The organism is Rhodococcus sp. C1 (assembly GCF_020809065.1).
GTDB lineage: Bacteria > Actinomycetota > Actinomycetes > Mycobacteriales > Mycobacteriaceae > Rhodococcus_F > Rhodococcus_F qingshengii.
Genome location: NZ_CP078080.1, coordinates 5973424 through 6204109 on the forward strand (window position 1 = coordinate 5973424; position 230686 = coordinate 6204109).

At 62.4% G+C, this 230686-nt stretch carries 219 protein-coding genes and 1 pseudogene (2 of these 220 running past the window's edge); 116 read left to right on the forward strand and 104 right to left on the reverse strand.

Features of this window, described 5'->3' with window-relative positions; translation table 11 throughout:
• The 3 genes from KTR60_RS27610 to KTR60_RS27620 form a co-directional block, all read left to right on the forward strand.
• Positions 1-658, forward strand: partial view of a TetR/AcrR family transcriptional regulator gene (locus KTR60_RS27610; protein ID WP_007735703.1) — the 3' portion only. Its footprint begins 68 nt before the window's first position; 658 of the gene's 726 nt are visible here — the last part of the coding sequence; the start codon falls outside the window, past its left edge; it ends in the stop codon at positions 656-658.
• A complete protein-coding gene (locus KTR60_RS27615; protein ID WP_007735701.1) occupies positions 655-1092 on the forward strand; it encodes a hypothetical protein in 438 nt (145 codons plus the stop codon). Before KTR60_RS27610 ends, KTR60_RS27615 begins: the two co-directional genes overlap by 4 nt.
• 214 nt (positions 1093-1306) lie before the next feature.
• Entirely contained in the window at positions 1307-1543 is a 237-nt protein-coding gene (locus tag KTR60_RS27620; RefSeq protein ID WP_003942917.1) for a hypothetical protein, read from the forward strand.
• A 7-nt stretch (positions 1544-1550) separates the two neighbouring features.
• On the opposite strand, the gene KTR60_RS27625 is transcribed toward KTR60_RS27620, so the two are convergent.
• From KTR60_RS27625 to KTR60_RS27635, 3 genes are read right to left on the reverse strand one after another with little or no spacing between them, the layout of a single operon-like run.
• Positions 1551-3188 carry an AMP-binding protein gene (locus KTR60_RS27625; RefSeq protein WP_050654957.1) on the reverse strand — a complete coding sequence of 546 codons (1638 nt, stop codon included), beginning with the start codon at positions 3186-3188 and terminating at the stop codon, positions 1551-1553.
• A gap of 14 nt (positions 3189-3202) precedes the next feature.
• Positions 3203-3667: a MaoC family dehydratase gene (locus tag KTR60_RS27630; protein WP_003943225.1), complete on the reverse strand. Its 465-nt coding sequence runs from the start codon at positions 3665-3667 to the stop codon at positions 3203-3205.
• Between the two features lie 14 nt (positions 3668-3681).
• Entirely contained in the window at positions 3682-5052 is a 1371-nt protein-coding gene (locus KTR60_RS27635; RefSeq protein ID WP_007735697.1) for an MFS transporter, read from the reverse strand.
• Positions 5053-5280: 228 nt separating this feature from the next.
• Between KTR60_RS27635 and KTR60_RS27640 the strand changes: the two genes are divergently transcribed.
• The gene (locus tag KTR60_RS27640) at positions 5281-5970 is read left to right on the forward strand and encodes a TetR/AcrR family transcriptional regulator (protein WP_007735696.1); all 690 of its coding nucleotides are present in this window, start codon (positions 5281-5283) and stop codon (positions 5968-5970) included.
• A 60-nt stretch (positions 5971-6030) separates the two neighbouring features.
• Positions 6031-6729 (forward strand): hypothetical protein, encoded by a 699-nt coding sequence (locus KTR60_RS27645; RefSeq protein ID WP_228401479.1) that lies wholly within the window; start codon positions 6031-6033, stop codon positions 6727-6729.
• Between the two features lie 298 nt (positions 6730-7027).
• Here KTR60_RS27645 and KTR60_RS27650 read toward each other — a convergent pair whose 3' ends face one another.
• Positions 7028-7555 (reverse strand): CinA family protein, encoded by a 528-nt coding sequence (locus tag KTR60_RS27650; RefSeq protein WP_158170736.1) that lies wholly within the window; start codon positions 7553-7555, stop codon positions 7028-7030.
• Between the two features lie 77 nt (positions 7556-7632).
• Positions 7633-8781, reverse strand: coding sequence for a glutamate--cysteine ligase (locus tag KTR60_RS27655; protein WP_007735690.1), 1149 nt, complete (start codon positions 8779-8781; stop codon positions 7633-7635).
• Between the two features lie 160 nt (positions 8782-8941).
• Here KTR60_RS27655 and KTR60_RS27660 point away from each other — a divergent pair, with 160 nt between their 5' ends.
• The gene (locus KTR60_RS27660) at positions 8942-9247 is read left to right on the forward strand and encodes a hypothetical protein (protein ID WP_007735689.1); all 306 of its coding nucleotides are present in this window, start codon (positions 8942-8944) and stop codon (positions 9245-9247) included.
• Positions 9248-9304: 57 nt separating this feature from the next.
• Here KTR60_RS27660 and KTR60_RS27665 read toward each other — a convergent pair whose 3' ends face one another.
• From KTR60_RS27665 to KTR60_RS27680, 4 genes are all read right to left on the reverse strand, one after another.
• On the reverse strand, positions 9305-9574 hold the full coding sequence (locus KTR60_RS27665; RefSeq protein WP_003943161.1) for a Rho termination factor N-terminal domain-containing protein: 270 nt from the start codon (positions 9572-9574) through the stop codon (positions 9305-9307).
• Between the two features lie 87 nt (positions 9575-9661).
• On the reverse strand, positions 9662-11830 hold the full coding sequence (locus KTR60_RS27670; RefSeq protein ID WP_054188314.1) for a catalase: 2169 nt from the start codon (positions 11828-11830) through the stop codon (positions 9662-9664).
• Between the two features lie 143 nt (positions 11831-11973).
• A complete protein-coding gene (locus tag KTR60_RS27675) occupies positions 11974-12210 on the reverse strand; it encodes a CsbD family protein (protein WP_003943084.1) in 237 nt (78 codons plus the stop codon).
• A 302-nt stretch (positions 12211-12512) separates the two neighbouring features.
• A complete protein-coding gene (locus KTR60_RS27680; RefSeq protein WP_225320190.1) occupies positions 12513-12977 on the reverse strand; it encodes a hypothetical protein in 465 nt (154 codons plus the stop codon).
• Positions 12978-13258: 281 nt separating this feature from the next.
• On the opposite strand from KTR60_RS27680, the gene helR reads away from it, so the two are divergent.
• On the forward strand, positions 13259-15481 hold the full coding sequence (helR, locus tag KTR60_RS27685) for an RNA polymerase recycling motor ATPase HelR (protein ID WP_158170734.1): 2223 nt from the start codon (positions 13259-13261) through the stop codon (positions 15479-15481).
• Here the strand turns inward: helR and KTR60_RS27690 are convergent.
• Complete coding sequence (locus KTR60_RS27690) at positions 15443-16204, reverse strand: IclR family transcriptional regulator (protein WP_003942865.1); 762 nt, start codon at positions 16202-16204, stop codon at positions 15443-15445. The two genes, helR and KTR60_RS27690, sit on opposite strands and share 39 nt — an antisense overlap.
• Before the next feature lie 69 nt (positions 16205-16273).
• On the opposite strand from KTR60_RS27690, the gene KTR60_RS27695 reads away from it, so the two are divergent.
• From KTR60_RS27695 to dmpG, 3 genes are read left to right on the forward strand one after another with little or no spacing between them, the layout of a single operon-like run.
• On the forward strand, positions 16274-17101 hold the full coding sequence (locus tag KTR60_RS27695) for a 2-keto-4-pentenoate hydratase (protein WP_007735684.1): 828 nt from the start codon (positions 16274-16276) through the stop codon (positions 17099-17101).
• Positions 17098-18042 (forward strand): acetaldehyde dehydrogenase (acetylating), encoded by a 945-nt coding sequence (locus KTR60_RS27700; protein ID WP_003943168.1) that lies wholly within the window; start codon positions 17098-17100, stop codon positions 18040-18042. Before KTR60_RS27695 ends, KTR60_RS27700 begins: the two co-directional genes overlap by 4 nt.
• A gap of 44 nt (positions 18043-18086) precedes the next feature.
• Positions 18087-19067 (forward strand): 4-hydroxy-2-oxovalerate aldolase, encoded by a 981-nt coding sequence (gene dmpG, locus KTR60_RS27705; protein ID WP_416309284.1) that lies wholly within the window; start codon positions 18087-18089, stop codon positions 19065-19067.
• A 111-nt stretch (positions 19068-19178) separates the two neighbouring features.
• Here dmpG and KTR60_RS27710 read toward each other — a convergent pair whose 3' ends face one another.
• Together KTR60_RS27710 and KTR60_RS27715 are read right to left on the reverse strand one after the other, a co-directional pair.
• A complete protein-coding gene (locus KTR60_RS27710) occupies positions 19179-20000 on the reverse strand; it encodes an alpha/beta fold hydrolase (RefSeq protein ID WP_158170730.1) in 822 nt (273 codons plus the stop codon).
• Positions 20001-20120: 120 nt separating this feature from the next.
• Positions 20121-21947, reverse strand: a complete 1827-nt coding sequence (locus tag KTR60_RS27715) for an ATP-binding protein (protein WP_228401480.1) — start codon at positions 21945-21947, stop codon at positions 20121-20123.
• Positions 21948-22022: 75 nt separating this feature from the next.
• Here KTR60_RS27715 and KTR60_RS27720 point away from each other — a divergent pair, with 75 nt between their 5' ends.
• Positions 22023-22397, forward strand: coding sequence for a response regulator (locus tag KTR60_RS27720; protein WP_223304479.1), 375 nt, complete (start codon positions 22023-22025; stop codon positions 22395-22397).
• Positions 22398-22424: 27 nt separating this feature from the next.
• On the opposite strand, the gene KTR60_RS27725 is transcribed toward KTR60_RS27720, so the two are convergent.
• A complete protein-coding gene (locus KTR60_RS27725; RefSeq protein WP_030537435.1) occupies positions 22425-23081 on the reverse strand; it encodes a response regulator in 657 nt (218 codons plus the stop codon).
• Positions 23082-23437: 356 nt separating this feature from the next.
• Between KTR60_RS27725 and KTR60_RS27730 the strand changes: the two genes are divergently transcribed.
• Entirely contained in the window at positions 23438-23899 is a 462-nt protein-coding gene (locus KTR60_RS27730; RefSeq protein WP_054188324.1) for a DUF6389 family protein, read from the forward strand.
• Between the two features lie 62 nt (positions 23900-23961).
• Here KTR60_RS27730 and KTR60_RS29340 read toward each other — a convergent pair whose 3' ends face one another.
• The 3 genes and pseudogenes from KTR60_RS29340 to KTR60_RS27740 all read right to left on the reverse strand — a co-directional run bounded on the left by KTR60_RS29340 (position 23962) and on the right by KTR60_RS27740 (position 24902).
• Positions 23962-24054, reverse strand: coding sequence for a DUF664 domain-containing protein (locus KTR60_RS29340; RefSeq protein ID WP_370852753.1), 93 nt, complete (start codon positions 24052-24054; stop codon positions 23962-23964).
• 79 nt (positions 24055-24133) lie between these two features.
• A pseudogene (locus KTR60_RS29345) lies at positions 24134-24292 on the reverse strand (mini-circle protein); the annotation flags it as partial.
• Positions 24293-24425: 133 nt separating this feature from the next.
• Positions 24426-24902, reverse strand: a complete 477-nt coding sequence (locus tag KTR60_RS27740) for a hypothetical protein (RefSeq protein WP_030537437.1) — start codon at positions 24900-24902, stop codon at positions 24426-24428.
• 375 nt (positions 24903-25277) lie between these two features.
• On the opposite strand from KTR60_RS27740, the gene KTR60_RS27745 reads away from it, so the two are divergent.
• Entirely contained in the window at positions 25278-25649 is a 372-nt protein-coding gene (locus tag KTR60_RS27745; protein ID WP_054826713.1) for an SdpI family protein, read from the forward strand.
• A 44-nt stretch (positions 25650-25693) separates the two neighbouring features.
• On the opposite strand, the gene KTR60_RS27750 is transcribed toward KTR60_RS27745, so the two are convergent.
• The 4 genes from KTR60_RS27750 to KTR60_RS27765 all read right to left on the reverse strand — a co-directional run bounded on the left by KTR60_RS27750 (position 25694) and on the right by KTR60_RS27765 (position 28669).
• Positions 25694-26728, reverse strand: coding sequence for a HEAT repeat domain-containing protein (locus KTR60_RS27750; protein WP_063315452.1), 1035 nt, complete (start codon positions 26726-26728; stop codon positions 25694-25696).
• 13 nt (positions 26729-26741) lie between these two features.
• Positions 26742-27407, reverse strand: coding sequence for a HEAT repeat domain-containing protein (locus KTR60_RS27755; RefSeq protein ID WP_179090777.1), 666 nt, complete (start codon positions 27405-27407; stop codon positions 26742-26744).
• Positions 27408-27489: 82 nt separating this feature from the next.
• Entirely contained in the window at positions 27490-27960 is a 471-nt protein-coding gene (locus tag KTR60_RS27760) for a DUF2269 family protein (RefSeq protein ID WP_136471037.1), read from the reverse strand.
• 34 nt (positions 27961-27994) lie between these two features.
• Positions 27995-28669: a DJ-1/PfpI family protein gene (locus KTR60_RS27765; RefSeq protein WP_042448156.1), complete on the reverse strand. Its 675-nt coding sequence runs from the start codon at positions 28667-28669 to the stop codon at positions 27995-27997.
• 205 nt (positions 28670-28874) lie between these two features.
• Here KTR60_RS27765 and KTR60_RS27770 point away from each other — a divergent pair, with 205 nt between their 5' ends.
• Positions 28875-29819, forward strand: a complete 945-nt coding sequence (locus tag KTR60_RS27770; RefSeq protein ID WP_221742219.1) for a GlxA family transcriptional regulator — start codon at positions 28875-28877, stop codon at positions 29817-29819.
• 9 nt (positions 29820-29828) lie between these two features.
• On the opposite strand, the gene KTR60_RS27775 is transcribed toward KTR60_RS27770, so the two are convergent.
• Both KTR60_RS27775 and KTR60_RS27780 read right to left on the reverse strand, forming a co-directional pair.
• Positions 29829-30917, reverse strand: coding sequence for an ABC transporter substrate-binding protein (locus tag KTR60_RS27775; RefSeq protein WP_228401481.1), 1089 nt, complete (start codon positions 30915-30917; stop codon positions 29829-29831).
• Between the two features lie 136 nt (positions 30918-31053).
• Positions 31054-31725, reverse strand: a complete 672-nt coding sequence (locus KTR60_RS27780; RefSeq protein ID WP_228401482.1) for a DNA alkylation repair protein — start codon at positions 31723-31725, stop codon at positions 31054-31056.
• A 146-nt stretch (positions 31726-31871) separates the two neighbouring features.
• On the opposite strand from KTR60_RS27780, the gene KTR60_RS27785 reads away from it, so the two are divergent.
• Positions 31872-33218: an APC family permease gene (locus tag KTR60_RS27785; protein ID WP_007735660.1), complete on the forward strand. Its 1347-nt coding sequence runs from the start codon at positions 31872-31874 to the stop codon at positions 33216-33218.
• Between the two features lie 25 nt (positions 33219-33243).
• A complete protein-coding gene (locus KTR60_RS27790; RefSeq protein WP_042448254.1) occupies positions 33244-33612 on the forward strand; it encodes a hypothetical protein in 369 nt (122 codons plus the stop codon).
• A 50-nt stretch (positions 33613-33662) separates the two neighbouring features.
• Here KTR60_RS27790 and KTR60_RS27795 read toward each other — a convergent pair whose 3' ends face one another.
• Positions 33663-34367, reverse strand: a complete 705-nt coding sequence (locus KTR60_RS27795) for an SDR family NAD(P)-dependent oxidoreductase (RefSeq protein ID WP_042448150.1) — start codon at positions 34365-34367, stop codon at positions 33663-33665.
• Positions 34368-34475: 108 nt separating this feature from the next.
• Entirely contained in the window at positions 34476-35810 is a 1335-nt protein-coding gene (locus KTR60_RS27800; RefSeq protein ID WP_225320193.1) for an aminotransferase class I/II-fold pyridoxal phosphate-dependent enzyme, read from the reverse strand.
• A 79-nt stretch (positions 35811-35889) separates the two neighbouring features.
• On the opposite strand from KTR60_RS27800, the gene KTR60_RS27805 reads away from it, so the two are divergent.
• Positions 35890-36516, forward strand: coding sequence for an FMN-binding negative transcriptional regulator (locus tag KTR60_RS27805; protein ID WP_228401483.1), 627 nt, complete (start codon positions 35890-35892; stop codon positions 36514-36516).
• 39 nt (positions 36517-36555) lie between these two features.
• Here the strand turns inward: KTR60_RS27805 and KTR60_RS27810 are convergent, their stop codons facing one another.
• Entirely contained in the window at positions 36556-37452 is an 897-nt protein-coding gene (locus KTR60_RS27810; protein WP_050654950.1) for an SDR family oxidoreductase, read from the reverse strand.
• 283 nt (positions 37453-37735) lie between these two features.
• Here KTR60_RS27810 and KTR60_RS27815 point away from each other — a divergent pair, with 283 nt between their 5' ends.
• Positions 37736-38701 (forward strand): hypothetical protein, encoded by a 966-nt coding sequence (locus KTR60_RS27815; protein ID WP_047272359.1) that lies wholly within the window; start codon positions 37736-37738, stop codon positions 38699-38701.
• A 93-nt stretch (positions 38702-38794) separates the two neighbouring features.
• Here the strand turns inward: KTR60_RS27815 and KTR60_RS27820 are convergent, their stop codons facing one another.
• The gene (locus KTR60_RS27820; protein ID WP_211097547.1) at positions 38795-39403 is read right to left on the reverse strand and encodes a TetR/AcrR family transcriptional regulator; all 609 of its coding nucleotides are present in this window, start codon (positions 39401-39403) and stop codon (positions 38795-38797) included.
• Between the two features lie 77 nt (positions 39404-39480).
• Here KTR60_RS27820 and KTR60_RS27825 point away from each other — a divergent pair, with 77 nt between their 5' ends.
• Complete coding sequence (locus KTR60_RS27825) at positions 39481-40164, forward strand: SDR family oxidoreductase (protein WP_007735616.1); 684 nt, start codon at positions 39481-39483, stop codon at positions 40162-40164.
• Positions 40165-40189: 25 nt separating this feature from the next.
• Here the strand turns inward: KTR60_RS27825 and KTR60_RS27830 are convergent, their stop codons facing one another.
• On the reverse strand, positions 40190-40594 hold the full coding sequence (locus KTR60_RS27830) for a DUF4259 domain-containing protein (RefSeq protein WP_003942974.1): 405 nt from the start codon (positions 40592-40594) through the stop codon (positions 40190-40192).
• Between the two features lie 109 nt (positions 40595-40703).
• On the reverse strand, positions 40704-41789 hold the full coding sequence (locus KTR60_RS27835; protein WP_228401484.1) for a PQQ-dependent sugar dehydrogenase: 1086 nt from the start codon (positions 41787-41789) through the stop codon (positions 40704-40706).
• 178 nt (positions 41790-41967) lie between these two features.
• Between KTR60_RS27835 and KTR60_RS27840 the strand changes: the two genes are divergently transcribed.
• Positions 41968-43176, forward strand: a complete 1209-nt coding sequence (locus tag KTR60_RS27840; RefSeq protein ID WP_116057661.1) for an MFS transporter — start codon at positions 41968-41970, stop codon at positions 43174-43176.
• A 27-nt stretch (positions 43177-43203) separates the two neighbouring features.
• On the opposite strand, the gene KTR60_RS27845 is transcribed toward KTR60_RS27840, so the two are convergent.
• The gene (locus tag KTR60_RS27845; protein WP_075834852.1) at positions 43204-44100 is read right to left on the reverse strand and encodes a helix-turn-helix transcriptional regulator; all 897 of its coding nucleotides are present in this window, start codon (positions 44098-44100) and stop codon (positions 43204-43206) included.
• Positions 44101-44234: 134 nt separating this feature from the next.
• On the opposite strand from KTR60_RS27845, the gene KTR60_RS27850 reads away from it, so the two are divergent.
• The 3 genes from KTR60_RS27850 (at position 44235) to KTR60_RS27860 (ending at position 47996) form a co-directional block, all read left to right on the forward strand.
• Positions 44235-45257 (forward strand): zinc-dependent alcohol dehydrogenase family protein, encoded by a 1023-nt coding sequence (locus KTR60_RS27850; RefSeq protein ID WP_054188331.1) that lies wholly within the window; start codon positions 44235-44237, stop codon positions 45255-45257.
• A gap of 397 nt (positions 45258-45654) precedes the next feature.
• A complete protein-coding gene (locus tag KTR60_RS27855; protein WP_193594772.1) occupies positions 45655-47490 on the forward strand; it encodes an acyl-CoA dehydrogenase in 1836 nt (611 codons plus the stop codon).
• Between the two features lie 20 nt (positions 47491-47510).
• Complete coding sequence (locus tag KTR60_RS27860) at positions 47511-47996, forward strand: hypothetical protein (protein WP_007735610.1); 486 nt, start codon at positions 47511-47513, stop codon at positions 47994-47996.
• A gap of 18 nt (positions 47997-48014) precedes the next feature.
• Here KTR60_RS27860 and KTR60_RS27865 read toward each other — a convergent pair whose 3' ends face one another.
• The 3 genes from KTR60_RS27865 to KTR60_RS27875 are packed head-to-tail and all read right to left on the reverse strand — an operon-like array spanning position 48015 to position 50992.
• The gene (locus KTR60_RS27865) at positions 48015-48719 is read right to left on the reverse strand and encodes a hypothetical protein (protein WP_228401485.1); all 705 of its coding nucleotides are present in this window, start codon (positions 48717-48719) and stop codon (positions 48015-48017) included.
• On the reverse strand, positions 48716-49744 hold the full coding sequence (locus KTR60_RS27870) for an NAD(P)H-dependent flavin oxidoreductase (RefSeq protein ID WP_228401486.1): 1029 nt from the start codon (positions 49742-49744) through the stop codon (positions 48716-48718). The genes KTR60_RS27865 and KTR60_RS27870 overlap by 4 nt, the downstream gene beginning before the upstream one ends.
• Before the next feature lie 45 nt (positions 49745-49789).
• Positions 49790-50992 carry a YbfB/YjiJ family MFS transporter gene (locus tag KTR60_RS27875; protein ID WP_007735604.1) on the reverse strand — a complete coding sequence of 401 codons (1203 nt, stop codon included), beginning with the start codon at positions 50990-50992 and terminating at the stop codon, positions 49790-49792.
• 95 nt (positions 50993-51087) lie between these two features.
• On the opposite strand from KTR60_RS27875, the gene KTR60_RS27880 reads away from it, so the two are divergent.
• The 3 genes from KTR60_RS27880 (at position 51088) to KTR60_RS27890 (ending at position 53225) form a co-directional block, all read left to right on the forward strand.
• Complete coding sequence (locus KTR60_RS27880) at positions 51088-52008, forward strand: LysR family transcriptional regulator (RefSeq protein ID WP_228401487.1); 921 nt, start codon at positions 51088-51090, stop codon at positions 52006-52008.
• Positions 52005-52691, forward strand: a complete 687-nt coding sequence (locus tag KTR60_RS27885) for a hypothetical protein (protein ID WP_042922948.1) — start codon at positions 52005-52007, stop codon at positions 52689-52691. Before KTR60_RS27880 ends, KTR60_RS27885 begins: the two co-directional genes overlap by 4 nt.
• Positions 52692-52787: 96 nt before the next feature.
• Entirely contained in the window at positions 52788-53225 is a 438-nt protein-coding gene (locus KTR60_RS27890; protein ID WP_007735601.1) for an SRPBCC family protein, read from the forward strand.
• Positions 53226-53244: 19 nt separating this feature from the next.
• Here the strand turns inward: KTR60_RS27890 and KTR60_RS27895 are convergent, their stop codons facing one another.
• Both KTR60_RS27895 and KTR60_RS27900 read right to left on the reverse strand, forming a co-directional pair.
• Positions 53245-53712, reverse strand: a complete 468-nt coding sequence (locus tag KTR60_RS27895; RefSeq protein ID WP_065456480.1) for a hypothetical protein — start codon at positions 53710-53712, stop codon at positions 53245-53247.
• A gap of 128 nt (positions 53713-53840) precedes the next feature.
• Positions 53841-54467: a class I SAM-dependent methyltransferase gene (locus KTR60_RS27900; protein WP_228401488.1), complete on the reverse strand. Its 627-nt coding sequence runs from the start codon at positions 54465-54467 to the stop codon at positions 53841-53843.
• Between the two features lie 105 nt (positions 54468-54572).
• On the opposite strand from KTR60_RS27900, the gene KTR60_RS27905 reads away from it, so the two are divergent.
• Positions 54573-54821, forward strand: a complete 249-nt coding sequence (locus KTR60_RS27905) for a DUF3253 domain-containing protein (RefSeq protein WP_042922952.1) — start codon at positions 54573-54575, stop codon at positions 54819-54821.
• A gap of 42 nt (positions 54822-54863) precedes the next feature.
• Here KTR60_RS27905 and KTR60_RS27910 read toward each other — a convergent pair whose 3' ends face one another.
• The 5 genes from KTR60_RS27910 to KTR60_RS27930 all read right to left on the reverse strand — a co-directional run bounded on the left by KTR60_RS27910 (position 54864) and on the right by KTR60_RS27930 (position 59706).
• On the reverse strand, positions 54864-55730 hold the full coding sequence (locus KTR60_RS27910; RefSeq protein ID WP_228401489.1) for an NmrA family NAD(P)-binding protein: 867 nt from the start codon (positions 55728-55730) through the stop codon (positions 54864-54866).
• Between the two features lie 55 nt (positions 55731-55785).
• Entirely contained in the window at positions 55786-56286 is a 501-nt protein-coding gene (locus KTR60_RS27915; protein WP_192712685.1) for a hypothetical protein, read from the reverse strand.
• Between the two features lie 121 nt (positions 56287-56407).
• A complete protein-coding gene (locus KTR60_RS27920; protein WP_003943230.1) occupies positions 56408-56926 on the reverse strand; it encodes a MarR family winged helix-turn-helix transcriptional regulator in 519 nt (172 codons plus the stop codon).
• 54 nt (positions 56927-56980) lie between these two features.
• Positions 56981-58441, reverse strand: coding sequence for an amidase (locus tag KTR60_RS27925; protein ID WP_228401490.1), 1461 nt, complete (start codon positions 58439-58441; stop codon positions 56981-56983).
• A gap of 38 nt (positions 58442-58479) precedes the next feature.
• Positions 58480-59706, reverse strand: a complete 1227-nt coding sequence (locus tag KTR60_RS27930; protein WP_136471071.1) for an MFS transporter — start codon at positions 59704-59706, stop codon at positions 58480-58482.
• 119 nt (positions 59707-59825) lie between these two features.
• Between KTR60_RS27930 and KTR60_RS27935 the strand changes: the two genes are divergently transcribed.
• Positions 59826-60725, forward strand: a complete 900-nt coding sequence (locus KTR60_RS27935; protein WP_136471073.1) for a LysR family transcriptional regulator — start codon at positions 59826-59828, stop codon at positions 60723-60725.
• Positions 60726-60792: 67 nt separating this feature from the next.
• Positions 60793-61281 (forward strand): hypothetical protein, encoded by a 489-nt coding sequence (locus KTR60_RS27940; RefSeq protein ID WP_065456474.1) that lies wholly within the window; start codon positions 60793-60795, stop codon positions 61279-61281.
• Between the two features lie 60 nt (positions 61282-61341).
• On the opposite strand, the gene KTR60_RS27945 is transcribed toward KTR60_RS27940, so the two are convergent.
• From KTR60_RS27945 to KTR60_RS27955, 3 genes are all read right to left on the reverse strand, one after another.
• The gene (locus KTR60_RS27945) at positions 61342-62202 is read right to left on the reverse strand and encodes an alpha/beta hydrolase family protein (RefSeq protein WP_047272388.1); all 861 of its coding nucleotides are present in this window, start codon (positions 62200-62202) and stop codon (positions 61342-61344) included.
• A 186-nt stretch (positions 62203-62388) separates the two neighbouring features.
• Complete coding sequence (locus tag KTR60_RS27950; protein ID WP_228401491.1) at positions 62389-63315, reverse strand: LysR family transcriptional regulator; 927 nt, start codon at positions 63313-63315, stop codon at positions 62389-62391.
• Entirely contained in the window at positions 63312-64202 is an 891-nt protein-coding gene (locus KTR60_RS27955; protein WP_228401492.1) for a LysR family transcriptional regulator, read from the reverse strand. The genes KTR60_RS27950 and KTR60_RS27955 overlap by 4 nt, the downstream gene beginning before the upstream one ends.
• Before the next feature lie 234 nt (positions 64203-64436).
• Between KTR60_RS27955 and KTR60_RS27960 the strand changes: the two genes are divergently transcribed.
• From KTR60_RS27960 to KTR60_RS27990, 7 genes are all read left to right on the forward strand, one after another.
• Positions 64437-65309: an ABC transporter permease gene (locus KTR60_RS27960; RefSeq protein WP_029256682.1), complete on the forward strand. Its 873-nt coding sequence runs from the start codon at positions 64437-64439 to the stop codon at positions 65307-65309.
• 11 nt (positions 65310-65320) lie between these two features.
• Positions 65321-66094 carry an ABC transporter ATP-binding protein gene (locus tag KTR60_RS27965; protein ID WP_020971337.1) on the forward strand — a complete coding sequence of 258 codons (774 nt, stop codon included), beginning with the start codon at positions 65321-65323 and terminating at the stop codon, positions 66092-66094.
• A gap of 60 nt (positions 66095-66154) precedes the next feature.
• Complete coding sequence (locus KTR60_RS27970; RefSeq protein WP_003943065.1) at positions 66155-67111, forward strand: ABC transporter substrate-binding protein; 957 nt, start codon at positions 66155-66157, stop codon at positions 67109-67111.
• Between the two features lie 51 nt (positions 67112-67162).
• Complete coding sequence (locus tag KTR60_RS27975; RefSeq protein ID WP_228401493.1) at positions 67163-68260, forward strand: hypothetical protein; 1098 nt, start codon at positions 67163-67165, stop codon at positions 68258-68260.
• A complete protein-coding gene (locus KTR60_RS27980; protein ID WP_228401494.1) occupies positions 68257-69393 on the forward strand; it encodes a CaiB/BaiF CoA transferase family protein in 1137 nt (378 codons plus the stop codon). The genes KTR60_RS27975 and KTR60_RS27980 overlap by 4 nt, the downstream gene beginning before the upstream one ends.
• 80 nt (positions 69394-69473) lie before the next feature.
• Positions 69474-70457, forward strand: a complete 984-nt coding sequence (locus KTR60_RS27985; protein ID WP_228401495.1) for an NAD(P)H-dependent flavin oxidoreductase — start codon at positions 69474-69476, stop codon at positions 70455-70457.
• Positions 70458-71052: 595 nt separating this feature from the next.
• On the forward strand, positions 71053-72069 hold the full coding sequence (locus tag KTR60_RS27990) for a hypothetical protein (RefSeq protein ID WP_134999347.1): 1017 nt from the start codon (positions 71053-71055) through the stop codon (positions 72067-72069).
• A gap of 617 nt (positions 72070-72686) precedes the next feature.
• Here KTR60_RS27990 and KTR60_RS27995 read toward each other — a convergent pair.
• The gene (locus KTR60_RS27995; RefSeq protein WP_323374289.1) at positions 72687-73808 is read right to left on the reverse strand and encodes a 5-methylcytosine restriction system specificity protein McrC; all 1122 of its coding nucleotides are present in this window, start codon (positions 73806-73808) and stop codon (positions 72687-72689) included.
• A complete protein-coding gene (locus KTR60_RS28000) occupies positions 73780-75954 on the reverse strand; it encodes an AAA family ATPase (protein WP_228401497.1) in 2175 nt (724 codons plus the stop codon). Before KTR60_RS28000 ends, KTR60_RS27995 begins: the two co-directional genes overlap by 29 nt.
• A gap of 541 nt (positions 75955-76495) precedes the next feature.
• Between KTR60_RS28000 and KTR60_RS28005 the strand changes: the two genes are divergently transcribed.
• Positions 76496-76675, forward strand: a complete 180-nt coding sequence (locus tag KTR60_RS28005; RefSeq protein WP_228401498.1) for a hypothetical protein — start codon at positions 76496-76498, stop codon at positions 76673-76675.
• A gap of 180 nt (positions 76676-76855) precedes the next feature.
• Positions 76856-77134 carry a hypothetical protein gene (locus tag KTR60_RS28010; RefSeq protein WP_228401499.1) on the forward strand — a complete coding sequence of 93 codons (279 nt, stop codon included), beginning with the start codon at positions 76856-76858 and terminating at the stop codon, positions 77132-77134.
• A gap of 142 nt (positions 77135-77276) precedes the next feature.
• Here the strand turns inward: KTR60_RS28010 and KTR60_RS28015 are convergent, their stop codons facing one another.
• Entirely contained in the window at positions 77277-78137 is an 861-nt protein-coding gene (locus tag KTR60_RS28015; RefSeq protein WP_228401500.1) for a haloalkane dehalogenase, read from the reverse strand.
• Positions 78138-78271: 134 nt separating this feature from the next.
• On the opposite strand from KTR60_RS28015, the gene KTR60_RS28020 reads away from it, so the two are divergent.
• Positions 78272-78901: a TetR/AcrR family transcriptional regulator gene (locus tag KTR60_RS28020; protein WP_193594748.1), complete on the forward strand. Its 630-nt coding sequence runs from the start codon at positions 78272-78274 to the stop codon at positions 78899-78901.
• A gap of 1246 nt (positions 78902-80147) precedes the next feature.
• Positions 80148-81317, forward strand: coding sequence for an iron-containing alcohol dehydrogenase (locus KTR60_RS28025; protein WP_024487884.1), 1170 nt, complete (start codon positions 80148-80150; stop codon positions 81315-81317).
• Between the two features lie 79 nt (positions 81318-81396).
• Here the strand turns inward: KTR60_RS28025 and KTR60_RS28030 are convergent, their stop codons facing one another.
• Both KTR60_RS28030 and KTR60_RS28035 read right to left on the reverse strand, forming a co-directional pair.
• Positions 81397-82077, reverse strand: coding sequence for a TetR/AcrR family transcriptional regulator (locus KTR60_RS28030; protein ID WP_007735574.1), 681 nt, complete (start codon positions 82075-82077; stop codon positions 81397-81399).
• On the reverse strand, positions 82064-83710 hold the full coding sequence (locus KTR60_RS28035) for a class I adenylate-forming enzyme family protein (RefSeq protein WP_228401501.1): 1647 nt from the start codon (positions 83708-83710) through the stop codon (positions 82064-82066). Before KTR60_RS28035 ends, KTR60_RS28030 begins: the two co-directional genes overlap by 14 nt.
• A 153-nt stretch (positions 83711-83863) precedes the next feature.
• Here KTR60_RS28035 and KTR60_RS28040 point away from each other — a divergent pair, with 153 nt between their 5' ends.
• From KTR60_RS28040 to KTR60_RS28080, 9 genes are all read left to right on the forward strand, one after another.
• Positions 83864-85813, forward strand: a complete 1950-nt coding sequence (locus tag KTR60_RS28040; protein WP_064445148.1) for a flavin-containing monooxygenase — start codon at positions 83864-83866, stop codon at positions 85811-85813.
• A gap of 2 nt (positions 85814-85815) precedes the next feature.
• Positions 85816-87006 carry a CaiB/BaiF CoA transferase family protein gene (locus tag KTR60_RS28045; protein ID WP_219468428.1) on the forward strand — a complete coding sequence of 397 codons (1191 nt, stop codon included), beginning with the start codon at positions 85816-85818 and terminating at the stop codon, positions 87004-87006.
• A gap of 40 nt (positions 87007-87046) precedes the next feature.
• Positions 87047-87700 (forward strand): TetR/AcrR family transcriptional regulator, encoded by a 654-nt coding sequence (locus KTR60_RS28050; protein WP_219468423.1) that lies wholly within the window; start codon positions 87047-87049, stop codon positions 87698-87700.
• A gap of 78 nt (positions 87701-87778) precedes the next feature.
• Positions 87779-88684: a metal-dependent hydrolase gene (locus KTR60_RS28055; protein WP_228401502.1), complete on the forward strand. Its 906-nt coding sequence runs from the start codon at positions 87779-87781 to the stop codon at positions 88682-88684.
• Positions 88681-89817, forward strand: coding sequence for a PDR/VanB family oxidoreductase (locus tag KTR60_RS28060; protein WP_125052408.1), 1137 nt, complete (start codon positions 88681-88683; stop codon positions 89815-89817). The genes KTR60_RS28055 and KTR60_RS28060 overlap by 4 nt, the downstream gene beginning before the upstream one ends.
• A 44-nt stretch (positions 89818-89861) precedes the next feature.
• Positions 89862-90254, forward strand: coding sequence for a limonene-1,2-epoxide hydrolase family protein (locus tag KTR60_RS28065; protein WP_228401503.1), 393 nt, complete (start codon positions 89862-89864; stop codon positions 90252-90254).
• Positions 90255-90445: 191 nt separating this feature from the next.
• A complete protein-coding gene (locus KTR60_RS28070; RefSeq protein ID WP_007735564.1) occupies positions 90446-90640 on the forward strand; it encodes a hypothetical protein in 195 nt (64 codons plus the stop codon).
• A gap of 39 nt (positions 90641-90679) precedes the next feature.
• On the forward strand, positions 90680-90967 hold the full coding sequence (locus KTR60_RS28075; protein WP_219468414.1) for a hypothetical protein: 288 nt from the start codon (positions 90680-90682) through the stop codon (positions 90965-90967).
• 38 nt (positions 90968-91005) lie between these two features.
• Positions 91006-91533 (forward strand): AAA family ATPase, encoded by a 528-nt coding sequence (locus KTR60_RS28080; protein WP_228401504.1) that lies wholly within the window; start codon positions 91006-91008, stop codon positions 91531-91533.
• Positions 91534-93468: 1935 nt separating this feature from the next.
• On the opposite strand, the gene KTR60_RS28085 is transcribed toward KTR60_RS28080, so the two are convergent.
• Positions 93469-93765 carry a putative quinol monooxygenase gene (locus tag KTR60_RS28085; protein WP_042448086.1) on the reverse strand — a complete coding sequence of 99 codons (297 nt, stop codon included), beginning with the start codon at positions 93763-93765 and terminating at the stop codon, positions 93469-93471.
• Positions 93766-94115: 350 nt separating this feature from the next.
• Between KTR60_RS28085 and KTR60_RS28090 the strand changes: the two genes are divergently transcribed.
• The 14 genes from KTR60_RS28090 to KTR60_RS28155 all read left to right on the forward strand — a co-directional run bounded on the left by KTR60_RS28090 (position 94116) and on the right by KTR60_RS28155 (position 108317).
• Entirely contained in the window at positions 94116-95255 is a 1140-nt protein-coding gene (locus KTR60_RS28090) for a glutathione-independent formaldehyde dehydrogenase (protein ID WP_024487877.1), read from the forward strand.
• Positions 95256-95283: 28 nt separating this feature from the next.
• A complete protein-coding gene (locus KTR60_RS28095) occupies positions 95284-95472 on the forward strand; it encodes a hypothetical protein (RefSeq protein WP_372454409.1) in 189 nt (62 codons plus the stop codon).
• Positions 95469-95882 carry a GlcG/HbpS family heme-binding protein gene (locus KTR60_RS28100; protein WP_042448083.1) on the forward strand — a complete coding sequence of 138 codons (414 nt, stop codon included), beginning with the start codon at positions 95469-95471 and terminating at the stop codon, positions 95880-95882. The genes KTR60_RS28095 and KTR60_RS28100 overlap by 4 nt, the downstream gene beginning before the upstream one ends.
• A gap of 1054 nt (positions 95883-96936) precedes the next feature.
• Positions 96937-98811, forward strand: coding sequence for a molecular chaperone DnaK (dnaK, locus tag KTR60_RS28105; protein ID WP_064074378.1), 1875 nt, complete (start codon positions 96937-96939; stop codon positions 98809-98811).
• Between the two features lie 8 nt (positions 98812-98819).
• On the forward strand, positions 98820-99344 hold the full coding sequence (locus KTR60_RS28110; RefSeq protein ID WP_050654922.1) for a nucleotide exchange factor GrpE: 525 nt from the start codon (positions 98820-98822) through the stop codon (positions 99342-99344).
• Between the two features lie 6 nt (positions 99345-99350).
• On the forward strand, positions 99351-100256 hold the full coding sequence (locus KTR60_RS28115) for a DnaJ C-terminal domain-containing protein (protein ID WP_064113708.1): 906 nt from the start codon (positions 99351-99353) through the stop codon (positions 100254-100256).
• Positions 100253-100582: a chaperone modulator CbpM gene (locus KTR60_RS28120; protein WP_020971358.1), complete on the forward strand. Its 330-nt coding sequence runs from the start codon at positions 100253-100255 to the stop codon at positions 100580-100582. Before KTR60_RS28115 ends, KTR60_RS28120 begins: the two co-directional genes overlap by 4 nt.
• Positions 100564-103197 carry an ATP-dependent chaperone ClpB gene (clpB, locus tag KTR60_RS28125; protein WP_020971359.1) on the forward strand — a complete coding sequence of 878 codons (2634 nt, stop codon included), beginning with the start codon at positions 100564-100566 and terminating at the stop codon, positions 103195-103197. Before KTR60_RS28120 ends, clpB begins: the two co-directional genes overlap by 19 nt.
• Before the next feature lie 16 nt (positions 103198-103213).
• Positions 103214-103666: a thioredoxin gene (gene trxA, locus KTR60_RS28130; RefSeq protein WP_007735549.1), complete on the forward strand. Its 453-nt coding sequence runs from the start codon at positions 103214-103216 to the stop codon at positions 103664-103666.
• Positions 103663-103929: a UBP-type zinc finger domain-containing protein gene (locus tag KTR60_RS28135; RefSeq protein WP_007735548.1), complete on the forward strand. Its 267-nt coding sequence runs from the start codon at positions 103663-103665 to the stop codon at positions 103927-103929. Before trxA ends, KTR60_RS28135 begins: the two co-directional genes overlap by 4 nt.
• Entirely contained in the window at positions 103907-105634 is a 1728-nt protein-coding gene (locus tag KTR60_RS28140; protein WP_228401505.1) for an FAD-dependent oxidoreductase, read from the forward strand. Before KTR60_RS28135 ends, KTR60_RS28140 begins: the two co-directional genes overlap by 23 nt.
• Positions 105635-105647: 13 nt before the next feature.
• Positions 105648-106088: a DUF1931 family protein gene (locus KTR60_RS28145; RefSeq protein ID WP_024487875.1), complete on the forward strand. Its 441-nt coding sequence runs from the start codon at positions 105648-105650 to the stop codon at positions 106086-106088.
• Positions 106089-107341: 1253 nt separating this feature from the next.
• Entirely contained in the window at positions 107342-107803 is a 462-nt protein-coding gene (locus KTR60_RS28150) for an Hsp20/alpha crystallin family protein (RefSeq protein ID WP_042448063.1), read from the forward strand.
• 163 nt (positions 107804-107966) lie between these two features.
• On the forward strand, positions 107967-108317 hold the full coding sequence (locus KTR60_RS28155) for a hypothetical protein (protein WP_039973505.1): 351 nt from the start codon (positions 107967-107969) through the stop codon (positions 108315-108317).
• 253 nt (positions 108318-108570) lie between these two features.
• Here KTR60_RS28155 and KTR60_RS28160 read toward each other — a convergent pair whose 3' ends face one another.
• Positions 108571-109671: a membrane protein gene (locus KTR60_RS28160; RefSeq protein ID WP_039973504.1), complete on the reverse strand. Its 1101-nt coding sequence runs from the start codon at positions 109669-109671 to the stop codon at positions 108571-108573.
• Between the two features lie 279 nt (positions 109672-109950).
• Between KTR60_RS28160 and KTR60_RS28165 the strand changes: the two genes are divergently transcribed.
• Positions 109951-110466 (forward strand): nitroreductase family deazaflavin-dependent oxidoreductase, encoded by a 516-nt coding sequence (locus KTR60_RS28165; protein ID WP_047272444.1) that lies wholly within the window; start codon positions 109951-109953, stop codon positions 110464-110466.
• Positions 110467-111246: 780 nt separating this feature from the next.
• Here KTR60_RS28165 and KTR60_RS28170 read toward each other — a convergent pair.
• The 4 genes from KTR60_RS28170 to KTR60_RS28185 form a co-directional block, all read right to left on the reverse strand.
• Complete coding sequence (locus tag KTR60_RS28170; RefSeq protein WP_064113704.1) at positions 111247-112104, reverse strand: alpha/beta fold hydrolase; 858 nt, start codon at positions 112102-112104, stop codon at positions 111247-111249.
• A complete protein-coding gene (locus KTR60_RS28175; RefSeq protein ID WP_007735538.1) occupies positions 112101-113135 on the reverse strand; it encodes an NADP-dependent oxidoreductase in 1035 nt (344 codons plus the stop codon). Before KTR60_RS28175 ends, KTR60_RS28170 begins: the two co-directional genes overlap by 4 nt.
• 79 nt (positions 113136-113214) lie before the next feature.
• Entirely contained in the window at positions 113215-113934 is a 720-nt protein-coding gene (locus KTR60_RS28180) for an SDR family oxidoreductase (RefSeq protein ID WP_007735537.1), read from the reverse strand.
• 30 nt (positions 113935-113964) lie between these two features.
• Positions 113965-115041 carry an alkene reductase gene (locus KTR60_RS28185; RefSeq protein WP_228401506.1) on the reverse strand — a complete coding sequence of 359 codons (1077 nt, stop codon included), beginning with the start codon at positions 115039-115041 and terminating at the stop codon, positions 113965-113967.
• A gap of 157 nt (positions 115042-115198) precedes the next feature.
• Here KTR60_RS28185 and KTR60_RS28190 point away from each other — a divergent pair, with 157 nt between their 5' ends.
• The gene (locus KTR60_RS28190; RefSeq protein ID WP_007735533.1) at positions 115199-115801 is read left to right on the forward strand and encodes a TetR/AcrR family transcriptional regulator; all 603 of its coding nucleotides are present in this window, start codon (positions 115199-115201) and stop codon (positions 115799-115801) included.
• Between the two features lie 511 nt (positions 115802-116312).
• Positions 116313-116555 (forward strand): hypothetical protein, encoded by a 243-nt coding sequence (locus tag KTR60_RS28195; protein ID WP_134929588.1) that lies wholly within the window; start codon positions 116313-116315, stop codon positions 116553-116555.
• A gap of 747 nt (positions 116556-117302) precedes the next feature.
• Here the strand turns inward: KTR60_RS28195 and dnaB are convergent.
• The 5 genes from dnaB to rpsF form a co-directional block, all read right to left on the reverse strand.
• Positions 117303-119960, reverse strand: coding sequence for a replicative DNA helicase (dnaB, locus tag KTR60_RS28200; protein WP_416309249.1), 2658 nt, complete (start codon positions 119958-119960; stop codon positions 117303-117305).
• A 508-nt stretch (positions 119961-120468) separates the two neighbouring features.
• On the reverse strand, positions 120469-120924 hold the full coding sequence (gene rplI, locus KTR60_RS28205; RefSeq protein ID WP_007735531.1) for a 50S ribosomal protein L9: 456 nt from the start codon (positions 120922-120924) through the stop codon (positions 120469-120471).
• Positions 120925-120942: 18 nt separating this feature from the next.
• Positions 120943-121185: a 30S ribosomal protein S18 gene (gene rpsR / locus KTR60_RS28210; RefSeq protein ID WP_003941245.1), complete on the reverse strand. Its 243-nt coding sequence runs from the start codon at positions 121183-121185 to the stop codon at positions 120943-120945.
• A 39-nt stretch (positions 121186-121224) separates the two neighbouring features.
• Complete coding sequence (locus tag KTR60_RS28215; protein ID WP_003941248.1) at positions 121225-121749, reverse strand: single-stranded DNA-binding protein; 525 nt, start codon at positions 121747-121749, stop codon at positions 121225-121227.
• A gap of 64 nt (positions 121750-121813) precedes the next feature.
• The gene (gene rpsF / locus KTR60_RS28220; protein WP_003941237.1) at positions 121814-122101 is read right to left on the reverse strand and encodes a 30S ribosomal protein S6; all 288 of its coding nucleotides are present in this window, start codon (positions 122099-122101) and stop codon (positions 121814-121816) included.
• A gap of 210 nt (positions 122102-122311) precedes the next feature.
• Between rpsF and KTR60_RS28225 the strand changes: the two genes are divergently transcribed.
• The 3 genes from KTR60_RS28225 to KTR60_RS28235 are packed head-to-tail and all read left to right on the forward strand — an operon-like array spanning position 122312 to position 125076.
• The gene (locus KTR60_RS28225) at positions 122312-123667 is read left to right on the forward strand and encodes a glycosyltransferase family 87 protein (RefSeq protein WP_007735530.1); all 1356 of its coding nucleotides are present in this window, start codon (positions 122312-122314) and stop codon (positions 123665-123667) included.
• Complete coding sequence (locus KTR60_RS28230) at positions 123667-124251, forward strand: GNAT family N-acetyltransferase (protein ID WP_007735529.1); 585 nt, start codon at positions 123667-123669, stop codon at positions 124249-124251. Before KTR60_RS28225 ends, KTR60_RS28230 begins: the two co-directional genes overlap by 1 nt.
• 45 nt (positions 124252-124296) lie before the next feature.
• Positions 124297-125076, forward strand: coding sequence for a DUF4190 domain-containing protein (locus KTR60_RS28235; protein WP_003941240.1), 780 nt, complete (start codon positions 124297-124299; stop codon positions 125074-125076).
• Positions 125077-125082: 6 nt separating this feature from the next.
• On the opposite strand, the gene KTR60_RS28240 is transcribed toward KTR60_RS28235, so the two are convergent.
• On the reverse strand, positions 125083-128925 hold the full coding sequence (locus KTR60_RS28240) for a helix-turn-helix domain-containing protein (protein ID WP_228401507.1): 3843 nt from the start codon (positions 128923-128925) through the stop codon (positions 125083-125085).
• Positions 128926-129111: 186 nt separating this feature from the next.
• Between KTR60_RS28240 and KTR60_RS28245 the strand changes: the two genes are divergently transcribed.
• Positions 129112-129411: a helix-turn-helix transcriptional regulator gene (locus KTR60_RS28245; RefSeq protein WP_003941253.1), complete on the forward strand. Its 300-nt coding sequence runs from the start codon at positions 129112-129114 to the stop codon at positions 129409-129411.
• Positions 129412-129413: 2 nt separating this feature from the next.
• Here the strand turns inward: KTR60_RS28245 and KTR60_RS28250 are convergent, their stop codons facing one another.
• The 3 genes from KTR60_RS28250 to KTR60_RS28260 all read right to left on the reverse strand — a co-directional run bounded on the left by KTR60_RS28250 (position 129414) and on the right by KTR60_RS28260 (position 134139).
• The gene (locus KTR60_RS28250) at positions 129414-130991 is read right to left on the reverse strand and encodes a glycosyltransferase family 87 protein (protein ID WP_228401508.1); all 1578 of its coding nucleotides are present in this window, start codon (positions 130989-130991) and stop codon (positions 129414-129416) included.
• A gap of 39 nt (positions 130992-131030) precedes the next feature.
• On the reverse strand, positions 131031-133178 hold the full coding sequence (locus KTR60_RS28255) for a transglycosylase domain-containing protein (protein ID WP_007735524.1): 2148 nt from the start codon (positions 133176-133178) through the stop codon (positions 131031-131033).
• A 562-nt stretch (positions 133179-133740) separates the two neighbouring features.
• Positions 133741-134139, reverse strand: a complete 399-nt coding sequence (locus KTR60_RS28260; protein WP_007735522.1) for a DUF5318 family protein — start codon at positions 134137-134139, stop codon at positions 133741-133743.
• A gap of 149 nt (positions 134140-134288) precedes the next feature.
• Here KTR60_RS28260 and KTR60_RS28265 point away from each other — a divergent pair, with 149 nt between their 5' ends.
• The 6 genes from KTR60_RS28265 to KTR60_RS28290 all read left to right on the forward strand — a co-directional run bounded on the left by KTR60_RS28265 (position 134289) and on the right by KTR60_RS28290 (position 139717).
• Positions 134289-135128 (forward strand): DUF1707 SHOCT-like domain-containing protein, encoded by an 840-nt coding sequence (locus tag KTR60_RS28265; protein WP_007735521.1) that lies wholly within the window; start codon positions 134289-134291, stop codon positions 135126-135128.
• A gap of 9 nt (positions 135129-135137) precedes the next feature.
• A complete protein-coding gene (locus KTR60_RS28270; protein ID WP_042922022.1) occupies positions 135138-135959 on the forward strand; it encodes a DUF1707 SHOCT-like domain-containing protein in 822 nt (273 codons plus the stop codon).
• Positions 135960-135968: 9 nt separating this feature from the next.
• Positions 135969-136739, forward strand: coding sequence for a DUF1707 SHOCT-like domain-containing protein (locus KTR60_RS28275; protein ID WP_228401509.1), 771 nt, complete (start codon positions 135969-135971; stop codon positions 136737-136739).
• 116 nt (positions 136740-136855) lie between these two features.
• The gene (locus KTR60_RS28280; RefSeq protein ID WP_003946014.1) at positions 136856-137419 is read left to right on the forward strand and encodes a PadR family transcriptional regulator; all 564 of its coding nucleotides are present in this window, start codon (positions 136856-136858) and stop codon (positions 137417-137419) included.
• Entirely contained in the window at positions 137412-138515 is a 1104-nt protein-coding gene (locus KTR60_RS28285) for an inositol-3-phosphate synthase (protein WP_003945979.1), read from the forward strand. Before KTR60_RS28280 ends, KTR60_RS28285 begins: the two co-directional genes overlap by 8 nt.
• 143 nt (positions 138516-138658) lie before the next feature.
• Positions 138659-139717, forward strand: a complete 1059-nt coding sequence (locus KTR60_RS28290) for an isopenicillin N synthase family dioxygenase (protein WP_019746062.1) — start codon at positions 138659-138661, stop codon at positions 139715-139717.
• A gap of 7 nt (positions 139718-139724) precedes the next feature.
• Here KTR60_RS28290 and KTR60_RS28295 read toward each other — a convergent pair whose 3' ends face one another.
• Complete coding sequence (locus KTR60_RS28295) at positions 139725-141842, reverse strand: NAD(P)/FAD-dependent oxidoreductase (RefSeq protein ID WP_228401510.1); 2118 nt, start codon at positions 141840-141842, stop codon at positions 139725-139727.
• Between the two features lie 59 nt (positions 141843-141901).
• Entirely contained in the window at positions 141902-143287 is a 1386-nt protein-coding gene (locus tag KTR60_RS28300; protein ID WP_228401511.1) for a PLP-dependent aminotransferase family protein, read from the reverse strand.
• Positions 143288-143384: 97 nt separating this feature from the next.
• Between KTR60_RS28300 and KTR60_RS28305 the strand changes: the two genes are divergently transcribed.
• Positions 143385-144092, forward strand: a complete 708-nt coding sequence (locus KTR60_RS28305; protein WP_083058516.1) for a pyridoxamine 5'-phosphate oxidase family protein — start codon at positions 143385-143387, stop codon at positions 144090-144092.
• A 65-nt stretch (positions 144093-144157) separates the two neighbouring features.
• Here KTR60_RS28305 and KTR60_RS28310 read toward each other — a convergent pair whose 3' ends face one another.
• From KTR60_RS28310 to KTR60_RS28325, 4 genes are all read right to left on the reverse strand, one after another.
• Complete coding sequence (locus KTR60_RS28310; protein ID WP_228401512.1) at positions 144158-145396, reverse strand: HNH endonuclease signature motif containing protein; 1239 nt, start codon at positions 145394-145396, stop codon at positions 144158-144160.
• Between the two features lie 58 nt (positions 145397-145454).
• Positions 145455-146270, reverse strand: a complete 816-nt coding sequence (locus KTR60_RS28315) for a slipin family protein (protein ID WP_050656912.1) — start codon at positions 146268-146270, stop codon at positions 145455-145457.
• Entirely contained in the window at positions 146267-146737 is a 471-nt protein-coding gene (locus tag KTR60_RS28320) for an NfeD family protein (RefSeq protein ID WP_007735511.1), read from the reverse strand. The genes KTR60_RS28315 and KTR60_RS28320 overlap by 4 nt, the downstream gene beginning before the upstream one ends.
• 118 nt (positions 146738-146855) lie before the next feature.
• A complete protein-coding gene (locus KTR60_RS28325; protein ID WP_030537941.1) occupies positions 146856-147605 on the reverse strand; it encodes an IclR family transcriptional regulator in 750 nt (249 codons plus the stop codon).
• 247 nt (positions 147606-147852) lie between these two features.
• Between KTR60_RS28325 and KTR60_RS28330 the strand changes: the two genes are divergently transcribed.
• The 9 genes from KTR60_RS28330 to KTR60_RS28370 all read left to right on the forward strand — a co-directional run bounded on the left by KTR60_RS28330 (position 147853) and on the right by KTR60_RS28370 (position 157083).
• A complete protein-coding gene (locus KTR60_RS28330; RefSeq protein WP_228401513.1) occupies positions 147853-148905 on the forward strand; it encodes an NrtA/SsuA/CpmA family ABC transporter substrate-binding protein in 1053 nt (350 codons plus the stop codon).
• A 4-nt stretch (positions 148906-148909) separates the two neighbouring features.
• Positions 148910-149767 (forward strand): ABC transporter permease, encoded by an 858-nt coding sequence (locus KTR60_RS28335; RefSeq protein WP_003946011.1) that lies wholly within the window; start codon positions 148910-148912, stop codon positions 149765-149767.
• Positions 149764-150606: an ABC transporter ATP-binding protein gene (locus KTR60_RS28340; RefSeq protein WP_007735504.1), complete on the forward strand. Its 843-nt coding sequence runs from the start codon at positions 149764-149766 to the stop codon at positions 150604-150606. Before KTR60_RS28335 ends, KTR60_RS28340 begins: the two co-directional genes overlap by 4 nt.
• On the forward strand, positions 150590-151630 hold the full coding sequence (locus tag KTR60_RS28345) for an ABC transporter substrate-binding protein (protein ID WP_007735503.1): 1041 nt from the start codon (positions 150590-150592) through the stop codon (positions 151628-151630). Before KTR60_RS28340 ends, KTR60_RS28345 begins: the two co-directional genes overlap by 17 nt.
• Positions 151627-152736 carry an LLM class flavin-dependent oxidoreductase gene (locus KTR60_RS28350; RefSeq protein ID WP_058227753.1) on the forward strand — a complete coding sequence of 370 codons (1110 nt, stop codon included), beginning with the start codon at positions 151627-151629 and terminating at the stop codon, positions 152734-152736. Before KTR60_RS28345 ends, KTR60_RS28350 begins: the two co-directional genes overlap by 4 nt.
• A complete protein-coding gene (locus KTR60_RS28355) occupies positions 152733-153887 on the forward strand; it encodes an LLM class flavin-dependent oxidoreductase (protein WP_228401514.1) in 1155 nt (384 codons plus the stop codon). Before KTR60_RS28350 ends, KTR60_RS28355 begins: the two co-directional genes overlap by 4 nt.
• Positions 153884-154591 (forward strand): class II aldolase/adducin family protein, encoded by a 708-nt coding sequence (locus KTR60_RS28360; protein ID WP_219468398.1) that lies wholly within the window; start codon positions 153884-153886, stop codon positions 154589-154591. Before KTR60_RS28355 ends, KTR60_RS28360 begins: the two co-directional genes overlap by 4 nt.
• A gap of 41 nt (positions 154592-154632) precedes the next feature.
• Positions 154633-155574 (forward strand): ABC transporter substrate-binding protein, encoded by a 942-nt coding sequence (locus KTR60_RS28365; protein WP_124567282.1) that lies wholly within the window; start codon positions 154633-154635, stop codon positions 155572-155574.
• 240 nt (positions 155575-155814) lie between these two features.
• The gene (locus tag KTR60_RS28370) at positions 155815-157083 is read left to right on the forward strand and encodes a reverse transcriptase family protein (RefSeq protein WP_219468396.1); all 1269 of its coding nucleotides are present in this window, start codon (positions 155815-155817) and stop codon (positions 157081-157083) included.
• 10 nt (positions 157084-157093) lie between these two features.
• Here KTR60_RS28370 and KTR60_RS28375 read toward each other — a convergent pair whose 3' ends face one another.
• From KTR60_RS28375 to KTR60_RS28390, 4 genes are read right to left on the reverse strand one after another with little or no spacing between them, the layout of a single operon-like run.
• Positions 157094-158347, reverse strand: a complete 1254-nt coding sequence (locus KTR60_RS28375; RefSeq protein WP_219468393.1) for an FAD-dependent oxidoreductase — start codon at positions 158345-158347, stop codon at positions 157094-157096.
• Between the two features lie 12 nt (positions 158348-158359).
• Positions 158360-159058 carry a maleylpyruvate isomerase family mycothiol-dependent enzyme gene (locus tag KTR60_RS28380; RefSeq protein WP_219468389.1) on the reverse strand — a complete coding sequence of 233 codons (699 nt, stop codon included), beginning with the start codon at positions 159056-159058 and terminating at the stop codon, positions 158360-158362.
• Positions 159055-159891 carry a fumarylacetoacetate hydrolase family protein gene (locus KTR60_RS28385; protein WP_228401515.1) on the reverse strand — a complete coding sequence of 279 codons (837 nt, stop codon included), beginning with the start codon at positions 159889-159891 and terminating at the stop codon, positions 159055-159057. The genes KTR60_RS28380 and KTR60_RS28385 overlap by 4 nt, the downstream gene beginning before the upstream one ends.
• Positions 159888-161024, reverse strand: a complete 1137-nt coding sequence (locus KTR60_RS28390; protein WP_219110434.1) for a cupin domain-containing protein — start codon at positions 161022-161024, stop codon at positions 159888-159890. Before KTR60_RS28390 ends, KTR60_RS28385 begins: the two co-directional genes overlap by 4 nt.
• 57 nt (positions 161025-161081) lie before the next feature.
• Here KTR60_RS28390 and KTR60_RS28395 point away from each other — a divergent pair, with 57 nt between their 5' ends.
• From KTR60_RS28395 to KTR60_RS28420, 6 genes are all read left to right on the forward strand, one after another.
• The gene (locus KTR60_RS28395; protein ID WP_228401516.1) at positions 161082-161861 is read left to right on the forward strand and encodes an IclR family transcriptional regulator; all 780 of its coding nucleotides are present in this window, start codon (positions 161082-161084) and stop codon (positions 161859-161861) included.
• Between the two features lie 63 nt (positions 161862-161924).
• Positions 161925-163100 carry a cytochrome P450 gene (locus KTR60_RS28400; protein WP_219468380.1) on the forward strand — a complete coding sequence of 392 codons (1176 nt, stop codon included), beginning with the start codon at positions 161925-161927 and terminating at the stop codon, positions 163098-163100.
• Complete coding sequence (locus tag KTR60_RS28405; RefSeq protein ID WP_219468377.1) at positions 163097-163291, forward strand: ferredoxin; 195 nt, start codon at positions 163097-163099, stop codon at positions 163289-163291. The genes KTR60_RS28400 and KTR60_RS28405 overlap by 4 nt, the downstream gene beginning before the upstream one ends.
• Positions 163288-164415, forward strand: coding sequence for an NAD(P)/FAD-dependent oxidoreductase (locus KTR60_RS28410; RefSeq protein WP_228401517.1), 1128 nt, complete (start codon positions 163288-163290; stop codon positions 164413-164415). The genes KTR60_RS28405 and KTR60_RS28410 overlap by 4 nt, the downstream gene beginning before the upstream one ends.
• A 24-nt stretch (positions 164416-164439) precedes the next feature.
• Positions 164440-165363 (forward strand): LysR family transcriptional regulator, encoded by a 924-nt coding sequence (locus tag KTR60_RS28415; protein ID WP_228401518.1) that lies wholly within the window; start codon positions 164440-164442, stop codon positions 165361-165363.
• A gap of 218 nt (positions 165364-165581) precedes the next feature.
• Positions 165582-167243 (forward strand): MFS transporter, encoded by a 1662-nt coding sequence (locus KTR60_RS28420; protein ID WP_228401519.1) that lies wholly within the window; start codon positions 165582-165584, stop codon positions 167241-167243.
• 12 nt (positions 167244-167255) lie between these two features.
• Here KTR60_RS28420 and KTR60_RS28425 read toward each other — a convergent pair whose 3' ends face one another.
• A complete protein-coding gene (locus tag KTR60_RS28425; protein WP_228401520.1) occupies positions 167256-167843 on the reverse strand; it encodes a TetR/AcrR family transcriptional regulator in 588 nt (195 codons plus the stop codon).
• 148 nt (positions 167844-167991) lie between these two features.
• On the opposite strand from KTR60_RS28425, the gene KTR60_RS28430 reads away from it, so the two are divergent.
• Genes KTR60_RS28430 through KTR60_RS28465 form a run of 8 tightly spaced genes read left to right on the forward strand, consistent with a single transcriptional unit; the run spans position 167992 to position 176036 of the window.
• A complete protein-coding gene (locus tag KTR60_RS28430) occupies positions 167992-169005 on the forward strand; it encodes a phosphotriesterase (RefSeq protein WP_228401521.1) in 1014 nt (337 codons plus the stop codon).
• Between the two features lie 56 nt (positions 169006-169061).
• Positions 169062-170015, forward strand: a complete 954-nt coding sequence (locus KTR60_RS28435) for a phosphotriesterase family protein (protein WP_219468360.1) — start codon at positions 169062-169064, stop codon at positions 170013-170015.
• A gap of 15 nt (positions 170016-170030) precedes the next feature.
• Positions 170031-171158 (forward strand): FAD-dependent oxidoreductase, encoded by a 1128-nt coding sequence (locus KTR60_RS28440; protein WP_219468357.1) that lies wholly within the window; start codon positions 170031-170033, stop codon positions 171156-171158.
• A gap of 12 nt (positions 171159-171170) precedes the next feature.
• Positions 171171-172088: an alpha/beta hydrolase gene (locus KTR60_RS28445; protein WP_219468353.1), complete on the forward strand. Its 918-nt coding sequence runs from the start codon at positions 171171-171173 to the stop codon at positions 172086-172088.
• 1 nt (position 172089) lies between these two features.
• Positions 172090-173031 carry an MBL fold metallo-hydrolase gene (locus KTR60_RS28450; RefSeq protein ID WP_219468350.1) on the forward strand — a complete coding sequence of 314 codons (942 nt, stop codon included), beginning with the start codon at positions 172090-172092 and terminating at the stop codon, positions 173029-173031.
• 13 nt (positions 173032-173044) lie between these two features.
• Positions 173045-174781: a CocE/NonD family hydrolase gene (locus KTR60_RS28455; protein ID WP_228401522.1), complete on the forward strand. Its 1737-nt coding sequence runs from the start codon at positions 173045-173047 to the stop codon at positions 174779-174781.
• 12 nt (positions 174782-174793) lie between these two features.
• Positions 174794-175000: a hypothetical protein gene (locus tag KTR60_RS28460; protein ID WP_228401523.1), complete on the forward strand. Its 207-nt coding sequence runs from the start codon at positions 174794-174796 to the stop codon at positions 174998-175000.
• A 25-nt stretch (positions 175001-175025) separates the two neighbouring features.
• A complete protein-coding gene (locus tag KTR60_RS28465) occupies positions 175026-176036 on the forward strand; it encodes a YdcF family protein (protein WP_228401524.1) in 1011 nt (336 codons plus the stop codon).
• A gap of 6 nt (positions 176037-176042) precedes the next feature.
• Here the strand turns inward: KTR60_RS28465 and KTR60_RS28470 are convergent, their stop codons facing one another.
• The 10 genes from KTR60_RS28470 to KTR60_RS28515 all read right to left on the reverse strand — a co-directional run bounded on the left by KTR60_RS28470 (position 176043) and on the right by KTR60_RS28515 (position 190515).
• Complete coding sequence (locus tag KTR60_RS28470) at positions 176043-176876, reverse strand: NmrA family NAD(P)-binding protein (RefSeq protein WP_030537953.1); 834 nt, start codon at positions 176874-176876, stop codon at positions 176043-176045.
• 14 nt (positions 176877-176890) lie between these two features.
• Positions 176891-178834, reverse strand: a complete 1944-nt coding sequence (locus KTR60_RS28475) for a hydantoinase B/oxoprolinase family protein (protein WP_007735492.1) — start codon at positions 178832-178834, stop codon at positions 176891-176893.
• A complete protein-coding gene (locus KTR60_RS28480) occupies positions 178834-180933 on the reverse strand; it encodes a hydantoinase/oxoprolinase family protein (protein WP_064073494.1) in 2100 nt (699 codons plus the stop codon). Before KTR60_RS28480 ends, KTR60_RS28475 begins: the two co-directional genes overlap by 1 nt.
• 281 nt (positions 180934-181214) lie before the next feature.
• Positions 181215-181886 carry an SRPBCC family protein gene (locus KTR60_RS28485; protein ID WP_054187233.1) on the reverse strand — a complete coding sequence of 224 codons (672 nt, stop codon included), beginning with the start codon at positions 181884-181886 and terminating at the stop codon, positions 181215-181217.
• Positions 181883-184405 carry an aerobic carbon-monoxide dehydrogenase large subunit gene (gene cutA / locus KTR60_RS28490; RefSeq protein WP_228401525.1) on the reverse strand — a complete coding sequence of 841 codons (2523 nt, stop codon included), beginning with the start codon at positions 184403-184405 and terminating at the stop codon, positions 181883-181885. The genes KTR60_RS28485 and cutA overlap by 4 nt, the downstream gene beginning before the upstream one ends.
• Positions 184402-185046 (reverse strand): (2Fe-2S)-binding protein, encoded by a 645-nt coding sequence (locus KTR60_RS28495; protein ID WP_003946048.1) that lies wholly within the window; start codon positions 185044-185046, stop codon positions 184402-184404. The genes cutA and KTR60_RS28495 overlap by 4 nt, the downstream gene beginning before the upstream one ends.
• Before the next feature lie 2 nt (positions 185047-185048).
• Positions 185049-185951, reverse strand: coding sequence for an FAD binding domain-containing protein (locus tag KTR60_RS28500; RefSeq protein ID WP_047271858.1), 903 nt, complete (start codon positions 185949-185951; stop codon positions 185049-185051).
• Positions 185952-186040: 89 nt separating this feature from the next.
• On the reverse strand, positions 186041-187480 hold the full coding sequence (locus KTR60_RS28505; protein WP_228401526.1) for a uracil-xanthine permease family protein: 1440 nt from the start codon (positions 187478-187480) through the stop codon (positions 186041-186043).
• Between the two features lie 292 nt (positions 187481-187772).
• Positions 187773-188996, reverse strand: coding sequence for an aspartate aminotransferase family protein (locus KTR60_RS28510; RefSeq protein ID WP_058039339.1), 1224 nt, complete (start codon positions 188994-188996; stop codon positions 187773-187775).
• A gap of 40 nt (positions 188997-189036) precedes the next feature.
• The gene (locus KTR60_RS28515; RefSeq protein WP_228401527.1) at positions 189037-190515 is read right to left on the reverse strand and encodes an amidase; all 1479 of its coding nucleotides are present in this window, start codon (positions 190513-190515) and stop codon (positions 189037-189039) included.
• Here KTR60_RS28515 and KTR60_RS28520 point away from each other — a divergent pair.
• On the forward strand, positions 190507-190647 hold the full coding sequence (locus KTR60_RS28520) for a hypothetical protein (RefSeq protein WP_155277953.1): 141 nt from the start codon (positions 190507-190509) through the stop codon (positions 190645-190647). The genes KTR60_RS28515 and KTR60_RS28520 overlap by 9 nt on opposite strands.
• Here KTR60_RS28520 and KTR60_RS28525 read toward each other — a convergent pair.
• Entirely contained in the window at positions 190641-191750 is a 1110-nt protein-coding gene (locus tag KTR60_RS28525) for a ring-opening amidohydrolase (RefSeq protein ID WP_054187237.1), read from the reverse strand. The two genes, KTR60_RS28520 and KTR60_RS28525, sit on opposite strands and share 7 nt — an antisense overlap.
• Before the next feature lie 223 nt (positions 191751-191973).
• Between KTR60_RS28525 and upp the strand changes: the two genes are divergently transcribed.
• From upp to KTR60_RS28545, 4 genes are all read left to right on the forward strand, one after another.
• Positions 191974-192597, forward strand: a complete 624-nt coding sequence (gene upp / locus KTR60_RS28530) for a uracil phosphoribosyltransferase (protein WP_007735207.1) — start codon at positions 191974-191976, stop codon at positions 192595-192597.
• 92 nt (positions 192598-192689) lie between these two features.
• On the forward strand, positions 192690-194387 hold the full coding sequence (locus KTR60_RS28535; protein WP_228401528.1) for a PucR family transcriptional regulator: 1698 nt from the start codon (positions 192690-192692) through the stop codon (positions 194385-194387).
• A 289-nt stretch (positions 194388-194676) separates the two neighbouring features.
• Positions 194677-195903, forward strand: coding sequence for a CaiB/BaiF CoA transferase family protein (locus KTR60_RS28540; RefSeq protein ID WP_007735210.1), 1227 nt, complete (start codon positions 194677-194679; stop codon positions 195901-195903).
• Positions 195900-197411 (forward strand): carboxyl transferase domain-containing protein, encoded by a 1512-nt coding sequence (locus KTR60_RS28545; protein WP_030537717.1) that lies wholly within the window; start codon positions 195900-195902, stop codon positions 197409-197411. The genes KTR60_RS28540 and KTR60_RS28545 overlap by 4 nt, the downstream gene beginning before the upstream one ends.
• Before the next feature lie 87 nt (positions 197412-197498).
• On the opposite strand, the gene KTR60_RS28550 is transcribed toward KTR60_RS28545, so the two are convergent.
• The 3 genes from KTR60_RS28550 to KTR60_RS28560 all read right to left on the reverse strand — a co-directional run bounded on the left by KTR60_RS28550 (position 197499) and on the right by KTR60_RS28560 (position 201942).
• Complete coding sequence (locus KTR60_RS28550; RefSeq protein WP_064075502.1) at positions 197499-198932, reverse strand: uracil-xanthine permease family protein; 1434 nt, start codon at positions 198930-198932, stop codon at positions 197499-197501.
• 148 nt (positions 198933-199080) lie between these two features.
• Positions 199081-200724 (reverse strand): PucR family transcriptional regulator, encoded by a 1644-nt coding sequence (locus KTR60_RS28555; protein ID WP_228401529.1) that lies wholly within the window; start codon positions 200722-200724, stop codon positions 199081-199083.
• A 102-nt stretch (positions 200725-200826) separates the two neighbouring features.
• Positions 200827-201942 carry an XdhC family protein gene (locus tag KTR60_RS28560; RefSeq protein ID WP_042926172.1) on the reverse strand — a complete coding sequence of 372 codons (1116 nt, stop codon included), beginning with the start codon at positions 201940-201942 and terminating at the stop codon, positions 200827-200829.
• 282 nt (positions 201943-202224) lie between these two features.
• Here KTR60_RS28560 and KTR60_RS28565 point away from each other — a divergent pair, with 282 nt between their 5' ends.
• The 3 genes from KTR60_RS28565 to KTR60_RS28575 are packed head-to-tail and all read left to right on the forward strand — an operon-like array spanning position 202225 to position 204771.
• A complete protein-coding gene (locus KTR60_RS28565) occupies positions 202225-203412 on the forward strand; it encodes a CaiB/BaiF CoA transferase family protein (RefSeq protein ID WP_118605740.1) in 1188 nt (395 codons plus the stop codon).
• Between the two features lie 43 nt (positions 203413-203455).
• On the forward strand, positions 203456-204115 hold the full coding sequence (locus KTR60_RS28570; RefSeq protein ID WP_228401530.1) for a helix-turn-helix domain-containing protein: 660 nt from the start codon (positions 203456-203458) through the stop codon (positions 204113-204115).
• On the forward strand, positions 204112-204771 hold the full coding sequence (locus KTR60_RS28575) for an enoyl-CoA hydratase-related protein (protein ID WP_228401531.1): 660 nt from the start codon (positions 204112-204114) through the stop codon (positions 204769-204771). The genes KTR60_RS28570 and KTR60_RS28575 overlap by 4 nt, the downstream gene beginning before the upstream one ends.
• On the opposite strand, the gene KTR60_RS28580 is transcribed toward KTR60_RS28575, so the two are convergent.
• Complete coding sequence (locus KTR60_RS28580) at positions 204739-205284, reverse strand: hypothetical protein (protein WP_228401532.1); 546 nt, start codon at positions 205282-205284, stop codon at positions 204739-204741. The genes KTR60_RS28575 and KTR60_RS28580 overlap by 33 nt on opposite strands.
• 115 nt (positions 205285-205399) lie before the next feature.
• On the opposite strand from KTR60_RS28580, the gene KTR60_RS28585 reads away from it, so the two are divergent.
• Positions 205400-206131 (forward strand): MBL fold metallo-hydrolase, encoded by a 732-nt coding sequence (locus KTR60_RS28585; RefSeq protein WP_228401533.1) that lies wholly within the window; start codon positions 205400-205402, stop codon positions 206129-206131.
• On the opposite strand, the gene KTR60_RS28590 is transcribed toward KTR60_RS28585, so the two are convergent.
• Positions 206123-207514 (reverse strand): amidase, encoded by a 1392-nt coding sequence (locus KTR60_RS28590; RefSeq protein ID WP_228401534.1) that lies wholly within the window; start codon positions 207512-207514, stop codon positions 206123-206125. The two genes, KTR60_RS28585 and KTR60_RS28590, sit on opposite strands and share 9 nt — an antisense overlap.
• Before the next feature lie 150 nt (positions 207515-207664).
• On the reverse strand, positions 207665-207976 hold the full coding sequence (locus KTR60_RS28595; protein ID WP_007735219.1) for an ArsR/SmtB family transcription factor: 312 nt from the start codon (positions 207974-207976) through the stop codon (positions 207665-207667).
• A gap of 90 nt (positions 207977-208066) precedes the next feature.
• Between KTR60_RS28595 and KTR60_RS28600 the strand changes: the two genes are divergently transcribed.
• Positions 208067-209125, forward strand: coding sequence for an SDR family oxidoreductase (locus KTR60_RS28600; RefSeq protein WP_007735220.1), 1059 nt, complete (start codon positions 208067-208069; stop codon positions 209123-209125).
• 139 nt (positions 209126-209264) lie between these two features.
• On the forward strand, positions 209265-210563 hold the full coding sequence (locus tag KTR60_RS28605; protein WP_003946055.1) for a T3SS (YopN, CesT) and YbjN peptide-binding chaperone 1: 1299 nt from the start codon (positions 209265-209267) through the stop codon (positions 210561-210563).
• Between the two features lie 24 nt (positions 210564-210587).
• Here the strand turns inward: KTR60_RS28605 and KTR60_RS28610 are convergent, their stop codons facing one another.
• The 6 genes from KTR60_RS28610 to KTR60_RS28635 all read right to left on the reverse strand — a co-directional run bounded on the left by KTR60_RS28610 (position 210588) and on the right by KTR60_RS28635 (position 217681).
• Positions 210588-212777 carry a transglycosylase domain-containing protein gene (locus tag KTR60_RS28610; RefSeq protein WP_058228172.1) on the reverse strand — a complete coding sequence of 730 codons (2190 nt, stop codon included), beginning with the start codon at positions 212775-212777 and terminating at the stop codon, positions 210588-210590.
• A gap of 112 nt (positions 212778-212889) precedes the next feature.
• A complete protein-coding gene (locus tag KTR60_RS28615; RefSeq protein WP_019746112.1) occupies positions 212890-213099 on the reverse strand; it encodes a hypothetical protein in 210 nt (69 codons plus the stop codon).
• Between the two features lie 19 nt (positions 213100-213118).
• On the reverse strand, positions 213119-213955 hold the full coding sequence (locus KTR60_RS28620) for a carbohydrate ABC transporter permease (RefSeq protein ID WP_003946046.1): 837 nt from the start codon (positions 213953-213955) through the stop codon (positions 213119-213121).
• Positions 213952-215127: a carbohydrate ABC transporter permease gene (locus KTR60_RS28625; protein ID WP_007735224.1), complete on the reverse strand. Its 1176-nt coding sequence runs from the start codon at positions 215125-215127 to the stop codon at positions 213952-213954. The genes KTR60_RS28620 and KTR60_RS28625 overlap by 4 nt, the downstream gene beginning before the upstream one ends.
• Positions 215128-215147: 20 nt before the next feature.
• Positions 215148-216437 carry an ABC transporter substrate-binding protein gene (locus KTR60_RS28630; protein WP_007735225.1) on the reverse strand — a complete coding sequence of 430 codons (1290 nt, stop codon included), beginning with the start codon at positions 216435-216437 and terminating at the stop codon, positions 215148-215150.
• A gap of 170 nt (positions 216438-216607) precedes the next feature.
• The gene (locus tag KTR60_RS28635; protein ID WP_228401535.1) at positions 216608-217681 is read right to left on the reverse strand and encodes an ABC transporter ATP-binding protein; all 1074 of its coding nucleotides are present in this window, start codon (positions 217679-217681) and stop codon (positions 216608-216610) included.
• 114 nt (positions 217682-217795) lie between these two features.
• On the opposite strand from KTR60_RS28635, the gene KTR60_RS28640 reads away from it, so the two are divergent.
• From KTR60_RS28640 to KTR60_RS28650, 3 genes are read left to right on the forward strand one after another with little or no spacing between them, the layout of a single operon-like run.
• Entirely contained in the window at positions 217796-218620 is an 825-nt protein-coding gene (locus tag KTR60_RS28640) for a DUF2786 domain-containing protein (RefSeq protein ID WP_030537724.1), read from the forward strand.
• Positions 218621-218670: 50 nt separating this feature from the next.
• Positions 218671-219114, forward strand: coding sequence for a TIGR04338 family metallohydrolase (locus KTR60_RS28645; RefSeq protein WP_007735228.1), 444 nt, complete (start codon positions 218671-218673; stop codon positions 219112-219114).
• Positions 219115-219172: 58 nt separating this feature from the next.
• A complete protein-coding gene (locus KTR60_RS28650; RefSeq protein ID WP_042450622.1) occupies positions 219173-219541 on the forward strand; it encodes a helix-turn-helix domain-containing protein in 369 nt (122 codons plus the stop codon).
• On the opposite strand, the gene KTR60_RS28655 is transcribed toward KTR60_RS28650, so the two are convergent.
• Both KTR60_RS28655 and KTR60_RS28660 read right to left on the reverse strand, forming a co-directional pair.
• The gene (locus tag KTR60_RS28655) at positions 219542-220129 is read right to left on the reverse strand and encodes an ATP-dependent Clp protease proteolytic subunit (protein ID WP_003945993.1); all 588 of its coding nucleotides are present in this window, start codon (positions 220127-220129) and stop codon (positions 219542-219544) included.
• A gap of 4 nt (positions 220130-220133) precedes the next feature.
• The gene (locus KTR60_RS28660; RefSeq protein WP_007735229.1) at positions 220134-220742 is read right to left on the reverse strand and encodes a ClpP family protease; all 609 of its coding nucleotides are present in this window, start codon (positions 220740-220742) and stop codon (positions 220134-220136) included.
• A gap of 282 nt (positions 220743-221024) precedes the next feature.
• Here KTR60_RS28660 and KTR60_RS28665 point away from each other — a divergent pair, with 282 nt between their 5' ends.
• Complete coding sequence (locus KTR60_RS28665) at positions 221025-221819, forward strand: LLM class F420-dependent oxidoreductase (RefSeq protein WP_030537640.1); 795 nt, start codon at positions 221025-221027, stop codon at positions 221817-221819.
• Here the strand turns inward: KTR60_RS28665 and KTR60_RS28670 are convergent.
• The 3 genes from KTR60_RS28670 to KTR60_RS28680 are packed head-to-tail and all read right to left on the reverse strand — an operon-like array spanning position 221741 to position 226052.
• Positions 221741-222970 carry a CaiB/BaiF CoA transferase family protein gene (locus KTR60_RS28670; RefSeq protein ID WP_116057616.1) on the reverse strand — a complete coding sequence of 410 codons (1230 nt, stop codon included), beginning with the start codon at positions 222968-222970 and terminating at the stop codon, positions 221741-221743. The genes KTR60_RS28665 and KTR60_RS28670 overlap by 79 nt on opposite strands.
• Positions 222967-224682 (reverse strand): acyl-CoA dehydrogenase family protein, encoded by a 1716-nt coding sequence (locus KTR60_RS28675; RefSeq protein WP_228401536.1) that lies wholly within the window; start codon positions 224680-224682, stop codon positions 222967-222969. The genes KTR60_RS28670 and KTR60_RS28675 overlap by 4 nt, the downstream gene beginning before the upstream one ends.
• Complete coding sequence (locus KTR60_RS28680; protein ID WP_047889988.1) at positions 224682-226052, reverse strand: MFS transporter; 1371 nt, start codon at positions 226050-226052, stop codon at positions 224682-224684. The genes KTR60_RS28675 and KTR60_RS28680 overlap by 1 nt, the downstream gene beginning before the upstream one ends.
• Before the next feature lie 146 nt (positions 226053-226198).
• Here KTR60_RS28680 and KTR60_RS28685 point away from each other — a divergent pair, with 146 nt between their 5' ends.
• Positions 226199-227077 carry a LysR family transcriptional regulator gene (locus tag KTR60_RS28685; RefSeq protein WP_221742191.1) on the forward strand — a complete coding sequence of 293 codons (879 nt, stop codon included), beginning with the start codon at positions 226199-226201 and terminating at the stop codon, positions 227075-227077.
• Here the strand turns inward: KTR60_RS28685 and KTR60_RS28690 are convergent.
• The 3 genes in view from KTR60_RS28690 to KTR60_RS28700 are tightly spaced (at most 36 nt apart) and all read right to left on the reverse strand, a layout consistent with a single transcriptional unit that may run on beyond the window.
• Positions 227074-228765 carry an acyl-CoA dehydrogenase family protein gene (locus tag KTR60_RS28690; RefSeq protein WP_211921817.1) on the reverse strand — a complete coding sequence of 564 codons (1692 nt, stop codon included), beginning with the start codon at positions 228763-228765 and terminating at the stop codon, positions 227074-227076. The genes KTR60_RS28685 and KTR60_RS28690 overlap by 4 nt on opposite strands.
• Before the next feature lie 10 nt (positions 228766-228775).
• On the reverse strand, positions 228776-230281 hold the full coding sequence (locus KTR60_RS28695) for a class I adenylate-forming enzyme family protein (protein WP_228401537.1): 1506 nt from the start codon (positions 230279-230281) through the stop codon (positions 228776-228778).
• Between the two features lie 36 nt (positions 230282-230317).
• Positions 230318-230686, reverse strand: the 3' portion of a protein-coding gene (locus KTR60_RS28700; RefSeq protein WP_030537647.1) for a TetR/AcrR family transcriptional regulator C-terminal domain-containing protein. The gene runs 267 nt beyond the window's last position; 369 of the gene's 636 nt are visible here — the last part of the coding sequence; the start codon falls outside the window, past its right edge; its stop codon occupies positions 230318-230320.

A 230686-nucleotide genomic window follows, 5' to 3' on the forward strand; every position in this document is an offset into this window, starting at 1 on the left:
CCCGCGAGCGAAGGTCACCACCTCACAGGCGGTCGACGTCGCGATCTCCGTCGCGAATACCGACGGCCTCGACGCCGTGACGGTCCGCCGATTGGCCGCCGAACTCGGAATCTCGGGCATGGCGGTGTACACCCACGTCGGATCCCGCGACGATCTGCTGGTGCTCATGGTCGACGCCGTACACGGACACAGCCCACTCCTGCCGTACGGGAACATGACCTGGCGCCAACGTGTGCGTCGGGTCGCCGAGGAAGAACTTGCCCTCTATACGGAGCATTGGTGGCTCCTGGACATCTCCGATCAGCGCTCCGCGTTGGGTCCGGGAACTATCGCGAAGTACGACCACGAACTTCACGCCTTCGACGGCACGGGACTGAGCGACATCGACCGGGACTCCGCCCTGACATTTGTCGCCGACTTCGCCCGATCCTCGGCGCAAGCGCGGCGCCCTGACCCCCGAGCAGCCGACATGGCCGAGGTGTGGTCGTCCTGGAACCAGCGTCTGGCTGCTTATCTCGGCGACGACTTCCCGCTGGCGCAGCGAGTCGGAGGGGCGGCCGGCGAGGCCAAGAACTCCCCGTACAGCCCCGAGGCGGCCTGGGAGTTCGGGCTGGACCGGGTACTGGACGCCCTGGACGGCCTCATTCACATCGAATGACATTCCTGCAATTCGTGGGAGACAATGTGTCCGTGCAGCGTTTCGGTTGGTCTCGACGGTCCGACGGCGACCCTTCGGTGTTCGAACCGCGAGAGCTGTTGCACGCCTACGAGAATCGATCGACTCGAGAGGTACGAGATTCCGGCGAGCTTCTCATCGAGATTCCGCTGAGCGACGCGAGCATCGTCGAGATCACCGTTCTTGATGCCTCTGCGGGCTGGATCGACTCCCGCGTGCGAGGACTCTGCAGTTCCCTGGACAAGATCGACCGCCGGGCTCAACGCGTACTTCGAGGGGGATTCAGCATCGGCTGGATCGAACTCGAATCGGAGCGCCACGGCGTCATCGACTACTGGGAAAACGGGGTCAACAACGAATACCCCATCTCCATCGTGTGGAATGGAAACTCCTGGGAAGAAGCGGCAACCACCTAGCCTCGAAATCAGCGGAATACATCCGCGAAGACGGGGTAGACGAGTACATACCAGCGGCACATCGACTCAACTCCAGGCGTGGTGGACAATGTTTCTCAGCGACCAGTCAATTCGTCACCACACCCGCCGTTTCGGAGCAGCTCTGTCGCCTTCACACAAGTGGCCTCCGCCCACCGAAACACAGCGCATCGCACGCTGGAGTGAGCGGTCTGAGATGCTCGGCGCGCTGTCGGTACTCCTGTTCTGGGCTTTCGGCTTCGGCATCCTGCTGGGCGTCGGCGCGATCACAACAGGAATCTTCGCGCTCCGACGTCACCCGAAGAAGTCTGGCGGGCATCTGCTCTCGAATGCCCGCCAGCTGCCATGGGATGCAATAGTCGGCCTCTTCACCGGATTCATCGGTCTGGCACTGAGCGGCTGGTTCTTCGTCGTGGTCCTACCCAACATGTAGCCCTCGGCTAGCCGAGTCCGTTCGCGGAGGTGGCCAGCGCTCGGAGTTCACGTCGGAGGATCTTGCCGGTAGTGGTGAGCGGCAAGCTGTCGATGAACGTGATCTCCCTCGGGTACTGGTAGAAAGCAAGGCGACTTTTCACGTGGGTCTGCAACTCCTGACGGAGCTCCTCCGAGGAGTTCGACCCCTCGGACAGTACGACAAAAGCGTGAACCGCTTCGCCGCGCAACGGATCCGGAACACCGATGACACCTGCCATGGCTACCTCGTCGTGCGAGAGCAGGCACTCTTCGATCTCTCCGGGGCCGATTCGGTACCCCGCGGACGAAATGACGTCATCGGCACGTCCCTGGTACCAGAAGTTCCCGGCGTCATCAGTCCGACCCAGATCACCGGTGTGAATCCAACCGTCGTACACCTTTTCATCGGTCTTCGACGGCTGGTTCCAATATCCGAGGAACTGTCCGGGGTTGCCTGCCTTCACACAGATCTCGCCTACCTCACCAATCTCGACCGGCTCGCCGAGTGGATCGAGGAGGGTGACTTCGAAGCCGGGGAAGGCGCGGCCCATCGAACCGCTGGCGGGACTCCACTTCGACCGCGACGTGCCGATGGTCAGATTCATTTCCGTCTGCCCGTAGAACTCGTTGACAGCTACGCCGAGAGTGCTCGCAACCCAGGCTTGCAGCGCGTCACCGAGTGCCTCACCACCGGTTCCCAATGCCCGCAGCTGAATACCACGCGCAGCAGTCTTGTCGACGCCGATGCTTCGCATCTGCTTGAGGGCAGTGGGAGGAATGAAGGCGCCCGTCACCTTGTGACGGCTCAGAATCTCGACCGCACGCGAAGGCGTGAATTTGTCGGGCGTCGCAACTACGGGGCACCCCAACGCAAGTGCGGGGAACAGTACGTCGAACAAACCACCGATCCAGGCCCAGTCTGCCGGCGTCCAGAAGACGTCTCCCAGCTGCGGAGCATTGTCGAACGCCGTCCGCATACCGGGCATGTGCGCCAGGAGAATTCGGTGCCCGTGGAGCGCGCCTTTCGGATTCCCGGTCGTCCCTGAGGTGTAGATGATGATGGCATGTGAATCGGGGCCCGTGGCTACCAGTTCACTACTTTCTGCGGCATCGTCGACGAGGCTGTGGAAATCGAGGATTTGCACGGGCGTCGAATCGGAGAGCCGATCGAGCCTTCCGACCACGATTACGGCTTCGAGACCCGGTATCTCACCGATTCCGTCGGCAACTCTCTCATAGCAGTCCTTCTCGACCACAAGAACTTTCGCGCCGGAGTCACGCATCCGATGTACTAACGCATCCGATCCGAACTTGACCGAAAGTGGAACGGTCACCATTCCGGATCGGAAGGCGCCCAGATGTGTCGCCAGAACCTCGATTCCCTGTGGGACCATCACACCGACGCGATCGCCTGAGACCAGGCCGAGATCCGCGAGCACGGTCGCGAACTTTCGGCTCATCGTGGCGACTTCACCGAATGTGTACCGCGCCCAGTGCCCACCGGTGTCTACGACGAGGGCCAGATCATCGGGATTCTGTACATCGACACATGCGTGCGCAATGTTGAAGTGCTCTGGCACAGCCCATTCGAAGTGTTCTGCTTCGAGGTCCTGCCACCATGACATATGCCGCCGAGAACTCACCGAGCACCCACTTCGAGGTCGAGGGAATGGGTCTCGCCTACCAGGAATGAGAATTCGCCGGAGAAGACAAGGTCTCCGTCTTGGTTGACGAGTGAGCCTTTCGACGTCACGATCGCGGTCTCACCGTCCGAGCGAGGGCGCACCGACAGCACTTCCGACACCGCATGCACCGAGTCGCCGAGGTAAGTCGGCCGGTGGAATCTGACCTGATCGAGCCCGTAGAAGCACTGCAGGTAACGGGGGTCCAACTCCACCAGACCGAGCAAGGTGGACAACATGAGGGCACCGTGGGCGATCTGGCGACCGAAGCGCGTCTGCTGCGCGTAGTCGGGGTCGAGGTGAAGGGGATGGCGGTCCCAGGTGAGGTCGGCGAAACTTCGCACATAGTCTTCGGTGACGACCCGCGGGTCCGTCACCGCAATGTCTCCGACAGAGATCTCTTCGAAACTCTTTGTGATCATTGAAGTTTCCTCTATTAGTTGACAACCGTGGAGCGTTGATCGACCGGCGGCAGATACGCCCCGTTGTCATCGATGTACATGTCGCGACTTCCTTCGTCGAGGTCGGTGTCACGGACGAAGTAGACGCTGATCAGCGAAATAACAGACAGGGCAGCGATATACACAGCGACCGCAAGCGATCCACCGGTTGCGCGAACCAACATGGCGGCAACCATCGGCGCGATTGCACCACCCAAGAGCACCCCGATCTGAAAAGCGATGGACGCTGCGCTGTACCGCACCCGTGCGTCGAACAGTTCCGCGATGAACGTCGCCTGCGGCCCGTACGAGATGCTGAGCATGAATGCGCCGACTGCCAATGCGCCGGTGGTGATCCAGAAGTTGCCGGTATCTATCGCGGCGAATGCAACGAAGACCCACACTCCCATGCCGGTGATGCCGACCATCAGGATCCGGCGTCGGCCGAATTTTTCGGACAGTTGACCGAAGATCGGAATGAAGATGACTGCAACGAGCGCGGACACCATGACCGCTCCGAGCATGAGGTTTCCGGACAGCAGATCGAACTGATCGGCGTAGGTCAGGCTGTAGGTGTTGAGGATGTAGAAGTAAGCGCCCGTGCTGATCATCGAACCTGCGGCAAGAATGATTTGACGAGGGTAGTTCTTGAACGCGTCGACCATCGGAATCTTGACCGCAGTGTTCTGCTGCTTCACGCGAGCGAATGCGGGAGTCTCTTCCAACGCGGTGCGAATGTAAAGCCCGACGGCGACCAACGCGATACTCAGCAGGAAGGGAATTCTCCACCCCCACACCAGGAATTGGTCCCCGGTGAGCGCCTTGGTGCCGAACATGACGGCCGTCGCCAGCAGAAGGCCAGCAGGCACACCGACCTGCGGCATACTGCCGTAGAAACCGCGGCGGTTCTTGGGTGCGTATTCCACAGCAGTCAGAACTGCACCGCCCCACTCACCCCCGACGCCGAAGCCCTGAATCAGTCTCAGCAATACGAGAAGAATCGGGGCCCACACACCGATCTGGGCGGAGGTCGGAAGGACGCCGACCAGGAACGTCGCTGCTCCCATCAAGAGAAGTGCGAGCACCAAGACCTTCTTGCGTCCGATGCGGTCGCCGAAGTGGCCCATCACAACACCGCCGAGTGGCCGCGCCAGGAAGCCGACAGCGAAGGTGGCGAAGGAAAGAATTGTCGCCAGCGCGGGGTCTGCGCCCGAAAAGAACAGCGGCGCAAAGACCAACGCGGCGGAGGCGCCGTAGATCTGAAAGTCGTACCACTCGATCGTGGTGCCGACCAGAACCGATCCGGCCACACGCCGCAGGGCAGGCCTGTCGACAGTTGCGGGAGATGGGGGATTCGCGTCGTTCATGTCATTGCTCCTTGTATGGAGTGCCCTGTTAGCTCTCGCACCGAGAGGGAGGCTCGACAAGGAGACTATGCAGTGACCCAGGGCACAGTCAAGCGTATTTCAATCGATCGATTGATTAGTTAAGATGCAATTTGCCAGTACACAAACAGCTATCAATCGACTGATTGACAGCCGGTCGATTTCGGCGGCGATGCTAGCATGATTGGGCAACCAACCGAAATGAGGATCATGGACCTGGGGCGCGTTCAACGGGCGGCAGTCACGCTGTTCGCGACGAAAGGATTCGCCGCCACCGGCATTCGTGAGCTCGGAGCCGAAGCCGGCATCAACTCGGCAACGCTCTACCACTACGTCGGCAGCAAAGAGTCACTGTTGGCCTCGATCATTCGGTCCTGCCTCGACGAGCTGACGCAGTCGGGAGAGCGGGCAATGCGCCGAAGCGCCGATCCCGTAGTCCAGCTCGCCGGCCTGGTGTCGTCACACGTCGGCATTACCGCCGTCAACCAACTGACTGCCCGCGTCGCCGAGTACGAGATGCGCGGGTTGACCGGAGACAACCGCATCGAGTTGCAGACCCTGCGCGACGAGTACGAGCAACTTTTCGGACAGATCCTCGAACGCGGACAACGCGTGGGCGCCTTCGACATCGAAGATCTGGCATTGAGCCGACTCGCGATACTCGAGATGTGTACCGGGGTCGCGCATTGGTACCGGCCCGGTGGGCGTCTCGAGTTGGAAGATGTCCAGCGATTCTTCGTCAGCACCACGTGCAAGCTTCTGTCGGTTCCGTCCGACGAACTGCACGGTGTGGAGTTCATTCACGACGTCCGAAAGCTGGACAGCGAGCCCGAGACTCAGTCCTCCGAGATCTGGGGAACCACTGCACAGAGCGAATTCGCGCGACAGTCCGAGCTTTAACCGCCCCCCGAAACTCCCGGCTCTGGTACGAACTGAACGTGCAACTACCCGCGGACAGTCATGTTCACAGCGAGTGGTCGTGGGACACCGGTGGACCGCTGTCGCACGCATCCGGACGAATGCAACAGACTTGCGCGCGCACCGATCCTCGACGTCGACGGCTATCTCGACAGCATCGAACGATGCCGACACCGTTTTCCTGAATTGCGGATACTCACCGGCGTCGAGTTCGGACAACCGCACCTGCACGAAGCGCAGGCGTCGCACCTCCTTGATCTCGGTGTCATCGACCGGGTATTGGGTTCCTTGCACACGCTCGAAGTCGGCGACGATCGGAGTGAACCGAACACTCTGTTTCGAAAGTGGAGTGCCGACGAAGTCATGTGGGCATACCTCGATGAGATCCCGCGTATGGTGGCTGACTCTCGGACCTTCGAGGTGTTCGCCCATATCGACTACGCGGTGCGTGCATGGCCGATCGAAAGTGCCGGACCTTTCGATCCCCGTCGATTCGAAGAGGGATTCCGAAATGCGATGCGCGCCATCGCCGACAGCGACCGGATCCTCGAGATGAACACCCGTCGGCTGTTGCCCTGGATACCCCAATGGTGGGGCGAAGAGGGAGGTAAAGCGGTGACATTCGGCAGCGATGCACATGTGCCCGAAGCTCTGGCAGCCAATTTTCCGGAAGCGACCGCGATGCTCGCGCACTACGGATTCCGTCCGGGTCAACGTCCCGAAGAGTATTGGACCCGCTGATCCGCCTGACTCCCAGACCGATATTTCCGTGAACTCGGGTTGTCGGAGACGGATCAACCCGCAATAGTCGATGTATGGATCGGTACAAAATCACGATGCCCGACGGCTCTTCGACCGAGGAACCTTTCAATTCCGACAAGGAAGCAATCACTTGCGCAGTGGATGCGAACCGAGGAGTCAGCAAGAACCTCGTAGTCGAAAAATACACGGCCGACGGTCATCTGGTTCCAACCGCGCAGGCGCCTGCGAAACACACAGGTCGTCACAAGAAGAACCGTTCGAAGAGTTGAAAACTCGACTAGTTCACAACTCTCGAACTCGGTGTGTGGCGACCGGATGCGTGACGCAGAAGTAGTTGGATCGCGTGCTCGACAGTTGCACCGAGGACAGCTTCGGGGTCGCCCGAGAAAACCTGCTTCTCCGTTTCGGCGGTCCCATGGTCGACGACTCCGAACCACACAGTTCCGGGTCGAACGTTCTCCTGGGTATCAGGACCGGCTTCACCGGTGACGGCCAGCGTTAGCGACGCACCCATCAGTGTGGCGGTGCTGTGCGCCATGACCCTGGCTGCCTCTTCGCAGACCACTGGCCCGTCCGGAACATGAAGTACGGAATGTTTCACCTCGCGGGTGTACGCGACGATCCCACCACAAAACCACGATCCGGCGTCCGGCGCCTTTCCCAGATGTGCGGCGATGTTCCCGGCAGTCAACGATTCCGCCGTCGCCACCGACAGACCGTTTTCCTCTACTGCCGCAGCCAATTGCCTGCACATATCGTCGAGATCCTTGTCCGACGGAAGCTCGGGTCGTGGATCGCCATTCATATGTTCCTCCTCCTGCAGTCCGATCGGTGACTTCGACAAGACATTGAAAGTTCTCGAATGCCCATTCCAACCGTGCCTTACAGCTCACTGCCCCCTTGCGAACTGCACCCTTCGAAAGTGCGTCGAGCGCACTCGTCGATCACATCAGCTACACGTGACCGACGCGTGAGTTGACGGCGCTGCACGATCGCCCCGTTTCCGTTGCTGAACACCTTGTCCAAGGAGGCCGTGACCTGCTCGAATTCTCCGAATGCAGTCAACGCAGGTTCGACGTGATCCACCAATTGCCGAACCGCCTGGTGTGCAGTCAGCAAGCGCACGGATTCCACGTCCAGCGACCTCCCGTCGAGTCCGTCACGCGCCGCCCGCCAGCAAGCCGCGCGGAGTAGCTCGTGATCGACAGCAGGCGCTGCTTCACCTTTCGTGATCGCGGCGGATGCGGTACCGACGAGTGCCTGCACCAGTGTGGCCAGAGTCATCGTCTCCTCCACGGTGGCGGGCACGTCGCTGATCCGAATCTCCACGGTGGGAAGGTGATCCGACATGCGCACATCCCAATAGACCATGTGTGGATCGAGAATGACCCCTGTCTCCAGCATTGCTGCAACAGCATCTTCGTAGTGCGCCACGGACTCGAAGTAGGGCGGCGGACCCGAACTGGGCCATCGGCCGAACAGAACGTAACGCCAACTCGCATAACCGGTATCGCGACCGGCGCTGATCGGAGAGTTCGCCGTCAGTGCCAACAAGGTCGGTAACCATGGGCGCAGATGGTTGATGATCTGGACCGATCGTTCTCGATCTTCCACACCGACATGAATGTGGCAACCACACATCACACCTTCGGTGATCGCTCTGAATTGACCGGCCATTCGCTGGTATCGCGACGTTTGAGTGATCTCGTCTACCGGCGGATCGTAGAACGGCGTCCCGACTGCGATGAGTTGACAACCCACACGGGCAGCGGCGTCGGCGGTGACGGCACGCGACTCACAGAGTTGATCACGAAGATCACGAATATGGTTTCCGATCGACGTAGACGTCTCCACCTGACAGCGCGTGAGTTCGAGTTGCAGCGAGATACCGAGTTCCCGCCCGGCGGCAGCAACCTCGGAGTTGCGCAGAGTGGGATGTCCAGTCTGCGGATCGCAGAGCAAGAACTCCTCTTCGACACCGAGAGTCGGTGTACCTACCGAGAATATGTCGGGAGTCGGCTTCGCGTTCATAGGGCTTCCTCGCACCGGTTTTCATCCACATCCGATACTTCGAGCGTACGACCTTCTACCCCTTTCGGCACTACTCCGACCGTTTCATCCAGTCACCGATCGGGTAGTTGCCCTGTGAACCGACGACGAGCGAAGAATCGCAAGTCGTCATGAGCTCAGGATGGAGTGTGCCGTGACAAACGCGAGCGAAAGTTCACCGGTAGATGACGAACACACAAATCGATCGCACGTAGGGGAGGCAATCAGCGACGGTCGCAACTATCCCGGATACCTGCTGATCGGACTGGGCCTGGCAACACTCGGATTGACCTTGGTGGCAGCAGGTTACGGATTTCGTGGTTGGGCAGTCATTGCCGGCGTCGTGTGCGTGGTGTCCTTCATCGTCGGAACACTGGCCATCTTGATGGAACACCGACGGGTCAAACGACTGGAAGGTCAGGAACTCTTCGATCAAGAAGGGCACTGAACCGACCGCTCGAGTCGTATTCTGCACAAGCAGAATACGACTCGAGCAGAACACAGCTCAGTGAGTGCGGAGTTGCTCGATCAGCTCACCCTTGTTCAGCTTCGAATAGCCGTGCAGATCGAGTTCCTTGGCACGTTTCTTCAGCTCGTCGACTGTCCACTCCTCGTACGGCGAGGATTGTCCGCCGGACTTGGCGACATTCGACCGCCCTCGATTGGCGGCCGCATTGGAGATTCGGGCCGCCTTCTCCTTGGAATCGCCCTTCTCGCGTAGCTCTTCGTAGAGTTCTTGATCCTTGAGTTGAGGTTGTGAGTCCTTGCGAGCCACTGTTTCGTCCCTTCACTCGTCTTCACTCCGACGGTGTGGCCGAACTGGCAATTCGGCCACACCGCAGGTTCGAACGTACGTCGGCACTCAGGATGTAGGCGGCACCTCGAAACGCCCCCACACGCGGTGCGTCTTCAGAAGCTGAGCCAGCGAGGCGAGCGCTCCTTCCGCGTCTGCATCGACGACGACTCCCAATGCAGACTCGTCGATACCGGCCGCAGCCAGCGCACTCATGCTCTCTCCCCAACCACCAATTGCCTTGCTGTGACGATACATTTCGTTCAGCAGAGTCTCCACCCGTGGATCCAACTTGCCCTCGCCGATCCGAGAAACGTCGCCGCTCAGCAGGATTGCATCGAATTCGATCGAACGAGCTGTGAGGTACGTTCGCTGCACCGTCACCGCGTCGTCACCGTCCCCGATGGTTCCGCCGTGCGGGCCGAGGATCAGCGGCACCATGCCGGCGTCGAAGATCTTGTCTCGAACGGCGACAACCGTTTCGAGATCGGAGTTCTCATCGACCAGTAGTGCGATGATCCTTCCGTCTACCGGCCATTCCGCACCAACCTGGGACAGTGCAGGGCTGAGCTCCGGATCACTCAACGGCTCGGTCGGTTCGGGAACCGGAAGGCCAAGCCCCCCTGCGACGATCGACACGAGACCCGCGTCGATATTTGCCAAGATGCCCAGATTCCGGGTCTTGATGTTCTCCTCGTAGCACTTACCCAATTCGAAGGTATACGCCTGCGCGACGTGCTCCTGCTCGACAGGGGAGAGACTGCGATAGAAGAGTCGAGCTTGCGAGAAGTGATCGTCGAACGATGCCGGCGCCTGCCTCACCTTTCGCCCTGAAACTTCTTCGGGCACCTCGATATAGGCCGCGCTCTCCGCCGAGGCCAAGAACGGGCACCCACCGTCCAACGAATTGGGATGGTACGGCGCAACTCCGGTATGTACACCGTCCTGATGAAAGCCGTCGCGAAGCATGTCGTTGACAGGCGCGTGAGGACGGTTGATCGGGATCTGATCGAAATTGGGGCCACCGAGTCGCGTGATCTGGGTGTCGAGGTACGAGAACAAACGTGCCTGCAGGAGACGATCGTTGGTGATGTCGACACCCGGAACCAAGTGACCCGGATGGAATGCAACCTGCTCGGTCTCGGCGAAGAAGTTCGTCGGATTGGCGTCGAGTGTCATCGTTCCGATGACCTGAACCGGCGCGAGTTCTTCGGGCACGATCTTGGTGGGATCCAATAGATCTATGCCTTCGAACATTTCGTCTTCGGTATCAGGGAACACCTGCACGCCCAGATCCCAGGACGGATATGCGCCCGCCTCGATGGCGTCGGCAAGATCGCGTCGATGGAAATCCGGATCCACACCGCCGGCGATCTGCGCTTCCTCCCACACGAGTGAATGCACTCCGGCGGCCGGCTTCCAGTGGAATTTCACCAGATTCGTCTCGCCATCGGCATTCACGAGCCTGAACGTGTGAATACCGAAGCCCTCCATCATGCGATAGGAGCGCGGGATGCCGCGATCGGACATGTTCCACAATGTGTGCGCCGTGGCCTCGGTGTGCAGCGACACGAAATCCCAGAATGTGTCGTGCGCGCTCTGCGCCTGCGGGATCTCGCGGTCCGGGTGGGGCTTCGCGGCATGGATGATGTCCGGGAATTTGATGCCGTCCTGGATGAAGAACACCGGGATGTTGTTGCCCACCAGGTCGAAGACACCTTCGTCGGTGTAGAACTTGGTGGCGAAACCGCGTGTGTCGCGTACGGTGTCCGCCGAACCTCGTGAACCCAGCACCGTCGAGAACCGCACGAACACCGGGGTTCGAGCACCGGAAGCGAACACCGATGCTTTACAGATGTTTTCGGCCGCGCCATTCGCCAGGAACATTCCGTGTGCGGCCGCCCCGCGGGCGTGGACGACGCGCTCCGGAATTCGCTCGTGATCGAAGTGTGTAATCTTCTCACGCAGGTGGTGGTCTTGAAGAAGAGTCGGGCCGCGCTCGCCGGCAGTGAGTGAGTGGTCGGTCTCGTAGAGACGTGTACCGGTTGCGGTGGTGAGGTACTCCCCCCGCTGGCCGCGACCGTTTCCCTTCACCTTCTCCTCGGCACCCGCGACGGTACGCACCTCCGGCTGCCGCTGGTCATCCTTGGGCGGCAACGGCTGTCGAGGCTTGACCGGCTCTTTCAGGTCCGGCGCTTTCGGGGCCGGTGCACCTGGGACGGACTGAGATGAAGGCATCGAACAGCTCCTCTTGATCGTCATGCTGGGCGCAAGAATCTTGTTACGCCTTATGTAAGTAGAGATTTCAAACTGAACGCGGAGCCACGACTCACCCCCGTCTGGGATCAATCCCAGGCCGAGGGTGACGAGTGCGTCAGGGGCTATTGCTCGGACTTCTGTCGCGCTTCGTCCGCGGCCGCTTCTGCGCGAGCCTTCTCGGCTTCTGCCTCTTTCTTCGCGACTTCTCGCTGGCTTTCGGCCTTGTCCTGCTGGGCGCGGCCCTCTCGGGTCAAACTGTCGTTTCCGGAAACCGCACCCACGGCTTCCTTGGCCTTACCCTTGACGTCCTCTACGACGCCTTTGATTCCCTCGCTGGGACCGCTCTTGTCATCTGGCACGTTGACCCTCCAATACGTTTCGGATTCTCGCTCGGGGATCCCACACAGGTAGGACTCCCACACAGAAGGCCCTACCCCGTCGAAATTCGCATAAACATCCGTGCACCGACACGCCGCAACGCGTACAAGAAGCGGCCACCGAGGGGAGTGCCGTTCACTCTCGTGTGTTATTCAGTGCTCATGAGCCAGTTACAGACCGATCCCCCCGTGGGCGGAACGCTGTCCACGATTCGCGCGCTTGCGCCCAACCTGGCTCCGAGCGAGCGATGCGTCTCGAACATCTCAAATAGCAAACAGCATTCTCAGAAACTGTTTACCGGGCACAGGAATTGGCGGGACTCGTTCCAGAAGGGGAAGAGGTCGGTGGTGGTGGCCGTGGGGTGGTCGATCTCGGCGAGAGTGTAGAAATCGAGAATCGTCCGCCCGGCGGTTGCGCTGACCTCGCATGCCTGCAAGCTCAGTTTCGCCTCCGCCACGAAGCCGATACTGCGGGCGAAAGGTCCGAGGGTCCCGGCATTGACAAAACCCTCGAGGTTTTGTCCCCACTGGTTGTAGTCCGACTGCAAAGCAAAGCTGCATGTTTCACCGAACAACTCGGTGCAGGTTGTCGGCTTCCCACCGATCGTGTGAACCGTATCGGCGAGCTCGTGCGAAGTACCTTCGCGCGGTGATCCGGAAAGGAGAAGCAAGACGGCGACGGCCAGGGCAACCACCAGAAGGATGCTCGCGGCCGTTGCCAGTATCGCCTTCACAATCCCTCGATCCACGTAAGTTCATGAGGGGAACCGTTTTTGGAACACCGGTCACTGGATTTGTACCCGTGACACTCGGGGTCCAAACATCGATCAGGCTGGGAGCCGTGCATCAGGCTGGGGGGTCGCGAGAGGATCTGTGGGAAAAAGCCGAGGGAGGATCGACACTCCCTTCCACTATCAATGTATATCGCACCGGGGGCCTTGCGGCAAGGCCCGGGTAGTGCCGCAGAATGGCTCTTCCGATCCCGCACGACCCACTACGGGATCGGAACAGCCAGCGGAAGTGAGGGCACGTGCCAACCCAGGGATACGAAGAAGAACTGCGATCCGAGCGGAACTATGTGGAGACGCTCTACGCACGCCTCGATGCGGAGCGCGCCCGAGTCAAGGGCAGGTACAGCACCGCTCTGCGCGGAAACGGCGAAGCACTCATGGAACGCGATGCAGAGGTGCGCGCGCTCGCCAAAGAGGTGAAGAGGCTGGACGTAGCCGACAACGGCCTGTGCTTCGGCCGGTTGGACTCGCTGTCGGGTGAGACTTCGTACATCGGCCGAATCGGCCTTCTCGATGCGGACAACGACTACGAACCGGTGCTGCTCGATTGGCGGGCGCCGGCATCCCGCCCGTTCTACGTTGCCACCGCTGCAAACCCGGAGAACATGCGTCGACGCCGTCAGTTCCACACACGCAGTCGACACGTGGTCGATTTCACCGACGAGGTACTCGGGCGCCCTGACGGCGCAGAACACGACACCCACAGCGATTCCGCCTTGCTCGCAGCAGTCAATGCACCCCGCGGTGAGGGAATGCGGGACATCGTGGCGACCATCCAGGCCGAACAGGACGACATCGTCCGACTCGAACACCCCGGGGTGCTGGTGATCGAAGGTGGCCCCGGTACCGGGAAAACCGTCGTCGCCTTGCACCGCGTCGCCTACCTGCTCTACACGCAGCGAGAGCGAATGGAACGTCACGGCGTCCTCGTGGTCGGGCCGAACCCGGCGTTCCTGAACCACATCGGCCGCGTACTGCCGTCGCTGGGCGAGTCCGACGTGGTGTTCATGACCACCGGTGATCTCGTTCCGGGTTTACGCGTCACCGCCGAGGACGCTCCTGAGGCCGCTGGGCTCAAAGGCTCGCTGAAGATCCTGGACGTTCTCGGCGCAGCGATTGCCGATCATCAGCGATTGCCCGAGAACCCGTTGTTGATCGAATTGGCGGACGTCACAGTGCGAATCGACGCCGAAACTGCGGAGTGGGCCCGAGAAGAAGCTCGTTCGAGCGGACTCCCCCACAACGACGCTCGGACTGTGTTCACCGAAATCGTCACCTGGGCACTGACCGAGCGGGCGATAGCGCGGATCGGCAAGGGATGGTTGACACGCAGTGACCGTGAAGCCTGGGAACAAGTGCGCGCAGATCTGACCGCAGAGTTGGCGGAGAATGACGCGTTTGCCGCCGCACTCGACGCACTCTGGCCGATCTTGACACCGAAAGAGCTACTGACACAGCTGTTTACTTCGCCGGAACGCCTACGCAAGGCAGGCGCAGACGAGACACTGTTGCGCCGAGAGGGTGATGCCTGGACGGTGTCCGACGTTCCGCTTCTCGACGAATTGGTGGACATGCTCGGCCGGGACAAGCCCGTCGACCAGAGTGCCGAACGTGAACGCCGCGACGAGGCTGCGTATGCAGCGGGCGTGCTGGACATGATGATCAGTCGTGAAGACTTGATGGACGACGAGGATCATCTCCTCGCCCAAGACATGCTGTACGCCGAGGACCTGGCGGATCGTTTCGTCGAACGCGATACCCGGGAGCTCGCCGAACGCGCTGCTGCTGACCGAGACTGGACGTACAGGCATATCGTGGTCGACGAGGCACAAGAGCTGTCCGAGATGGACTGGCGAGTCCTGATGCGCCGTTGCCCGGACCGGTCTTTCACGGTGGTAGGTGATCTCGCGCAACGACGTTCACCCGCAGGTGCCCGATCGTGGGCGACGATGATGGAGCCGTACGTTCCCGGCCGCTGGATCTACCGATCCCTGTCGGTGAACTATCGCACCCCCGCCGAGATCATGAGCGTCGCCGCCGCCTTGCTCGCCGAGTTCGCGCCAGACGTCCAGCCACCCGAGTCCGTCCGCGCCTGCGGGATCGCGCCGTGGTCCAGACAAATATCCGCCGACGAACTAGCCTCCGCCATCGACGAATTCAATCAGGACGAGGCCGGACGCGAGGGTACGAGCGTCGTCATCGGACCTGCGAGTGTGCCCGGCGCTGTGCCGGTTTCGGAAACGAAGGGCCTGGAGTTCGATGCCGTGCTCGTCGTGGAACCGGAGCGAATCATCGCCGACGGCCCACGCGGTGCGTCTGAACTCTATGTCGCCCTCACCCGCGCGACCCAACGTCTCGGCGTCTTACACGAGGGGCCATTGCCGCACGCATTGACCGGGCTCGTCCGGGTCGGGACGGCCAGATCACCGCAATCGTTCGCGGCGAGCGATCGTGCTGTGTAGGCCTTCGGCAGCAGCGCGCACGTAGGACACCTGGCTCTCGGGGACGAAGCGACTGGTGGGACCGGTGACACTGATGGCCGCGACGGGTTTGTCATTGGTTCCGAATACCGGCGCCGCAACGCACGCGAGACCCGGCGCTGATTCCTCGCGCTCGAACGCAATACCGGTCTCGACCACTCGGTTCAATTGAGTATTGAGAATGCCGGGCGCAACAATTGTGTGCGGGGTTCGGCGCGTCATCGGCTCCGACAGCACCTCGCGGCGAAACTCGTTGTCGGAGAATGCCAGGAGCGCCTTGCCGATTGCGGTGCAATACAGCGGTATCCGGCCACCGGTCCGGGACGGCGAGTTGGCTTGCCGGTGTCCGCCGATCTTCGCGACGTATACGACGTCGTGGCCGTCACGGACCCCCAGGTGGACTGTCTCGTGGGTCCGCTCGTACAGGTCCTGGAGGAACGGCATCGCCATCTCCAGGAGGCTACGTTCGAGAGAGGCGAGCATGCCGAGTTCGAAGAGGCCGCCGCTGAGCCGGTAGCCACCGTCGATACGGTCGAGTAGCCGGTTCGCGACCAGTTCGTTGGCCAGGCGGTGCACCGTCGCCTTGTGCAGGCCCGTCCGCTGGACCAGGGTGGCCAGAGGCAACACGTGGTCGTCGGCCCGGAAGGCGCGCAGGATCGTCACCGCCTTGCCGAGCACGGTGTCGAGGTTTGCGCTGCCAGTCACCTCCCCAGCGTATCGCTGAGTGAGACAGTTCCCTGGCGCAATCTCGGTGCCGCGGCGAAAGTAGTGGCCATGAGCCAGCCCACGAATACCAGTACAGCTAGCGAGACCGACATCGCAGCTGCTGCGGACCGCCTCGCAGCCGCCATCGCGAGCGGCACTCCCTGCGCGCCCGTGCGCGATCTGATCGGCGCCGACGACCTCGTCGCCGCCTACGCCGTCCAGCGCCGCGTCGACGAAATCCGTCGGCAGGCGGGGGCCGTGGTCGTAGGCCGCAAGATCGGCCTGACCTCGGTGGCAGTCCAGCAGCAGCTCGGTGTCGACCAGCCCGACCTCGGCGTGCTGTACGCCGACATGGAGTTCCCCGCGGGCGGCGCCATCCCCATGAGCCGTTTGATCCAGCCCAAGGTCGAAGCGGAAGTTGCCTTCGTGCTCGGTGCCGACCTCGTGGACGGACCGCTGGACAGTGCGCAGGTGCGCGGTGCGATCGACTACGCCGTCGCCGCGATCGAGATCTGCGACAGCCGCATCGAGTCGTGGGACATCAAGTTCGGTGACACCGTCGCCGACAATGCGTCCTCGGGCGTGTACGTCCTGGGAACCGAACGACGCACCCTCGACGAGGTGGAACCCGCCGGCGTCGTCATGTCGATGTCCGTCGACGGCACCGAGGTGTCCACCGGCGTCGGAACCGCCTGCCTGGGCGATCCGATCGAAGCCGTCGTCTGGCTCGCCCGCACTGCACGTGAGTTGGGGCAGCCGCTGACCGCAGGGCAGGTGATCCTGTCCGGCGCTCTCGGCCCCATGGCACCGGTCACCGCAGGCAACGTAGTCACCGTGACCGTCTCCGGGCTCGGTTCCGTCACCACCAGTTTCTCCAGCGAAGAGGACAACGCATGAGCAAGGTCAAGGTCGCGATCATCGGATCGGGCAACATCGGCACGGATCTGATGATCAAGGTGCTGCGCAACTCCGACTACCTGGAGATGGGCGCGATGGTCGGTATCGACCCCGCGTCGGACGGCCTCGCTCGCGCGGCGCGTCTGAACGTGCCGATCACGGCAGAAGGCGTCGAAGGCCTTGTCGGTCTGCCGAACTTCGACGAGATCGAGATCGTCTTCGACGCCACCTCGGCAAAGGCTCACGTGGCCAACAACGCGCGGCTGGCTCCCCTCGGCAAGCGCATGATCGACCTGACGCCTGCCGCGATCGGACCGTACGTCGTACCGGCTGTCAACGCGGACGAGCACTTGGACGCACCCAACGTCAACATGGTGACGTGTGGCGGCCAGGCCACCATCCCGATGGTTGCCGCTGTTTCTCGGGTCGTCCCGGTGGCGTATGCGGAGATCGTCGCGTCCATCGCCTCCAAGTCGGCCGGCCCCGGAACGCGCGCCAACATCGACGAGTTCACCGAGACCACGTCCGAGGCGATCGTGGCAGTCGGCGGCGCTCGTCGCGGCAAGGCCATCATCATCCTCAACCCCGCTGAGCCGCCGCTCATCATGCGCGACACGGTCTTCTGCCTCGTCGACGCACCGGACCCGGCTGTTCACGACGAGATCCGTCAGTCGATCGAGAAGATGGTCGGCGACGTGTCCGCGTATGTCCCCGGCTACCGGCTCAAGCAGGAAGTCCAGATCACCGAGATCCCGGCCGACCAGCCCGTCGAGACGTTGCTCGTCGACGGCAATCGCCCCACCCACCAGGTGTCGGTGTTCCTCGAGGTCGAGGGCGCGGCACACTACCTGCCTGCGTACGCCGGCAATCTCGACATCATGACGTCCGCCGGAATGCAGATCGCGGAGCGCATCGCCCAGCAGAAGGAAGCAACCAAGTGAGCAACCGCAAGATCTTCGTCCAGGACGTCACCCTTCGTGACGGCATGCACGCTGTCCGCCACCGCATTTCGCCCACCGACGTCAAGCGGATCGTCAAAGCTCTCGACGCTGCCGGCGTCGACGCGATCGAAGTAGCGCACGGTGACGGCCTCGCCGGCGGCTCGCTCAACTACGGCCCCGGCTCGAACACCGACTGGGAATGGATCGAAGCAGCGGCCGAGGTACTCGAGCACGCTCGTCTCACCACGCTGCTGCTTCCGGGTGTCGGCACGATCAGTGAACTCAAGCATGCTTACGACCTCGGTGTTCGCTCGGTTCGCGTTGCCACGCACTGCACCGAGGCCGACGTCTCCGCGCAGCACATCGAGACCGCCCGCGAGATCGGCATGGACGTCTCGGGCTTCCTGATGATGAGCCACATGGCGCCTGCCGAAGAACTGGCCAAGCAGGCCAAGTTGATGGAATCGTATGGCGCGCACTGCGTCTACGTCACCGACTCGGGTGGACGTCTGGTGATGAACGACGTCGCGGATCGTGTTCGTGCATACCGCGACATCCTCGACGAGGGCACCGAAATCGGTATCCACGCCCATGAGAATCTCTCGCTCTCGGTTGCCAATTCCGTTGTTGCAGTGCAGAACGGCGTCACCCGCGTCGATGCTTCGCTTGCCGGTCACGGCGCCGGTGCCGGCAACTGCCCCCTCGAGGCCTTCATCGCCGTCGCCAACATCGAAGAGTGGGAGCACGGCTGCGACCTGTTCGCCCTGCAGGATGCCGCCGACGACATCGTCCGACCACTGCAGGACCGGCCGGTCCGCGTCGATCGCGAAACCCTCACTCTCGGCTACGCCGGCGTGTACTCGAGCTTCCTGCGCCACGCCGAAGCTGCGTCGGAGCGCTACGGAATCGACGTTCGCACACTGCTGCTCGAAGCTGGACGCCGCCGTCTGGTGGGTGGCCAGGAGGACATGATCGTCGACATCGCGCTCACCCTTGCGGCGCAGGCGAGCAAGGAAGCCGTCTGACGCGCTGCCGAGTTCTCTGATACCCGAGTCCCGTCTCCGGACGAGGGCGGGACTCTGTCACGTAAAGGCCGGTGGTGACCATACGGTCACCACCGGCCTGGGCTGAATGGCTTACTTGGCGATGAAGTCGAGAATGTCTGCGTCCAAAGCCTTCTGGTAGTCGCCGTAGATTCCGTGCGGCGCACCCTTGTAGATCTTCAATGTGCCGTCATTGACCAATTCGATTGCCTTGAGGGCGGCTGCGCCAATGGGAACGATCTGGTCGTCGTCACCCTGCGCAATGAAGACGGGAACGGTCAACGCCTTCAAGTCCTCGCTGAAGTCCGTCTCCGAGAACGCCTTGACACAGTCGTAGGCAGCTGCCAGATTGACCAGCATTCCCTGGCGCCAGAAATCGTCCTTCGCCCCCTGGGACACGTTCGACCCCTCGCGATTTGCGCCGAAGAACGGCTCGGCGATGTCGCGATAGAACTGCGAACGGTCGGTGAGAACTCCGGACCGGATGTCGTCGAACGCTTCGATCGGTGTGCCCTCCGGGTTGTTCTCCGACTTCACCATGATCGGCGGAACGGCGCCGACGGTGATCACCTTGGCAACACGCCCTGCGCCGTGTTGCGCTGCGTACCGAACGACCTCGCCGCCTCCGGTCGAGTGACCGACGAGCGTCAGATCGTGGAGGTCGAGCGCTTCGACGAGTTCAGCCAGATCACGGGCATAGGTATCCATGTCGTTGCCCTGATAGGTCTTCGAGGACCGGCCGTGGCCGCGACGGTCGTGTGCGATGGCACGGTAACCGGCGTCGGCGAGCAACTTGAGTTCCAACTGCCAGGCGTCCGAGGAGAGGGGCCAACCGTGGCTGAGCAGCACAGGCCTCCCGGCGCCCTGTTCGGTGTAGTAGATCTCGGTTCCGTCGGAAGTGGTGATGTACGGCATGATGTCCTCCTGGGCGAAAGGTTCTCGTTGGGTAACAAGAACATTCGTCCACTTCAGGAGCGATGTCGTCGCTGCTGGCTTCCATTGTGGGGGAGCGCTACCCGGGGAACCCACTACCGGCTAACTGGTAGAGGGATCGATGCGAACGGTGATGGTGGTGCCACCACCGACCGGGCTCGAGATCGTCAGAGTTCCTCCAACCGCGGCAACGCGGTCCTGCAGCCCGATCAGACCCGAACCGCTTTCGGCGTCTGCTCCCCCCTTGCCATCGTCACTGATGGTGAGGTCCAGACGACCCTCTTGCGAGACGGCCGCGATCGTAACCACGGACGCGTCGGCATATTTCGCGGTGTTGGTGAGCGCTTCAGCGACAACGTAGTACGCCGCGACTTCCACAGAATCGGTTAGTCGAGTGACGATCTCGGCTGTGAGCGCGACCGGGATCGGACTGCGGCGAGCCAAAGTCTTCAGCGCCGGCGCGAGACCCCCGCGGGACAGGATCGCCGGGTGAATTCCTCGCGAGAGTTCACGAAGATCGGTATTGACTTGAGCTAGTGTCTCAACGGTGCGGGCCAAGCTGATTCGCAGCTCATCGAATCCGTCGGGAACTGCGGCCTGAGCGCCGCGTAACTCCATCCCGAGAGTGACGATCCGCTGTTGCGCCCCGTCGTGCAGGTCACGTTCGATGGTTCGGCGGGCTTTGTCGGCTGCAGCCACGACGCGCGCCCTGGACCGTGTGAGCTCGCGCCTGGTTTCACCGTTGTAGACCGCGGTTGCGAGCAGGTCTGCGAAGTCGGTCAACCGGTCCTCGACGTCACTCGCGAGAACACGTCCCGTACCGCCGATGATTACAGCTCCCCACGTCCGACCGTCGACGTTGATCGGTACCCCGATTCCCGTACGCAACCCGCGTCCGCGCAGCCTCCCCGCGATCGCCCCTGTCGCAGTGGTGAAGTCGATGGCAATCGGCGCACCCGAAGTCTCGACGATCGTGCAGACGTTGTATCCACCGACAGGGAAGCGTTCACCCGGGATCAATCGTTCTCCGGTTGTAGTATCGTCCCGCGCAGCGAGAATTGTGAAGTAGTAGTCGTCGTCGTAACGCACGACCGACACGTGTTCGATGTCCAGTCCGTCGGCCAACTCCGCGGCGACAGCATGATGGACATCGTCGGGTTCGGCTCTCGAGGCAACAAGTGTCGCTACGCGTCGCAGTGAAGCCTGCTGACGCGCCAACGCGAGAGTCTGTTCGAGAAGTACCCCGCGATCTCGCACAGCGGCAAGCAGGGCCTCGAGCGACGGTACGATTCGTTGAACGCGGCGAGCATCGGCCTGGGTCAACTCTGCCGGTACAAGTAGCGAACCCGCGACACAGGCTCCATCCCGTAGAACGATCCGCCTCTGCCCGCGCCCCACCGGGGCATCCGCGGGCCCTAACTTCGCATACGGCGCGGGCAGGTCGAGCACGGCGGACAATCGCACGCTCGCGTCGTCAAGCATCTCCACTACATTCGACGTCCGAAGCATCGTCCGAGCCAGCGCAGCCAACAGATCCGCCTCACGACGACGCTGATCCGATTCCATGGCGCGAAGACGTGACTGACCGACGAGAACGTTGGTCAGCAAGGCCAGGACGAGAAAAACCACCACTGCCGGTACAAGGCTTTCACGGCTTTCGACGACGTGGATGTAGGCGTACGCGGCAGTGCTGGCAACCGCCGTCGCAATTGACAGCCGAAATCCCCAGCCTGCCGAAACGACGAGGACACCGAAAAGAAAAACCGCGCCGAACGCATTCTCGGGTGCAATCCGCTTCAACATCAGAACGAGAAGAATCTCCACGACAATCAATCCCGTAGCCAGGGCGATGCCCCAACCGAGGGGAGGAGCGCTCGGACGCAGCACGGACGTGACGAGACGGCCGCGCAACGGAACTGACGAAGTCATCGGACGCCCGGGTTCCCCGAGAAATTACGGGTAGCGGTAATGCCGGGTGCGCCGACGTCTGACAGCCTTGACAGGGTGAAGTCTTCCGACCGGAGCTGCCTCATCGTCGACGACAGCGATGCATTCTGCACCGCTGCACGACGAGTGCTCGAGGCCGCGGGTATGACGGTTGTCGGAACCGCATCCAGCCTCGGCACGGCCATCACAGTGGCCGAAGCTACCCACCCCGACCTGGTCCTGGTGGACATCGACCTCGGTTTCGAAAGCGGATTCGACGTGGTGGAGGTTCTCCACGCCGCCGGTTTGGCGCCGACGCCGGCCATCATCCTTGTGTCGACACACGACGAAGAAGACTTCGCCGATCTTGTCGAATCGAGTTCAGCCATCGGATTCCTTTCGAAGTTCGAACTGTCCGCAGACTCGATTGCGCGGATTCTTTCGCAAGGATGAGTGTGCCGATTCAAACGCAGACACCCGTCAGCTGACGGCATCGAGATACATGATGACTGCGCGCACGCGGCGATGGTCGTCGGCGGTACTCTCCAGATCGAGCTTGGTGAGGATGCTCCGCACGTGCTTTTCGACGGTGCCCTCGGTGATCCACAGCCGACGCCCTATCCCCACGTTCGACAGGCCTTCTGCCATCAGCGTCAGCACTTCTCGCTCGCGGACGCTAAGTGCCGCCAACGGGTCGTCACGTCGCCTGGCCGCCACCAATTCGTAGACCAGAGCGGGATCGATGACCGAGGCGCCGGCTGCGATCCTGTCGAGCGTCGCGACGAAATCGTCTACGTCGGTCACTCGACTCTTGAGGAGGTACCCGATCCCCTTCCCTCCGTCGAGAAGCTCCAACGCATGATCGACCTCGACATGTGCTGACAGTAAAAGCATTGCAACGGAGGGGAACTCTCTTCTTATACGCAGCGCTGCGTCGAGCCCTTCCGAAGTGTGTGACGGTGGCATCCGGATGTCGATGATGGCCAGTTGCGGATTTTGCCCGTCGACCAGTGTCAGCAGTTCGTCCGCATCCCCTGCCTGTCCGACGATTTCCAGGCCTGCCCGAGTGAGCAGGCTGGCCACCCCCTCCCGTAGGAGCACGTCGTCGTCGGCGATGACCACTCGCAGGGCCGTCACAAGACTCGGCTCGATACCTGTTGCACGAGGGCCGCCTTCCACTTGCAGTCCGCACTCGCAAGTGCGTGGCGGCCGGAGATGGGACCACCGCTTAAAAGATAACGGACATATGCCACCTTCACCGCTCTGATCTCGAGGAGCGAAACCGTCGTGCGCAGATTCCGCACTCAACGCTGCGAGTCTCCCCACATCAATACAAGCCAAACCCTATCGATTTCCGAAAATGCTTGCAGGCGAACGGTTATCCTTTGACACGAAGATGCACTGCGAGTCCCCCAGGTCTCGTCATCGCTCCACATTTCGGCCAAGACCCGATACCACCATGCTCGAAGCCACGAGTTCTATATTCTGAGTCCGTGGAAGCTACCGAATACCGTGACTCGCTGAGGTCCGTCCTCGACACCACATCGTCGGTAGTCGAAAGCCGGCTGGCGGCGATGCGCGCCGCGGCGACAGCACATGCCGAAGGCATTGTCATCGACGTCTCCGTGGACCAGGACGGCGAGGGCACTTTCGGCGTCTGGGCGCGATTCGACGATCCGGATGCGTTCAGTTTGAATCAGCAGATCGGCGACGAGCGGGAGCTTTTCAGCGTGATCTGGGGTGAGGAAGGCTGGGAGCCACCGGTTCCCACTCGTCCGCGAGAGTGGTCACGCACGGAACTCGAGAAAGTTATCGTCGGTGTCGTTGCCGAGTGGATCGGGGCGCTCGTTCCCCCGACTGCATCCGAACTGCACTGGGAAGTAACAACTCCCGACGGAGCGACCGACCCGATACCTGTGGGCCCCGATTTCGGTAGTGGACATTCGCCTCAATGAAGCGCGGAAGCTGTCGGCGAGACGGACGACTTCGAACCACTGTTGTGATCGATGTTGCGATGTCACCGACCGGTCGAACCGTCGATAAGTTCGCGGAGGATGTCAGCGTGCCCGGCATGGCGCCCGGTCTCTTCGCTGAAACGTCGCTTTCCAATCCGTCACGTTTTCGGCGAGAAACATCGATCGTTCGACAAAGGTCAAATGATTGACCAGCCCGAGCAAGGTTGTTCCCGACCGAACAATTGTGGTGCGCACCTGAGGTTCCGGAGCACCTTCAACCTCGGCAGCGATCGAATCACGCAGGTAGTCGAGAAACGCGCGCAGCGTATCGGTCTCGCTAATCCCTGTCCGGGGCGGGGGGACATCACGGCGGCTCCGACGCGACGTTGCCATGGTGGATCTCCTTCCTCGGTGAAGAACGACGAAGAGGCTTCATTCCTGGATAGGCAATACCGATCCTTCCGAACTCACGCCGATCCCGCATCAAATTTTGCCGTTGCGGCAAAGGCCGGCTTAATTGCCGGTATCACCGCGCCGAATGCAGGTCGCGCACAAGTTGAGGCGTCCGCCACTTGCCGACCTCGAACGGCCACCGCCGCAGCGGATAAGCGAGACGGGCCACGAAGTAATTGACGTATTCGACGACGCCGAAAGCCCACACCACCATGATGGCCGCCGCAGTGACGAAATGATCTGGTAGCCAAATGAGCACGCCGAGGAGACCGACCGCCAAGACGACAATGTCGAGGACCCGAAACACACGGTAGAGCGCCGCGAGGCGGGCAGGCATCGGCGCCTGCTCGACCCAGCCTCGGGCAAGCAGCCAATAGACACCCGCTTGCACGAGAACCACGAGCATTGGGGCCAGCGCCGACCACAGCGCCGCGGAGTCTTTCGGACCTTCGAGCCGAGGCATCACGACGCTGACAGCCACGGCGGCAAACACTCCCGCGGCGGCCAGTTCGCCAAGACCGAGGCTCAGGTACCTGCGTCGCAAACTCATTCGCCGTTGATCCACCACGTGAGAGACCATATCCGTTGATCACCGCGCAGCGGGTGCGCAGCAGCTTCGAGGCTTTGCCTGAGATGGATCAGGCTCACAGCCAAAGGAATACGGTTCACCTCGACTTGATTCGGGCGGATCATCCGGCACGTGTTGGCGGATCCGGCGGGAAACCTTTTTTGCCTAGGCAATCCACATTAGGGCTTGTCTGAAAACTAGTCCGAGATCGAGTCCACTGCTCATCCGACAAAGCCTGAAAGTGCGTCACCCGATCAGCAGTACATACATTCGTTCGCATACAGTCGGATGTGGCCCAGCGGCACCCCAGACTGGAATGTCCGCTGTGTCAAATCTGCCGACAGGGGGGCTGGACGGGTGGGATCGCCTGACTTACTGGGTCTGACGGCCTCACTGTCGTCGTCGACGCTTGTCCTCGCGTTCGTTGCCGGGATTCTTCCGCGAGTCGTCGGTGATGAACCGAATCCCGTTGTCGGCATACGCACGAAGGCGACGATCTCGAGCCCCGAGGCGTGGCAATTGGCCCATCGGATTGCGTGGCCCCTTCTACGCCGGACGGCGTGGACAGCCGTAGTGGGACTGTGCATGCAGGTCGTCATCGGTGTCGTGACAGGTTTCGGATCTGTGGTGTCGGCTGTCGCCTCAACAGTCGTGTTTCTAGCGGTGCTCCTTGTCCTGCTCTGTGCAGCGTTGAAGGGCAACGCCGCGGCAAAATCGTTGCGGCGCTGACCACCCGGGCCCGCATTTTTCAGAGGTGCCCTAGTTCTCCGATTTCAGTTCCCGATACGCGGTCGTTCGCGTCGGCGTGGTCCACGGTCCCGCATCGCGAGGATCGCCGCTGCCGTGGACGCGACCGTCTTGTCGTCGTCGCGTGTCAGCCGGGCGAGCGCTTCCCGGGCCGCCGCGCCGGGAATCTCAGCGAGTGCCTGCGTGATTCGCAACCTCGTCGGGGCGTCGTCAGTGCCGTCGAGTCTTGCCTGCACGGCATCGACGACCTCACCGCTTGTCGGTGAGTGCTCCGCGAGAAGACCGAGCACCTCTCCGGCCTCGACGTCGCGTCGCCCGTCGGCGACCATCTCGAGAAGAGCGGGCATCGAGACGGCCTCTCCGCGAGATCCGAGGGTGAGAGCGGCATCAGCGCGGACTATCGCGTCCGAATCATCGAGAGCTCGCTTCAGCGCCCGAGTTGCTTCCTCGGTGTGGATCCCGGAGATGGCCGACGTCGCGCGGCGTCGAACCTCGACGTCCTCCGATTCGAGGCCCTTCGTGAGACCTGCAAGGCCCGCACCTTCGGTCCTCGCCAACGCCCACTGCAACGCTCCGGCCACGTTGGCATCCTTCTCCGACAGGATGGCCTCGACGAGTGCGTCGACGGGCAACGCCGCATTCAGCTCCTGCGACAGGATCGCTTGCTGACGATGGGCAGCGAACTCGGATTCGAGTGCACGCAACAGTGAGACCATGCGTAGGACGTCGTCCCACTCCGAAGGGGCGCTGGCATCGACCCTTTCGAGTTTGGTCAGCAATTCCTCCTCCGCCGCGATCCGTTGCCGAGTGTGTTGCATGAGTTCACCCACCAAATCGGCCGGCGCGAAGTCGGGTTCGTCCAGTGCACGCTTGGCCTCGTTCAACGAGAGCCCCAACGTCCTCAAGCTCTCGACGTGGAAGAGTCGACGGATGTCGTCGGCGGAGTACTCCCGGTAACCGCCGGACGTGCGGCCAGTCGGCTTCACCAGTCCCAAGGTGTCGTAGTGACGCAGCATCCGTGTGCTGACACCACAACGCCGCGAGACCTCGCCGATCAACATCCGTCTCCCCTTCCTACGCGTCCGGGCCGATTGCCGCGACGCGCTTCGCCAACTCGTGAGAGAGTGCGAACCCACCGTCGGGGTCGTGCCAGAGTTGCTTTGTAGCATCAGCATGCGCCCGGACACGCGGATTCGGGTTCATTCCGGCCGCGTCGAGCACCGGGAGTACAGCCTCGCCGAGCCCGGTCAGAGCACGGCTCAGACTGAGCTGCATCTGCAGTTCGCCCCGCCCGAGTTCGGTCGCCAGATCCGCTGCGAGTGCACCCTCGACTCCTGCCGGCACGAGTGCCACTGCGGCGCGCCACGCACTGCGCGCGACCTCGTCGTCCTGGTCGTGCACCAGCGCAGAGACCTCGGGCCACGCGATCGGATCGCCGATCTTGGACAAGGTGTGGAGCGCCTGACTGCGGGCTTGCGAACCATCGGACCCGAGCTCACGGATCAGCCTCGGCACCGTAATTTCGGCCGGCAAGCGGCACAATGCCCAGGTCAGCATGTCGCGGACGAAGAAGTCCGGCTCGACGGCGCACCGATCGATCAGGGCATCCGTCAGCTCAGGGTCCGGGCGCGTGCCGACAGCGAGCGCGGCGCGCAGCCGAACCGAGGGATCAGCCGCGGCCAATGCGTCGACGAGGTGAGCATTCTGTCCACCATGGTTGGTTGTGTTCACGACAACCACCTCCTTCGTCGACCATTGGAGTCCTTGTCACTGTGTCAAGGTCAAGCGTCGCTGTCTCCGACACGGGAAATATCGCCTCGGATCACACGCCGGTTGTCGATCCTGGCCGAAAGATCATCAGCACGACGACAACGGCCCAGAGCAGATTGAAGATCCCCGTCGCTGTGCCCAGTCGACGGGTGAGCCGCGTTGCGACATCCACAACGGACCCGGTTCCTTCGATCGCCGCCATTGTCAGCCGTTGGGCGGGAAGCACGACCGCGGTGAGTATCACGGCGGCAACGACGGTGAGTGCGATCGAGGTGAGGATCCACAGGTCACCGAGCACTCCGAGATTGACGGCGGTGGCGACACCGAGCATCGGAACGACAACGCCGATCGTGGCATACACCCGAACGATGCGATGCAGCATGCCCGTCGTCGCAACACTCGCGCTGTCCGGATCGGCGAGCGCGGCGCGGCTCGCCACCGGGAACATACTCGCCGCCACAGCGACGGGGCCGATGGCAAGAATGGCCGCAATCACGTGGAGGGACAGCAGGATTCCGGTCATGAGATTTCTCGCGTTTCGGTACGCACAAGCGTATTCACGCAGCGTCCGGGGCGAAGGTGATTACAGGCTCGGCGCCCTTGGCCGACCACACCGTTCCACGACGCTCGTAGTCGAAGAGCGCTTCGACCTCGAGACTTATCCGGGGCCCGAGGCATCGTTCCAACAGGTACAGGCCAAGGTCGAGACCGGACGTCACACCGCCGGCGGTGATCAGGTCACCGTCGTCGACGATTCGCGCCTGGATCGGAATAACGCCGCCGGCCGCCAGTGCGTCCACGGCAAGATGGTGTGTCACGGCGCGGCGCCCTTCGAGAAGCCCCGCCATCGCCAGCGCCAAAGATCCTCCACAGACGGTCGCAACAAGAACACCAGGATCGTCGAGTGCACGCCGCATCATGACGGGCAGTTCGGTTTCCGTTGTGGCCGCGAGTCTTTCCGGCAAACTGGTGCCCGACTGGTCCGCATCGGGTTCGAAGAGACCCGATGCTCCGGGAACGATGATCAGATCCGCGTGTTCGACATCGAGGGTTGCAGTGGCGGTCATAGCGAGTTCACCACTTCCACTCAGGACGGTCCGAGGCCCCTCCGCGCTGACGAGTTCGACACTCAACGCCCCACCGCTGGCGAGACCCCCGGCGTAGAGCACCTCGTACGGACCCACGACATCCATGGGATCGAATCCGTCGAACAACACGATCTGCGCGTGCACTGCAACCTCCGATTTTGTGCGACGCGCTCCTGTGCGCGTCGCTGTTCCTACGACAGTAGGAGGAAGTTGACCTCAGCGGCGACGGCTGAAAGCCAACCTTCGACGGCTTTCAGCCAACCTCACATATTCTACGAAATACCAGTTGAGAGGATATTTCACGACACGAGATCACAGAATCTCGCGCCACATACGCTACGTTTCAGACATGCATGACGTTGCAGTTCTCGCGTTGCCCGGAGTGGTGCCGATGGACCTGGCAGCACCCCTCGAAGTCTTCGGACGATGCAGGCTTCCCTCAGGCGCACCGGCCTACCGGACCGCCGTGTGCGCGCTCACCGAGGAGGTGGAGACCGGAACGTTCACGATGCGCGTACCGCACGGACTGTCACGTCTCGCCCAGGCCAGCACGATCATCATCCCGGGCACCGCCGATCTCGATGTGCCGGTCGACGCCGAGATCATCGACGCCCTCAGATCAGCCGCGGATCGCGGCACACGCATCGCATCACTGTGCGTCGGCGCATTCACCCTCGCCGACACAGGCCTGCTCGACGGACTTCGCGCGACGACGCACTGGGCGGCTGCGTCGGAGTTGGCCCGCCGGCACCCGGCTATCGACGTCGACGCTGCCGTTCTCTACGTAGACAACGGGCACGTCCTGACTTCCGCCGGCGCCGCGGCCGCACTCGACCTGTGTCTGTACATGGTGCGTCAGGACTACGGGTCTGCCGTCGCCGCCGACACGGCACGTCTGAGCGTGATGCCGCTCGAACGTGCCGGAGGGCAAGCACAATTCATCGTTCACGAGCCTCCCGTACCCAGCGGGACAACCCTCAGGCCGCTACTGAACTGGATGGAAGAGAACCTCGGGGAGCAACTCGACATCACGACAATCGCGGCCAAGGCAACGATGAGCACTCGCACGCTCAACCGCCGATTCCAGGAACAAATCGGTACGACGCCGTTGCAGTGGCTCCATCACGCACGGCTCCGCCAAGCGCAATTTCTGCTCGAGACTACCGACCACTCGATCGAACGTGTTGCGGGACAAGTCGGATTCAATGCCGTCACGACATTCCGCGAACGCTTCCGAGACCTGGTCGGTACCAGTCCACAGCGATACCGGACGCAGTTTCGAACTTCCCGCTAGCGGGCCGGGTCAGCCCTTGACGTTGCCGGCAGCGGTGTTCAGAACTGTGGCGACGTCGTCGAGGATGTACGGGATGGTCAGGACCGTCAGTCCGCCGAACGCGAAGTTCTTGTCGACGCTGAAGTCCTTGGTGGATGCCGTACGCCCATCGACGATCACCGGCTGAGCTGCCACCAGTGGCTCGGCGAGGAACGCGTTCAGAGAGTCCTTGTCGTAGGCCACCACGAACAGCACTTCAGACGCAATCAGCGGCGCCTGCTCGGTGCTCAGCTCGAAGTACACGGCCTCCGGATCCTTGGCGGGATCGGCCTGCTGGATCGTCGGCTCGTTCTTCAGACCCAGCTGCTCGAGGAACTCGACACGCACGTCGGCGTTCTTACTCACCGCGAACGTGCTCGGGCTGTTCGGGAGTGCGATGGTGACGGTCTTACCTTGCAACGCAGGGTTCTTCGCAGCGGTCGCGCTGATCGCGGCGTTGGTCTTGTCGATGAGTGCGCCGGCCTCGGCCTGCTTACCCAGCGCCTGACCGGCGATGGTCACCTGGTCTTGCCACGACGCGGTCCACGGCTCGTCCGGGAAGGAAACCACCGGCGCGATCTTCGACAGTGCGTCGAATTCCTGCTGAGTGAGCCCGGAGTACGGGGCGAAGATGAGATCTGGTTCAGCCTTGGCGAACTGCTCGACAGGTGCTTCGCCCGTTCCGTCACCCGACAACAAGATCGGCTGCTCGCCACCGAGCTTGTCGAGTGCCTCGGCGTCCCACTTCAGAATGCCCTGCGCGTCGGCCCCGTACTGAGGTCCGGAAAACGTGGGCATCGCGACCGGGACGACCCCGAGCGCCAGAAGGGCATCCTGGTTGGACCAACCCCAGGTAGCAACCCGCTTGGGCTCGTCCTTGATCTCGGCCGTGCCGAGAGCCGACGTGATCGTCACCGGAAACGCGGCATTCGCCGCGGACGAAGTCTCGGTGCCACCACCGTCGTCGTTGCTGCTGCAGGCCGCCATTCCAGTTACGAGGCCGCATGCCGCCAGGACAGCTACCATCCCGCGGACACGGCTGCGCCGCTCCGATGACGCTCGACCCGGAATCCTTGTCACTGAAGCACCTCTCGACCGATTGACCTGCTCAGACACCTCCAGCGGGTGACGACGCCAAACGTAGCACAAAGGTTACCCTTGCCTCAGTTCCAATAGGGTCAAGAACCGCACGCCGGCCCTGCGACAAGCGATCGAGCTATTTTACAGACTGGCGCCGCACCATCTCCGAGATCCAGATCGGCGCAAACGGCGAGGTACAGTTCGGCGGAGTCGGGTAATCCTCGAGCACTCGCAGACGCTCACCGATCTCGATTGCCCGGGCGCGGTACTCGGCATGTTCGATCCCGATCTGAGCCAGGCAGTGGTTCATCGCCCATTGCAGGCGGTCAGGAGCATCCTTCATCTCCGCCTCGATGACGTCGAGTAGCCCTGAAAGGTCAAGTCCCTCGGGCTTCTTCGCGACACGTTCGGTGGTCAGAGCCCACCCGGCGCTAGCGACCACAGGATCAGGGTCAGCGGTCCAGGCCACCCGCAACTCCTCGGCATGCGGGTTCTTCTTCACCACGTAATTGACGAGCCAGTCCTGCACCTTCGGAGTGCGGGCCTCTCGCAACATGACATCCAACTCGTCACGCTCGAACGCCTTCGGGCGGCAGATCAAAAGGGCCAACAATCGCGCCGCGGTATCGCCCGTCGCCCAAAGCTGTTGTGCGAGTTCCTGCTGAGTCTTCAATCGCTTCGCAACAGCGCGCAGTTTTGTGAGGTTCACACCGTGATCGTCACCGTGCTTCTCGTTCACCGCACGCGCCTTCGGATCTTCGAGAGCAGCCAACTCGTCCATCACCGCGGCAACCGTCGTTTCGGCCACTTCGTCCTCCAGTCACTACTTCTGCGATTCCCCTACAAGCAAAGCACGGGAAGGCGGGCGACCTACGTTTGAAACCTCGGCCAATGGGTACATGACTGCTCCTGAGGTGGCGGCACGTCACCATGAAGACAGGATGAACCTTGCACATGCGACGCGCCGCGAGGGCCGAGAACGTGGACGAAACCGCACGCCGCGACGAAGGCGGCGGTACGAACACTCTGACCCGGGCGATAACCGGCCCACTCCTTTTCGTGTTCATCCTCGGAGATGTTCTGGGCGCCGGTATCTACGCGTTGGTGGGCGTCATCGCCGGTGAAGTTGGTGGAGCCGTCTGGGTACCACTGCTCGTAGCGCTCGTCATGGCATTGCTGACAGCAACGTCGTATGCCGAACTGGTCACCAAATATCCGCGAGCGGGCGGCGCAGCCGTCTTCGCCCAACGGGCGTATCGGAAACCACTGATCTCGTTCCTTGTCGGCTTCTCGATGCTGGCGGCCGGCGTAACCAGTGCGGCGGGACTCGCCCTCGCATTCTCGGGCGACTATCTCAAAGCCTTCATCGACGTCCCAACCGTTCCAGCGGCGCTCGTCTTCCTGCTCCTGGTGGGACTTCTCAATGCCAGAGGCATCAAGGAGTCGATGCGCGCCAACGTCGTCATGACAGTCGTGGAGGTCACCGGGCTCGTCCTCGTTGTCGTCCTCGCTTGCATAGTTCTCGGGCGCGGCGACGGAACCCTGAGCCGCGTCGTGGAGTTCGACGACAGCCGATCGCCTGCACTCGCGGTGCTGGCTGCGGCACTCCTCGCGTACTACTCTTTTGTCGGCTTCGAAACGTCCGCGAACGTCGCCGAAGAAGTGAAGAACGTGAGCAAGGTCTACCCACGCGCACTGTTCGGAGCATTACTGACAGCCGGCGCCGCCTATGTCCTTGTCGGCCTGGCTGTCTCGGTGGTCCTGCCCGCCGACGAACTTGCCGCATCCTCCGGGCCACTGCTGGAAGTTGTGTCAGCTGCCGACGTCGGCGTTCCGCCTCGCCTGTTCAGCCTGATCGCGTTGGTCGCCGTCGCCAACGGCGCACTGCTGACAATGATCATGGCGAGCAGGCTGACATACGGGATGGCATCGGAAGGCTTGCTCCCGAGCGTCTTCGCTCGGGTACTGCCGCAGCGACGGACCCCCTGGGTGGCGATTATCGCGACCACAGCAGTTGCCATGGCTCTCTGCGTCACCGGATCGCTGTCAGCCCTGGCGGAGACGGTGGTACTCCTGCTGCTTTTCGTATTCATCAGCACCAACATCGCCGTCCTGGTTCTGCGCCGTGACGCAGTGCAACACAAACACTTCCGAACGCCGATCATCTTCCCGATCCTCGCTCTCGGTACGTGCGTTGCGTTGCTCACCCAGCAGAGCGCTGCGACGTGGTTACGCGCATCATTACTCTTGGCCGTCGGAGTAGTGCTGTACGCCCTCTCCCACCGCCGATCCACGAAGTGAGGTGCGATGTACAGGAGCCGGTGTGATGACCGACAGTTCTGACGCGTCAGATGTAATTCAGCGTCGAGAGCGAAAGATCAACAGGCGAACCCTGACGTACGGCGTGTCAGTCGTTCTGGCTACCGCGGTTTTGGTTATCGCGATCGTGTGGTTGGGCTCCCGGCGGGGCGAATGCTTCGGTACCGACACCTTGCTGTGCTCACAGAAGGATCGCCGACTGGCGGTCTTCGTCCCGAGCCTGATGTTGCTGCTCGGGACCGTGGGCGCGTTCTTGCGAGCCTCCCTGCGATTGCACCGCCTGCGGCGCCTCTACATCCGGCCGTACATGGCGTGGACCTTGGCGGGCCTCACCCTGACGTATCTGACCGGAGCTTACTTCTTGATCGGGGTCTAGATTCTCTGAATACGTCTGTTCAGCAACCAGATTGAGTCGACAGCCGCAAATCAGAATCGCGGATCGTCGATCGCAGTGAGGACTACTTCCCGCACTGACGTCGAAGACGACAAACTCGAGATCGAGCGCACCGTATCCACAACGTCATGTACCGGGACCAGAGATCCCTCTCCCCTGGCGGCAGCGACGTCTCGGGGCACGTCGAGTCCGTCTTCTGTATTGAGATATCCGAGATGAAGGACAGTCACTGCGAGTCTGTCCTTCCGATAGCCCTCTCTCAACGCGTCGGCAATGCCGTTGATCGCGAACTTCGATGCACCGAACGCAACCTCCGGCCTACCGCTTCGCGGGAGTCCCGAGGTGGACCCGGTCAAGATGATCCGAGGTCGAGGACGGCCGATCATTCTCGGGATCAGGCGCTTGAGCAGGAGAATTGTGGCCGTGATGTTGGCGTTGATCATTTCGAGCATTTCGACATCGGATTGATCTGTGAACGCATAATCGGAAGTGAAGGCATCCCCTTCCCAAATTCCGACGTTGCAGATCAGGGTGTCTACACCACCGACAAGCTCCTGATCGATCGAATTCGCTGCCGTAACAGGATCGGTCAGGTCGGCTTCGATCCACTCGGAGACGTCGAACCCGTCAGGACGCCGACGCGATATGCCGAGAACTTCGTCGCCATCGCTCCTCAGACCCTCGATCAAAGCACGACCAAGACCTCGGCTCGCACCGACAACAACCGCCCTCGCCACAATTACACCCTTCGTCGTCGCTCGAACCGATCCTATCGATCCAGCCGTCGCCGGTAGTTTCGTCGAGAAGCGAGAGACTCAGATTCGCACCGTAGTGCAGCTGGACAACTACGGGCTCGCCAATATTTCAGCCAGGGCACTGGCGAACTCGCGTGCTTGGTCAGAGGTGATGGTGGAGGCGGTCACACGAAGTGCCCGGTGGCACTGACCCGGCGTCGCCGAGAACTGACTTCCGTCCCGCACGAGCCAGCCAGACTCGGCGAGTCGCTCGACAATCGGTTCGGAATCCCGATCCAGCGGAACCCAGACATTGAGTCCGTCGAAAGTGTCAGGAACCTCGATATCATGTTCTGACAGTGCAGATTTCAGAAGGGTTCGGCGGCGCTCGTAGACAGCGCGAGCATTGGCGAGGCCGTCGATCACCGTCGGATCACTCAGCAGTTCAGCACTCAAGCGCTGCTGCAGGTGACTGACCCAGTTGGCGCCCGACCGGAGATGAGTGCTCAGCCGAATGCCGGTGTCGAGGTCCGAGGCGACCACTGCCACGCGCAGGTCGGGCCCGAGAAATTTCGACACGGAACGAACAAGCGCCCACCGCGTCGTGCTCATCGGAGCGAGCCGACAGTACCGATTGCTGGACACGGCAGAGAAGTGATCGTCCTCGATTACCAGAACGTGAGGGAACTCGGCCAGGATGCTTCCGAGAATCGCCGCTCGGTCGGCGCTCATGCTGACCCCGGTGGGGTTGTGCGCACGAGGGGTGCAAATAATCGCGCGCACACCACTTTCGAGAGCACGCAGCAGCCCTTGCGGGGTAATACCCGAAGTGTCGATGTCCATCGGTACCGCTCGGAAGCTGTTGGCTTTGAGCGTTCCGATGCTCGCCAGGAAGCACGGATCCTCGATCGCGACGGCGTCACCTCGGGTCAAATGAGCGGTCAACAGTCGCTCGACCGCGTCAACGGCACCGTTGGTGATGGTGATCGAGCACGGCCTTAGAACCTCGTCCTCGATCGAGGAACGTGCCCAGGAATCGAGTAGAGGCTCGGTGGCTGCGGCGCCGTACAACCGGGGCGTGTAAGTGGTCCGGTCCAACGAGGCTCTGAGATCAGGCAGCAATGCCGGATCAGGATTTCCGCTGGCGAGATCCACGCTGCCAGGAAGAGCGATACCGCCTTCTCCTTCCAGGAACGGTATGGCTCGCACGAAGCTGCCGCGCCGGCCCTGTGTCTCCACAACTCCCGCCGCCACGAGCAAGCGATAGGCTCCGGCAACTGTGTTCCGGTGAACCTCGAGATCGTCGGCCAAGGCCCGTATGGGCGGCAACGCATCCCCTGGAGCCAGTACCCCAGCACTGATGAGATTGCGGATGCCCTCGGAAATCTCGCCCGCTGTCCCGCGGACGACATAGAGCCTCACCTGGTCCGCCACAGTGCTGGTCACAGGCTCACTCTATTAGCACATGACAGAACCTCCACGCTGTGACACATTGTCACATGACAAAAAATCTGTGAGGAGACACATGATTCTGCCCGGACAATTCCGCCTCTCCGACGACGCGATCGCCGACTCTCTCCACGCCGGTGGATTCGGACACCTGGTCACACCGGGCCCCGAGACCCTCGAAGTCACGTCGATGCCACTGCTGTACAACGCCGAAGGAAACGTGTTGGAGGGGCATCTCGCCCGGACGAATCCGCATTGGCGATACACCGGGACATCGGAGTCTCTGGTGATCCTCCCCGGCGCCGACGCCTACGTGAGCCCCGAGTTCTACCCGAGCAAGAGCGTCCACGGGAAGGTCGTCCCGACGTGGAACTACGAAGTTCTCTACGTCTACGGCCAACTGGTTGCGCACGACGACGAGCAGTGGCTGCGTGCGCACGTCACCGCACTGACAGCTCGACATGAATCCGGCCGTGAGAACGAATGGAAGGTCACCGACGCGCCGCCGCAGTTCGTCGATGCGCAGCTGCGAGGGATTGTGGGGATCGAACTGCACGTGGCCCGTGTCTACGGAAAAGCGAAGTTGAATCAAAACCGTTCCCCCGCTGATCGCTCCGGCGTCATCCGGGGTCTGGAGAAGGGCTCATTCTCCGAACGAGAGACCGCCGCAGCGATGGTCGCCGCGGGCCTCGACAACGGTTGACCGTTACGCCGTCGTCGTACGCCTTGTCTAGTCGCACATTCAGGTGAGCGGTTTTCCACCCGTCACGCCGATGACTTCCCCAGTGGTGTAACTGGATTCGCCAGAGGCGAGAAATACATAGGCGGGAGCAAGCTCGGCCGGCTGACCTGCCCGCCCGAGCGGAACGTCGTCCCCGAACGTCTCGAACTTCTCCTTGGGCATCGTCGCCGGAATCAGTGGCGTCCAAATCGGTCCAGGTGCAACGGCATTGACCCTGATTCCCTTTCGTGCGACATCGGCGGCCAACCCCTTGGTGAAGTCGATGATGCCCGCCTTTGTCGTGGCGTAATCGAGCAGCTCGGGCGACGGGGACGCACCTTGGATGGACGAGGTATTCACGATCGTCGATCCGGGCTCCATCTGCGCGATCGCTGCTTTGGAGAGCCAAAATAGTGCGTAGAGGTTGGTTTTCATCACACGGTCGAATTGTTCGGTGGTGATATCGGTGATGCCGCCCATCTGCACCATCTGAAACGCGGCGTTGTTCACCAAGATGTCGAGTCCGCCGAGTTCACGCACCGCGGTTTCGACCAAAGCAGAACAGTGTTCCTCGCTTCGGAGATCTCCCGGCACCGAGACGGCTTTGCGACCTGCCTCCTCGACCCAGCGAGCGGTTTCCCGAGCGTCCTGTTCTTCCTCGTCGAGATAACTCAGGACAACGTCCGCGCCTTCTCTGGCAAATGCAATCGCGACCGCACGTCCGATGCCCGAATCTGCTCCGGTGACAATCGCACGCCTTCCTTCGAGTCGACCGCTTCCTCGATAGGTGTTTTCACCGTGGTCGGGAGGAGAAATCATGTCTGCGGTGAGACCGGGGTGTGCGATCTCCGCCTGCCGCTCACGCACAGGAGCGGGGAACCGCGTGGTCGGGTCCTGCATTGCGTACTGGTCCGGCATATCGATACTCCTCGGGTGACGCAGTTTCTCGTGGGCTTCTGGATGGATGCACTGCACATGCCTCCTTCCCACCGAATAGAAATCGAAACCTCGGGGTGGCCGGGATCTCACTCGTCCTGGCGCCGACGATCTCGGTGCGTCGACCCCACTTGTTCGTTGTGGTTACTACGCGGTAGGTCGGGGTAGCCCGCGTAGCGGCGGTGGCTCCGCGACCCGCGGAGCACTCGTCGAGCAGAAGCTGAACATCACGTAAAGCACGCACCGACGAAGGGACGACCCCGATATGAGCAACTCCGAAACCACGTCCGCCTTGATCACCCAGTTACGCATCCTCCTCGGTCTGACGCACACCGAGATCCAGGTCGCCGAAACGCGCGTCGCACAGGCCAGAACCGAGGCTGTTCGACGCGAATTGACGGAAAACGCAGAGAACGGCCGTGAAAGGGCGAGTTCCATAGAGTCCACTGTTCGCGATCTGGGGGGCGTGCCGGAATTGGTCGGTCCGTTCCTCGGACGCGCGACAGCCGGAGTGAAAGCGATGGTCGAACAGGCTCAGCCCTTCGACGAAGCGGTATTGGGAGACCTTGCGCTCGAACATCAACTCCTCGACCGTTCCCGCTACCTCAAGGCCCTGGCCACTGCCGGCGGCGATCAGACCGTCGCGGCGTTGGCCGACCGCCTCATCGCTGCACACTCCGCGACCGTGGACTGGCTCACGACTGTCTTGGCCGAAGAGGCACTCGGTGGACCGGCAGCTTTGCGCCGCACACCGATGCAAGCTGCCACCGGCGCGGCGATACGGCTGGTCAACGTTCCGGTCTCCTGGTCCACCCGCAGTCTCGACCGTGCCATCGACGCTGTTCGCACCTCACCGCCGGTACTGGGTGAGCTGATCAGCTGGGGCGCATATGCCGGTGACGTGACTGTGAAAACACTCTCGGCCAGTAGGGATGCGGCCATCGCCACGGCTGAGAAGGTCACTCGCCGAGAAGGTGCTGACGGTGCCGCCGACGTCTTCCGTTCGGTACGGAAGTCGAGTGGGCTACTCGACCCCACTGAACTTCCCATCGAAGACTTCGACGAACTCAACGTCACCCAAGCCGTCTCCGCTGTGAAGGAACTGACCGACGCCGCACAGGTGCGGGACATCGTTGCGTACGAGGAAGCGCACAAGAACCGACACGGCGTCGTATCCGCTGCCCAGGCAAGACTCGCAGCGATCGCCCAGGAAGTCGTCGGAATCAACTAGAGCGTTCAATCGACATATCGAGAGTCCGACTCTCGGAACCGCGAGCACTGGACCTCGTGAAAGCGGGATTCGCGGCCAGGGCACCCGAGACCGTCAAGAAGATGACAGCGGCTCTCGAAGCCCTCTGATCAGTTCGACGCGCGCGGAATCGAGAATTTCCTCGGAGAGCGGGGAACCCTTGGTAGCTCGCGAAAGAACCAGTGCACCGAGCATGGTGGAGAGCCGGAGGAGACCGACAGCTTCGTCGTCGGCAAGAGCTGCGGCAAAATCCCCCACTCCCTCCGTGTAAACCCGACGGGCCTCGCTGTCTGCAGGCTCGCGCGCCATGTCGGCGGCGAGCGCAGCAGCGGGGCATCCGTCTGCCGGGTTGTCGCGATGCGCCACCGAGAGATAGGTATCGATCAAAGCTTTTCGGGCGGAGTCACGTTGCCCTGCATGCTCTTCGAGTTCCGCAGAATGCAGCTGAGCCAGTTCCTTGAAGGCGTGGGTGGTCGCTTCGTCGATGAGAGCGTCCTTGGACGCGAACTGCTTGTAGAAGCCACCGTGGGTCAGCCCCGACGCCTTCATCAGGTCGGCGACGCTGAGGTGAGTGCCCTTCTCTCGGAACAGTCGGGCTGCGGTTTCCACGACGCGCCGACGGTTCTCTTCCGCTTGTTGCTGCGATACGCGGCCCATCACAACGCCTTCCAGTTTGGATTTCACTTGACATCTATCCTAGCCGACACTTAGATTTGATTCATAATCTAAACGTCACGAGCAATCACAACACTGGGAGAATCATGGACCTGAACAAGACGGTTGCGGTCGTCACAGGAGCCAATCGCGGGCTCGGACGCCATCTGGCTGCGGGACTCGTCGAGCGCGGCGCAAAGGTGTACGCGGCTGCGCGCAATCCGGAAACTGTCGATCTACCCGGCGTCATCCCCCTGAGGTTGGACGTGACGGACGCCGAATCGATAACCGCCGCCGCGCAAATCGCATCGGATGTGACCTTGCTGGTCAACAACGCAGGTATCTCTACCTCGGCGCCCTTGATCGGGGGCGACATCGATGACATTCGACGAGAGATGGACGTCAACTTCTACGGCCCGCTCGCCGTGACCCGGGCGTTTGCTCCCGTCATCGAAAACAACGACGGCGGAACAATACTCAACGTTCTGTCGGTGCTGTCCTGGTTCCATCCAGCCGCGCTCGGGTCTTACGCGTCGTCGAAGGCAGCGGCCTGGGCGATGACCGACGCCGTTCGAGAAGAACTTGCGCCGCGCAAAATCTCCGTATCGGCACTGCATGTCGCATACATGGATACCGACATGGCCGCTGGCGTACCCGCCGAACAGAAGATCGATCCTGCCGACGTCGCCGCGCAAGCACTGGACGGTATCGAAAGCGGGCTCGCCGAGATCCTCGCTGACGACACCACCCGGTACGTCAAGGGGAGTCTGTCCTCGTCGAACTCCGAGTAAGCAAGGGACTGCAGACGAGTGACGCTTACCCCACCGTTTTGAGGCTGGCCAATCTGCTCAGGATCGGTGCCCGCCAAGCTGCGAGGTCTTCCGGACCGTTCTCTTCCCACAACTCGTACAACTCCGAAGTGTCGCTGTCGGAAACTGCACGCTCGAGTGCGGAGAGGACCCAACTCTTCTGCTCCGGGCTCAAGGTGCTGACGTACCCGGCGGCGTCAATTCCATCCAGCTGCACAGGCTTCGGCGCAACGCCGTGCGCAACCGCAAGAATCTCGGCGACGGCGATTGCTGTTTGAGCATCATCGGCATCGAGATAACCGCCATCGGGGTGGCTAGCGTAATCGTCGATGTCGTAGTCACCCGCCTGTACTGCGCTGAGCAGGTCGCCCGCTACGTCGTTGTCGAAAGGTCCTGAACCCCAAGTCCCCATGCTGTCTCTCCGATCCGTACCCGGCGCACCTGTCGTAAAGATATTAGTGAATCACAGGCTTCGGCCAGGACCCTCGGGCTGGAAGTACTGCGTTCGCCGGAAATCGACATCAGCGCAACGGCACGCGAAGGATGCGGTCATCACCGGGGTTGGGGTCGCCACGACCGTCGGTGTTGTTCGTCAGTATCCACAGCGACCCGTCCGGTGCGACTACAACATCACGGAGGCGCCCGTATTCGTCGACGAATTGCTCGTCGGCGGTCGCGGGATCGGTCAAGGGCACCGTGCGGAGTCGCTCACCACGAAGATTGGCGATGTAGATCGTGCCGTCGTGGATGGCGATTCCGCTGGGACTGGCATCATCCGGTGACCATTGTTGGAGCGGGTCGATGAATCCGTCTTCACCCACAATCCCTTCGACCTCGGGCCACCCGTAGTTTCCGCCTGCTTCGATCTTGTTGAGCTCGTCCCAGGTGTCCTGCCCGAACTCGCTGGCGTACATCGTGCCGTCCTCGGTCCAGGCAATGCCCTGGGAGTTGCGGTGGCCGTAGCTGTAGACAAACGAGTTCGGAAATGGATTATCTAGCGGCACATCGCCATCCGGAGTCATTCGAAGGATTTTCCCGGACATCGAGTCGAGGTCCTGAGCTCTGACTCGACTACCGGCATCACCGACGGTCACGTACAGCATCCCGTCCGGGCCGAACGCGATGCGACCACCGTTGTGGTAGTTGGCCGAAGCGAGCCCGTCGAGAATCGTCTCGGCCGGCCCGAGCGCGAATTCCCCCGGAGCACCGATGATGTCGAAGCGTTCGATCCTGTTCTCCCCGTTCGCGGTGAAGTACGCGTACAGGCGGTTTTCACGTACTGCGATCCCTAGTAAACCACCCTCACCTCTGGGGCTGACGCCGTCGACGACTCCCACCTCGCGGCTGTTTCCGCCGGCGTCGAGTTCGAGGATTCGCGCGCTGTCGCGCTCACTGACAAGTGGTGTATCGCCGTGGAATGCGATCGACCAGGGCGCGTCCAAGCCGTCGGCGACGGTCTCGGGTTCACCGAAGGCCGCGGCGGGCGCCGATCGTGTTGTCGTGCTTGCCTGCGGACCGGGCCCTTCAGGATCCTCGCTACCGCAGGCAGTCAGGAAGGCCGAAAGGACCACTGCGGCGCCAAGCCCTCGGATCTGTCGTCGTGTCATGGGCGCGCCTCCCGGGTTCAGGCAGTCTTTGCGCCGACGGTAGCGCGCAATCGGTCACACCGGGAGTCCCTTCGAGTACCCCCAACGACCGGGACTCCCTCGCAGGCGACGGGCGTGATGCCCTGGACGGGTGCGCCACGACATGCGCGTCGTCAACAGAAAGAGAACTGACCACCTCATGATTTCCGCCCCGACCGTCGAAGAAACCGGCCGCCTGCCGCTCGTGATCTACGTGCTGGCCGTCGGAGTTTTCTTGATGGGCACAACCGAATTCGTCGTCGCCGGCATTCTTCCCGAGATTGCGGGTGACCTCGGGACGTCGATCGCGAACGTCGGCTTGATGATCACCGTCTTCGCGATCGGGATGATCGTCGGCACGCCGGCGATGGCGATCTTGACACTCAGGGTTCCCCGACGCGTGACCTTGAGCTCGGCCCTGATTGTTTTCGCGATCGGACACGTCATCGTCGCGCTCTCGTCCAACTTCGGACTCATTCTCGGCGCCCGCTTCCTCACAGCCGTGGCGACGGGCGCCTTCTGGGCAGTCGCTGCAGTGGTCGGAGCAAAAGCGGCAGGCCCGGCGTCTTCCTCGCGCGCGCTCGGCATCGTCTTGGGCGGAGGCATGCTCGCGAACGTCATCGGTGTTCCGCTCGGCGCTCTGGCCGGTCAGAGCATCGGGTGGCGTGGTCCTTTCTGGGCCCTCGCCGCCCTCGCACTCGTCGCCGCGGCCGTCGTCCACCGATTGGTACCCGCCGACACCGAATCCGGTGCGGTGCCGTCCTGGCGAGCGGAGATCGCGAGCCTACGGGACGGACGCATCTGGCTCGTTCTGTCCGGTTGCGCCGTCGTGTGCGGGTCGTCGCTGGCGGCGTACAGCTTCATCTCTCCGCTGTTGACCGAGAACACGGGACTTGCTGCGTCGGCAGTGCCGCTAGTGCTTGTCGGCTACGGACTCGGTGCGTTCGTCGGCTCCAATCTCGGCGGTCGACTCGGTGCGAAGCATCAGTACGGGGTCTTGTTCGTCTCGGCAGCGATGACGTTTCTCGTGCTCGGGGCGCTCTGCCTCTTCTCGCACAACGTGATCGTGACGGTGTTTCTCGTAGTCATGCTGGGACTATTCGGCATGTCGACCAATCCCATCCTGATCGGGATGGCTGTGCGTTATGCCGATCAGGCGCCGACGATGGCTTCTGCTCTCAGCACCTCGTCGTTCAATCTGGGCACGGCGGTCGGCTCCTGGATCGCCGGGTTCGCGTTCGCCTCGAGTCTCGGTGCCACTGGGCCGGTGTTGGTAGGCACCGGCGTTGCCGCTCTCTACTTTCTGCCGCTGATGATCCTGTTGCGCAAGGAACGCACGAAGCGCACCGCCGTCGAAGTCGTCAACTGACGACCCGATCAACCGTCGCGCAGTTCGTCAGCCGTCCGTCAGCGACCGCTCCGACACGTGAGGAGCAGAGTCCGCATTCTCACTGGCTGCCAACGAGGCGAGTAACTGCATCCGTTCCGCGGACGGCGATCCCGGCTCTGCGGTGTAGATCGTGAGCGTCAACCCCGGCTCGGCGGCCATCTCCAAACCTTCGAAGGCAAGCGTCAGCTCCCCCACGGCGGAGTGGTGAAATGTCTTGAATCCGGTGCCGTGATGGCGGACGTCGTGCGCGCCCCACCGACGCCGGAATTCCTCACTCCGAGTGCTGAGTTCACCGATCAGATCGTGCAATTCCTTGTTGTGAGGATCTCGCCCAGCCTCGGTTCGCAGAATCGAGACGGTCACCTCGGCAAACTCGTTCCAGTCCGGATAAAACTCGAAAGCCCTTTCGTCGAGGAACGTGAAGCGCGCGATGTTCGGGGGCTGCCCCGGCATGTCGTACAGGTCCTTGTAGAACGCACGCGCGAGTGGGTTGACAGCAAGAAGATCCATGCGACCGTTCCGCACGAAAGCGGGTCCCGCGGTGACTGCATCAAGCGCCCACTGCAGGCTCTGATGGGGCTTCCAGCCCTTCGCATTTCGCCGACGCGGGGGTCTGGCTACCGGGCTTGCCGCGTGCGCGAGATCAAAAAGGTGGGCGCGCTCGGCGTCGTCGAGTCGTAAGGCCTTCGCGATACTGTCGAGTACACCCGGCGATGCGCCGCTGATCGCTCCGCGCTCGAGCCTCGTGTAGTACTCGACGCTCACGCCGGCGAGGGTTGCCACTTCACTTCGACGTAGACCGTCCACGCGGCGGTTCGATCCGGCCGGAAGTCCAACTTGTTCGGGCGTGACTCGGGCGCGCCGCGAGGTCAGGAATTCGCGTACTTGCGCTCGATCGTCCATGCCATCGAGCGTAAGTCAGTGACCGGTAGCGAGGGAGTCCCTCGCAGTACCACTATCGCGCGGGACTCCCGCACGCCGCCAAATCGTGATCAGGTTGAAGTGACACGAAGAAACCGATGGTGAGGAGCCACGTCATGCGCGCTGTCGTCATGCATGCCCCCGGCGATGTCCGGGTCGAAGAGATCGATGCGCCGGTGATCGTCGAACCGACCGACGCGATCATTCGCGTTACAGCCACCTGCGTCTGCGGTTCCGACCTCTGGCCGTATCGCGGCATCGAAGAGCTGAATGGCCCGACGCCGATGGGACACGAATACGTGGGCGTCGTCGAACAGGTCGGCCCCGACGTCAACGACATCGAAGTTGGGGACTTCGTCGTGGGCTCGTTCGTCGCGTCGGACAACACCTGCGAAATCTGCGAGGCGGGCTTTCAGTCTCGCTGTATCCACCAGGTCATGATGGGCTCGGTCGGCACCCAATCCGAATACGCTCGCATCCCGCTCGCGGACGGCACCCTCGTCCCTGTCCGCGGAGAGCCGACCGAGCGGCAGGCTCGCAGCCTCCTTGCAGCCTCCGACGTACTCGGCACCGGTTGGTTCGCCGCCGTAGCTGCGGAAGCCGGACCTGGCAAAACAGTCGCCGTCGTCGGCGACGGCGCAGTCGGACTCCTGGCGATCCTCGCTGCCAGACAACTCGGCGCCGAGCGGATCATCGCCATGTCACGTCACGCCGACCGGCAGGCACTCGCCACACAATTCGGCGCCACCGACATCGTCGAAGAGCGGGGCGACGCGGGCATCGCGAAGATCAAGGAACTCACCGGCGGCTACGGCGCCCACTCGACCGTCGAAGCCGTAGGCACCCAAGAATCGATGATGCAGGCTATCGGAGCTACCCGCCCCGGCGGACATGTCGGCTACGTCGGGGTATCCCACGGCGTCGAACTCGACGGCATGAACCTGTTCTTCGCGACGGTGAGCCTGCTCGGCGGTCCCGCGCCGGTCAGGCGATTCCTACCCGAACTGATCGAGCTCATCATGACCGACCAGATCGACCCAGGCATCGTCTTCGACCTCACTCTCCCGTTGGAGGACGCCGCCGCCGGCTACCAGGCGATGGACGAGCGGCGCGCCACCAAAGTGCTACTCACCCTCTGACCGATACCAAAGGCTCACGAGTCAGAACTGGGCTCTCCACGCCGATCGAGGAACGTCTCGGCTACCAACGAGAGGCGCTCTTGGTTTACCGAGCAGCATGTTCACTGATCACAGCGAATGCGTATGACGCCGAAGGTGAGGATGGGTACTTCTATTGGTGCGCAGCCGCTTTGATCCAAGAGGATGCTACGCGACTGATATGCACCCCCACCAGCGGAAACCGATTGTACGAGTGAATGTTTCAATGAGAGCGACTCGGCGCTACTTTGTAGCAACGAAACTCGTCTCTACCTACGGTTGCGTACTGAATTCCTTGTGGGGCAGGCTTTCTTGTGTACTGCTGACAAGCCGTATCTGCTGACGAACCGTATTGCTGACGAACCAAGGTCGGAGAACAATGGGTCACTACAAAAGCAACGTGCGTGATATCGAGTTCAATCTGTTCGAGGTACTCGGGATCGGCGAACTGCTGGATGCCGGCGCTTACGGGGACCTCGACACCGACACTGTGCGCAACATTCTTGCGGAAGTATCGAGGCTGGCAGAAGGCCCGGTCGCCGCGTCCTTCGCCGACGCGGATCGAAACCCTGTCGAATTCGACGCACCCAATCACGCCGTTGTGGTCCCGGAACCTCTACGCAAGACGGTCGAGGCGGTGAACGAGGCCGGTTGGTCGCGACTCGGCCTACCAGAAGGCATGGGTGGTGTTCCTGCTCCGGCGCCGTTGGTCTGGGCGATCGGCGAAATGTTGGTCGCGGCAAACGGATCCGCAAGCTTTTTCAACATGGGTCCACTGATGGCGAGCGTGCTCTACACCATCGGAAACGAACAGCAAAAACACTGGGCCAAAGAAGGATTCGAACGCGGATGGGCCGGAACGATGGTGCTCACCGAACCAGACGCCGGATCCGATGTAGGCGCAGGCCGAACAAAGGCAATCGCGCAGGACGACGGCACCTGGCACATCGAGGGCGTCAAGCGGTTCATCTCCGGCGGCGACGTCGGAGACACGGCCGAGAACCTCTTCCACTTGGTGCTTGCCCGGCCCGAGGGCGCCGGTCCAGGAACCAAAGGTTTGAGCCTGTTCTACGTTCCGAAGTCCCACTTCAACTCGGACACACTTGAACTGGGAGAGCGCAACGGTGTCTACGTCACCGGCGTCGAGCACAAGATGGGCCTCAAGTCTTCCCCAACTTGCGAGCTCACCTTCGGAGCGACGGACGTTCCTGCCGTCGGCTGGCTCGTGGGTGATGTCCACAACGGTATCGCCCAGATGTTCCAGGTCATCGAGAATGCTCGAATGATGGTGGGCACCAAGGCTACCGGAACACTGTCCACCGGCTATCTCAACGCCCTCGAGTATGCGAAAGAACGAATTCAAGGTGCAGACCTTACCGAGCTGACAAACAAAACCGCGCCCCGCGTGGCCATTACGCACCACCCCGACGTCCGACGCAGCCTGGCGATGCAGAAGGCCTACGCCGAAGGCCTCCGAGCGGTCTACCTCTACACCGCTGCACACCAGAATGCCGATGTCGCCGAGTTGGTTTCGGGGGCGGATGCCGAACTGGCGGCGCGGGTCAACGATCTGCTGCTGCCGATCGTCAAGGGCGTCGGTTCCGAAAAGGCCTACGAACTGCTCACCGAGAGCCTGCAGACCCTGGGCGGCTCCGGTTATCTTCAGGACTACCCCATCGAGCAGTACATCCGCGATGCCAAGATCGACACCCTGTACGAGGGCACCACGGCAATCCAGGCGCAGGACTTCTTCTTTCGAAAGATCGCACGCGACCGCGGCGTTGCGCTCGCTCACGTAGCCGGTCGCATACGAGAGTTCATCGACAGTGAGGCCGGGAACGGTCGACTCAAGGCCGAGCGAGTCCTACTCGAGACCGCCTTGACCGACGTGCAGGAGATGGCCGGGACGCTCACCGGGTATCTGATGGCTTCCCAGGACCAACCCTCCGAGTTGTACAAGATAGGCCTCGGCTCGGTGCGCTTTCTGTACGCGGTAGGCGACCTGCTCATCGGATGGCGCCTGTTGGTGCAAGCGGAAGTCGCGTTGGCAGCCTTGGACCGTGACGCGTCGGCAAAGGACCGGTCGTTCTATCGGGGCAAGGTGGTCATCGCGTCATACTTCGCCAAGAACATCCTGCCCGTCCTGGCGTCGACCAAAGAAATCCTGGGTTCCCTCGACAACGAGATCATGGAACTCGAGGAAGACGCATTCTGACAACGTGCCACAGTGAAGGCATGTATCTGCCCGACATCGAGTACGTAGGGGTCTGGAGCTTTCCGATCATGGGGCCGGATGCACCAGACGACGCTCCCGCCAACGTCGTCGAGGCGTGCCAGGCTGTCGGCAAGGATCTGCAATGCCGCTGGCACGGCCCCGATACGTACATGGAGAACTGCCTGTGGACGGTCTCGTTGCTCGATGACGGCCACTGCCACCTCGCGCTCGACGCTGGACCACGACCGAAGCACAAGAGTGCAGGAACCAGCCCGTTGAGGGGCTTCGGGTTTGGCGGGCCGCACACCGAACAGCCTGTACAGGAGTTGACGGCCCTGATCGCCGGCGAAGTCCAGGACGAGCTGGCCGGCGGATTTCCCTTTGTGCACTGGCCCATCGAGAAGGACCGATTCTTGATGCCGACATTGCGTGCCGGACGCGCGGTATGGGTGGTTCGCAGCACTGATCGCATTGTCTCCGAGATCGGCGAACTCTGCCCGAGATGAGAATGCTTGCTGCGTGATTCAAACGTGGTCGTGAACCGGCGACGGAATCTTGTTGGAACGGTAAGAGTCTGCGCTCCGGTTCGGCCGCCAGAGACGCCAGTGTTTCGCGGACAACCGGAACGGGAGATGGTCTTGTAGGTGACGAGCACCGGACGACAACCGTTCGTCTGCAGGCAGGTTGAGCCACAGGGACAGTGACGATGTCGCGTTGCCGAGGGTTGCGCGTATGCCTGAGTCACCCAGAGTCTGGCCGTATCCATCCACGGCAAAACGGCCGAACGCGTCAGGGGTGATGTCGGGGTACGGCGCGCGCGTGTTGGGGTCGATCAGGCGTACGGGCGTGCTGCAGGTCAGTGCCGCCAAAGAACGTCCGTGGGTTGTGACCGCATCGGAACCAACGAGGGCATCGAGCGCTTCGTTGACAGAACCAGGTGGGACGTTCCATTCGGTATGGGTTTGCGCTTTGTAGCGGGGCCCACCGAAGATCCCGGTGGCAAGCTCTGTCAATTGCGCGGTCGGCGCGGGTGGCCCGCCCTGGCGGATCTCTAATGTCCACGACGGCAACGACACTGGTTCGGTGCAGGCTTCCAGAAATGTCTGCAGGCGTTGAAATGCCACGTCGGGGCGCTTGACTCGAAGCGAGTGTGCACCACCGGCGGACCTGGGCAGCCCGTCGTATGTCACTACCTCGGGCAATGTGATGTTCGGTGTCCGCGCCGTCACAGGTTAGCCAATCGCGAAAGCACTACCCCGGCTGGTTCCTCCGTCGCGTGGCGATAGCCAGTACCGGCCCACAGGTGCATTCGCTCGGGATCTGCCTGCGCAACAGCGGCTTTGCGCATCGGGTTGGTCAGGTGATGGATGGCCGGATACCCGATGGGCGCTTGTGCGTCGCAGCGATCGATGAACTCGTTCCGAAGCGCCCGTGCAGGACGTCCCGTGAAAGCTCTTGTGACGACCGTGTTCCCGCGGGACGTGACGGCCAGAGCTGCCTTGTGCGGAGCCGAGGCACCACTCTCCTCGGTGCGCAGCAGCACAGTACCGACCACTGCCGCGTCCGCTCCGGCACGTAAGGCAGCAGCGACGTCGGCGGAGGTCGCCAGTCCACCGGCCGCCAATAGCGGAACCGACGTGCGGTGACGGATTTGTGCGATCAGTTCGGTGATCGGTGTTTCTGCCGGAACCTGCAGGGGGGTGAGCGTTCCGGAGTGGCCGCCGGCAGCCGACGATTGCACGACAAGCAGATCGGCACCGGCGTCGACGGCAAGGACCGCCTCTGCCTCCGAAGTCACTGTGAGGACGACAAGTGAACCGGCAGCGCGCAGCGCCTTGATGACGCCGGGTGCGGGAAAGCCGAAGGTGAAGCTGACCACCGGAACCGGGCTGGCCAGGAGCAGATCGATCTTGTCCTCGAAGTAGTCGTCGTCTTCGACCGGCTCACCGTCAGCCAGTGTGATGCCGTAGCGATCCGCCTCGACCTGGATCGCCCTGGCATAGGCACGGTAGGCATCGACATCGACAGGCACCGGGTTGGGCGCAAAGACGTTGACACCGAAGGACACTCCCTCGGCGCGCACGGCGTCGATCTGGTCGGACAGAGCCTGAGGCGTCTTGTACCCGGCGGCGAGGAAGCCGAGACCGCCTGCGCGAGAGGCAGCAGCAACAAGTGCCGGTGTGGAAGCGCCGCCGGCCATGGGGGCTGCGATGACAGGGACCTTCAGGTCGAGATCGGTTGTGAGTGCGCTCATTCGAACATCTCCAGTCCTACGTCGGGTAGTGCTCCGGCGGTTTCGTCATCTGACATCAAAAACTACCTCCTCAGTCGAGGTGGCCGTCCGAGGGTCCGCATCGAGATCGGAAGGGAATCGGAACCGCAAAACCGCGGCGGCCACTGCCGCGCCCAGGACGACGGCCGCACCCAACAGCAGAGCGTCGCGATACCCGTCTCGCAGCAACGGAGTGACAACGAGTGGGCCGAGAATCTGACCGACGCTGTACCCAGCGGTCAGCAACGCCACGGCGCGTGGGAACTGCAGGTGCGCGCCGATTGCCAACACAATTGACCCGATACCGAGGAAGGTGACACCGAACAGGAAAGCTGAAATCAGTGCGGGGCCGACGCCTCCGATCACAGCAGGAAGCGCTATGCCCACCGCCTGAATCAACAGGGCAACGAGAAGCAGAGTCGGCCTCGACCAACGCAGGCTGAGCCAAGCCCACAGGGCGCACGAGGGAAATGCGGCCAGACCGACCACTATCCAAGCGCCGCTGCCGACCCATTCTGGAGCGGCGAGATCGATTGCGGCAACAAGGAACGTGCCCGCGATGATGTAGCCGATGCCTTCCAGGAAATAACTGATGAACAAGGCAGTGAACCCGCGTTGGGAACTGGGAGTTCCCGGCGCGTCCGGTGTGATGGCCGGACGCGGTTCCGGCGTCAATCCCCAGGCTGCGACCGCACACACCACTGCAAGGGCCGCAGATGCCAGCCAGGCTGTACTCCAGGTACCGATGAAGCGGACGACCAACACGAGGACCCCGGACAGGGCGATACCCAACCCAACTCCGCCGAATCCCCATCCGGCCAGGAATTGGGACTGCCCCCGAAGGTGCGCGTGCAAAGCGCTGACGGCGATCATGAAGACGAGGGCACTGGCAATGCCTGCGACGAGCCGCAGGGCGAACCAGATGGATCCGTCGTGGGTAGTGGGCATGAGCGCCAAAGTCGCGATGAGGACCACCAACGACGTACGCATCACCGCTGCCGAGCGCACCACGCCGGGAATGAGGATTCCCGCGAGCGCGCCGATGAGGTACCCGAGGTAGTTGGCCGTCGCCAGGGTGGCGCCGAGCGAGGCGGACAGACCGGCCTGCGTGTGCATCAACGGCAGAATCGGTGTGTAGACGAATCGACCGATTCCCATGCTCGCCGCCAGCGCAGCGGCAGCTTGGACAGCGTGCGCTCGCGAGGAGACGCCGTTGTGGATTGTGGTCATGGTCTTATCGTGTGCCCCGGCCGCGCCGGACCGCCACGACCGCTTTGCTCCTGACTGATAGGCGCAACCTCCCACCGCACGTAGCATGAAGGATCGTGGAGCTGCGTCAGCTGAGATACTTCGAGGTCGTCGCCGAGGAACTGCACTTCGGCCGAGCCGCGGCAAGACTACTGATCGCCGGGCCGTCATTGTCGCAGCAGATCATGGCACTCGAGCGCGACCTCGGCGTCAAGCTGTTCGTCCGCGACCGCCGTTCCGTCGCTCTGACGCCAGCCGGCGCGGCGCTGCTCCCCGATGTCCGTGCGCTACTCGAGAGTGCCGGGAATCTGCGGCGCCGCGCGGAGCGTCTGTCCGGAGCGGAGCCCGTCCGGATCGGCTACGTCAATTGGCTCCCCGCGGATCTGATCGCGCGCACTTCAGGGGTCGCGCAACTGCACGTCGACGCCTGGGTGGTGCCATCGCACGCACAGGCCGCGCGGGTGGCGGACGGCAGCCTCGACCTGGCGATCGCCTGGGTGCGGAAAACCGATGTCGCCCAACATGCTCTGAGCGCGAAACTGCTCGGCGCGGATCGGCTCTACGCCGTCTCCACCGGAGAAGACACCACACCGGTGCGGGCACGCGACGTCGTCGTACTCGTCGACGAAGACACCACCTCCTGGTATTCGTGGAACGTCTACGCCGAAGAACTCGCTCGCGATACCGGCGCACAGATCATGCGCATCAACGACGGTGGTATCACCGGCCCGGCATTCTTCGATCACGTCCGTGCCGTCGGCCGTCCGGCCGTCAACTCGCCCAAAGGGCAGACCATCACGCTGCCGAGCGATCTCACGGCACGCCCGATGATCGACCCGGCGGCAATCTGGACGTGGTCACTCCTGTGTCGTGAGAACGAAACGCGCCCTGCCGTTCTCGCGGCCGTCGACGCTCTCACCGGCGGTGCCACTGATCTCGGAATCCACGAAGACGGGATATGGCTACCCATGGACGATCCTTACCGGAGGACTCGATGACACGACGCGCTATTCGAGTTTTCTGGGGACGACGGCCGGAATCGGTGCCGGCCGTGGCCTCCCGGTGGCGTCGGACGTTGGAGCAAGTCGAATTCCTGTTGCCCGAGGTGGTCGGCGGGTCGTGGCAACAGATCCATTCCGCTGGACCTGCTACTGCCGTGACCGTCGACCAGTTGGCGCAGGTCCTCGAGAAAGCGCAGGCCGCCGAAGACTGGTCGGATCGTCTGGGAATCGGATTGAGGCTCGCATCCAGTGGAGGGCCCGAATGGGGGCTCGAGCTCTCCGGGTTGGCGGGCGGCGAACCTGAAATCGTCCTTCAGTCGATGATTATTGCCGTCAGCGCGCCGGACGCCGCCGAAGTTCCTGAGACAGAACTACTTCGGATGCTCGCCGCGGTGTGGGAACCGGACTTCGGGGACGTCACCGACGACAACATCCTCGACGCTCTCGAAGACGAGTCCGACTATCGCGTCGGAGATCCCGTGATCGGCCGCGTCGGCTACCTCTCGTCCGCTCGCGCTGACGCGATCCCGGATGACCTGGCCGTAGGCGTTGCCGCGTTACCGGGCGGCGTGTTGCTACAGATCGGGGCCGTCGATGGGGTCGTTCGGGCGTACGAGCGCCTGCGCGAGACCGGCGCACTCGATCCGCTTCCGCGTCCACTGGACCGCGCAGTCCTCTGAAGACGGTTACCGTTTGTCGAGTTTGGGTAGCCCGGGCGTCGGAACGAACTCTCACCGCGGCACTACCGCCGAAAAATGAACCGAAAGGCCCACCGCATGGTTGACGTCACCCGCAAATTCACCGCCGAGGTACCGATCGAAAAGGCTGCGGCGTTTCTCCGCGACTTCGCCAATGCGCCGACGTGGGATCCGGGCACCGAGAGCTGCACGCAGATCTCCGACGGTCCTGTCGGCGTCGGAACCCAATGGCACAACGTGTCCAAGCTGTTCGGCGTCACCACGGAACTGACGTACACGCTGGTGACCGACGAGCTGAATCACGTTGTTCTCGAAGGAAAGAACAAGACTGCCACCAGTACCGACGACATCACCTTGACTTCGGTGGGTCCGAACTCGACCGAGATCGAATATCACGCGAACGTCGAGTTCAACGGTGCCGCCAAGATTGCGTCGCCTCTCCTGAAGGCGGGATTCGAAGCCAAAGTGGCACCGGAGACGGTGAAGAAGATGACGGAAGCCCTCGAAGCGCTCTGACAAGTCCGTCAGGTTCTTGTCACTGTGTGTTGCCGCCGCTCGCGCCACCGTTGCGAGCTTCGATGGCATCGATGGACTTCGTGAACGACTTTCCTAGCACTTGGGTGCCGACGAGTCCGAGTACCGACGCCAGGAGCTTTCCCTTGAGGTTCTTGCCGTCCCGGACCACGACGGCGTCGACATCGGTCAGGCCCGTCGGCTGCCGGGTCAGCGTGTAGGTATGGCTCGACGCCCCGCCCCACAGGTTGGAGTCGGTGGTTGTCATCACGACGCGGTGCGGGTCGGTCCAGTCGTAGTGCAGACGCTCCCAGATACCACTGGAGCCCTCGGTGACATCAGCATCGTGGGGTCCTTGTTTGTGCACTTTCAGGTAGCTGTCCGCACTGCGGCCGAAGATTTCCTCACGGCCCGGACCGAAGTCGGTCAGGCCGGCAAGGACCTGTTCGGGCGTCGCAGTGGTCGTCTTGTGAAGATGAATCGTGGTCATGGCGCCTTCTTTCAACTGTGGATGATCCGGTGCTGAAAAAGCCGGGGAGTGACTCATCCAGCACACCACTCACACGAAATGAATGAAAGAGAATTGCTCGCCCTGTCTCGATCCGCTGTCTCGATCCGCTATTCGACGCCGCGCCGGCTGGCAGTGATTGCGCCGTGCGGCCTGTAACCGCTCCCCGTCCGGGTATGGGTCTCGATCACGTCGAAACCCGCTGTGACCAGCATTTGGGCCAGTTCGGTCACCGGCCATCGATAACCAGTCGTCGCGGCGTGATCAAAAGGCTCTACCGTTGTGCCTTCGAAGAAGCCCACGAGCAACCCACCACCTGGGCGGATCACGCGCGCGAATTCAGCGAGCGGTGCCTCGATATCTTGCGGGTGATGGTGAATGAGCGAGTACCAGGACAGCACGCCGCCCAGTGAATTCGTTTTCGCGTCCAACGCCTCGAAGCCCCCGACCTCGAAGGAAAGATCCGGGTATTGGTTGCGTGCTCGTTCGACGAACTCGGGCACGAGATCGATCCCGCTCACAGCCAGCCCGGCCTGGGCCAGAAAGTCTGTCCACTGCCCCGGCCCGCACCCGGCGTCGAGTACGGGGCCGGTCAAAGTGGCAGCCCAGCTGGTCACCAGGTCCCGATCAGATACGTGCGTCGAATCCATCGAGCCGAAGAGGTCCGTGTACTCCTGGGATCTGGCCGAATACGACTTTCGGACTACGTCGCGGCGCGTTGCACTCGAATTCTCCACGCCGTCAATAATTATCGATGTGCACCATTCCTTCGCCACAACTCGCCGAACCGAAGGTTCATACTCTGTTGAAGGCCTACGGTCACGACCGGAAACTGAGGTCATATGGTGGAAGAGAAAGAACTGGCGGCGAAGATCCGCGAACTACTCAATGCCCGATCGGCCGAGTCGAGCATCTGCCCCTCCGACGTGGCCCGCGCAGCAGCACCCGACAATTGGCGTCCGCTGATGGAACCCGTCCGAGAGGCTGCCCGCCACATGGTGGCCCACGGCGAAGTGCAGATCACCCAAGGCGGCGAAGTCGTCGACCTGGAATCCGTACGAGGTCCGATCAGGATTCGGTGGGCTCGTTGATCAACCGCATGACTGCTGGCGGCACTGCTCTCGCAGCGTGAATCAGCGGAAACGGTCCAGATGCTCACGCAGGAACGCATCCAGGGTTCGTGGCTCACGCCCCAGGACACGTGCCACCGTGTCGGTGGGTGACTCCGGGCGCGAGACGGCAAGTTGCTGGATCTCCAGAATGTGCTCGGCCAGCCACGGAGGCATGTGGGCATGATCGACGAGGTTTTGCCGAAGTTCGTGCGGTGGCAGGTCGATATATTGGACGGGGCGATCGAGCATGCGGGTCAGAGAATCGGCGATGCCGCCGTAGCCGACTGCCTCGCTGCCCGTCAGGACGTAGGTGCCGCCGGCGAGGTCGGCGCGTGTGAGCACGGCCGCGGCGACGTCACCGATATCTCGGCTGTCGATCCAGTTGCACGGCGCGTCCCGCATCGCGCCCAGAATCACCCCTTGCGCAGCCACCGCCGGAGCCAGGAGCAACAGATTCTGCATGAACGCATAAGGGCGGAGCAGAGTGTGGCGGATCCCGGATGCACGCAGGTGTTCGCCGACGGCGTGGTGGCCGCGGGAGAGAGCGATGGGGGAGTCGGCCGCGGCGGCGGGGTCGGAGATCTTGACGATGTGTTCGACGCCGCTCTCGGCGGCTATGTCTATCACACGCGTTTCGAGCTCGACCTGTTCGAGGCCGTTGGCCATGGCGAGGAAAAGTTGTTCGGCCCCTTCGAAAGCCGTGCGCAGCGAAGTTGAGTCTGCGGCATCGGCCGGCACTACTTCGACCAAACCGTCGGCCAAGTCGCCGAGGTGGGCGCGCAGCCTGTCCGGGTCGCGGGACAGCGCTCGGCTCGGCACACCCGAGGATGCGAGACTGTGTAGCAACGCGCCGCCTGTGGTTCCGGACGCTCCCATGATGACGATCATCGTGTTCCTTTCGGTCTTCCCCGGGAAGCCGGGGATCGTTGACATATGTTGTCGGTCAGGGATTCTGACGGCGCCATCGCCAGCTGACGATGACGGCAGCGACAGCGGCAGATATCGGTAGATCGAGTTGCAGGCGAGCAAGCCAAGCAGTGTCGACCACGCTCGTGTGAGCTGGTAGCCAACGGGAGGCGAACCACCCGACGAGACCAGCAATCACAGCGGCTCCGACGGCAAGAATTGCCGCCACCATGACGCGAGGCAGTGTCGTGGTCCACGGCCGTGACCTCCCGCGACGCTGCAGCCAGGAGCCGATCAGCAACGCCACCACTGCCGACGTGCCCGCGATGGACGTAAATGCCGCCATCGTGAGGCCCGATTGGCCGGATGCGACTCCGCCCGCACCCGCCATCAGCGCAGGGGCAAGGTAGGCGACCAGCACCTCTCTCCACAGGATGAAAGGTCGTGCGCCGCGACGATCGGCAACCGGGTCGATTCGATTGGAATCGGTTATCTCCCTTTTGTTTTCGCGACGGATCGGCGGGGTGAGTCCGGACATGAAGGAGGCCAACTTTCCGATAATAATTAGGTGACTAACTATTTGGGCATGAAGAGAGAAGTCTCTGTCGAGAATTGAAGACGATTCGAATCGCTACGCGAATACTTGTAATCCCAGCCGACTACTCCGCAGTCAGCGCACCGATACCGCGAACGACCCGCGAGAGCAGATCCAAAAAAACCGCACGCTCGTCGACAGTGAGCTCGTCGACCATTTCCTCGAGACGAGCAAAGTGTTCGGGCGCCATGTCACGTAACCGCTGAGCACCACGAGCAGTCAGGACGACCACCGCACCACGCCCGTCCTCCGCGGACGGACGTCGAGCGACCAAACCCTCCTGCTCGAGCCCATCGACCAAGCCGGTGACCGTGGCCCGCGAGACGCCGAGATCAGCGGCCAGTCGCGAGGGAGATTTCTCCCCGTCGTGGTCTTCCAGATCCGCAAGCAGTCGGTAACGGCCGGTCGACAGTCCATACCTCGCGAAGTGAACCTCGGTCGCTCGACCGAGTCGCGCGCCCGCCGAGATCAGCCGCACCGCAACCAGCACAGCCTGCGGATCGGACCCGAGGCCGTAGTGCTCCAACTGCCGCCGCGCCTGATCCAACGTGGGTGAGTCGTGATCGGTTCCGTCCACTGCCATGCAACTAATATGGCACCTAACTACATTCTGGTCAACCCTCCACCAGAGCTAGCTTCAAACGCCGAACAATACCTGCGGGGCCGCATGGCAGTCCAGGTGATTGCCGGGATACGGCAGGACCTTCTCGAGGGCGAGCCCAATCGCAAAGGCCGTCTGGTCGTCGTACGGTCGCGTAACTATCTGTGTGCCCGTGGGGATTCCGTTCCGAGCGAAACCGGTGGGGATTGTCAGCACCGGGCAGCTACTCAGGATGTTGAAGGTGATGGCCGGTACAGCCTCGAGGTAGAACTCCAATTCTGTTCCAGCCACATTGATTCCGTGCCCCACGTAGTCGTCGCCGGCAAGAAAGCCCTCCGTCGCCACTGCCGGAGTGATCAACGCGTCATAGGTGTCGAACAGGGATCCGATCGACGAATACAGTTCGGCTTCGATCGCGAGTCCGTCGAGGAAAGTCGCGTCACCACGGATGCGGCGGGCCCATCGGGCGAATTCCTTCGCGTACTCCGTGACTTTGTCGGGGTGCGCGGACGCTTCGGCGGAGATCGATGCACCGAACACGTGATCGTAGTGAATGGCGGCCGCACGCATGATTGCAGCGCGTGACAAGTCGACTTCGATGATCTCCGCGCGTGCGCCCAGCGCAGTGAGGGTGTCCACCAACTTGGCGGTGTTGGCGGCAACGTCCGGATCAACCGGCCAGTCACCCAACGCGGGGATCACGGCGATACGCATTCCTGTCAACGAATGCGTTGCGAGGCCGGACAGCGGCGATGCCGGTACATGCGAGGCAATGTCAGTGGAGGTCGGTCCCGCGATGACCGACTGCAGTGTGAGGCAATCACTTACGGTGCGAGCCATCGGACCGCAGTGGCAGTAGCGATCGAGATTGAAGGGCGGATCAACGGGGACACGGCCATGCGGTGGCTTGAACCCGACAATTCCGTTGAGAGACGACGGAGTTCGGATCGATCCTGCAACATCGGAACCGGTAGCCAAGTGCGTCATCCCCGTGGCAAGTGCGACTGCCGATCCACCGGAAGACCCGCCGGAGGAGTATTTCGTGTTCCACGGATTGCGAGTGACGCCCCACAACTCGGACTGTGTGAACGCGGCCGAGGAGAATTCGGGCGCCGTCGATCGCGCGTGGACGATCGCACCGGCGTCGATGATTCGCTGCACGAAAGTGGAAGTGTGAGTGGCGATCACATCCTCATAGACCTTGGACCCTTGAGTCCAAGGTTGGCCTTGTACCGCTTCATCCTCTTTCACCACAACGGGAACACCGGCGAGCGGAAGGCTGACATCCGAGCCGCGGGCGTAGTGGCGTTCCGCTGACTTCGCTTGTACTCGTGCAGTAGCGAAGAAAGTGTGTCCCACTGCGTTCAAGGTTGGGTTGAGCGCCTCGATACGTTCGATGGTGGACTCGAGCACGTCCACCGGAGAAAGCGATTTGTCCCGGTAGCGTTCGAGCAACTCGGCCACATCCATGAATGCCGAAGCGGGTGTCTGGTGCATATCTGTTGTCCTGCCTCTATGAAGGTTTGTGTAGGCGACTAGGTTGTCAGTTCGCGCTTTGCCACGACGGGATTGCGGAATGTCGCGAGCAGCATTGCCAGAGTTGCGATTCCCGCGGCTGTCCAGAAGACCGTTTCGGAACCGGAGTGGTCGTGAATGCGTCCACCCGCGAACGCGCCGAGGGCGATGCTTGCATTGAAGACTGCAACCCACAGAGCAGAAGCGGCCTCGCGGTGAACGGGAGCTGCTTGTGCGATCCATGTTTGAGTACTCACCGATACACCACCGTAGAAGAGGCCCCAAGCCGCCATGAGCAGAGCAGCTGCGATCAAGGTGGTAGCCGAGATCGGAAACAGGGCGAGTGTGACCGCTACTCCCGCGCTGAGGATGACGACCACAGTCTTCGGAGACTTGGCTGCAGATGGCCCGGCAATGAAGTTGCCGACGACGCCCAGAGCCCCGTAGATCAAGAGCATCGTGCCGATCTGTGCAGGGCTCAACCCTGCGAAGAACTCCAGCCCCGGACGCACATAGGTGTACGCCGCGAAATGAGCGGTGACGATGAGCGCAGTAATCGCAAATCCGACCCGGACTCCTGGGTTCCGAAAGGCCGCCACGAGACTCCCGAGCGACAAGGCCCGATCAGCTGGCATCGTGGGTAGGACAGCGATCATGGCGATCGCGATCAGCGTCGCGGCGCAGCTGAGAGTCCAGAACGCCACGCTCCATCCGGCGACTGCCCCGATATACGTCCCAGCAGGGACACCGAGAACTGAGGCAACAGCGATTCCGCTGAAGATGATCGTGGTCGCCAACCCGACGGATCTGGTCTCCACCAACCTGGGAGCCAGGCTTGCGGCGAGTGCCCAGACTCCGCCCATGCTCACGCCTAGAAGGACGCGAGCCACAGCGAGGACAACGAAGCTCGGAGCAAGGGCCGTGAGGGCGTTCGCCGCTGCGACTACAAGCATCAGAACGATAAGCGTCGACCGACGATCGAAGCGCCGGGTCACGATGGGCACAAACGGGGCAGAGGCCGCTGCCACCAATCCGGTAATGGCCAGTGAGAGTCCTATGGTCCCTTCACTTTCCACCAGAGCAGCACCAATCGGGGTGAGTAGCCCGACCGGCATCATCTCTGCCGCGACAACGATGAAGGTGGACGCTGCGATCAGCGCGACCGCAGCCCAGTGGTTCTCAATGGTGTGTGCGTGGGTTGAGGACGTGGACGCAGGGCTGTTCTGTGCAGATGCGGAGTGGGGCATGTAACCAGAGAAGCTCCTGCACGCCGAAGGATCAACGGCGAATCGCTCATCCAACCATTAGCTCAATTCATCGATGAGCCATGATGGAGTGGTCGAATGAGTCGAAGGTCGGAGTGAAAATGTCGGAGCCCCCGATGCGTGAGATCGAGTGCTTCCTCGTTCTCGCTGAAGAACTGCACTTCGGTCGCACCGGCGAGCGGCTGTTCATCTCCCAGAGCCGAGTGAGTCAGCTGATCAGCGCGTTGGAGCGTCGTATCGGCACCAGCCTGGTGGCGCGCACCAGTCGCCGCGTGCACCTGACTGAATTCGGTGCCGATTTTCTTGCGTCGTTGGCTCCCGCGCATCGTGCGCTTGTCGGAGTAATCGAGGACGCTCAGTCAAGAGCACGCAACACGCCGACGCCGTTTCGGGTGGGTTTCCAAGGAGCAATTTACGATTCGATCGCGGCTGCTGTCTCTCGTTTCGAGATACAACATCCGCAAACATGCGTGACCATCAAAGAATTACCCCTGGGTGATCCGTTCAGTGATGTACTCGCCGGGCGAATCGATGCGGCAGTGGCCCTTCTCCCCGTAGATGAGCCGGAACTGACAACCGGGCTCGTCTTTTCTCGACAGCCCCAGACCCTCGCCGTCTCAGTCCATCACCCGTTCAGCGAACTGGGCGTGATCGACGCCGAGCAGTTGGCGCAGATCTGTCTCGTACCCATCACCGGCCCCGCCCCCGACTATTGGCAGCGTGTGAATTCCCCGAGCACGACGCCGGGCGGAGCCACGATTACCACGCAGGGTGGGGCGAGCACCGTTCAGGAAGGCCTGTCGCAGGTCGCATTCAGTCAGGTCGGCCTCATCCTCTGCGCTGCAACCGCTGCATACAGCCAGCGCTCGGACATCACATTCGTACCGATCAACGGATTACCCGAATCTGCTTTGGGTCTCGTGTGGCGTACCGATCTCGAAAGCCCACGACTTCGCGCTTTCGCGAAAGCAATCGAGGAAGCACACACCTGTCCCTCCTGACGTCGATCAGTAAGTCGCGGAAGGAGTCCGGGGCGTTGAGATGCATCGTGTGTGAGATGATCGCGCCATGTCTGCGATCACCGACTACTTCACCGCGCGCACGGATGAGCATGCCACCTCTGCCCTCGAGGGACTCGTCGACTTGGAACCAGAGGTGATGGAGGCGAACGCAGCTTCTCGCCCGCGGATCCAGTTGGCTGCGAGTGGGACTCCAGTTCTGCAGGCGAAAGGCGTCGATCCAGTTGTCGCGCTCGGCCGACTGGAGGCAGCCCTCACCGCTCGCCCCTACGACGAGGTAGCAAAAGGTCCACGCTGCGGGAAACTCGTCGCAATGAGCGACGACGGCGACACCCTCGTGCTCACGGTTACCGACGAATTACGCGATGCACTAGCGGAATTGAACGCTGACGGTGTCGCCGCCGCTGCGGCGGCCTGGGCAATCGACGAGACGAGTGAACCGTCGGAGGACTCAGTGCCGTTCCTGACCGCCTTCGCCGAACTAGCGACCAGAGCTGTGGCTCAGGGCGAACGAATGTACGGCTACGTCGTCATCTGAGCTTCGCGACTCCGCCGATCTGAACAGACAGGTCGTTCGTCTTCGACTCCCGACTTACCGTCAGCCCGGGATCTGCCGGGCCAGATCGTTGCGGTCGAAATCGGAGAACTGCTGGGTGTCAGTGCAGTATCCACAGCTCGCTCCGAAGAACTCGGTGCGAGCGTTCGGATCGTCGAGTAGCCAGTACCGCAGCCACGCCGTGCTCGGCCCGCGCATATCGCCGCCGTTGATCGCCGTACCGAAGTGCGTGGCGCCGCGCAGTTCCAGATACTCGGCAGGCACGTGGTCGGCGTCCTCGTACATCGCCCGCACGATCGCCGGCCAAACGATTGCGTCGGCCTGGCCGGCCAGATAGAGAACGGGCTCGTCGATGAGATCGACATCATTGAGCGGGCCTGGTTGGATCGCGACGGCGGTGTCGACGCGGTCGTCGATCGCCGCGTTGATCGCCGCAGACCCGCCCTGCGAGTGCCCCACCGCACCAATGTGTTCCAGGTCGACTTTGCCGAAGAAGACGCTCGACGGGCTGGCCGCCTTGTCCGCGATGAGGTCGATTCCCGACCGCATGGTGATGGCGAAATTGCTTGCCGGGGTATTGGCGGCGACCACGATGAATCCGTGGCTGGCGTAGTGGCGCAACAAAGAGGTGTACGCACCGGGGAGCACACCGGTTCCGTTCCCCCAGATCACAACAGGGTGCTTCTCGCCGCGCGCGCCGAGCTGGCGCGGGTAGTACAGAGTGTGCACCAGCCCGATCGAGACGTTCGGCGTGTACGGCCCTGCACTCGCCCAATCGTGCCCGACGCTCGGGATGCCGGGCGCATCGGCAGCCGCTGTTCCGGTTGCGCCCGTGAGTCCTAGCGTCGCGCACAACGCAACCGCCGCTGCAGCATTCACGAAATGTTTCAGAGACTTTCGCATGAAAGTCAACCTTTCGAAGTTGATCCGGAGTGACGTGTATTACATATTCACGGGAAGGCAACCCGTCGGCTATGTTTCAGGAAACGGACTATCCCAGAAGGGTTGTGTCTGTGGACAAAATCATCGTTCTCGGTGGACGCCCGGCCGACGCGAATACCCAGAGCGCAAGGTCGAGATCGCCTCGGCCTACGGCTTCCGCGCGGATTGCTCGGCACACAGCCGTAGGAAATGTTCGACGATCTGCGTGTTCGGGCCGTCCCTTGCCACGGCTGCGATCTTCCGTGGGGGCAGTTCGAATATCTCGCCCACAGTGCACCCGCGTTCGGATGCTCGCTCGGCACTGGAGAGTTCGAGGATGACAGCACCGATCCCTTCGTACGCGAAATCCGCGAAGGCATCGCGGTGCTGTGACCTCATCACGAATGCGTGGTCGATTCGCGGTTCGATCGACCGCAGATGGCGATAGACATCGGAAGTTTCGAACCGTGGTGCGACAACCAAGCCGATGCGCATGAGATCTTCGCCGATGAATACCCCGTCCACCGGTGGCGGGGTACCGGGCGGGCAGACGAGCCGCAACTTGTGGTCCGGGAGGCGCACCGTGCGCGTCCCGGGAACACCGGTGGGCGGCGACTCCATTATTGCCACGTCAGCGGTGCCTGCCATGACCGGATGAATCGCATCGGCCACGGACGACCCAGGCGGATCCGAGATGGTGATCCTCAGGTTCGGCACCTCCGTGCGCAGCGCTCCGAGCAGTACCGCTGCGGGATCGTCCGCAAGGCTCGCTGTCGTGGCAACACTGAGGTGGGGGACTGCTGACAGTAAGAACTCGCGCTCGACTACTAATCGGTCGAGCGCGGCCAGCGCTTCGCGTGCTGGATCGATGAGATTCCGTCCGCGCGCAGTCAGCGTCGCGCCGGTCCGGCCTCGATTGAAAAGCCGTCCTCCGACGCGTCTTTCGAGCCGCGCAATTGATTGAGAGACGCTCGATGTTCCCGTGAACTGATTTGCCGCTGCCGCCGTGATACTGCCGTGTTCGACGACGGCAAGGAAGTCTTGTAGCTGCCGCGGATCGATTCGCGGGGTGGCGGACTCTCCGAACTTGCTCATCCGGCGTTCCCCATTCCACCTTCGTCACGTAATCGGCTGGTCGTCTCGATAAACGCTTGTGCCGCAGGCGATGGCGTCGAACCGTGGAACATCCAGATATCACGAGTGAGCGGGGGCCGAGTACGACACAGCACCACACCTTCTCCGACTGTATCGGCGACAGATTCGGGAAGGAAAGCGACACCGACTCCCGCGCGTACAAGTGGGATCATCGAAGCCACAGAGATAGTCTCCGCAACCACCGCCTCGTCCACAGTGCCTTCGCCCAGGCGTTCCGCCAACAGTCGCCGAGTGACATCGTCACGCGGGCCGGTGATCAATCCGATTCGCAACAGATCCGTCAACGCCGCCGCCCCCTCGCCTTCACTTCGTGCGGCCGGCACCAGCGCAACGATTTGTTGCCGGCCGAGAAGGATACGTTCAACGCCCTCGTCGAACACCTCGTCCACCCCGAGCCCAATATCAGCCTGACCCGAGGCGACCACCGTTCCGATTCCGTCGGTGTCGTTGCTGAGCATCGTCACCGCAACATTCGGAAACTTTCTTTTGAACGCACCCAGGGCTGTGGCCGCTGGATCACGCGCCAATGTTCGCGGACACACGACCGTTAGCCGACCCCGCTGCACGACGTTCAATGGATGCAAAGCGTGATCCAAATCCCGGTATGCCCGAAGTACTTGGGCCGCCGGACCTGTGAGATCGCGTCCAGCGTCGGTCAGGGTGACTCCCCGCGATCCACGGCGGACGAGCGTCAGGCCGCACTCTTTCTCCATTCTGGCGAGAGCCTCCGAGATTGTCGGCTGGCTGACCCCCAGTCCGCGAGCCGCAGCGGAAATGCTGCCCCGATCAGCAAGGGCGAGAAAGTATTCCAGATGACGCCGGTCCATTCGGGGTTCCCTTCTCGTGGCAGTCCTCGCGCGCGCCCGATTTTGCGCCCGTCAGGCATAGGGAAACCCTATGGCATACCTCTCGAATGTGGCGTAGACGGGAAGAAGAATCCCGTGATCTGCTTCACATATGAACGCAGTGAGCAACAACCCGGGGAGCTTCGACCAGAGGCACCCGTCTGCTTTTGTCGAGCACCTATCGCCGCCTGCGAGCACCACGGAGGAGGCGCCGAAATGACCGAAACCATCACCGCAAGTTCGCCATCCGGTGCTACGTCACCCCGTTCTGCGAGGCGGGCACGCTCTGAGCCGAAGCCCGCTCGACAGCGTCGATCCGGTACGCGACTCACCATCGGGGTACGACTGGCCCAGGTCGCGCTGCTTCTGGTCCTACTCGGAGCGTGGCAGCTCGTCGCATCGCAAGGTTGGATCGAGCCAGTTCTGGCCAAAACGCCAGGCGAGGCCTGGGCCTACTTCACCGCAGCGGTGCAGTCGGGCGAGATTTCGTCGAACTTGCGTGCCACGATGACTGCCGTCGTGATCGCGTGGATCCTCGCTAGCGCAGTCGGGGTGGCGGTCGGACTCTCTCTCGGACTGCTTCCGACCCTCGAACGCATCATGAGTCCGTTCCTGGATGCGGCGAATGCCATGCCACGTCTTGCGCTGGCGCCTCTGCTTATCGTCATCTTCGGAATCACGATGACGGCGAAGGTCGCTCTCGCGTTCACACTCGTCTTCTTCATCGTCTGCTCGAGTGCACGAGCCGGTGTGAAGTCGGTGGACGACGAATGGCTCCGACTATCCACTGTCCTGAATGCCAGTAAGACACAGGTGTTCTGGCACATCCTCCTCCCCGTCGCAACACCTGGCATTTTTGCCGGTCTTCGGTTGGGGCTGATCTATTCGCTACTTGGCGTTGTCGGTTCGGAACTGATCTCGTCACGGGACGGGCTGGGCCAGCTTGTGTCGATCTACTCGGCCCAGTTCCGGATGGAAGCGGTCTACGCGATCCTCATACTTCTCGCAATCGTCGCAGTCGTCCTCAACCAGGTCATGAACTTCGCCGAGCGCTACCTCCTTCGGTGGCAGCCGCCGGCTCGACGATGACAGGAATCATCATGGATACCAACGTGATTACACCCGCCGTACAACTCGACGGACTGACGATATCCTTCCCCTCACCCGACGGGTCGGCGAAAACTGTGGTCGACAATCTCGACCTCACCATCCCTCGCGGACAGTTCGTGAGCTTGGTCGGCAGGAGCGGTTGCGGAAAGACCACTCTGCTCAACGCGCTCGCTGGATTGGTGGACGCAACAGAAGGGAAGACTGAGGTCCTCGGCACAACACCATTCGACGCTCGTTCTCGGATGGGCTTCATGATGGCCCGAGATGCGCTGTTCCCGTGGCGAACAGCGCAGAAGAACGTGGAGTACGGTCTCGAATTGAGGGGAGTACCCAAGGCGGAGAGACGAACTCAATCAGCGCGCTGGCTTGCGGCCGTTCAAATGTCCGAGGCGTCACGGCTGTGGACTTGGCAACTCTCCCAAGGGATGCGCCAGCGTGTCGCGTTGGCCCGAACGTGGGCACTGGATCCGGACATCTTGTTGATGGACGAACCCTTTGCCGCCCTCGATGCGCAAACCCGAGTCGAAGTACAGCGAGAATTCCTCGAGCTTTGGCAATCTCAGGTAGGCCGGACGGTCATCTTCGTAACCCACGACCTCGGCGAAGCCATCTGTCTCTCCGACCGCGTTCTGCTGCTCGGGGCCGGCCGGGTGATCGACGACGTCAGCATTGACATCGAACGCCCCCGCGAACTCGAAACCCTCACCGCCGAACCTCGATACATCGAAATCTTCAACCGGCTGCGTGGTCAGCTCGACCACTGATGTGCCCAGCCAACTCAGCTTGATTTCTGATGCGCCCAGCCATCAAGGAACAGGAATCCCATGAAACTTCGACCTTTTGTCGGCACAGTCATTGCAGCGGCCCTACTGCTTTCCGCGTGTGGAGGGGGAGGGCGTCCGAACGACGGTAGCGTCGCCATCGGGGTCTACCCTGCGAGTGCTTTGTCCCTGCCTGTCTACGTCGCTGTCCAACAAGGAATGTTCGACAAGGAAGGCCTCCACGTCGAGCTCATCGACGGAAAGAACGGGCCCGAACTCATCAGCGGTCTCATCGGCGGTACAACCGATCTCGCGGTCGGTGCACCCGGAACCGTCGTGCCGGCCATAGAGCAAGGGCAGAGTCTGCGGCCACTGTCCCCCTACGGGTCGATCGATCTTGCCATCGCCGTGACGAAAGACAGCGGCATCACCACCATCGAGGATCTGCCCGGCAAGCGGATCGCCATACCGTCGCGTGGCGGCGCGGCCGAGCAATTCGTCAATCAGCTTCTCGCAGAGAGAAACATCGACGCCTCCACGGTGCAATTCATCGCAGCGGCACCCACCGCGAGTCAGATACCACTCGCACGAAAGGGCGACATAGATGCCGCCGTTCTCACCGCTGCCAGCCAGGCCGTATTCGATGCTCAAGGAATTCCGATGACGGCGATTACAGAAGTAGACCCGGTGGGCTCTGACGGCGTGAGTTCATACGGCCTGGGCACGGTGCTCGTCACGACAGCCACATTCGCTGAATCCGATGCTGCTGCCCCCGTGTGTGCGGCGCTCGAGGCCGCAGCAGGGTGGATAGCCGATCCCGCGAACGAGCAAGCAGGAGCTCAACTTCTCACCGAGCGAATGAATGTTCCTGCTGACAAAGCCAACCAGGTGTGGGCTTCGCAGAAGAGCCTCTGGCCTGTGCAGATTTCGGCCGACCGATGGACCCAGAACGTCAGATGGGTGAACAACCAGACCTCGGGCAAGTCCGACGCAGACGTCCCTTTCGACCCCCTCTGCTGACCAACGCCCCCATACACAATCCAGTTCGTCTACCACGAGAGAGAAGAAACGATGACACAACTCACTGACCAGTCAACACAATCCGAGTCCCAGCACGATCGCCGGCAGCTCACCGAGGCTTGGTCTGCAGTCACCGACAGCCTTGCGACATTCGGTTCGACCGCTGCCGCTACCGGATCGCCGCTGGACAGCGCCGAAGGTGTACGGCACGCACTTCGCCTGTTCGGATACCTCGCCGAGATGAACATCGAGCGCCAAGACGTGCTCCGGCCTGAACTCTTCACCCTGATGTCACCGATGCGAAAGTTCTGGGGAGACGGCATCGACGTCGACTACTGGACTGCGATGATCGACCCCAACGAGACATATCGCATTCACGGTAACCGTGGCACAGTGCCCTACGTCGCCGTCCTCGCCAATCGTGTGGGCGCGTCTGGGACCGACCGGGTCGCCGACAACATCGTCATCGACGACAAGGTGTGTGACGCGGACGGCAACTTCGAGATCTTCGTCGCACAAGAGCTGGAGGGGCGCAGCGGCATTCGGCTGGATGAGCGCTGCTTCGACGTAGTAGTTCGTGTGTATCACAAGACGCGTAACGCGGAGATCGATCCTGTTCTCCACATCGAGCGCCTCGGTCCGCCGCCTGGTGCACGCCCCGATCTCGACACGGCGTGGCTGACCCAGCGCCTCACGAAACTTGCTCGTGGCATGGACGTGAGCCTTCGACGCAGTAATCAGCTCATCGAAACACTCAGTCAGTCTCCCAACGAGATTCGCGTGACCTCGGAGCAGCGAGGGTGGGGAGACTTCTACGGCACCAGCTCCAACCAATACGTTGCCGGCTGGTGGTCACTGAAAGACGCTACTGCCGTGGACATTACGTTCACCATCCCCGACTGCACCTACTTCGGAGTGATGCTGTACAACCACTGGTTCGAGTCCTTCGAGTACCGCGACCACACCGTCAACCTCAACGACGCACACTTCGAGCGCAATGACGATGGAACCGTGACAATCCGCATCGGGGGAGCAGAAGGCGACAGAAATCGATTGAACCCCTGCAACCACACCGAAGGCATCCTGTTGGCGCGCTGCCTGGAGCCCGCTGAGGATGTCACTTCGCCTCATGTGGAGATCATTCGATGACCGACGAAGTAGACCTGCCGTTGGCAGGTGTCCGAGTAGTGGAGATCGGTCAACTGATCGCAATACCCAGCGCCGGGCAGCAGTTGTCCGATCTCGGCGCCGAGGTCATCAAGCTCGAGCCTCCAGGTGGTGAACCGGCCCGACAAATCGACGCCGACTACGCGCGCGGCATCTTCTACGGGTACAACCGTGGAAAGCGTTCAATCTGCCTCGACCTCAAAGACTCCGCCGATCTGCAGCGAGCTCGGGATCTGATCACATCGAGCGACATCTTGCTGCACAATCTTCGCCCGGGAACCCTCGATCGATTGGGATTCTCCTCTGCCGAACTCCAACGTCTGCGACCGGAAATCATCGCCGTCTCGGTCAGCGGGTACGGTGCGGAGGGTCCGTCCGCCACCCGCGCCGGGCTCGACATCGCTGCGCAAGCAGAGAGCGGACTGATGTCGGTGACGGGTGAGGCGGATGGCCCGCCACAACGTGTGGGCGCACCGGTCATAGATCATGCAACGAGCTACGTTGTCGCTCAAGCGGTACTGGCAGCGCTACTGCGGCGCGAACGCACCGGCAGGGGCTCCTCCGTCCGAGTTTCCCTGCTGGACGTCGCAATCCACTTGCAAACCGCCAACTGGATCGAGTGGCAGGTATCCGGAAAGCCCATGAGTCGCAAAGGGAACGGACAACCGAGCGTCGCACCGGCGGCAGACGTCTTTCGTGCCGTCGACGGCGAGCTGGTGATCAGCGGCTACCAACCGCAAGCCTGGATTGAACTGTGCAAGGCAATCGACCTGCCGGAGTTGGCCGACGACCCGCGGTTCACCACCAACGCTCTGCGCGTGGAAAACCGTGTTGACCTCGTCGCCACCATCGAGAAGCAGCTGTGCCACCGTAGCGCCGCGGAAGCGGTAGAGCATCTCACTGCGGCCGGAGTGGTTGCCGCAGTTGTGCGTGACTACGACCAGGTAATTTGCGCCGACGATGTGATCGCGAACCGTACCTTCATCCCCGGCACCAACGAACATGGCGAACAGTATTTGACGCCTGCCATGCCCTATCGCGCCGAACCTCCGATGGCACGAACTGAACTTTCACAGGTTCCGGCCTTGAACGAGTGGACAACATCGACGCGCTGAATGCGCCGTTCGGGTCGAAATTGACTTTGCACCAACGTAACTGACAAACAGATAGCCATGCACCATCGAGGAGATGTCCAGTGCTGACCACCGCATTTACCGAGACATTCGGAGTTCGCCACCCAATCGTGCAGGGCGGCATGCAATGGGTGGGGAGAGCAGAACTCGTAGCGGCAGTTGCAAACGCCGGCGCGCTCGGCATGCTCACTGCCCTGACACAGCCGACACCTGACGATCTTGCCCGAGAAATATCCCGAACGCGCGAGCTCACCGACCAACCGTTCGGAGTCAATCTCACAATCCTCCCCACGATCACGCCCCCGCCCTACGATGAGTATCGCAACGTGATCATCGACTGCGGAGTGAAAGTCGTCGAGACAGCCGGATCGTCTCCCGCGCCCCATCTGCCGCACTTTCACGGCGCAGGCATCAAGGTTCTCCACAAGTGCACCAGCGTCCGCCACGCGGTCAAAGCCCAGGCCCTCGGTGTCGACGGCATCAGCATCGACGGGTTCGAATGTGCCGGGCATCCAGGGGAAGACGACGTACCGGGTCTCGTCCTCATCGCTGCAGCAGCAGAGCGGATCAGCATTCCCATGATCGCGTCCGGTGGATTTGCCGACGCGCGAGGATTGGTGGCCGCCCTGACGCTTGGCGCCGACGGCATCAACATGGGCACTCGGTTCATGTGTACCGAGGAGTCCCCGATTCACCGCAACATCAAAGAGGCGATAGTGGCTGCCTCGGAGGTCGACACGGAACTGATTTTCAGGTCACTACGCAATACCGCACGGGTAGCACGCAACAGCATCAGCCAAGAAGTTGTCGAAATCCTCTCCAGTGGTGGCAAATTCGAAGACGTTCGACATCTTGTGGCCGGTGCGCGGGGCAGAGCGGTGTTCGACAGCGGCGACCAGGAGGCTGGCATCTGGACGGCTGGGACTGTGCAAGGATTGATTCACGACATCCCCACAGTGGGTGAATTGGTGGAACGAATTGTCACAGAGGCCGAAGCACTGATTGCCGGACGGCTTACCGGCCTCCTGGACCCGGTCAGCGCCTGACTACGTCCGAACCCACTGGGCGCTACCGTCGGCCAGTTCTTCGCGAATGCCCCTGCCGTTGCGCTCGTCGACCCGCGTGCCGCCGATACCTCGTCCTCGATGCGTCGTGCGGTGACGGGGAGCTCTTCCAGATCGCCTCGCGGCTTGCCATCGCCGCTCGATCGTTTCGGGTGCATCCGGACGATCATTGACGTCAGGACGAGGAAAGGAGGTGTACTCCGAATTGCTTGGGGTCATCAGAGTGACGACCGCAAGGATTTCGATCGGCACCGAACACGATCTACTCGACGTTGTGGCCATGGGGCTACCAAAACATCACCGTCGGCCCGCAGCAGCTCCCCCATTACGTCCACCGACATTTCTTGGCTTCGACTGCATACAGCAAGGACGAGAGCCCGGCGCGCCCGTCCCGACTGTGCGATCGTCGAAGTCGTCTGACAACCCTTTCAAGGCACCTACTCCCTATGGCGCCCCGATCCCCGCAACAATCTTGCGCTTGACCGAACACTGAAGTCTCACGCGCCCGATAGCGTTCGCGATAGAATCCGATATTTCGCTCGCATCGTCCGGGGCACACCGAAGGGGAATCAAGAGCATGCATGCGGTACCGACCCGGAGGGCGAAATTCGTTGCAGCGGGATTGATCATCGCTGTGGCTACTGCTGGTGCTATCGGTGTATCGAAGATCTTCGCTGCACGCCCATCCTCTGCGAATATCGAAGAGACCATCACGAAAGCGGAACGTGGACGGCACAATCCAGCGTGTGAACCCATCCCGTCGAGGCCCGATGCAGCTACGTTGCGTCGCTCTTCTGACGCGTCGGTTCGTTTGACGAACGTGGTACAGACTGCTGCGCAGCTCTTGCGAGTCAACGGAGCGGCTTGGGGGCCCCAAGTCGCTGTCGGTACTGAGCTATCCATTGATGAAGCTTTCGAGAACGCCGGTTCGATTCCCGGAGATGCGATAGTCGCAGAAGCGGAGTGGCTTCGTCAGGCGCAACGAGATGGACTCTACGACGACGCAGATCGTTCGCTCGATTCGCTTGTCCGACACATCGAGTCGACAACCATCACGGACGTCGACCTCGGCAGCCATCTGGGGCCGAATTGGCCCGCAGTAATCGATGTCGTCGGGACTGTCGCCGCGATCGGGTTCGAGGAGTACGTGAGCAAGGTGCGCGCGTCACCCCCGATGAGAGCAGCTGACGCGCTCGACCTTCGATCCGCGTTGCGGGAGAACACGGTAGCCCTCGGCCTGGAGGCGGAATGGGACGGTGCTCAGGAGTTGGTCGCTCTCTACTTTCAAGGATGCACTTCGGCCGCGCTGAGCCGGCGAGAAGCGAACCTTTCGGTCGAGGATTACATCCATGATTGGGACCTGGCGGAGGCTCTGGCACGCGACGCCGTAGCTGCTGCTTTCGCAGCAGATCTCACGAGCAACGAGAACCGTGGACGAGTCGAGATCTTGGCACAAGGTCTTCAGATCATCCAGGCGCCAGAAGAATTGGGTCCAAACGACCGGTTGACCCGATCCGTGGATCCGAACGAAAACTTGCATCCGGACGAGGTCGCGCTTCTCGAACTGGAAGATCCATTGATCGAGGGCGAGTGACACGACCAGAGCCTCCGGCGAGTGTGGCGCGGCAAGCAGAAGGGCGGTTGCCGATGTGGCACCGCGCTCTCAGAACCGCAGTGGCGGACGCGCGCAGCGGTCTCACTCGAATAAGTCCTCACGTTCTCGAAACAGCGGCAGGGAACGTCGAACAGCATCACCGTGATCTGCTCCTTGGTGACACCTTGCTCACGCACGTAACGCATTACCTCCTTTTCGATATACAGGTAATCGAACCCCTGAAATCATGTCCGGGAACTAACGGTCCATCCAGTTGAAGAAACAGTTCGCGTCGTGCGGCAGCAGTGGATTCACCGTGGGTATACGTAACCGCGGAGTCCTGTAGAAGCCGAGGATCTCGACTAACTTTGCCGGACCGACTGCAATGGTCAACTTCGGCGGAGGGAATCTCGGAAGAAGGAACCTTCGAATTCTCTTCGGGTGCTGCAATTTCAGAACTCGATGGAGTGGTTCCGCACTCGCCGGCGGAACTCGTTCATCAGCTGAACTGCGCGGCGTTCCTTCCATAGTTTCTCCCAAATGTTTCATGCCGTCGCGCTTCCAGATATTCATGCGTCATGTTGCTCCGCATCGATTGCCGGGGGCGAATTTCCGCGTCACGGCGTCGATGTGTTGGTGTCGCAGCTCCGGGAGATAGCCGACATCAGATGCCGAGTGATAGATCTTCCGGAGCCACGCAAATCAACTGTGGCGAATCGAATCCGATGGCCCTGAATTTCCACATCCTCATCGAAGTGCCCGTCTACGACGGGGTGCAGCATGAGACCTTCGGCCTGGCGATGCTCGTCGCTCACATGATGCTGAGACATCAGGTAGGCGTAAATCTGGTACAAATGCCCGCTGTTCAGTGTGGTTGATCGGTAGTAGCCCGCATTGGTGATAGCAGTGAACTTGGTGTCGATCACAACACGCCGCCGCGCACTTTCTCCCTGGCGCAACGGTGCCCTGAGTGTGATGTCCGTGAACATTCCAGGTAGTACAGGGTTCATGCCCTCGGAGATTCGGTCGGTGCGCCAGTGCAACGGCGCGCCGTGCACCACCGACCATCCTTGGCGAACCAGAGTGTGACGGAAAAAGCCGTACGTGGCATGTTCGAACAGCTTTCGGAGATAGTGGTCCGAATCATCGGGCGCCACAGTGACGAACGCGTCCTGACCGGGATCTGGAATCGACATCTTCAACAGAAGCTCGGCAAGAGAGAGCATGCGATGGTCTCGTGCCAGGAGCCGCTGGCGTAGCAACGACGATAAAATATCCGGGTGCGGTGTCAGTCCTGTCACTCCCGCAGCTTCCAGTTGTAGCACTAAGGACCGGTAGCGCGGCCGATCCGGAATTAGCACGGCTGCGGTGTGTAGCGCGGTTCGAACTAACCGATTGGGCGCAGTATCTGTAACCAGAGTGTCGTACCGACACCGCACCAGGCCCCTCTCGAGAAGTCTGTGTCGAGCAGTGTTGAGTACATCGATTCTGCCCCGAACCCGATTCAGGTTCGAGCCCGTTCGACTGAAACCGACGGACAATCCTGTGTGCAACCTGCTTTCCACTTCGTCGGCCAACATCTGGGCGACGAGCCTGGGAAGATCGTCGGAAAGCTCCTCCGCACCAGCAAACTCGCTACCGTGATCTCGGTACAGGTCGGACGCGAAAAGCTGTAGAAGCCAGAGATTACGTACCGGAACCCGCATCGCGTCAACTTCCCAGTAGCGTGGTGAGCACATCGTCGACTATGCCTGGGCGGTCGAACCAGTATTCCTCGAGAAGCGGCCTAATCTCGGTCAGAACCACTCGTTCAAGCCACTGCGATGTGGTCAGATCTACCGCCCCGAATGACGAGCTCGGGGTGAAGAAACTATGACCGATGCAAAACTGCCGACCCAAGGCCCGATCCGCCGTAATCTGTGTGTTCACTGTTTGCATACGGGCGCCGAATCGTTCGAGAGTCTCCAAGTCGTAGCCCAGGCCGCTGACGTGTTCAGTCCATGCAGTGCCGAACTGTGGTTCGAGTTCGATGAATGCGAAGCGGCGGCGAAGTGCCATGTCTACCAATGCCAGGGACCTGTCCGCGACGTTCATCGTCCCGATGACGTACAGGTTCGGTGGGACATGGAAGCGTTCGTCGTCATTTCGTGGGTAGGCCAGACGCATGGCGTTGGTCAGACTTCGTTTGTCAGCTTCGAGGAGGGTGAGGAGCTCACCGAATATCTGCGCCGGGTTCCCGCGGTTGATTTCCTCGATCACCAGTACATAGCTCTGGTCAGAATGTTGAGCTGCGTGCCGACACAAATCCAGGAATGGTCCATCAGCTAGATCGAGTTGGCCTCCGCGAGCCGGCCGCCACCCCCGCACGAAGTCTTCGTACGACAAGGACGGGTGGAATTGAATGACGGTGACACGGCTGCTGTCACGCTCGTTGCAGATTGTCCATGCCAGTCGTCTTGCCAGCCAAGTCTTCCCAGTTCCTGGTGGGCCTTGCAATATCAAGTTCTTCTTCGACAGAAGTCGTTCGCGAATCGTCTCAAGTTCAGGGTGTGAGATAAAGGAGCCATCCTCGATGATGGAATCGAGGGTGTAGATGTCAACTTCAAGCGGATCGCTCTCGGACCCTGTCTGCCCTGCGATGTCGGCCGGCTCGAATACAAGTTCGGGCTCTTTGCTGGCGAAGCGCCAAGCAGCAGCGGACAACTCCGGTATTGAACGGAACGGCGTGGTCTCCTGGGCGATCCAGGCCTCCATCTGCTCAGTGTTTGCTAGGAACTGTTCACCGTCGATCTTCGACCGCAGTGCCAGTTTCTCGGCGAGCTCACGATGCTGGTCGATCAAAAAACCTGCGTTGACTTGGTCGTAGGCGGTAAAAGTCTCGGGGCGAATCCAGTAGATTCCCATCGAGAGTTGTCTGGTGTTGCCCCTGGCGGCCGCGTCGAATGCGGTCACCAGGACTTCCCGGGTGTCTTCGTTGCCGTGTGCGGCGTAGGCAATGGCAGCCTCTGCCAATTCCCACAGACAGTCGACTTCGTCTGGGCCACGTTCGTTTTCATAACGGATGAACCATGAGTTCAAGTTGTTGACAACCGGCACTCCCGTGAACGAAGTCGGTGCCGCAGCGGTGATCGAGAAAACAGTTCGGTAACTATCTGCGATCCGCGCGCGTGCAGACTCGGTCACACCACGGTTGAACGGACCGAACACGGTGAAGGGATCGATGTCGCGCATAGCTCCACGCGATCCGTCCTCATGAAGATCCGAACGCATGTAGCGGAAGTAGCGCTCCAGCCCTGGTACCTCCGCAACCTTCCACAGTCGATCGAGAAGCCCTTTCCGATCGTTACGGAACGCAATGACTGCATCCGCGAGTTCTTGGTAGAACGCCACCCATCTAAAATTCTCTTGCTCGTTCACCGAGCGTGGATCGACAACCAACCGCGCGATCTCGTCCTTGGCGGTAGTGACGGTGAATAGCGACACCGCTGCGCTGATCTCGTTCTGGGCGGGGACGGATAGCTGATCCCTTGATATCCCTGTGGCAAGCCAGTCGACTGGGCGCCAGTGACGGTACAGATCAGCCTCAGCATGGAACTCATACTCACCACTGATCCGGCCAATCTTGACTGTCCTATTCGCCCGATCCGGGCAAATCACAATATCGCCTACGGCGAGCGTATGCACAAATCGATACAGAGTCCCGGCCCAGGAAGCAACCGATCCAGGTTTATCCGGAAAAGCCTCGGCTACAGCGACTTTAAACGCATTTCTCGTAGGTTGCAGAACAGCAAGGTCTCGAAGCTCGTCCCATCCGAGTCGCACCGCGCCATCGAATAGAGGATCGATACTCGGCTGATCATTATGAATCCCCCAGTACTCCGTCACATTGGAACTCTAAGCCAAGATCGCCCACTGTTCGCGGACGTATGTGAGTCGGTCCGGCGCGTCGCCGAGACGACACACCCACAGCCGAACTTGTTCTCTTGCAAACTGTAGGCATAACCACTACGCCAACAAATAGATAACCCCGGTCGACGGGCGATGGAGAGTTCAGCACTCATGCCTGTTGTGCCAGCCAAATACCTTGATAGGTAGGCATCCACACGCCGTTGGCAACTGTTCGTCGTCATCGAAAGCCCGGTTTGGGCATCAGATAAGGGCGGACAACGGTTCTCGGATACTTCGGGGAGGCAGTGCTTTGGAGCCCAGGCGAAATGCACCAGTCAGGCTCGGATGACGGAATGCTCGTCGCCATAACGCAAAGCACCACCCCCTTTGCTGGCGTGCAGCAAGAAACTAGTTGACCACATCAAAGTGCGACGCAGCGGTCGCGTCGAATCGAACAGGCGACCAAAACAGCGGAGCGCCCACTCTCGTCGACGCGCTACGCTGCCCCTAACCCGACACGACCACAGATCCGAACACCATGACCGCATCGGCCGAACCGACACCTGACGACGTGGTGTCGGCCGCAAAAGCGCTGCACGCGCTCACCGCGATACCGGACCACTCACCGCGGTGGTCGAACACGGCAGAACCGACTCAATGGACTGCGACGCACACGATCGAGCACATCAGCGACGCGCTGCTCTTCTACAGCGGCTAGGTAGCGAGACGGGCCGACGCCAAACTACAGGTCCTGCACGACGGTCGCGATGCCCCCGTATCCGAGCATCTCGACAACGTCCTTTCGTCCGCACATGTACTCGCCGCTCTGCTCCGCGACCTCGCGGAGGAACGTGCGTTCCACCCCAGCGGATCAGCTGACGCGCCAGGGTGGGCTGGCATGGCTGTCACCGAAATACTGGTTCACGGCACCGACGCAGCACGTGCCGTGGGTGTCGGGCTGATTCTTCCCGAAAATGTTTGTGCGAGAACAGTGTCGCGGGTTTTTCCCTGGATCGATCTGACTTTGGGCAGGGCGCCCGAGTTACTGCTGGCCATCACCGGCCGATTCTCCATCGACGGCGTTCACTCCGATCCCGATTGGTGGTGGCAATCCGCTCCGCTCGTCGAATGGGACGGCCTCCCCAGGCTTCGCGATGTCAAACCGGGGTGGGCCTGACACTTACCTGACCCCGCTCATGCCGTCGACCGAAGCGGTCCCCTCACTCGCGTGCAGCCCGATCGTGGCCGACGTAGGGTCTTTGGTTCGCTGACCACGAGCTGAACTCTGAGTTCAACAGCAGCCGTGGATGACCCGACAATCACGGAAATCGATTCGCAATGGCCACGATGATTTCATCGGGCGCGTGCTCCTGGATGAAATGCCGTGCATGAGGTAGTTCGACGACGTCAAGGTCGGTGAACGTCTCGCGTATCCGCGGGATACACGCTTTCGGACGGAACACCCTATCCCGCATCCCCCACACTGCAAGAGCCGGTTTGTCCCCCAGTAGCGCGGGCACGTCCTGGGCGAGTTGGGCCAACTGTGTTCGTGCGGCACGGATTTCCTTGGGCATGACCGCGAGTCCACGCCGCGATTCCTCTGTAGGTTGCACATTGCGATAGTGGTCAGCCTCCTCCTCGGTTAACGTGCGGCCAAGTTCCCCGAGCAAGAAACGCTCCACAAGGAGATTCTGCTCGAGTATCCGGCGTTGCATGGGTCGGCTACTCATGATCACGCTGAATGCTTGATTGGCCAGTGGCTCGATCGGCCAGAACACCGTGTTGCCAAGCACGATCCCTCTGACTCGATCTGCCCGCTCGGTTGCCGTGCCCAGCCCGATAGGTCCACCCCAGTCCTGCCCCATCAAGACAAAGCCGTCCAATTGAAGATGGTCGATCAGTTGACCTAAAATCGTCGTGTGCTGTGAAATTCTGTATCCGAAATTGTGCGGCCGCTCGGACAACCCGAAGCCCAGGTAGTCCACCGCAATGCACCGGTACCGGTCGCGCAGCCCCGCCACGACTTTCCGATAGAGGAAACTCCATGTAGGGGAGCCGTGGCAGAACACAATCGGCGGACCCGTCCCCTCGTCGATGTAGTGAACTCGACCGGCAGACGAGTCGAACCAGCGCGACTCGAACGGGTACACAGTCTTGTCTGGAACGAAATCGATCATCACGTGGTGCCTCCTTGTCCGACCTATCTCCCCATGTCGCGCAATAGACCCAGCGCGTATTCGAATATCACGCACGACATTCTCGCTACACCTGTAGCAGCAGCATGTTTGCTACGCTACACCTGTAGCATCGAATCGTGTCTACACAAGCGGCTGGCAGCCATGACCGTCGAGAGCTGATCGCCAACAGCGCCATTCGTGTCATTGCCCGTGACGGAGTTCGCGCGCTCACTCACCGAGTGGTCGATATAGAAGCCGGAATCCCCCAGGGCGCGACCTCGCACCATGCAAGAACTCGACTCGCGCTCCTCGAACTCATCGTCAACACCCTTGCCGAACGCGCGATAGCTGACGCCAAACAAGCTGCAGCCTTTCTCAATGCAACGGCACAAGGTGAGCACCAACTGAGCATTTCTGATCTGGCAGGCGTGATCACCGAACTTGTCGAGACACTTTCGGACCGCCGCGACGACATGAAGGCGCGCTACGCCCTTGTTCTCGAACTCGGTGACGAACCACTGCTTCGAAGAAAGCTGACAACACAGTCCGAGGTTCACGCCATAAGCCGAGAAGTGACAGCGATACTTTTCGACAGAGCAGGTCTGCCGAGTTCCGACGAACGAGTCGACGAGTTGATCACCCTCACGGATGCGCTGGTCTTTCACCGAACGATCATCCAAGAGAACACATCCCCTGAATCCATCCTCGCCGCCTATTTGCGAGGCATAGCCTTCCCGCCGGAGATTCGTGCGACCCGATCGACGTAACCGAGGCGCCTTAGACCGACCCGTCGTCGATTTTCCGCCACGGACCAATGCCTACCAGGACTAATGGAGCCGAATTCGCACAATGCCGGTGCCAAGACCTATGACCGTGTAGTCGTGCTTCCTCTCGCAGGATTACGTCAACGACAGAAGGCCGTAGGTTCCGGATCTACTTTGCCCGATCGGCCTGTACTTTTCGACAACCTCCGCGCCATTCACCACCGAATTTCCTGGCGATGATGGTGTTTTCAGCAACTGAACAGGCGTAGTGGATGCGGTGAGGTCCCGGCCTTCAGATTGGAAGCCCGGGAGCACTTGGTATCCCACGGTCCTCACAGCCCTTGTCACTACTGGTTGGTGGGTTGAAATGTGTTCGTCGTATGGCCACGAATCGCGTCGGCATCCGACTGAGACCGGTTCTCTGGTGCAGGTTCTGTGCCCACCTGAACACCGTGTCGGCACGGTAGTCATGTTTCGTGACCCGACGGCGAGGCGTCTGGTGAAATGCCGCAAACCGAGATCTGCCTCGCAGCACAATCAACCACACCGCGAGCGAACTCAGCAGCACCAGAAGATAGTTCGCCTGTTTGGCGCGCGGCACGTCGACCAAGCAACGGTCAATCTGCTGCCACCACGAACCAGCTGGATCAACCCGCGGCATACCTCGCGATAATTGTTCACCTCAGTGCCGCTGTTCCGACCAAGGAAAGTTCGAGGCGCTTCTCCACGGCGAAGTCGATGCATGTCGCGCCGTCGACACCATTCACCTGAGTGCCGGGAAGGGTGCGCACTGGATTCGGCGTCCGTCACCAAGTGCCAGTGATGGCTACAGCCCCAGTACTCAACCCAGGCGTCATCGCGCAGCTGTTCCCGAAATTAGGCAATCGGCTGTTAGGTACTTCGACATTTTGGGGCTCGAATCCACCGTAACCGATTCTCGCCCTCCACTGGAGATGCAACGGCGCGCCGCCGGGAGCCATGAGGATTTCTGAAAAACTGCAGATCAAGTCAGTATTGACGCCCACGGACTAACCTCGCCCTCTGGTTCCGCTGGCCAAAAAGACAAACGATTGTGGCGTGCGCCACAAATTTCCTATAGGGTAACCACTGTTAGCCTGCGACGGGGTGCGAGACATTTCCCAGCGCCGGATCCACGCTCTATCCCACTCCTGAACAGACCGAGCGAGAGCTGAGCGCTCTTGACGACGTCGTGGTGGATTGAGGATCAAGAAAGAAAGATGGTATTGCCGTGCAGTCATCACTTGTCTCTCTGCCGTCCATGGAGAGAGTCCGCATTGGCGCTCCGGTCGCGGAGGCCGCGGCCCAGGAAGCAGAGTTGCTCGGGGCGAACCGAGTCTTCGTCGTATGTAGCGGGACGCTCAACTCGCAGACCGACGAGATCGCTCGGGTGATCGAGGCATTGGGTGATCGATTCGTGGGACTGTTCGATGCGGTTCGACCTCATGTACCGCGCGAAGACGTCATTGCTGCCACCCGAGTTGCTGCCGACGCCGATCCGGACATGCTGTTGTGCGTGGGCGGCGGATCGGCGACGGACCTGGCGAAGATCCTTGCAATCACTCTGGAGCACGGAGTTCGCGAGGCATCGCAAATGGACGCCTACCACCTGCAGGTCAATCCCGACACATCGGTGACCGCCCCCACCTTCTCCGCCCCGAAGATCCCGGTAGTGGTGGCGCCCACGACCCTGGCGGGAGGTGAGTTCAACGCGTTGGCCGGGTCGACGGATGAGACGAGCAACGTCAAAGAGGGTTACTTGCATCCGGCGATGACCCCGAAGGCTGTCATCCTCGATCCTGCACTCACGCTGCACACTCCGGAGTGGCTGTGGCTGTCGACCGGGGTTCGCGCACTGGACCACGCCTTCGAGACCCTGGGCTCGCTCGAATCGAACGGGTACTACGACGGGATGGCGATGAACGCCATACGACTGCTCTCCGAAGGACTCGTCCGAGTGAAGGAGAACACCGACGACGTGGATGCGCGGCTGATGTGCCAGGTCGGTGCGTGGTCGTCAATGGTCGCGATCGTCGCAGGCCTCGACATGGGCGTCAGCCATGCCGTCGGGCATGCACTCGGCGGTTCGTTCAACGTCCCACACGGGTACACCTCCTGCGTCATGGCGCCCTTCGCGCTCGAGTACAACCGCGAAGTCAACGAGCATCGCCAGGCGCTGATCAGTGCGTCCTTGGGTGCGCCGCAAACGCCCGCACACGAGTTGGCGGACTCGCTCATCCGGCGGCTCGGCATGCCGAGATCGCTGGGAGAAGTCGGGCTGACCGAAAACGACCTCCCCAGTCTGGCTACGTACACGTTCAAGGACATCTGGTGCGGGACCAATCCGAACCCCATCGCGAATCCGGATGCTTTGGTTCCTTTGTTGCGGCGGGCACTCTGATCGAGCTCGAAAACAAGTGATCCCCCTCCACGTCGGGTGGAGGGGGATCACCTGTTTTCGGGCTGAACGGGCGTAACCGTCAGCTGGGCGTACCGCCGTTACCACTCTGCGTTCCGGGACGGTGACGGAGAATTCCGACGACGATGTAATCCACGTAGGTTGCCACCAGCGCCTCGATATCGTGGTCGTCTCGAAGCCACCAGCTCACGCCATTCATGAGGTCGAGCACCGCAACAGCCGCACGCTGTGGGTCGGCGATCTCGAACTCTCCGGCGCGGACCCCGGCAGCAATCACATCGCGCACACGCCTCTGGTAGTACTTGCGGTACTCGAGCACCCTCATACGGTGTTCGTCGGTAAGCGCCGAGATCTCTCGTAGGCTTACCAGATGCTCGACCCTGTTCATCGCCAAATACCGCAGATGAACATCGATCAGCGAGGTGAGTCGCTCGACCGGAGTTCCAGTCTCGTCGAGGACAAGTAGATGCTCCTCGACCGGGTCCCGGGTCATCTTGAGCGCGATCGCGTAGAGGATCTCCTCTTTCGAGGTGAAGTGGTTGTAGAGGCTCGCGCCCTTGATTCCCACCGAATCTGCGATGCCACGCATGCCTGCCGAGTGGTAGCCCTGATCAGCGAAGTATTCGGCCGCCGCGGCCAGTATGTCGTCACGTCTGCTTGGAAGCCCTTCAAGCCGTGGTCGACCGGATCCGGGTGTCGCGCTGCTGGCAGGATCGATGTTCAGCGTTTCAGTCCTTTGCATACAGGCGGCGTAGTTCTCTCTTGAGCAGCTTCCCCTGAGGGTCCGTGGGCAGCTCATCCACAATCTTGATCGCCTTTGGAACCTTATAGCCTGCGAGCACGGTCTTGCAGTGGTCTCGCAACTCCTGGCCGGTGAGGTCGCTGCCGTCTATGACGATGACGAAGCCTGTGACCGCCTCGGACCAGTATTCGTCCGGAAGTCCCACGACGGCGGCGCGCGACACCTCGGGGTGGGCTTGTAGTACGCGCTCGACCTCCTGCGAGGACACGTTGTAGCCGCCCGTCTTGATCATGTCCTTGCTGCGATCGAGGAAGAACATGTTGCCCTCCGAATCGCGACGTACGATGTCGCCGGTGTGGACCCAACCACCGTCGAGGACAGCGGCGGTCTTCTCGGGATCCTTGTAGTAACCCAGCATCACCGACGGCGTGCGACAGAGGAGTTCACCTCGCTCTGCTTCATTTCCGTCGGCATCGACCACCTTGACCTCGAGATGGCCTACAGGCTTGCCGATCCAGGTCGGATCCTGATCGGGAATGTCCTCGAGTCGCTTGAACCAGCCGACGGAGCCCAACTGCGTCAACTCGGACTGACCCCAGTAGGTGCCCCACACCGATGCGGGCGCCGCGTGGTGCCATGCGTCCACCGTTCGCGGCGAGACCTGACCTCCATAGGTCAGGCAGCGCTGGATGGTCCCGACAGTCTCAGGACCGAAGTCAGGATGATCTGCGAGCGAGATGAAGAACGTCGGGGTTTGAGCCAGGACGGTGATCTGCTCCGCTTTGATCATGTGCAAAGCGTCGGCAGGCGCGAGGCTGGCCGGGAGCACGAGCGTCGCTCCCAATAGCAGGAGCGAGGTCAGGGAGCCGATTCCGGCAATGGTGTGGAATGGCATGACGTAGAGCCAGACGTCATCGTCCAGGCATCGCAGTCCCCACGTGTACGCAGGTGCGGTGGAGACCAGGTAGTTGCGATGCGGCAGCATGACGCCCTTCGGAGCCGCCTCGGTTCCACTGGTGTACACGATCATTGCGAGATCGTGCTCGTCGACATCGCAATCCGGCTCTGTCGGCGACGAGAACTCGAGGAGTTGATCGAAGCAGTGGCCGCCGAACTCGTCCGTGCTGTCGAGAACAATGATTTCGGGGCGGGTACCGAGTCCCGCCAGCGCTTCTTCCAGTACCGGCAGGAATTCCGCGGCCACGACCACAACCGCGGGCTCGAGGTGCCCGATCTGTTGAGCCACTTCGTTCGGTCCGAAAAGGACATTGATGCCGGAGTACACCGCCCCTATTTTGAGAGCACCGTAGTAGGCGACTATCGACTCCACGCGATTGCGGGCCATCACGGCGACCCGGTCACCGCGGGAAACACCGAGTCCGAGGAACATGTGGGATGCCCGGTTGGCATCCTGATTGAGCGCACCGTAGGTGGTCACGGTGCGTCGACCACCTGGGGCATACGACACGATCGCCGGCTTCGAGTATCGACTCTGCGAGTGGCGGCGTAGCTGGTCGCCCAACGTCGCTCGCCCTAGCGGTGACGACTGGGTCGCTGTGAGGGATCGGACAAGCGGACCTGAACTCCGTCGCACATCAGTGGCATCCGATTCGACACTTGTCGACAGATCCATGGTTCCTCAACTTCCTGAATGCTTACCGCGGTTAGTATGATGTGGCTCATACTGTCATCGGCATCCACGCGGGTCAAGCAGAGTTTCCAAGCAACAATGGGAATATCGAAATCACACTTGGTTGTGTCGCTAACGGCTGTTAGCCTGCATGACATGACTATCGTCACTGACCTGGACCGTGACCACCTGCGTTCGGCGGTGTTACGGGGCAACGTTCCGACCATGCTCGCCGTGTTGCTGGAGCTGACCGCCGATGAGCGGTGGGTGGCACCCCGCTATCAACCCACGCGCAGTCGGGGCATGGATGACAACTCCACGGGAGGACTTCCGGAGGAAGTTCAGTCCGAAATCCGGAGCGCGTTGATCGACGCAGTGGAACGCTGGTGGACGCTGGACGAGCCGTCCCGGCGGACGCTGGACAGCTCGGAAGTCGAGCGAATCCTCAACTTCACCTGCAGCGAGACCGTGCCGCCGGACTTCGCGCCGATGATGGCGGAGATAGTCAATGGTCCGCAGATCAAGCCTGCCACCGCCGAGTGCGACGAGCGACTCCACGCCATCGTGATCGGAGCCGGCATCGCGGGGATGCTGGCCTCCGTCGAGCTCACCCGCGCTGGAATCCCTCACGTGATCCTGGAGAAGAACGACGACGTCGGCGGATCATGGTGGGAGAACCGCTATCCGGGCGCCGGAGTTGATACACCGAGCCACCTTTACTCGATCTCGTCGTTCCCTCGTAACTGGTCGACCCACTTCGGCAAGCGCGACGAGGTTCAGGGATATCTCGAGGACTTTGCGGAGGCCAACGACATCCGGCGCAATGTCCGCTTCCGCCATGAGGTGACGCGCGCCGAGTTCGAGGAGTCGAAACAGAGTTGGCGTGTGTCCGTCCAGCGACCAGGTGAGGCGCCGGAGACCCTCGAGGCTCCCATCCTGATCAGCGCGGTCGGTCTGCTCAATCGTCCCAAGATCCCGCATCTACCGGGAATCGAGACCTTCCGTGGTCGCCTCTTCCACTCCGCCGAGTGGCCGAACGAGCTCGACGATCCCGAGTCGCTCCGCGGAAAGCGAGTGGGCATCGTCGGTACCGGAGCCAGTGCTATGCAGATCGGCCCGGCCATCGCGGATCGTGTCGGATCGCTGACGATCTTCCAGCGCTCACCACAGTGGATCGCACCGAACGACGACTACTTCACGACCATCGACGACGGCGTCCACTGGCTGATGGACAACATCCCCGGCTATCGCGAGTGGTACCGGGCGCGTCTGTCGTGGATCTTCAACGACAAGGTGTACTCGTCCCTCCAGGTCGACCCCGACTGGCCAGAGCCGAGCGCCTCGATCAATGCGACCAACCATGGTCATCGCAAGTTCTACGAACGCTATCTCCGCGATCAGCTGGGTGATCGAACAGATCTGATCGAGGCATCTCTTCCGGACTATCCACCCTTTGGTAAGCGAATGCTGCTGGACAATGGCTGGTTCACGATGCTTCGTAAGCCCGACGTCACACTGGTGCCCCACGGAGTCGACGCCCTGACACCTTCTGGACTCGTCGACACGAACGGCGTCGAGCACCAGCTGGACGTCATTGTCATGGCGACGGGTTTCCACAGTGTGCGCGTTCTTTACCCGATGGACATCGTCGGTCGATCCGGCCGGTCCACCGGAGAAATCTGGGGCGAGCACGACGCGCGCGCCTACCTGGGAATCACAGTTCCTGACTTCCCCAATTTCTTCGTCATGACCGGACCGAACACCGGCCTGGGACATGGGGGAAGCTTCATCACGATCCTGGAATGTCAGGTCCGCTACATCATGGATGCCTTGAAGTTGATGCAATCGGAAAACCTCGGCGCGATGGAGTGCCGGGCCGAGGTCAACGATCGATACAACGAGGCCGTCGACCGACAGCACGCACAGATGGTCTGGACCCATCCGGCAATGGAGAACTGGTACCGAAACCCGGACGGTCGCGTCGTGTCGGTCCTTCCGTGGCGGATCAACGACTACTGGGCCATGACCTACCGAGTCGACCCGGCAGATTTTCGTACCGAGCCGGCACGCTCCGAGTCGGTCCCGACTCCGACCGCGCGAGGGTGATCATGCAGGAAGAAGCCACCGGCGGAGTGCACGGCGGGCCGCTGTCGGGTATCCGGGTCATTGAAATGGAGGCCATAGGGCCGCTACTGCACGCCGGTCTGATGTTGGCAGATCTTGGCGCCGATGTCGTGCGCATCGTGCGCCCCATCTCGATGGGAGCAGATGACGGAATCGACGATGCGAATGCGGGGATGCTCCGAGGGCGGACCGAACTCACTGCAGATCTGACCAAGACCGAAGATCTCGCCAAGGTGCGCAGGCTGATCGGCCGAGCGGACGTCCTGATGGAGGGCTCTCGGCCCGGCACGATGGAGAAGCTCGGCCTGGGCTCCGAGATCTGCCTGCAGGACAATCCGGGGCTGATCTACGGCCGGATGAGTGGCTGGGGCCAGAAGGGACCGATGGCCCGAGAAGCCGGGCACGACCTGAACTACCTTGCGCTTTCGGGCGCGCTCGAACAGCTCGGACCGGCTTCCGGGCCGCCGTCACCGCCGCTGAACTACGTCGGGAACTTCGGCGGCGGATCGATGTTCCTGCTCGTAGGAGTACTTGCCGCGCTGCACGAAAGAGAACGCACTGGCCGAGGCCAGGTGGTGGATACAGCGATGGTCGACGGCGCCAGTTCGTTGACTGCGCTCGTCCGATCGTGGCAGCATGCCGGCCGCTGGTCAGCCCGTCGTGGAACCAACCTCCTCGACGGATCTGCCCCGTTCTACCGCGCGTACGAGTGCGCAGACCACAGGTACATGGCGGTAGGGGCCCTCGAAGACGTGTACTACGACCGCTTCGTGTTCGGACTCGGATTGGATCCCGCCTCGTTGCCGAATCGCTGGGACCAATCGAACTGGGACGACTTGTCCGAACACTTCGGCAGAACCTTCGCCACACACGATCGCGACGCCTGGGTCGACGTCTTCGACGGCCTGAACGCTTGTGTCACACCCGTGCTCACACTCCACGAGGCAACACTCCACGACCATGCAATACAGCGAACGGCCTTCGTCGATGCAGGAGGCTTTTCGATGCCCTCCGCCGCACCACGGCTGGACTCGTCACAGGGAGCAGCCCCACCACGGAGAAACGACGAACTGGACGCAACCGTGTCGCGATGGGAGATTGCCTCAGAGCACCACGGGGGCAATTCCACTCGACATCGGTCCACTCGCATGGCGGTTGGTCCACAGACGTGGTGAGCGAGAGAACCGATGGCGCCAGGCGGGCTACGATTTCGGTATGCGCAGGCTGGCTGGATCGTTCGATCGCGACCTCCCCGGGTTGCCGCGTGGCCGCGGCCGACTGGCTGTGGACGAGGTCCAAGACGCGCAACGCGATCGCATTCTGCGTGCGGTGATCTCGTCGACGGCGGAGAAGGGGATCGCCTCGACCACGATCGCCGACGTCGTCGGGCGTGCCAGGGTGTCTCGTCAAGCTTTCTACAAGCAGTTCGAGAGCAAAGAAGCGTGCTTGATCGCGGCGATCGACGCCGGCATCGAGGTGATCGTCTCCAACATCACCTCGACACAAAGCTCGACCGCCAATTTATCTCTACACGAACAGCTTTCGGCTGTCATCGAGAAGTATCTCGAGACGTGTTCGTCCGAACCGGAGTTCGTGCGAGCCTGGGTGGTGGACCTACCTGTGACCGGCCCGGCCGGGGTGGCGAAGCGCAACGAGTACGTGGAACTGCTCGCCGATGCATTGCTCGTCGGCTACTCGTCCAAGTCTTCAGAAGCCCCGGGGCGTGAAGTGTTTCTCGCGGCGATCGGCGGTTGCAACGAGTTGTTCTACCGCCAGGTGGTTGACGGGTCGAATTCGTACATGAATCTTCATGCGCCGATCATGTCCTTCCTTGAACGGGTACTGGATCTCTCGTCCAACCCTTCGTAGTCCGGTGTTGACAAGCCAAGGGTAGATCGCCATGCTCATTCAAAAGTACTGATGCGTACTTATGAATGAGGAGTGGTCATGCGAATTACGAGTGGACTGACACAGAGTCCGATCGCACCGCCCGGCCGGGTAGCGATCCGTCCGCGGCGAGTCGATTTCGACTGGGAGAAAGCGCCTTTGGTGTGGTTGCCGAACGAGCCGATCGCCTCATACCTCCTCAGCTCGATGAACCTCGTCATCCCGGAGGGCGAACGGATGATGATCCAGGCCTTCGAGCAGGCCCTCCCGGACGTGCACGACGAGAAGCTTCGCGAGGACATGCTCGGTTTCATGGGTCAAGAACTGCTGCACGCAGAGGCGCATGACGAGGTCATGAATCAGGTGTTCACACGGCACGGGATCGACCCGGCCCCGTTCAACCGCCAGATGCAGTATTTCTTCCGTAGAACTTTGGGCATCGGTGACGACTCCGATCCGCAGGCCGTCCGGCAGCGCCTGATCGAGCGTCTCGGGATTTGCGCGTCTTCGGAGCATATGTTCGCGTTCGTGGGCGACTGGGCGTTGAACGCGGACTTGGAGAAATTCGGCGCGGATCCGCAGATGCTTGACCTCTATCGGTGGCATGGGGCCGAAGAGGTCGAGCATCGTGCCGTGGCACACGAGGTCGCCACGTACTTCGGAGTCGGCTACTTTCGCCGCTGTATCTCCATGATCATCACGTGGCCAATCTTTTTGGGGTGGTTGCTCCGTGCTGCGATGTATCTGAGCCGCAACGACCCCAACACGCCGAACATCGGTTATCCACGATTGCTACTGGAATTCGTCCGCACCGGACGCCGCGGACTGGTGCCTGGTGTATCGAAATGGTTCTGGAGCGGTGTGTCGACGTTCGTGCCGGGATTTCACCCCGACAGTGTGGGGTCCACCGCCCAGGCCCTCGCCTACATCGCGCAATCGCCAGCGGCCAAGCGGGTCAACACATGACACCCAACGCGCCCGAACTCACACAGCGGTGGCCGGCCCCCCGCGAGATCCCGGTCGACCTACGTCGCGGCAAGCGCCGCGACTCGATTCTGCGCATTCTGGATGTCCTGGTCTCCACGCAGGTCAAGTTGGCGGTCTTGATTCATCGCGACGAGCCACCGGAAAACCGGATCGACGAGTACAAGACAACGCTCACGGTGTCGGAGCGCACGACGGTGGCCACCGACAACGACGTGGTCAGTCTCGAACTGCGAGCACCTGACGGCAGCGACCTCGAACGGTGGTATCCCGGGGCACACCTCGACCTGTACCTGCCCTCGGGACGGATACGTCAGTACTCGCTGTGCGGCGATCCCGCCGATCGACGCTGCTACCGGATCGCGGTACGCCGGATTCCTGATGGTGGCGGCGGATCGAACGAGGTGCACGACGAGTTGCCAGTCGGTACCGTCGTCGGCGTTCGCGGTCCACGCAACGCGTTCGGGTTCGTCGAACCCGGGCGAATCGAGCGCGCGAAGCGCGTTCACTTCGTGGCGGGTGGCATCGGCATCACACCGATACTGCCGATGGTCCGCGAGGCGGAGCGCATGGGCCTGGATTGGTCGCTGATGTACGTCGGTCGCGAGCGCCGCACACTACCGTTCCTCGAGGAATTGTCGCCGTTTGGTGATCGGGTCACCATCCGCACCGACGACGAATACGGCCTACCCGCAGCGAACGATCTTCTCCCGCCGAATGTCCGCAGCGGCGACGCGATCTACTGTTGCGGTCCGGTCCCGATGATGGACCTGATCACAGCTAGTGTGCGCAACGAGCCCGGTGTGGAAGTGCACGCCGAACGCTTCTCCGCCGCACCGGTCGTCGATGGACGACCCTTCCGCATCCAACTGGCTCGCACCGGTCAGGTCATCGATGTCGCCGCCGACCAGACCGCACTGGACGCGGTCCTGCGTGTGAACCCGAAAGCCCCCTATTCATGTCGTCAGGGCTTCTGCGGCACCTGCATGGTCCACGTCAGCGACGGCGACGTCGATCATCGTGACAATTCGTTGAGCCCAGCCGAGCGCGCCGCCGGCAAGATGCTCCTGTGCGTTTCGCGGAGCAACAGTCCCTGCCTGACGGTCACCACATGAATCCACCGATGAGAAAACACAATTCCAGACGACCGGAGTACCTGTTGAACGACGATCAACTGACATCGCGAATGGTGGACCTGCTGATCGCACTGGAGGAAATGGACGCCGATGCCGTGCGCGCACTCGTCGATCCCGACATCGAATGGCGCAACACCGGCCTGCCCAGCGTGCGTGGAAGCGAACGCGTCGAACGGGCGCTCACGATCGTCTCTCGCCTGATCACCAGGTACGAGGTCGTGGAAGTGCTCACGATGACCACCGACCACAACACCGTGTCCTCCCGGCGAAGAGAGATCATCCGCATCGGATGGTTTGCCATGCACCTCGACGTAGACGGCCACTACACATTCGCAAACGGCCTGCTTCGCATTTGGGACGACCGCTTCTCCTACCGCCGACTGCTCCGCGGATTGCGATTCGGCCCAACCACCTGAAGTAGCGACGTTTTGTGTCGCATTTTGCCGGGGAGTCCTCACCAGATGCTGAAATCTCCCCCTGCAGCTTCTCGACTGCATCCTCGGTTCAGGAGTTCGGCCGCTGGTGCGGAGAACTCTCGCCGAGTCTACGTTCGCGCATGTGACCAGCTCGTTGTTCCTTTGGACTGCAACGGGATTGGATACCGCTGATGGATTCTCGACAATTGTTCGCCCTCGGCGCGCTCGGTACCGGGATGTTGTCGCTGGCCTTGCAGCTGACCCCGCTGTGCCTCGGCACCGAGGATGCGGAGCAGTACGTCTTTGTTCGCGCCGCCAATGCCACCGCGGTCCTCACCCTTGCTCTGCTGTCCGCCGCGTTTGTCTTCTGGCCGCCGGCTGGATGACTTTCCGGGCGCAACATGTTCACGAATAAAGGAGTTTCGGTGAATCCACCCATAAACCACGACCGCCGGCGATCGGTGGAGTCGATCCTCCTCGGCGGAGCCCTTGCAGCACTGCTGCTCTCGGGATGCACGATCAGTTCAGCAGATCCCACTACCGAGGGCAGGCAGTCGTCGAAGATGCCCACCGACTCCGAGCAGATCACCACGGTGACCCGATCTCACCTCGATACCCTCAGTACGACTCGACTGAGGTGCAACGAGAATTGTCGACGGGTCGGGGCATCCAGGGGCCGGTATCGAGCCGACGGTCGACGGGTGCTCAACTGACGAGTAGTTCCGCAACTTTCTTCGAGAGGCCCCCACTAATGCGTATTGGAGTATCCGGCCCGCACGGGACCGGCAAGAGCACGCTGGTCGACGAGTTGTGTGGCCGCCTCGCGGGACACATTCGGGTCGATGAACCGTATTTCGTGCTCGAAGAGGAGGGGCGCGAGTTCGAGTTTCCGCCCTCGGCTGATGATTACCGTGCGCAGCTTCGTCGTTCACTGCGCTTGCTGACTACACCTTCTTCTGGTGTTGTATTCGATCGCACGCCGCTCGACTTCCTGGCGTACTTGTCGACGTGTGGTGTCGATCCGGAGGCAGAAGTCGAGGCGGCGATTGTGAGGTCCGCGCTGTGTACTCTCGACGTGCTGGTTGTGGTGCCGATTACCGTCGAAACAGTGCAGAAGTTGCCTGCGGTGGGGATGCCGGAGCTGCAGCGCGCGGTGAACGACGCGTTGCTGGATTTGGTGTACGCCGATCCGATGCAGGTGTGTGACTCCCTGGTAGTTGTCGAGCTTGACGGCCCACTCCGTGGTCGGGTCGACACGGTTCTCTCGGCTTTGCAGTGACACCGGAATCGTCGAGCTGGGTGCGTTCGAAAGATGCTGGCACTGATCGTTACTCGTGATGATCGACCTGATGAAACTTCGGTTTATGGCTCGCCGGTCTCTAAAATCGCAAGGGATCTACGTCTTCTCGGGTGAGCTGGTGCTGACGCCCCTTCAGTTTGCCGCCCCGCAGAGCGCTGCTCACCAACGCGCGTTCCCGGGCTCACTCTCTGGCGGAAGGTATCGAAAACAGGCATCTCGTGGCTCAGAGTGAATTCCGAGAGCCGGTTGTCCTGGCAATTCTCGCGAAACCGAGGAAACGGAGTCCAGCGTGACAGTCGCCGCGTACCCATCCTTTCTGTTGCGATTCTCGCTACGGCCGCACTTTTCGTGGCCGGATGATCGTCGGGCTCCGAGACTGATTCGACAAACACCGTAACCGCTCGGCAGCCGCCCAACATCGACATAATCGCTGGTGCTCGCCCCGAATCCCACCATGACCGATTCTTGTCCCACCTTCAGGCGATGGCGGCTGTAGATTCCGATCTATTTGTCAGATCAACCTGCGACTTTCGAAAAACTACGCGACAGTTGGCGCTGAAATTCCGGGCAAAGATGGCCTTTTCGACAGCTGAGAACAATCCACCAGCAGTCGGTCAACACTGCCCCTCTCCCTGGACTCGACGGGATGAAACCGTTAGCAACGGAGCTACGAACGAGGCACGGGGCGTCAGGATTCACCAGTGTGTCGACGACCGGGAGTGACTGCCGACGGAAACTGTTGACTAGGTTCGAACCTTTCCAGCACCAGGCACCGACCCGACAGGTGACCTATCGCCATGGTTCTGTGGCAACAGGTGTGGCCGCGACTTCCCACGAGCATTCCGAGCGCTCCAAGGGGCACCCAACACCCCTTACATAATTTGCCAGCGGAGATCGTCCATGTCGTTTCCAACCTCAGCCGTCGTTGATGCCAACAAACACCTACTGGCGCTTTGCAACAACGGCAACATGATATGGTCGGCAACCAACAAAACCGCACACAACAAGATCGCATCAAACGGCGAACAGCTAACGACTGCAACAATATTCAGTCCACGGCAATCCGGGCTCACACCGCTCCGACGCCAACCACACGGGGACGCGGCATCACCGCTTTTCAATCCTGAAACAGCCACCCGAAAACCACCCCCTCACTTAGGGTGTCGGTTTGTCCAACAAGAACACGGACAAACCGCGGCAGGTCGAACTCATCGGTTTCGCCGCCGGGATGATGACGTACTCGATCGACCGGCCGTGTAGTGGGGAGTCTTCACCCTCCCGATCGGAATCGGGCTTGCAGTCAGTACCTATGGATGGCGCTGGGAGGAAAGCGATTCCGGGCCGTCGGTATTGCAGCGACTGCAGAAATTTTCGCCGTCAACCGCATCCGGGACCTCAACGAGGGCCAAGACACCGCCGAACTGACCGTCCGTATCAGCGGCCCGGGTTTGGACACGTTCGACGCTGACTGCGAGGCACCCAAAGGTAACGTGCTACCCCAGGTCGGTGACCGGCGCACGGTGATGGTGAATCCATCCGACCTCACCTTTGCCATCGTCTATGACCATCTTTCCAACAGGACTAGCACCAATCGTCCTTGCTCGATGATCCGTGGTGCTCCACTAAGCCCTCCTCCAAGAACAAGGAGTCCTACTTCACTCCAGGCAGGTCACCTCAAACTCGAAACACTTTGCAATGAAACGAGTTTGAAATGCTCTTCCTACACGGGTAGCGAGTTGGCTCGACTGAGTGCCCTGCTCGTGATCTACCGATACCTGGGCGGAAGCGAGCGACGGACAGTACGCCACAGCCGCGCACGCCGGCAAAGCTACCGTGATTCGGGTATGGCTGTGGCACAACTGTATTCACAACCGAATGTGACCGCCATCGACAAGACATTTTCCAGTCGGTTGTTCAGACTTTTTCAGCGAGAACGTCGAGGTAGCTGATTTCGGGCGGCGCAGCGAAGAGTTCGTCGGCGCGTTCGCCGAGGGCCTTGCCGACCGGACCATTGAGATGTGTCTCGCGGGCAGCTTGGTCCGGGAATGCGTCGATGATGCCGAACGACGAGGGCCCGAACCGCACCGCGAACCAGGGTTTCGTGCCGGGCTCCTGCTCAACGAGCGGCAGTGCCGATCGGAGGAATTCCTCGACCGCTCCTTCCTTGCCGGGCTTCGCTTCAAGTCGGACCAGCAGCGCCTTGGTGGCCATATCGGATCTCCTCTTCGAGGTGGTGAACACTGTCAAGCATCACACCATCCATCGGTTAATGGAAGGTACCCAAGCCCGCCGTTCGAGGAAACCGATCCCAACCCCCTAGCGATCGTGGAGCCGAAGGAGGAGACTCCATGGTGAGGGAATGCGATGCCTGGATGCAGCCGCAGTTGCGTCGATGGCAGGAAAAATGTTGGTGCGCCGACATTTTGGTGCGGTCTTCACTTCCGCGCGCTGTGGACCTTCCCCGAACAGCACGATTCATTCGGTCGGTCGCTCACGCGTGGACGCCTGCGGCCGGCGAGATCAACCGGAAAGCCGCAGCTACAAGACAAGGGAGTGCCGCGATGAAAGCGCTTGTATACGACGGGCCTCGAGAGGTCCACGTCAAGGACGTGCCCGATGCGCGGATCGAGAATCCGACAGATGTGCTGGTGAAGATCACGAGCACCAACATCTGCGGGTCGGATCTACACATGTACGAAGGCCGCACCGATCTGGAGCCCGGAATGGTCCTCGGTCACGAAAACTTGGGCATCGTCGCCGAAGTCGGCAATGCAGTGGTCAAAGTATCGCCAGGGGATCGAGTGTGCTTGCCGTTCAACATCGGCTGCGGCTTCTGCCGAAACTGCGAGGAAGGGTTGACCGCATTCTGCCTGACGGTGCACCCCGATCCGAAGATGGCCGGCGCTGCATTCGGTTTCGCGGGGATGGGCCCGTTCTGGGGCGGACAGGCGGAATATCTGCGAGTGCCGTTCGGCGACTTCAACTGCCTGCGACTGCCCGAGGATGCCCAGGACAAGGAAACCGACTACGTGATGCTGTCGGACATCTTTCCCACCGGATGGCATTGCACCCGCCTGGCCGACATGCAACCCGGCGATTCGATGGTGGTCTACGGCGCTGGCCCAGTCGGTTTGATGGCCGCGTATTCGGCGATGATCCAGGGAGCGAGCAAGGTGATGATCGTCGACCGCCACCCCGACCGACTACGCCTGGCCGAAGAGATCGGCGTCGTCCCCATCGACGACTCGAAGGGCGACCCCGTCGAGCAGGTCCTCGAGCAAACCAACGGGAAAGGCGCAGACAAGGGGTGCGAGTGCGTCGGCTATCAGGCACACGACCCGCAAGGCCACGAGGACGCCGCCATGACGATGAACCGGCTCGTGGATTCGGTGCGCTTCACCGGCCACATCGGGGTGGTCGGCATCTTCCTTCCCCAGGACCAGAACGGCCCCGACGAACTCGAGCGCAACGGCAAGATCGCCTTCGACATGGGCAAATTCTGGTTCAAGGGCCAGAAGATCGGCACCGGACAAGCGAACGTCAAACACTACAACCGGCAACTGCGCGACCTCATCCACGAGGACCGGGCAAAGCCCTCCTGGATCATCTCCCACGAACTCCCGCTCGCCGAAGCCGAATCCGGCTACCAGCACTTCGACGCTCGCGACGACGGCTGGACCAAAGTCGTCCTGCATCCCTGACACGGCCAGAACCGAGAGGAGCACAACGATGCCAATGCCACTGCAGGGCAAGCAGATAGCGATATCGACTGCCGACGGGGCCGGAGGAGTAAAAGTCGTAGACGAACAGGTCGCGATCGACGAGAACCTGATCTCGAGCCACTCGCCCGACGAGCTTCCTGCGTTCTGTCCGGCCATCGTCGAGCAGTTCGCGAAGCTCGGGGCAGGTGCGTCATGACCGTGAACCAGACCTCGGTATCCCTTGACGATGCGCAGCGGGTCATCGCCGCAGGACAGGCCAAAGCCACCGAGATCGAGTCGCCGTCGAACATTGCGGTGGTCGATGCCGGCGGCAACCTCGTGGCTCACGTGCGGATGGACGGTGCCTGGATCGCCAGCATCGACATCTCGATCAACAAGGCGTTTACCGCGCGGGCATTGGACGTCTCGACCGAGGACCTCGCGGCCAACGCGGGCCCGGGCGAGCAGTTCTACGGGATACACGCCTCCAACGGCGGGCGCATCATGATCTTCACCGGCGGTGTGCCTCTGCGGCACAACGGCCAGGTCGTGGGCGCTGTCGGCGTCAGCGGCGGCACCGGGGAGCAGGACAAGACCGTCGCCGAGGCGGCCGTGGCGGCGCTGTGAGCGGTGGACTGCGTCGTCAGGTCAGAGAACGCATCGACAGGGCAACGTCGAACATTCCGACGTTGCTTTAAAGCTAGTCGCGGCCCCGCGACTGTGACTGGACCGAAGTCGTCCCGCATCCTTGACGCGGCCAGGACCGAGACAAACATAACGACGAGCGGACGTGCACATCCGCGCGCCGTGTCAGGGGCAAACCGAGCCCTCGGCCGAATGATGCCGCAAGGAATAGACGATAATTACGCAAGTCCAGCGATATCGGTGTCCGAAAAATGTTGATTTGCAATAAATTCCGCCTGAGCGGTCTGTTGACCAGCCTCAGAACGGGACGTTGAACTGCGCAGCACGCGGGTGTGCGCCACCTACTCGCAACCAATTGGAACCGGCCAGTAGTGGCTCATTACCTTTCTGTCACAAGGAGATTCGATAGAACTACAATGAATCTCGTCCGGGTTCAACGGAGCTGCTGTTCACTGACTGTGACGATCTTTCGCAAAGGGAGTTCTCCTTTTGCATGCGCCGCGGTAGTGTGGACGTACCGCAGTAGCGGCCGACACTCGAGTTTTCGTGTCGAAGCCGATACTCGGAGTTTCATGCGATGGCCGCTTCGATCGGGTTCCGGCGGGCATCTTCGATCAAGGGCAGGTGTGGTCGCCACTGCCCCGTTGCGCCCCGCCCATCAGGCGAATGTTGTTGACGCCCTTTAGGTGGACGAAAAGACTCATCATGGCTGGGTGGTTCGTGAGCTCAACCGGTTGACCGGCGGTCGGGCCCTGTCAGTACACACAGGCCCGGCGAACCCCACAACATCAACGCTGAGGGGCGTGATGTCAAAGCACAGTGGCGGAAACCCTTACCCTCGGCCGCTCTCGAGCCTCACGCCCGCCATCCACGGATTGGTGTCGGGCGCCGTTATCGGCGCCCTGCTCGGTCTCCATGACTTCACCCAATCCACTCGCCAAAACCAGGGAACTACGAAGTCCTTGCCGACATCGAGCGAAGTTGCGGGCGGAATCGCACTTGCTCAACGGCCGGGCCGATCGAAAGGAATTGAGTCATGACAACTGCTGTAGGCATCGACTTGGGCACAACCAACTCGGTCATCGCAAGCTGGCAAGGCGGCGAGCCGGTGGTGATCTCCAATGTGGAGGGAGCACGGACGACGCCTTCGGTGGTGGCGTTCACCGAGAACGGTGAGCGTCTGGTGGGCCAGCTTGCCCGGCGGCAGGCGATCTTGAATCCGAAGGGCACGATCTACTCGGCGAAACGCTTCATCGGACGTCACTACGACGAGATCTCCGAGGAAGCCAAAGCGGTCAGCTTCGACGTCGTAGCGGGTGACAACGGTGAGGCCCGCTTCGACGTGCGCGGCAAGAAATACGCACCAGAGGAGATCAGCGCTCTCGTGCTGCGCAAGCTCGTCGACGACGCGAGCAAGTTCCTCGGTGAGAAGGTGAAGGAAGCGGTCATCACCGTTCCTGCCTACTTCAACGACGCGCAACGAAACGCCACCAAGGACGCCGGCCGTATCGCAGGCCTCGAGGTTTTGCGGATTATCAACGAACCGACCGCTGCGGCACTCGCGTACGGCATGGACAAACAGACCCACGAAACCGTACTGGTCTTCGACCTCGGCGGCGGAACCTTCGATGTGAGCCTGCTGGACGTCGGAGAGGGGGTAGTCGAGGTTCGTTCCACGGCCGGCGACTCCCACTTGGGCGGCGACGACTTCGATCGACGCGTGGTGGACTACCTCGCCGACGAATTCCAGCGCGCGGAGAACATCGATCTGCGTAAGGATGCGCAGGCGTTGCAACGACTGTTCGAAGCCGCGGAGAAGGCAAAGGTTGAGCTGTCCTCGGTGACCCAGGCCCAGGTAAACCTGCCTTTCGTTACCGCTGACGCGAATGGTCCCAAACATCTCACCACTACGATCATGCGATCGAAGTTCGATGATTTGACTGCCGATCTGGTGGAACGGTGCCTCGGCCCGGTGAAGCAGGCCATGAGTGACGCCAAGGTCGCCGCCAACGACATCGACGAAGTGATACTGGTCGGCGGTTCGACACGTATCCCGGCTGTACAGGCGCTGGTTCGCCGGCTGACCGGCGGTAAGGACCCCCACATGGGCGTCAACCCGGACGAGGTCGTTGCCCTCGGAGCCGCAGTCCAGGCAGGCGTGCTCAAAGGCGAGGTTTCCGATGTGTTGTTACTCGATGTCACCCCACTGTCCCTCGGCGTCGAGACGCAGGGCGGGGTGATGACGAAGATCATCGAGCGGAACACGACGATCCCGGCACGGCGCAGCGAAGTGTTCTCCACGGCGGAAGACAATCAGTCCGCCGTGGACGTCGTGGTGTTGCAGGGCGAACGCGAACGTGCGGCCGACAACCGGGTGCTGGGCCGGTTCCGGCTGGAAGACATCCGCCCCGCGCCACGTGGCGAGGCCCAGGTGGAAGTCATTTTCGACATCGACGCCAACGGCATCCTGAACGTCACCGCTCGCGACAAGGATACCGGCAAGGAACAGAGCATCACGATCAGTGAACAGGGCAACCTGGATCAGGGTGAGGTCGAGCGCATGTTGGCGGAGGCCGAACGGAACCGGGGTGAGGACGAGGCGCTGCGCAAGGCGGTCGACGCGCGCAACGGGCTCGATTCGGTTGCGTATCAAGTGGAGCGGCGACTCGCCGAACTCGGTGACAGTGCCCCGCCGCATGAGAAGGCGCGGGCCGAGATGCTGGTTGCCGACGCCCGAAAGGCCGTGCAGGACGGCGCTTCACCCGAAGAGGTTCAGCCACTCACCTCGGAGCTGCAACAGCTGCTCTACGGACTTGTGCCGGACCAGTCGGACGACGGCCAAGCAGGCGGCGCTGATGCTGCGTCGTCGGATGACGGCGACGTGATCGACGCCGAATTCGATCGAAGCTGAGGCGCACGATGGAAATGTCTGCAGATCATTCGACGACTGAGCCGACTACCAACAGCGCCGACACGGATCAAAGCAAGACCGAGTCCGATCGCGCCGAGACGGCAGACGAGCTGTCTCAACTCGAGGACCGTTGGCGCAGGGCCGTCGCAGATCTGGACAACCTGCGCAAGCGATACGCCAAAGATCTGGACCGTGAACGCGCCGCGGAAGTAGCGAAGGTTTCGGCGGCGTGGCTGCCGGTACTGGACAACTTGGAGCTTGCGCTTGCACACGCAGGCAGCGATCCGCAGGCCGTCGTCGAAGGTGTGAAGGCGATCCGGGACCAGGCGGTACAGGTGCTCTCACGACTCGGCTTCGAGCGCCACGACGAGGTCGGTGTGCCGTTCTCCCCGGAACTCCACGAAGTGGTCAGTGTGGTAACCCGACCCGACCTTCCATCCGGGACCGTGGTCGAGGTCTTGCGCCCGGGTTATGGAGAGGACGGGCGACAGTTGCGGCCCGCCGCGGTGGTCGTCAGCCGCCCAGAGGGGTGAGCACCGATGGCCCGTGACTACTACGAAGTACTCGGCGTACCGAAGGGCGCCGGCACCGACGAAATTCAGCAGGCGTACCGCAAGCTGGCCCGCAAGTACCACCCCGATGTGAACAAGGATCCCACTGCGGAGGACAGGTTCAAGGAGGTCAACGAGGCCTATCAGGTGTTGTCCGACCCGGACACCCGGAAACGCTATGACCGATTCGGTGACGACTTCCGGCACGTACCCGAGGATTACGACGAACGGGTGCGGGCAAACGCCGCCGGGTACGGCGGTGGCGGGAGACGGGTGCACTTCGGCCACGGTGTCGGTGGTGAGGGTGCCGTCGACTTCGAAGACCTCTTCGGGCAGATGTTCGGCGGAGGCGGTGGGTTCGGACCGATTCCCGGCGCCGATCAGGAGGCCGAACTGGAACTGGCTCTGGAAGAGGCCTATCAGGGCGGAAAACGCATTCTCAGACTGGACGGACGGCAGTATGACGTCGACATTCCAGCCGGCGTCCTGGACGGCCAGCGAATCCGGTTGGCCGGGCAAGGAGGCCGAGGCAACGGTGACGCGCCGCCTGGGGATCTGTACCTCGTGGTGCGGATCAAACCGCATTCACGGTTCCGCGTGCAGGGTCGGGACATCTACGTCGATCTTCCCGTATCGCCATGGGAGGCGGTTCTCGGGTCGACAGTCGTCGTTCCCACACCGGGCGGAGAGGCGAAAGTCAAAGTGGTGCCTGGCTCTTCGACTGGTAGGAAGCTGCGCCTGCGCGGAGAGGGAATGCCGAATCCGCGCGGTGCCAACGGCAACCTCTACGCCGAAATCAAGGTGATGGTTCCGTCGAAACCGACAGCACGTGAACGCGAACTGTTCGAGCAGTTGGGCGCCGAATCGAACTTCAATCCGAGGAAAGAGACATGAGCACCTCAACGCCGATCACTCAGTACGTATTGGTTCGCCGTACCGGATTGTCGCCGGACGCCTTCGCCGAACGTACTGGCCTGCACCCGGATCTGGCACGAAAACTCGTGGCTCTCGGACTGCTCGACGCCCACCGCTACGCCGGCGGAGAGATGTCGTTCGACCCATCCGAAGTGACCCACGCCGCACGCATCCAACGACTGCGGACGGGTCTGGGTCTCAACTACTCGGCAATCGGGCTCGTGCTCGATCTGCTGGATCGAATCGAAAGGCTCGAAACAGCGGCCCGCAGAAGGAGGACATCCTCATGGACACCGGCAGCTTGACCGAAAAGTCACGAGAAGCCTTGCAGGAAGCCCAGAATGTTGCGACCAGAATGGGCCACACCGAAGTCGACGGAGAGCACCTGCTGCTCGCATTGGTCGATCAGCAGGATGGGCTGGTGCCCCGACTGCTCGAACAGGCCGGCGCGAATGTCGAAGCACTTCGATCCGATCTGGATCGTGAACTGTCGCGTAGGCCGAAGGTCAGCGGCCCCGGCGTGACCCCCGGTCAGGTGATGATCACCCAGCGTCTGGCCAAGCTGCTCGATGCCGCAGAGCGGGAGGCGAAGAGACTCAAGGATTCCTACGTGTCGGTGGAGCATCTTGTGATGGCCCTTTCCGAGGAAGGATCGGCCAGCGCGGCCGGGCGGGTCCTCGCCAGTCACGGGGTCACACGGGACGCCTTCCTCACAGCGCTGACGAAGGTGCGCGGCAATCAGCGTGTCACGTCGGCAACCCCGGAGGGGGCGTACGAGGCATTGGAGAAGTACGGGCGCGACCTCGTCTCCGAGGGGCGGGCAGGCAAACTCGATCCGGTCATCGGCCGGGATGCCGAGATACGCAGGGTAACTCAGATCTTGAGCCGGAAAACGAAGAACAACCCGGTGCTGATCGGCGACCCCGGTGTTGGTAAGACTGCGATTGTCGAGGGTCTCGCCCAGCGGATCGTCCGCGGCGACGTGCCCGAGGGCCTACGCGACAAGACGATCTTCTCGCTCGACATGGGTTCTCTGGTGGCCGGTGCGAAGTACCGCGGCGAGTTCGAGGAGCGACTGCAGGCCGTGTTGTCCGAGGTGAAGGCTGCCGAGGGGCGCATCCTGTTGTTCGTCGACGAGTTGCATACCGTGGTCGGAGCGGGCTCGGTCGGCGGCGAGGGGTCTCTCGATGCCGGCAACATGCTCAAACCGATGCTCGCACGCGGCGAACTGCACATGATCGGTGCCACCACTCTCGACGAGTATCGCAAGCACATCGAATCCGATGCGGCACTGGAGCGTCGATTCCAGACCGTTCTCGTCGACGAGCCCAGCGCCGAGGATGCGATCTCGATTCTGCGCGGACTTCGAGAACGCCTCGAGGTGTTCCATGGCGTGAAAATTCAAGACGGTGCATTGGTGGCCGCCGTGACCCTCTCGCACCGGTACATCACCGACCGCTTCCTTCCGGACAAGGCGATCGATCTCGTAGACGAGGCATGCGCTCGGCTCCGCACCGAAATCGATTCGATGCCTGCCGAACTCGACGAGCTCACCCGGAAGGTGACCCGTCTGGAGATCGAAGAGGCCGCACTGTCCAAGGAAACGGACGCGGCCAGCAAGGCGCGCCTCGAAGAATTGCGCAAGGAGCTGGCCGACCTGCGGGCCGAGGCAGACGCCCGGCACGCTCAATGGGAGGCGGAGCGGCAGGCGATCCGGCGGGTGCAAGAACTGCGAGGAGATTTGGAACGGTTGCGCGTCGAGGCCGAGGCCGCCGAACGCAACTACGACCTCAATCGGGCAGCCGAGTTGCGATACGGCGAGATCACCGAGCTCGAACGCCGGCTCGAGGCGGCGGAGGAGCAACTGGCCACCAGACAAGGCCGAAATCCGTTGCTGCGTGAAGTGGTCACCGAAGACGAGATCGCAGAGATCGTGGCCGCATGGACGGGTATCCCGGTCGCCCGGCTGCAAGAAGGTGAGCGGGAGAAGTTGTTGAAGCTCGACGAGATCCTGCACGAGCGGGTCGTCGGTCAGGACGAGGCGGTGCAACTGGTCGCGGACGCTGTGATCCGGGCGAGGTCCGGTATCCGTGATCCTCGTCGACCGATCGGTTCGTTCATTTTCCTGGGCCCGACGGGCGTCGGAAAGACCGAGCTTGCAAAGACATTGGCCAGCGCCCTATTCGACAGTGAAGACAACATGGTGCGCCTCGATATGAGCGAGTACCAGGAACGGCACACGGTGAGTCGGCTCATCGGTGCACCTCCCGGATACGTCGGGTACGACGAAGGTGGCCAGCTCACCGAGGCGGTGCGGCGTAAGCCGTACTCCGTGGTGCTCTTCGACGAGATCGAGAAGGCCCACGCCGACGTCTTCAATACCCTGCTGCAGGTGCTCGACGACGGCCGGATCACCGATTCTCAAGGGAGACAAGTCGATTTCCGGAACACGGTGATCATCATGACCTCCAACATCGGATCCCAGCATCTCCTCGACGGGGTCACAGCCGACGGCGAAATCAAGCCGGACGCCAGGGAACGGGTGATGGCAGAACTGCGCGGGCATTTCCGCCCCGAATTCCTCAACCGGGTCGACGACATCGTGCTGTTCTCCCCACTCACCCTGCCCCAGATCGAGTACATAGTGGAACTGCAACTCACCGACCTTCGAAACAGGTTGTCGGAGAGACAGATACACCTGGAAATCACGCCGGAGGCACGCCGACTGATCGCCGAACACGGGTTCGACCCTGTCTACGGTGCGCGGCCGCTGCGCCGATACATCGCACACGAGGTCGAAACCAAGATCGGCCGTGCACTGTTGCGCGGCGAGATCAAACCGGACGGCACCATCAGCGTCACGGTGGACGGCGGCGAGCTTGCCGTCGCGTATGCCGAACCCGCCTTCGCGGCGGCCTGAGAAGAGGTAACTGGTCATGGGATCCGAAAAGGTGAAGTGCCCGAACTGCGGCAAGACCAACAACATCCCGGCAGCAGGGGAAGGAAAACCTCGCTGCGGCAACTGCCACGAGCCGCTGCCCTGGATCGCCGCGGCGGGAGACGGTGACTTCGCGGAGATCGTCGAAAAATCCTCGGTGCCTGTGCTCGTGGATCTGTGGGCGACGTGGTGCGGCCCGTGTCGCATGGTCAGCCCCGCGCTCGAGCAGCTCGCCAGAGAACACGCCGGCCAGATCAAGCTGGTCAAGGTCGACGTCGATGCTGCACCCCGGACGGCTGAACGATTCACCGTCCGCGCCGTGCCGACTCTGCTGGTGATGGACCGGGGTGAGGTTCTCGCTCGCCAGTCGGGCGCAGCTCCGGTCCCCCAGCTGCGCACGTGGCTCGATCAGGCGCTCTCGGAAAATGCCGGCGAGGAGGCGAAGTCATGAGTCCTGTCCATGCGGACCCACATGTAACCGCGATCCGGGCCGTGGTGCCCCGTACCCCGCAGGGCTGCGAGGAATGTCTTCGCCTCGGCACCCCGTGGGTGCATCTGAGGCTGTGCCTGACGTGCGGACACGTCGGTTGCTGCGACTCTTCGCCGGGCAGGCACGCGAGTGCTCACGCTCACGCCATCGGGCATCCGATCGTCCAGTCGATGGAGCCCGGCGAGGATTGGCGGTGGTGTTATGTCGACCAGAACTTCGTCTGAGGGCGCCTCACCCATCGGGTACAGCCCGCCGGTCGACGACGAGACCCCGGACGAGGAGGGCGCCTTCCCTCGGCTGACGGACGACCAGGTCGCGAAGCTCGAGGTCGGTGGCTCGCGTCGACCGGTTCACGCCGGCGAGGTGCTGATCCGAGAAGGCGCGCCTGACAACGATTTCGTCGTCGTCCTTTCCGGAAAGATCGTAGTCGTCGACGAAGGCGACGCGGACGGCGAGCGCCGGATACTGCGCGTGCACGGTCCTGGGCGTTTCCTGGGCGAGCTCGGACTCCTGGAAGGTCAGGTGGCGTTCTTCACCGCCGAAGCGATCGAGGACGGCGAGATACTCGTCGTCCCGGCCGAGCAGGTACGCGAGCTGATTGCCCACGATCCCGTGCTCAGCGATTTGATCCTGCGCGCCTACCTTGTGCGTCGGCACTTGCTGATCGGGCTCGGCTCCGGATTCCGGATCATCGGCTCCTGCTTCTCCCCGGATACGTTGCGACTTCGTGAGTTCGCGATGCGAAACCGTCTGCCCCACAAGTGGTTCGACTTGGAACAGGACGAACGAGTGGAGCAGCTGCTACGCAGCCTGAACGTCGCACCCGAGGACACACCCGTCGTGATCTGGCACGGCGAGAAGGTGCTGCGCAATCCGACGAATGCGGAACTCGCACGCGTCGTCGGGCTTCCTGTCCCGGCACCCGTCGCGGACGCAGCCAAGGACGTCTACAACCTCGTCGTCGTGGGTGCCGGACCGGCCGGCCTGGCCGCATCGGTGTACGGCGCCTCGGACGGGTTGAACACGTTGACGTTGGAGCGGATCGCTGCGGGCGGCCAAGCCAGTACCTCATCCCGGATCGAGAATTATCTGGGATTCCCCGCCGGGGTCTCCGGCTCCGAATTGGCCGAGCGAGCCGTGCTCCAGGCCGGGAAGTTCGGCGCCCGCATCCTGGTGTCGGCAGAAGTGACCGGTTTGGGATCCGAGGCCGGGAACCATGTGCTCCGACTGGCGGACGGCGGGTCGGTGCACGCCCGGGCCGTTGTGCTCGCCGCCGGGGCGCGGTACCGCAAGTTGGCCGTTCAGGGGATCGAGGCGCTGGAAGGAACAAGCGTGTACTACGCCGCAACGCATCAGGAAGCACGGATATGCGGCACCGACCCGATAGCCATCGTCGGTGGCGGCAACTCCGCCGGCCAGGCCGCCGTCTTCCTCGCCGAGCACGTCTCACAGGTGCACCTGCTCATCCGCGGCGATGACCTCGGGAAGAGCATGTCCCGATACCTGGTCGACCAGATCGAACACCATCCGCGGGTCACCGTGCACCGGCACACCGAGATTCGTGCGGTCCACGGCGAGAAATACCTCGAAGCAATTGCAGTCGAGGACAATCGCACCGGCGACCAGGACACGATTCGGCTGCGCGCCCTGTTCGTCTTCATCGGGGCGGTACCGCACACAGGGTGGCTTGCCGACGCGATCGCACTCGACGACCACGGCTTCGTCCTCACCGGTGTGGACGCGATCCACGCACGAGCGGACGGCAGCCTGCCAATCAACGGCGGCCTGTCCAGGACGCTCGAAACCAGCCTGCCCGGCCTGTTCGCGGCGGGCGACATCCGCCGCGGTTCGGTGAAACGAGTCGCATCCGCCGTCGGTGAAGGAGCGATGGCCGTACGCCAAATCCATGAATACTTCGAAAGGAGCTGACGACATGCCAGTAATGGGCACCGTGAAATTCCAGCGGTTCTTCAGGGCAGCGGCCGGACTGCAGGTCGACCGGAACGATCTCAAGCGCTATACCGATTTCATCGACGACAAGATCTACGACGTGATCCTGATCGGGAAAGCCTCCGCGAAAGCAAACTTGCGCGACGTGATCGAACCGTGGGACCTGCCGATCACCAAGGGATTACAGGAGAGCATCCACCGGTTCGAAAAACTCGACGAGGAGATCGAACTTCAACCGCTGCTCGATCAGCTCACGGCCCGCCCGCCCTTGGACGTGGCCCTCTCAGAGGAGACAGAGCAACGACTGCCGCTGATCGCAGGAGGGTTGAGCGTAGCGCTGGCGCAAACCTTCGCCACGGTCGAACCGGACCGCAAGAACCCCGGCACAGCCCAATGGACAGTCGCCTTCGACATCTTCCACCTACTTCTGTGATTACCACCCGTCCCGGCTGACAGCGCGTCTGAGTTCGAATATGCTGTCCGGCTGCGAAAATACCGGTGCGATTCAGAACTGCCTGTCAGTTGGCGTCGACGACGGATGATTTCCGGCGAGAGGTGCGGTTTCCGCGCTCGATTCTCGAGCAGCGAGAACTCCAGTGAGGGACTCGATTACAGCCCTCAGATCCTCTGCCGTGAGCGAGTTCGGCTTACACGCCGAACCTCTGACACCGGTAGTCCGCGTGGCCAGGCGGCGAGCAGAACTTGTCGATCGCCGATCACTCCTTCGGCTCATCTGAGAACCTTTCGTCTTCACTTTCTCGATCCCCGCATCGGGCGGGCCCTGAGCACTTCTGGGCGCGCACAGCTCAAGGCCCGGCAAGGAGACCAGTGAGGGTGGTATGGCCTTGCCTTGGCGAACACCCGCCCGATTGTTTGCCCCCTCGAACGGAACGGGTGCCCCCGACCCGACGAAGGTTATTGCGCACTGCTTGTAGACGACAGGGTCGAAAGTCCCAGTTCCATTGTGATGAGCAAGCTTTGACGGTGGCCGAAGTGTTCTCCCTTACAGCCGGTTCAATGTGTGCACGAATATCGACATCGTTCGCAGCGACTCCGACGAACGAGCACCCGCGATGTTCGATGCCCGATCCACCCGCAAACATCGGGAAAAGACCTATTTGGCAAAAGCATTCGGAACAGACGTCTGCAAACCAAATACCAGGCACGGGCCACCTTTCCAGCCACCGCGCCTACTGCGCAGCTAGCGTGACGACCAAGATGTTCACCTTGCCATGCAACGGCCATGTCACTTCTTGGCATCGAAGGCGACTGAACATGATTTATACCGATCGCACTGTTTATGGTTGAAGATGTGCGGACGACATGAACGTCGACTTCGCACGGATAGTGGGTCATCGGTGTTGTGTGCTCAATGCCGACGTCGGTCATACGCCCCGACTCGCACACGCAGAGTCGGGGCTCCGGCGGATCCGTTGCCGCAACGCCGCTACTGACGAAGTGCCGTACCGCGCCGCCCGCTTCGAATCGAGGCCGAAGGCGGCCACCGCTTTTGTCGGGACCAGGCAAAGCAGCGATCTTCAGGGACCGGAACACTTCCCCAAAGCTTCTGGCACTCTCGGTTGCAGAGTGCTAATTCGTGTGGTTATCATGTTCTCGCACAGTAAGTTCGGTCAACCGCCACAGTGGCGGTGACCTTTCTTTTCACGACATGGGAGGTGTGTTGCTGTGCTTCGTTTCGATCCTTTCACCGACATCGACGCGATCACCAAGTCCGTACTCGCCGCGGGAACCGGCAACGGACGCAGTCCACGGTTCATGCCGATGGACCTCTACAAGGTCGAGGACCAATACGTCCTGCACGCCGATCTTCCCGGCGTCGACCCAGGATCAGTGGACGTCCGCATCGACGGCTCGACCCTGACGTTGACCGCGCACCGCACCGCCCTCTCCGAAGAGGGTGTGAGCTGGCTGGCGAGTGAGCGTTTCGCTGGAACATACAAACGGCAGCTGTCCATCAGCGACGACATCGACGCCGAACAGATCGAGGCCTCGTACGACAACGGCGTGTTGACGGTGACGTTGCCGATCGCAGAGAAGGCGAAACCGCGGAGGATCGAGGTCTCCTCCGGACCACCCTCCCGAACCGATAACGCCGGATCGACAACACAGGTGCAGATCGAAGCCTGATCCGCCTGGCCCGAACACCGCTTGATGGTGGGGTGACTCCCGAGGACACGCGATGGGTTCTCGGGCCTCACCCACCATCGCTTCGATCTCCCACTGCACACCCGTGGCGCACACCGGTACATCCACCACACGAAAGAATCAGCGCGAGAACCCTTTAGCTGCCATGACTGCATCCACTATCCCCCCGCACGAACAATCCGACAACACCGACAACACCGAATCCCGCGCGCACACTCCACCCGATTGGTGGGATCACCACCGTCCTATCACCAGCGATGAATACAGCGACATGGCGTTGATGCTCGGTGCACTCTCGATACTGACGTTCTGGATGTTCGGCCTCGGCATCCTCCTCGGTGCCGCCGCCATCGGAACCGCCCTGGCAGCGCGCCGACCCGACACCCCCGGACGCGATCTGGGCGACAACACCGCCGGCGTGGTCGGGATCCTCACCGGCATCGCCGGAATCGCCTTCGGCGCCGTCTTCCTCACTGCAGCACTACCCCACCTGTAGAAAAACCGAATTCGGCACTTGTGAAATCGGATTCGGTTGTGCCGTAACGCGATCACGGTGCGCGCTGGCCAGTGTCGCGGTCGGAGCCCCGATCGCTGTGGTCCTCTACTACGTGCTGCGTTCGATCATCACGAGAGAATAAGGACTGCGCTGGTCAGCTGCACATTCCCATCACGAACCGTCGGCAGGGATCACGACCTCGCCCGCGGTCGCGAACGCCACCGGCAGTAGCGCCTACGAAGCGCTCTCGCGATCATTCATTCGCTTCGTTCGACCGCGTTCGGGTCTCCTTGATGCGTTGCCGCTGCCGAACCCCGTACGTCGCTTCCGTGACGGCATCGTCGTCCTCGAGACCCGACCCGAGAGCCCCACCTATCGTGGCGATCGACGCCAGCAGCCAGGCGAGCGTGAGGTAGTCGGAGAAGTTCACCCCGTGTCCGAGAGTGCGGGCCAGCAGTTCCGGGGGAAGTGTGAGACACGCAGTGAACAACAGTAGGCAGAACAGGGCCACGTGGAGGACGGTCACGCCGATGAACAGGGTGACCACGGTCGAAATGTTGTACAGCACGGATCGATCGCGCTCTTCCGACGACTTCGGCCGCTCCCACAGTTCGTGATCGACGATCAGCCAGAGAATCATCGCCACGATCGACAGGAGCGTAGCCGCGCTCATACGCCAAGGGCCCATCGTGTCGGCGAACAACCAAATCGTACTCGTTGCTAGCGCGATCGCACCCGTGGCAAAGGCACCGACGAGCACCTTCGACAGTCCGGCGACCAGCCTCCACGGGCGGTTCGCCCGCACCATCCCCGACAACAGTCGTAACCGCCGCAGTCCTGATGGCGCGAAGTAACGACTGCCATTCTCCGTCTGCGCACACGGGAACCGTCGCGCCGCGCCCTGCGGCATGAGTTCCGGTTCACCAAGAATGCGGGCTATCGCGAGTTCGGTAACAGCGCGGACGCGGCGCTCGATGTGGATCGCACCCACCCCAGCGACAGAGACAAGCGCGAAGCAATGGCCGGGGCTGACGTCGGCCACCACCGGCAGCGTATCTTCGCGGCGCGGTAGATCAGTGAGGTATACGACGATGTCCTCCCCTTCGGACGACGGATCGACCGCCCCGATGACGTCTGCGAAGTCTGTTTGCTCGTCCGAGAGGTAGGGCTTGCTACGTACACAAGTCGTCCACCGGCGCTCGAGGCGGTCACGGCTTCGTAAACGTTGTGGCAGATACTTCGCTATGCGTTCCGCGAGAGCCGTAGCTTTGCCCGGTTCCGCGATCAACAGCACCGAGGCCTGCTCACCTGCGGCACCAGATCGCTCTCCCTGGAAGTGTTTATTTGTCTTCACCGCCTTCACCTACCCGCCCGGAGCTCCCCCAAACTCCTCGAATCCGTTGTCACTCCGAATCAATGTCGGGCGGGAGGTCGACCGCCGGATGTACCAGGGACGCGTCATCGGCCGGGGCAACGAGACACGCCGCGCACTAAGACACACGTGATCATCCCGAGTCGACACCAACCCGCCAATCAGCTCCAGCACCGAACCACAACACTCCGCAGCACTTCGCCGACTGAGCGCATTGCAGGAGGCGGTGTACACAGAGAAGCGCCGGAGAGACAATCAACTATGGACACCAACGCCTTCCCCGATATTCGGTGGGGTCACGATCGGCGATTGCTCAAGAAGCCACTGAATGCCTTCGTATCGTCGCGGATCGGGTCTTGGTATCTCCGGAAATTGACGCCGATCGACCGAAAACTGCTCGCGCACAGCAAAGGCCGACGAACGATCTTCGGTCCGATGGGGGTGCCGTTGCTGTTGTTGACCACGACCGGAAGGAAAACAGGGCAGCCCCGGACGACGCCTCTCACCTACATGCGCGAAGGGGACCGATTATTTCTGGTCGGTAGTAATTTCGGGCGACCCCATCACCCCGCGTGGTCCGAGAACCTGTTGGCCAATCGGGAGGCGACGGTGACAATCGCAGGGGCCGAGATCCCTGTGAACACAACCTTGTTGACAGGGCAGGAGGCAGAGAGCGTCTTCGAACAGTTCGTCGAATACAACCCTACGTACTCGGTGTACAAGACTCGCACGGCACGTAATCTTCGAGTGTTCGCTCTCGAACGGCGCCAAACCTGATTCCCCGCAACAAGAACAACCCCTTACTCCCGATCGGCCGGTATCGACGGAATCGCCCCGGCGAGTCCGGGGACTTCGATGTACCCCAAGTTTCGTGGAGCCGTCATTTTTACGTCAGGCTACGGGTTGACGTGTGACGTGTAGGTTCTCGAACTCGATCGGTGTCAGCATCCCGAGGGCACTGTGACGGCGTTAGCGATTGCGGAAGATCTCGAAGTACTCGAACGTGGAGTCGGCCAATTCGGTCCTCGTTTTCCGTCGTTTTCGATTCAAGAGTTCGGTTTACATGCTGCCCCATAAAGATTCGATCACGGCGTGTTCATAGCAATCGCCGATCGATCCCATAGACGGGACCAGCCCTGAGTCGTGCGGGGTACATCATTCCCCGGAAACTACGGTGCGATTCAGTGACACGGGTGCCGACGGTGATGGAGGCGGCGGCCGCGGAGCGGTGTGTGTGGCTCATCGGTTGGACGTGTGCGTGCTGCCCGATGAGCCGTGCGCCCGTGGCCGGCAATGAGTGAGCATCCGAACAGCATGAAGGACCGGCCGTCCGTGTTGTGCGGGCTGTCAAGGGCTAGCTAGAGCTTCTTGTCGAGAACAGGTCCGAGCACGCCCTGCGCGGCCGAGACGATCGTCCGCGGTGGTAATCGGAAGCGCTCAAGTGCGCACGAACCGTTTTCCTCTCCATGCTCCATCGAGCAAGGATTTGGTCAGCCGTGATCGGCGATTCTGCTCGGTCATGCGTCGGTGGTGTTGGCCTGAAAGGTTTCCGCTCGTTCAGCGGGTGAGGAAGTCGACGGCGGCGGGTGCGAATGTGTCGTGGTGTTGGAATATGCCGCCGTGCCCGGAGTCGGGGTAGATGATCAGTTCGCTTGCGGGGATTCGGCGGTGCAGGTCTTCGGAGAGGGTTGAGGGCACCATTCGGTCGTTGTCGCCGTTGGCGATGAGGGTGGGTGCGGTGATGGCCGACAGGTTTTCCGGTGTGGAGCGGCCCCACTTCTTGATCGCTGTGAGTTGGGTCTGAAAGGCCTTGACCGAGACGGGCGCATCTCGGTCGTCGGTGCGTTCCTTCAGGCGTTCGACGAATGCTGTGGCGGCGCGTTTGCCGGCGGTGTTGCGGTTGAAGAACAGGAATTCTTTCGGGTCGGACCGGGTCAGGGTAGCTCGAAGAATGTCGTAATAGGTTGTGCGGGCGACTTTGTCGATGTCCTTACCGCCGGCGGGGCCGGTCCCGGTGAGGACAAGTCTGCGCACGAGTTCGGGGTGCTCGAGCACGAGGGCTTGGGCGATCATGCCGCCGAGGGAGAACGAAAAGATATCGACCGTACCGAGTCCGAGCGCTGTGATGAAGGTGACGGCGTCGTCGGCCATCGCCTCGATGCTGTCGGGAACTTTCCCGGTAGAGGCGCCGACGCCGCGGTTGTCGAAGGCGATGACACGGCGCTTTTTCGCGATGGGGTCGATGATTCGCGGATCCCAGTTGTCGAGGTTCGCGGCGAGGTGGACGAAGAAGACGACGGGGATTTCGCCCTTCGGTCCGAGTTCGCGGTACGCGTAGGTGACGCCGCCGGCGGTGATGGTGCGGGTCGGCGCCTTCGCATAGGACGTGATGACGGGGTCGTTGCCGGTACTCATGGATTTGTCCTTATGTCGGTTGAGGTTTCGAGGTTTCGGGTGTTACTGATGACAGCTTTACCCCGGATGCCACCCTTGCTCAGTGTCCGGAGGCCTTGGGGTGTCTCCTCGAACGGGAAGACCTGCCCGAGGACGGGGCGGAGTGCGCCGTCGTCGACGAGTTCGGCGATGTTGCGGAGTTGGTCACCGCTGGCGTGCATGAAGAGGAACTCGTAGCTCACACCCAGCTTGCGAGCTTGGCGGCGGATACTGGAGCTCAGTCCGGTGATCGCGAGGCGCAGTAGCGGATTGAGCCCGATCTCGCGGGCGAAGGCTGGATCCGGCGGCCCGGAAATCCCGATAGCCTTTCCTCCTGGCTTGAGTACGCGGAGGGATTTCTTGAGGTTCTCGCCGCCGAGGCTGTCGAGCACCACGTCGTAGCTGTGGAGGACCTGTTCGAAGTCCTCATTGTGGTAGTCGATGACTGTGTCGGCACCGAGGGCTCGAACGAAGTCCGCGTTTCGGGCGCTGGCTGTGGTTGCGACCGTGGCGCCGAGGTGTTTGGCGAGCTGAATCGCGATAGATCCGACACCGCCGGCGCCAGCGTGGATGAGGACTCTCTGTCCTGGCTGCACGTTGGCGCGCTCGACCAGTGCCTGCCACGCGGTCAGTGCCACCAGAGGCATGGATGCTGCTTCCGTCATGCTGATTGTTGCCGGTTTGAGGGCAAGATCGGCCTCCGTCACTGCGATACGCTCCGCGAATGTTCCGATGCGATCCTTGTCGGGTCGAGCAAATACTTCGTCGCCGGGTTTGAACGACTGAACCTTCGGCCCGACCTCGATGACGACGCCGGCGAGGTCGTTGCCGAGGATCAACGGAAGCCTGTACGGGAGTATCTGCTTGAACTCACCGGTGCGGATCTTCTCGTCGAGTTGGTTCAGCCCGGCTGCTTCTACTCGCACGAGCACGTCACGCTCACCGACAACTGGCTCCGGCACGTCGGATTCTTGCAGTGGCCCTTTATATTTGGTGACGACGAACGCTTTCATGTCTTTGGTTCCTTCGGCTAGGGCGACGGGAAGGGCGGGGAGGCGTCGCGGCTCTGTTTTCCGCGACGCCTCCGCTTGGCTACTGCTGCGGCGCTGCAGTTCCGAGTTGCGGGTAGAGAGCTTCGATGGGCGCACTGAGTCCAGCTTTGACCTGAGCGGATGCTTCGTCGGCGAGGACTTCGTACTCGCCTGCCTCGACCGCGTCGAACACGGTGCGTACGAGGTCCGCTGGATCAGTTTTGGGGTCGGTGGAGTGCGCGGCCATGGGGGTGTCGACCCAGCCGACGTGGACGCCGACGACGTGGACGCCTGCGGGTGCGAGTTCGAGGCGAAGTGAGTTGGTCGCAGACCATAGTGCAGCTTTGGTGGCGCTGTAGATACCCGCGACGGCGTACCAACTCAGCAGCGAGTGGATGTCTATGATGACCGACTCGTCCTGGGCTGTAAGGATCGGCGCGAAGGCGCGGGCGAGAAAGAGGGGGCCGAGGAAGTTTGTTTCGACATTGGCGCGGATTTCCTCGTCGGTATGGGTGAGGATGCCCGTGCTGGAGGTGGAAGTGCCGGCGTTGTTGATCAGAACGGTCACGTCCGATGCGGCGGAAACGACAGCTTCGATGGATGCGGGATTGGTGACGTCGAGGGCGAGGGGGACGATCCGTTCGTCGTCCCACGTACGAGGAGTGCGAGCGGTGGCATATACCTTCGACGCACCGCGAGCGAGGGCTTCGTGGACGAAGTGCGTGCCGATGCCGCCGTTTGCTCCGGTGACGAGGACAACGGATCCGTTGAGTGAGGGCATGTCAGGTTCCTTGGGTTACGTGGCGGATGGTCAGACGTGTGCGAGGGTCGGGTAGTCGGTGTACCCCGCTTCGCCGCCGCCGTAGAGGGTGGTCGGGTCCACAGTGTTCAGTGGCGCTCCCAGGCGTAGACGGTCGACGACATCGGGGTTCGCCAGTGCGAACTGCCCCAGCGGCGCGATGTCAGCCAGACCGGCGTCGATGTCGCCGGAGATCTGCTCACGCGTGCGCCCGAAGCGCACGACCAGGACAGCGGTCGGCCACACGTCACGGAACGAGCGGAGCAAATCGTCGTCACCGACATGATGGACGTGGAGGTAGGCAAGGCTCAGTGCCGCGAGTTCCCCGACCAGGTGCGTGTACTGGGCGCGCACGCTCCCGATCTCACCTTCGTCGATCCCGCCCAACGGCATCGACGGGGAAATCCGGATCCCCACCCGATCGGCTCCGATTTCTTCTGCCACTGCCGCGGCGACCTCGATCACGAAGCGAGACCGGTTTTCCACCGATCCGCCGTACTGATCAGTGCGGTGGTTCGAGTTCGGGGAGAGGAATTGGTGCAGCAAATACCCGTTCGCAGCGTGAATCTCCACCCCGTCTGCGCCGGCTGCGATCGCAGATGCCGCAGCATGCCGGAAATCGGCGATCGTCGTCTCAATGTCGGAGATGCTCATCTCCCGCGGCACCGGAGTCTTCTGCGGACCGGTCGCGGTGAACATGTCCTGATCAGCCGAGATGGCCGAGGGGGCTACCGGCGGACGGTGATGTGTTGTGTTGTCCGGGTGCGACATCCGGCCGACGTGCATCAGCTGGATGAACAGCGCACCGCCACCATCATGGACGGCCTCGGCGACGTGTGACCAGCCCTCGATATGAGCCGGAGTGTAGATCCCAGGCGTGTTCGGGTAACCCTGCCCGTCGTCGGAGGGCTGGGTGCCCTCGGTGATGACCAGTCCGAGCGAGGCGCGCTGGCCGTAGTAGGTCGCTACGAGCGGGCCCGGGGTGCCGTCCGGGTTTGCTCGGTTGCGGGTCATCGGCGCCAAGGCGAGTCGGTGCGGGAGTTCGACGCGTCCGAGGGCGAACGGTTGCCAGAGTGAAGGTGATGTCATGAGCGGGGTGCTCCTCAGGTAAATCGGTCAGGTAGGTCATCGGTGCGATGCAGAGGTGATGTCTCGTGGGACGATCAAGGGGACATCTGAACCGCATCAATATTGACTACAGTCATAACTGAATGTACTCAATATCTATTCCCGAAGGATATCCGTCATGCCATCCGCTTCCCAGCCAGCCGGAAGGCGCGAGCGAAACAAGCAGCAGAAACTTGTCCGTATTACCGCCGCTGCCAGCGAACTCTTCGCCGAGTACGGCGTCGACGATGTCACCACCCAACAGATCGCCGAGAAGGCGGACGTCGGTACCGGGACGGTGTTCCTGTACGCCAAGACGAAAGGCGAGTTGCTCCTACTTGTGCAGAACGCGAACTACAGCGAAGCACTCGCGCGGGGCCGCACGGATGCCGAAAACATCTCCGACGTACTCGACGCGGTGATGGCGATCATCGGCCCGATCGTGGAATGCAACCGCACCCAGATCGACAACGGACGCACCTACCTGCGGGAGATGGTGTTCGGCAACCCCGAGGAACCCCACCATGCGGAAGCGCTCACCATCGTCGGCCAGACCGAAGAAGCCATCGCAGCAGTGCTGCGCCGAGGCGGTCAAATCGGAGAGGCCGAGGCTGCAACGCGGGCGCACGTGGTGTCGGCGATCATGTTCCTCGCAATGGCGGCCACCGTAAACATCGCTCGTACTGTCGACGAAATCAGGGGGGAGATCAAGGCCCAGGTGGCCGCTCTTCTGCCGCACTGATGCCCTGCGCCACGGCACTGTCACTTCTGGCGCCGATCGCGGAGACTTGCCGATCGAAACCAAATGCCCTCAGCGTCCTCATGCGAGGCCGGTGCGCGCTTGGACGCGGTTACACAGGTCTATGATGCGAGAATCAAATACCCTCTTGGCCAATCGAATTGAGTTTCGCATGTGAGCGACTCCGCCAGGATCGACGGGTCGATCCTGTACTTGCCGAAACCTATTCACTATTGTTGTCCACCGACTTCGATCCGCGGTCGACGCTCAAAGAGCCCCGCGCCTGAAAACTACGGCAAGTTCTGCATCTTGACCGACTTCAGACCTGACTCGTTGCTGCACTCGTAATGCCGTAGCCACCGAAGGCGAAAGGGACCGCACAAGCTTTCCCCAACAAATGCGCCTGCCCGCATCCAATCTACGATACAAACAAGGCCGCGAGCGAAATACTGTGCAAGAAAAAATGTTTCAAGAATTCAATGCTTCGCGGCGGATGTCGCGAATAGCTCGAGCGATGGCTTGCCCACCCCCGATCGACTACCGGCGCCGACGACGCATCTTCCCGGCCCCCTCTGATATCGGGCGCAATCACACTCGACTCCTCGCTCGCGCGGCAAACGCCTACCTGACCGAAGCCTTCACATGGAAAATCCAGCGCTACATCTGGCAACCCCTGACCGGCAGCGACCCACTCGTAACCTACGGCGCTGCTCTGCTCCACGGCCCCGCCGCCTATAGCTACCGCAAATTGTGCTGACGATGCCTGCCGACCTGCAAGACAAATCCGGCGAGGCCGCCCATAGGCTCCTACTCAAGCATCGAATCGGTGAACCCACTAGCTAAACAACACAATTCAGTGTAATCCGGAACATGGGCGGCCCGAGGACGCGAAGAACACTACCTTCGAGACATCGGCCGCAGCGACCTCCGAAGAACTAGTCTGTCACTCACACTCGCGGCCTCGACGGCAGGCGACCCCGAAGAATTTGTCCATCTAGCGCTCTCCGGTGAAATGGTTGCCGCACTTCGACTCTGCCGATTCACCGAAACCGCCCTCTGCGCGTGGGAGACAGAGGCTGCAGCAACTTTAGGAATCCGAAGCACTCAAATCAGCCGAGAATGCGCGTACCTCTCCAAGTCACTCGGAACGGAAATCTTCGCTCGAAGAATGCCCAATGGGACTCGCGAACTCACACCCACAGGCACTGCGCTGCACAACCTCGCCCGGGCGAACATCGACAAACTACGCCGTCGCCAGCTACGAACCACCCTGCGCAGACTAGACACTGAAGAACCACGCTCACGATTTCTTCAACGCGACCCAGTCGCCGCACTGTACCTCAGGTCGACAAGTTCCGTACACAAATCAAACTGCCCCAGATCCGGACGGTGTGTGCTGGGCCTACATCCGCGCTTCGTCCCAACATCGACATAATCGCTGGTGCTCGCCCCGAATCCCACCATGACCGATTCTTGTCCCACCTTCAGGCGATGGCGGCAGCAGCTATCCCCGCGCCATATCGACGAACTTCGAGAGATGAAGCTGGTGCGCCACAGTGATTGTCGCGGTCGGGCCGTTACGGTGCTTACCCAGAATCAGGTCGGCTTCACCGCCACGGGGATCGTCTCGCTCGGTCGCGTCGGGGCGGTACAGCAGAATCACCATGTCGGCGTCCTGCTCGAGTGAACCGGACTCACGAAGGTCGGCGACCTGGGGACGCTTGTCGGTTCGCTGCTCGGGACCACGGTTGAGCTGACAGATCGCGACAACCGGAACTTCGAGCTCCTTCGCCAAAAGCTTTAGGCTACGTGAGAATTCGGAGACTTCCTGCTGACGGGACTCGACCTTTTTACCGGAGCTCATCAGCTGGAGGTAGTCGATGACGATCAGGCGAATGTCGTGTTTCTGCTTGAGCCGCCGCGCTTTTGCGCGAATTTCCATCATGGTGAGGTTGGGGGAGTCATCGATGAAGAGCGGCGCCTCGCTGATCTCACTCATACGACGCGCGAGCTTGGTCCAGTCGTCGTCGGTCATCTTTCCGGAGCGCATGTCGCCGAGCTTGATCTTTGCCTCTGCGGACAGCAGACGCATGACGATCTCGGTTTTGCTCATTTCCAACGAGAACATGACGCTGGCCATGCCGTGCGTGATGGAGCAGGAACGCAGGAAATCCATTCCGAGCGTGGAATTGTGCGTCGGGACCATCGAATGACCGGCCAGGTACATGTGGTCGGCGTTGTCGACCTCGACGCAGCGAACCGGAACACTCGCAATTGGTCGAACATCGACAATGTAGCGCGATCCGCTGCGCGCAGTGCTTTTACTCGCTCGACGCTCCTTGTGCAGCATCGCTTTCCGCGTAAGACCGAACACTTCGTCATCAGTCGAGAAGGTCAAGGTGAATGCAGTCGACGAAGCCTCGGTGCGACCGTTGACTCGCTTTGTGCTCATTTGGCAGCGATAGCCAAGACTGACCACTAATTCCTGGGCATCGCGGACGAGGCGCTCGTTGGTTACCGAAAACTGAACGGAGCCACCGGCAGTCACAGTTCCATCAGTGTCGAGAAGCCCCGCAAGAACCGCACGACGCTGCGCCTCAGACCCACGGAGATACTGGACAGGGATGTGCTTGTTGCCCAGAACACCGACCGTACGTAGGCGTCCTTGAACCGTGCCGTACTCATTGCGGCACTTCTGGCACAGTCGCAGCCCGATCGAAGGTCCACCACAGTGTGAACAGGTTGGCGCAGGTACAGGGTCAGACATGAAATGTGCTTTGCCGCCGCATGATTGACCGCACGTTCGCACCTGACTGGTGAACGGCACGAAGCTCTTTCCGCACACAACGCAATCGCGCGGAGCGACGGGATCTTCCGGGGCTAATTGAAGGCTGTAGCGCAAATGCGCCGACTTGGACGGAACTGCAACCAGGCCTTCGGCCTCGATCAACATGATGATCTCAGGATCAGCAGTGGTGAATTGTGCGCAGGCAGTAGAACCGTCACCTAGCCAAGCGCCAAGTGTGTAGGGCGGGACAAGGAGATCCTGCGTTGGTAGGTCGAGCGGCTTGGCATTCACGACAGAGTGATTAACGCGGCCATCCGCCGTTGCGCATCGCACCGTCGATGCGATCTCCGCCGTGGTTCGGACCTCGGCGAATGTCTTTTGATTCTTATAGCGGTTGTAACCTGTCTTGGCGTTCTGCGCTGAACGGCGCGAAGCACGCGTCTCCGTCAACCACTGATGCTGCTCGTCGGCCACCAACACTGTTCCATCGGAAAACTCGACCTCGTAGCAAGGACGGTCAACCATCACGTCGGTAGCGGCAACAACCCGCGTCGGCTTGCCGTGGTTGTCGATCAACAGATCGCCGACAGCAACGTCACCCATCGTGGTCCAGCCACTGGGCGTCGCGAGGGGAGTATCGAGGGCAAGCGCCTTGCCCACACCAGGACGGGCCGCGACGATAATCATCTGACCAGCGTGAAGGCCGTTGGTGATCTCGTCGAGATCCTTGAATCCGGTGGGCACACCGAGGGAAATTCCGCCGCGGCTGGCGATGGAGTCGATCTCGTCCATCGTGGGCTGGAGGAGCTCGGTGAGGGGTACGAAGTCCTCGGTGGTTCGACGCTCGGTGACCTCGAAGATCTCGGCCTGCGCGCGGTCGACAACCTCAGCCACGTCCTGGCCCTCGGTGCCGGCGTAGCCGTACTGGACGATGCGAGTACCGGCGTCGACGAGACGACGCAGCACGGACTTCTCGGCGACGATCTCGGCATAGAAGGCTGCGTTGGCGGCAGTGGGCACTGTCTGGGTCAGCGTCACCAGGTAGGCAGCACCACCGATACGGCGGAGCTCACCTCGACGGTCGAGCTCGGCGGAGACCGTCACCGGGTCGGCGGGCTCGCCACGGCTGTAGAGGTCCAGGATCACGTCGTAGACGGACTGGTGGGCGGGCCGGTAGAAGTCACCCGGACGCAGTACCTCGAGGACGTCAGCGATGGCGTCCTTGCTCAGCAGCATGCCGCCGAGCACCGACTGCTCGGCAGTCATGTCCTGAGGTGGCTGGCGTCCGAACTCCTGGTCGGGCTCGGCCTCGGGAGGGCCCGGGTAGTCCGGCCCTGAGAAGTCGGAAGGTCCTCGATCATCTACAACAGCCACAAGCGAGACCTTCCCGTAAAACACTCGACGACACTGCCAGAAACCGCAGCGCCCTCATCATTTGTACCTGCCCCCACCGACATCCCCTAGCCGCATTCGGCCAGGCTGTAGATAGACGCCGAGATGACGTTAGGGACTAGTAGGTCCGCATACAAACCGGACTGTGGATAAAGCTGTGGATGCTTTGTGGAAACTCCCGCCCCACGGTGTGCACCGCCTGTGGAGCATTTGGGGACTACTTTGCTTAGTAACTACAAAAGACCAGGTAGATGGCTATCCACAATTTCACAGGCCTGTTGATGAAAATAGTTTTTCCACAGTCGGCGCGTCGGCGTGTCGGGCGTGTTGCCTCGCCCGATTCGTCACTGATCACCAAGTCGAACATCACAGTGTGAGAGTTATCCCCAGGTCCGATTCGGGACGCTGCCAGGCGGCACACCGCACCCCGAAACAAAACGTCGGGCCCCACACACCGAAGTGTGCGGGGCCCGACGAGACGAACAGTCGACTATGCGCCGACGACGTTCAGGTTGAACTTGGCAACCACATCGGGGTGCAGGTTCACGACCACTGCGTGCTTGCCCGTGTTCTTGATGTGAGCCTTCGGCAACACGATGGAGCGCTTGTCGACAACCGGTCCACCGGCAGCCTTGATCGCAGCAGCGACGTCAGCGACGGTAACCGAACCGAAGAGCTTGCCCGAGCCACCGGCGGTCTTGACCGTCAGCGTTACGGACTCGAGGCCCTCGATAGCTGCCTTGAGCTCCTTGGCGTGATCCAGGCCGCGCACAGCGCGCGCTTCCTGTGCACGACGGATGCCCTCGACCTGCTTCTCGGCGCCACGGGTGGCGACGATTGCCAGTCCGCGGGGGAGCAGGTAGTTACGGCCGTAGCCGTCCTTGACCTCCACGGTGTCGCCAGGCGCACCGAGGTTGTCCACGTCAGCGGTGAGGATGAGCTTCATGTTCTTTCCTCCCTTTCCTTAGCGAGCCACGGTGGCGTAAGGCAGCAGTGCTACCTCACGTGAGTTCTTGACGGCAATGGCAACGTCGCGCTGGTGCTGGACGCAATTGCCGGTGACACGGCGAGCACGGATCTTTCCGCGATCGCTGACGTACTTACGAAGCAACGTCGTGTCCTTGTAGTTGATCTGCGTGTTCTTCTCTTTGCAGAAGGTGCAGACCTTCTTCTTCATAACCTTGTCGCGCAAGGGCGGCTTCGGCATGTCTTTGCTCTTTTCTGGATGTTCCTGATCAGGTACGGATCAGAAGGGCGGTTCGTCGCTGCCCGCACCACCGAAGGAGCCCGAAGCCTGAGGCGCACTGCCCCAAGGATCGTCTCCACCCGAAGGTGCAGCGCTCGGACGTCCGCCACCCGATCCGCCGGAGGAACCGCCGAAGTTGCCGCCTCCACCGCCGCCACCACGGTTGGCCTTGTTGACCTTTGCCGTGGCGTACTTCAGTGAAGGACCGATTTCATCGACTTCGAGCTCGACGACAGTTCGCTTTTCGCCCTCGCGAGTTTCGTACGAACGCTGCTTGAGCCGGCCGCTCACGATTACTCGTGAACCACGGGTCAAGCTCTCCGCGACGTTCTCGGCTGCTTCGCGCCAGATGTTGCAACGCATGAACAGCGCATCGCCGTCTTTCCATTCATTGGAATTACGGTCGAAGGTGCGGGGCGTGGAAGCAACCGTGAAGTTTGCAACCGCGGCACCCGCCGGGGTGAAACGAAGTTCAGGATCAGCCGTCAGGTTTCCGATGACGGTGATGATGGTGTCGCCAGCCATGTGGTTCCTCCTGCATTGATGTAAGACCGTTGGGCGCGAGAGTAGAGCTCGCTACCGACAGTAATTACTTGTTGTGGCGCAGAACCTTCGTGCGCAGAACCGACTCGTTCAGACCGAGCTGACGATCGAGCTCAGCGACGGTGGCGGGAGTGGCGTTGATGTCGATCACCGCGTAGATACCTTCAGCATGCTTCAGGATCTCGTAGGCGAGACGACGCTTACCCCAGACATCGACCTTGTCGATCGTGCCGCCGTGCTGGCGCACAACATTGAGGAACGTATCCAGTGAAGGAGCGACAGTGCGCTCGTCCAGGCTGGGGTCAAGGATGACCATCAATTCGTAATGACGCATAAGACCTCATCACCTCCTGTGGACTAAGTGAAAACGGCCACGGACTATCCGTGGCAGGAGGGTCGTTGCGTCAGCAACCCTCGTAGGTTACACGAGGGGCCTTGACCAGGGAAATCGTCCCGGCCCTCCGGGAAGACCGCCAGGTCGATGCGCGACGCGTGGTGCAGACGCATCACCCCGCGAGCCACTGCGCCCCCTAGGGTGAGAATCATGCGAACAGACCGCAAGACCCCGGCGTCGATCCTGGCGTTGGTCGTCGGATTGTGCGGGCTGACGATGGCGCTGGGCTATTTCAACAAGGCCAGATGCGGCGGTGCACCGTTCGCGCCCGACGGACGAAGCCTGAACTTCGACGTCAACAAGAACATCGACGTCTGCTACTCCGACATTCAGTTGCTCTGGCTCGGACGAGGTATCGATCAGCATCTGTTCCCCTTCGTCACCGGAGGGATAACGCCCGAAGGATTCCTGACCGGCGGAACCGTCGAATACCCGGTGCTCAGCGGAATTCTGATGTGGCTGGGCGGTATCGGCTCACACACCGACACCGATTTCCTTCTGCACTCGGCCCTGATCCTGGCTCCTTTCGGACTGCTCACGGCGTGGATGCTCGGCAAGATGAGCGGCGCGTACGCGCTCGTGTGGTCGGCGACTCCGCCCCTGGTTCTGTACGCATTCCACAACTGGGAGCTCCCGGTGGTGGCCACCAGCGTCGGCGCGATCTTCCTGATGACGTTCGAGCGGATCCCGCTGCGAACTCGCGCGGTTCTGGCGGCCGTCATCCTGGCGATCGGTTTCTGTTTGAAGCTGTACCCGGGAATGTTCGTGCTGCCGCTCATGGCCTACGTGCTTCTACGCGGCACCGAAGGCAAGCGCTACGACGTTCGTGGGGCGCTGATGACGGCGGGCGCGGCGATCGTCACCGTCGTCCTCGTCAACCTGCCGTTCGCCCTCATTTCCTACGAAGGCTGGCGCGCGTCGTTCAGCTTCCAGGAGAAGCGAAGCGCCGACATCACCACCAACTCGGTGTGGTTCTGGGGGTTGCGCCCCTTCTACGGTTTCGGAGTTCGCGAACTCAACGCCGACTACGACGCACTGGTGAGCATCCTGTCTCCGGTGATGATCCTGTTGTCGTTCGCGCTCGCGATGTATCTGGGTTGGCGCCGCTACGTCCGCGACGGCTACTTTCCGTGGATTGCAGTCAGTGCCGCGATGCTGTGCGGATTCGTGTTGCTGCACAAGGTCAATTCACCGCAGTACACACTGTGGATCCTGCCTTTCCTCGTACTGTTCAAGATCCGGTGGTTCTGGATCGTCGCCTATCTGATCGCCGACGCAGCGTTGGGTATCGGCATCTTCCGGTACTTCTACCAACTGGACATGAATCTCGATCCGAGCAAGTACGAGGCCGTCGTCCAGGCGAGCGTGTGGGGCCACGTCATCCTGCTCGCCGTGTTCTTCTTCTTGTTCCTGCGAGTCCCGTTGCGGTATCCGCTTGCCGGTGGGACCGATCAGATTGCCAACTCCGACAACAACCTTCCGACTCACTCACGGGAGCACGCCTGATGACTGCATCATGGTTCGAATCACCGACGCTGACCGGTGATCGTGTCCGACTCGAACCCCTGGGCGTCGCGCACACCGACGCTCTGCTCGCTGCTGCCGACGACCCGGCGATCTTTCGTTGGACCGCATCGCCCATCACCGATCGGGAACAGGCACAGAAGTACATCGCTGCAGCAACCGACGACCCTAATCGGATCGCCTTTGCGCAGGTGAACATCGTGACGAACGCCGTGGTCGGCACCACGTCCATGTACCAGATCGACCCGGTAAACCGCAGTCTTGCAATCGGATACACGTGGTTGTCGCGATCGGTTCAGGGAACCGGGATCAATCCCGAATCGAAGCTGCTCCTGCTTCGTCACGCCTTCGACCAGCTCGAAGCCGTACGCGTCGAGTGGCACACGGACGAGTTCAACGAACAGTCCAGGGCCGCGATCGCAAAGCTCGGCGCCCAGTTCGAGGGCCTGCTGCGCAAGCACCGACGCCGTGTCGACGGCAGTTGGCGTACAACAGCGCTGTTCGCGATGACCGACGACGATTGGCCGACCATCGCACCTCAGCTCGAGACACGTACCCGAAACTAGCGATCACCTGCACTCTTCGGCCAAGTCCATGCCAAGATTCACCTCATGAGCGATCAGGGTGGGTACGGGTACCAGGGCAATCAGAATTGGCAACCGTCTCCGTACGGGCAGCCCGATCCGTACGGCAGGCGGCCGACGAACACACTCGCGGTGCTCGCCCTCGTCTTCGCGTTCCTCATCGCGCCGTTGGGGATCGTCTTCGGGCACATCGCTCGCGGCCAGATCAAACGGACCGGCGAAGAAGGCGACGGACTCGCCCTTGCCGGACTGATCATCGGCTACATCTTCACCGCACTCGGCATCCTGGCCGTGATCGTGTGGATCGCGTTCTTCGGGCTGCTCGCCGCCGCTTTCGGCAACGCCGCCAATGAAGCGAGTTCGCGGAGTCTCACCTATACGACGCCGTACTCGTACTCCACGACCACGACTCGGGCGCCGAGTGCACCCACCACAGCGCCGAAAACGACGACGCCCCCACGCGTCACAACCTCGATCGGACCAGCGCCGACCGTCTCGGGCACCAACCGTCAGGGCTTCATCTCCGGCGGCCCCAGTTGCAACTCCACCAATCCTGCCGTCGCCATCGCCGTCACGACCGGATCACGAATCGTCATCTGCGAAACCGGAGTCGGGCGTTACTACTACAAGGGTCAACGGCTGAGCGACGGCGCCACCATCGAACTCGACGATCCGACGCCCACCGGCAACGGATTCACCGTCACCAACAAGGACGTGACGTACAAGCTCACCTCCGCCGGACTGGTGATCACCGGCAGCGGAGGCGAGCTGGGTCGGGAACCGGCGCTCGAGTTCTGGATGAACTGACCCACGTCAGCCGGCACACGGATCCTGATAGGGAACACCGGGCAGGTACCGCTCCCATTCGGCTTCCGTGATGGGAGATCCTGCGGTGCGGCACAATCGATCAACGACGCCGTCGGGGTCGATTCCCCACAAGCGAACGGTCTTGTCCGACCCGCTACCCGCGATCATGTCACTCTCGCCGGCGAACTGAGCGTCGTTGACGCGACCCGGGTAGGCGGACAGCGTCGCAAATCGTGTTGCCTGCGAGGGAGTCTCGATGTCCCAGAGCCAGACGGTTCCGTCGCCGACACCGGCAGCGAGCCGATCACCGGCGCGGTTGAACGAGATCGAATAGATTGCGCCCTCGGGGCCGACGAGACGAGCGAGTTCCTCGGGTGCCGACGGTGTGCGTACGTCCCACACGGCGACACCGTGATCCGCACTTCCGGCGGCCAACAGCGTTCCGTCGGCGCTGAAAGACACTGCTAATGCGTAGCTTTCGAATCCACCCACCGTCGCCGCCACCCGGGGCGACGCTGCGTTCGACACGTCCCACAGATCCACTTCGTTCTTGGCGTTCGCGATCGCCAAGATGTCGGTACCTGGCTGAAAGGCCATCATCTGCGGGTAGGAGCCGACATCGGTCGACGACAACAGTTTCGGAGCCGACGGGTCGGAAACGTCGACCAACGCAATACTGTTGTCGTCCTGCGAGGACACCGCCAGCAGATCTCCGGCGGGGTTCAGCGCGACAACCGCCACGATGCCCTTCACATATACCGCAGGCTCGCCGTAGATACGTGGCGACGCCGGATCACTCAGGTCCCAAAGATATGCACCGCCACCGCCGGTGCCGCTCACAGCCAGGTTCCCGTCTGCCGACACCGCCGACGCACCGCTGAAAGTGTCGGCCCCTTGCGGTTTCAACTCCGGCATCACCGCGGGGCGATCGAGATCCTCGGTGTTCCACGCCAACATCGCGCCACCCCTGGCACCGACACCGGCCACCAGACGCGAGCCGTCCGCGGCAAAGGGACTGGTGAAGATCGTGTCCCGAGCTCCCGCCCAGACCGGACCCGGAAGAGCCCACACGCGAGTCACACCGTTGAGTCCCCCGGTGACCAGATTGCGGCCGTCATCGCTGTAGTCGACGGTGGTCACCGCCCCACTGTCCGGAAGTGTTTCGATCAATGCCCCGGTTCGGGGGTCCCACACGCGCACGGAGTTGTCGGAACTTCCTGCGGCAAGACGTGTTCCGTCTTTGCCGTAGTTCAGTTCGTTGACGTAGCTGGAAAATCCCGTCAGTGCCTGCAGGGGAGTGGGGCGCGCCGGATCGCTCATGTCCCACCGAACCACCTCCCTGCCAGTGGTTCCCGCCGCGAGCTCACGTCCGCCCGGGCTGAAGGCAACGCCGAGGTAGTGGACGGTGGTGCCGTTGGGCTCGGTCGCGAAGATCGGCGCCGATTCCTCACCCCACTTCGCGACGTCCCACACGCGCAGAGTCGCTTGACGCCCGCCCGCCACGAGGAAACGTCCGTCGGGGCTGAACGTCGCGGTGACAATGCCGTCAGCTGGATGCGGAAGAGCAGGCAAAGCAACGGCATTCGTGGAGGTGTCGATGTTCCATCGCAGGACGTCGGGCGTCGAGGTACCGGCGACCAGCTTGGTTCCGTCTGGGCTGAACTCCATGTCCTGCACTACGCGTTCACCGTCGACGGGAAGTGTTCCACGGACCGGATTCTTCGGGTCCGACACATCCCAGAGTGCAGCGCCGCCGGCACCACCGGTCGCAAGGAGCCGTCCGTCCGGGCTGTAGGCGACGGCAAAGAGGGCCGTGCCCTCCGAGACTCCGAGGAACTCCGCCTGCGGAACGGCTGAGGCAACACCGTCCACCATCGGATAAAGCCTGACCTTCCCGTCCGAACCACCCACCGCCACAACAGTTCCAGCTGGGTTGATCCGGGCCTTCATCGCGCCGGGCGGTCCGATGATGCGAGTAGCCGAATGAACGCCCGACGCATCCAGCAATGCCGAGCGGGCTTCGGTCGTTTCGTTGACCGCAAATGCCGCCAGAGCAAGCTGCGACGCCAGCGACGGATCCCGCTCACGCATCCTGATCGACTCGGTGGCCACCTGACGCGACATCGCCTCGTCGCGCGCAGTATCTGCTTGGACACGTTGACGATTGGCGCCGATACCGGCGACGGTGGCAACCACCGCCAACACCAGAGCGATCACCGACGCGGCTGCCAGCGCAGTCACGAGCCGTCGTAGCACGCGTGTACGTCGGCGATCGGCAAATTCCTGCTGATCACGATGCTCGATGCTCGCGGCGAGGTACTCCCGCTCGGTGGCATTGAGGTCGGCGGCGCGGGTCCGACTCGGTTCCAGTGGGAGCCCGAGTTCGCCCGAACGCAGCCATTCTTCCGTCAGATGAAGACGTGCGGGTCCGAGCAGCGCGCCGGGGTCGCGTCCACTGTCTTCCCACACCTGCGCCGCGTAGGTGAACCGGCGATGCACCGCCAGACCGGCGCGGTCCGAGTCGATCCAATCGCGAAGCCGACTCCACGCGGACAGCAAGACCTCGTGCGAAACCTCGACGGTCTCCTCGTCGACGGTGAGAAGGCGGCGTAAGGCGAACCGGTCGATGACGGTATTCACGTCGTCGACGTCGTCACCGAGGAAGAGTTCGGTGCGCGGTGCCCGCCGACGCGTCTGCGTCACTTCGTCGACGTTGACCAACCGGAGGAAGATCCTGCGCGCCAACTGCTGCTGCCGCTCTGTGAGCTCGCCGTACACTTCCTCCGCGCTTTGCTGGACGGCTCCGGCAATCCCGTCGGTGGCGTAGTAATCCGAGACGGTCAGAGTTTTACGCGTCGACCGTTGCCAGGTCCCCAACAGTGCGTGTGACAGCAAGGGCAAAGCTCCGGGGTCGCTCGCCGTGCGCGAGCCGCGTGGTGTCAGCTCGGAGACCAGAACCTGAACCAATTCGCTCTGCACGGTCATCCCGGCCTTGACCGCCGGCTCGACGATCACCTCGCGCAATTGTTCGTCGGTCAGTGGCCCGACCACCATCGGCGAATCGTCGAGCAGCGGTACCAAAAGCGGTTCCTCCGCCGCGAGCCCGTAGAAGTCGGCGCGCATTCCGATGACTGCGATGGTGTTCTCACCGAGTTCCGCGAGGGTCCGCAGTATTTCCTCGCGCCGATCACCGTCGCACTGCGTCCACAGTTCCTCGAACTGGTCGAGGATAAAGACGGTTGGTTCGTCGGAGATCGACGACGGAATTCCTCCCGTACCCGGCTGCAGGGTTTCCACCCGCCAACCGTCGAACCGTGGATCGTCCCCGGCGATCTTGGGGGCGAGCCCGGCCCGCAGCAACGACGACTTACCCGATCCGGAGGCACCGATCACCATGAACTGACGGCGACCGACACCTCGTATCGCCGACGCCACCCGCTCGACCAAGTTGGCAGTGAGTTCGTCTCGACCGAAGAACCACTCGGCGTCCTCTTGCCGGAACGACTCGAGACCTCGATACGGAACGGTGGCGTCGCCGCGTCGTCTGGCCGTCAACTGTCTCACTCGTTGCACCGCACTGATCCAGCGCTGCCGCTCATCCTCGGAATCGACGCCGCAGGCGTCGAGGAGCGCGAAGAACATCGGGGTACTCGCCGGCGTCGGCAGGTGTTGGCCGGCAAACCATCCGCTGACGGTTCCGTGCAAACCACCCGAACGCTCGACGGCTTCGCGGACCGTCAGTCCGGCTGCGTTCCGCAGTGCAGTGAGCGTCTCAGCAAACTGCCCACGCGACTCGATCCGGGCGGGATCGACCTGATTGTGCGTACCGGCTTCCGCCTTCGAGTTCATAGCGACGCACTCTATCGGAGCAGGTAGGGGATTTGTCCGTTGTATGGACTCTGTATCGAGAGAGTTGCACCCGTTCCACTGAGACACCTCGATCGAAATACTCGTCTCAGTCGCACCCTGAGCCAGCAGCCCTTCTGCAAATACGGCAGTCGACGCCCATCCCCTCCGTCGAAAGGCGCTACTCGCATGTCTTCAATCGGCATTTCTCCGAAGATCGAGGCAAACGTGTCCCGAGTCGGCAACCCCAAGCACGGCAAGCACAAGCCGAAGCTGAGCGTCCGCGAGATCGAAGTACTTCTTGCCTGGCTACGTTCGGATTCCAAGTCCGAGGTCGCCGAGACACTCGGCCTACGCGTCTGCACCGTCAACACACACATCACTCGGATCCGCACGAAGTACAGCGACGTCGGGCGGCCGGCTCCCACGAAGGCAGCATTGTTTGCCCGCGCGGTCCAGGACGGGTACACCACCCTCGACGAGTGGTGACCTCAGACCGTGACGGGTTCCGGTTCCTTCGCCTTGGACGGCTTCAGCCAACCGGGTAGCCAGGCAGGTTGTTTGTCCGGTGCTTGATCGAGAACACCGCCCGCCGGATCGTCGATGAACCCGTACCGCACGAGATCCTCCGACGGCCGGTAGATCTGCCGGAGCACCAGCGCGCACAGAACGAGTACCGCGATGTCCCGGATCACGACGGTTCCGGTGAACCACTGCTCGGGCAGCCCCTTGTTGGACACACCGAGGTAATACATCATTCGTGGAACCCAGACCAGGGCGTCGATGGTCATCCACGCGAGCAGGAGTCTGCGGTGCGGCAAGGCCAACACGGCCAGCGGCACCAGCCACAGAGAATACTGCGGGCTCCACACCTTGTTCGTGAGCAGGAAGCCCGCCACCAACAGGAAGCACAGCTGCGCAACTCGCGGACGACGCTGCGCCGTCAGGGCGACGTATCCGACACCGATGCAGACGGCCACGAACAAAAGCAGAGAGACGGCGTTGAGATTCGACGGCGACTCACCCTGTGCGAGAGGACCGTCGAGGCCCTTCCACGACGTGAACGACGCGATCACGTTGTAGAGCGAATCCGGATCGGCCCCGCGTTCGGAGTTGAGCCGGAAGAACTCGTACCAACCATGGGGGTACAGCGCGGCAATGGGCAGGTTCACCGCAAGCCATGCCGCGACCGCGCTGAGAGCGGTCACCAGCCAGTCCCTCGTCTTGCCCGCGCGCAGACACAGGACCAAGAGCGGTCCCAGTAGGAGCAGCGGGTAGAGCTTTGCGGCGCCGCCCAGGCCGAGCAGGATTCCCGCGAGCACGGGCCGCTTGCGTGCCCACGCCAACAACCCACCCGCCGCGAACGCCGTCGCCAGAGGATCGAAGTTCGTGAACACGTGCACGATCACCAAAGGGGAGCACGCGATCAGAGCGCCGTCCCACACTCGTCGTCCGGCCAGCAGGGTGCTCGCCCACACGGTGACCAGCCACGCCAACGCCAACCCGAACGCCACGACGTTGAAATAGAGCGCCACCTGAATCGCGCTCGGCAGCCAGGTGATCGAATCCCACGCCTTCGCGACTTTCATTGCGCCGTACTGGTAGAGCCCCGAGATGACCGGATACTCCATGTACCGCATCTGGATCGAACCGTCGCCGCGTACTTCTTCCCACGACGTCTTGTACGGGAATGCTCCCTGATCGAGGCGCTCGGCTCCGTACAGCGGAACGGTATCGGAGTAACACATCGCCACGTACTGACGGCTGCCACTCCAGTCGAGGCCGACCTGCCCGCTCTCGCCGACCGGCGCCTGCTGAATACAGCCCGCCTTGGCGAACCAGCCGAAAGCCAAGAACACCACGGCGAGCAGAAGGATCACTCGCATCGGTGTGAAGAAGCGAGTGCGCCCGATCAGTGCGTGACGACCTACCGGACCGCCGACGGTTCCCGACAGCGCAGACACCATCGCGTCGTTGCGACTGGGAACGTCCCGCCAATCCGCCGAACGAAGATCTTCGGCCAGCGGAGCGGGGGAGGTCGGTTCGGCATCATCAGCATTCGCGGCCACTCCGCGAGGTTACCGTCTTTCGAACCGACCACCCTCCAACTACTGGCCGGGGCTCACACCTGCCGGTTCTTCCTCGGTGGTCTCGCCTGCCCCCGGTACCTGTGGCGTGGTTGTCGTCGGCCGGGAGATGCCCGGAATCGGGATCGTGATGCCCGGCAGAACCTCGACCTGCGTCGTTGTCACCACGGGCGGCGGAGTGGTTTCCGTCGTCGTCGGCGCAGTGGTCGGCGGCGCCGACGTCTTGGGCGGTGCGGGAGCCGTGTACTCCGGAACACCACCGGCTTGACCGTTGATCTTGCCCGGCGTCGGGAACTTCTCGTTGTCGGTGCCCTCGAGGGCGCCGTCCATCGTGTCCTTCCAGATGTCCGAAGGCAGACCCGAGCCGTAGATCATCGCGCCGCCCGAGTTGGTGATCGCTTCACCGTCGGGAGTTCCGACCCAGACCGCGGTCGAAAGCGACGGCGTGTAGCCGACCATCCACGCGTCCTTGTTGGCTCCGGTGTCACCGAGCTGCGCAGTACCTGTCTTCGACGCCGACAGACGTCCGCCGGCCAGGTTGTGACCGCGCGAGTACGCCGCGATCGGCTGCATCGCAGCCGTCACGTTGTCCGCCACGGCAGCGTCGATGCGGTCTTCACCGGCGGGCGCGCCGCGGTCCAGCAGCACGGTGCCGTCGGCCGCGACGACCTTCTGCACGAAGTGCGGTGCGTGATACGTACCGGACGCGGCGAGTGTCGCGTACGACGACGCCATGTCGAGCACGCGGGCCTGGTACTGGCCGAGCACGATGCCGTTGTTGGGGCCGGAACCGTCAGCCTCGGTGAGCGACGGGCCGACGCCCGGGATGTCCTTCGGGATGCCTGCCTTGTGAGCGATGTCCGCGATTTCCTGCGGGCCGTTGCCGTCGAGGCTGAGCATCTGACGGTAGAAGCTGGTGTTCAGCGAACGCTTGAGCGCCTCTGCGATGGTGCAGGTGCCGCAGCTTTCACCTTCGACGTTGCCGATGGAGATGCCGTTGACGGTCAGCGGTGAGCTGTCGTACATCTGCGAGAGCGGGATTCCCTGATCCAGGGCGGCTGCGAGGCCGAACACCTTGAACGAGGAACCAGTCTGAAGTCCGGCATTCGCGAAGTCGTATCCCGCGCCGTCCTCACCGCCGTAGTACGCCTTGACGGCTCCGGTCTTCGGATCGACCGAGACAACTGCGGTACGCAGATTCTCCGGCTCACCCTCCATGTTGGAACGGGCTGCCTCGACCGCTGCGGCCTGAGCCTGCGGGTCGATGGTCGTGGTGATCTGCAAGCCCTCGGTGTTGAGCAACTGCTCGCTGATTCCAGCGTCGCCGATCTCCTTGAGCACCTGACGCTTGATCAGGCCTTCGGGTCCGGTCGAGCCCTGGCTGCTGTTGTCGACCTGGGCGAGCGGGATGTAGGCGGGGTACTGCATCGGCGTGCGCGCGGCCTGATCCAGCGTGCCGGCGGACACCATGCCGTCGAGCACGTAATCCCAACGGGACTTCGCGCCGGTCGGGTTGGTCTCGGGATCGAGGAGCGACGGAAGCTGGATCGACGACGCCAGGACGGCGCCTTCTTCGATGGACAGCTGGTCGACGGGCTTACCGAAGTAAGCCTTGGATGCTGCGCCGATGCCGTATGCGCCGCGACCGAAGTAAATGGTGTTCAGATACGCGGCGAGGATGTCGTCCTTGGACCACTCGTTGGCCATCTTCGAGGAGATGACGAGTTCCTTCATCTTTCGCGTCAGCGAACGCTCCGAGCCGACAAGCGCCTTCTTGACGTACTGCTGCGTGATGGTCGAGCCACCACCGGCGCTGTCGCGACCGAGGACGTTGTCTCGGGCCGCGCGTGCGAAACCGGAGATCGAGAAGCCCGGGTTCGAGTAGAAATCGCGGTCCTCTGCGGCCAGAACAGCGTTGCGAACGTGCGGCGGTACCTGATCGAGCGAGACCTCGACGCGGTTGCCATCTGGCGGGACGACAGTGCTGATCACCGTGGTGCCGTCGGCGGCAAAGACCGTCGCCACCTGATTGGTCTTGAGGTCACCGGGCTTGGGGACGTCCTGCACGATGTACGCCGCCATGAAGGCAAGGACGGGCAGAACAAGACCGAGCGCCACCAAGACGTAGGCCGAGCGGCGAACTGTGCGCCACTTGGACTTCTTCTTCACGGTGCTCTTTCTTCCCTTCGGGGGTTGTCCGTCGTTGCCACCGCCACCGGAGCCACCTGTCGGTGGCTTCGTCGGTGGAGGTCCGACCGGCGGGCGGGTGCCCGCGTTGCTACGGGTGGTCGCTGCTGCTGCCGCGACGCGCTGGGTCGGTTCGTTCGCCTGAGCGCCTACGGCGCGATCTCGAGGCGGCGGGCCGGCAGGTCGGCCTTGCGGCGGACGACCCTGAGGAGGGGGAGCGGCGGGGCGGCCCTGAGGAGGCGGGCCCGAAGGTCGGGCTTGCGGCGGACGCCCCTGGGGCGGGGGTCCCATCGGACGACCTTGCGGCGGACGACCCTGAGGGGGCGGACCCATCGGAGGGCGTCCCTGCGGTGGTGGGCCCATGGGACGTCCCTGCGGCGGACGACCCTGAGGAGGTCCGGCGGGACGGTTGGGACCGACGGGACGGCCACCCGGGTTGTTGCCGCCCGGGTTGTTGTTGCTGGGGGAACTCACGAATCAAATCTCCAGTGGTCACGGACCGATCACGTGCAGACTTCGATCGGGCCCTTCTTCGGGTGTGGCGTTACTCGCTGGCGGTGCGCCGGCTTGGTGGGCGTGCTCGCCGCGGTCGCGGCGGCGCAGGTACTGCGCCGAGCACATAGGACTGCACCAAGTGGTTCCAACTGCAGGTACGGCACACCTCTACAACGTGCACCGTGAACTCCTCTGCTGTTTCCGCAAGCCGAGCGAGCTCGTCCGAGGTTCGGGCCGATCCCGAAACCTGACCGAGCTTGTCGCCGAACACCCAGGACACGAGCGTCAACTGTTCCTTGCGGCAAATGGGGCAGACGACGTCGCTGCCCCGGCCGTGGAACTTCGCGGCTCTGAGTAGGTACGGATCGGCGTCACACACCTGCTTGACGTCGGTCCGACCCGCAGACACTTCGGCCAGCACAGACCGACGCGCGAGCGCGTAGTCCACAACTTGCCGCTGTATCCGCACCTGACCAGCGTACGTGCGTCCGTGCCGCGACGGACGGTTCGGGAGGGTCACGATGAACACATTTCGGGGGCTGGGGGCATGGCGACCAGCCATTACGATCACTTCCTGTGAAGTCTTCTCGTTCTCCGATGACGCGCGCTCGTGATCTTGATCGCGTCGAAACGTGCAATGTGTTGGACGCCGCGTACGCCGAAGGGCAGTTGAGCGCGGAGGACTACTTCGACCGGACCGAGAAGGCGAAGTCCGCGAAGACCCTGCTCGCACTCGCACGCCTGGTCAACGATCTGCAGGTGCCGAAGATCGAGACCAAAACGGTGCCTCGGACGTCGACGGCACGAAAGGCCGTGTTCGTCGGTGCTGCTGCTCTGATCGTCGTCGGCGCGATCGCAGCAGTGGCGTGGAGTCGGTCACCGTTGACGCCCTCGGAAGACATCACAGCCAGTTATGCCAGCACTACTTCCCTCGCTCCGCCGTTGCCGACCACCACCCCGGTGCCGGAGCCGACCGTCGAACCGATCCTGATCGCACACATCGACACGTTGACGCCGGAAGGAATCGGCGCATTCATCGAGAGGTATCGAGAAGAGTTCGGTGACATGTTCGTAGACGACGCCAGCTTCCACGGCGACTACTCATCAGTGAGCCGGGCGGTCCCCGATGCTCCCGCTCTCACCGAGTCCATCAGTTTTCGCGACGGCTTCGAGAGGGAAGTGACGTCCATTCCGCGGCGAACGGGCCAGCCGACCTTCGACCTCGGTTCCATCCAGATCGACAAGCTCGCGCCGTACATGGTGAACATCGGCGACTATGTCAATGTTTCGGACGCCGCGATCACCCACTTGATCGTGGACGCGAACTACGGCGTCCCGGAGATCGCGATCTATGCAGAGAACGGACTCGGCCACCAAGGACGCATCGAGGTCACGCCGTGGGGCGAGATCTCTCGTTCCTACCCGTACGGGAGCTAGGGTGAGCCGGTGAGTGGGTCCCCGACTACTACCTCTACGCGCACCCGTGCGCGCGACGTCGACCGTTCCGATACCTGCGCCGTTCTCGATACGGCTCTGTCCGACGGCCAGATCACGGTCGACGAGCACGCGAACCGGACGGCTGCGGCCATGACCGCGACCACGCTCGGACAGCTCGATCTGCTGGTCCGCGATCTGCAGAAAGCAACGCTGCGCAACGCCGTCGCCAAAGTTCGCCGTATCGACAAGATCTGGTACCTCGCAGCCGCATCGACTATCTTCGCCGGCCTGATCGGGTACCTCACCTTGTCCGCCGACCCTTCACCCCCACCGCCTCCACCGGCGGCAGCCGAAAACGTCGAACCGCTTGCCCCCATTGTGAGTTCGACGTTGAACACGGTCACCGCAAGCGGGATCGGGGAATTCATCACCAGATACAGCGCCAAGTACGGCACGACGATAATCGATTCCGCCAACTTCTACGACGGCTATGCAAGCGTCACTCGCGCCGCCGCTGTCTCGCCGAACCTGGAGGAAGACATCGACTTTCGAGGCGGTTTCACACCACGCGACAGCACGTCGACTCGAGCAGCCAGCACCGTCACCTTCGACCTCGCTGCCGTCGACATCGACAAACTCGCCGGATATCTGGCAGGAGTGTCCGCAAATCTCAACGTCCCCGACGCCGAGATCACACACATCAGCATGAGTTCGTCGAGCGACGATCCACGCATCTCCATCTACGCCAGCAACAACCTCGGCGCGAGCGGCTCAATGGATTTGACCCCGGATGGCCGCCCGATCCGCTTGTCTCCCTTCACTCCTCGATAGGCCCCGGACATGCCGAACGATCTGACCAGGACCACCCGCGCTCGCAATACCGATCGCGAGGCTACCTGCGCAGTGCTGGACTCCGCCTTCGCCGACGGACAACTCACGGCGACCGAGCACGACGAATTGACCGAACTCGCCGCGGTGGCAGTCACTCTCGGCGATCTCGAAGATTTGACGTCCGATCTGCAGACCGAGGCGTCCCTACCCATTCTTCGGAAAGAACCTTCGCTCGACACGCGTTGGATCGCCGTTGTGATCATCGCGCTGTCACTGGTCTCGGCTGTCGGTTTCGGAATCAAATACGCCGCGTCCGACGTCACGATCTTCTCGAGCCCCGAGCCACAGTTACACACCGTCGACGGCCTGGGGGCGATGTTCCATGCCATCGAAACGGAGTACGGCAGCGGACTGGTCGACGAGATGACCATCTATCCCACTTATGCACGCGTAACGCGCGCCGATCCTGCCGCGCCGCGCAAGAGCCTGGACAGCTACTACCGAGGCGACCTCGAGGACACGACTTCAGGAGGATCACGCGAACCCGACGTGACACAGATCGACGTCAGACAGCTCGATCCTCGCATCGTGATCGCCCTGCTCGACGGCGCCGGAACAACGACGTCGGTGCAAAATCCGACCACTCGGTACGTCTCTGTCGATAGCACCGAAAATGTTCCGACCATCCAGATTCACGTCGGCAACGACCTCGACGAGAGCGGGTACCTGACCGCTGGCCTCGACGGGGAAATCATGTCGATCTACCCGTTCACCCCCTGATCTAGCCGTGACACCTTGGTACACGTATCGGGCCGCAGTGTGGTTTTATATATCGGCGCGATATAGTTGGTTATCGCATCAAGCGGTTAGGTTCAACGACTCGGGAGGTTTGTCAGTTGCTCGAACTCGCAATCCTCGGGCTGCTCCTCGAGTCACCGATGCACGGATACGAGCTGCGTAAGCGGCTCACTGGTCTGCTCGGCGCATTCCGCGCGTTCTCGTACGGATCGCTGTACCCGGCACTGCGGCGCATGCAAGCCGACGGATTGATCTCGGAAGACGTCGACACTGCCACCGGCACGCTCAAGCGTCGGGCGCGTCGCGTCTACCAGCTCACTCCGGAAGGTCGGCAACGGTTCACCGAACTGGTCGCCGACACCGGGCCGCAGAACTACACCGACGACGGTTTCGGCGTTCACCTCGCCTTCTTCAGCCGCACCCCCGCAGAAGCGCGGATGCGGATCCTCGAAGGCAGGCGACGTCAGGTCGAGGAGCGCCGTGAGGGGCTCCGCGAGGCCGTCGGTCGGGCCAGCGGATCGCTGGACCGCTATACCCGTCAGCTCCATCAGCTCGGACTCGAATCGAGTGAACGCGAAGTGCGTTGGCTCAACGAATTGATCGCAGCCGAGCAATCGACAACAGGAACATCCCGGAAAGAAGGAGAACCCGACCATGGGTGAGAACAGCACCGCGGTGCGCGTAGCCATTGTGGGCGTGGGTAACTGCGCCTCGTCCCTGGTTCAGGGCGTCCACTACTACAAGGATGCCGACGAGACCCAGACGGTCCCCGGCCTCATGCACGTCAAGTTCGGTAAGTACCACGTCCGCGACGTGCAGTTCGTCGCTGCGTTCGACGTCGACGCCAAGAAGGTCGGCTTCGACCTCTCCGAGGCGATCCTCGCGAGCGAGAACAACACCATCAAGATCGCCGACGTCCCGCCCCTGGACGTTCCCGTTCAGCGTGGCCCGACCCTCGACGGCATCGGCAAGTACTACGCCGAGACCATCGAGCTGTCCGACGCCGAGCCCGTCGACGTCGTCAAGGCACTCAAGGACGCTCAGGTCGACGTCCTCGTCTCCTACCTGCCCGTCGGTTCCGACGACGCTGACAAGTTCTACGCACAGTGCGCGATCGACGCAGGCGTGGCATTCGTCAACGCTCTGCCCGTCTTCATCGCTTCCGACCCGGAGTGGGCTGCCAAGTTCAAGGACGCCGGCGTCCCGATCGTCGGTGACGACATCAAGAGCCAGGTCGGCGCCACCATCACCCACCGCGTGATGGCGAAGCTGTTCGAAGACCGCGGCGTCGTGCTGGACCGCACCTACCAGCTCAACGTCGGTGGAAACATGGACTTCAAGAACATGCTCGAGCGTGATCGCCTGGAGTCCAAGAAGGTTTCCAAGACCCAGGCCGTGACGTCCAACCTGACCGGCGCACTTGCCGGCAAGGTTCACGACCGCAACGTCCACATCGGTCCCTCGGACTACGTGGAGTGGCTCGACGACCGCAAGTGGGCATACGTCCGCCTCGAAGGCCGCGCCTTCGGTGACGCTCCCCTGAACCTGGAGTACAAGCTCGAGGTCTGGGATTCGCCCAACTCTGCCGGCATCATCATCGACGCCGTCCGCGCAGCCAAGATCGCCAAGGACCGCGGCATCGGTGGACCGGTTTACCCGGCTTCCGCTTACCTGATGAAGTCCCCGCCGGTCCAGATGGCCGACGACAAGGCTCGCATCGAGCTCGAAGCGTTCATCATCGGCGCTGACGAAGCTTAATTCGACTCACACTGATTCGGGGTCTTGCGCCAATGGCGCAAGGCCCCGATTCTGTTATCCGCAGGGTGTTTCCGCATCCGCGCGGGTAATCACGCCTGCGGCTGCCGAATTGCCGTGCGGGTCCGGGTGCCGCTCAGCGTGGAATGATGGACATCAGAACCATCACACGGATCGAGGACCCCATGTCGATTACGTCGCTGCCAGTGCTCGATCTGTCGCTTGCGCAGAACCCCGACACCGCCGAGCAGTTCCGCACTCAGCTCCGCGAGGCCACCCACGAGGTCGGATTCTTCTACCTGGTCGGCCACGGAATTCCCGACGAACTGCAGCGCCGCCTCCTCGCCGTCGCCCGCGAGTTCTTCGCGCTGCCGACTGCCGAGAAGCTCGCGATCGAGAACGTCCGCAGCCCGCACTTCCGTGGGTACACCCGGCTCGGCGGCGAACTGACCGAAGGCAAGCAGGACTGGCGCGAGCAGATCGACATCGGGGCCGAACAGCCCGCGGCCGAGCGCACCGACACCTCACCGGCCTGGGAGATCCTGCAGGGCCCCAACCAGTGGCCCGACGCCCTTCCCGAACTTCGCGACGTCATCACCGAGTGGAACGACACGCTCACCTCGATCGCACTGAGCCTCTTACGCGAATGGGCGGTAGCCCTGGGCCAGGATGCGAACATCTTCGACGACGCGTTCGCTCACGATCCGTCGATCCTCATCAAGGTGGTGCGTTACCCGGGCCGCCCGAAAGGTGCCGGCTCCCAGGGCGTCGGCGGACACAAGGACGCGGGTGTGCTGACTCTGCTCTATGTCGAACCGGGCAAAGGCGGTCTGCAGGTCGAGCACGACGGCGACTGGATCGACGCGCCGCCGATCGACGGGGCGCTGGTGGTCAACATCGGCGAACTGCTCGAGGTCGCTACCGGCGGCTACTTGAAAGCGACTGTGCACCGGGTAGTTTCACCCGAGGGTGACGGTGAACGTATCTCGGTGCCGTTCTTCTTCAACCCGAACTACGCAGCACAGATCCCGGAGTTCGACCTACCGCCCGAGCTCGCGGCGCGCGCCACCGGCGTCACCGTGGACGCGAACAACCCGATCCACGATTCCTACGGGGCGAACGCCCTCAAGAGTCGACTACGTGCGCACCCCGATGTCGCGGCCCGATGGTGGCCGGACATCGTTGCGGCACAAAGCGCTACCTGATGCTGAACTACAGATCCATCGCGACTTTCCACGCCGTGTGCATCGCGCCCTCGATGTAGTCGACGTTCACCGCGTCACCGACCACATGTACGTCGGAGACGACGCCGATCAGAGAATCGGCCAGTGGCGCCTGCGCCGACACTCCCGAGGCGACGACAACCATGTCGGCCGGAGCGGTCCGTGTCTTGTCACCGGAACGGAATTCGACGTGCTCCTTGGTGATGCGCTGCACCGTTGAATTGCGGTGAATGTCCACACCGACATGCTTGGCGTGGCGCACAGCCGTCCAGCGGCGCGGCATCGCCATCGGAATGCCCAACTGCTGGCCTTCTTCGATCAGCGTCACATTGCGACCTCGCTCGGCCAGGAACTCTGCAAGCTCGAGTCCGACAAGCGAACCACCGATCACGACAACGTCCTTACCCATGGGCAGGAACTTGCGGGTCACAGCTCGGATCGCCGCGGGGCTCTTGGTGATACCGGACAACTTGCCCAACTTGGCCATCGTCCGCAGGAACGGCGGTACCTGTGAGACGTCTCCAGCTCCGGTCATCAACGCGCGCAACGAATCACCGGTGTGCACGTGCGGCAAGTCGCCGCCCGGAACGCTAGGCCGCTCACGAACCGCACCGGTGGCCACGACTACGGCGTCGGGGTTCAGTGCCCGGATCGAGGCAACCGAGGCTTCGGTCTTCAGTCGAACATCGACACCGAGACGCTCGATTTCCACTTTCAACCAGCTGAGCAGACGCCCGTTGTCCGGGGTAGTGAGGCTCGAGAACCACAGGGTGCCACCGAGGCGATCGGACTTGTCCAACACCGTGACTCGGTGCCCACGTTCAGCGGCCACGCGGGCCGTCTCGAGACCACCGGGGCCCGCTCCGACCACAACAATGCGTTTCGGAGTGCTGGTCCGGACGAAGGGGAGAAGCGCTTCGTTGCCGAGCGCGGGATTGACAGCGCACAGCGGCGTCTCGTCCCAGAAGTTCTCCTGCACGCAGACGTAGCAATTGATGCAAGGCCGAACCCGCTCGGGTACACCGTCTTTGAGTTTGTTCACCAACTGTGGATCGGCCAGGAGCTGGCGGCCCATTGCGGCGAAATCCGTGCGACCTTCCGCGATCATCTTCTCGCCGACCTCGGGGAGCATACGTCCGACCGTGATCACGGGGATCGATATCGCCTGCTTGATTCGCGTTGCATTGTCCGTGTAGTAGCCGACCTTGTCGGGCAGGGGGCCGTCGGTGAAGTTGGCAAAAGCATTCAGCGCGGTACCGGTGACGTGAATGGCGTCAGCGCCGGCCTCTTCGAACATCTTGGCAGCCGCAGCAGCCTCGTCGACGGTCAGCCCGTCGGTTTCGCCGTACTCTTGACCGGCCAGACGCACGATGACGGCGAGCGCACCGCCGACCTCCTCCTTGACCGCTCGAATGACCTCACAAGCGAGGCGAGCACGGTTCTCCATGGAACCTCCGTACTCGTCGCTGCGCTGATTCGTGTATCGACTCAGGAACGCTCCGAGGACGTAGTTGTGGGCACAGTGAATCTCGACGGCGTCGCCGCCCGCCGCCTTCACCCGTCCGGCAGCCTCGGCGAACATGCGGACCAGCCAATCAAGATCTTCCTTGGTTGCCTCGTGGTACGTAGCCCTCTTGCCCTCGTTGATGGCAGCCATCTTGCCCAGTTCTTCTGGCGTGCAATCGGCCATCGCACTCATGTCACCCGGCGGCTTCGGTGTGGACGGGACCAACTGGGGTCGGCCGTCGAGGGTATCGATGCGCGCCACCTTGCCGTGGTGTGTCATCTGCACACAGAGCTTGCTGCCCGCGTCGTGGACTGCGTCGGCCAACGCCTTGAGACCGGGGATGAACCGGTCTTCCGAAAGCCCCGGTTCCTTGCGGCTGGTGCAGCCCAGCGGATACGCAACAGCGCAGCAACCGGTGATGATCAGACCCGTTCCACCAGCTGCACGCGCCACGAAGTGGTCGATGTCGCCCTTTTCGATTTCCCCGTCTTCACACAGGTTCATGTCCATCGCAGGGAGAACCACGCGATTGGGCACGGTCATCGGGCCGATGGTGCCTGGTGCGAGCAGGTGCGGAAAGGTCTGGCTTCGGATCGTCACGAGCAGACGCTAGAACTGGACCACGCCCATCCGTTGCCGCACTCCCGATCAACGAGACTTCACGCGCTGTGACGTGCGAGGCACTCGGCTATCACCTCGAGCGCATATTCGAGGTCCGCGGATTCCACTCGCCCGTAGCCGATGACCAATCCGCCGGGGTCTCCGTGCGTTCGGGTGGACTCGACCAGGGTGGGCACTTCGACGCCGTGCAGGAGCGCCTCGCGAGCGACGGTCGCTGCCAGATCCGCGTCGAGCATGAGCGTCGTGTGCATGCCGGCGCCGAGACCCCGCAGTTCACCGAACGATGACAGCGCTTCCTCGACCGCCCGATCACGCTCCCGGTACCTGCGCCGGGCGGTACGCACCGCTCGATCCCATTCGCCGTCACGGAGCAGGGACAGGAGTGCTTGCTGCAGCGGAACCGACGGGAAGTCGCCGATTCGCTTGCGGTGTAATGCTATGCGGTCGACCAGGTCGAGGGGAGCCACCAACCAGCCCAATCGAATTCCGGCGCCGAGCGTCTTGGCAACTGTTCCGAGATACACCACCCGATCAGGAGCCAACTGGGCAAGCGCAGGCAAAGGCGCTACGTCGTAACGGAATTCGGAGTCGTAGTCGTCCTCGAACAGGACGACGTCGCGGACGCGGGCGAACTCGATCAACTGGTTGCGCCGACCTACCGGAAGCAGCCCACCCGTCGGATACTGATGGGACGGTGTCACATACACGCCACGGACGCTCTCCGACGCAGTTTCGAGTTGGTCGACACAGAGACCATGAGCGTCGACGGGCACCTCGAGCAGCGACCATCCACAGGCTGTAGCGGCCGAGGACGCATACCGGTATCCGGGATCTTCCATCGCCAGAACAGCACCACGGGTACGCAGAGCCGACAGGGCGAGGCCGAGACCATGCGTGGCACCTGAGGTGATCAGGATTCTCTCGGGTTCAACCGACATTCCGCGGGCTCTTGCCAGTAATTCCGATAGTGCCGAACGCAATTCGTAGTCACCCGCAGGATCGGGATCCTCGAAAGGTGGCGGTTTGGACCCGACGTCACGCCACGCCCGCCGCCACGCTGCCGATGCACGCGGTGGCGTCCACGGCACGCCCGGCCGGAGCTGCACCCTGGGTGACATCTTGTCGGCGGCCTTCTTCGGTGTAGTCGTGGGAGTGACCATGGGGGAGGGCGCCTCGGCAACGAAGGTGCCTGAGCCGTGCACAGCGACAAGCCAACCCTCGGCGATCAACTGCTCATACGCCCGTTCCACGACGCCCCGCGCCACCTCGAGCTCCGCCGCCAGCTTCCGGGAACTGGGTAACCTCAGACCCACTGCCGCCTTACCACTGCGGATATCAGCTCTGAGGTAGTCGGCAATCTGGACCGGGAGCGCCCGCCGATCTGTCCGGTCGAGGACGACGGCTACCGCCGAAGGCAGAAACATTCAGAACCCTCCCGGAAGTGGCAAATCGAAGTGGCCTATCGAAGTCTCCACTGATTGGACCATGACTTGAAGCCACTTTGCCACCAGCATTGTCTGCATGACAGATTCCGTTGTCTTTGCTGCCCCTGCTCCTGCCCCCACTGCACCTATTCCGCTGTCCCCGACAGCACGTACGACGCACAAGCGCGCCCGCCACCACGGCGTCGCAGAACGCGCGGCACTCGTCGACGTCTTGCAGTCCGCGAAGCTGTGCCACATGGGTGTGACCGTCGGCGGAGTTCCCATGGTGTTTCCCACCGCCTACGGGTTCGACCTCGACGGCCCCGACCGCGGCGGATCTATTTATGTTCACGGTTCAGTCGCTTCACGGAGTTTGGCTCCCGACAGCGAAATCTGCATCACCATCACGATCCTCGACGGGCTCGTGTTGGCTCGGTCGGGCTTCCACCACTCGATGAACTACCGCAGCGGCGTCATCATCGGATCACCTCGAGTCGTGACCGACGGCGACGAGCGCGTGAAGGCTTTGAATCTGATCGTCGACCAGGTGGTTCCCGGACGTTCCCAACACCTTCGGGATCACACGCGCAAGGAAATGGCGGCAACCATCGTTCTTGCACTGCCGTTGTACGAGGCTTCCGTCAAGGCCCGCACCGGCGGCCCCGGCGACGATGCCGCCGACATCGGTATCGAAACCGTTTGGGCTGGAGTAGTTCCCGCAGCTACGCACTTCGGTGAACCGATCCCGTCCGAGGATCTCGACTCCGGTGTCGCGCTGCCGGACCATATCTCGACGATGCTCTGACCGCACACGCCGTACACACCGGGGCATGGCTAAGCCCCGGTGTGTACGTATTCAGTTGCGCCCGTTCAGGCTGCTGTGGGTGGGCTGTTCCCGCCGATCGGATGCTGATACGGATCAACCGACATCGGTGGGTAGAACACCGTCTTTCGATCGGGGCCGATCTCCACCCGCCACTCCGTGTGGTGCAGCGTCCGATGGTGATGACCGCACAACAAGATCAGATTGTCGAGATCTGTTGGGCCACCATCGTTCCAGTGAACAATATGATGGGCATCGCACCACCCCGACGGAGTCCCGCACCCCGGAAACGCACACCCGCCATCACGAACCGCCAACGCCCGCCGCTGCGGCACCGTCGCCGTTCTCGCTTCCTTACCGCAGTCGAGCGGAACACCATTCTCATCCAACAAAATTCGCGTGACCGTGCAATCGCAGGCCAACATCCGTGCGGTATCGATACTGATGGGGCCCACCCAATCCGTCCACGCGAAACCCAGTTCCTCGGTGGACGGCAGGAGGTCTTTCAACGCTTGCAGGTCCGTCATGTCTTTCGCGGACGCGGTAACGGTGATGTGCGGTTTCACCCCGCCCTCGATCGGACCCAACCCCGCCCGCTCGTACCGCCGCAGTAGTTCGCAGAACCCGTCCGCCCGCCGTAGCGCCGGCGTACGGGTGTCCTTGACGCCGTCCTTCTCCGGCGTCGGCGCAGACAGACTCGACAACAACGTGATCAGACGTGCCCCGTTCACCGCATCCAGATCACCCTTCACCGACACGCGCCCGTACAAACCTTTCGAGGCATAGAACTCGTTACGTTCGGAATCCTCACCGACCGGAACCCCGTCCTCACGCTTGCCGTACTGCTTCTCGATCCGCCGGATCGCCGCCCGCACCGCATCACAATCGGCAATGTTCTGCGACGCCAGGCCAAGCAGGATCCCGCGAGCCTTGTCCACATCCGCCAGGGTCATGTTCTTCGGCGGATGCTGACAAAACGACGCCACCTGACGGGCTTTCAACGCATCCACGTCACCGCGATGAAACGCATCGCCCACAACGGGTTCGAGCATCAACAACCGCGCCAACCCGACCAGCAGACTGCACTCACCGATCTCCAGATTCGTCGAACCATGCAACCACTGCGCGATCGCCCGAAAACCCTTCCCACCGAGAACCTCACGGGAAAACATCTCCACGATCAGCAACACCATCCGCGACTGCAACTCGTGCCGGACACGCACCAGATCCAGAACCTCCCCCTTGAGGTCCTCGCCATCCAGTTGCCACGCATCCCGACTGTCCATGCTCAAAGTTTAATCGAACAAAGTTTCGAACACAAGGGATGGTAACCGAAACTAGCTGCTAATCAACAACTTTCGCATTCCAGACGAAACGGGCAGGTTCTTGGGTCGCGGGAGTTGCCGCAACTCCGCCACCGATAAAGGGCCGGACAAGATCCAGCGGCAAGGGGAAGACAACGGTGGAGTTGTTCTCACTACCGATCTCGTGAAGCGTCTGTAGATAACGCAACTGCAGGGTGGTCGGATTGCGGCTGATCACCTCGGCCGCCTCGGCGAGCTTGGCCGAAGCCTGAAACTCGGCGTCGGCGTTGATGATCTTGGCTCGCCGCTCTCGTTCGGCCTCTGCTTGCCTGGCGATGGCGCGCTGCATGTTGGCCGGAATCTCGACGTCCTTGATCTCGACGGTCGTGACCTTGACTCCCCACGGCTCGGTCTGCTGATCGATTACCTTCTGCAAGTCCTCGTTGAGCCGTTCACGTTCGGAGAGCAGCGAGTCCAACTCAGCTTTACCGAGAATGGAGCGCAGTGTGGTCTGGGCGATCTGTGAGGTGGCGGCCAGAAAATCCTCGACCTCGACTATCGAACGGTCAGCGTCGACGACCCGAAAGTACGTGACGGCGGTGACCTTCACGGGGACGTTGTCGCGAGTGATCACTTCTTGGACCGGTATCTTCAGCGTGACGGTTCGCAGACTGACCCGCTCCATGCGATCGATCGCCGGCACCAGAATCACCAGACCAGGACCCTTCAAGGTGATCAGTCGACCGAGGCGGAACACCACCGCGCGCTCGTACTCGCGCAGAACTCTCACCGACATGCCCACAAGGACTGCAATCAGCACGACAAACACGGACAACACGACAAGCACGGTGGTCATAGCGGCAGCTCCCACGGTTCACGACGGCGCACTTTCAGAGTCAGGCCTCGAACCTGCTCTACGACGACGGATTCACCCACGGCAGGCACAGAATCGTCGTACCCGAATTCCATTCGAGCACGCCATAATCCGCCGTCGAGCTCGACCTGACCCTGCGCACCGGTCCAACTGCGAACGGTCGCGTCCGAGCCGACAAGAGATTCCGTCCCCGTACGCACGGGAGCGCGGCGCGCGGTAAGCGCTTTTCGACTCGCTACCGCCACCACGCCCAGGCCGACTACCGCGACCCCCGCCGTCACCGGGATCGCGATCAATTGCCCGATACCGTCGGACGTGAAGAGCATCCACACGCCGGCACCGATCATGAGTGCTCCAAGCGCACCGAGCACCCCCGCGGTTGGGGCATGCGCCTCGACCACAATCAACAGGACGCCCAGCAACAGGGCAACGACACCGATCGTCGTCATCACTCGTCTCCACGCTCGCGAGGACGCGGTCACGTCGCGTAGCCATTGTGCGATCGCGCCCTCGGCTTCAACGGTAATCACGTTCGGCCGGATCTGCCACAAGCGCTTTCACATCACGTCAGAGAAGGACCTCACCGATCTGTCGTGCAGTCACCTTGGCAAGGTCGGCGAGAAACGGAATCCGTTCGTCGATCATCAGCTCGACCGGACCACGAAGCCCGAGAGCGTAACGCACAGTGCCGGATCCATCGATGATCGGAATTCCGATCGTTCGGAAATCCGGGGTCAACTCCTCGTCGTTGAATCCGTATCCTCGCTCACGAGTCAGTTCCAGTTCCCGGCGGATACCGGCAACATCGGTGATCGCACGCTGAGTGGTCGCTTCACGTGGCAGCGCAGCCAGCTCGGAATCGTCGACATCGGACCAAGCCAGAAAGGCTTTCCCCAGTGCGCTCGCATGCAAGGGAAGGCGGACACCCTGCAGCACGTGCCCGTCGGCCTCGCGCCACCGACTGAATCCGAGCAACACCACCTCACTTCCGCTTCGCACTGCCAGGGAGGCGGATGCTCCTGTCGTCGCGGCCAATTGCTCCAAATAGGGCTCGGACAGATAGATCCGATGCTGCCGGTAGGAGACCTGTCCGTAAGCCGCCAGCGCCGCGCCGATGCGATACCGACTGGTTGCGTCGTCCTTCTCGAGAAATCCCGCGTCGACGAGCGACTGCAGCAATCGATGCGTGGTGCTGACCGCAAGCTCTTGTCGCCGCGCAACTTCCGAGACTCCCAGTTCTTCGCCACTGCGAAAACATGTGAGCATGGTCAGGGCACGGGTTACCGTCTGAACTCCCGCGCCGCGTGCGTCCGTCACGAACGATCCTTTCGCTGTGGCCTGATCGACCTGAGAATCGGACGCTAACACGGACCCAGCAGTCCGGCCATCCTTTCCATCAGATGGAAAGGAACCGAACGTGGACCTGCAAAAGCCCAGATGAACAGACTTCCGATGTTGTCAAGATTTCCAATCTCCAGAAAACAAACGGGGGTAAAACGGACAGGCACCCAATAGCGTCATCGTCGTCAGTTCTGACGATTCAACGCCTGAAGGAGCCACATACATGTCCCGCTTCCGCCGACTGCCACGAGCTGCCGCTGCGCTCGCCATGATCCCGCTGGCCGGGTTGGCGGTGGCGTGTGGGTCTTCCGATTCCGACAGCGCCGCAGGCAATTCCAGCGCAGACTTCACGCTCAAGGTCTTCGATCCCGGAAACTCCGGTGCCATCGCCGTCGGCAAGCGTGACGGAACCTACGACGAGGCTCTGGCACCGCTGGGCGCAAAGATCGAATGGGTCAAGACCACACCGGGATTCAGCTCCAACCTCAAACTCTTCAACAGCGGTGAACTCGACATCCAAACCGGCGCATACAGTCCCGTCGTCGGCGCACTGTCCAAGGACGTGGGTGTCCGCATCTTCGCCACGTCCGACCCGTACAACAAGGACCAGGCCGGCATCATCGCCACTCCGGAGTCCGGCATCAAGACCGTCGCAGATCTGGCCGGCAAGCGCATTGCCGTCAACCCTGCAGGCAAGGGCGAGTACATCGTGCTCAAGGCTCTGACGCAGGCCGGAGTGCCGATCGATTCCGTCGAACGTGTTCCGCTGCAACAGGCTGACGCGGCGTCGGCGTTCTCCACCGGGCAGGTCGACGCGTGGGCATCGTTCCTGATTCCGTATCAGGAGGCCAAGGCCAAGGGCGCGGTCGAGATCGCAACCGAGGCGAGCATCGACTCCGTGGACAGCACCATCATCGCCGGCCGCACCGCAGTACTCGAAGCGCATCCCGAGGTAGTCCAGAAGTTCCTCGAGGTCACCCAGGAACTCACCGCGAAGCAGCAGGCCGACCCGGCAGCATTCGAGAACGTCTTCGAACAGACCGGTCCGCGCGCACTCTCCGGACAGCGACTCGACGACGCGATCACCCTGGGCGGCCAGATCACCAACTTCCGCTACCCGACTGCAGCCGACGCTACCGACCTCGAATCGATCTCCACGTTGTTCGCCGACAACAAGGTGATCCAGCAGCCGATCAAGGGCAGTGACGTGATCTTCGACCTCCAGGGTGCTGTGGCAGGTTCGGCAGCGGCAGCACCCACCACCGAGGGGAAGTGACCCGATGGTGACGCTGACCCGGCCCGCACGAACTGCGTCGCCGTCAGTGGAGCATCCGCAACTCGAAACGCCCCGCTACCGCCGCAATCGCAGCAGGCCCAAGTGGGTCTCGATCCCACTCCGCTTCCTCGTGCCCGCGCTGCTGGTTGCCGGATGGTGGATCGGATCCGCTACCGGACTGATCCGCGAAGAGATCCTGGCCGGACCTCCGGCGGTGTGGACGGCATTCGCCGAGCTGTACCAGTCGGGTCAGTTGGTCGACTTCGGTCTCGCGTCGCTTCAACGTGCCGCACTCGGTGTTTCGGTCGGTGTGATCGTCGGATTGGTGCTCGGGGTTCTGTCCGGTCTCTCCTCGCTCGGCGAAGAACTGATCGACTCGACCATGCAGATCAACCGCGCGGTTCCGTTCCTCGCGCTCGTTCCGTTGTTCATCGCCTGGTTCGGTATCGACGAAACCTTCAAGGTAGTCCTGATCGCCGTCGCGACCGTCGCCCCCATGTACGCGTACACCTACCTGGGAGTGCGCGGAGTCGATCGCAAGATGGTGGAAGCGGCACAGGGTTTCGGCCTGACGGGTTGGCGACTGGTGTTCGGAGCAATTCTTCCGACCGCCCTCCCCGGTGTTCTGATGGGGCTTCGAATCTGCCTGTCGCTCAGCATCACCGGATTGATCGCCGCCGAGCAGGTCGGCACACGTGAGGGCATCGGATATCTGGTCACCCTGGCGCAGGAATACAACCGCACCGACTACATGGTTCTGTGCATCGTCATGTACGCGGCACTGGGACTCATCTTCGACGCAATCGTCAGACTGATCGAGCGGTACTCCATGCCGTGGCGGAGATTGTCGGTGGCGCGATGACGAATACAACCATCGGCTCGCTGCCATCCACCGAAGCACCTCTGCCGCCGTTGGCAGCCCGTGAGCGGACCGGCACCACCGCGGCCGAGCGACGTGCCGGATCACCGGTAGCGGTCTCGCTCACCGGAGTGCGTAAGTCGTTCGGTGACAAGACTGTTCTGGGCGGTATCGACCTCGAGATCACGCGCGGCGAGTTCGTCGTTCTCCTCGGCCCCAGCGGTACCGGCAAGACGACCCTGTTGCGAGTGCTCTCCGGTTTGGAAGCACCGGACAGCGGAGAGGTGCTGGTTCCGCGCGACCGCACGGTTGTCTACCAGGAACCGCGATTGATCCCGTCGAAGCGAGTTCTGGCCAATGTCACAGTCGGACAGAAACGGTCACGTCAGGTCACCGACAATGCACGCAACGCACTCGCCGAGGTCAACCTCGCGGACAAGCACCGCGCCTGGCCGGCCACCCTCTCCGGCGGCGAGGCCCAACGCGTCGCACTGGCGCGCGCTCTGGTTCGCGAACCTGAACTATTACTGCTCGACGAACCGTTCGCAGCCCTCGACGCTTTGACCAGGCTCCAAATGCAAGACTTGGTAGGCGATCTGGTCGCCCGCCACCGTCCGGCAGTACTGCTCGTCACGCACGACGTCGACGAAGCCGTACGACTTGCCGACCGTGTGCTCATCCTCGACAAGGGCGGGTTTGCCGTGGACGTCGACATCGACCTGCCACGCCCCCGCGATCGGAACGATCCCGAATCTCTGCGCTACCGAGCGAGTTTCCTGAAGGAACTCGGCGTCGGTCGCACCTTCCCCGACGGACAGGACAGTCATGACATTGATCGCTGATTCCGCAATCGACACACTCTGGTACACCCGCTGCCCCGTTCCCACCGCCAGCGGCCTCGCCAACAGTCTCGGTTGGCTCGACCGGACGGCAAACGAATCCGGAGTGCGTTTCGGCGTACTGCAAGATGCCGGACCGGAATTGGCAGTGCGCCATTTCGATCACCACCTCTCCGGACTCATTCGCGAAGGCGGCAACGTCCCCGCACTGGCCGCGCGTGCCAGTGGTTCTCCGACGAGGCTCATCGGGCTCACCTGGATCGACGAGGCCCAGGCAATCCTGGTGCGCGGAGACTCCGACATCCGAGAAGCCGGTCTTCTGGCAGGCGCTCGGATCGGCATCCCGGCCTGGGCGGCAGATCAGGCCAGGAGCTTTCCTCGTGCCATGGCCCTGCACGGCTTCGCCTCCGCACTTCGACTCGGCGAGTTGAGTTTTGCCGACGTCACTCTCGTCGAGGTTGCGACGACGGCGGCCCCCGAGGTCCGCACCGCCTCGTCCACCCGCAACACGACGTGGGGCGTCGAATCCCTGCTACGCGGCGACGTCGACGCAATCTACGTCAAGGGCGCCCGAGCCCAGGAAGTTGCCCGCGAACACGGTCTCGCGGTGGCCGTCGATCTCGATTCCACTGCTTCCCTACGTGATCGCGTCAACAACGGCACCCCACGACCGATCACAGTTCATGCCGACCTACTCGAACAACGCCCGGACATCGTCGTGGGTTTCCTCGCCGAGAGCCTAAGAGCGGCGGACTGGGCCGCAGCCAACATCGACGAGGTCCGAGCCGTTCTGCAGACCGAAACACAGTCGGGGCCCGAAGGTGTGGTGGCAGCGTACGGCGAGAACTTCCACACCGGACTGCATTTGAGCCTGTCTGACGAGCGTGTGGACCTGCTCGGCGTGCAGAAACAATTCCTGTATGCGCACGGCTTCCTTGCCGCCGACTTCGACCTGCAGTCCTGGGTGGCGCACGAACCACTGGAACAGGCACGCAACCTCGTTGCGCAGAAGGGCACAGCAGAATGACGGACGTCTACTGGGAGCTACCGTCTCGCGGTGACGGACGCCGGGCGGTGGCCGCACTGAACAGTCGCGGCGGCTTCGGGCCGCAGCGACCGACTACCGTCGCGACCGATGTTCGTCCCGGAAACTTCGGGCCCTTCGACGAATTGGCACAGATCGTTCTCGCCGCCGAACTGTCGGGCGTCGACGGCGTTGTCGCACCGTACGATCCGAATGGCGAAGAATCCTGGATCGTTGCTGCCGCCGCCCTACGTCAGACGCGTCATTCGCGAGTGGTCGTGGAGTTTCACCCCACTTTCGGCACCCCCGTATACGCCGCCAAAATGTCGGCGACACTTCAGCGCCTGTCAGCAGGTCGTCTCGAATGGCGAGTGAAGGTAGAGACGGACCCCGAAGACGCCGCTGCTCGCGGCGACGTGGTTCGAGGAGCCGACCGCTACGCGCGCGCCGCGGAGTTCCTGACCGTCGCCCGTGGCGTATGGAACGAGGAGCAAATTCTCCCTGGCGGATTCGGCGGCACGGGTTACGACTTCGACGGCGAATACTACGACGTACTCGGCGGCGGATTCCGAGGCATCTTGTCGGGACTCCGTTTTCCCCGAGTACATCTGACCGGAGACTCACCGGAAGCTCTGGAACTCTCGGCCCACCATGCCGATGTCCATCAGTTCACCCTTGCCGGCGACGAGTTGTCGACACGGATCACCACCCTCGACGACCGAGCATCCGAACTCGGCAGGACCGTCGAGAAGGTCCTGCGCATCCCGATCATCGCGAGGGAAACAGCGGACGAAGCCTGGGCTCGCGTCGAACGGCAACTGAGAGAAGCCGATTCCGCTGCACTCGAGATCGATCGGGGCGGCATCCTGTGGTCCGGATTCGACCGCATCGGCTACGAGCACAGTATCGGCCTCGTCGGAAGCTACGAGGAGGTGGCGCAGCGATTGTCGTCGTATCGCGATATCGGCGTGGACGGTTTCGTCCTGTCAGGTCGGCCACACATCGAAGAGCTGCACCGGGCGGGCGAGCATCTCCTGCACCTGGTCGATCCCGAGGGTCGGATTCTCAAGGAAGAGAAGGCCACCACAGAAGAGAAGGCCACCGCATGAGCATCGATTTCTATTGGCGGATCGGGATGGAAGGCGACCACGCGTCGCTGCGTACTCCGCGTCGCTACAACCGCGGCGATGCCGGTGGATACGGGCCGGGCAACATTGCTCCCGCGATCCGCGGCGGCGAATTGGACGGATACAGCTACATCGACCACATGGCCGCGGCGGCAAAGGCTTCCGAGTCCGCAGGGTTCCTCGGTGGACTGCTGCCGTCTTTCCCGATGACCGAGGATCCGTGGGCGACCGCAGCAGCGTTGGCCGCCGAGACCACCACCTACCGTTTCATGGTTGCGTTCCAACCAGGGTTCCTGCACCCGGTCCAGGCCGCGCGAATGTCGGCCAGTCTGCAGCGCGCAACCGGCGGACGTCTGGTTTACAACATCATCAGTGGTGGAGGCGGAGCGCCTCAGCTGTGGTGGGGCGACAAAGTCGACCACGACGATCGCTACACCAGGACGTCCGAGTTCCTCGATGTGCTCAAGGGTGTGTGGGACGGCGAACCTTTCGACTTCGACGGTCGCTTCTTCCAAACCCACGGCGCTGCACTGCCACCCGGGCTGGCCGGCCAACCGTTTCCCGAGGTGTACTTCTCCGGATCTTCGGCCGCAGCCGTCGCCGCCGCCGGACTGCACTCCGATTACTACCTTTCCTGGCTGGAACCGTACGCCGATCTGAGAGCCAAGATCGACGGCGTGCGGGAGAACTCGGCCAAGCTGGGACGCACCCCGAAGTTCGCCGTACGCATCGACGTCGTTGCCCGGCACACCGAAGAAGCCGCGTGGGCCGAGATCGAGAAAGGCTGGGCCTTCGTCGACAAGGGGGCCGCCGACCGAGCAGCGCAGGGCGATTCGGTAGGAGCCGCCCGCATCAAAGGCTGGGTACCCGAACACATCACCGGTTACCGGGATCTGGAGGTGCAGCCTAACGTGTGGTGCGGTTTCAGCCTGATCCGCGGAGGCCCGGCGTTCGGACTGGTCGGCAGCTACGAGCAGGTCGCCGAAAGACTCGACGAGCTCCGCGAGCTGGGCGTCGACGCCTTCATCCTCGCCGGCAACCCGCATCTCGAAGAGGCATACCGCGTCGGCGAAGAAGTTCTTCCCCTCCTGCAGCGCACCCCGATCACACCTTCTGGACTGGAGACTCGATGACCACCACCGAAACTCGACTCGACGCCGATACTGCAGCATTCGTCGAGGAAGCACGCAAAGCAGCAGACAAGGCATTCGACGTCTTCCGTAAGACCGGAACGGTTGCAGCCAACGGGACCGTCAACTTCGTCGAACGCGTGCCCGGTACCGAAATCGCAGTCGCCCTGAACGATCCGGGACCGTGGGCGGACGATCCGTCGGTGTCACCGGTGGTCGCCACGTTCGACGGAGAAGTGCTGTCCGGCAACGGATCGGCCGGTTTCGTCACCGGCTACGCGTCCGTCTTCCGTCAGCATCCGGACATCACCAGCGTTGTCCACATCCACACTCCGTGGCTCGGCGGTTGGGCACAGACTCATCGGACGCTCCCCATCCGCTATGCGGCTTCGCAGAGGCTGACGCTCTCCCGAGAGATTCCACCGCACATCGATCGGTCCCGTTCTGCCGGCGATTTCATTCTCGAGCGTCTCGAACACGATCCTGATCTGGTGGCGATCTTCGAAGCCAACGGCGGGGTCAACGTCATCGGCCGCAGCGGGTTGCTCGACCTCGCGAAGTTCGTCGTCCTCCTCGAGGAAGGCGCACAGTTCCAGGCGATCGCCGAATCCCTCGGCGGTTCGGTCGAATTCGATCCGTCCAACCTCGCCGTCCAGTGGGGCCGTAGCGGGCTCGCCGACGAGGCGCGCCGACGCGGCCTCATCTAGCCACCTCCATCACTGATTCAGAACAGGAAACCGTAGATCTCATGACCGTTCGCGTCGGATACTTCCCACACAACAATTCACTGTTCGTTCTGCGCCACACCGGAATCCTCGAACGTCGTCTCCCGGATGTCGAGTGGGTGGACCTGCGCGAGCTTCCCGCCAAGCCCGCAGTCAACCCGGAGAACGCCTTGCCGACCCTGCACTCGGACTGGCTGTTCGAGGAGGGCGGATACGACGTGATCGGAACCGGATTCACCCCGCCCGTCACCGGATTGGCTCAGGGCCGCGATCTCGTCTACATCGGAATTTCCGGCCCCCGCGTGGAGAACGGGCGCCTGGTAGTCAAAGCAGAGTCCGAGATCAACACGGTAGAGGACCTGCGCGGCAAGCGAGTCGGCATCGCGCACGGATCGTGGCAGACCACACTTCTGTTGTTCGCCTTGGATCAGGCGGGGCTGACCTGGTCCGACATCGTCCCCGTCGATACCGACGTGCGCGGTGGTGGAGCGGATCTCGTCGACGGCACCATCGATGCCTGGGTAGGTGCATACCCGGGGCTGACGGACATCGAAGCGAACCACGAGCTGCGCACGCTGATCGCCACCGACGGGCTCTTCAGCCACCCCTCACTGTGGTTCACCCGGCGCGATTTCGCGGAGACCAATCCGGAGGCCCTTCAGGCGATCATCGAGGCTCTGCAGGAATCCGATGCGTGGATCGAAGCCAATCCCCGCGAAGCCGCGCAGATCTTCGTCGACGACGTCGAGAAGCGTGGTGGGTCCGCAAGCCTCGATGCCTGGGAAGCTGCACTGCGCGGACGTCCTTTCGGCGTCAACCCGGTCACCGACGAGTTCCTCGACGAGCAGCAGCGGGCGGCCGATCTCCTGCTGAGCAACGGACTACTGCCGAAGGCGGTCACCGTCCGCGAAGCAGTCGTGCCGTGGATCAGCGAGTTCGTCGGTTCGGATCGTTCGTCGATCTGATGACCCACAGCTGACAGATCAGCTTCACACGTGACAGATACCGGACGGTCTGCCATTGTGAAGAGATGCGGCGGCGCGTGGGTGAGAGTTGGTCCACGCGACCAGTCTCAGGGGTAACCCCTGGGTCGGCCAGAAGAATTGGATACTGCGTCCACCGGCGCTCGGCACGCTCCGCGTGCTTGCCGCCGCTCCGGACAAAGGATTTGGTCACCCCACGCCGCCGCATCTCGGGCTCGATCCATGCGTGACCTCGAGCTCGATCCCGAGTTGGCGCGGCGTCTGGCAGTTGCGGCCGCTGACGCTCCATGGACACTCGGTGGACTCGAGGAGGCGTTCGGAACAGTCCACGGTGTGTCGGCGACATCGCTGGCCGTCCGGGTGCTCGATCTCATGCCCGCTCCACCGTTCGAACCTCAGACTCTGTACCGATTGCTACGCGAACTGCCGCGGCTTCGACCCGTCCCGGTCTCGATGGACACCAACGAATCCTCGGTGTGGCGGTTCGACGTCCCGCGCTACAACACCAGTGCGGACCTGGCGCGTTCACTGGATCTGACGATCTCCGAACTCGAGTGGTTCTCCGACCGTGGGGAGTGGCTGCGCACGAAACCATTGCAACTGCGCCACTACCGGCCGATGCAGATCAGCAAGAAGGCCGGGGCTCGTCTCCTCGAGATACCCAAACCCCGGTTGCGGGAAATCCAGCGCAAAATTCTGCGCCGCATCCTCGACCAGGTGCCCGCGCACGACGCAGCTCATGGGTTTGTTCGCGGACGAAGTCCACTGACTTTTGCAGCGCCGCATGCACAGTCGGAAATCGTGATCGGCGTGGATCTCATGCAATTCTTCCCGTCGATCACCGGAAACCGTGTTCACGCCGTCTTCGCCGCTCTCGGTTACCCACCCGCCGTGGCAGGAGTGCTCACCGGATTGTGCACTGTTGCAACACCTGCCGATACTCTGCGCGGCCTACCGTACGCACAGGCCTCACAGCTACGCACCGCGCATCTGCCACAAGGCGCGCCCACCTCGCCGGCACTGGCGAATCTCGTCGCGCGCACATTCGACATCCGCTCGAGCGCACTCGCACAGGCGAACTGGCTCGCCTACACCCGATACGCCGACGACCTCGCCTTCTCCGGAATCGAAATAGCCGACGTCGGCACCCTCCTCTGGACGATCAATCAGATCGCCCAGGACGAAGGGTTTGACGTCCATCCGCGAAAGATCAAGGTGATGCGCCCTCATCGACGCCAACACCTCACCGGGCTGGTGATCAACGACCAACCGTCGTATCCGCGTGACGACTACGATCGCCTGCGCGCTCTGCTGCACAATGCAGCCAATACTTCCGCGCAGGAACAGAATCGAGCGGGAGTCGAGCACTTCCGCGCCCACATCTACGGCCGGATCGCGCACATCGGCGAAACCAGCACTACGCGCCGACGCACGTTATTGCGGTTGGCCGACCGTGTCGATTGGGGTGCCGAGATTCTCGAGTCGGACTAACCCATGAATCTCAGCGGTTCACGACCAATTCCGCGGCTGAGGCGAGGGGGACTATCGGATACAGCGGCGACTCGTCCTCGGGGACCAGGGCGGTCGGCCCGTAAATCCAGTCGGTGTAGGTGTAGTCCTGTGTTCCGCGGGCTCGCAGCAACAGATTTCGCTGCTGCCGTTCCGCTCCGTCAAGGTGCCACAGCTCGCCCCAGACGCGGGCCGTCGTCAGTACCCGGCGGCAATGCTCAGGGCGAACGGCCTCATAGGCCGCGAGAGCTGCGTCCCAGTCGATCACGCCGTCGGCACTCCGCAGACGAGCAACGTGTTCAGCGAGTACCCAGCCGTCTTCGATCGCCATGATCGCGCCCTGTGCCATGTACTGCAACGGCGGGTGTGCCGCATCTCCGAGCAAAGCGATCCGGCCCGAAACCCACGTCATGATCGGGTCGCGGTCGTACATCCGCCACCACTTGTCACGCCACATGAACGGGATACCTTCGCGCACCTCCGAGCAGGACTCAGCGAATGCCGCGTCGAGTTCATCAGGTGTGCCCCAGTCCTCCTCGCCTGCAATTGCTTTCGGTGACTCGAAGACGGCAACCTGGTTGAGCATCTCACCGCCGCGAAGGCCGTAGTGCACAAAGTGATGCCCCGGCCCGACGTAGACCACGACCTCCGACAGATCGACGGGACGGTCGGCCAAATCCGCCACCGGAACCGTGCCACGGTAAGCGACATAAGCGGACGACACAGGTTCGTCGTCGACCAACAGCTTGCGTGCAACCGAGTGCAAACCGTCAGCGGCGATGACCACACCGGCTTCGTGCACCTCACCACTCGAAAGACACACCTGCGCACCGGCCTCGGAATTCTCGTAGGCAACAGCCTTGGCGTCGGTGACAAGTTCGACTCCGGCACGCTCGCACGCACGCAGGAACAGTCTGTGCAAGTCGCTACGGTGGATGACCAGGTACGGAAACCCGTACCGGCGTTCGAGATCGGTCAGGTCCAGCTTCGTCAGCTCCGACGCGTCGACGGCATCACGCATCACCATCGACGTGGGCACGACGCCAAGGCTTTTAGCCTCGTCCAATAGACCGTACTCGTTCAAGATGCGGGTGCAGTTCGGTGCGAGCTGCAGGCCCGCGCCCACCTCACCGAATTCGGCGGACCGCTCGAGCACTCGCACGGTAAGACCCTGTCGCGTCAGGGCAAATGCTGCACTGAGACCGCCGATGCCGCCACCGACGACAATGACGTCAGGTGTGTTCATGATGTGCTCCGTTCACAGCCACGCCGGTAGTACCGGCACGGGAGATCCGTCAGTTGTCGACAGATCGTGAGGGCGGCCGCTCAGATAGGCGACCAGGTCGGCAAGCGGACCGGTGACGCTAACCGGTGCATCCGCGCCGGGAAGGTCCCACACCGCTGATGCGTCGGCAGCTTCGAGCCGAAGCGCCACGCCAGGCACCGCGCTGCGCTTGCCCACGATGTCATTACCAAGCGCCACAAGGAAATCGGCCGGTAGATCGGCGAAGGTGACGCCAGTACCGAGATCAACGGCATGGACGCACACCTCCCGTGCCCGCATCCACGGGATCTCCGTGGCTGGGACGGTCCGACCCTGGGCTGTCACGATCAGCTGTGCCCACTGCTCGTCGGAGAGTGACGCCATTGCAGCGTCGAGCTTCTCGGCCGAGGACCGCGGCCACGCGAGCAGAGTGGCCGCCGGCAACTGGGAACCTTCCTCGATCCCGCGGGCGCGGGCGTCGGAGGAGGCGTACATCGGTGTCTCCTCGCCGGTTTCGGCCCAATGGACGAGGTTACGGAGCGCTTCGGCGTTGGCGGCGACGTGAGCGAGAAGGTGGCGCCGACCCCAGCCCGGAAGGCCAGACGGCGCCGCCACACCGGCGTCGTCGAGTCCGGTGACGCCGCTCAGGAACAGCTGCGTCCCGTGCTCCATCCAGCGCCGGGCGTCAGTCATTCCTTCACCACCTTGTTGGTGCACGCACCGAGACCCGAGATTGCAGTAACAACGCTCTCGCCCCCGAGCAGGTAGACCTTCGGATCGCGGGCATGGCCGACACCAGCGGGGGTTCCGGTTGCGATCATGTCGCCCGGATTGAGGCGCGTGATGGTCGAGATGTACTTCACGAGCGTGATCGGATCGAAAAGCAGTGTGCCGGTGTCATCACGCTGCATTACTTCGCCGTCGACGGTTGTCGTGACCTCGAGAGCCGGGCGGACTCCGCCGACCTCGTCCGGCGTCACGAGGAAGGGTCCGACCGGAGTCGTGGAATCCCAGATCTTGCCCTGGGTCCACTCGATCGTGCGGAACTGCCAGTCGCGCACCGACACATCGTTCATGACGGTGAAACCGGCGATCGCAGCCTCGGCCTGAGCGTCGTCGGCGCGGCGCACCTGCTTGCCGATGACGATGACCAGCTCGACCTCCCAGTCGAAGGCCTCGGTCTCGTCCGGCCGGACGATGTCGTCGTTCGCGCCGATCAGGCTGTCGGCGAACTTCGGGAACAGCGTCGGATACGACGGGAGTTCGCGGCCCATCTCCTTGATGTGATTCGTGTAGTTGTGACCGACACAAATGACCTTCGACGGCTGCGGCACTACCGGTGCGAAGTCTGCACCCTCGAGCGGGTAGGTGCTGGCATCGTCGGCCGATACAGCTTCTGCGCGAAGCTTCCAATCCTCATGGGCAAGAAAGATTCCCAGATCGCTCTCGCCGAGGTCGACCAGACGGTCGCCGTCGAGCTTGACTGCGCGCGTCGTTCCGCCGGTGCGAATTGTCGTGAGCCTCATCGTGAAATCTCCATTCGGTTGAGCTGCAGTGCTTCGAAGACGGGTGCGTCGCCGAAGCGGAAAAGGTCGAGTGCGCCGGAATCCGAGTCCGTCTTTCCCGCTTCCGATTTCGCGGAGAACGGCGTCCAGGACGGAACGACGAACAGGTCGCCGCGCGTCACTGTCCAGGTGCGGTCGCCAACAGTCACCGTGCCGGAACCGTCGAACACCTGGTAGACGCTCGAGCCGGTCTCCTTCACCGGAGCGGTCTCGGCGCCGCGGACGATGCGGTGGAACTCGGTGCGCATCGTCGGCAGGACGTCGCCGCCGGTGTGCGGGTTGGTGTAGCGAACCGCCGCGTGGCCTGGTTCGACTGTGCCGCCGTAACCTTCGGCTTCGATCGCAAGCTGATCGCGCAGTGCACGGTCGGTGAACTCCCACTTGTACGAGAGCAGTGGGCTGCCGGGAGCGACCTGGGTGGCACTGAGCGGGCGCAGGCCGGGGTGACCCCACAAACGTTCGGACCGGGAGCGCTCGGGAGTGATGCGCTCGGCGTCACTGATCTCGTCGCGCCCGAACTCGAAGAACTGTGCTTCCGTCAGGTACTGGAACGGGATGTCCAGGCCGTCGATCCACGCCATCGGCTTGTCGGTGGCGTTGTGGTGGGCGTGCCAGTTCCAGCCCGCCTGCGGCAGGAAATCGCCGCGGTTCATCGAGACGGCGTCACCGCCGACGACCGTCCAGACGCCGGAGCCTTCGACGACAAATCGGAATGCGTGCTGGGTGTGGCGGTGCTCGGGAGCATCCTCGCCCGGCATCAAGTACTGGATCGCCGCCCACAAGGTGGGGGTGGCGAAGGGCCGGCCACCCAGTGACGGGTTCGCCAGCGCAATCGCGCGACGCTCACCACCGCGGCCGACCGGGACGATCTCGCCGGCTTGCTCGGCAAGGCGAACCAGGTTCTCCCACTTCCACAGGTGCGGGACAGCGCGCGAGCGCGGATGAGCCGGCATGAGATCGCCGATCTCAGTCCACAACGGCACCAACAGTTCTGACTCGAAGCCGCGGTACAGCTCCTCGAGCGCTGGGGTCACATCCGGCTGGCCTGGCGCGTCGACGGCGTGGAGCCGGACGGGGGAGTCGGTCGAAGTCATGACATAAGAGTGACTGGATTATTCAAGACAGAACACTAGATTCTGCTATACAGAATCATGGAGAAGCCACAGAAAACCCCGCCGGCGTATGCGATCGCCAGCGTCGACCATGCACTGAGATTGGCGACAATCCTGCAATTGGAGGGAAACCTGACCGTCGCGGAAGCGGCAGAGCGACTCGGGGTCGCCAGATCGACAGCACACCGGCTACTGCAAATGCTGGTCTACCGGGACTTCGCAGTGCAGCACCCCGGCCGTCAGTATGGCGCCGGGCCCGTCCTGGAACTGGCCGAACACTCGCGCTCCGCGACCTCGTTGCTGCGATCGGCCGCGCTGCCACCCATGGAACTCCTGGTCCAGGCGGTCGGAGAGTCTGCCAATCTGACCATTCGCACCGGCGTCGAGGCCCGGTTCATCGTCTCGGTGGAGTCCGCTCAGGTACTGCGCGTCGGATCACGCGAGGGCATGGTCTTTCCGGCACACCGCCTTTCCGGCGGGTTGCTACTGCTCGCCGAACTCTCCGCCGACGAACTGGGCCAGGCCTACGAGAGCAGGTCAGACGCGGATGCGACCGACCAGCCGGATCTGCCGAAATTGCGTGCCGAACTGGCGCGGATTCACAAGCAAGGGTTTGCGGTCAACCAGGGCCGCTCCGAGCGCGGCGTCGTCGCCGTCGGAGTACCGGTGCGCGATGCCAACGGCAAAGCCCTTGCCGGACTGTCGGTTTCAATCCCGTCCGTGCGCTACGACCGGCAGCAGTTGCCGTCCCTGGTGGCAACTCTGCGCATGGCTGCCGATCGCATCGAGGCTGACCTGGCACGCAGAACATTAATTTGACGCATGTTCCGCCATGCAAAATATGAGTTAGATTTATGTGACTGCAGTCACTTCACTGGGTGTATGCCCAATTCTCCCGCCACTTCCACCGTCGACTTGTTCGCCGACGACGTCCTGACCGATCCCTATCCGATTTACGCCGAACTCCGCGAACTCGGCGCAGCGGTGCACCTGACCACCAATGACGTCTACGCCCTGACGCGCTACGACGCGATCCGCGACGCGTTGGCTGATCCCGGCACGTTCTCGTCCCGCAGCGTCGGATTCAACCCGATGGTCAACGAGGCATTACAAGGCACGTCGCTGGCGTCGGATCCACCTGTTCACACCGAACTACGGGCGACACTGACGGAGAACCTCTCCCCACGTGCGTTGCGCGGGCTCGCGGGCCAGATCCAGACCAAGGCCGACGCCCTGGTCGCGGACCTGGTTACCCAGGGATCGTTCGACGCCATCGATGCGCTGGCACGCGCATTCCCCCTCGAGATCGTCGCCGATCTGATCGGCTTCACCGGCTCGGTGCGCAACGACATGCTGCGCTGGGGACAAGCCGCGATGGAGGTTATCGGCCCGATGAACCAACGGACTGCCGAGAACTTCCCCATTGCCGGAGAGCTCTACGGCTGGTGCGCGCAAGTCCGCGCCGAGGATCTGGCACCAGAGTCGGTGGGCCGCGGCATATTCGATGCCGAGGCCCGGGGAGCGATCCCACCCGATACTGCCGGCAAGATCATCCACCAGTATCTGGGCGCGGGAGTCGATACGACGATCGCCGCGATCGGCAACATCGTCGCGCTGTTCTCAGCCTTTCCGGACCAATTCGATCTAGTCCACCAGAATCCCGAGCTGGCACCGGCAGCATTCAACGAGACGCTCCGATTCTGGGCGCCGGTGCATGCGTGGGGGCGCTTTGTCACCAAGGATGTCGAGATCGACGGAACGCTCGTCCCGGCTGGATCCCAGGTTGCGATTCTCTTCGGTGCGGGCAATCGCGACTCACGGCATTACGAGAATCCCGACACCTTTTCGGTCGAACGGAATCCGGTGGACCATCTCTCCTTCGGTTACGGCTCGCACGGCTGCGCCGGGCAAGGGCTGGCTCGTCTGGAAGGCCAGGCTGTCATCAGGGCACTGGCCAAGCACGCTCGACGGATTGTGGCTGCCGATCCGATTCTGTTGCCCAGCAACATTACTCGCTCTATCAATCAACTCGACGTCCTGAAAGTGATCCCCGCATGAGAATTGTGCTCGATCGGCCCCGTTGCGAAGGCCATGGCCTATGCGAAAGTGTTGCCCCCAAGTTGATGCACCTCGACGACGAGGGTGAACTGGTCCTCGACCTCGAAGAGTTCGCCGAGGGAAGCCGCGAGCTCGCCGACGCCGGCGCAGCTGTCCGGGTCTGCCCCGTCGCCGCACTCAAACTGGCATGAACGGCACTGACGCTCGTCGACGAATTCTGGTCGTCGGCAATGGAATTGCAGGCCAGACTGCCTGCGACAGTCTTCGAACCGCCGGATTCGACGGCAGCCTGACCATCGTGGGGGACGAACCCTGGACGGCATATTCACGGCCGGCGCTCTCCAAGGCACTCTTGGTCGACGGCAGCTCCCCCGAACTGGCTTCGCCGATGCACCAGGCCACCGAGATGCTCGGGGTGGCGGCAGTCGGCCTCGACGTCGAATCACGCCGGGTGCACCTCGACGACGGTACGGACTTGCCGTACGACGGACTGGTCATCGCGTCCGGTTCACGGGCTCGCCGACTGGGAGGTGTGGATAGCGCGGAGCTGACGCTGCGCACGCTCGACGATGCCTGGGTTCTGCGCGAACGACTGGCCGCCCAGCCGTCCGTCGTAGTCGTCGGGGCCGGGCCGCTGGGAATGGAGATCGCATCAGCGGCCATGGCTGTGGGGTGTCAGGTCACAGTGGTGGCCGACGGCAGGCCGATGCTCTCGCACCTGGGTCCACACCTGTCCGAAGCGTTCACCGCGACCGCGGTGGCACAGGGACTGACCATCGTCGACGGGTCGGCCGCTCGGATCGACGGTCCTCGCGGAGTGATCCTGCGAGACGGATCTCGGATCGAGGCCGAACTGATCGTCACTGCGATCGGCGACATACCCAACACGGAGTGGTTGGCTACCAGCGGACTCGCAGACGGCCCTCTCGAAGCAGATTCACGAGGACGGATTCGGCCGAACATCGTGGCAGCCGGGGACGTCGCGGCCATCCCCACGCGTCAAGGAATACGACGGATTCCGTTGTGGAGCAGCGCAATAGAACAGGCAAAAGTTGCCGCCGTCGCACTCTTGACCGGCGATGAAGCGCCGGAGCTCGACCTCGATCCGTACTTCTGGACCGAGCAGTTCGGGTTGAACCTCAAGGCCACCGGTCACTTGCCGGTGGCGGGAGAACCCGAGTTCCTCGTCGGCGAGCGGCCAGACGGACCGTCGGTGATGCGCTGGACTCACGACGACGGCCGCGGCGTCGCCGTCGCGGTCAACCACCGCATTGCAATCCCGAGACTGCGACGCATGGCCTCGACCGCCGGATGACGCAGGCCGCGTAACTTCGTGTGGATGAACCAACCCCGGAACCACGATGGCGATCTCGGCCTGGAGCGCCTCGGCGGGGTCAACCTCAACCTGCTGGTACCGCTGCTTGCGCTGCTCGAAGAGGGTTCGGTCACGCGAGCCGCCGCCAGGGTAGGCATGACCCAACCCGCGATGAGTCACGCCCTGGGCAGGATGCGCCGGATGATTGGGGACGATCTGGTTGTGCGGCAGGGGAGCGGACTGGTGCTCACTCCGCGCGCGCTGGAGCTGATCGATCCACTGCGTGAAGTGCTACGCCAGACTGCGCGAGTGGTGAACTTCCCAGGCTTCGACCCCGCTCACGACAGCCGCACCATCACAGTTGCGATGACTACCAGCACCGCCTTCGTGGTCGGGGCGGAGTTGGCAAGACTGGTTGCCGACCGAGCCCCGAATGCGACGCTGCGCATCCGCAATTTTGTCGCGCCGCAGGCCGCCGACTTCACCGACAACGGCGTGGACGTCGTACTTCTGTCAGAGGCATTCCATTCGCCGTATCCGCGCGAACGCCTGTACGAGAACCGATGGGTGGTGATCGCCCACCGCGACAGCGACCCCGAGGCATCTGCACTACAGCTGCTGACGTCGTTGCCTCATGTCACCTACGGCTCCCGTCACCGCGTGCCGCCGTACGCCTCGCTGGACGCGCACGGAGTGGACTACCGCATCGGGACGTTGATTTCCGATCACCTGCTCATCCCGCACCTGGTGGCAACGGCCGGTGGAGTTGCCTTGCACACCTATCGAGTCGCGGTCGCGATGGCCGCGCGGGTTGACCTGCGGATCGAGGAGTTCCCGCTACCGGTCGCACCGTTGGTCGTCGACATGGTGTGGAACCCACGCCTGGCCGATGCCGAGTTCAAATCCTGGTTACGGGGGATTCTCGTCGAAGTAGCCGCGCCCAGTTAGCACCCTCTTCCTCGAGCTCACACCCCTTTCAGCGCGCTGGAAGGGGTGTGAACTTTGCCGAAAACGTGCTCTGTCCACCAATATCCGCGATACAGAATTTGCTTGACAGACCGTAAACCGATGTGACACCTTGCTCACTCAGTGCGTGACACGTATCACAAGCGCGCTCGGACTGCCGATCCGGCGGTTCGGAATCCTCGAGCAAGGAGCTCACAGAAATGAGTAACCCGACTGCGCGGCCATCGCGCTACGTAGCGACTCTCGTGGCCGCATGCCTGGCCGTCATGGTGGCCCAGGTGGCGTACTCGCTGCCCGGCGCCCTGAACGGAACCTTCCAGCAGGACTTCAACATCTCCGGCGCAGAACTCACGTGGATCAGCGCCGCTTTTGCCACGACGATGGTGGTTTTCGAACTGACCTTCGGCGTGCTCGGTGACATGTTCGGCCGCAAACGACTGCTACTCGGTGGCGCGCTGCTGATCGTCGTCGGCGCAGCCCTGTGTGCAAGTGCGCAGGAAGTCCACCTGATGTGGATCGGCCAGGCCATCGCGGGTATCGGCGCCGGCGCGCTCTACCCGATCTCGCTGGCGATGATCGCCGCTGCAGCACCCGACGCCCAGGCCCGCGCCAGGGCGATCGCACTGTGGGCGGGCTTCCTGTCCCTCGGTGCCGCACTCTCGCCGATGATGGCCGCCGTACTCACCGAATTCGGCAGCTGGCGTTGGGCTTTCGGTGCAGTGATCGCCGCCGCACTGATCTCGTTTGTCGTTTCACTGGGCGCGCAGGACTCGTCGTCGCCGGAAGGCCGCAAGCTCGACCTCCCCGGTCAGGCAACGTTGGCGGTCGGCCTGATCGCCCTGCTCTGGGCGCTGACGCAGGGATCCGAGATCGGTTGGGGCAACACCACGATCGTCGTCGGCTTTGTCATCGGCGTCGTATCCCTGGCCGCGTTTGTCGTCATCGAATTGCGCACCGAAGTGCCACTGCTGCACCTGAACCTGTTTGCCAATCGGGTCTACGCGATCTCGGGTATCACCGCCGTCGTCGGCATGTTCGCGTTCCTGGGACTCTGCTTCTCGATGAGCATCTGGCTCGGTGCGGTTCAGCATGTCTCACCGCTCAAAATCGGCGTGTTGTTCCTGGTCATCCAGGGTCCCGCGTTCCTGCTGGTGCCGCTCGTATCCCGCCTGATCCACAGCGTTTCACCGCGATGGGTGCTGACGTCGGGCTTTGCACTGATCGCGATCGCCGGCTTCATCTGCTCGCAGTTCGACGTCCAGACCTCGACGTGGACGGACTTCATCGTGCCGATGCTGCTGCTCGGCGTCGGGTTCGCCTTCACGGTCGCGTCGATCACCGCGGTGGCCATCAACACCGTGCCGTTGCGCTTGGCCGGCATGGCAAGTGCCACGACAAACCTGTTGCGTGACTTCGGCTTTGCACTCGGACCCGTTCTCGTCGCTGCTATTGCGAACAGTGTCGCCAACAACGAAGTCAGGGACGGCCTCGGCGCAGCTGTCGGTGATTCCGATCTCGGTCAGGCTCATGCCGGCGCCGTCATGGGGATCGGCGAGCAGGGCGGCGCGATGGCGCTCAACTCGATGCCGGTCATTCCGGTGCCGACCGATCCGAGCCTGGCACCCGGACCCGACAATCCAATGCTCGCAATGCCTTCCGTGATCAGCGATCTGGCGTTCTCGTCGCTCGGTAGCGGCTACAGCCTGGCGTTCCTGGTGTGCGCGCTGTGCGCCGCCGCGTCCGGTGTCCTGACCCTGTTCGGACTCTTCGGAAGCCGCCCGGAGTCCGAAGCCGCAGTCGATATGGGCACCGACGTACTGCATGAGATCGCCAATGTGGCCGACGACGTCAACGTCCGATAAGGCCGGTGAACCTCAGTTGTCCGCTGCGAGCAAGTAGCACCAGGATTCGGTGATTTCGTCGAGGCAGATCTCGCGCGGGGTCCGCCAGCCGATGGAGAAGTAGCGCCGCGAGAGGTGCTCGAGCTGCCCGAAAGCCAGCACGCAGCGGATCCGGCGCCGGTCGGCCGGCAGACGCTTCGCCGTGTCCAGCCCCGCGGTCATGTCCTCGACGGCGGACTCGAACCACTGCTCGGTCTTGGCCTCGACGTCCGGCTCGTATGACGCCTCGTAGGACGCGGTGAGGTAGGGCTTGATCTCGTCCCATTGGGAGAACTTGCGGTCGAGCCATGCGTGGATTTCGCCTCGCGAGCCGGAGGCAACCACCGCGGTCAGTGCGGGGTTGTCAGCCGCGTTAAGGATCGCGTCGACCTTGGTCAGCAGCGCACTCATCACGTCCGCCTTGGACGAGAAGTGCAGGTAGAAGGTAGTCCGGGTCGAACCTGCAGCCGACGCGATGTCGTCGATCGTGGTCGCGGAGTAGCCCTTCTCGCCGAACAATTCCAGTGCCTTGGCAAGGAAAAGCTCGTAGGTCATCTGTTTTTGAGCGGCGCGAAGCGACATGGCCACAGATTCTAGCCGCAGCAAAGCCACAAATCAGTCCGGCAAGTCAGATGTCTGTTAACCAACTCACTTGACGCTTTGTAATGTTAATGGCTACTGTGATCGCTACCACGTCATGCAGGCATGACGATGACGAAAGGAAATGCCGATGAAGGTCGACCAGATCGCTGAAGGCAACACCGTCAACACCGTTCTCGGCCCCGTTCCCGCCAACCAGTTGGGTGTTGTCGCGGTCCACGAAGCACTGCTGTCAGTGCTTCCGGGTGCGGAATACGCATTCGACATCCCGATGGACCGCGCCGACATCTTCGAGACCCTGACGGACAAACTGAAGGATTTCCGAGAACACGGCGGAGCGACGATCGTCGACGCCACCGGCATGTTCCACGGTCGCGACGTCAAGCTGTACGAGGCTCTCTCACGCACCACCGGCGTGCACATCGTCACGTCTACGGGCCTCGGTCCGGAGGAGATGCTCGGCGGTTATTTCCTTACGCCGCAGACCAATCCGCCGACTCCCTGGCCGGCAGAGAAGTTCGCCGAACTATTCACTCAGGAAATCACCGATGGCATGGTGATTCCGCGCGTAGAGCGTCGCGGTATCCCCGGACTGGTGGCTACCGCCGCCAATCACGAGGGAATGACCGCCACCGAGGAAAGCCTGTTCCGCGGAGCGGCCCGCGCCGCGCTCGCCACCGGCACCCCTGTCTCCATCCGCTACGGCAACGATGCGGTGGCCGACCTCGAGATCCTCGCGGAAGAGAAGCTGCCGGCAGAGCGCGTCGTCGTCGGCGGACTCGACCGGAAAGACGCCGACGCCGCCGGCGCCCCGGCCGAAATCGCCCGCCGCGGCGCCTATGTCGCGCTGGACCACGTAGGCACAGCAAATGACGTCCACATCACCGACGCCGAGCGTGCCGCTTTGATTGCCGAGCTGATCAAAGCCGGCTACGGAAACCGGATTCTGCTCTCCAGCAACGCAACCGGCGTCGCCAAGGGTCATCCCGGGAACGATCTGCCGTTCAGCTACATCCTGTCGACGTTTGTCCCCGCCCTCACAGCGCAGGGACTGAGCGAGCTGGATGTGCAGCGCATCCTCGTCGACAACCCGCGCGACTTGCTCAGCGCGTCAGGGGCTACGCCGACGCGAGCCGTGGGCTGACCCACCGCGACAACGGATAACCATCCAATTTTCGAATCTTCTTAGAGGTGAGTGTTGTGTCGAGAGTGAACACCGTTCTGGGGTCGATCCCCGCCGAGGAACTCGGGATCGTGGCCATCCACGAGCACATCGGGTACGGCATGCCGGGCTCCGAGCTGGACACGAAGTGGTGGAAGACCCCCGAGGAGCGGTACTCCGAGACCGTCCCCAAGCTTCGGAAATTTCACGAGTACGGCGGCGGAACCTTCGTCGACGTCACCGGAATCTGCAACGGCCGTGACGTCGACTACTACAAGTCGCTGTCCGCCAAGACCGGCGTCCACATCATCGCGTGCACCGGCTTTGTCGGCGGCGACACCGCACTTCCGTTCTTCGAACGAGCAAACGTCGAGTACCTCACGAGTCAGTTCGTTCATGAGATCACCGTCGGCATCGGCAATACCGGCAGCAAGGCCGGTGTCATCAAGGTCGGCGTGAGCCGGGGTGGCCGGATGACGGATCTGGACAAGCGCATCTACCGCGCGGCCGCTCGCGCTGCGCTGAGCACCGGCGTGCCGATCCTGACGCACCTGGCTATCGACGCCGAGAACGCAATCAAAATCTTCAACGACGAGGGCTTGCCGCTGGATCGGGTGCTGTTCGGGCACGTCGACGACGGTGTGAACGCCGACAAGACGCGTGACACCTGGATTGCCGAACAGGGTGGACGCGTCGGCTTCGACACGTTCGGCTACGAGACCGAACTCCCGGACCCGCCGTTTTGGGCACGCCCCCGCAAGGAGCGCCTTGACCACTTCCTGCGCTTCCTCGGCAAAGGCCACTTGGATCAGGCACTCGCGGGCGTCGACGCCAACTGCAGCCCGCTCGGATGGCCGGGCGTCAAGGGCCACACCCTGAACTACCTCTTCGAAGACCTCATTCCCGACCTGCGCGAAGCCGGGTTGGACGAAGCCACCATCACCAAGTTGTTCGTCGAGAATCCGGCCGACTTCTTGACCATCCAGAACTAGCAAGGACTAAGAACAATGCAGTCTTCAGAGCTCGAGAACCTGAAAATCGCCATCGTCGGCGCGGGATACGCCGGCGCTGCCGCAGCCAAGGCCCTGAGCCTGCTCGGCGCCGATGTCACCGTGTACGAGCAAGCTAGCCAGATCCGGGAGGTCGGCGCCGGCATCGGTCTGCGTCCGTCCACTATGGATCGCTTCCGCCAGTGGGGCATCTTCGACGCCGTCGCGCAGGTCAGCTCGCCGAGTGACTACTTCGAAATCCTCACCGGCACAAATGATCCGATCATGAAAGAGGAGTGGCCCGCTGTCCCCGGCGACACCGAGGGCACCAAGACTCACCTGATCCACCGCGGCGACTTCATCGACGCTCTGCTCGGCGTACTCCCCGAAGGCATGGTGCATCTCGGCCACAAACTCGAGACTCTCGAGGACAAGGGCGATCGCTCCGTGCTCACCTTCACCAACGGCACGACCGTCGAAGCCGATCTGGTCATCGGCGCCGACGGCATCAAGTCAGTTGTGCGGCAACAGCTTTTCAGCGACAAGGGCCCCGTGTTCTCCGGCGAGCACGCGTACCGCACGGTCATCTCGGTTGACGACGCCTACGGCATGGCGACGGACGACAACCTCCGCATGTACATCGGACGGGGCACGAAGGTCTACCTGCTGCCGCTGCGCCACCGCGGCCAGGTCTCCTTCGACATCACCGCGCTGTGCCCGGACAGCACGTGGGCGCCGACGATCACCAAGGAAGACATCCTGGCGACACTCGAAGGTTTCGACGAGCGGATCGTGAACATCGCTCGCGACCTCGACATGGACACGGTGAGCATTCGCGCGGTCTACGACATCGACCCGGTTGATGTGTGGCACACCGACTCTGTTGCCCTCGTGGGCGACGCCGCCCACTCGATGCTGCATCACCAGGGCCAGGGCGCGAACTCGGCGATCCTGGACGCCGGCGGTCTCGCCGACGCTCTGAAGGAAGCCGATTCCGTCAAGGAAGCACTGGCGTTGTACCAGGCAAACCGCAAGCCGGTGACGGACGAGCTGCAGCGCATCTCGCGTCAGGGCTGGACCGAAGACGAAGTCAACGACGTGTTCCCCGGCCAGAAGACGGCAGCTCAGCCGGCTGCGACCAAGTAAGGAAGCCACGACATGCCCTTGCATCCCCAGATCGCTGAGCTCATCGCCACCCTGCCGGCCCCGCCCGAGGGACCGCTCGACCCTGCGCTCATGCGCGCCGGCGACGAGACGCACGTAGCTCCGCTGGAACAGCGCCTGCCACTGCACGCTGTCGAGGACACGGCCGCGGGCGACGTGCCCGTCCGGATCTACACACCGGTTGACGCCGACGCGTACGGACTGTTGGTGTACTTCCATGGCGGCGCGTTCTTCCTCGGCAGCCTGAACACGCATGACCACGTTGCGCGCAACCTCGCGAAGGAGACCGGCCTCGAGGTCATCTCCGTCGACTACCGTCTCGCTCCCGAGGCGGCCTTCCCGGCCGGTCTCGAGGATTGCCACGCGGTAGTGCGCTGGGCAGCGGAGAACGGCGAGGCTCTGAAGTGGGACGGGAAGACTCTCGCGCTGGCCGGCGACAGTTCGGGTGGCACTTTTGTTGCCGCCGTCGCTGCACTGGCACACGACGAGGGATTCGACCGCATCACGCACCAGGTACTTCTCTACCCCTCGCTGGACCTGGACTTCGACGTCGATCGCTACGAATCTCTGCGGGAGAACGCCGAAGGGTACGGCGTGGAGACGGCAGGACTGAAGGGCTTCAACAGTTTCTATTTCCAGAGCGGTGCTGACGCGGCGAACCCGCTTGTCTCACCGATCAAGCGTGAGGATCTTTCCGGGCTACCCCCGGCACTGATCGTCACGGCCGAGTACGACCCGATGCGTGACGAGGGCGAGTTGTACGGCCAGCGCCTGAAGGAAGCCGGCGTCGAGGTGACGGTGAGCCGTTATGCCGGCGCCAACCACGGGTTCGCGCAGAACTTCTCCTGGATCCCGGAGTACCACAAGGTGTTCGGGGAGACTGCCGCCTTCCTCCGTTCCACCGGTGAGTGACATGACAGACGACGTGAAGATTCATCCGCTCGTCTCGCCGTGGGGCCGATTCGGCCTCTACAGCTTCCTGATCGACGCCCCCGAACTCGCAATCGTCGACACCGGGATCGCGTCGTCGCCGGCGCAGGGTATGGCCCCGGCGCTCGAGGCAATCGGGCGCCGGATCGAAGATGTTCGCTGGATCCTGTTGACCCACGGCCACATTGACCACATCGGTGGCGCCCACGCCCTGTGGGAACTCACAGGCAGGCGTGCTCAGGTTGTGATCCACGAGGCCGACGCACACCTGTTGCGCTCCCGGCAGGCGCACGTCGACGAATACCTGACGGGGCGTGGGCAATACCTCGACGACCCGCAGGGTGTGGAGAAGCAGATGGCGTCGGCGAAAGCAGTCATCTCCGGCGAGATGGAGCCGTCCATACTGGTTCGAGGCGGCGAAACCCTCTCCCTCGGCGGCGGTGTCACCGTATCGGTGCATTCCATCCCCGGCCACACGGCCGGATCTGTCGCCTACGTGGTTGACGGCCAGAACGACGTGTTCGTCGGCGACGCCGTGCAGGTCCACGGAGCGGCCAACGGCTTCCCCGGCTACGAAGATCCTCTCGCGTACCGGTCGAGTCTTCGGTACCTGCGTGACGAGATCCGCCCGAACCACCTGTATCTGGGGCATCCGTACCGCCGGGCCGACGGTGTCGCCTACGACGTCGAACTCGACCGCGAACAGGCATCCGAGGCATTGCGCGAGAGTGTCGACATCGAGGTCGGCGTCCGCGGTGCAGCGCATCAGTGCCTGTGCGGCGGTCCGCCGGAGACGGACTCGGCGTACTCACCGTTTGCACCTGTCGCCGAGGAACTCGGCTACGAGGGCGACCCCACTCTCGAACCGTCCCCGTTCTTCACAACGATGCACGGCTACCGCACTCAGTACGACGAAGAAGAATAGGAGTCGTTGACCCATGGCCGAATTCGAAACATTCAACGCAGGTGGACAGGCAATCCACATCCGCAAAGATCTCCGGATCCCGATGCGCGACGGGATCGAGTTGGCGGCAGACGCCTACGAGGGCGTCGACGGAAAGCCGCGGCCGGCGCTCGTTGCACTGAGTCCATACGGCAAGGAACTGCAGGCGCTTGCCCTGACGACGCCGCCGCAACGACGCCCCAGCCCGATGTGGGACGGCTGCATCGAAGCCGGCGACATCGCGCGCATCGTCAGCGAGGACTACGTTCACGTCATCGGTGACCTGCGCGGCTCCGGTGCGTCCGAAGGCGAGCACATCGGCAACTACAACGCCGGTGGCGTCTCGCTCGGACTGGATGCCTACGACTTCATCGAATGGGTTGCGGCACAGCCGTGGTGTGACGGAAACGTCGGCATGGTCGGCATCTCGTACTTCGGCTCCATGCAGGTGTTGGCCGCCGCTGAGCGTCCGCCGCACCTGAAGGCGATCTACGTGAGCGGCGGCCACTACGACTTCTACGAGACCACCTACCACGGTGGCATCATGTGGTTCATGCCGCGCGCCGCCCGTGAAGGTCGCGGCGGCGACTCCGGCTGGGCGTTCACCGACAACGTCAAGTCCCGCATGCTCGAGACGTATAGCCCCGAAGAGGTCGAGAAACGCGTCGCCGAGCGCCTGCAGGATCCCGACGTCGCCGCCTGGCCGAATCTGGTTCACGTGCTGAACTATCCGAAGAACCACGAAGCCTGGTTCGACATCGTGATGAACGAGTTGGACGGCGACTGGTACGAGGAGCGCAACCCGATCACGCTGGCTCCCAACATCGATATCCCGGTTTACCTGCAGATCGACCAGGGCCGCGGCTGGACGATGGACGGCACGATCGAGCTCTTCGACGCGTTGAAGGGCCCGAAGAAGCTCGATATCGGCCCCTACCCGCCGATGCAGTCGCGCCCCTTCATCGAAGAGCACGACAAGATGTTCCGCTGGTACGACTACTGGATCAAGGGCATCGACAACGGTGTCATGGCCGAGCCGGCCGTGAGCGTCTTCGTCGAAGGCTCACGCGAACTGGCCACCGGAAACCATTGGCCACCAAAGGATATCGAGTACAAGGCGCTGTACCTGCGCCCACGTCACAAACTCGCTACCGAACCGGAGCCGATGGGCGCCGAGTACGCCGCCCCTGACGGCTTCTACCAGGCCCCACTCACCGTCACCGACAAGGTCGAGATCCTGGCCTGGAGCACACCGGTTTTCGAGGAGTCCACGGAGATGATCGGCACCGGAGCCGCGCACATCTTCGCGGAGATCGACCAGAGCGATTCGAATTTCATTCTGCGCCTGTGGGATTACGCCCCGAACGGTAAGCGCCAGCTGATCACTTCCGGCTATCTGAAGGCCTCGCACCGCGAGTTGGACGAGCGAACCACCGAGGGCAACCCGCACCACCCACACACCCGTGCGGTGCCGGTGGAGCCGGGCAAGATCGAGGAGTACGTGCTGCGCCTCTACCCGTTCGCGAATACCTTCAAGCCGGGCCACAAGCTGACCGTGGAGTTGTCCAACGCAGAGCCGTTGGCAGACGAGCACAACGCACTGCTCCCGCCGGACGCGTTCCACCTTCCCGTGGGTCGTCCCGTCACTCACAAGATCTACCGCGACGCGGCACATCGCTCACGGCTCGTGCTTCCATTCACGACGGTCACTTCCCAGGTGAACAACAAGTGAGATCCTGATGCCATGTCCGCAGCAGGCCTCGGCGCCTTGGGGCGTCGAGGCGGGAAGGTGCTGTTCCTTTTCGCCGGCAGTTATCCGGCGGCATGCCGTCCTCCTCCTCTAGTCGGGTCTCGAGATCAACTGACCACCAAGGCGGACCCACTGTTCATCGAGTGTCGTACCAGGGTTCTGTCCGCGATCCAGCAGTCGAAGGTGGTGGCGCCCGTGTAGTGGGCGCCTCGCTTAGGCTGGCTCCGTGATCCTTCTCCTCATCGGCCTCGCGCTGCTCGGATTCTGCGGCTACCGGTTCAGGCAGGATCGGCGGAGGCTGAGCAACGGCGTCTATCTACTTCTCGGACTGATCTTCACCGGTCTGTGGATGTTGCAGTCGGGTGCGCCAGGCACCGAGGTCCCGTCGTTCGTCATCGCGACGATCGCTCTGCTCTCGCCGTTGCTGGTGCTCCTGCTTGCAGGATTCCTGATCGTCAACGGAATCACGATGCTGCGGCGCGAGGGATTCAGCGTCGCGAATCTGCTCTCACTCGTCGCCGGACTCGGCCTGCTCGTTACCTACGTGTTGCTCGCATCAGCGCTGCTGACGCAGAGATATTGGCTCGCAGTCGTTCTCGGTTCGTTCAGCCTGGTCGCGTCGTACCTGGGGTTTCTGTTCACGAGCTTTCTGCTCTACTCCTACGTCTACGGACGCCAGAAGTACCAGCCCGGGATGGACGCGATAGTGGTTCACGGCGCCGGGCTTTCGGGCGCCGACGTGACGCCCCTGCTTGCCAGCCGTCTGGACAAGGCGGCCGACGTCTTTCGCGCCGAGGTCCGCGAAGGACGTTCACCACTGTTGGTCGTGAGCGGCGGGAAGGGTTCGGACGAGGTGGTCAGCGAGGCGGAGGCAATGTGCGTCTACCTCGTCGATCACGGGATACCGCGCGAGAGCGTGATTCTCGAGGACCGCTCGACCACCACGCTCGAGAACCTCGAGTACACCAGGGACCTTCTCCGTGCCAACACCACGAAGCCTCGAATGGTGCTGGTCACCAGCAACTTCCACATCCTCCGAACCGCGACGTTTGCCCGAAGCCTCGATCTGGATGCGGAAGTCATCGGTTCCCACACCGCCCGGTACTACCTGCCGAGCGCCATTCTGCGCGAGTTCGCCGCCGTCACGGTGGAGCACAAGTGGCTCAACGGAACGGTCTGCCTGATCCTGGCCGCCCTGCCCCCACTGGTGGTCTGGGCGGCAGGAGGCATTTCGTAGCCGGATTCAGCGAATCAGGCTCTCGACGCCCATCGGTCGGCGACCCAGAAGCAGTTCGACGGCCGCGCTGCCGGCAAGAAAATCATGGTGGTTGTAGAACTCGAACATCGCCGCCAGACGCGAGCTGGCGTTGACGTCAAGGCTGCTGCCGATCTGTTCGCGCCATTGATCCACGCTGATCTGATCTATCGCGACGGTCCGTGACGTCTGCTTTTCCACCATCTGTGCCACCTCCATGACGCTCAGAGCTTGCGGGCCGCCCACCTCGTACGTCGCTCCGTGATGTTCACCCGAGCCCTCGCTCAGTACGACCGCGGCAACAGCCGCCACGTCCGCCAAACTCACGAACGAGAACTTCGTTTCCGCGCTGTACGGCAGGACGATGGTGTCAGATCGGCCCGTGAGTACCGCCTCGAAATTCTGCGCGTACGCACACGGTTGCAGCACAGTCCATTTCAAGGGTGAACGATGCAGCTCGTCCTCACACCTGGCTTTGTCCAGGTGATGCGGCATGGACGGGCTGAACGGCCACGCGACGGAGTGATAGACAAAGTGCTCCACTCCCGCCGAAGCCGCTGCCGTCAGCGCATTGCGAAGCAGTGCGGGCTCGTCGGGATGGACGTTCGGGGCAATGAAGTACACGCCTCGGCACCCGGCGAGCGCCTTGCGCAGTCCGCTTCCGGTTTCCAGTTCTACCTCGAAGTCCCCGTCGACACGCGCCTTTCGCACCAGTCGCCGAACTGTCACGCTCGGCGGCAGTGCGGCGACGACGGCCTCACCGGTCTTACCCGCGGCGCCGATCACCGCGATGTCGGCGCCGCGAGCAATTCCGTTCTCCATGAGAGTTTTCCGTCCTAGACGTAGTCGTAGACCGCTGAGGTGGCGCCACCCGAAAGCTGCGCGTAGCCCGGACCCCGATCGAAGAAGGGTTCGTTCTCACCGCGTTCCGAGCGCAACTGATCCCGTAGCTCCGTGGTAGCAGCCTCGTCGACGGTCGGCTCGTCACCCTCGATCACGACGACAACGCCGTAGTCGTCGCGTGCACCCTCGACGGAAACCTTGCGCCACTGAATGTCTCGCAAGACCTCTTCGGTCGGGCGCTCCAGGGGATCTCCCCAACCACCACCACCGGTGGTGCGAATCCGTACGACCTCGCCGGCCTTGATCGGCTCGGCATCGGTCAGCGCGTCGAACTCACGCTCGTTCGGTCCACCCGGATCCAGGACGACGGAGAACGGCCGACCGGCCTTGCCACCCTTGACTCCCCAGCAGGCGAGAATCGAACGGTCCGCGATGGACATGAAGTGAGCATCCTTGAGCATGCGGATGTGCTTCTCGTATCCCAGGCCGCCGCGGTAACGTCCGGCTCCGCCCGAATCCATGGCCAGACCGAGCTTTTCGACGATGAAGGGGAACCGGCTCTCGGTGAATTCGGTCGGCAGGTTCCGTGAATCGGGAACGACGTGAATCGTGTCCTCGCCGTCGGCGTAGTAGCGTCCGCCGGAACCTCCGCCGAGCACCTCACGCATGAGATACGAGTGACCTTCGAAGTCCTCACCGTAAACACCGGTGTACCTGATGGTCTCCTGATCGGCGGGCATGTTGCCGTCCACAGCCTTGGCCACGACGCCGGCCAGCACTCCGAGCAGACGGAGTATGACAAACGTGCGAGCGTTGGTGGGGGCAGGGAAGATCGGGGTGATCAATGTTCCCTTTTCGGGGAACTTCATCTCGATCAGCGGTACGACGCCCTCGTTGACATCGAGTTCGGCCATGCGCTCCGGGGTGTCCGCGAGGTTACGCAGAATCGGGGCCAACCACTTGATGAGGAAGTTTCCGTCCGCGTAGTCACCGCAGTGGTTGATCGGGCCCTTTGCCTGCGGTCCGGTTCCGTTGAAGTCCAGGATGAGTCGCTCGCCGCCCTCGTCCTCCGGCCGCGTCTTCGTGAGCGTGATGCGCTGGATGTGGAGCATCGGCTCGTCGACGCCGTCGTGCTCGGCGTAGTCCTCCCACGTGTACTCACCGACCGGGATCTTGCTGAGGATCTCGCGACGGTACGTCTCGGTGGTCGCGTCCATCATCGCGTCGAAGCACGACTCGACGGTGTCGACGCCGTAGCGCTCGAACAATTCGGTGAGTCGACGCGCACCCATCAGGCACGCCGAGCACTCGGCGTCGAGGTCAGCTGCCAACGCATCCGGCATACGGGAGTTACGCGTCATGATGCGCAGTGCCGCCTCGTTGGGAACTCCCTGGTCCCACAGTTTGATCGGCGGAACCATCAGTCCCTCTTCGTACACCGTGGTGGCGCCGGACGGCATGGAGCCGGGGCAGCAACCGCCGATGTCGTCGTGGTGACCGAACGCCTGAACGAACGCAACAACCTTCGGCTCGGCATCGGGAGTGACGCGGGCGAAGACAGGCACCGTGACGCACAGGTCGGGGAGATGGCCGATGCCACCTTCGGACAGGTAGACGTCGTTGTGGAAGTACACGTCTCCCGGCTTCATCGTCTCGAGTGGGAAGTCCCGGGCGATCGGATGAACCAGGGCGGAATACGAACGGCCCGTGAGCTTGCGGAGGTTCCGGTCGTGAATACCGGCACGGAAGTCGTGAGCGTCACGGATCATCGGTGAGCGCGAGGTGCGCGAAATGGAGGTCTCCACCTCCATTTCCACGCTGGCAAGGTAACCGGCGACGATCTCGACCAGAATCGGGTCAGGTGACGCGCCGTCGGTAGCGGTGAGTCGGTACGGCTTGGCCGCGGTGGCAGCAGCAGCATCGAGAATGGCGGTCATCACTTCACTCCGTTCGAGTCGGAAGACTTCGAGATACGAATGTTCCCGAAGGTGTCGATACGTGCCGAGAATCCGGGATGGATCGGGACAGTCGAGCTGAACTCCTCGATCACGGCCGGTCCTTCGATGACGTCACCCGCACCGAGCAGTGTGCGATCGTAGGTGGCCGTCTCGACCCAGCTGTCGAAATAGGATTGGCGCGAACCGGTTCGGGCGGTCTCGGCACCGTTTCCGGCGGGGATTTCCTTGAGCGTCGGACGCTTGATCGGGCCGATGCCGCTCACGCGCAGGTTGACCCATTCCACGTGCTGCGACGGGTCTCCCCGGAAGTCGTAGCCGTACAGCTCGCGGTGCGCCTGGTGGAACGCCTCGGCCGCGTCGTCCATGATCTGCGCCGTGACGGTACCTTCCGCCACCGGGACGCGCACCTCGAATGCCTGACCGAGGTAGCGCAGATCCGCAGTACGAGAGTACTTGCGCTGCGTCTCGTCGAAACCCTCTTCGGCGAGCGCGATCTCGGCTTCGCCGGCCAGCGCGTCGAACTGGCTCTGCAGGTCTTCAGCCTTCAACCGGTCGTGACGACTGACATGCGTCTGGACGTAGTCGTTGCGGACATCGACCGTCAGCAGACCGAACGCGGAGACGTTACCCGGATTGAGCGGGACGAGAACGTCTTTCAGACCCAGGATGTCGACGAGACGGCAGGCGAGCAGCGAGCCGGAGCCGCCGAACGTCACGAGGGTGAAGTCGCGAACGTCGAGGCCACGCTTGACGGTGATCTGACGCAGGGCGTTGGCCTGGTTCCACGCCGAGACCTCGAGGACGCCGACCGCGCACTCCTCGAAGCCCAGACTGAGCTGTGTTGCAAGCTCTTCGAGGCCCTTGCGTGCCAATTCCGTGTCGAGAGGAATCTCGCCACCGAGCAGGTGGGGTGGGATGCGACCGAGCAGGACGTGCGCGTCGGTGATGGTCGGTTCGCTGCCGCCCTTGCCGTAGCACAACGGTCCGGGATCGGCGCCGGCCGACTGAGGGCCGACTCGGAGGGTGTGTTCCGGCGTCATCCACGCGATCGACCCACCACCGGCGCCGACGGTCACGACGTCGATCATCGGGATCTTCGACGGGTAGTTGCCCACTCGCCCTTCGGTGGTCAGCGCGGGCTCGCCGCGAACCACGACGGTGACATCCGTCGACGTTCCGCCGCCGTCACAGGTCAACACCTGCTCGACGCCGGCGGCGTCGGCGATCAGCGCAGCACCGAGGGCTCCGGCGGCCGGTCCCGACAGGACTGTCGTAATAGGCTGGTGAACAACCTCTTTGGCCGACAGGACACCGCCGTTGGACTTCATGACGTAGAACGGGATGTCGCGGGGTTCACCGTCGGTGGTCGAGAACTCACGCAGACGATTCGCGATGTTGTTCACGTAGTTGCGGATGTTCGGCTTGACCGCGGCGTCCACGAGTGTGGTGATGGACCGCTCGTATTCGCGGTACTCACGCAGCACCTGGCTCGAGATGCTCACCGTCGCATCGGGGAAAACTTCGAAGAGGATGTCGCGTACGCGCTCCTCGTGCGTCGGATCGGCGTACGAGTGCATGAGGCAGACGCCGATGGTCCGGATCCCGCGATCCTTGAAGAACTGCGCTGCGCTGCGGACACTCTCTTCGTCGAGCGGACGAATCTCGCTGCCGTCGAAGGAAAGGCGTCCACCGACGGTGCGTACACGATCGGCGGGGACGATGCGTTCGGGCTTGACCCAGAAGTACGAGTTGCCGTAACCGTCCGGCACCGACTGACGAGCGATCTCGAGAACGTGCTCGTAGCCCTCGGTGGTGATGAAGCCGAGGTTCTCGACCTTGCCTTCGAGCAGCTTGTTCGTCGCTACGGTCGTGCCGTGGCTGACCGCACCGATGGAGTCGCCACTCTCACCGAGCTTGGCGAGTACCTTCTCGATACCGGCGAGAAAGCCCTCGGCGGGGTCCGCCGGGGTGGACGGGGTCTTGGTGGTGACGATGGCGCCGGTTTCGTCGTCCACTGCCACGATGTCGGTGAACGTTCCGCCGGTATCGATACCGACCCGAATCTTCCTGGGTTCCACGCTTCCTCCTGAGATCTTTGGCTCGTCTCGTCTGGTACCGATCGACGGTTGCGGCCTAGCCGGTAAGTGGCTCGTACCTGACGTGTAGAGCTATTCCACAGGTTCGGAAGAGCGGATTCTTTGTCACAATTCGCCGAATCGGGGGACCAAGGTTCGGCGCACGATCACGAGCGGATCTTCGCCGGCGCCCCCGTGGGTTACGCGGACGTGAAAAACGCCCCGAACCTGGTCGGTTCGGGGCGTTTCCCTCATCGTGAATCAGCTGTTGACACCTGAGTGAACTACTTGCGACAACCAGAACGCGCCAGGAATCCGCCTATAGCAACACCTGACAAAGCAATGGCTGCGCCGACGACGGCGCTGACCATCACCGTGCGAGCATCTGTGCTGCCCGCTGTCGGTGCGGCGGCCGGAAGAACCGCCGGTGCCGCGACAGCTCCGGAAACTACCGGCGCGCCTTCGACCGCCACTGCCGGTACCGCCGCCGCCACGGCGGCAGTGACCTTCTCGGGGATGCCGTTGGCAATGACGCCGTCGATGCTCTTGAAGAACACCCCGGCCATCTTCTTGGCTACACCGGTGATCATGCGCTGCCCGACGCCGCCGACCATCCCGCCGACCACGGCGTCGGCGTCATACGAAAGCAGCGTGCCACCCTCGTTCTCCGTCAAGGTGACCGTGACGTCCGCCTTCACCGTGCCGGGAGCACCCGCCCCCGAAGCCGTCATGACAAACGAATTGGGCCGATTCTGTTGCGACAGAACAACCTCGCCGTCGTAGACGCCCTTGATCGACGCAACTCCCGCCATGATGGAGAGCTTGTAGTGATTGTCCGTGAGCTGCTCGAGCGACTGCACACCGGGAATGGTCGCGGCCAGTACACGACCGTCCTGGAGCTTGTCGTAGACCTCTTCGCGAGGTGCCGTCAGCTGCGCGGTGCCGGCGATTCTCATGCATTCTCCTCTGATGACGAACCCGCATGTGCGAGTCGAAGTTCGAACAGTTCGGACGGTGAAATGGGCATGGACGCGATCGAGATTCCTTCGGCGTCCTCGATGGCAGCCGCGATGACGGCGCTGGTGGGGATCACACCCGCCTCACCGGCACCCTTCATTCCGAGTGGGTTGAGCCCTGACGGCGTGACGGTGTGATCCATCTCGAGCGAATCCGGCATCTCGGTGACGAACGGCATCAAGAAGTCCATGTACGACGCGTTGAGCATCTGCCCGTGCTCGTCGTAGACGATCCGTTCGTAGAGTGCGCCGCCGATACCTTGCGCGACGGCGCCCATGACCTGACCTTCGACGATGCGGGGGTTGATCACGTTTCCGCAGTCGTGGATGACAACGTAACGACGGACCGTGATCTCGGCTGTCACGGGATCGGTTTCGACGATCGCCGCGTGCACTCCCGAAGCGAAGGTGGAACTGGGCGGCGAGTAGTAGCCGGTTGCTTCCAGACCGGGCTGCTCACCCTCGGGAATCGGCGGCTTCGACATGTCCGTGTCGGTCTTGGCGAAACCGGTGGCCAGCTTCGACTCACGGTCGAACGCATATCGTAGCGGGTTCGACAGCACGGCAACAACACTCAGCGGTACGGACGTACCTTCCACACCGGCTTCGGTGCCGATCTTGCACACGTGGCCTTCCCGGAGTTCCAGTTCGGTTTCCGGCAGATCCAAGATTCCGGAGGCGATCTTCTTCGCCTTCTCCGCGACCATCTGCGCCGCGACATGGAAGGCCGAACCCGACATGACCGCCCCACGCGATGCGAAAGTGCCTACGGCATAACCGAACCGGCGGGTATCACCCGTGACGATCTCGACGTCGGAGACCTTGACTCCGAGATCGTCCGCGACGATCTGGGCGAACGCGGTCTGATGGCCTTGGCCTTGCGTCGTCAAGCCTGTTGCCGCCTTGACCTTTCCGGACGTCTCGACCACGACGTGGGCACCCTCGTAAGGTCCCGGGCCGGTTCCCTCGACGTACGCACCGATACCGATTCCGACCGACCGCCCTTCGGCGCGAGCCTTCCTCTGGTACTCGGGAAATCCGTCCCAGTCGATGAGCTTCTTGAGCTTGTCGATGCCTGCCTGGTAGTCGCCCGTGTCGTAGATCAACGGGCGTCCGTCCTGGAACATCAGGCCGAAGTCGTACGGCATGTCCTCGGGGCGAATGAAGTTCGCCTCCCGCACCGCGATCTTGTCCTTGTTCAGGTACTTGGCGATGGCGTCCATGGATCGCTCCATAGCGAACACTGCCTGCGGACGTCCGGCGCCGCGGTACGGGGTCACGATGACCGTGTTGGTGTACAGCGAATAGGCGTTGACCCGGAACGACTTCGGCTTGTACGGCCCGAGAACCTGCGTCGCGGTGTTGATCATGACGATGATCCCGTACGGCAGGTAGGCACCGTTGTCGTGCCAGAACGTGAAGTCGAACGCCAACAGGCGACCCTCGTCGTCGAATCCGATGTCGACCTTCTGGATCTGCCCACGCTCGTGCGCGCTCGAGATGAAGTGCTCACGGCGATCCTCGACCCACTTCACCTCACAGGAGATGCCGGCCTGGCCGAGGCGTCGAGCGGCCCACGTGATCATCACTTCTTCGGGCCACGGGTGAACGATCTTGACGCCGAATCCGCCGCCGACGTCAGGAGCGATGCAGTGAACCTTGTTCAGCGCCATCCCCAATCGCGCGGCGATTGCGGCGCGGGCGGACGTGGACGTCTGGGTGGAGGTCCAGAACGTGAGGGTGTTCTCGTCACCGTCCCAACGTGCGTAGACGCCCTTGCCCTCCATCGGCATGGAAGCCGAACGCTCGATTTCGAGATCCAGCGTCAGTCGGTGCGGCGCGGCGGCCAGTTCGGCATCCAGATCTCCGAACCCGTGCTGCAGGTGAGCGGCGACGTTGTCCGGAACGTCGGCGTGGACGGCGTTGGCGGCGGTGCGAGCGACGTCGATCCCCACTACAGGCTTCAGCGCCTCGTAGGTGACGTCGATCTTCGCGCAAGCGTCCTCGGCGATGTACCGGTTGTCGGCGACCACCATGGCGATGGCTTCTCCGACATGCTTCACCTCGTCCTTCGCGAGGGGATACCCGTTGCGCGGAGCGATGATTCCCGGATGAGGAATGAGCAGTGGCAGGTTCTCCGCCATTTCCGGCGTGTCCGCGAGGAGATCTTCGTAGGTGTAGATGGCATGTACACCAGGCACTTCCAGCGCCTGATCGATGTCGATGTCGATGATTCGCGCATGGGCGTGCGGCGACCTGACGAATGCCGCGATCAGCGCGTTGTGGCCCAGATCGTCGAGGTATCGCCCCTGACCGCTGAGCAGACGCGTATCTTCCTCGCGCGGAATCGGTTTACCGAAGAACTTGCCGTCGTCGGCAACCGAATGATCGGCCGTCGAATGATCGGAAGCGGGGTGCTTCGCCCCGTTGCGCTTTGCTGGTTTGACCGGAGTACTCATGCCTTACCCGCCCGTCCTCCGACAGGATTCGTTGTTCCCCGCACCTTGCGATCCAACGCCTCCCGAGTGGACGCGTCGTCGATTCCGAGCGGGAACTGCCCGGCCCGTTCACGCTTGATCTCGGCTGCGCGCAAAACCGACGCCCTGATGTTCTGGTACCCCGTACAACGGCAGAGGTTTCCCGCTATCGCGTCGGTAGCTTCCTCCCGCGTGGGGTTGGGGTTCTCCTCGAGAAATGCCGCGATGGTCGTCACGAATCCCGGAGTGCAGAATCCGCACTGCAGACCGTGACAATCCTTGAACGCCTGCTGAACCGGATGCAAAGTGCCGTCCGGCTCGACGAGGCCTTCGACGGTGGTGATCGATCGACCTTCGAGGCTGGCCGCGAGGACGAGACAGGATCGAACAGGCTTTCCGTCGAGCAGCACGGTGCACGCACCACACACGCCGTGTTCACAACCCACGTGCGTGCCCGTCTTACGGAGGTGGTGACGAATGGCATCCGAAGCCAGAGTGCGGGAGGGAAGAACGACGGTGTTCGTCACCTCGTTGAGCGTGAACGTGACAGCTACATGGTGCTCACCGGTGTCTGCTGCCAACTCGGCAAGTTGATCATCGATGGAGCGATCGTTTTTGGACATTGTCACCACTTTCCTGCCAGTACTGCGTTCTCACTGAGAGCATCCGTTGCCGCCGCGAAGCCGACTCGCGCCGTGAGCGCGGACACCAACTGCGAGCGGTACGCCGCCGTCCCGTGAATGTCTGCCTCGGTATCTATCTGCGCGCGGGCGCATTCCCCGAGGGTGCGCCACCGCGGGTCTCGCTGATCCGTCGCGGACGCCCCCGCCAGCACGTTCGTGTAGTCCACGACCTGCCCCAGCTCTCCGGCGGACACGTACGTCATGTGCGCTTCGGCCACCAGACCGTCGACCACGCGAATCCGGGCGACGACGCCGACCAGTGCATAGTCACCGTGACGACGCGCGATCTCGTCGATGGCGGTTCCCACGCCGGGTTCGGCGGCGGGCACCGACACCGACACCGCGATCTCGTCCGATTCCAGGCTCGACTCGAGAGGGCCGGCGAAGAGATCCGTCGACGCGATCTCGCGGGTGCCACGCACCGACTGGACGGTCACGCTGCCCCCGAGCAGCGTCAGGACTGCCGGCATCTCCGCCGACGGATCGGCATGGACGATGGAGCCGACGCTCGTCCCGCGGTTACGGATCGTGGGGTGCGCTACCAACTGCAGAGCACGGTTCAGCAGAGGCTGGACTCGACGAGCACCTTCGTCGGCCGCCAGCACCGAGTGCGTGGCCAGGGCCTGGAACCGCACTCCTTCGTCTTCGGACGAGGTCACCGAAGCGAGGTTCGGGATCGATCCGATGTCGACGATGTGGGCGGGCGCGGCGAGGCGCATGGACAGCAGCGGCACAAGCGATTGCCCACCGGCGAGCACCTTCCCCTCGTGAGAGACCTCGGAGAGGATTCGGCACGCGTCCTCGACCGAGGACGGTCGGTGATAAGTCAGCGGCGACGGTTTCATTACTCAATCCTGCCTCTATGAGTCACTTCACGTTTTGTGCAGATGTGACAACGGTCACGGGTCATACCTGGCATACATTCAACTTGGCATCACGTGAGCTGCGCCACGGGCTCTTCGCGTTCGTCATCTGACGCATTCGCCCCCGGCGTTGCGCCCGGCCGCCTGCCGGACTTCGGCCTGTTCAGTTCAGGGTTCCAGGACCCCACGAGCCGGCAGAGGTGGTACATCACGATCAAGACGATGGTGCCGAGCGCGATACCTCCGAGCGAGAACGTGTCACTGAACTTCAGCGCCGTGTCGCCGATACCGATGATCAGACCGGCGGCAATCGGCATCAGATTCAGCGGGTTCCCGAAGTCGACGCCGTTCTCTTTCCAGATCTTGGCGCCGAGCAGACCGATCATGCCGAACAGAACCACAAGAATTCCGCCCAGGACGCCGCCGGGCGTCGCCGCCATGACTGCTCCGAACTTGGGCGAGAAGCCGAGCAGGATCGCGATGAAACCCGCGATCACGTACGCGGCGGTCGAGTACACCCGCGTGGCAGCCATGACACCGATGTTCTCGGCATGCGTCGTAGTGGGGGAGCCGCCTACTGCGCTGGCGATGGCGGTGGCAAAACCGTCACCGACAATGGCGCGTCCGATGTACGGGTCGAGATCGTCGCCCGTGATTTCGGCGACCGCCTTGACGTGTCCGGCGTTTTCCGCGACCAGTGCGATGACACCGGGAAGCACCAGAACGATGAACGTGAGGCTGAACGAGGGAGCATGAATACCGACGATCCCGTTGGCTTCGTCCGAGAACGGCGGCAACCCGAACCAGGACGCCGAGTGCACCGAATCCCAGTTGACACGAAAGTGCTCGGTGGGTGCGCCACTACCACTGGCGGACGTGATCGGACCGGAGAGCCGGTCGAGGACCCACGAGAAGATGTAGCCGAAAACCAGCGCGACGAGAATGGCGATACGTCCCAGGAAGCCGCGTAGCGCAACGCTCATCACGATCAGTGCAACCATCACGATCAGTGCCACCCACTGATCCTGCGGCCAGTACAACCCCGCGACCACAGGCGCCAGGTTGAAGCCGATCAACATCACCACAGCGCCGGTCACCACCGACGGTAGCGCTTTACTGATGACGCCACCGCCGAGAAAGTGGATGGCGATGCCGACGAATCCCAGAACCAACCCCGACACCAGAATCGCACCGGTCACTTCGGCCGTCGTTCCACCTTGGGCACGAATGGCGGCAACGCCACCGACAAAAGCTGCGGATGTTCCGAGGTAGCTGGGGACGTGCCCCTTGACCACCAGCAGGAAGAAGAGCGTACAAAAGCCCGACATCATCACGGCAAGTTGAGGATTGAGGCCCATGATGATCGGGAAGACGAACGTCGCGCCGAACATCGACACGACATGCTGGCCGCCCAACCCGATGGTTCTCGCCCAACTGAGTCGCTCGCCGGGAGCGACCACTTCACCGGCTCCGATGTTCTTTCCGTCTCCGTGCAACGTCCAGATCGGCATGACGAGACCTTTCGCAAAGGAGGAAGGTGTTCGAAATGCTTTGTGCCCCAGCTCACAAACACCGTGTCTGGAGTGAAACGCTAATGCAGGACCGAGATTTGGACGTGATGACAATCTGCCAGAACCCACTCACCGAGATTGGCAACAATGGTGGCAGATGATGCGGGCAGGGGTCATCGTCAGTGCTGGAGGCAGTTTCGACCGAGATGAGGACCACGCCACGAAGGGCCCAAACATTTTCTTCGGCTTAATGATTCCGTAACACGATGTCTGTCAACGGAAAACGAGGTACCTAGCCGAGGGCTGCGAGGATCCCTGCTGCCATCTCCGCGACCTGATCATCGGTCATGACGAACGTCGGCGAAATCTGCATCGCACCCTGACCCGCCGCGCGACCCGAAATACCGTGCTCACGAAGCGTCTTCACAAACGGCAACGCCTCCGCCGGATCAGCCAACTGCACCGCAGCAACCGCACCGAGCCCACTACGAACCTCCGCCACCCGCGGATGCTCCGCCAACGGCTGCAGATGCGTATGCAACGACGCCTCCAAACGCTTCGACTCCGCGAGCAGATTCTCACGCTCGAGAATGTCGAGGTTCGCCATCGCCGCCGCAGCAGCACCGGCATGCCCGCCGTACGTGTACCCATGGCGCCACCACGAACCGGCATAGAACGGCTCCGCCACCCGCGGCGCGATGAACACCGCACCCATCGGAACGTAACCCGACGTCAAACCCTTTGCCGTGGTCATCATGTCGGGCTGCAAATCGAAACGAGTAGACGCGAACCACTCACCACCGATCCGGCCGAAACCGGTCACCACCTCGTCGACGACAAACAGAATGTCGTGCTCACGGCAGATGTCACGCACCTCGGCCAGGTACCCCTCCGGCGGCAGATACACCCCACCCGCACCGATGATCGGCTCCGCGAAGAACGCAGCGATCTTGTTCGCACCGATCTTCTCGATCAACTCGAGCAGGCTCTTCGCATCGTCCCAGCCGACGGTCGCCGCATCCGCCATCAGCTCGCCGTACCCCTCACGGTTCACCGGAATACCAGCGAGAGCCGTTCCGGCAACGTGCATTCCGTGATACGCCTTCTGGCGTCCGACGATGATCGTCTTCTCCGGCTGCCCCACCTCGTGCCAGTACCGGCGAGCCAGCTTCGCCGCAGTGTCCACCGAATCCGAACCACCCGAGGTGAAGAAGATCTTGCTCCCGGCAACCGGCGCGATGGCCGCCAGACGCTCGGCCAACACCTGCGTGGTCTCGGGAACAAAATCACCGAAGTTGGAGAAATGAGCGATCTTCGACAACTGAGCCGCTACCGCATCCGCGATCTCGGTGCGGCCGTGCCCGACATTGGTGAACCACAGGCCCGCCGTCGCATCCAGATACCGAGTGCCCTCGCGGTCCCAGATGTACGCGCCCTCACCGCGAGAGACGACAAACGCGCCGTTCTTCTCCACAGCGCCCATGTCCGCGAACCCGTGCCACAATGCCGAAGCCATCGTCTTTCTCTCCCAACTGGATACGTTCGAAATAGATCGGTCAGTTCACGCGGAGTGCGGGCGGAAGAACCCGCTCGACCCACTGGGTTGCCTGCTCGAATGCGTAGGCGAGTTGGAGTACGTCCAAGTCGGCTCCGTGCCGACCGATGATCTGGATACCCATGGGAAGCGAACGATCGTCGAAGCCGACCGGCATCCCCGCAACCGGAACCCCGGCCATCGTCCAGGGAACAACCGTCTCCATCCACCGGTGATACGTGTCCATCGATCGGCCGTCGACGGTCTCGGGCCAGTGAGTGTTCTTGTCGAAAGGAAACACCTGGGCACTGGGCGCAAGAATGTAGTCGTAGGTTTCGAACATCTTGGTAATGGCCGACAGCCAGCCGTTGCGGGCCTCCGCGGCCTTGGTCACGTCGAGAGCCGACAGTGTGACCGCGTGCTCGAGTTCCCACAACAGTTCGGGCTTCATCAACTCGCGCAAGCTCGGATCGTTGTACTGATCGATCAAGCCGAGCTGTGCCCACCAACGCCACCGCAAGAACAGTTGCCAGATGTCCTCGGGTTTGAAGTCGGGAAGCGCCGCCTCGACGCGGCACCCCAACTGTTCGAAGACCTCGAACGAGGATTCGCACAACTCGAGAACTCCAGGTTCGGTTGCCAGGTAACCGTTCCAGTCACCGACCCATGCGATCCGAGAGCCCTTCAGATCACGTGCGAGGCTTTCGGTGAATACCGCGGGATCCTCACGAATCCCCAACGGTGCATAAGCATCCGGCCCCGCCATCGTGGAAAGCAGGTGAGCCACGTCGGTGACGGTTCGGCCCATCGGGCCCACAACGGCGCCCTGAGCGATGAATCCCGTCTCCGGTATCCGACCCCAGGATGGTCGAAACCCAACAACGTTGTTGAATGCCGACGGGTTTCGGAGCGAACCCATGTAATCGCTTCCATCAGCCACCGGCAACATGCGGAGCGCCAACGACGCTGCGGCGCCACCGCTGCTACCGCCGGCAGTGCGCGAATTGTCGTACGGCGACACCGTCGTACCCCACACCGGGTTGTACGTCTGGGATCCGAGCCCGAACTCCGGTGTGTTCGTCTTGCCGATCACAATGGCACCGGCAGACCTGATCCGCTTGACGAACAGTTCGTCATCTTCGGCGATTCGGTCCGCGAACATCGGCGACCCGGACGTGAACGGCAGACCCTTGGCTGCCGAAAGATCCTTCACCGCATGCGGAAACCCGTGCATCCAACCGAGATACTGCCCACTCGCCAACTGCGAATCACGCTGGCGCGCCTCCGCCGTCAACGCTTCCCGATCCCGCAATGCGACGATCGCGTTCACCGCCGGGTTATGTAATTCGATCTGATCGAGGAAGCTCTCCATCACCTCGACACACGACACTTCACGCCTGCGTATCAGACCACTGAGCGTGACCGCATCGGCCATGACGAGTTCGCGATTCTCGGGCGCACCGGAAACGCTCTCGTCGACAGGGTCAGCAGCATGAACCATCGTGAATCCTTTCAAGCAGTGAAGTGGGGTACGCCGCGGCGGACTCGCCGCCACCGGCAACTGATTCGAGGACGAATTGCCGGTGGCGGCGCGACTGTCGAGGTTTCCAGCGAGGTTCTTGCCTACTACTGACCGAGATCGACGATGGCAGCGACTGGGCCGCCGCCTTCGGGACCCTGGTGCGCTGCCGATACCGAGACGAACACTGCCGGATCGCCGGTGACAGCTGCCGTGACTCCGCCGACACACGACTTGATCTGGCGGTGCCAGTGCACGTCGGAGTCGTCGAGCATCGCATTACGACGGCCACGGACCGTTCCGTCCTGACTGGCCTCGCACTTCAAGAACACGTTGACGAGTTGACCGTCCAGGTCGCTCGGGTGCGGCCGCTCCGGAAGTTCGAGTCCGGCGTCACGGATCGCCGCCCAGATGCCGTCCTGGTCGAGCGGATCCTTCATCACGCTGTGGCCGATCCGGTAGCGTCCGCCGACGCCACGTGCGTTACCGACGACGACGATCTGCGCGCGGTCCAACTCGACGCCGGACGAGCAGGATGCGACAGAGGAGAAGAGTTCGCGGCTGTGCATGACATCCTCGTCGGTCGGCATGTCGATTTCGCCGAGCGCAACCGCGATCCCCAGAGCCGTTCCGCCGTTGGACAGGTCCATCGACTCATGAGTCTGTTCGGTCCACACAGTCTTGCCGCGGCTCTTGGCGTCACGGATGGTGTGAATTGTCAGCAACGGAGTCTTGGTCTGTACGTAGTGCACGTCGGCGGGATCGGTGATGCCGGCATTGGCCATCGCGTCTTTCACTGCCGCAGCAACTTTGGTGATCATGGCCGTACGGCCGATGTCCTCGGGCAGCAGTTGCTCACTCATGGCGACACCCACGGTCAGTCGCGGCTCGTCGGTCTTGGTGACCTTGTCTGCCGGCACGGTCGCGAAGATCGTCGCGTGCGGGCTGATCACGCCGTCCGTGCCGCCGGACCAGACGATCGGCACCTCCGCCACTTCTTCGGGGCTGCGATTACCCTTGGCGGAGAGAACCTCTCGGAACGCTCGGTCCGCGATGATGCGTGTGTAGTCGTTGACGCCGCCGTTACCCTCGGTTTTGCCGATGACTGCAATGACGCGGTCGGCCTCGAGGACACCGTCGTCGATCAGCTTGGCGAGCTCACTGGCGTCGGAGACGCTGTGTAGCGGAACCTTACGGACCTCGATTGCTTCGGGCATTGGCATCTCCTTGTATAGGGAATCGTGGAGGCAAAATTGAGCCTTGACAGCTCCGGGCGCTCAGTCCAGCCGAGCGGTTCGGAACTGCCGTGTCGACCACGCTATGACGACTCGAACCCATCGGCATCGTCAATACTTGCCCAAACGAAAACCGCGATTGGTTATTTCGACTCCGATTCACCGGTTGTGCGCCGCCCCATCGGTTCTCACTTACGATTCGACCATGGACACCACTGTTGTCGACCATCCGCTGGCGGCATCGCTGCTCACGACCATGCGCGACGCTCGCAGCGACAACGCAACGTTCCGGTCCGCCTTGCGCAGACTGACCCATATGTTGGTCTACGAGGCCATGCGCGGCGCAGAACTGGAACAGTTCGACATCGAGACGCCAGTTGCTCCGACGCTGGGGGTGCGGCTGGCGAATCCACCGCTCCTGGTCCCGGTCTTGCGAGCGGGCCTCGGCATGGTCGAACAGGCGAGTGCCCTTATTCCGCAGGCAGGCGTCGGTTTCGTGGGAATGGCACGAGACGAGAAGACACACCAGCCGGTTCCGTATCTGGAGTCCCTGCCAGCTGATCTGTCGAGCACCCCCGTCTACGTCCTCGATCCGATGTTGGCGACCGGTGGATCCATCGTCCGCACAATCGATCTGCTCATTGCACGCGGAGCCACCGATGTGACTGCAATATGTGTCGTCGTGGCTCCGGAAGGGATCGAAGCACTGAAGAACTCCGGACATCCGGTCCGGCTCCTCACAGCGAGCATCGACGACGGCCTGAACGAAAATGCTTTCCTGATACCTGGACTCGGAGACGCGGGCGATCGCCAATTCGGGCCGCGGTAGTTGGCAGACATACGGAGAACCGCTCATTCCGAGAGGCTATTTTCGTCAACTGTTGACAATGTTCGTCGCGTGATCGAGCGTAGTCTCGCGACATGGATAGATCTGCCAAATATTCGAGCGACGAGCTTCAACATTTGCCAGAAGGTGGCGACTACAGACTCACAGTTCGGGATGTCCTCGAGCTGCCCAGTCTGCGTGGAGCCGAAGTCCTTGCCGGGCACGGGGGCTTGCGCCACCTCGTTCAATCGGTGAACGTGATGGAAGTACCGGACATCCTCGCTTGGGTGAAGCCGAACGAGTTGTTGGTGACAACCGGGTTCCCGCTGCGCTACGGGCGAACCGGCGAGCTTCTCGACGACACAGATCTCAGTGACCTCGTCGACGGTCTTGCACGTCGAGGAGTCGCGGCACTTGCCGTGAAAACGGGCCGTTATCTCGACGAGCTGCCCGAGGCGATGCTGCACATGGCAGAGCAGCGAGGGCTTCCGCTGTTGGTTCTTCCCGTCACCGCGGGATTCGACGAGGTGATCTCGGAGGTCTTCACCAAGTTGGTGGCGAAGCAGTCCGCGGCACTCGATATTGCCGATCGACTTCACCGCTCGTTGACGTCGATCGTCTTGGAAGGTGGCGATCTACCTCAGATTGCCGCAGAATTCGCCGCGCTTTTCGACGTCAGCGTTCTGATCTGCTCGCCGGACGGAAGGGTATTGACCGAGGCCGGGGATTCAGCCGCGCTGAATGCGCTTCCGTTGTTCGAAAGCACCGGTCGGTTCCTGACCGAGCGGGTCGCCGTCGGTTTACAGAACGCGCCCAAGGGATTTCCCGGCCAGTTGGCGCTCACCCGAGTGGTGGCCGGCGGCACCGACCACGGCCGGATGGTGGCGTACGCCGGCACCCACGAACTCGGCGCAGTTGTCGTTCAAGCGCTGGAGCGAGCGGCCACCGTTGCCGCGCTGGCCGTCACCAAACAGCTGGCAGTTGCGGCAGTGGAATCCAAGTTCCGCGGAGACTTCCTCCGCGACGCACTGATAGGCGAAGCCGGCTCGCCTGCGGAAGTGAGCGCGCACTTCACCCAGTTGGGGTGGGATGTCACTCGTCCACTTGCCGTTGTGGTTGCAGAACTCGACGTCGATCACCCGGAATCCCAGCACGCGAATTCCACTCGCACGGACCAAGATCGACTCAGCGACGGCTGGCAACAAGTGGTACGAACACACGAGCGGACGGCGCCGTCCGTCGGGTTTCGACACGAGGTGGTCACGCTTTTCCCGACCAGCACCGACCGTGCGGTTCGGGACATCGAAGGGTTGGTGCGCAAGGTTGCCGGCGATCGCACCAGCGGCCGCCGATCCTTCAGCACGGGAGTGAGCCGGGTGATCTACTCCCTGGCCGATCTACCCGCGGCCTACGACCAAGCCTGTACAGCCGTGGTCGTCGGCCGACGTATCAACGGGCCGGGGCAGATCGCACACTTCGACGAACTCGGTGTACACCGACTCCTCTCGCTCCAGACGGACAAGAGCGAACTGCGTTCGTTCACCGATGACGTTCTGAAGTCCTTGTCGGCGGACAACGCCGAAGCCGCTGACCTGCGTCTGACACTCCAGACCCTGCTCGACTGCAATTGCAATGTCGCCGAGGCCTCCCGGGCGCTGCACATGCACTACAACACTTTGCGTTACAGAATCGGAAAGCTGGAGAGCGTCGTCGGATCGTTCACCGACGACCCCGTCCTTCGATTGAACGTCTCACTCGCCCTGCAGGTCATGAAGATGCACGAAATGTCATGACTTCGCACGATATGAGCTGACAGAACGTCCCGATAACGGTTCGATACAACCGCAATCGCGCCGCCCGGTGAGCGTTCGTCACTTCTTACCCACCACTGACACCCGTCGTCGGCAAGGTTACCCATGTGCCGTTCACCGGTGCCCGCTTACGGTTCGAAAGACGGGCCGCACATACCTCCTTCAGTGGCCCTGGCCGGTTTCTCGGTCCAGCGGACCGGAGTCGACCGAACTACGGATGCCTCAACCACCAACTGGCTCAGCCAATTACACCAGAACACGGCGGTGCGACATGAACTCGACTTCGAAGCCTCACAACACAAGTGCTCGTAGTGGTCCGTTACACGACGTGATAGTCGTCGACCTCACGCGCGCACTCGCGGGTCCTCACGCGGCAATGATGCTCGGCGATCTGGGTGCCGACGTGATCAAGGTCGAATCACCTCACGGCGGCGACGACACCCGTGGGTGGGGGCCGCCTTTTGTGGAGCCCACGTTGGAACCACCGAACACGCAACGGGAATCGACGTATTTTCTGTCCACGAACCGGAACAAGAAGTCGATTACGCTCGATCTGAAATCCGACAGTGGGCGCGCGACCCTCGAAGATCTCGTCTGCCGCGCCGATGTTCTCATGGAGAACTTCCGCACCGGAGTTCTCGATCGACTCGGATTCTCGACCGAGCGGCTGGCCGAACTCAATCCTCGACTGATCGTTCTGTCCATCAGCGGTTTCGGCCACGACGGCCCGGAAGGCGGTCGCGCCGGCTACGACCAGATCGCCCAGGGGGAAGCCGGACTCATGTCGCTGACCGGCTCGAGTCCGGACGACGTTCAACGAGTCGGAGTTCCGATCGCCGATCTTCTCGCCGGAATGTACGGGGCGTTCGGTGTCGTCGCGGCTTTGAAGGAACGCGAACAGACGGGGAAAGGCCGCGTTGTCCGAACGTCGCTCTTGGCCAGCGTGGTCGGTGTTCACGCGTTTCAAGGAACGAAGTGGACCGTCGCCGGTGAGGTAGGCACAGCGCAGGGCAACCACCATCCCTCCATCGCACCGTACGGGCTCTTTCGTACCGGCGATGGCGCAGTACAGATCTCGGTCGGCAGCGAAAGCCTGTGGAGAAGATTCTGCGAAGGATTCGACCTCGACCCTGACGCCCCGGGTATGGCAACAAACGCCGAACGCGTCGAAAATCATTTCCAGGTCGTCGAATTGATCGAACGTACCTTCAAGCCGTACTCGCGTGACGAGCTTCTGACCGAACTCGACCGCATCGGAGTACCGGCAGGACGGGTTCGGACGATCTCCGAAGTGTACGAATGGGAGCAGACCCGATCACAGGGATTGCTCGTCGACGTCGACCACAGCACGCTCGGAAACATCACACTGCCCGGTCCACCGCTACGATTTTTCGATCCGGACGGAACCGAAGTGACGGAGACCCGCCACACTGCACCTCCGGTTCTCGGTGAAGACACTGACGAAATCATGTCATGGCTACAAGGATTCACCCGATGAACCGCCTGACGGCTCGCGACTTGCTCGACCTGGTAATCGATGCCGGCACCTGGGAGTCGTGGGATACCCCTCCGATTCCCGTCGCGACCGACTCCGACTACGCCGAAGCACTTCTGCGGGCCCAGGAGAAGACCGGGCTCGACGAGTCCGTCCTGACCGGAAGCGCCTCCGTCCGAGGCCGCCGTGTGGCAATCATCGTCTGCGAGTTCGGTTTTCTCGGTGGTTCGATCGGCGTGGCGGCGGGAGAACGCCTCGTCGTCGCCATCCGTCGAGCCACCCAAGAGCAGCTGCCCCTTCTTGCGCTTCCCACGTCCGGGGGAACGCGTATGCAGGAGGGGACGACGGCGTTTTTGCAGATGGTCAAGATCACCGCGGCGCTCATCAAGCACAAAGAAGCGCACCTGCCCTACATCGTCTATCTCCGAAACCCCACCACCGGAGGCGTATTCGCGTCCTGGGGATCACTCGGTCACGTGACGATCGCGGAACCGGGGGCCCTCGTCGGATTCCTCGGCCCTCGAGTGTTCGAGGCCTTGTACAACTCACCTTTCCCCGCCGGTGTCCAGACAGCGGAGAACCTTCACGAGCACGGACTCATCGATGCAGTGAGGCCGCCAGACCAACTCGCCGAAATCGTCGAACGCGCATTGCGCATCATCACCGGGGCGCATCGTGGGTACTTATTGCCCAGTGACCCGTGCTCGTACGATTGCCCACCCGATACGTCGGCGTGGGAATCCGTCGTCGCATCCCGGCGCGAAGACCGACCGGGGATACGGGAAGTGTTGCTCAATTCCGCCTCGGACATGCTCCCGCTCAACGGAACCGGCCAAGGCGAGAACGATCCCGGCATCATGCTCGCGCTCGTTCGCTTCGGCGACATGCCCTGCGTCCTTCTCGGACAGGACCGGCGCGGACAGACTGCTCACTCCCCACTCGGCCCCGGCGCTCTGCGGGAGGCTCGGCGAGGTATGCGGCTGGCCGCAGAACTCGACCTGCCGCTGGTGACGATCATCGACACAGCGGGCGCGGCACTGTCGAAGGAGGCCGAAGAAGGTGGACTGGCGGGCGAGATCGCTCGGTGCATAGCCGACATGATTTCACTCGAGGTCCCCACCATTTCCCTCCTGCTCGGGCAGGGCACGGGCGGCGGCGCCCTGGCACTGATTCCGGCCGATCGAGTGCTGGCGGCCCGCCACGGTTGGCTCTCGCCCTTACCTCCCGAAGGTGCGAGCGCGATCATGTTCCACGACGTCACGCACGCGCCGGACATGGCAGCCAGTCAAGGGATCAGGTCCTTCGATCTGCTCGCGGGCGGCATCGTCGATCGGGTCATCCCCGAATTTCCCGATGCCGCGGACGAATCCGCCGCCTTCTGCACTCGCGTCGGAGCGGTACTGCACTACGAGCTGAGCGTGCTCAGTACTACCGATGCGACTGAACGGCTCAACACCCGCACCGAACGCATCGACCGTATCGGCCTGGTCGAAGCCAGTACCTCCGTCTGATCGATCAGTACCCAGAACACCGGAAAGGCCGGACATCCTCCGCGGAGGATGTCCGGCCTTCGTCGATCGAGCACACTCAGCCAAGCGTCACGTGAGTTGCTTGGCGGGTTCCTCCCGATCGCCGCCGGGAGTCTTCGAATCCGGCTTGTTCGGTTCCGGATTCTTCGCATTCAGTTCCGGGTTCTTCGAACCGATGAACTGGCACAGGTGGTACATCCCGATCACGACGATGGTGCCGAGCGCGATGCCGCTGAGCGAGAACGTGTCACTGAACTTCAGAGCCGTGTCGCCGATACCGATGATGAGGCCGGCCGCGATCGGCATGAGGTTGAGCGGATTGCCGAAGTCGACGCCGTTCTCCTTCCAGATCTTGGCGCCGAGCAGACCGATCATGCCGTAGAGCACCACGGTGATTCCGCCGAGAACACCGCCGGGCGTCGCCGAGATGACGGCACCGAACTTGGGGGAGAAGCCGAGCATCATGGCGACGATGCCGGCAACCGCGTAGGCGGCGGTGGAGTACACACGGGTCGCTGCCATGACACCGATGTTCTCGGCGTACGTCGTGGTGGGCGAACCGCCGACGCTGCTGGCGATAGCGGTGGCGAAACCGTCACCGGCGAGCGCACGTCCCATGTACGGGTCGAGGTCGTCCCCGGTCATCTCGGCCACGGCCTTGACGTGGCCCGCGTTCTCCGCGATCAACGCGATGACACCCGGAAGGACCAGGATGATGAACGTGAGGCTGAACGACGGAGCGTGGATGCCGACGATTCCGTTGGCCTCGTCCGAGAACGGAGGAAGCCCGAACCACGACGCCGACTGCACCGAATCCCAGTTGACGCGGAAGTGCTCGGTGATCTGACCGGTGCCTGCGTCGTAGGAGGTGATCGTCCCCGAGACCCGGTCGAGGATCCAGGAGAGGACGTAGCCGAAGATCAGCGCCAGGAAGATGGCGATGCGCGCCATGAAGCCGCGTAACGCGATACTCATGACGATCAGGGCCACCATGACGATCAGGGCCACCCACTGGTCCTGCGGCCAGTACAGCCCCGCGACGACGGGTGCCAGGTTGAATCCGATCAACATCACCACCGCGCCGGTCACCACCGGGGGAAGAACCTTGAATACGACCCGGCCACCGAGGAAGTGGATCGCGATACCGATGGCCGCCAGGACGAGTCCGGACACCAGGATCGCGCCGGTCACCTCGGCGGACGTTCCGCCCTGGGCGCGAATGGCGGCGATACCACCGACAAAGGCCGCCGACGTTCCGAGGTAGCTGGGAATGCGTCCCTTGACCACCAGCAGGAAGAAGAGCGTACAGAAACCCGACATCATCACGGCAAGTTGAGGATTGAGCCCCATGATGATCGGGAAGACGAACGTCGCGCCGAACATCGACACCACGTGCTGGCTGCCCAGCCCGATGGTTCTTCCCCAGCTGAGCCGCTCGCCGGGAGCGACCACTTCACCCGGTCTGATGTTCTTTCCATCTCCGTGCAACGTCCAAATCGGCATGATGGGACCTTTCGTGCAGAGGAAGGTGTCCGAACGCTGAGTGTGCTCCAGCTCACAAAACACCGTGACTGGAGTGAAACGCTATTACAGCGCAGGGGTATCGACGTGATGACAATCTGCCAGAACCCACGGACTCGGATTGGCAATATTAGTGATTGATGCCGCGCATCGCGGTTATCTTCAGTGCTAGAGACAGATCCAGCCGGAGCTCGGGTTGCGCCGTGAAGGGTCCCAGCATTTTCTCCAGCTTAACGACCCTGTAACGCAGTGTGTTGTAATGGAAGTGGAGCTTGCGCGCTGTCTCGGCGATGTTGATGTTGGTCGCGAGCAAGACTTCCAATGTCTTGCGCATGTCCTGCGCTTCGGCAGTTTCCTCCGTCAGTTCCCGCAGTGTCTCCCGCGCGAACGTCTCCAGCTCGTTTTCGTCCTCGACCAGACTGAGCAGTCTGTACACACCGAGATCGTCGAACTGAGTCACCGTCCACGGACCGGAGATCCGGCGTCCGACGGTCAGTGCGGTGCGCGCCTGACTGTAGAGCGCGGGGACGGCGTCGATCGCCGCTGTCGGCCGGGACACCCCGACACTGAACGGCCTTCTCCCGCCGCCACCTTCACCGCGAACGACCGTGACGAGGTCCCGCACCAATGCCATCGTGTCGGTGCCGACGCCCATGACGATCACCGTCTCGCCCGTCAGCGCGGTCACCGCCGCACCGGGATCGCGGTGGGCGATCGCCCCGGAGAACGCCATCGCCTGGCGATCGACAACAGGCAGCCGAGCGGGCGCCGCCGAGGCCGGTTCGTCGACCGGGTCCGGCTCGATCGAGACGATCACCAGCGGGCGATCGAAGTCCCAACCGAACGTCTTGGCGTGGGAGACAACGTGATCGTGGTCCCCGGCACGGCCGAGGAGCAGGTCGTGAACGAAGTTGGCGCGATGGCGTTCTTCCACCGACGCAACGGCCTGCTCACGGGTGATGACCAACGCGCACACCGACGCGGCCCGCTCGACCAGGTACTGGTCGTAACTCGTCATGACGCGCTCACCGGTGAACAACGCGAGACGCCCGTGGTCGATGTGATTGGCGGAAATCGCGGACACCGCGATGAATTGACCGTCGAACTCGTGCAGACCCAATCCGCCCTCGACGGTGTCGGTCCGCAGACGACCGGTGGAATCGACGGCGGGACAGGCAGACAGATGCTTGCGCTCCGCGGCGTCCCCGGCGCGGCAGATCTCGCGTCCGTCCGAGGTGGTGATCAGGGCGGCGCCCTTCATCTCCCGAGCGATGACTTCGGTCAATTGCGGGAGGCCGCCGCCGCCCATCACGACGTCGACCAGCAGCCGTCGCAAGCGCTCGGCCCCGAACATGGCGTCGATCTGGGCCGACTCCGTCTGCTCACGGTCTCTCGCCGCAGGGTGATCACACGCACCGTGAAAAACCAGGAGCGGGAAGCCGGCGCTTTCGGCCGCGTCGACCAGCTCCGGCGCGAGAGTGTCCCCGTCTGCGCCGAATTGGACGGCAAGTGCCGCAACACCTCGCGTCGACAACCGTCCGACAAATGCTTTGAAGGTTTCGGTGACCCTGGCGAGGGTTTCCGGCGTGGTGATCAGCAACTGTCCGTGCCGCAGCCACGGTCCGATGTCCGGAACCGCCATGAATCCCACCCGGGCTACCGTCGGGTCTTCGCAGCCGCCGGCGACCTTTCGAACACCAGGAAGGAGCTGGGTTCGAAAAAGTTCGGAGAGAACAGCATTCACCTCGGATGCCGGTACGGCCGGGTTTGCCACTTGGCAGGCACCTCGATTTCATTCGGATCACGGAAGATGGTTCACGAAAGAAACGATCCTATCCCCACCGAACACAAGATGTCCGAATTCAGCGCAGTCGACTCAGGCCGTTCGATGCAGGGCGGTCGGATTCTCCTGAGGTGGCGGGTGGATCGGCCCCTGCAGATCCCGCAGTTCCAAACCGGAGGCATTGCGCAGGGTCTTGGTCATCTCGGCGAGGATCGACACTGCAGTCTCCTCCGGTGTCCTCGCGCCGAGATCCAACCCGATCGGTGAGTGCAGACGCCCCAACTCGACGTCGGTGACGCCTCGCTCCTTCAACAGCGCCACCCGACGCTCATGCGTCGCACGACTTCCCATCGCGCCGACGTATGCAGCCGGCGAACGCAGCGCGATCTCGAGCAACGGGATGTCGAACTTCTCGTCGTGAGTGAGCACGGCCAGGACGGTTTTGTTGTCGATCGGTGCGGTTTCGAGGAACTTGTGTGGCCACATGACGACCAGATCGTGGGCGTCGGGGAAGCGCGCCCGTGTCGCGAAGACCGGCCGTGCGTCCACGACGGTCACGCGATAACCCGCAAAGGCGCCCAACGTACACATCGAGGCCGCGAAGTCGATGGCCCCGAACACGTACATCCGCGGTAGTGGCGCGAAGATCTCGACCAGCAGGTCGTGCTGCGAATCGATGAGAGTTCCCGCCGGCGCGACAAAAGCGACGGACTCACCGGTGTCCATCGTGCGCAGCAGGATGGACACCTCGTCCTCCGTGGCATCCAGATCTCCGCTGCGTCGGCCGTGCTCGACGACGAGGTGCCGTGCCGGTGCTCCCGGACGCACTTCGGTGACCACGACGACGGGCGTATCGGCCTCGATCCGTTCACAAACCTGACCGAACTCGGCGAAATCGGCTCCGACGGCCTGGACGAACACTTCGATGGTTCCGCCGCAGGTCAGCCCTACTCCGATGGCGTCGTCGTCGGAGACGCTGAAGACCTCGACGCGACTGGTGCCGTCGGCGAGAACCTCCTGGGCGATCTCGTACAGTGCACTCTCGATACACCCGCCCGAGACGCTGCCGACCACCTCGCCGGAGCGTGAGACGGCCATCGAAGCACCGGGCATGCGCGGTGAGGATCGCCAGGTACGGACAACCGTCGCCAGTGCAAAATCCTCGCCGCGGGCGTGCCACTGCGCCAGCTGAGTGGAAATGTCGCGCATCGCCTCGCCTCCCGCTTGCATCGCCGTCCGTAGAGAGTTCACGGTATCGGCCCACCGCAATCCTGCCTGTCACACAATGCGCCTAAATCCGGGCCCTGCAGTTGTGCAATGTCGCCGTCGCATCACCTTGCGCTCTCGACCAGTGTTGTCACCGAGCCCAGCCGAAAGCAGGCCTGACCTTCATTCTTCCCCTCTCCGACGATCACTGCAGCGGCAATTCACGCAGATGGTGCGACGGATCGAGTGGGCGACGTTGCACACCACAGAACCGAGGTTTCTCCCATGGACCAATTGCTCAGCGGTATCAAAGTTCTCGACCTCACCCGTGCTCTCGCGGGCCCTCTGTGCACGTCGCTGCTCTCGGATTTCGGCGCCGACGTGGTCAAGGTCGAAACCCGTGGCTCCGGCGACAGTTCGCGTCAGTGGCCGCCGTTCGACGGCGATCGAAGCCTCTACTTCGCTTCCGTGAACCGCGGCAAACGGTCGATCGCCATCGACATGCGCAGTGACCGCGGGCGGAAACTGCTTCGCAGCCTGGCCCTCGACGCAGATGTGCTGGTCGAGAACTTCCGTCCGGGAGTACTGGCCGACATGGGGCTCGATCCCGACTCGCTCGAGCAGGAGAATCCAGGGCTCGTCGTGATGAGCATCAGTGGTTTCGGCCCGGTGGGCCCGGACCAGTTCGCGCCCGGACTCGATCAGGTGGCCCAGGGCATGTCCGGGCTGATGTCGGTCACCGGTGCCGGGGAACAGACCCCGATGCGGGTCGGTATCCCCATCATCGACACGGTCTCGGGCATCTACGCAGCGCTGGGCATCACGGCGGCGCTTGCCTCTCGCGGTCGCGATGGTCGTGGGCACCGCGTGCAGACCTCGTTGCTGGAATCCGCGATCTCGATCATGACCTTCCAGGCGCAGGACTACCTGAGCACCGGGCGGGTTTCGACGCCGAACGGCAATACGCACCCGACGATCACGCCGTACGGCGCTTTCGACACTGCCGACTTCCCGATCAACATTGCCACCGGCTCGGACAAGCACTGGATCGCACTGTGCTCGGTACTCGGCGACCCCGAGCTCGCCTTCCGTACCGAATATGCCACGGGTAAAGAACGTTTGGCGCACCGAGACCAACTGACCAAAGAACTCGAGGACCTACTGACCACGAAGGGCGCAGCGCAATGGATCTCCGAGATCCGCGGTGCCGGAATCCCCTGCGGCCCCATCCATTCGATCGATCAGGTGTTCTCCGACCCGCAAGTCGAGGCATTGCAGATGGTCGAGCAGACCCAGAGCGCCGACGGAACGTCGATTCCCGTTGTCCGCGGACCGTTCTGGGTGGACGGCAAGACCCTTCCCGTCAGGAATGCGCCACCCATGACTCTCGGCGGTGACGCCGACAACGTACTCACCGACTTCGGCCTGCGCCCGGAGGAGATCGAGGATCTTCGCGCAAATTCGGTGATCTGACCGCACACTAGTAACAGAGCAGACGCTCTGTTACTGTGCGTTCATGCCTCGGCCACGCGTCCACGACCTCGACACCCTGCTCGACGCTGCCGAAAAACTAGCCGCCACCGCCGGGCCGAGCGCTGTCACGGTCCGGGCGGTCTCCGACGCCACCGGTGTATCCAACGGGGCGATCTATCACGCATTCGGCTCTCGCAGTGGACTGGTCGGTAGCGCGTGGCTGCGTGCTGCGCGACGATTTCTCGCGCTTCAACAATCGAGAGTGGACGACACTCTCGCGGACCCGTCGCCGACTTCGGCGGTTTCCGCCGTCGTCGCAGCCGCCGAAGTTCCGGCCGTCTTCGCGCTCGACTACCCACAATCCGCGTTGCTGCTGTTGACGATCCAGCGCGACGAACTGCTCGGCACCGACGTCCCTGCCGACATCGCCGAGCAACTCACACAACTCGACCGGTCTCTGGTCGAGTTGTTCATCCGGTTGTCGACCGCGCTCTGGGGCCGCAAGGACGGCAGAGCCGTCGAGGCAATCGAGGCCTGTGTTGTCGGCCTGCCTACCGGACTGCTCATCCATCCCGCCAAACGCGCCGACGGTTGGCGAGTCCCCGACGCCGCAGCACGCGCGCGGTTGGATGCCGCCGTTCGAGCGGTTCTGCATCTCGACCCACCACTGCCCAAGCCACGCAACAGGAAAGGCCAATCATGACCGCAACTCTGCGCTTCGAAGACAAGATCGCCGTTCTCGATCTCGGCGAGGACGAGAATCGATTCTCGCCGGAGTGGCTCGATTCCGTCGACAAGCTACTCGACCAGGCTTTGATCGAAAGCGCACATGCCCTGGTGACCACGGCGACGGGCAAGTTCTACTCCAACGGACTCGACCTCGACTGGCTGGGCGCTAACGGCGACAAGGCGAAGTGGTATGTGCAGCAGGTGCAGTCGCTGTTCGCCCGGATGCTGACGTTCCCGATGCCCACCGTCGCGGCGATCAACGGCCACGCCTTCGGAGCCGGCGCCATGCTCGGCATCGCGCACGATTACCGCGTCATGCGCGATGATCGCGGCTACTACTGCTTCCCGGAGGTGGACATCAACATCCCCTTCACCGAAGGAATGGCAGCTCTCATCCAGGCCAAACTCAGCCCGGCGTCGGCAATCGTCGCCATGACCACGGGGCGGCGATACGGCGGAAGTGACGCATTCGCAGCCGGTTTGGTGGACTTCACCGCATCCGTCGACGCTTTGACCGCCAAGGCCATCGAAATGGTTGCACCGATCGGCCCGAAGAATGCGGGCACACTGGGGGCAATCAAGTCGACGATGTTCGCTTCAGTGGTCACCGCTCTGAACACCGACGGCTAGAAGCGACGGACTGTGTTCTCGCAGAGCCGCTTCCAGATCGTCGGCAACACTTTCGGGATCGCGGCCTTCGGTGCTCAGAACCACGTCGACTCCACTGAGCGTCGGCATCGAACCGGCCAGCAGTTGTGACGCCTCCACCAACTCGTCCAACCCGGCCCAGCCGGCCGGTTCACGTTCGATGATTCTGGTACGCAACGTATCCGGATCGGCCTCGAGGCGCGCCAGCAGGTGCCCCTCGGCGCCGGTCGCGGCCAGCAGGGCGCGCCCGTAGTCGTCGTCTTCGACGGTCGCCGTGAGAAACAGGAGTCCGTACCCCGCGTCCCGGTACGACGCACACAGCATCCCGACGTGTGAGATTGCCCGTTCGGCCCCCAGCGGCGGATAGCACCGCTCGAGTTCGTCCACCTCGATCATCGCGTTGCTCACCCCGGCCTCGCCGAGTCCATCGTGAAGCGCGGTCAGCACGGAACTCTTCCCCGCGCCCGGCGGGCCTGTCAGCAGCAGTACGAACACGTCCTCCACTATTGCAGAGCCGTAAGCACGTCCAGAACCTTGTGCAGGCGCGGGGCGGCGAGAAGGCTGGAGAAGACAGCTCGACATGTACAACAGCCCTGATCGGAGCACAGCGATGACCACCACGATCACCGAAATCGCGCCGGACATCTACCGACTGTCGACCTTCGTGGACGAAGCGAACCTCACGATGAACCAGTTTCTCGTCGACGGCGAGGAACCCTTGCTCTTCCACACCGGGCAGCGAGCGTTGTTCACCTCGGCTTCCGACGCACTCTCCACGCTGATCGACATCGACCGTCTGAAATGGATCACGTTCGGTCACGTCGAGGCCGACGAATGCGGGTCCATGAACTCCTGGCTTGCGGCGGCCCCCGAAGCGCAAGTTGCACACGGTGCGATGGGGTGCTTCGTCCAGGTCAACGATCTGGCCGATCGGGCGCCACTTCCCTTGGAGGACGGCGACGTACTCGAAACCGGCAGCCGCCGAGTCCGGCACATCGACACCCCACACGTCCCACACGGTTGGGACGCGGGTCTGATGTTCGAGGAGACGACGTCGACGCTGTTCTGCGGAGATCTCTTCACTGCGTTCGGGCACCACCCCGCGACCACCGAGCACGAAATCGTCGGTCCCGCTTTGGAAGCCGAGGACTTGGGCCACGCCACCTGCCTCACCCCGGATCTCGAACCCACGATCCGCGCCCTGGCCGACCTCGAGCCGCGGATTCTGGCGACCATGCATGCACCGACGTACTACGGCGATTGCGTCACCACTCTTCACGACCTTGCCGACTCGTACGCAACACGTTTCGCAGCCGAAACCGAAAAATGGAAGTCAGACTAGAGCTTGCGAATTCGACGTGATTCGCGCCGCCACGGACAGCGCAACGTGCTCGCGGAACGGTCTCGCCACCACCTGCACCCCGATCGGTAAACCGTTGCGGGAGAGTCGTACCGGAACCACAACCGACGGAAGACTGAGCACACTGATCGCCCGGCAACTCGCGAGCGCATCCATCCACGTGAGTTTGCGACCGTCCACCTCGAAGCTCTCCACACCGAGCGGCGGAGCGAGCACCGACGCAACCGGCAGAATCAGGACGTCGCCCATCTCGTCGAGGAAGTCGGCGATCAACATCGCACGATCCGCCCACAGCGCTTCCACCTCGGCGGAACTCCGATCATGGCCTGCCGCAAGCATGGCGGTGATGTCCGCGTCGAAAGCGTGCGCTGAACCTGCTGCGAGAGAGTAGATGTCCGCGTGGGTCTCGACCGATCGCAACGCGCCGAAAAGCGCGTTGGCCCGCGACAGGGCCAGACCGTCGTACTCGCTCGCATCCAGACTGTTCGCCACCGAGCGAACCGCCGTCAGGATTTCTTCGTCGACAGGCATGGTTCCCTCGCCGGGTGCCCAGCGGATGTCGAGGTCGTCGACGTCGACCGAATCAGGCTCGCTCCACGAGAAATGCGGCTTCGACAGGACGCGCAGCGCAAGCGTCGCATCACCGAGGTTGCGGGCCAGTGGGCCGATGGTCTGGATCGTGCCGTGCATCGTCGCAGGATTGGCGAGTACCCGTCCATCCGAAAGCACGCCGGGGTATTGCCCTTCAGGGTCGATACGGCCGAGCGTCGGGCGAACCGAAGTGAGGCCGGTGCAGTGGGCGGGCCAACGCACCGAGCCACCAAAATCCGTACCGAGTCCGAGCACGCTCATTCCGGCAGCAACCGACGCGGACTCGCCGCCACTCGATCCGCCGGGGGACCGGACGACGCCGTCCGGTCGCACCGGACTGGCCGTGGTTCCGAACAGTTCGTTTCGAGTCAGGCCGCACGCGCCGAATTCCGGGGTGTTGGTCTTGCCGATCAGAATCGCACCGGCAGCCTTGAATGCCGCGACGGCCGGGGCGTCGACGGCCGGGATGTTGTCCGCCAGAGTGCGAGAACCGGCAGTGGTGCGCACGCCGGCAGTGGCGATCAGGTCCTTGACCGTGAACGGAACCCCGGCAAGGGGGCCGAGTGTCTCACCGAGAAGGCGTCGCTCGTCCAGGGCATCCGCGGCCGTGCGAGCCTCCTCGGCGCACACGGTGACCAGTGCGTTGAGTTCGACATTGCATTCGTCGACCCGTGCGAGATGTTCTTCGACGACGGTCCGCGCCGACACCTGACCCGACCGCACGGCCTCGGCGATGGATCGGGCATCACGGCCCACCCAGCTCTCACGACTCATCGCACGCCTCTCCTTGCCAGTACCCTCTGCCGAGCGTAAGGACAACGAGCAACCCGAGAAACGACCACAATGCACATACCGACGGCGCCGGCGATGTGAGGTTTTGCCACAACGTTGGCGGCCCCGGAGGGATCGGTCAGGTGCTGGTACCTACAAACCCTGCCTGATGAATGCAGCAAGCTTCTCGATCTGTTGCTCGTTTCGTTTGTAATGCCGCCACTGACCGATTCGTGTGGTGGTCACCAGATCCGCGGCCTGGAGTGCGGCCATGTACTGAGACGCCGTCGATTGCGACACCTTCGCCCTCGCTTGAATGTGCTTGAGGCACACTCCGACCTCCTCAGCAGGCTCGAGCTGAGGGGGAAAGCTCCCGGGGTCTTTCAACCACTGCAGGATTTGCACACGCATCGGGTTGGCCAGCGCCTTGAACGCCGTTTCCCACTCGGTTGTTGCGTCTTCCATGTTCGTGAGCATACCGCTAGATCGCGAAATGCCGATATGTGTGGTTCAATCTCTATATCGCAACATCGCGATATACCAATGGGGGCTGAAATGGTGCAGCACGACAAAGTGGCACTCGTGGTCGGAGCCCGAGGCGTGATCGGTGGGAACTTGATCGATCACCTCGAGTCGACCGGAGAATGGAAGATCATCGGACTCTCGCGGCGAGGCGGTACGGACACCGACCGGGTCGAACACATCGCAGTCGACCTGCTCGATCCTTACCGGACTGCAGCGGCACTGAGCGGACTGGGCGACGTCACTCACGTCTTCTACGCCGCCTATCAAGACCGCCCGACATGGGCCGAGCTGGTTCCGCCCAACTTGGCGATGCTGGTCAACACTCTCGACGCCATCGAGCCCGTTGCGGGCGGACTCGAGCACGTCAGCCTGATGCAGGGCTACAAGGTTTACGGGGCACACCTCGGACCGTTCAAAACTCCGGCCCGCGAGAGCGATCCACCGCACATGCCACCCGAGTTCAACGTCGACCAACAGCAGTTCCTCGAACGCAGGCAGCTCGGCAAGTCGTGGACATGGTCGGCGATCAGACCCTCGGTCGTCTCCGGATTCGCACTGGGTAACCCGATGAACCTCGCGATGGTCATCGCCGTCTACGCGACCATCTCGAAGAAACTGGGTGTCCCACTCCGATTCCCCGGCAAGCCCGGCGCGTACACCAGCTTGATCGAGATGACCGACGCCGGACTCCTGGCCGAAGCGACGGTCTGGGCCGCGACCAACCCCGAGTGCGCAAATCAGGCGTTCAACATCAACAACGGCGACCTGTTCCGCTGGCAGGAGATGTGGCCGAAGATCGCAGCCTTCTTCGACATGGACGTCGCACCTCCGCTCCCGATGTCCCTCGATGTCGCAATGGCGGACAAGGAGTCGGTGTGGGATGAACTCGTCGAGGAACACCACCTTGCTCGGACCCCGTATTCCGATGTCTCGTCCTGGGGGTTCGGTGACTTCGTATTCGGATGGGACTACGACTTTTTCGCTGACGGATCGAAAGCTCGTCGGTTCGGATTTCACCGCCACGTCGACACCGAAGCGATGTTCCTCGACATCTTCGCCAATCTGCAGGCTCGGAAGATAATCCCCTGACTGAAACACGGTCACCCGGATCCTACGAACACTGTCACTGTCGGACCCCACGACTAACGTCGTAGGCGGGGTTTGAAAAGCAGGGGTTTCGGCGAGTCGTCGGTAGGGCCCCATGCGCCCCCGGACCAGAGGAGCGACGATGTCGGACAATACTTTCGATCTGGAAATCCTGAGTGCCTGGACTACTTTCGAGACTCATCTCGCTCGCTACATCTCCGTGATGGAGGACGACGACACCCTCGTGGTGGAGTCGCATTACGACAGCATGGACGAACTGGCCGACGCGCCCGCGTGCATCCAGTTCTTCGCATGGAACCAGACCTCCGTGCGCTGTGAAGTTCCTTCCAACAGGTTTCTGCATCCACTGCGGATGCTCGAACCGGAAGACCATTCAGCGCTGCTCGACATGGGGTTCAACGCTCCCGATCTGTGCGAGCACGAACCCGAGGGCAATGGGTCCATGTCCTTCTACATCGACGTCGACCGCGCTCGTCCCGAGGAACTGGTGACAAAGGTGTTGCGCGTATTCCGCGAAATGTGGAGCATTGCGCACCCGTCGTTCCTGCGTGCCAGCACCAGTGGGCGCGAGTCGACGCCGGCGTTCGCCACGACGCCGTCTCACGCTCCCTCGGGTTCGGGCGACATGCTGCGGATCCTGGTCGACGGGGCCGTCGAGCGCCTTCTCGGTCATCCGCCCAAGCGTGACGACGACGGCGATATCCCGCTGGTCCGCGGTGAGCAGGTCACCTATGTTCGTGTTCTCGAGGACGACGAGTACGTAGAGGTGTTCTCGCGGGTCGTGCATTCGGTGGAGAACCTCGAGAACGCTGCTGTAATTCTTGCTCAGCTCAATCGGCAATGGCCGACCATCAAGCTCATTCTCGTCGAGCAGAGTGTGCTGGGCGTGGTCCGCGTGGACGGCGCACCCTTCGTCGCCGAGCACCTGCTGCGGGCTCTGCGCTCGTTCGCCGAACTGGCCGAAGCATCCGACGAACTCGCCGAAGAACTGGGCGGGCAACCCATCCGCGCAACCGGAGACACCGCCTTCAACGACGGCATGGCCTCCGAGCACGAAGATCCCGGTGCCGAATACGAGTCACACGAGTGCCACGAATTTCCGCCGGCTCTCATGGCGCTCCTCGAACTCGACGCAGACGGAACGGGCGAGCTCAGCGCCGAAGAGGTTGCCGTGATCTGTGAGCACGACCGCGACACCATTCTCGACTACCTGCGGATCAGCCAGGAGCAGGAGACTGCCTGGCACGAGGCGTTGACCGAGTCCATCCGCCGCAAGGACGACGACACCGACCTGTGTGCGGGCGAGAAGCGCGCGTGGACGCACGCGATCCGCAACCTCAGGCGCGGACTGCGCGTCGTCGTACTGCCCGCCAAGGATGCAGCGCCCACCCAACTCGGTCTCTTCGACGATCAGGCCTGAGAACCGGAAATCGGGCGCTGCTTGTCAGCCCGGCAGTGGGATGACGATGCCCGGCAGGATCTCGATCTGACGCGGCAACTGGGGGAGCGGCGGCACTTCGATCGGCGGTAGGCCGGGCACCTCGATGGGCGCCGGGGGAGCGACCGCGCCCGTCGTGGGCGTGCCCGTCCCGTCCCCCGAGGTCACGCCGGAGTTCGCGGGAACGCCGGCCTGCCCGCCGATGGGGTCCGGCCACGGGAAGCTCTCCCAGTCGGATCCCTTCAGCGCGCCGTCCATCGTGCTCTTCCAGATGTCCGCAGGCACTCCGGAGCCGTAGATCAAACCACCGTAGGAGTTGGTGATGGCCTGAGCGTCGGAAGTTCCGATCCACACCGCGGTGGACAGCGACGGCGTGTAACCGACCATCCACGCATCCTTGTTCTGCCCCGTGTCACCCAACTGCGCGGTGCCGGTCTTGGCAGCAGACGGGCGTCCACCGGCAAGCGCGTGACCGTTCGAGTACGACGCGATCGGGAGCATTGCCTGCGTGACGTTGTCGGCAACGGCAGCATCGAGACGACGCTCACCGGGAGAGACCGGGCGATCGAGCAGGACTTCACCTTCGGCCGTCACGACCTTCCGGATGAAGTGCGGCTGCTGGTACACACCGGAATTGGCGAGCGTCGCGTAAGCGGACGCCATGTCGATAACGCGAGACTGATACTGGCCGAGCACGATTCCGTTCTCCGGCGGACCACCCTCCTGTGTGAGCGTCGGGTAGTCGAGTCCGGGAATGTGCTCGGGGATGCCGGCCAGGTGGGCGGCGTCGGCGATCTTCTGGGGACCGTTCTCCATCGAGAGCATCAACCGGTAGAAGCTGGTGTTCAGCGAACGCTTGAGTGCCTCGGCGATGGTGCATCGACCACAGGATTCGCCGCCGACGTTTCCGATGGTCACGCCGTTGATCGTGAGCGGTGAACTGTCGAACCGTGCGGACAGCGGAATGTCTTCCATCAATGCTGCGACCAGACCGAAGACCTTGAACGCTGAACCGGTCTGCAGCGGCGCCTGGGCGTAGTCGAAGCCGGCTCCGTCGTCACCGCCGTAATAGGCGTCGACGCCACCGGTCTTGGGGTCGATGGACACTACTGCGGTCCGCAGGTCTTCCGGCTCGCCCTCGAGATTCCGCCTGACGGCGTTCAGCGCAGCTTCCTGCGCAACCGGGTCGATGGTTGTCGTGATCTGCAGACCAGCGGTGTTCAGCGTCTGATCGCTGATACCGGCCTCGGCCAGTTCCTTGAGTACCTGGGTCTTGATGTGGCCTTCGGGTCCTGGCGCCTGGTTCAGATCGGTCGGCCGATTGGCGGGGGCGACGACCGGGAACTGCATCGCGTCGCGATCCGTCTTGGTCAGGCTGCCCAGTTCCACCATGCCGTTGAGAACGTAGTCCCAGCGCGCTTGCAGCGCGGACAGATTGGTCTCGGGGTCCAGGAACGACGGGCTCTGGATGACGGACGCGAGAACTGCGCCTTCCTCGACACTCAGCTCACTGACCGGCTTGTCGAAGTACGCGTTCGACGCGGCGGCGATGCCGTACGCACCGCGACCGAAGTAGATGGTGTTGAGATACGCGGCAAGAATGTCGTCCTTGGACCATTCGCGCGCCATCTTGGCGGAGATGACGAGCTCACGCAGCTTCCTGTCGATACTGCGCTTGTCACCGACCAAGACGTTCTTCACGTATTGCTGAGTGATCGTCGAGCCACCGCCGGCGCTTTCCTTGCCCATCACGTTGTCGCGGGCAGCGCGAGCAAATCCGGAGATCGAGAACCCGGGGTTGGTGTAGAAGTTACGATCCTCCGCCGAGAGCACCGAATCGCGGACGTGAATCGGGATGGCCGACAACGCGACCTCGGTCCGGTTTCCCTCCGGCGGCACTACCTTGCCGAGCACGGTCGTGCCGTCGGCCATGTAGATGGTGGACACCTGATTGGTCTGCATGTCAGAGGGGCGCGGGACGTCGGTCCGGCTGTACGCGACAGCAAAAACCGACGCGGGCACGATGACCATCAGGAGCACGAGCACGTAGATGGTCCGCCGGACGTACCGCCACTTCGAGCGCTGCTTTTTCGCGGGCTTGGCCGACTTGTTCGACCGGGGCGAATTAGCCGACTTGCCCGATCGAGCCGACGACTGATCGCCACCCGTCGCACTCGATCTGTTCGATGGACTCACTCAACACTCCCGGTCGTGGATCCGGACTTACCGGCACCATTCCACCAGGGTGATATCTCGATCAGATAACTCCCGGCAACTGCGATACCGAAATGTCACCCTACCGGGCTGGCTACTCGCGACGTTCTGCTCGGACCGCGTTCCGATATCCGCGGAACGCCAGCCCGAGAGCGACGACGCAACCGAGCAGCACCAAAGACGGCATCACGCCGGGGTCGCCCTTGACGATCGCGACCACAGCGCCGATCAACGCCATGAGGGCGAAGACCGAGATGAAGCCGGCAATCAGCTCCATACGCTGGGCACGCGAAGCCCGCCTCATCGAAACCGTGCGGCCCGCATCACGACTTGACGCCGCCTGCGGTCAGACCGGCGATGATGCGTCGCTGGAAGATGAGAACCATGATGACCAGCGGGACCATCACGAGGGTTCCGCCGGCCATGATCGAGGTGTACGGCGTGACGAATGGGTCCGTTCCGGAGAACTTGGCCATCGCCACCGTGACGGGCGCGGTCTTGTCACTCGAGAGTTGGAGCGAGAGCAGATACTCGTTGACCGTTGCGATGAAGGCCAGAATCGCGGTGGTGAACAGCGCCGGCGCGGCGAGCGGCAGCATGATCAGGCGGAAGGCCTGGCCACGGGTTGCGCCGTCGATACGCGCCGCCTCCTCGAGCTCCCACGGAAGTTCGGAGAAGAACGACGTCAGCGTGTAGACCGTCAGCGGCAGCACGAACGAGATGTTCGGGATGATCAACGCTTTGTAGCTGCCGATCCAGCCGATGTCGGTGAACAGCTGGAACAGCGGAGTCACGAGGGCGACGACCGGAAACATGGACGCGCCGAGGATGATTCCGGTGACGAAGTATTTGCCACGGAAATCGAAACGCGAGAGCGCGTACGCCGTGAACACGCCGATGACCAAGGCGATCAGCGTGGTCGCGCCAGCGATGATGAGGCTGTTCATCAGTGCACGGGTGAAGTTCACCTTGGCGTCGGGATCGAGCGCCGCGGTGAAGTTGGAGAGCGTGAGATTGGTGGGCCACAGCGACGTCGAGAACGTGTCCGCCGGGTCGCGCAGCGCCGTCACGATCATCCAGTAGCAGGGAGCGAGTCCCCACACGATGATCAGTACGACGCCGATGTAGGTGCCGATCTTGCCGCGTAGTGCCTTGTTCATACCGGCTCCCCCTTCCGCTGCTTTTCCTGCGTGCTGACCGCATTGGCTCCGAGGAATCGGACCAGGATGAAGGCCACAGCGAAGATGATGAGGAACGTGATGGTGGACAGTGCCGACGCCGAATTGGCGCCGACGCGCATCTGATCGACCACCAGAACCGAGATGGTCGAGGTGGCCGGGTTGGATCCCATCATGATCGCGGGCAGGTCGTACATCCGCAGAGCGTCCATCGTGCGGAAGAGCACCGCCACCATGAGTGCGGGCTTGACCAGCGGAAGCGTGATCATGCGGAACCGCTGCCACGCCGTCGCACCGTCGACCTTGGCGGCCTCGTAGACGTCGGCTGGAATCATCTGAAGACCCGCGAGGATCAGCAACGCCATGAACGGCGCGGTCTTCCAGACGTCGGCGACGACGATCGCGAATCGCGCCGGCCAGGGGTCCGCCGTCCACAGGATGTTGGTGCCGAGGATCTTGTTGGCAATGCCGTCGTTGGCGAAGATGAAGAACCAGAGCTTCGCGGTGACGGCGGTGGGGATGGCCCAGGGAATCAGCACGGAAGCGCGGAGCAAACCGCGTCCGCGGAACGTCTTGGCCATGATCAACGCCATCGACAGACCGATCACCGTCTCGAGCAGGACGGTGACGACGGTGAAGCCGAACGTATTTCCGATCGACTGCCAGAACTGCGATCCGAGTGTGCCGGGCGGGCAGGGAATCGAGCCGTTGGCGGTGTTGCAGGACTGGGTGATCCAGTTCTTGTAGTTGTCGAACCACGTGAACTGACCGGTGACGAACATGCCGGTCTCGGGATCGAGCTTCTTGCCGTCGCTGTGCATCGACATCCAGATCGCTCGTCCGAGCGGATACAGAATGATGACGGCGAGAACGATCAGCGACGGTGCGACGAACGCCCACACCGGAACTCGTCGACGCTTCTTCGGCTTGTCGGCCGACGCAGGCGGGGGCGAGGTCGGCGGGGGTGGAGTAGCTGCAAGGTCAGGCAGAACCTTGGTCAGGGATGTCCCTGCTGCCTCGGATGCCGACGGCTCTTCTAGCGGTTCCGGTGCACGGTGTCTCCCACCAACGCCCGAACGGTCGGGACCGGTTGAACCGGCCCCGACCGTGGGGTTGGTAGGCACAGCCGCGGAAGGATCCTGCGGTTCTGCCATTGCTTATTGCTCCTGGTAGATCAGTTACCGGCGGTTTCGATGCCGGCCTTGGTGTCCGCCAAAGCCTGCTCGACGGTCTTCTCGCCGCGAATAGCAGCGTAGGTGTTGTCGGAGATCGACTTCGACACCTGCGTGTAGTACGGCGTGACGGGGCGCGGCTGAGCGGTGGCGAGTGCTTCCTTCAGGGTCGCGAAGTACGGGAACTGAGCGAGCACTGCCGGATCGTCGTAGACAGCCGAGAGGACGGGTGCGCCGCCGACCTCGGTGAAGTACGTCTGCGACTTCTTGGTCTGCATGAACTCGAGGAAGTCACGAGCCGTGGCGGGTGCGTCCGAGTACGCGCTGATGCCGACGTTGTAGCCGCCGACGGTCGAAGCGCCCGGTCCGTCGACACCCGGAAGAACGGTGTAGCCGTACTTGCCGGCAACCGAGGTCTTCTCACCGTCGACCGAGAAGCCGGACCACGTGCGCATGAAGAGTGCCTTGCCGTCGCCGAACGCGGTCTGCGACTCGCCCTCGGAGTAGGTCAGCGCTTCCTGCGGGATCGTGTTGTCGGCGAAGTTGTCGACGATCGACTGAACGCCTGCCTTCGTCTTGTCGTCGATGGCCGGGGTGAGTCCGTCCGGGCCGACCCACGGGCCGTCGAAGGCGTTGGTGATCTCGGTGGTGTTGACCGTCAGGCCCTCGTAGTTCTTGAACTGACCGATGTAGCAGGAGATGCCGGCTTCGACAGCCTTCGGGCAGTTTTCCTTGAGCTCGGCCCACGTAGTGGGAGCCTTCTCGACGAGGTCCTTGCGGTAGTACAGGAACGCTGCGTTGGTGTTCTTCGGCGCTGCGTAGAGCTTGCCGTTGTAGGTACCCGAAGCGACGGTCGACGGCAGGAGGCCGGACTCGTCGATCGCGAGGTCACCCTCGAGCGGCAGCAGCCAACCGTTTGCAGCGAACTGGGCGGTGTTGACGACGTCGACGCCGATGAGGTCGTACTCGTCGCTCTTGGCCTGCATGCGCTGGGTGATGTCGTCGACCTGCGCGTTGGCTTCCTTCGCCAGCGGCTTGAGCGTGACCTTCTCGTCCGGATGCTCGGCATTCCAGTCGGAGATGATGTTTTCGAGCGCCTCGTTCAGGGCATCCTGCCCCTCGACGATCGTGATGGGTCCGCGGCCTTCGCTCGAGGACGATCCCCCGGATGCGGCCGTGGTGCTGGTTCCGCTGTCCTTGTCCGAATCGGACGAACAGCCTGCCAGTACCAGCATGGACGCTGCCGTGGCTGCAATTGCAGCGCGGCGCATCGCCTTCGAGTTCAGAACCATGGATTCGCTCCCCGTATGTGTATGACAAATAGACGGTCACCGAGAGCCTGCTCACGGCATGCGCCATGAGTGCCGGCTCCCGGCATCGGCCCCTACTGTGGCACGAGACACCCGTACTTGTGGGTATTACGCCGAACCTGAATCGGTCATGTGTCGTTTGACAGGTCGACCTAACCCAGGCGACGCCCGTCGGTGGTGGCAAAAATGTGCACCTTCTCGGGGTCGACGCGCAGGTTGACGCGCTCGCCCTTCTGCGGCGGATTGCGCCAGTCACCACGCGAGACGATCTGCTGCAACCGTCCGCCGATCGTGGTCCGGCCGTAGACGTAGGCGTCCGAGCCGAGTTCCTCGACGACGTCGACCTCCATCGGCAGGCCTTCGGCTGCGATCTCGAAGTGCTCGGGGCGAATACCCAGAACAACCTCGGTTTCGACGACGCCGTTCATCGTCTCGCGCGGAACCGGAACGATCCCGTCACCGAATGCGACGCCGCCGTCGACGACGGGGAGGGTGAAGAGGTTCATCGCGGGTGAACCCATGAAGCCGGCGACGAAGACGTTCTTCGGCTTGTTGTACAGCTCGCGCGGCGAGGCGCACTGCTGCAGGATTCCCTTTTCGAGGACGGCGACGCGGTCACCCATCGTCATGGCCTCGACCTGGTCGTGGGTCACGTAAACCATCGTCGTCGCGAGGCGTCGTTGCAGCTGAGCGATCTGCGTACGTGTCTGCACACGGAGTTTCGCGTCGAGGTTCGAGAGCGGCTCGTCCATCAGGAAGACCTGCGGCTGGCGAACGATGGCGCGGCCCATCGCCACTCGCTGACGCTGGCCACCGGACAGCGCCTTGGGCTTGCGATCGAGGTACGGCTCGAGATCGAGCATCTTCGCGACCTCTTCGACGCGGGCGCGGATCTCCGTCTTGTTGGTTCCGGCGAGCTTGAGCGCAAAACCCATGTTCTCGGCCACCGACATGTGCGGGTACAGCGCGTAGTTCTGGAAGACCATCGCGATGTCGCGCTCTTTCGGCTCCTGACCGGTGACGTCGCGGTCGCCGATGAGGATGCGTCCGCTGTGGACGTCTTCGAGCCCGGCGAGCATGCGCAGGGTGGTCGACTTTCCGCAGCCGGAGGGTCCGACGAGGACGAGGAACTCGCCGTCCTCGATCTCGAGGTCGAGCTTGTCCACTGCCGGAGTGTTCGATCCGGGGAACAGGCAGGTGGTGCTCTCGAAAGTCACTGAAGCCATGACGGGGTTGATCCCTTCTACCGGCAGGAACGTGCCGGACGATCCAAGTCGAGGGTGAGCGTGTGCGCTAGCAGCATAAACGTCCGTGTCGGCGCCCGAGCGTAGTCTTTCACGGTGAGTTCGGAGAAGATGCTGACCCGCATCGGTGCGCTGCTTCGCCAAGCGGAGTCCACCGACAATCCACACGAAGGTGAAGCCTTCATGGCTGCCGCTCAGCGGTTGGCCACCAGTTCCGCGATCGACCTGGCGGTCGCGCGTGCGCATACCGCGTCTTCGGAAAAGCGTGCGACGCCCACTCAACGGCTCATCACCATCGGCGAACCGGGCAAGCGCGGACTGCGAACGTACGCCCAGTTGTTCATCGCGATCGCCGCTGCCAACGACGTGCAATGCGACATCGCGCAGACGTCGGCCGTAATTTATGCCTACGGCTTCGCCGGCGACATCGACGTGTGCGAGGCCCTGTATTCGAGCCTGCTCTTCCAGATGGTGCGTGACTCCGATGCGTACGTGCGTTCCGGGGCGTACCGCGGCGAAACGTCCGTGCGGACCGTCGTCGAAACTCGTGGACGACGACGCGTCAGCACGCAGGTCCGCAAGCCGGTCGCCGGAGTGACGGCGCGCCTGAACTTCCAGATGGCGTACGCGTCCCGCATCGGCGCTCGGTTGGCCGAGACGAAGCAGGAGACGGAGAAGACCGCGATCGCAGAATCTGCCACGTCGTCTTCCGAAACCGCACTCGTGCTGCGTAACAAGGAAATCGAGCTGAAGGACTACTACTCGTCCAACTCCAAAGCGCGTGGGACGTGGCGGGGCGGCGGCCGCGCAAGCGCCGGGCATTCCTCGCATGCTCGACGAGCGGGTGATCGGGCTGCGCGCTCCGCACGTCTGGGGAACCTTCCGGAGATCGGCGGGGTGCGCGGGCAGCTGGACTCGTGAGGGATACGCAGCGGAGCGCCGTCTACGAGGCAGAGACGTTGGTGCGCACCATGTTCGATCGCGCCGACCAGCGTGGACTTCGGAGCGTCGAGGTCATGGGTTCCACCATCACCTTGCCGGTCGAGCGCAAATTCGGTTCCGTGGAGTCGGTCCAGGCGTACTGCGATCAGCTACTCGGGCTGAATTGGGTACGGGAGACCTGGACTCGCGCAACCATTCCGGTGTCCGTACGCTCCCGCGGCGGCAATGCCGCCGCTCACTACTCGAACGACGTCATCGCCGTCCCGGACGACCGTGACGGCCGGTGGGCGCTACGCGAATTCGTTGTCTTGCACGAACTTGCGCACCACCTCGGCGACCCCACTTCCGACGAGGCCTCCCACGGGCCCGAGTTCGTCGACCGCTACACGAGCCTTGTCGGCGAGATCATCGGGCCCGAGGCGGCCTTCGTTCTTCGAGCGATGTTCCTTGCCGGTGGTGTTCGAACGGACTAGATGTCAGCCCTCGGCGAACCCGGTGGTGTCCGTACCGGTCGGCTGGAATACTCGGCCTATGGATGCGCCGCGCAGACTGGTCCTGGTCAAGGGTGAGTCGGAACTCCCCGATCCGGCTGTTGCCGTGCGCAAACCCCCACTGATTCGTGAAGCCTACGGACGAGTGCTGCGGGAGGTTCGACGCGATCAGGACCGAACTCTCGACGACGTAGCCGCAAAGGTCGGGATGTCGAAGCAATACCTCTCCGAGATCGAACGGGGCAAGAAGGAACCGTCGTCGGAAATTCTGCGCGCAATCTGCGAAGCGCTCGGGATGCCGCTCGAGCATCTACTGTTCCGAGCGGGCAACAGGATCGTTGCACTCAACTCCCTCACCTTCGGGCACTCTCCCTCACCGATCTCGGGTCCCGTCCTGATGGCGGCCTAGTCAGTTCCCTTCGATGAGGGTGTCGGCCAGCCCGTAGGAAATTGCGTCGTCGGCAGTGAAGATCCTGTCGCGATCGGTGTCCTTACGCAATCGCTCGACGCTCTGACCGGTGTGCTTACTCAGAATCGCCTCGGTCTGCTCCCGGATTCTCAGGATCTCGGCTGCTTGAAGTGCGAGGTCCGAGATGGTGCCGCTACCTTGCGTCGACGGTTGATGCAGCAGCACCCGCGAATGGGCGAGAACATGCCGATGGCCCGGAGTGCCGGCGGCCAGAAGCACTGCAGCAGCCGAAGCCGCTTGACCCATGCAGTACGTCGAAATCGTCGGCTTCAAGAACTGCATGGTGTCGTAGATCGCGAGCATCGCCGTGGTGGAACCGCCGGGAGAGTTGATGTACAAACCGATTTCACGATCCGGGTTGTCGGCTTGCAGATGCAGCATCTGAGCCATCACGACGTTGGCGACGCCGTCGTCGATCTCTGTGCCGAGAAAGACGATGCGTTCGTTGAGCAGCCTGCTGAAGATGTCGAAAGATCGCTCACCCGTTGGTGTTCGCTCGATGACACTGGGAATCGTGTACTGGGACATGACGTCACAATCCGATCTTGGGGAAGGTGGCTTGCGGTGCTATCTCGGCGAAGGACGTCACGACGCGGTCGACGATTCCGTACTCGCGCGCCTGCTCGGCGGTGAACCAGCGATCCCGATCGCTGTCGGTCTCGATCTCTTCGACGGTCCGGCCCGTTTCGGCGGCGAGGATTTCCTGCGATTGACGCTTCATCAGCTCGAGACTTTCGGCCTGGATCGCAATGTCCACCGCAGTGCCACCGATACCTGCCGAAGGTTGGTGCATCATGATGCGGCTGTGCGCCAAGCTGATTCGCTTGCCGTGGGTGCCGGAGCAGAGAAGCACCTGGCCCATGCTGGCCGCGAAGCCCATCGCGACCGTCACGACGTCGTTGGGGATGAGCTTCATCGTGTCGTAGATGGCCAGACCGGCAAACACCGACCCGCCAGGTGAATTGATGTAGAGCACGACGTCGCGCTTGGGGTCGGTGGTGGCGAGGAGCACCAGTTCCGAACACACACGTTCGGCCATGGCGTCGTTGACCTCGCCGGTGAGCAGAATGGTTCGCTGTCGGAAGAGCCTGTCTGTCAACAGGTCACGGTAGCCGGTATCGGTGGGAGCTTCAGTAGTCATGAATCCATTCCTACTGGCGCGGCAGTGCCGCGGCCCCGCTTGTCTGCTGTGGGCAGACCACCCCTGTTTTTACCCGCCCCCCTGTTTTTACCCGCCCCCTTTGACTGCCCCCTGTTTGAGCGAACGGCACGTTCAGTCGATCTAAGGCGCCGAAAGTACCGTTCGCTCGAAAAGGGGTGGGTACAAGAGCGGCAAACCCGTCACCTACGGCGGCGGTAGCGGTACCGCGCACACCCGGCCATGATGGGAGAAGACAACCATTCCTCTCGTCAGGAGCGTGGCATGACTCGTCCGGTACGCATCGGTGTTCAACTCCAACCCCAGCACGCACCCGATTACGGGTTGATACGCGACGCCGTCTTGCGGTCCGAGGACGCCGGGGTGGACATCGTCTTCAACTGGGACCACTTCTACCCGTTGACCGGCGATCCCGACGGCGCCCACTTCGAATGCTGGACCATGCTCGGCGCCTGGGCCGAGCAAACCGAACGCGTCGAGATCGGCGCCCTGGTCACCGGTGGTGGCTACCGCAATCCGGATCTACTCGCCGACATGGCGCGAACCGTCGACCACATCAGCGGCGGGCGCCTGATCCTCGGCATCGGTGCCGGCTGGTTCGAGAAGGACTACGACCAGTTCGGATACGACTTCGGCACTCCCGGTTCACGGCTGAAACTGCTGGGCGAATACCTCCCCCGCATCACGGGCCGCCTGGCGAAGGGCAACCCGCCGCCGACGCGCAACATCCCGGTCCTCATCGGCGGTGGCGGCGAGAAGAAGACCCTGCGCTTGGTCGCCGAGTACGCCGACGTCTGGCACAGCTTCGGCGACCGTGAGACACACCTGCGCAAGTCAGACATCCTCTCCGACCACTGCGCCGACGTGGGCCGGAACCCGCTGGAAGTAGAGCACTCGGTTCCGTGGCCTGGGCTCGAAAATGCAGCCGACCTGGTCGCCGACGGTGTCTCACTCTTCACCGTCGGCGTCAGCGGACCGGACTACGACCTCACGACGCTTGCCGAGGCCATCGGTTGGCGCGACGACAACACGCCGCCTGCGTTGAGCGGGCTGGCCTGAGCGGTACCAAGGACTTCGTCGTTGTCGGCGCCGAGAACGGGCGGCGCCGACGTCAGACGTGGCCTCTGGCCGGAGAAGTTGACCGGAAAGGCCACTTGCTTCAACGGTCCGAGCGTCGGATGGTCGACGGTTCCGACCATGCCGAGCGCGGCGGTGTGGGGATCGGAGTAGATCTCGTCGAGATGCCGGATCGGTGAGACCGGTACGGCGCGTTGGGCGAGAAGAGCGCACCAGTGTTCGACGGTCTCCGATGCGAAGGCGCTGGTGAGTTCTCGTTCCAGACTCTCGCGGTTCTCCACTCTGTCGCGGTTGTGGGCAAAACGCGAATCGGTGACCAGTTCACTCCTTCCGATGGCCTCGGCCAGCGACGCCCACATCGCGTCGTTGCCGACAGCGACGACGAAGTACCCGTCGCTGGCAGGAAATGCTTGATACGGAGCAAGATTCGGATGACCGGAGCCCAACGCAGTCGGGCGCTCACCGGTGGCGAAGTAACTGGTCGCCCAGTTGACGTGCATCGCGAGTTGGCACTCGTACAGCGACGTGGTCACGTACTGTCCGCGCCCGGTCCGGCCTCGCTCGACCAATGCAGCCAGGACACCGACCAGTCCGAAAAGCGCTGCGCCCAAGTCTCCCAACGCAAACCCGGATTTCATCGGAGCGCCGCCGGGTTCACCGGTGAGCGACATGAGCCCACCCGCGGCCTGCGCGATCATGTCGTACCCCGGTTCGTCGCGCAGCGGTCCTTCTTCACCGAAGGCAGAGATGTGCAGGGTGATCAGATGCGGGTATCGCTCGGACAGTGCCTGGTAGTCGAAGATCTTCTGTAATCCGCTGCCCGGCTTGAAGTTCTCCACGACCACATCGGTCTCTTCGAGCATGCGGTGGATGATCTCCTGTCCTTCGGTGGACTTGAGGTCGATCGTGACCGACTTCTTGCCGCGGTTGATCGCGAGGTAGTAGGCGGCATCTACGCCGACGAAGGGAGGCCCCCACGAACGCGTGGGGTCGCCGCCTTCAGGGTGTTCGATCTTGGTGACGTCGGCTCCGAGATCGGCAAGCGACATGGTTGCGTACGGCCCGGCAAGGATCTTCGACAGATCGAGCACGCGGACACCAGCCAAGGGTGTGGGGCCTGTTGGAGAATTCACTGGTGAACCCCTGCTACGGAGAGGAACTCGGCTACGACGTCACGTGCATCATCCAGCTCGACGTCACCGCCGTCGGTGATCACGTCGAGATTGCCGAGTGCAGCCGACGGCACCTTCCCCACAAGACCGGCCAGGTAGGAATTCGCCACCAGCAGTGACCGGTACCCATTACCGTGTCGGATGCCGTGGTCTGCAAGATCGAAAAGCAGGGTCGCCATGACGGCACGAGCGAGCTCGTCGGCATACTTTGCGCTGGCGGCCTGGGCGGCATCGTCAGATCCGGAGATCAGACGATCTCCTTCCTCTACCAGTTCCTCCCAGCGCCGCAACAGAACTCCGGCCCCGGCTTCGCAATCCGGTCCGACGGTGGACAAGATGTCCGTCATCGCTTCCGCGACCGTGCGGTGCGAGTTGAACTTGCGTAGGCACCGAAGTACGTCCAGCGCAATGACATTGCTCGAGCCCTCCCAGATCGAGCCCAAGTGGGCATCCCGCACTAGTCGCGCGTTGGCCCATTCCTCGATGTAGCCGTTTCCTCCGCGCACCTCCATGGCCTCGCCGGTGACCACCCGCGCGCGTTTGCAGACAAAGTGTTTGGCGATCGGTGTCAGCACCCTGATCAGTGCGCGCGCCTGTTCGTCGCCGCCGTCTGCTGCCTGAAGACACTGTGCGCTGTACGCGACCAGGGCCAGCGAAGCCTCGGCATCGAGTGCAAGGGGAAGAAGCGTCGCCCGCATCAGCGGCTGGTCGAAGAGCTTCTTACCGAACACGACTCGACTCTTCGAATGTTCGACGGCTTCGCGGACTGCTCGGCGCATGAGAGCGCTCGAACGCATCGCATTGGACAGGCGAGACGTGTTGACCATCTCCGCCATCTGGCGGAATCCTCGATCGAGTTCGCCGACCTGGAGTGCGTGCGCGCGGTTCAGCGTCACCTCGCCGCTCGGCATGGAACGCGTACCCAGCTTGTCCTTGAGACGATCGATCGTGAGGTTGTTGCGCTGGCCGGATCCTAAGGTCTTGGGCACCATGAACATTCCGACTCCACGCGTCGAACCATCCTGTCCGCCCGGGAATCTCGCGAGGGTGATGATCACATCGGCATCCGGGTTGGAGGCGAACCACTTCTTGCCCGTCAGAACCCATCCGTCACCGTCGCGCTCGGCGCGTGTTTCGGTGCAGGCGATGTCGGTGCCTGCCTGAATCTCGGTCATGAACATCGCACCCGTCTTCGCCTGCTCGGGGTCCGTCGACGTCAACGCGTCGATCCAGGGCGAGAACACGGCCGGATCACCGAACATACGCAGGGTCCGCGCAGCAGCATCTGTCATCGACACCGGGCAGGCCAGCCCGAACTCTGCCTGCACGAAGATGTACGACGCGAGATACTTCGCGAGTGGCGGATGCACGGAGTCCCATCCGTGCAACCCTTTTCGGTGCGACATGGCGGACAGGCCGTACTCGTTGTACGCCGCCCGGCACAGTTCCAGGTAGGCCGGGTGATAGGAAATCCGGTCGACGCGGTCACCGGCCTTGTCGAATTGCTGCAGCACCGGCGGGTTCTTGTCCGCGATGTCGGCAAGCTCGGACAAACGGCCGGCTGCATCTCGGCCCAGCCGGTCGAGCAATCCGTTCAACGTCTCTCGGTCCGCCCCGGCGGTCCATCTGTCCACTACCGCTGTCAGAGCGGGGTCGGTGTGTGCAAAGTTCATCAGTGGTCAACGCCTTTCAGGGTGGAAACATCGGTCATGTTCGAGGAGCTCGTCGATTCCAGCCCTTGCGCGTGCAGCGCACTCCTGCGCAACAAAGCAGTCATACAGACAAGGGAGAGAACGACATACACGAGCCCGAGAGCTACGACCGGCCAGATCGAGTTGGTTCGCGTCAGCAGATACTGGCTGACCATCGGGGCCGTTCCGGCAAAAACGGCGGTCGACAATTGGTACGACAGAGAGATGCCGGTATACCGAACATTGGTGGGGAAAACCTGCGCCAGGATGCCGGCCAACGCGGCGTAATACATTGCGTGAGGCGCCGTCGCGAGGACCATACCCAGAATCGCCAAGGGCACGGAACCCGTCTGAACCAGCACGAACATCAGTGGTAGGAGCACGATCTCCGGAAGCAGCATCCAACGGACCGCTTTCGACGGATCGATCCGCGTGGCCAGCACAGCGCCGAAAGGCTGTACGAGCGCCTGGGCTACCAGTGCGACGGTGATCACGAGGAGGAAGTCACTGCGCTCGAAGCCGAGATCCGTTGTCGCCCATGAGAGCGCAAAGGTTGTCTTGACGTACGTGATGGCAACACCGGCAACCACAGCGCCGACGCCGAGAGCAAGTTCGACGGGATGCGAACGCAACACTTCGACCAGCGGCATCCGTGTACGTTCCTGTGCCGCAACAGCCTTCTTCATCTCAGGTGTCTCGGAGATGTGCAACCTGATGTAGAGAGCGACGATCACCAAAGCTGCGGATCCGAGGAACGGCAGACGCCAACCCCACGACTCGAACACGGAATCCGACATCAACGTCAGGCCGAGGAAGGCCAGCGTCGCGAGCAGGTTGCCGACCGGTGAACCCTGCTGCGCAAACGCACCGTAGAGCACCTTTTTCTTCGGGGGAGCGAACTCGGTGGCGATCAATACGGCGCCACCCCATTCGCCGCCCATGGCAATGCCCTGGAGAACACGCAGTGCCACAAGCAGTATCGGTGCCCAGATCCCGATCTGGGAGTACGTAGGGAGGAGACCGACACCGACAGTTCCCAACCCCATGAGCGCGAGGGTGATGATCACGGCGTTCTTGCGACCGAACTTGTCTCCGAAATGACCGAACACCACTCCGCCGACCGGACGAGCCACGAATCCCACGGCAAAAGTCGCGAAGGCTGCGAGTGTCCCCACCGCCGGCGACGCATCCGGGAAGAACAGCGGGCCGAGCACCAAGGCGGATGCGGTTCCGTAGATGTAGAAGTCGAACCATTCGATGGTCGTTCCGACAAACGCCGTGATTCCGGCCTTGCGTGCCTGTTTGGTGTTGTATTCAGGCGGATTGGTGTCTTGACCTGGGTGTTGATCCACGGTTCTCCCTGATTCTCGCGTCGGGCATCACCAAGGGATGCAATGTGAGGCGTGAATCACTATCGTCCGAAATCCATGTAGAGTCCAAGACTTAGTTCGACTTATTTATGTGGGAGAACCACATAATGAAACCCGGGAGGAGCGACGTGGAACTGCGTCAACTGCGCGCGTTTCTCGCAGTCGCCGACGAACTTCATTTCGGCCGGGCCGCCGAGCGACTCCACATCGGGCAGTCCCCGCTCAGCCAGACCATTCGGGCGCTCGAGCGTGAACTGGGCACCGACCTGTTCGTCCGGACCACCAGATCAGTGCAACTGACCGCCGCCGGCGAAGCCTTGGTCACGCCCGCACGGATCATCGAAGCGCAGATCGCCGTGGTACGAGAAATCGCATCGGCCGCGTCGACTGGCGAGACGGGCCGTGTCACAGTGGGTTTCGGCGGAACGGGCGGCTACACCGTCCTGTCGGCCCTCACACGGTCCTTGGCCGACTCCCATCCGGGAATCGAACTGGAACTACGGCCGCAGATGTACTCGGGTGAGGTGCTCGACGCTCTCCGACGCGGAGCACTGGACATGGGCATAGTCGGCCTGCCCATTCCGCGCGGATTCGAGACTCACACTGTGCGGGAGGAAACCTTGATGGTCGCGGTTCCTGCCAGGCATCACCTCGGTGCGCATGACTCGGTGTCACCGGAAGACCTGGCAACCGAGCGATTCGTGATGTATCCCGCCGAGCACGGCTCGGTGGTGCGCGATGCGACGTTGTCCGTGTGCGCCACAGCAGGTTTCACGCCCACCGTCGCGCACGAAGCCCCCGATCCGTACAGCCTGTTGGCCATGGTCGGAGCGGGGGTCGGGATCGCCGTCGTCGTGGAGTCGACGGCGCATCTGTCCATGGACGGGGTCGTGTACCTGCCGATCGCCGGGGCCACGCCCACGCTGAAAATCGCGATGGCATGGCGACCGAACAATCCGACGCCGGCAGTACACACCGTCACCAGGGTACTGAGCGAGCAGCCTTAGGCTCTCGCGAGAATTCCGGCGAAATCTGTTCCCACAGACAGAGTTCCGTACTCGTGACCACGGTCGGCACCGAGGCGAGCGGCAATGAACGCATCGGACGAGGCGGCCGGGGAGTGGCGCACCATGAGCGAAGCCTGCAGCGCCAACGCCATAGCCTCGACGACGGTCCGAGCGCGGAGCTGAGCGTCGGCGGGTGCCATCGTGGCGAGCTCACCGAGTTGGCGTCGTACCCGATCGAGGTGCTGATCGAGGACCGGGTTGTTGCCGCGGGCGAGGTTGATCTCGTGGTCGAAGGCGGCAACGGAGTCGGGTTCACGGGTCATCGCGCGCAGGACGTCGAGCGCGATGACGTTGCCCGACCCCTCCCACACGGCCATGACGGGCTGCTCACGGTAGCGACGGGCAAGCGGGAAGTCCTCGGTGTAACCGTTGCCGCCCAGGCACTCGAGGGCTTCGTAGGAGTGGTGCGGGCCGCGCTTGCAGATCCAGTACTTCGCAACAGCTGTCGCGAGTCGGCGGAACGCCTTTTCCTGCTCATTCGCGTCCTCGTCCTGCGCACGGGCCAATCGCAGTGCGGTGATGGTCGCGGCCTCGGATTCGAGAGCCAGGTCGGCGAGCACCGACGTCATTGCGGGCTGATCTGCCAGGACGGCACCGAAAGCGCTGCGGTGCCGTGCATGCCACACCGCTTCGGCCACCGACTGACGCATACCCGCCGTGCTGCCGAGAATGCAGTCGAGTCGCGTCTGGGACACCATTTCGATGATGGTCCGCACACCACGTCCCGGTTCGCCGATCATGGTGCCGACGGTGCCGTCGAGTTCGATCTCGGACGACGCGTTGGACTTGTTGCCCAGCTTGTTCTTCAGACGCTGGATGCGGAAGACGTTGCGTGTGCCGTCAGGCAGGATGCGGGGGAGAAGGAAGCAGGAAAGTCCCTCGCCGGCAGCACCTTCGGCCTGAGCGAGAACCAGGAAGGCGTCAGACATCGGCGCGGAGCAGAACCACTTGTGTCCGGTGAGGAGGTAGTCCGCACCCGGGCCGCCACGTCCGGCCGGCTTGGCGATGGTCGTGTTGGCTCGCACGTCGGAGCCACCCTGCTTTTCCGTCATCGACATTCCGAAGATCGCGGATGCCTTTCCGGGAGCAACCAACTCGGGGGTGTAACTCCGAGAAAGGGCACGCGGGGTCCAGATGGCGGCTACATCGGGTTGCAGCTCGAGCGAGGGGATCACAGCGTGCGTCATGGAGATCGGGCACGCGTGGCCCGGTTCGACCTGGGAGAACAGCATGAATGCCGCGGCCCGAGCCACGTTGGCACCCGGCTTGGGGTCAGCCCAGGCAGAGGTGTGAGCACCGTGCGCAACGGCGGCAGAGATGATCCGGTGATACGACGGATGGTATTCGACCTCGTCGATGCGGTTTCCCCAGCGATCGAAGGTCTTCAATTCGGGGATCACCGTGTTGGCCAGCTCGGCGTCGTGCTGGAACCCGGCACTGCCGACCAGTTCACCGATATCGGTGAGTTCACTGGTGGCCCAATCGGCGTCGTGACGCGCGACGCCTTCGGCCAGGACCGTATCGAGCAGGAACTCGTTGACGTCCGTGCGCGGTACCGACTGGTTGAGCACTGCATGGGTGCGATGCGGAGCCGGGTGGGTGACGGTCTTCTCGGAAATATCAGTCATGACAGGCCTTTCAGCTCGCTGCGCGGATGAGGTGCTTCTGGATCTTGCCGGTCGGTGTACGCGGAAGAATCGTCGCGAACACCACTTCACGCGGAATCTTGTAGCGCGCCAACTTGTCCGAGAGGTAGTCCTTGATGTCGTCGGCGCTGATGACATCCGGTTCACGCCAGACGACGTGCGCGACGACGGTCTCGCCCCATTCTTCGTTGGGTTTTCCGACAACAGCGACGTCGACGACGTCCGGGTGGCCGGAGATCACGTCCTCGACCTCCTTGGAGTAGACGTTCTCACCGCCCGTGATGATCATGTCCTTCGCGCGGTCGACGATGAAGAGGTAGCCGTCCGCATCCTTGCGCGCCAGATCGCCGGTGCGATACCAACCGCCGTCGGCAAATGCAGCCTTCGTGGCAGCGGGGTCGTCGAGGTACCCCTGCATGACGGTGTCGGCGCGCAGCCAGATCTCACCGATCTGATCGGGCTCCGCGTCGGTGCCGTCATCGGCAACCAGGCGCAGGTCGACGCCGGCCAGCGCGACGCGGCCGATCGAGCCCGCCTTGCTCAACTGCTCTTCGGGGTACAGCACGGTGCCCACTGGCCCGGTCTCGGTCATGCCGTAGACCTGCCGGAATTCGGTGGTGCCGTACGACTCCACCAGTCGCCGAGCGACATCCGCGCCGATCGGTCCCCCGCCGTACAACCACGCACGAACGCTTCCGAGGTTGTAGTCGGCAAAGTTCGGCACGAGGTTGAGTGCAGTGGTGTAGATGACCGGCGGGCCGAAGCAGAGGGTAATGCGTTGTTCCTGAACTGTTTCCAGGAATTTGACGGGATGGTACTCGCGCAGCAGCACGACGGTTCCGCCCATGTAGAGCGTGGACATGAACCAGTTGTTGAGCGGGGAAGCATGCCAGATCGGCACGGCCATGAGCAGTCGCTCGTCCCGAGTCGTCGACACGGCGAGGGCCGCGGTGACGGCAACACCGACGACGTTGCGGTGGCTGTGGACGCAGCCCTTGGGCGAGCCGGTAGTCCCCGAGGTGTAGAGGATTTCGGCCGGATCGTTCTCGTCGATGTCGATACCGTCAACGCCGTCCTGGCGGGTGATGGCGTCGTCGAAGAAGTCGAAACCGTCTGCGACAGAGTCCGTGCTGATCAGCTTGGCCGTTGTCTCCAGTCGACCGACAACCGGCGCCAACTCACCGTCGAAGACGCACACCGACACCTTCGCGTGTCCCAGCACGTAGGCAACTTCCGGAGTCTGCATCTTGTGGTTGATGGGGACCACGACGGCGCCCAAGCGCCAGGCACCGAGCATCGCGTACACGAATCCCGGAGTGTTGTAACACATCAGCGCGACGCGGTCGCCCGGCTGCACGCCCAGCGACTGCAAATAGCCTGCGGCGCGTCGACTTCCGTCCTGAACCTGGGAGTACGTGTGATCGTGACCGTCGAATATCAGGAAGGGTTTGACCGGGGTCTTGGTGACGTTGCTGTCGAATACGCGAACGATATTCATCGAAGTCCTTGTCGGAGAATCACGCTCGAAGAGAGTTCATTCCATCGAGCTGTTGAGTACGGCGTCGGGTATCTGGAGGGTGGCGAAGATGACGGCAACCGCCTCCTCGAGGGAGTAGCCGAAGCTCTCGCCGGTGGCAGTCTTCTGGATGACGAGGCCGAAGATCGCAGACCAGAAGGCCTTGGACTCGACGTCGATGCCCGCGCGCAGCTGCCAGCCGGTGCGGATCAAGGTACGGAGGAGGGCGGTTTCGCCCGAGGAGTGCAGAGTGCGAAGCGTTTCGGAGATCAGGTCGCGGAGTTCACCACGACGACCCGTCATCATCATCGCTTCCACGAAGAGTTCGACGCTGGGAGCGCCCGAGCCCAGGAGGGATCCGACCAGCTTCTCGGTGTAATCGCCGAC

What these genes read in the sequence shown, in the direction of transcription:
- KTR60_RS27845 (WP_075834852.1), bottom strand. Translation starts at nt 44,100, where the DNA reads ATGGACGATCGAGCGCAAGTACGCGAATTCCTGACCTCGCGGCGCGCC.
- KTR60_RS28005 (WP_228401498.1), top strand. Translation starts at nt 76,496, where the DNA reads ATGACCGCATCGGCCGAACCGACACCTGACGACGTGGTGTCGGCCGCA.
- KTR60_RS28560 (WP_042926172.1), bottom strand. Translation starts at nt 201,942, where the DNA reads ATGCGCGACATTTCCACTCAGCTGGCGCAGTGGCACGCCCGCGGCGAG.
- KTR60_RS28565 (WP_118605740.1), top strand. Translation starts at nt 202,225, where the DNA reads ATGGACCAATTGCTCAGCGGTATCAAAGTTCTCGACCTCACCCGTGCT.
- KTR60_RS28155 (WP_039973505.1), top strand. Translation starts at nt 107,967, where the DNA reads ATGACTGCATCCACTATCCCCCCGCACGAACAATCCGACAACACCGAC.
- KTR60_RS28625 (WP_007735224.1), bottom strand. Translation starts at nt 215,127, where the DNA reads ATGGCAGAACCGCAGGATCCTTCCGCGGCTGTGCCTACCAACCCCACG.
- KTR60_RS28055 (WP_228401502.1), top strand. Translation starts at nt 87,779, where the DNA reads ATGCGAATTACGAGTGGACTGACACAGAGTCCGATCGCACCGCCCGGC.
- KTR60_RS28470 (WP_030537953.1), bottom strand. Translation starts at nt 176,876, where the DNA reads ATGGAGAACGGAATTGCTCGCGGCGCCGACATCGCGGTGATCGGCGCC.
- KTR60_RS27930 (WP_136471071.1), bottom strand. Translation starts at nt 59,706, where the DNA reads ATGCCCCACTCCGCATCTGCACAGAACAGCCCTGCGTCCACGTCCTCA.
- KTR60_RS27695 (WP_007735684.1), top strand. Translation starts at nt 16,274, where the DNA reads ATGAGCCAGCCCACGAATACCAGTACAGCTAGCGAGACCGACATCGCA.
- KTR60_RS28455 (WP_228401522.1), top strand. Translation starts at nt 173,045, where the DNA reads ATGGCCGAATTCGAAACATTCAACGCAGGTGGACAGGCAATCCACATC.
- KTR60_RS27910 (WP_228401489.1), bottom strand. Translation starts at nt 55,730, where the DNA reads ATGATCGTCATCATGGGAGCGTCCGGAACCACAGGCGGCGCGTTGCTA.
- KTR60_RS27885 (WP_042922948.1), top strand. Translation starts at nt 52,005, where the DNA reads ATGACACGACGCGCTATTCGAGTTTTCTGGGGACGACGGCCGGAATCG.
- KTR60_RS28195 (WP_134929588.1), top strand. Translation starts at nt 116,313, where the DNA reads ATGGCTTGCCCACCCCCGATCGACTACCGGCGCCGACGACGCATCTTC.
- KTR60_RS28165 (WP_047272444.1), top strand. Translation starts at nt 109,951, where the DNA reads ATGGACACCAACGCCTTCCCCGATATTCGGTGGGGTCACGATCGGCGA.
- KTR60_RS28365 (WP_124567282.1), top strand. Translation starts at nt 154,633, where the DNA reads ATGACCGTTCGCGTCGGATACTTCCCACACAACAATTCACTGTTCGTT.
- KTR60_RS28675 (WP_228401536.1), bottom strand. Translation starts at nt 224,682, where the DNA reads ATGAACTTTGCACACACCGACCCCGCTCTGACAGCGGTAGTGGACAGA.
- KTR60_RS28290 (WP_019746062.1), top strand. Translation starts at nt 138,659, where the DNA reads ATGATGGACATCAGAACCATCACACGGATCGAGGACCCCATGTCGATT.
- KTR60_RS28400 (WP_219468380.1), top strand. Translation starts at nt 161,925, where the DNA reads ATGCCCAATTCTCCCGCCACTTCCACCGTCGACTTGTTCGCCGACGAC.
- KTR60_RS28575 (WP_228401531.1), top strand. Translation starts at nt 204,112, where the DNA reads ATGACCGCAACTCTGCGCTTCGAAGACAAGATCGCCGTTCTCGATCTC.
- KTR60_RS28495 (WP_003946048.1), bottom strand. Translation starts at nt 185,046, where the DNA reads ATGTCCAAAAACGATCGCTCCATCGATGATCAACTTGCCGAGTTGGCA.
- KTR60_RS28140 (WP_228401505.1), top strand. Translation starts at nt 103,907, where the DNA reads ATGTCGACCAGAACTTCGTCTGAGGGCGCCTCACCCATCGGGTACAGC.
- KTR60_RS27830 (WP_003942974.1), bottom strand. Translation starts at nt 40,594, where the DNA reads ATGGGGACTTGGGGTTCAGGACCTTTCGACAACGACGTAGCGGGCGAC.
- KTR60_RS28375 (WP_219468393.1), bottom strand. Translation starts at nt 158,347, where the DNA reads ATGAACACACCTGACGTCATTGTCGTCGGTGGCGGCATCGGCGGTCTC.
- dnaK (WP_064074378.1), top strand. Translation starts at nt 96,937, where the DNA reads ATGACAACTGCTGTAGGCATCGACTTGGGCACAACCAACTCGGTCATC.
- KTR60_RS28070 (WP_007735564.1), top strand. Translation starts at nt 90,446, where the DNA reads ATGGATTCTCGACAATTGTTCGCCCTCGGCGCGCTCGGTACCGGGATG.
- KTR60_RS28050 (WP_219468423.1), top strand. Translation starts at nt 87,047, where the DNA reads ATGCGCAGGCTGGCTGGATCGTTCGATCGCGACCTCCCCGGGTTGCCG.
- KTR60_RS28345 (WP_007735503.1), top strand. Translation starts at nt 150,590, where the DNA reads ATGACATTGATCGCTGATTCCGCAATCGACACACTCTGGTACACCCGC.
- KTR60_RS28605 (WP_003946055.1), top strand. Translation starts at nt 209,265, where the DNA reads ATGTCGGACAATACTTTCGATCTGGAAATCCTGAGTGCCTGGACTACT.
- KTR60_RS28440 (WP_219468357.1), top strand. Translation starts at nt 170,031, where the DNA reads ATGCAGTCTTCAGAGCTCGAGAACCTGAAAATCGCCATCGTCGGCGCG.
- KTR60_RS28145 (WP_024487875.1), top strand. Translation starts at nt 105,648, where the DNA reads ATGGGCACCGTGAAATTCCAGCGGTTCTTCAGGGCAGCGGCCGGACTG.
- KTR60_RS28665 (WP_030537640.1), top strand. Translation starts at nt 221,025, where the DNA reads ATGACTCGTCCGGTACGCATCGGTGTTCAACTCCAACCCCAGCACGCA.
- KTR60_RS28305 (WP_083058516.1), top strand. Translation starts at nt 143,385, where the DNA reads ATGACAGATTCCGTTGTCTTTGCTGCCCCTGCTCCTGCCCCCACTGCA.
- KTR60_RS28285 (WP_003945979.1), top strand. Translation starts at nt 137,412, where the DNA reads ATGGGTGAGAACAGCACCGCGGTGCGCGTAGCCATTGTGGGCGTGGGT.
- KTR60_RS27915 (WP_192712685.1), bottom strand. Translation starts at nt 56,286, where the DNA reads ATGTCCGGACTCACCCCGCCGATCCGTCGCGAAAACAAAAGGGAGATA.
- KTR60_RS28360 (WP_219468398.1), top strand. Translation starts at nt 153,884, where the DNA reads ATGACCACCACCGAAACTCGACTCGACGCCGATACTGCAGCATTCGTC.
- KTR60_RS28100 (WP_042448083.1), top strand. Translation starts at nt 95,469, where the DNA reads ATGACCGTGAACCAGACCTCGGTATCCCTTGACGATGCGCAGCGGGTC.
- KTR60_RS27870 (WP_228401486.1), bottom strand. Translation starts at nt 49,744, where the DNA reads ATGAGCGCACTCACAACCGATCTCGACCTGAAGGTCCCTGTCATCGCA.
- KTR60_RS27860 (WP_007735610.1), top strand. Translation starts at nt 47,511, where the DNA reads ATGTATCTGCCCGACATCGAGTACGTAGGGGTCTGGAGCTTTCCGATC.
- KTR60_RS28620 (WP_003946046.1), bottom strand. Translation starts at nt 213,955, where the DNA reads ATGAACAAGGCACTACGCGGCAAGATCGGCACCTACATCGGCGTCGTA.
- KTR60_RS28275 (WP_228401509.1), top strand. Translation starts at nt 135,969, where the DNA reads ATGCCGAACGATCTGACCAGGACCACCCGCGCTCGCAATACCGATCGC.
- KTR60_RS28600 (WP_007735220.1), top strand. Translation starts at nt 208,067, where the DNA reads ATGGTGCAGCACGACAAAGTGGCACTCGTGGTCGGAGCCCGAGGCGTG.
- KTR60_RS27710 (WP_158170730.1), bottom strand. Translation starts at nt 20,000, where the DNA reads ATGCCGTACATCACCACTTCCGACGGAACCGAGATCTACTACACCGAA.
- KTR60_RS27645 (WP_228401479.1), top strand. Translation starts at nt 6,031, where the DNA reads ATGTTCACAGCGAGTGGTCGTGGGACACCGGTGGACCGCTGTCGCACG.
- trxA (WP_007735549.1), top strand. Translation starts at nt 103,214, where the DNA reads ATGGGATCCGAAAAGGTGAAGTGCCCGAACTGCGGCAAGACCAACAAC.
- KTR60_RS27935 (WP_136471073.1), top strand. Translation starts at nt 59,826, where the DNA reads ATGTCGGAGCCCCCGATGCGTGAGATCGAGTGCTTCCTCGTTCTCGCT.
- KTR60_RS28085 (WP_042448086.1), bottom strand. Translation starts at nt 93,765, where the DNA reads ATGGCCACCAAGGCGCTGCTGGTCCGACTTGAAGCGAAGCCCGGCAAG.
- KTR60_RS27670 (WP_054188314.1), bottom strand. Translation starts at nt 11,830, where the DNA reads ATGCCTTCATCTCAGTCCGTCCCAGGTGCACCGGCCCCGAAAGCGCCG.
- KTR60_RS27920 (WP_003943230.1), bottom strand. Translation starts at nt 56,926, where the DNA reads ATGGCAGTGGACGGAACCGATCACGACTCACCCACGTTGGATCAGGCG.
- KTR60_RS28230 (WP_007735529.1), top strand. Translation starts at nt 123,667, where the DNA reads ATGACTGCATCATGGTTCGAATCACCGACGCTGACCGGTGATCGTGTC.
- KTR60_RS27895 (WP_065456480.1), bottom strand. Translation starts at nt 53,712, where the DNA reads ATGACCACGATTCATCTTCACAAGACGACCACTGCGACGCCCGAACAG.
- KTR60_RS28380 (WP_219468389.1), bottom strand. Translation starts at nt 159,058, where the DNA reads ATGACTGACGCCCGGCGCTGGATGGAGCACGGGACGCAGCTGTTCCTG.
- rplI (WP_007735531.1), bottom strand. Translation starts at nt 120,924, where the DNA reads ATGAAGCTCATCCTCACCGCTGACGTGGACAACCTCGGTGCGCCTGGC.
- KTR60_RS28535 (WP_228401528.1), top strand. Translation starts at nt 192,690, where the DNA reads ATGGATAGATCTGCCAAATATTCGAGCGACGAGCTTCAACATTTGCCA.
- KTR60_RS28310 (WP_228401512.1), bottom strand. Translation starts at nt 145,396, where the DNA reads ATGGACAGTCGGGATGCGTGGCAACTGGATGGCGAGGACCTCAAGGGG.
- KTR60_RS27855 (WP_193594772.1), top strand. Translation starts at nt 45,655, where the DNA reads ATGGGTCACTACAAAAGCAACGTGCGTGATATCGAGTTCAATCTGTTC.
- KTR60_RS27980 (WP_228401494.1), top strand. Translation starts at nt 68,257, where the DNA reads ATGACCGACGAAGTAGACCTGCCGTTGGCAGGTGTCCGAGTAGTGGAG.
- KTR60_RS27760 (WP_136471037.1), bottom strand. Translation starts at nt 27,960, where the DNA reads ATGACCGGAATCCTGCTGTCCCTCCACGTGATTGCGGCCATTCTTGCC.
- KTR60_RS28180 (WP_007735537.1), bottom strand. Translation starts at nt 113,934, where the DNA reads ATGCCCTCACTCAACGGATCCGTTGTCCTCGTCACCGGAGCAAACGGC.
- KTR60_RS27650 (WP_158170736.1), bottom strand. Translation starts at nt 7,555, where the DNA reads ATGAATGGCGATCCACGACCCGAGCTTCCGTCGGACAAGGATCTCGAC.
- KTR60_RS27700 (WP_003943168.1), top strand. Translation starts at nt 17,098, where the DNA reads ATGAGCAAGGTCAAGGTCGCGATCATCGGATCGGGCAACATCGGCACG.
- KTR60_RS27770 (WP_221742219.1), top strand. Translation starts at nt 28,875, where the DNA reads ATGCATGACGTTGCAGTTCTCGCGTTGCCCGGAGTGGTGCCGATGGAC.
- KTR60_RS28300 (WP_228401511.1), bottom strand. Translation starts at nt 143,287, where the DNA reads ATGTTTCTGCCTTCGGCGGTAGCCGTCGTCCTCGACCGGACAGATCGG.
- dmpG (WP_416309284.1), top strand. Translation starts at nt 18,087, where the DNA reads ATGCACGCTGTCCGCCACCGCATTTCGCCCACCGACGTCAAGCGGATC.
- KTR60_RS27890 (WP_007735601.1), top strand. Translation starts at nt 52,788, where the DNA reads ATGGTTGACGTCACCCGCAAATTCACCGCCGAGGTACCGATCGAAAAG.
- KTR60_RS28645 (WP_007735228.1), top strand. Translation starts at nt 218,671, where the DNA reads ATGTTCGATCGCGCCGACCAGCGTGGACTTCGGAGCGTCGAGGTCATG.
- KTR60_RS28505 (WP_228401526.1), bottom strand. Translation starts at nt 187,480, where the DNA reads ATGCCGATCTGGACGTTGCACGGAGACGGAAAGAACATCGGAGCCGGT.
- KTR60_RS28030 (WP_007735574.1), bottom strand. Translation starts at nt 82,077, where the DNA reads ATGCAAAGGACTGAAACGCTGAACATCGATCCTGCCAGCAGCGCGACA.
- KTR60_RS28235 (WP_003941240.1), top strand. Translation starts at nt 124,297, where the DNA reads ATGAGCGATCAGGGTGGGTACGGGTACCAGGGCAATCAGAATTGGCAA.
- rpsR (WP_003941245.1), bottom strand. Translation starts at nt 121,185, where the DNA reads ATGCCGAAGCCGCCCTTGCGCGACAAGGTTATGAAGAAGAAGGTCTGC.
- KTR60_RS27950 (WP_228401491.1), bottom strand. Translation starts at nt 63,315, where the DNA reads ATGAGCAAGTTCGGAGAGTCCGCCACCCCGCGAATCGATCCGCGGCAG.
- KTR60_RS28185 (WP_228401506.1), bottom strand. Translation starts at nt 115,041, where the DNA reads ATGACATCACCTTCACTCTGGCAACCGTTCGCCCTCGGACGCGTCGAA.
- KTR60_RS27740 (WP_030537437.1), bottom strand. Translation starts at nt 24,902, where the DNA reads ATGAGTTTGCGACGCAGGTACCTGAGCCTCGGTCTTGGCGAACTGGCC.
- KTR60_RS28405 (WP_219468377.1), top strand. Translation starts at nt 163,097, where the DNA reads ATGAGAATTGTGCTCGATCGGCCCCGTTGCGAAGGCCATGGCCTATGC.
- KTR60_RS28655 (WP_003945993.1), bottom strand. Translation starts at nt 220,129, where the DNA reads ATGTCCCAGTACACGATTCCCAGTGTCATCGAGCGAACACCAACGGGT.
- KTR60_RS27785 (WP_007735660.1), top strand. Translation starts at nt 31,872, where the DNA reads ATGCGACGCGCCGCGAGGGCCGAGAACGTGGACGAAACCGCACGCCGC.
- KTR60_RS27850 (WP_054188331.1), top strand. Translation starts at nt 44,235, where the DNA reads ATGCGCGCTGTCGTCATGCATGCCCCCGGCGATGTCCGGGTCGAAGAG.
- KTR60_RS27750 (WP_063315452.1), bottom strand. Translation starts at nt 26,728, where the DNA reads ATGTTGATCGGCGAGGTCTCGCGGCGTTGTGGTGTCAGCACACGGATG.
- KTR60_RS28245 (WP_003941253.1), top strand. Translation starts at nt 129,112, where the DNA reads ATGTCTTCAATCGGCATTTCTCCGAAGATCGAGGCAAACGTGTCCCGA.
- KTR60_RS27640 (WP_007735696.1), top strand. Translation starts at nt 5,281, where the DNA reads ATGGACCTGGGGCGCGTTCAACGGGCGGCAGTCACGCTGTTCGCGACG.
- KTR60_RS28550 (WP_064075502.1), bottom strand. Translation starts at nt 198,932, where the DNA reads ATGCCGATTTGGACGTTGCACGGAGATGGAAAGAACATCAGACCGGGT.
- KTR60_RS27960 (WP_029256682.1), top strand. Translation starts at nt 64,437, where the DNA reads ATGACCGAAACCATCACCGCAAGTTCGCCATCCGGTGCTACGTCACCC.
- clpB (WP_020971359.1), top strand. Translation starts at nt 100,564, where the DNA reads ATGGACACCGGCAGCTTGACCGAAAAGTCACGAGAAGCCTTGCAGGAA.
- KTR60_RS27660 (WP_007735689.1), top strand. Translation starts at nt 8,942, where the DNA reads ATGGAGTGTGCCGTGACAAACGCGAGCGAAAGTTCACCGGTAGATGAC.
- KTR60_RS28240 (WP_228401507.1), bottom strand. Translation starts at nt 128,925, where the DNA reads ATGAACTCGAAGGCGGAAGCCGGTACGCACAATCAGGTCGATCCCGCC.
- KTR60_RS27825 (WP_007735616.1), top strand. Translation starts at nt 39,481, where the DNA reads ATGGACCTGAACAAGACGGTTGCGGTCGTCACAGGAGCCAATCGCGGG.
- KTR60_RS28265 (WP_007735521.1), top strand. Translation starts at nt 134,289, where the DNA reads ATGACGCGCGCTCGTGATCTTGATCGCGTCGAAACGTGCAATGTGTTG.
- KTR60_RS28540 (WP_007735210.1), top strand. Translation starts at nt 194,677, where the DNA reads ATGAACTCGACTTCGAAGCCTCACAACACAAGTGCTCGTAGTGGTCCG.
- rpsF (WP_003941237.1), bottom strand. Translation starts at nt 122,101, where the DNA reads ATGCGTCATTACGAATTGATGGTCATCCTTGACCCCAGCCTGGACGAG.
- KTR60_RS28500 (WP_047271858.1), bottom strand. Translation starts at nt 185,951, where the DNA reads ATGAAACCGTCGCCGCTGACTTATCACCGACCGTCCTCGGTCGAGGAC.
- KTR60_RS27995 (WP_323374289.1), bottom strand. Translation starts at nt 73,808, where the DNA reads ATGTGCTCACCACGCTACTGGGAAGTTGACGCGATGCGGGTTCCGGTA.
- KTR60_RS28650 (WP_042450622.1), top strand. Translation starts at nt 219,173, where the DNA reads ATGGATGCGCCGCGCAGACTGGTCCTGGTCAAGGGTGAGTCGGAACTC.
- KTR60_RS27965 (WP_020971337.1), top strand. Translation starts at nt 65,321, where the DNA reads ATGGATACCAACGTGATTACACCCGCCGTACAACTCGACGGACTGACG.
- KTR60_RS28510 (WP_058039339.1), bottom strand. Translation starts at nt 188,996, where the DNA reads ATGGCTTCGGCATTGTGGCACGGGTTCGCGGACATGGGCGCTGTGGAG.
- KTR60_RS28485 (WP_054187233.1), bottom strand. Translation starts at nt 181,886, where the DNA reads ATGAGAATCGCCGGCACCGCGCAGCTGACGGCACCTCGCGAAGAGGTC.
- KTR60_RS28590 (WP_228401534.1), bottom strand. Translation starts at nt 207,514, where the DNA reads ATGAGTCGTGAGAGCTGGGTGGGCCGTGATGCCCGATCCATCGCCGAG.
- KTR60_RS28525 (WP_054187237.1), bottom strand. Translation starts at nt 191,750, where the DNA reads ATGCCCGAAGCAATCGAGGTCCGTAAGGTTCCGCTACACAGCGTCTCC.
- KTR60_RS28370 (WP_219468396.1), top strand. Translation starts at nt 155,815, where the DNA reads ATGCGTGACCTCGAGCTCGATCCCGAGTTGGCGCGGCGTCTGGCAGTT.
- KTR60_RS27975 (WP_228401493.1), top strand. Translation starts at nt 67,163, where the DNA reads ATGACACAACTCACTGACCAGTCAACACAATCCGAGTCCCAGCACGAT.
- KTR60_RS28090 (WP_024487877.1), top strand. Translation starts at nt 94,116, where the DNA reads ATGAAAGCGCTTGTATACGACGGGCCTCGAGAGGTCCACGTCAAGGAC.
- KTR60_RS28170 (WP_064113704.1), bottom strand. Translation starts at nt 112,104, where the DNA reads ATGAGTACCGGCAACGACCCCGTCATCACGTCCTATGCGAAGGCGCCG.
- KTR60_RS27655 (WP_007735690.1), bottom strand. Translation starts at nt 8,781, where the DNA reads ATGAACGCGAAGCCGACTCCCGACATATTCTCGGTAGGTACACCGACT.
- KTR60_RS28460 (WP_228401523.1), top strand. Translation starts at nt 174,794, where the DNA reads ATGTCCGCAGCAGGCCTCGGCGCCTTGGGGCGTCGAGGCGGGAAGGTG.
- KTR60_RS28110 (WP_050654922.1), top strand. Translation starts at nt 98,820, where the DNA reads ATGGAAATGTCTGCAGATCATTCGACGACTGAGCCGACTACCAACAGC.
- KTR60_RS27835 (WP_228401484.1), bottom strand. Translation starts at nt 41,789, where the DNA reads ATGACACGACGACAGATCCGAGGGCTTGGCGCCGCAGTGGTCCTTTCG.
- KTR60_RS28390 (WP_219110434.1), bottom strand. Translation starts at nt 161,024, where the DNA reads ATGACTTCGACCGACTCCCCCGTCCGGCTCCACGCCGTCGACGCGCCA.
- KTR60_RS27810 (WP_050654950.1), bottom strand. Translation starts at nt 37,452, where the DNA reads ATGCCGGACCAGTACGCAATGCAGGACCCGACCACGCGGTTCCCCGCT.
- KTR60_RS28035 (WP_228401501.1), bottom strand. Translation starts at nt 83,710, where the DNA reads ATGGATCTGTCGACAAGTGTCGAATCGGATGCCACTGATGTGCGACGG.
- KTR60_RS27715 (WP_228401480.1), bottom strand. Translation starts at nt 21,947, where the DNA reads ATGACTTCGTCAGTTCCGTTGCGCGGCCGTCTCGTCACGTCCGTGCTG.
- KTR60_RS28660 (WP_007735229.1), bottom strand. Translation starts at nt 220,742, where the DNA reads ATGACTACTGAAGCTCCCACCGATACCGGCTACCGTGACCTGTTGACA.
- KTR60_RS28475 (WP_007735492.1), bottom strand. Translation starts at nt 178,834, where the DNA reads ATGACCGCCATTCTCGATGCTGCTGCTGCCACCGCGGCCAAGCCGTAC.
- KTR60_RS27625 (WP_050654957.1), bottom strand. Translation starts at nt 3,188, where the DNA reads ATGTCATGGTGGCAGGACCTCGAAGCAGAACACTTCGAATGGGCTGTG.
- KTR60_RS27805 (WP_228401483.1), top strand. Translation starts at nt 35,890, where the DNA reads ATGATTCTGCCCGGACAATTCCGCCTCTCCGACGACGCGATCGCCGAC.
- KTR60_RS28570 (WP_228401530.1), top strand. Translation starts at nt 203,456, where the DNA reads ATGCCTCGGCCACGCGTCCACGACCTCGACACCCTGCTCGACGCTGCC.
- KTR60_RS28315 (WP_050656912.1), bottom strand. Translation starts at nt 146,270, where the DNA reads ATGACCACCGTGCTTGTCGTGTTGTCCGTGTTTGTCGTGCTGATTGCA.
- KTR60_RS28340 (WP_007735504.1), top strand. Translation starts at nt 149,764, where the DNA reads ATGACGAATACAACCATCGGCTCGCTGCCATCCACCGAAGCACCTCTG.
- KTR60_RS27990 (WP_134999347.1), top strand. Translation starts at nt 71,053, where the DNA reads ATGCATGCGGTACCGACCCGGAGGGCGAAATTCGTTGCAGCGGGATTG.
- KTR60_RS28420 (WP_228401519.1), top strand. Translation starts at nt 165,582, where the DNA reads ATGAGTAACCCGACTGCGCGGCCATCGCGCTACGTAGCGACTCTCGTG.
- KTR60_RS28080 (WP_228401504.1), top strand. Translation starts at nt 91,006, where the DNA reads ATGCGTATTGGAGTATCCGGCCCGCACGGGACCGGCAAGAGCACGCTG.
- KTR60_RS27790 (WP_042448254.1), top strand. Translation starts at nt 33,244, where the DNA reads ATGACCGACAGTTCTGACGCGTCAGATGTAATTCAGCGTCGAGAGCGA.
- KTR60_RS27620 (WP_003942917.1), top strand. Translation starts at nt 1,307, where the DNA reads ATGCTCGGCGCGCTGTCGGTACTCCTGTTCTGGGCTTTCGGCTTCGGC.
- KTR60_RS28010 (WP_228401499.1), top strand. Translation starts at nt 76,856, where the DNA reads ATGGCTGTCACCGAAATACTGGTTCACGGCACCGACGCAGCACGTGCC.
- KTR60_RS28355 (WP_228401514.1), top strand. Translation starts at nt 152,733, where the DNA reads ATGAGCATCGATTTCTATTGGCGGATCGGGATGGAAGGCGACCACGCG.
- KTR60_RS28515 (WP_228401527.1), bottom strand. Translation starts at nt 190,515, where the DNA reads ATGGTTCATGCTGCTGACCCTGTCGACGAGAGCGTTTCCGGTGCGCCC.
- upp (WP_007735207.1), top strand. Translation starts at nt 191,974, where the DNA reads ATGGACACCACTGTTGTCGACCATCCGCTGGCGGCATCGCTGCTCACG.
- KTR60_RS28385 (WP_228401515.1), bottom strand. Translation starts at nt 159,891, where the DNA reads ATGAGGCTCACGACAATTCGCACCGGCGGAACGACGCGCGCAGTCAAG.
- KTR60_RS28175 (WP_007735538.1), bottom strand. Translation starts at nt 113,135, where the DNA reads ATGAAAGCGTTCGTCGTCACCAAATATAAAGGGCCACTGCAAGAATCC.
- KTR60_RS27840 (WP_116057661.1), top strand. Translation starts at nt 41,968, where the DNA reads ATGATTTCCGCCCCGACCGTCGAAGAAACCGGCCGCCTGCCGCTCGTG.
- KTR60_RS28450 (WP_219468350.1), top strand. Translation starts at nt 172,090, where the DNA reads ATGACAGACGACGTGAAGATTCATCCGCTCGTCTCGCCGTGGGGCCGA.
- KTR60_RS28045 (WP_219468428.1), top strand. Translation starts at nt 85,816, where the DNA reads ATGCAGGAAGAAGCCACCGGCGGAGTGCACGGCGGGCCGCTGTCGGGT.
- KTR60_RS28520 (WP_155277953.1), top strand. Translation starts at nt 190,507, where the DNA reads ATGAACCATCGTGAATCCTTTCAAGCAGTGAAGTGGGGTACGCCGCGG.
- KTR60_RS27905 (WP_042922952.1), top strand. Translation starts at nt 54,573, where the DNA reads ATGGTGGAAGAGAAAGAACTGGCGGCGAAGATCCGCGAACTACTCAAT.
- KTR60_RS28040 (WP_064445148.1), top strand. Translation starts at nt 83,864, where the DNA reads ATGACTATCGTCACTGACCTGGACCGTGACCACCTGCGTTCGGCGGTG.
- KTR60_RS28095 (WP_372454409.1), top strand. Translation starts at nt 95,284, where the DNA reads ATGCCAATGCCACTGCAGGGCAAGCAGATAGCGATATCGACTGCCGAC.
- KTR60_RS28425 (WP_228401520.1), bottom strand. Translation starts at nt 167,843, where the DNA reads ATGTCGCTTCGCGCCGCTCAAAAACAGATGACCTACGAGCTTTTCCTT.
- KTR60_RS27970 (WP_003943065.1), top strand. Translation starts at nt 66,155, where the DNA reads ATGAAACTTCGACCTTTTGTCGGCACAGTCATTGCAGCGGCCCTACTG.
- KTR60_RS28595 (WP_007735219.1), bottom strand. Translation starts at nt 207,976, where the DNA reads ATGGAAGACGCAACAACCGAGTGGGAAACGGCGTTCAAGGCGCTGGCC.
- KTR60_RS27940 (WP_065456474.1), top strand. Translation starts at nt 60,793, where the DNA reads ATGTCTGCGATCACCGACTACTTCACCGCGCGCACGGATGAGCATGCC.
- KTR60_RS28215 (WP_003941248.1), bottom strand. Translation starts at nt 121,749, where the DNA reads ATGGCTGGCGACACCATCATCACCGTCATCGGAAACCTGACGGCTGAT.
- KTR60_RS28615 (WP_019746112.1), bottom strand. Translation starts at nt 213,099, where the DNA reads ATGAGGCGGGCTTCGCGTGCCCAGCGTATGGAGCTGATTGCCGGCTTC.
- KTR60_RS28395 (WP_228401516.1), top strand. Translation starts at nt 161,082, where the DNA reads ATGGAGAAGCCACAGAAAACCCCGCCGGCGTATGCGATCGCCAGCGTC.
- KTR60_RS28135 (WP_007735548.1), top strand. Translation starts at nt 103,663, where the DNA reads ATGAGTCCTGTCCATGCGGACCCACATGTAACCGCGATCCGGGCCGTG.
- KTR60_RS27635 (WP_007735697.1), bottom strand. Translation starts at nt 5,052, where the DNA reads ATGAACGACGCGAATCCCCCATCTCCCGCAACTGTCGACAGGCCTGCC.
- KTR60_RS28585 (WP_228401533.1), top strand. Translation starts at nt 205,400, where the DNA reads ATGACCACCACGATCACCGAAATCGCGCCGGACATCTACCGACTGTCG.
- KTR60_RS28630 (WP_007735225.1), bottom strand. Translation starts at nt 216,437, where the DNA reads ATGGTTCTGAACTCGAAGGCGATGCGCCGCGCTGCAATTGCAGCCACG.
- KTR60_RS28330 (WP_228401513.1), top strand. Translation starts at nt 147,853, where the DNA reads ATGTCCCGCTTCCGCCGACTGCCACGAGCTGCCGCTGCGCTCGCCATG.
- KTR60_RS28635 (WP_228401535.1), bottom strand. Translation starts at nt 217,681, where the DNA reads ATGGCTTCAGTGACTTTCGAGAGCACCACCTGCCTGTTCCCCGGATCG.
- KTR60_RS28445 (WP_219468353.1), top strand. Translation starts at nt 171,171, where the DNA reads ATGCCCTTGCATCCCCAGATCGCTGAGCTCATCGCCACCCTGCCGGCC.
- KTR60_RS28430 (WP_228401521.1), top strand. Translation starts at nt 167,992, where the DNA reads ATGAAGGTCGACCAGATCGCTGAAGGCAACACCGTCAACACCGTTCTC.
- KTR60_RS28190 (WP_007735533.1), top strand. Translation starts at nt 115,199, where the DNA reads ATGCCATCCGCTTCCCAGCCAGCCGGAAGGCGCGAGCGAAACAAGCAG.
- KTR60_RS28335 (WP_003946011.1), top strand. Translation starts at nt 148,910, where the DNA reads ATGGTGACGCTGACCCGGCCCGCACGAACTGCGTCGCCGTCAGTGGAG.
- KTR60_RS28350 (WP_058227753.1), top strand. Translation starts at nt 151,627, where the DNA reads ATGACGGACGTCTACTGGGAGCTACCGTCTCGCGGTGACGGACGCCGG.
- KTR60_RS27875 (WP_007735604.1), bottom strand. Translation starts at nt 50,992, where the DNA reads ATGACCACAATCCACAACGGCGTCTCCTCGCGAGCGCACGCTGTCCAA.
- KTR60_RS27815 (WP_047272359.1), top strand. Translation starts at nt 37,736, where the DNA reads ATGAGCAACTCCGAAACCACGTCCGCCTTGATCACCCAGTTACGCATC.
- KTR60_RS28115 (WP_064113708.1), top strand. Translation starts at nt 99,351, where the DNA reads ATGGCCCGTGACTACTACGAAGTACTCGGCGTACCGAAGGGCGCCGGC.
- cutA (WP_228401525.1), bottom strand. Translation starts at nt 184,405, where the DNA reads ATGAGTACTCCGGTCAAACCAGCAAAGCGCAACGGGGCGAAGCACCCC.
- KTR60_RS27925 (WP_228401490.1), bottom strand. Translation starts at nt 58,441, where the DNA reads ATGCACCAGACACCCGCTTCGGCATTCATGGATGTGGCCGAGTTGCTC.
- KTR60_RS28695 (WP_228401537.1), bottom strand. Translation starts at nt 230,281, where the DNA reads ATGAATATCGTTCGCGTATTCGACAGCAACGTCACCAAGACCCCGGTC.
- KTR60_RS28120 (WP_020971358.1), top strand. Translation starts at nt 100,253, where the DNA reads ATGAGCACCTCAACGCCGATCACTCAGTACGTATTGGTTCGCCGTACC.
- KTR60_RS28545 (WP_030537717.1), top strand. Translation starts at nt 195,900, where the DNA reads ATGAACCGCCTGACGGCTCGCGACTTGCTCGACCTGGTAATCGATGCC.
- KTR60_RS28690 (WP_211921817.1), bottom strand. Translation starts at nt 228,765, where the DNA reads ATGACTGATATTTCCGAGAAGACCGTCACCCACCCGGCTCCGCATCGC.
- KTR60_RS28225 (WP_007735530.1), top strand. Translation starts at nt 122,312, where the DNA reads ATGCGAACAGACCGCAAGACCCCGGCGTCGATCCTGGCGTTGGTCGTC.
- KTR60_RS27630 (WP_003943225.1), bottom strand. Translation starts at nt 3,667, where the DNA reads ATGATCACAAAGAGTTTCGAAGAGATCTCTGTCGGAGACATTGCGGTG.
- KTR60_RS28060 (WP_125052408.1), top strand. Translation starts at nt 88,681, where the DNA reads ATGACACCCAACGCGCCCGAACTCACACAGCGGTGGCCGGCCCCCCGC.
- KTR60_RS27955 (WP_228401492.1), bottom strand. Translation starts at nt 64,202, where the DNA reads ATGGACCGGCGTCATCTGGAATACTTTCTCGCCCTTGCTGATCGGGGC.
- KTR60_RS28410 (WP_228401517.1), top strand. Translation starts at nt 163,288, where the DNA reads ATGAACGGCACTGACGCTCGTCGACGAATTCTGGTCGTCGGCAATGGA.
- KTR60_RS28320 (WP_007735511.1), bottom strand. Translation starts at nt 146,737, where the DNA reads ATGACGACGATCGGTGTCGTTGCCCTGTTGCTGGGCGTCCTGTTGATT.
- KTR60_RS27945 (WP_047272388.1), bottom strand. Translation starts at nt 62,202, where the DNA reads ATGCGAAAGTCTCTGAAACATTTCGTGAATGCTGCAGCGGCGGTTGCG.
- KTR60_RS28415 (WP_228401518.1), top strand. Translation starts at nt 164,440, where the DNA reads ATGAACCAACCCCGGAACCACGATGGCGATCTCGGCCTGGAGCGCCTC.
- KTR60_RS27615 (WP_007735701.1), top strand. Translation starts at nt 655, where the DNA reads ATGACATTCCTGCAATTCGTGGGAGACAATGTGTCCGTGCAGCGTTTC.